Source organism: Pseudoalteromonas sp. A22, from assembly GCF_018141345.1.
GTDB lineage: Bacteria > Pseudomonadota > Gammaproteobacteria > Enterobacterales > Alteromonadaceae > Pseudoalteromonas > Pseudoalteromonas maricaloris.
Map to the genome: position 1 here is coordinate 1,130,001 of NZ_CP047238.1, position 230,686 is coordinate 1,360,686.

At 44.6% G+C, this 230,686-nt stretch carries 191 protein-coding genes, 1 tRNA gene, 3 rRNA genes and 1 pseudogene; 124 read left to right on the top strand and 72 right to left on the bottom strand.

Annotation, left to right across the window (positions count from 1 at the left end; all coding sequences use genetic code 11):
- Positions 1-240: 240 nt before the first annotated feature.
- The 3 genes from GSF04_RS09945 (at position 241) to rrf (GSF04_RS09955) (ending at position 3,510) form a co-directional block, all read left to right on the top strand.
- Positions 241-3,124 (top strand): 23S ribosomal RNA (locus GSF04_RS09945).
- 117 nt (positions 3,125-3,241) lie between these two features.
- Positions 3,242-3,355, top strand: a 5S ribosomal RNA gene (gene rrf, locus GSF04_RS09950).
- A gap of 41 nt (positions 3,356-3,396) precedes the next feature.
- Positions 3,397-3,510: ribosomal RNA gene (gene rrf, locus GSF04_RS09955) — 5S ribosomal RNA — on the top strand.
- Between the two features lie 714 nt (positions 3,511-4,224).
- On the opposite strand, the gene GSF04_RS09960 is transcribed toward rrf (GSF04_RS09955), so the two are convergent.
- From GSF04_RS09960 to ettA, 11 genes are all read right to left on the bottom strand, one after another.
- Positions 4,225-4,758, bottom strand: coding sequence for a hypothetical protein (locus GSF04_RS09960; protein ID WP_211859426.1), 534 nt, complete (start codon positions 4,756-4,758; stop codon positions 4,225-4,227).
- A 190-nt stretch (positions 4,759-4,948) separates the two neighbouring features.
- Complete coding sequence (locus GSF04_RS09965) at positions 4,949-6,412, bottom strand: HAMP domain-containing sensor histidine kinase (RefSeq protein WP_211859427.1); 1,464 nt, start codon at positions 6,410-6,412, stop codon at positions 4,949-4,951.
- Positions 6,409-7,140 (bottom strand): response regulator transcription factor, encoded by a 732-nt coding sequence (locus GSF04_RS09970; RefSeq protein WP_211859428.1) that lies wholly within the window; start codon positions 7,138-7,140, stop codon positions 6,409-6,411. The genes GSF04_RS09965 and GSF04_RS09970 overlap by 4 nt, the downstream gene beginning before the upstream one ends.
- A gap of 52 nt (positions 7,141-7,192) precedes the next feature.
- Positions 7,193-7,900 carry a spondin domain-containing protein gene (locus GSF04_RS09975; protein ID WP_039496099.1) on the bottom strand — a complete coding sequence of 236 codons (708 nt, stop codon included), beginning with the start codon at positions 7,898-7,900 and terminating at the stop codon, positions 7,193-7,195.
- Between the two features lie 9 nt (positions 7,901-7,909).
- Entirely contained in the window at positions 7,910-8,608 is a 699-nt protein-coding gene (locus GSF04_RS09980) for a spondin domain-containing protein (RefSeq protein WP_211859429.1), read from the bottom strand.
- A 244-nt stretch (positions 8,609-8,852) separates the two neighbouring features.
- Positions 8,853-10,820 (bottom strand): FAD-dependent L-amino acid oxidase, encoded by a 1,968-nt coding sequence (locus tag GSF04_RS09985; RefSeq protein WP_211859430.1) that lies wholly within the window; start codon positions 10,818-10,820, stop codon positions 8,853-8,855.
- Between the two features lie 365 nt (positions 10,821-11,185).
- Positions 11,186-12,355 (bottom strand): glutathionylspermidine synthase family protein, encoded by a 1,170-nt coding sequence (locus GSF04_RS09990; protein ID WP_130126683.1) that lies wholly within the window; start codon positions 12,353-12,355, stop codon positions 11,186-11,188.
- 112 nt (positions 12,356-12,467) lie between these two features.
- A complete protein-coding gene (locus GSF04_RS09995) occupies positions 12,468-13,064 on the bottom strand; it encodes a DUF1190 domain-containing protein (protein ID WP_211859431.1) in 597 nt (198 codons plus the stop codon).
- A gap of 9 nt (positions 13,065-13,073) precedes the next feature.
- Complete coding sequence (locus GSF04_RS10000; RefSeq protein WP_211859432.1) at positions 13,074-13,478, bottom strand: DUF350 domain-containing protein; 405 nt, start codon at positions 13,476-13,478, stop codon at positions 13,074-13,076.
- A gap of 44 nt (positions 13,479-13,522) precedes the next feature.
- Entirely contained in the window at positions 13,523-13,888 is a 366-nt protein-coding gene (locus GSF04_RS10005) for a PilZ domain-containing protein (RefSeq protein WP_010378318.1), read from the bottom strand.
- A gap of 216 nt (positions 13,889-14,104) precedes the next feature.
- The gene (gene ettA, locus GSF04_RS10010; RefSeq protein WP_010604458.1) at positions 14,105-15,769 is read right to left on the bottom strand and encodes an energy-dependent translational throttle protein EttA; all 1,665 of its coding nucleotides are present in this window, start codon (positions 15,767-15,769) and stop codon (positions 14,105-14,107) included.
- 424 nt (positions 15,770-16,193) lie between these two features.
- Here ettA and GSF04_RS10015 point away from each other — a divergent pair, with 424 nt between their 5' ends.
- The 51 genes from GSF04_RS10015 to GSF04_RS10260 all read left to right on the top strand — a co-directional run bounded on the left by GSF04_RS10015 (position 16,194) and on the right by GSF04_RS10260 (position 60,223).
- Positions 16,194-16,472, top strand: coding sequence for a helix-turn-helix transcriptional regulator (locus GSF04_RS10015; protein ID WP_010378322.1), 279 nt, complete (start codon positions 16,194-16,196; stop codon positions 16,470-16,472).
- Positions 16,447-16,809, top strand: coding sequence for a hypothetical protein (locus tag GSF04_RS10020; RefSeq protein ID WP_039496108.1), 363 nt, complete (start codon positions 16,447-16,449; stop codon positions 16,807-16,809). Before GSF04_RS10015 ends, GSF04_RS10020 begins: the two co-directional genes overlap by 26 nt.
- A gap of 20 nt (positions 16,810-16,829) precedes the next feature.
- A complete protein-coding gene (locus GSF04_RS10025; protein ID WP_211859433.1) occupies positions 16,830-17,249 on the top strand; it encodes a glycoside hydrolase family protein in 420 nt (139 codons plus the stop codon).
- Positions 17,237-17,644 (top strand): 3TM-type holin, encoded by a 408-nt coding sequence (locus GSF04_RS10030; protein ID WP_211859434.1) that lies wholly within the window; start codon positions 17,237-17,239, stop codon positions 17,642-17,644. Before GSF04_RS10025 ends, GSF04_RS10030 begins: the two co-directional genes overlap by 13 nt.
- Complete coding sequence (locus GSF04_RS10035; protein WP_010378331.1) at positions 17,641-17,889, top strand: hypothetical protein; 249 nt, start codon at positions 17,641-17,643, stop codon at positions 17,887-17,889. The genes GSF04_RS10030 and GSF04_RS10035 overlap by 4 nt, the downstream gene beginning before the upstream one ends.
- A 60-nt stretch (positions 17,890-17,949) precedes the next feature.
- Positions 17,950-18,792: a baseplate J/gp47 family protein gene (locus GSF04_RS10040; protein WP_069020304.1), complete on the top strand. Its 843-nt coding sequence runs from the start codon at positions 17,950-17,952 to the stop codon at positions 18,790-18,792.
- 8 nt (positions 18,793-18,800) lie between these two features.
- Positions 18,801-19,712, top strand: a complete 912-nt coding sequence (locus GSF04_RS10045) for a phage tail protein I (protein ID WP_211859435.1) — start codon at positions 18,801-18,803, stop codon at positions 19,710-19,712.
- A 401-nt stretch (positions 19,713-20,113) separates the two neighbouring features.
- A complete protein-coding gene (locus GSF04_RS10050; protein WP_019647288.1) occupies positions 20,114-20,659 on the top strand; it encodes a phage tail protein in 546 nt (181 codons plus the stop codon).
- A 9-nt stretch (positions 20,660-20,668) separates the two neighbouring features.
- The gene (locus GSF04_RS10055) at positions 20,669-21,445 is read left to right on the top strand and encodes a phage tail protein (RefSeq protein ID WP_211859436.1); all 777 of its coding nucleotides are present in this window, start codon (positions 20,669-20,671) and stop codon (positions 21,443-21,445) included.
- Positions 21,446-21,455: 10 nt separating this feature from the next.
- A complete protein-coding gene (locus GSF04_RS10060) occupies positions 21,456-21,767 on the top strand; it encodes a hypothetical protein (RefSeq protein WP_211859437.1) in 312 nt (103 codons plus the stop codon).
- A gap of 130 nt (positions 21,768-21,897) precedes the next feature.
- The gene (locus GSF04_RS10065; RefSeq protein WP_211859438.1) at positions 21,898-22,668 is read left to right on the top strand and encodes a hypothetical protein; all 771 of its coding nucleotides are present in this window, start codon (positions 21,898-21,900) and stop codon (positions 22,666-22,668) included.
- An 11-nt stretch (positions 22,669-22,679) separates the two neighbouring features.
- A complete protein-coding gene (locus GSF04_RS10070) occupies positions 22,680-23,144 on the top strand; it encodes a hypothetical protein (protein WP_211859439.1) in 465 nt (154 codons plus the stop codon).
- Positions 23,145-23,203: 59 nt separating this feature from the next.
- A complete protein-coding gene (locus GSF04_RS10075; protein ID WP_211859440.1) occupies positions 23,204-24,160 on the top strand; it encodes a baseplate J/gp47 family protein in 957 nt (318 codons plus the stop codon).
- Positions 24,141-24,887, top strand: coding sequence for a phage tail protein I (locus GSF04_RS10080; protein ID WP_211859441.1), 747 nt, complete (start codon positions 24,141-24,143; stop codon positions 24,885-24,887). The genes GSF04_RS10075 and GSF04_RS10080 overlap by 20 nt, the downstream gene beginning before the upstream one ends.
- A 62-nt stretch (positions 24,888-24,949) precedes the next feature.
- A complete protein-coding gene (locus tag GSF04_RS10085) occupies positions 24,950-25,486 on the top strand; it encodes a phage tail protein (protein WP_069020287.1) in 537 nt (178 codons plus the stop codon).
- A 1-nt stretch (position 25,487) separates the two neighbouring features.
- Positions 25,488-26,246, top strand: a complete 759-nt coding sequence (locus GSF04_RS10090) for a hypothetical protein (RefSeq protein WP_211859442.1) — start codon at positions 25,488-25,490, stop codon at positions 26,244-26,246.
- Between the two features lie 2 nt (positions 26,247-26,248).
- The gene (locus GSF04_RS10095) at positions 26,249-26,617 is read left to right on the top strand and encodes a hypothetical protein (RefSeq protein ID WP_211859443.1); all 369 of its coding nucleotides are present in this window, start codon (positions 26,249-26,251) and stop codon (positions 26,615-26,617) included.
- 8 nt (positions 26,618-26,625) lie between these two features.
- Entirely contained in the window at positions 26,626-27,468 is an 843-nt protein-coding gene (locus tag GSF04_RS10100; RefSeq protein ID WP_211859444.1) for a baseplate J/gp47 family protein, read from the top strand.
- Position 27,469: 1 nt separating this feature from the next.
- Positions 27,470-28,396 (top strand): phage tail protein, encoded by a 927-nt coding sequence (locus tag GSF04_RS10105; RefSeq protein WP_211859445.1) that lies wholly within the window; start codon positions 27,470-27,472, stop codon positions 28,394-28,396.
- Between the two features lie 26 nt (positions 28,397-28,422).
- Positions 28,423-28,971, top strand: coding sequence for a hypothetical protein (locus tag GSF04_RS10110; RefSeq protein ID WP_211859446.1), 549 nt, complete (start codon positions 28,423-28,425; stop codon positions 28,969-28,971).
- A gap of 3 nt (positions 28,972-28,974) precedes the next feature.
- Complete coding sequence (locus tag GSF04_RS10115; RefSeq protein WP_211859447.1) at positions 28,975-32,058, top strand: hypothetical protein; 3,084 nt, start codon at positions 28,975-28,977, stop codon at positions 32,056-32,058.
- Between the two features lie 10 nt (positions 32,059-32,068).
- The gene (locus GSF04_RS10120; RefSeq protein ID WP_249122465.1) at positions 32,069-32,773 is read left to right on the top strand and encodes a hypothetical protein; all 705 of its coding nucleotides are present in this window, start codon (positions 32,069-32,071) and stop codon (positions 32,771-32,773) included.
- 61 nt (positions 32,774-32,834) lie between these two features.
- The gene (locus GSF04_RS10125) at positions 32,835-33,317 is read left to right on the top strand and encodes a hypothetical protein (RefSeq protein WP_069020271.1); all 483 of its coding nucleotides are present in this window, start codon (positions 32,835-32,837) and stop codon (positions 33,315-33,317) included.
- A gap of 10 nt (positions 33,318-33,327) precedes the next feature.
- Entirely contained in the window at positions 33,328-35,292 is a 1,965-nt protein-coding gene (locus GSF04_RS10130; RefSeq protein ID WP_211859449.1) for a DUF4815 domain-containing protein, read from the top strand.
- The gene (locus tag GSF04_RS10135) at positions 35,289-36,485 is read left to right on the top strand and encodes a hypothetical protein (RefSeq protein WP_211859450.1); all 1,197 of its coding nucleotides are present in this window, start codon (positions 35,289-35,291) and stop codon (positions 36,483-36,485) included. Before GSF04_RS10130 ends, GSF04_RS10135 begins: the two co-directional genes overlap by 4 nt.
- Before the next feature lie 8 nt (positions 36,486-36,493).
- Positions 36,494-36,715 (top strand): hypothetical protein, encoded by a 222-nt coding sequence (locus GSF04_RS10140; protein ID WP_069020265.1) that lies wholly within the window; start codon positions 36,494-36,496, stop codon positions 36,713-36,715.
- Between the two features lie 20 nt (positions 36,716-36,735).
- On the top strand, positions 36,736-38,217 hold the full coding sequence (locus GSF04_RS10145; protein ID WP_211859451.1) for a hypothetical protein: 1,482 nt from the start codon (positions 36,736-36,738) through the stop codon (positions 38,215-38,217).
- 9 nt (positions 38,218-38,226) lie between these two features.
- Entirely contained in the window at positions 38,227-38,646 is a 420-nt protein-coding gene (locus tag GSF04_RS10150; RefSeq protein WP_211859452.1) for a hypothetical protein, read from the top strand.
- Positions 38,647-38,811: 165 nt separating this feature from the next.
- A complete protein-coding gene (locus GSF04_RS10155) occupies positions 38,812-39,717 on the top strand; it encodes a baseplate J/gp47 family protein (RefSeq protein ID WP_045988663.1) in 906 nt (301 codons plus the stop codon).
- Entirely contained in the window at positions 39,714-40,265 is a 552-nt protein-coding gene (locus GSF04_RS10160; RefSeq protein ID WP_211859453.1) for a phage tail protein I, read from the top strand. The genes GSF04_RS10155 and GSF04_RS10160 overlap by 4 nt, the downstream gene beginning before the upstream one ends.
- Before the next feature lie 7 nt (positions 40,266-40,272).
- A complete protein-coding gene (locus GSF04_RS10165; protein WP_211859454.1) occupies positions 40,273-43,164 on the top strand; it encodes a phage tail protein in 2,892 nt (963 codons plus the stop codon).
- 330 nt (positions 43,165-43,494) lie between these two features.
- On the top strand, positions 43,495-44,034 hold the full coding sequence (locus GSF04_RS10170; protein WP_211859455.1) for a hypothetical protein: 540 nt from the start codon (positions 43,495-43,497) through the stop codon (positions 44,032-44,034).
- Between the two features lie 159 nt (positions 44,035-44,193).
- A complete protein-coding gene (locus GSF04_RS10175) occupies positions 44,194-45,102 on the top strand; it encodes a baseplate J/gp47 family protein (RefSeq protein ID WP_249122466.1) in 909 nt (302 codons plus the stop codon).
- The gene (locus GSF04_RS10180; protein ID WP_211859456.1) at positions 45,095-46,204 is read left to right on the top strand and encodes a phage tail protein I; all 1,110 of its coding nucleotides are present in this window, start codon (positions 45,095-45,097) and stop codon (positions 46,202-46,204) included. Before GSF04_RS10175 ends, GSF04_RS10180 begins: the two co-directional genes overlap by 8 nt.
- Complete coding sequence (locus GSF04_RS10185; RefSeq protein WP_211859457.1) at positions 46,204-46,956, top strand: phage tail protein; 753 nt, start codon at positions 46,204-46,206, stop codon at positions 46,954-46,956. Before GSF04_RS10180 ends, GSF04_RS10185 begins: the two co-directional genes overlap by 1 nt.
- A 9-nt stretch (positions 46,957-46,965) precedes the next feature.
- Positions 46,966-47,643, top strand: coding sequence for a hypothetical protein (locus GSF04_RS10190; RefSeq protein WP_130164592.1), 678 nt, complete (start codon positions 46,966-46,968; stop codon positions 47,641-47,643).
- Between the two features lie 2 nt (positions 47,644-47,645).
- Positions 47,646-47,861, top strand: coding sequence for a tail fiber assembly protein (locus GSF04_RS10195; RefSeq protein WP_099031049.1), 216 nt, complete (start codon positions 47,646-47,648; stop codon positions 47,859-47,861).
- A gap of 78 nt (positions 47,862-47,939) precedes the next feature.
- Positions 47,940-48,518, top strand: coding sequence for a hypothetical protein (locus GSF04_RS10200; protein WP_211859458.1), 579 nt, complete (start codon positions 47,940-47,942; stop codon positions 48,516-48,518).
- The gene (locus GSF04_RS10205) at positions 48,515-49,204 is read left to right on the top strand and encodes a phage baseplate assembly protein V (protein WP_069020243.1); all 690 of its coding nucleotides are present in this window, start codon (positions 48,515-48,517) and stop codon (positions 49,202-49,204) included. The genes GSF04_RS10200 and GSF04_RS10205 overlap by 4 nt, the downstream gene beginning before the upstream one ends.
- Position 49,205: 1 nt before the next feature.
- The gene (locus tag GSF04_RS10210) at positions 49,206-49,403 is read left to right on the top strand and encodes a hypothetical protein (protein WP_017218946.1); all 198 of its coding nucleotides are present in this window, start codon (positions 49,206-49,208) and stop codon (positions 49,401-49,403) included.
- A gap of 9 nt (positions 49,404-49,412) precedes the next feature.
- Positions 49,413-49,748 carry a GPW/gp25 family protein gene (locus GSF04_RS10215; protein ID WP_017218947.1) on the top strand — a complete coding sequence of 112 codons (336 nt, stop codon included), beginning with the start codon at positions 49,413-49,415 and terminating at the stop codon, positions 49,746-49,748.
- 135 nt (positions 49,749-49,883) lie between these two features.
- On the top strand, positions 49,884-51,047 hold the full coding sequence (locus tag GSF04_RS10220; RefSeq protein ID WP_045988655.1) for a phage tail sheath subtilisin-like domain-containing protein: 1,164 nt from the start codon (positions 49,884-49,886) through the stop codon (positions 51,045-51,047).
- Positions 51,047-51,556 carry a phage major tail tube protein gene (locus tag GSF04_RS10225; protein ID WP_010378397.1) on the top strand — a complete coding sequence of 170 codons (510 nt, stop codon included), beginning with the start codon at positions 51,047-51,049 and terminating at the stop codon, positions 51,554-51,556. The genes GSF04_RS10220 and GSF04_RS10225 overlap by 1 nt, the downstream gene beginning before the upstream one ends.
- 3 nt (positions 51,557-51,559) lie before the next feature.
- Positions 51,560-51,817, top strand: a complete 258-nt coding sequence (locus GSF04_RS10230; RefSeq protein ID WP_010378399.1) for a phage tail assembly protein — start codon at positions 51,560-51,562, stop codon at positions 51,815-51,817.
- 5 nt (positions 51,818-51,822) lie between these two features.
- The gene (locus GSF04_RS23455; protein WP_017218950.1) at positions 51,823-51,948 is read left to right on the top strand and encodes a hypothetical protein; all 126 of its coding nucleotides are present in this window, start codon (positions 51,823-51,825) and stop codon (positions 51,946-51,948) included.
- 123 nt (positions 51,949-52,071) lie between these two features.
- On the top strand, positions 52,072-55,230 hold the full coding sequence (locus GSF04_RS10235) for a phage tail protein (RefSeq protein ID WP_211859459.1): 3,159 nt from the start codon (positions 52,072-52,074) through the stop codon (positions 55,228-55,230).
- A 14-nt stretch (positions 55,231-55,244) separates the two neighbouring features.
- Positions 55,245-55,676: a phage tail protein gene (locus tag GSF04_RS10240; RefSeq protein ID WP_010378403.1), complete on the top strand. Its 432-nt coding sequence runs from the start codon at positions 55,245-55,247 to the stop codon at positions 55,674-55,676.
- Between the two features lie 25 nt (positions 55,677-55,701).
- Positions 55,702-55,917 carry a tail protein X gene (locus GSF04_RS10245; RefSeq protein ID WP_010378405.1) on the top strand — a complete coding sequence of 72 codons (216 nt, stop codon included), beginning with the start codon at positions 55,702-55,704 and terminating at the stop codon, positions 55,915-55,917.
- A 1-nt stretch (position 55,918) separates the two neighbouring features.
- A complete protein-coding gene (locus tag GSF04_RS10250; RefSeq protein ID WP_069020239.1) occupies positions 55,919-56,929 on the top strand; it encodes a contractile injection system protein, VgrG/Pvc8 family in 1,011 nt (336 codons plus the stop codon).
- A gap of 274 nt (positions 56,930-57,203) precedes the next feature.
- Entirely contained in the window at positions 57,204-59,132 is a 1,929-nt protein-coding gene (locus GSF04_RS10255) for a LodA/GoxA family CTQ-dependent oxidase (protein ID WP_211859460.1), read from the top strand.
- An 11-nt stretch (positions 59,133-59,143) separates the two neighbouring features.
- Positions 59,144-60,223 (top strand): FAD-dependent monooxygenase, encoded by a 1,080-nt coding sequence (locus GSF04_RS10260; RefSeq protein ID WP_211859461.1) that lies wholly within the window; start codon positions 59,144-59,146, stop codon positions 60,221-60,223.
- A gap of 156 nt (positions 60,224-60,379) precedes the next feature.
- Here GSF04_RS10260 and GSF04_RS10265 read toward each other — a convergent pair whose 3' ends face one another.
- The 5 genes from GSF04_RS10265 to GSF04_RS10285 form a co-directional block, all read right to left on the bottom strand.
- Positions 60,380-61,675: an ATP-binding protein gene (locus tag GSF04_RS10265; protein WP_249122467.1), complete on the bottom strand. Its 1,296-nt coding sequence runs from the start codon at positions 61,673-61,675 to the stop codon at positions 60,380-60,382.
- 8 nt (positions 61,676-61,683) lie between these two features.
- A complete protein-coding gene (locus tag GSF04_RS10270) occupies positions 61,684-63,054 on the bottom strand; it encodes a sigma-54 dependent transcriptional regulator (RefSeq protein WP_211859463.1) in 1,371 nt (456 codons plus the stop codon).
- Between the two features lie 68 nt (positions 63,055-63,122).
- On the bottom strand, positions 63,123-65,510 hold the full coding sequence (locus tag GSF04_RS10275; protein ID WP_211859464.1) for an FtsX-like permease family protein: 2,388 nt from the start codon (positions 65,508-65,510) through the stop codon (positions 63,123-63,125).
- Positions 65,507-66,214: an ABC transporter ATP-binding protein gene (locus GSF04_RS10280; RefSeq protein ID WP_039491072.1), complete on the bottom strand. Its 708-nt coding sequence runs from the start codon at positions 66,212-66,214 to the stop codon at positions 65,507-65,509. Before GSF04_RS10280 ends, GSF04_RS10275 begins: the two co-directional genes overlap by 4 nt.
- Positions 66,215-66,232: 18 nt before the next feature.
- Positions 66,233-67,480: an HlyD family efflux transporter periplasmic adaptor subunit gene (locus tag GSF04_RS10285; RefSeq protein WP_211859465.1), complete on the bottom strand. Its 1,248-nt coding sequence runs from the start codon at positions 67,478-67,480 to the stop codon at positions 66,233-66,235.
- Between the two features lie 265 nt (positions 67,481-67,745).
- Between GSF04_RS10285 and GSF04_RS10290 the strand changes: the two genes are divergently transcribed.
- Positions 67,746-68,750: a hypothetical protein gene (locus GSF04_RS10290; protein WP_045990759.1), complete on the top strand. Its 1,005-nt coding sequence runs from the start codon at positions 67,746-67,748 to the stop codon at positions 68,748-68,750.
- On the opposite strand, the gene GSF04_RS10295 is transcribed toward GSF04_RS10290, so the two are convergent.
- From GSF04_RS10295 to GSF04_RS10325, 7 genes are all read right to left on the bottom strand, one after another.
- A complete protein-coding gene (locus GSF04_RS10295; RefSeq protein ID WP_211859466.1) occupies positions 68,722-69,447 on the bottom strand; it encodes a class I SAM-dependent methyltransferase in 726 nt (241 codons plus the stop codon). The genes GSF04_RS10290 and GSF04_RS10295 overlap by 29 nt on opposite strands.
- An 18-nt stretch (positions 69,448-69,465) precedes the next feature.
- On the bottom strand, positions 69,466-70,419 hold the full coding sequence (locus tag GSF04_RS10300; protein WP_211859467.1) for a tyrosine-type recombinase/integrase: 954 nt from the start codon (positions 70,417-70,419) through the stop codon (positions 69,466-69,468).
- Positions 70,420-70,579: 160 nt separating this feature from the next.
- Positions 70,580-71,098, bottom strand: a complete 519-nt coding sequence (locus GSF04_RS10305) for an ester cyclase (RefSeq protein ID WP_211859468.1) — start codon at positions 71,096-71,098, stop codon at positions 70,580-70,582.
- Between the two features lie 12 nt (positions 71,099-71,110).
- Positions 71,111-72,049 carry a polysaccharide deacetylase family protein gene (locus tag GSF04_RS10310; RefSeq protein ID WP_211859469.1) on the bottom strand — a complete coding sequence of 313 codons (939 nt, stop codon included), beginning with the start codon at positions 72,047-72,049 and terminating at the stop codon, positions 71,111-71,113.
- 2 nt (positions 72,050-72,051) lie between these two features.
- Entirely contained in the window at positions 72,052-72,603 is a 552-nt protein-coding gene (locus GSF04_RS10315) for a YbhB/YbcL family Raf kinase inhibitor-like protein (protein WP_039491078.1), read from the bottom strand.
- Positions 72,600-73,721, bottom strand: a complete 1,122-nt coding sequence (locus GSF04_RS10320) for an alkene reductase (RefSeq protein ID WP_102056384.1) — start codon at positions 73,719-73,721, stop codon at positions 72,600-72,602. The genes GSF04_RS10315 and GSF04_RS10320 overlap by 4 nt, the downstream gene beginning before the upstream one ends.
- Before the next feature lie 13 nt (positions 73,722-73,734).
- Positions 73,735-74,154 (bottom strand): lactoylglutathione lyase, encoded by a 420-nt coding sequence (locus GSF04_RS10325; protein WP_211859470.1) that lies wholly within the window; start codon positions 74,152-74,154, stop codon positions 73,735-73,737.
- Positions 74,155-74,266: 112 nt separating this feature from the next.
- Between GSF04_RS10325 and GSF04_RS10330 the strand changes: the two genes are divergently transcribed.
- Positions 74,267-75,193 (top strand): LysR family transcriptional regulator, encoded by a 927-nt coding sequence (locus tag GSF04_RS10330; RefSeq protein ID WP_130126649.1) that lies wholly within the window; start codon positions 74,267-74,269, stop codon positions 75,191-75,193.
- Positions 75,194-75,289: 96 nt separating this feature from the next.
- Complete coding sequence (locus tag GSF04_RS10335; protein ID WP_211859471.1) at positions 75,290-75,907, top strand: HAD family phosphatase; 618 nt, start codon at positions 75,290-75,292, stop codon at positions 75,905-75,907.
- Between the two features lie 46 nt (positions 75,908-75,953).
- On the opposite strand, the gene GSF04_RS10340 is transcribed toward GSF04_RS10335, so the two are convergent.
- Positions 75,954-76,166, bottom strand: coding sequence for a hypothetical protein (locus GSF04_RS10340; RefSeq protein ID WP_010369567.1), 213 nt, complete (start codon positions 76,164-76,166; stop codon positions 75,954-75,956).
- 32 nt (positions 76,167-76,198) lie between these two features.
- Complete coding sequence (locus GSF04_RS10345) at positions 76,199-76,381, bottom strand: hypothetical protein (RefSeq protein WP_010604114.1); 183 nt, start codon at positions 76,379-76,381, stop codon at positions 76,199-76,201.
- Positions 76,382-76,684: 303 nt separating this feature from the next.
- Between GSF04_RS10345 and ggt the strand changes: the two genes are divergently transcribed.
- Complete coding sequence (gene ggt, locus GSF04_RS10350) at positions 76,685-78,427, top strand: gamma-glutamyltransferase (RefSeq protein ID WP_211859472.1); 1,743 nt, start codon at positions 76,685-76,687, stop codon at positions 78,425-78,427.
- 226 nt (positions 78,428-78,653) lie between these two features.
- Here ggt and GSF04_RS10355 read toward each other — a convergent pair whose 3' ends face one another.
- The gene (locus GSF04_RS10355; protein ID WP_211859473.1) at positions 78,654-79,127 is read right to left on the bottom strand and encodes a hypothetical protein; all 474 of its coding nucleotides are present in this window, start codon (positions 79,125-79,127) and stop codon (positions 78,654-78,656) included.
- A gap of 6 nt (positions 79,128-79,133) precedes the next feature.
- Complete coding sequence (locus GSF04_RS10360) at positions 79,134-80,288, bottom strand: PepSY-associated TM helix domain-containing protein (protein WP_211859474.1); 1,155 nt, start codon at positions 80,286-80,288, stop codon at positions 79,134-79,136.
- A 327-nt stretch (positions 80,289-80,615) separates the two neighbouring features.
- On the opposite strand from GSF04_RS10360, the pseudogene GSF04_RS10365 reads away from it, so the two are divergent.
- The 3 genes and pseudogenes from GSF04_RS10365 (at position 80,616) to GSF04_RS23355 (ending at position 83,741) form a co-directional block, all read left to right on the top strand.
- Positions 80,616-82,739: pseudogene (locus GSF04_RS10365) on the top strand (TonB-dependent siderophore receptor).
- 108 nt (positions 82,740-82,847) lie between these two features.
- Entirely contained in the window at positions 82,848-83,429 is a 582-nt protein-coding gene (locus tag GSF04_RS10370; RefSeq protein ID WP_211859475.1) for a hypothetical protein, read from the top strand.
- A 78-nt stretch (positions 83,430-83,507) separates the two neighbouring features.
- Positions 83,508-83,741, top strand: a complete 234-nt coding sequence (locus GSF04_RS23355) for a hypothetical protein (protein ID WP_249122468.1) — start codon at positions 83,508-83,510, stop codon at positions 83,739-83,741.
- A gap of 270 nt (positions 83,742-84,011) precedes the next feature.
- Here GSF04_RS23355 and GSF04_RS10380 read toward each other — a convergent pair whose 3' ends face one another.
- Together GSF04_RS10380 and GSF04_RS10385 are read right to left on the bottom strand one after the other, a co-directional pair.
- Positions 84,012-84,212: a hypothetical protein gene (locus GSF04_RS10380; RefSeq protein ID WP_211859476.1), complete on the bottom strand. Its 201-nt coding sequence runs from the start codon at positions 84,210-84,212 to the stop codon at positions 84,012-84,014.
- Between the two features lie 145 nt (positions 84,213-84,357).
- Positions 84,358-84,597 (bottom strand): TetR family transcriptional regulator, encoded by a 240-nt coding sequence (locus tag GSF04_RS10385; protein ID WP_211859477.1) that lies wholly within the window; start codon positions 84,595-84,597, stop codon positions 84,358-84,360.
- Positions 84,598-85,161: 564 nt separating this feature from the next.
- Here GSF04_RS10385 and GSF04_RS10390 point away from each other — a divergent pair.
- From GSF04_RS10390 to GSF04_RS10400, 3 genes are read left to right on the top strand one after another with little or no spacing between them, the layout of a single operon-like run.
- Complete coding sequence (locus GSF04_RS10390; protein WP_211859478.1) at positions 85,162-85,509, top strand: hypothetical protein; 348 nt, start codon at positions 85,162-85,164, stop codon at positions 85,507-85,509.
- Between the two features lie 13 nt (positions 85,510-85,522).
- Entirely contained in the window at positions 85,523-85,777 is a 255-nt protein-coding gene (locus tag GSF04_RS10395) for a hypothetical protein (protein ID WP_211859479.1), read from the top strand.
- Positions 85,758-85,898, top strand: a complete 141-nt coding sequence (locus GSF04_RS10400) for a hypothetical protein (protein WP_211859480.1) — start codon at positions 85,758-85,760, stop codon at positions 85,896-85,898. The genes GSF04_RS10395 and GSF04_RS10400 overlap by 20 nt, the downstream gene beginning before the upstream one ends.
- A gap of 16 nt (positions 85,899-85,914) precedes the next feature.
- On the opposite strand, the gene GSF04_RS23360 is transcribed toward GSF04_RS10400, so the two are convergent.
- The 4 genes from GSF04_RS23360 to GSF04_RS10415 all read right to left on the bottom strand — a co-directional run bounded on the left by GSF04_RS23360 (position 85,915) and on the right by GSF04_RS10415 (position 91,091).
- Positions 85,915-86,340, bottom strand: coding sequence for a hypothetical protein (locus tag GSF04_RS23360; RefSeq protein ID WP_249122469.1), 426 nt, complete (start codon positions 86,338-86,340; stop codon positions 85,915-85,917).
- On the bottom strand, positions 86,337-87,359 hold the full coding sequence (locus GSF04_RS10405; protein ID WP_249122470.1) for a metallophosphoesterase: 1,023 nt from the start codon (positions 87,357-87,359) through the stop codon (positions 86,337-86,339). Before GSF04_RS10405 ends, GSF04_RS23360 begins: the two co-directional genes overlap by 4 nt.
- 91 nt (positions 87,360-87,450) lie before the next feature.
- A complete protein-coding gene (locus GSF04_RS10410; protein ID WP_211859481.1) occupies positions 87,451-89,439 on the bottom strand; it encodes a hypothetical protein in 1,989 nt (662 codons plus the stop codon).
- Positions 89,440-89,489: 50 nt separating this feature from the next.
- The gene (locus GSF04_RS10415) at positions 89,490-91,091 is read right to left on the bottom strand and encodes a hypothetical protein (RefSeq protein WP_069022702.1); all 1,602 of its coding nucleotides are present in this window, start codon (positions 91,089-91,091) and stop codon (positions 89,490-89,492) included.
- 368 nt (positions 91,092-91,459) lie between these two features.
- Here GSF04_RS10415 and GSF04_RS10420 point away from each other — a divergent pair, with 368 nt between their 5' ends.
- Positions 91,460-91,930: a hypothetical protein gene (locus GSF04_RS10420; protein ID WP_039491112.1), complete on the top strand. Its 471-nt coding sequence runs from the start codon at positions 91,460-91,462 to the stop codon at positions 91,928-91,930.
- 45 nt (positions 91,931-91,975) lie between these two features.
- Here the strand turns inward: GSF04_RS10420 and GSF04_RS10425 are convergent, their stop codons facing one another.
- Positions 91,976-93,592 carry a tetratricopeptide repeat protein gene (locus tag GSF04_RS10425; protein ID WP_211859482.1) on the bottom strand — a complete coding sequence of 539 codons (1,617 nt, stop codon included), beginning with the start codon at positions 93,590-93,592 and terminating at the stop codon, positions 91,976-91,978.
- A gap of 228 nt (positions 93,593-93,820) precedes the next feature.
- Complete coding sequence (locus tag GSF04_RS10430) at positions 93,821-94,711, bottom strand: DMT family transporter (RefSeq protein ID WP_211859483.1); 891 nt, start codon at positions 94,709-94,711, stop codon at positions 93,821-93,823.
- 177 nt (positions 94,712-94,888) lie between these two features.
- Here GSF04_RS10430 and metA point away from each other — a divergent pair, with 177 nt between their 5' ends.
- The 13 genes from metA to GSF04_RS10495 all read left to right on the top strand — a co-directional run bounded on the left by metA (position 94,889) and on the right by GSF04_RS10495 (position 114,598).
- Positions 94,889-95,836 (top strand): homoserine O-succinyltransferase, encoded by a 948-nt coding sequence (gene metA / locus GSF04_RS10435; RefSeq protein ID WP_211859484.1) that lies wholly within the window; start codon positions 94,889-94,891, stop codon positions 95,834-95,836.
- A complete protein-coding gene (locus GSF04_RS10440; RefSeq protein ID WP_211859485.1) occupies positions 95,826-96,905 on the top strand; it encodes a homocysteine S-methyltransferase family protein in 1,080 nt (359 codons plus the stop codon). The genes metA and GSF04_RS10440 overlap by 11 nt, the downstream gene beginning before the upstream one ends.
- Positions 96,906-96,914: 9 nt before the next feature.
- Complete coding sequence (metH, locus tag GSF04_RS10445) at positions 96,915-99,542, top strand: methionine synthase (RefSeq protein ID WP_211859486.1); 2,628 nt, start codon at positions 96,915-96,917, stop codon at positions 99,540-99,542.
- Positions 99,543-100,017: 475 nt separating this feature from the next.
- Positions 100,018-100,902, top strand: coding sequence for a hypothetical protein (locus tag GSF04_RS10450; protein WP_130164554.1), 885 nt, complete (start codon positions 100,018-100,020; stop codon positions 100,900-100,902).
- Positions 100,902-102,770: a GGDEF domain-containing protein gene (locus GSF04_RS10455; protein ID WP_211859487.1), complete on the top strand. Its 1,869-nt coding sequence runs from the start codon at positions 100,902-100,904 to the stop codon at positions 102,768-102,770. The genes GSF04_RS10450 and GSF04_RS10455 overlap by 1 nt, the downstream gene beginning before the upstream one ends.
- A 76-nt stretch (positions 102,771-102,846) precedes the next feature.
- Positions 102,847-105,357 carry an ATP-dependent helicase HrpB gene (hrpB, locus tag GSF04_RS10460; protein WP_211859488.1) on the top strand — a complete coding sequence of 837 codons (2,511 nt, stop codon included), beginning with the start codon at positions 102,847-102,849 and terminating at the stop codon, positions 105,355-105,357.
- Between the two features lie 76 nt (positions 105,358-105,433).
- Positions 105,434-106,231 carry an MBL fold metallo-hydrolase gene (locus GSF04_RS10465; protein ID WP_211859489.1) on the top strand — a complete coding sequence of 266 codons (798 nt, stop codon included), beginning with the start codon at positions 105,434-105,436 and terminating at the stop codon, positions 106,229-106,231.
- Between the two features lie 27 nt (positions 106,232-106,258).
- On the top strand, positions 106,259-107,368 hold the full coding sequence (locus GSF04_RS10470; RefSeq protein WP_211859490.1) for a hypothetical protein: 1,110 nt from the start codon (positions 106,259-106,261) through the stop codon (positions 107,366-107,368).
- Between the two features lie 174 nt (positions 107,369-107,542).
- Positions 107,543-108,799 carry an HlyD family efflux transporter periplasmic adaptor subunit gene (locus GSF04_RS10475; RefSeq protein ID WP_211859491.1) on the top strand — a complete coding sequence of 419 codons (1,257 nt, stop codon included), beginning with the start codon at positions 107,543-107,545 and terminating at the stop codon, positions 108,797-108,799.
- Positions 108,800-108,810: 11 nt separating this feature from the next.
- Positions 108,811-109,533 (top strand): ABC transporter ATP-binding protein, encoded by a 723-nt coding sequence (locus GSF04_RS10480; RefSeq protein ID WP_045988311.1) that lies wholly within the window; start codon positions 108,811-108,813, stop codon positions 109,531-109,533.
- Positions 109,533-111,959, top strand: a complete 2,427-nt coding sequence (locus GSF04_RS10485; RefSeq protein WP_211859492.1) for an ABC transporter permease — start codon at positions 109,533-109,535, stop codon at positions 111,957-111,959. Before GSF04_RS10480 ends, GSF04_RS10485 begins: the two co-directional genes overlap by 1 nt.
- Positions 111,960-111,999: 40 nt before the next feature.
- The gene (locus tag GSF04_RS10490) at positions 112,000-113,334 is read left to right on the top strand and encodes a sigma-54 dependent transcriptional regulator (protein ID WP_211859493.1); all 1,335 of its coding nucleotides are present in this window, start codon (positions 112,000-112,002) and stop codon (positions 113,332-113,334) included.
- Positions 113,327-114,598 carry a HAMP domain-containing sensor histidine kinase gene (locus GSF04_RS10495; protein ID WP_211859494.1) on the top strand — a complete coding sequence of 424 codons (1,272 nt, stop codon included), beginning with the start codon at positions 113,327-113,329 and terminating at the stop codon, positions 114,596-114,598. The genes GSF04_RS10490 and GSF04_RS10495 overlap by 8 nt, the downstream gene beginning before the upstream one ends.
- A gap of 43 nt (positions 114,599-114,641) precedes the next feature.
- Here the strand turns inward: GSF04_RS10495 and GSF04_RS10500 are convergent, their stop codons facing one another.
- Entirely contained in the window at positions 114,642-116,096 is a 1,455-nt protein-coding gene (locus tag GSF04_RS10500) for a hypothetical protein (protein WP_211859495.1), read from the bottom strand.
- A gap of 237 nt (positions 116,097-116,333) precedes the next feature.
- On the opposite strand from GSF04_RS10500, the gene GSF04_RS10505 reads away from it, so the two are divergent.
- From GSF04_RS10505 to GSF04_RS10515, 3 genes are all read left to right on the top strand, one after another.
- Positions 116,334-117,707: an MATE family efflux transporter gene (locus GSF04_RS10505; protein WP_211859496.1), complete on the top strand. Its 1,374-nt coding sequence runs from the start codon at positions 116,334-116,336 to the stop codon at positions 117,705-117,707.
- Positions 117,691-118,656 carry a helix-turn-helix domain-containing protein gene (locus GSF04_RS10510; RefSeq protein WP_211859497.1) on the top strand — a complete coding sequence of 322 codons (966 nt, stop codon included), beginning with the start codon at positions 117,691-117,693 and terminating at the stop codon, positions 118,654-118,656. The genes GSF04_RS10505 and GSF04_RS10510 overlap by 17 nt, the downstream gene beginning before the upstream one ends.
- A 103-nt stretch (positions 118,657-118,759) precedes the next feature.
- Positions 118,760-119,170 (top strand): GNAT family N-acetyltransferase, encoded by a 411-nt coding sequence (locus GSF04_RS10515; protein ID WP_249122471.1) that lies wholly within the window; start codon positions 118,760-118,762, stop codon positions 119,168-119,170.
- Here GSF04_RS10515 and GSF04_RS10520 read toward each other — a convergent pair.
- The gene (locus GSF04_RS10520) at positions 119,167-119,619 is read right to left on the bottom strand and encodes a pyridoxamine 5'-phosphate oxidase family protein (protein ID WP_039491160.1); all 453 of its coding nucleotides are present in this window, start codon (positions 119,617-119,619) and stop codon (positions 119,167-119,169) included. The genes GSF04_RS10515 and GSF04_RS10520 overlap by 4 nt on opposite strands.
- A 198-nt stretch (positions 119,620-119,817) precedes the next feature.
- Between GSF04_RS10520 and GSF04_RS10525 the strand changes: the two genes are divergently transcribed.
- Entirely contained in the window at positions 119,818-121,842 is a 2,025-nt protein-coding gene (locus GSF04_RS10525) for a methyl-accepting chemotaxis protein (protein WP_211859499.1), read from the top strand.
- Positions 121,843-121,857: 15 nt separating this feature from the next.
- Here GSF04_RS10525 and GSF04_RS10530 read toward each other — a convergent pair whose 3' ends face one another.
- The 8 genes from GSF04_RS10530 to GSF04_RS10565 form a co-directional block, all read right to left on the bottom strand.
- On the bottom strand, positions 121,858-122,247 hold the full coding sequence (locus GSF04_RS10530) for a YbaN family protein (RefSeq protein ID WP_130164541.1): 390 nt from the start codon (positions 122,245-122,247) through the stop codon (positions 121,858-121,860).
- Positions 122,244-122,834: a biliverdin-producing heme oxygenase gene (locus tag GSF04_RS10535; protein ID WP_039491166.1), complete on the bottom strand. Its 591-nt coding sequence runs from the start codon at positions 122,832-122,834 to the stop codon at positions 122,244-122,246. Before GSF04_RS10535 ends, GSF04_RS10530 begins: the two co-directional genes overlap by 4 nt.
- A 67-nt stretch (positions 122,835-122,901) precedes the next feature.
- On the bottom strand, positions 122,902-125,625 hold the full coding sequence (locus GSF04_RS10540; RefSeq protein ID WP_211859500.1) for a TonB-dependent receptor: 2,724 nt from the start codon (positions 125,623-125,625) through the stop codon (positions 122,902-122,904).
- 84 nt (positions 125,626-125,709) lie between these two features.
- The gene (locus tag GSF04_RS10545; RefSeq protein WP_211859501.1) at positions 125,710-126,675 is read right to left on the bottom strand and encodes a FecR domain-containing protein; all 966 of its coding nucleotides are present in this window, start codon (positions 126,673-126,675) and stop codon (positions 125,710-125,712) included.
- A gap of 10 nt (positions 126,676-126,685) precedes the next feature.
- Positions 126,686-127,156, bottom strand: a complete 471-nt coding sequence (locus GSF04_RS10550) for a sigma-70 family RNA polymerase sigma factor (protein WP_211859502.1) — start codon at positions 127,154-127,156, stop codon at positions 126,686-126,688.
- Positions 127,157-127,365: 209 nt separating this feature from the next.
- A complete protein-coding gene (locus GSF04_RS10555; protein ID WP_211859503.1) occupies positions 127,366-128,568 on the bottom strand; it encodes an iron-containing alcohol dehydrogenase in 1,203 nt (400 codons plus the stop codon).
- Positions 128,569-128,635: 67 nt separating this feature from the next.
- A complete protein-coding gene (gene ygjK / locus GSF04_RS10560; RefSeq protein ID WP_249122472.1) occupies positions 128,636-130,963 on the bottom strand; it encodes an alpha-glucosidase in 2,328 nt (775 codons plus the stop codon).
- Positions 130,964-131,068: 105 nt separating this feature from the next.
- Complete coding sequence (locus GSF04_RS10565) at positions 131,069-131,815, bottom strand: transporter substrate-binding domain-containing protein (protein ID WP_211859504.1); 747 nt, start codon at positions 131,813-131,815, stop codon at positions 131,069-131,071.
- A 180-nt stretch (positions 131,816-131,995) separates the two neighbouring features.
- On the opposite strand from GSF04_RS10565, the gene GSF04_RS10570 reads away from it, so the two are divergent.
- Together GSF04_RS10570 and GSF04_RS10575 are read left to right on the top strand one after the other, a co-directional pair.
- Positions 131,996-132,511, top strand: coding sequence for an acyloxyacyl hydrolase (locus GSF04_RS10570; RefSeq protein WP_045961557.1), 516 nt, complete (start codon positions 131,996-131,998; stop codon positions 132,509-132,511).
- Between the two features lie 203 nt (positions 132,512-132,714).
- Entirely contained in the window at positions 132,715-133,950 is a 1,236-nt protein-coding gene (locus GSF04_RS10575; protein WP_069022654.1) for an MFS transporter, read from the top strand.
- 64 nt (positions 133,951-134,014) lie between these two features.
- Here the strand turns inward: GSF04_RS10575 and GSF04_RS10580 are convergent, their stop codons facing one another.
- From GSF04_RS10580 to GSF04_RS10660, 17 genes are all read right to left on the bottom strand, one after another.
- Positions 134,015-135,082 (bottom strand): hypothetical protein, encoded by a 1,068-nt coding sequence (locus GSF04_RS10580; RefSeq protein ID WP_211859505.1) that lies wholly within the window; start codon positions 135,080-135,082, stop codon positions 134,015-134,017.
- 75 nt (positions 135,083-135,157) lie between these two features.
- Complete coding sequence (locus GSF04_RS10585; RefSeq protein ID WP_010604068.1) at positions 135,158-136,210, bottom strand: hypothetical protein; 1,053 nt, start codon at positions 136,208-136,210, stop codon at positions 135,158-135,160.
- Between the two features lie 192 nt (positions 136,211-136,402).
- Entirely contained in the window at positions 136,403-137,641 is a 1,239-nt protein-coding gene (locus tag GSF04_RS10590; protein ID WP_045988380.1) for an NAD(P)/FAD-dependent oxidoreductase, read from the bottom strand.
- 128 nt (positions 137,642-137,769) lie between these two features.
- Positions 137,770-147,582, bottom strand: coding sequence for a non-ribosomal peptide synthetase (locus GSF04_RS10595; protein ID WP_211859506.1), 9,813 nt, complete (start codon positions 147,580-147,582; stop codon positions 137,770-137,772).
- Between the two features lie 2 nt (positions 147,583-147,584).
- Entirely contained in the window at positions 147,585-155,447 is a 7,863-nt protein-coding gene (locus tag GSF04_RS10600; RefSeq protein WP_211859507.1) for a non-ribosomal peptide synthetase, read from the bottom strand.
- 3 nt (positions 155,448-155,450) lie between these two features.
- On the bottom strand, positions 155,451-160,004 hold the full coding sequence (locus GSF04_RS10605; protein ID WP_211859508.1) for a non-ribosomal peptide synthetase: 4,554 nt from the start codon (positions 160,002-160,004) through the stop codon (positions 155,451-155,453).
- 23 nt (positions 160,005-160,027) lie between these two features.
- A complete protein-coding gene (locus GSF04_RS10610) occupies positions 160,028-160,783 on the bottom strand; it encodes an alpha/beta fold hydrolase (protein WP_102056427.1) in 756 nt (251 codons plus the stop codon).
- Positions 160,780-161,487 carry a hypothetical protein gene (locus GSF04_RS10615; protein ID WP_039496059.1) on the bottom strand — a complete coding sequence of 236 codons (708 nt, stop codon included), beginning with the start codon at positions 161,485-161,487 and terminating at the stop codon, positions 160,780-160,782. The genes GSF04_RS10610 and GSF04_RS10615 overlap by 4 nt, the downstream gene beginning before the upstream one ends.
- Positions 161,484-162,215: an SDR family oxidoreductase gene (locus GSF04_RS10620; protein WP_039496061.1), complete on the bottom strand. Its 732-nt coding sequence runs from the start codon at positions 162,213-162,215 to the stop codon at positions 161,484-161,486. The genes GSF04_RS10615 and GSF04_RS10620 overlap by 4 nt, the downstream gene beginning before the upstream one ends.
- Positions 162,216-162,226: 11 nt before the next feature.
- Positions 162,227-162,625 (bottom strand): 3-hydroxyacyl-ACP dehydratase FabZ, encoded by a 399-nt coding sequence (gene fabZ / locus GSF04_RS10625; protein ID WP_010369411.1) that lies wholly within the window; start codon positions 162,623-162,625, stop codon positions 162,227-162,229.
- Positions 162,622-163,737, bottom strand: coding sequence for an ABC transporter permease (locus GSF04_RS10630; protein WP_211859509.1), 1,116 nt, complete (start codon positions 163,735-163,737; stop codon positions 162,622-162,624). The genes fabZ and GSF04_RS10630 overlap by 4 nt, the downstream gene beginning before the upstream one ends.
- Positions 163,730-164,497, bottom strand: a complete 768-nt coding sequence (locus tag GSF04_RS10635) for an ABC transporter ATP-binding protein (protein WP_010369407.1) — start codon at positions 164,495-164,497, stop codon at positions 163,730-163,732. The genes GSF04_RS10630 and GSF04_RS10635 overlap by 8 nt, the downstream gene beginning before the upstream one ends.
- A 1-nt stretch (position 164,498) precedes the next feature.
- Positions 164,499-166,682, bottom strand: coding sequence for a beta-ketoacyl-[acyl-carrier-protein] synthase family protein (locus GSF04_RS10640; RefSeq protein WP_211859510.1), 2,184 nt, complete (start codon positions 166,680-166,682; stop codon positions 164,499-164,501).
- Positions 166,675-168,171, bottom strand: coding sequence for an AMP-binding protein (locus GSF04_RS10645; RefSeq protein ID WP_211859511.1), 1,497 nt, complete (start codon positions 168,169-168,171; stop codon positions 166,675-166,677). Before GSF04_RS10645 ends, GSF04_RS10640 begins: the two co-directional genes overlap by 8 nt.
- Positions 168,172-168,205: 34 nt before the next feature.
- Positions 168,206-168,499, bottom strand: a complete 294-nt coding sequence (locus GSF04_RS10650; RefSeq protein WP_010369398.1) for a phosphopantetheine-binding protein — start codon at positions 168,497-168,499, stop codon at positions 168,206-168,208.
- 137 nt (positions 168,500-168,636) lie between these two features.
- Positions 168,637-170,256, bottom strand: coding sequence for an aromatic amino acid ammonia-lyase (locus GSF04_RS10655; RefSeq protein WP_010606259.1), 1,620 nt, complete (start codon positions 170,254-170,256; stop codon positions 168,637-168,639).
- A 650-nt stretch (positions 170,257-170,906) separates the two neighbouring features.
- Positions 170,907-171,566, bottom strand: a complete 660-nt coding sequence (locus GSF04_RS10660; protein WP_010606260.1) for a hypothetical protein — start codon at positions 171,564-171,566, stop codon at positions 170,907-170,909.
- Positions 171,567-171,846: 280 nt separating this feature from the next.
- On the opposite strand from GSF04_RS10660, the gene GSF04_RS10665 reads away from it, so the two are divergent.
- A complete protein-coding gene (locus GSF04_RS10665; protein ID WP_211859512.1) occupies positions 171,847-172,440 on the top strand; it encodes an ATP-binding cassette domain-containing protein in 594 nt (197 codons plus the stop codon).
- 1 nt (position 172,441) lies between these two features.
- Positions 172,442-173,515, top strand: a complete 1,074-nt coding sequence (locus GSF04_RS10670; protein WP_211859513.1) for a DUF6136 family protein — start codon at positions 172,442-172,444, stop codon at positions 173,513-173,515.
- Between the two features lie 9 nt (positions 173,516-173,524).
- Here GSF04_RS10670 and GSF04_RS10675 read toward each other — a convergent pair whose 3' ends face one another.
- Complete coding sequence (locus GSF04_RS10675) at positions 173,525-175,531, bottom strand: winged helix-turn-helix domain-containing protein (RefSeq protein ID WP_249122473.1); 2,007 nt, start codon at positions 175,529-175,531, stop codon at positions 173,525-173,527.
- A 150-nt stretch (positions 175,532-175,681) separates the two neighbouring features.
- Here GSF04_RS10675 and GSF04_RS10680 point away from each other — a divergent pair, with 150 nt between their 5' ends.
- Complete coding sequence (locus GSF04_RS10680) at positions 175,682-177,940, top strand: DUF5916 domain-containing protein (protein ID WP_211859514.1); 2,259 nt, start codon at positions 175,682-175,684, stop codon at positions 177,938-177,940.
- A gap of 120 nt (positions 177,941-178,060) precedes the next feature.
- Here GSF04_RS10680 and fadE read toward each other — a convergent pair whose 3' ends face one another.
- Positions 178,061-180,514 (bottom strand): acyl-CoA dehydrogenase FadE, encoded by a 2,454-nt coding sequence (gene fadE, locus GSF04_RS10685; RefSeq protein ID WP_211859515.1) that lies wholly within the window; start codon positions 180,512-180,514, stop codon positions 178,061-178,063.
- A 532-nt stretch (positions 180,515-181,046) separates the two neighbouring features.
- Between fadE and GSF04_RS10690 the strand changes: the two genes are divergently transcribed.
- From GSF04_RS10690 to purF, 10 genes are all read left to right on the top strand, one after another.
- The gene (locus tag GSF04_RS10690; RefSeq protein ID WP_010606266.1) at positions 181,047-181,367 is read left to right on the top strand and encodes a DUF6419 family natural product biosynthesis protein; all 321 of its coding nucleotides are present in this window, start codon (positions 181,047-181,049) and stop codon (positions 181,365-181,367) included.
- 83 nt (positions 181,368-181,450) lie between these two features.
- Positions 181,451-182,575, top strand: a complete 1,125-nt coding sequence (locus tag GSF04_RS10695; RefSeq protein ID WP_211859516.1) for a 4-phosphoerythronate dehydrogenase — start codon at positions 181,451-181,453, stop codon at positions 182,573-182,575.
- 37 nt (positions 182,576-182,612) lie between these two features.
- Entirely contained in the window at positions 182,613-183,629 is a 1,017-nt protein-coding gene (locus tag GSF04_RS10700; protein ID WP_039496085.1) for an aspartate-semialdehyde dehydrogenase, read from the top strand.
- 289 nt (positions 183,630-183,918) lie between these two features.
- Entirely contained in the window at positions 183,919-189,285 is a 5,367-nt protein-coding gene (locus tag GSF04_RS10705; protein WP_211859517.1) for a FimV/HubP family polar landmark protein, read from the top strand.
- 142 nt (positions 189,286-189,427) lie between these two features.
- Entirely contained in the window at positions 189,428-190,222 is a 795-nt protein-coding gene (gene truA, locus GSF04_RS10710) for a tRNA pseudouridine(38-40) synthase TruA (protein ID WP_017218112.1), read from the top strand.
- 134 nt (positions 190,223-190,356) lie between these two features.
- The gene (gene accD, locus GSF04_RS10715; RefSeq protein WP_017218111.1) at positions 190,357-191,232 is read left to right on the top strand and encodes an acetyl-CoA carboxylase, carboxyltransferase subunit beta; all 876 of its coding nucleotides are present in this window, start codon (positions 190,357-190,359) and stop codon (positions 191,230-191,232) included.
- 26 nt (positions 191,233-191,258) lie between these two features.
- Positions 191,259-192,515 (top strand): bifunctional tetrahydrofolate synthase/dihydrofolate synthase, encoded by a 1,257-nt coding sequence (gene folC, locus GSF04_RS10720; RefSeq protein ID WP_211859518.1) that lies wholly within the window; start codon positions 191,259-191,261, stop codon positions 192,513-192,515.
- A 36-nt stretch (positions 192,516-192,551) separates the two neighbouring features.
- A complete protein-coding gene (locus GSF04_RS10725) occupies positions 192,552-193,178 on the top strand; it encodes an SPOR domain-containing protein (RefSeq protein WP_039492635.1) in 627 nt (208 codons plus the stop codon).
- Positions 193,179-193,239: 61 nt separating this feature from the next.
- Entirely contained in the window at positions 193,240-193,734 is a 495-nt protein-coding gene (locus GSF04_RS10730) for a CvpA family protein (protein WP_010369359.1), read from the top strand.
- A gap of 18 nt (positions 193,735-193,752) precedes the next feature.
- Positions 193,753-195,285 (top strand): amidophosphoribosyltransferase, encoded by a 1,533-nt coding sequence (gene purF, locus GSF04_RS10735; RefSeq protein ID WP_010369357.1) that lies wholly within the window; start codon positions 193,753-193,755, stop codon positions 195,283-195,285.
- An 86-nt stretch (positions 195,286-195,371) separates the two neighbouring features.
- On the opposite strand, the gene GSF04_RS10740 is transcribed toward purF, so the two are convergent.
- Together GSF04_RS10740 and barA are read right to left on the bottom strand one after the other, a co-directional pair.
- Positions 195,372-196,157, bottom strand: a complete 786-nt coding sequence (locus tag GSF04_RS10740; RefSeq protein ID WP_130126609.1) for a MipA/OmpV family protein — start codon at positions 196,155-196,157, stop codon at positions 195,372-195,374.
- A 211-nt stretch (positions 196,158-196,368) separates the two neighbouring features.
- Positions 196,369-199,134 (bottom strand): two-component sensor histidine kinase BarA, encoded by a 2,766-nt coding sequence (gene barA / locus GSF04_RS10745; RefSeq protein ID WP_130126608.1) that lies wholly within the window; start codon positions 199,132-199,134, stop codon positions 196,369-196,371.
- Positions 199,135-199,212: 78 nt separating this feature from the next.
- Between barA and rlmD the strand changes: the two genes are divergently transcribed.
- The 5 genes from rlmD to eno all read left to right on the top strand — a co-directional run bounded on the left by rlmD (position 199,213) and on the right by eno (position 206,913).
- A complete protein-coding gene (gene rlmD, locus GSF04_RS10750; RefSeq protein ID WP_211859519.1) occupies positions 199,213-200,532 on the top strand; it encodes a 23S rRNA (uracil(1939)-C(5))-methyltransferase RlmD in 1,320 nt (439 codons plus the stop codon).
- Positions 200,533-200,624: 92 nt separating this feature from the next.
- Complete coding sequence (relA, locus tag GSF04_RS10755; protein WP_010369348.1) at positions 200,625-202,778, top strand: GTP diphosphokinase; 2,154 nt, start codon at positions 200,625-200,627, stop codon at positions 202,776-202,778.
- Positions 202,762-203,580, top strand: coding sequence for a nucleoside triphosphate pyrophosphohydrolase (gene mazG / locus GSF04_RS10760; RefSeq protein WP_211859520.1), 819 nt, complete (start codon positions 202,762-202,764; stop codon positions 203,578-203,580). The genes relA and mazG overlap by 17 nt, the downstream gene beginning before the upstream one ends.
- Before the next feature lie 163 nt (positions 203,581-203,743).
- The gene (locus tag GSF04_RS10765; protein WP_010369341.1) at positions 203,744-205,378 is read left to right on the top strand and encodes a CTP synthase; all 1,635 of its coding nucleotides are present in this window, start codon (positions 203,744-203,746) and stop codon (positions 205,376-205,378) included.
- A 242-nt stretch (positions 205,379-205,620) separates the two neighbouring features.
- A complete protein-coding gene (gene eno / locus GSF04_RS10770) occupies positions 205,621-206,913 on the top strand; it encodes a phosphopyruvate hydratase (protein WP_010369337.1) in 1,293 nt (430 codons plus the stop codon).
- A gap of 57 nt (positions 206,914-206,970) precedes the next feature.
- On the opposite strand, the gene GSF04_RS10775 is transcribed toward eno, so the two are convergent.
- Together GSF04_RS10775 and mutH are read right to left on the bottom strand one after the other, a co-directional pair.
- Positions 206,971-207,162 carry a hypothetical protein gene (locus GSF04_RS10775; protein WP_211859521.1) on the bottom strand — a complete coding sequence of 64 codons (192 nt, stop codon included), beginning with the start codon at positions 207,160-207,162 and terminating at the stop codon, positions 206,971-206,973.
- Between the two features lie 101 nt (positions 207,163-207,263).
- Positions 207,264-207,938 (bottom strand): DNA mismatch repair endonuclease MutH, encoded by a 675-nt coding sequence (mutH, locus tag GSF04_RS10780; RefSeq protein ID WP_045989510.1) that lies wholly within the window; start codon positions 207,936-207,938, stop codon positions 207,264-207,266.
- A gap of 439 nt (positions 207,939-208,377) precedes the next feature.
- Here mutH and rppH point away from each other — a divergent pair, with 439 nt between their 5' ends.
- From rppH to GSF04_RS10860, 16 genes are all read left to right on the top strand, one after another.
- Positions 208,378-208,902, top strand: a complete 525-nt coding sequence (gene rppH, locus GSF04_RS10785; RefSeq protein ID WP_010369331.1) for an RNA pyrophosphohydrolase — start codon at positions 208,378-208,380, stop codon at positions 208,900-208,902.
- Between the two features lie 15 nt (positions 208,903-208,917).
- The gene (gene ptsP, locus GSF04_RS10790) at positions 208,918-211,206 is read left to right on the top strand and encodes a phosphoenolpyruvate--protein phosphotransferase (RefSeq protein ID WP_211859522.1); all 2,289 of its coding nucleotides are present in this window, start codon (positions 208,918-208,920) and stop codon (positions 211,204-211,206) included.
- A gap of 47 nt (positions 211,207-211,253) precedes the next feature.
- Entirely contained in the window at positions 211,254-212,063 is an 810-nt protein-coding gene (locus tag GSF04_RS10795; RefSeq protein ID WP_010369329.1) for a sulfite exporter TauE/SafE family protein, read from the top strand.
- Positions 212,064-212,072: 9 nt separating this feature from the next.
- Entirely contained in the window at positions 212,073-212,885 is an 813-nt protein-coding gene (lgt, locus tag GSF04_RS10800; RefSeq protein ID WP_211859523.1) for a prolipoprotein diacylglyceryl transferase, read from the top strand.
- Positions 212,886-212,898: 13 nt separating this feature from the next.
- A complete protein-coding gene (locus GSF04_RS10805; RefSeq protein ID WP_039492613.1) occupies positions 212,899-213,732 on the top strand; it encodes a thymidylate synthase in 834 nt (277 codons plus the stop codon).
- An 8-nt stretch (positions 213,733-213,740) separates the two neighbouring features.
- The gene (galU, locus tag GSF04_RS10810) at positions 213,741-214,625 is read left to right on the top strand and encodes a UTP--glucose-1-phosphate uridylyltransferase GalU (RefSeq protein ID WP_211859524.1); all 885 of its coding nucleotides are present in this window, start codon (positions 213,741-213,743) and stop codon (positions 214,623-214,625) included.
- A gap of 101 nt (positions 214,626-214,726) precedes the next feature.
- The gene (locus tag GSF04_RS10815; RefSeq protein ID WP_211859525.1) at positions 214,727-215,236 is read left to right on the top strand and encodes a hypothetical protein; all 510 of its coding nucleotides are present in this window, start codon (positions 214,727-214,729) and stop codon (positions 215,234-215,236) included.
- Positions 215,237-215,334: 98 nt separating this feature from the next.
- Positions 215,335-215,916: a DUF4402 domain-containing protein gene (locus GSF04_RS10820; RefSeq protein ID WP_211859526.1), complete on the top strand. Its 582-nt coding sequence runs from the start codon at positions 215,335-215,337 to the stop codon at positions 215,914-215,916.
- Between the two features lie 15 nt (positions 215,917-215,931).
- A complete protein-coding gene (locus tag GSF04_RS10825) occupies positions 215,932-216,378 on the top strand; it encodes a DUF4402 domain-containing protein (RefSeq protein WP_130164505.1) in 447 nt (148 codons plus the stop codon).
- A gap of 268 nt (positions 216,379-216,646) precedes the next feature.
- Entirely contained in the window at positions 216,647-217,429 is a 783-nt protein-coding gene (locus tag GSF04_RS10830; RefSeq protein ID WP_211859527.1) for a fimbria/pilus periplasmic chaperone, read from the top strand.
- Between the two features lie 19 nt (positions 217,430-217,448).
- Positions 217,449-220,391 carry a hypothetical protein gene (locus tag GSF04_RS10835; protein ID WP_249122474.1) on the top strand — a complete coding sequence of 981 codons (2,943 nt, stop codon included), beginning with the start codon at positions 217,449-217,451 and terminating at the stop codon, positions 220,389-220,391.
- Positions 220,378-220,983, top strand: coding sequence for an SPOR domain-containing protein (locus GSF04_RS10840; protein ID WP_211859528.1), 606 nt, complete (start codon positions 220,378-220,380; stop codon positions 220,981-220,983). Before GSF04_RS10835 ends, GSF04_RS10840 begins: the two co-directional genes overlap by 14 nt.
- A 54-nt stretch (positions 220,984-221,037) precedes the next feature.
- Positions 221,038-221,619, top strand: a complete 582-nt coding sequence (locus GSF04_RS10845; RefSeq protein WP_211859529.1) for a FlgO family outer membrane protein — start codon at positions 221,038-221,040, stop codon at positions 221,617-221,619.
- Positions 221,620-221,633: 14 nt separating this feature from the next.
- Positions 221,634-222,287: a FlgO family outer membrane protein gene (locus tag GSF04_RS10850; RefSeq protein ID WP_017218092.1), complete on the top strand. Its 654-nt coding sequence runs from the start codon at positions 221,634-221,636 to the stop codon at positions 222,285-222,287.
- A gap of 10 nt (positions 222,288-222,297) precedes the next feature.
- On the top strand, positions 222,298-222,939 hold the full coding sequence (locus GSF04_RS10855; RefSeq protein WP_249122475.1) for a FlgO family outer membrane protein: 642 nt from the start codon (positions 222,298-222,300) through the stop codon (positions 222,937-222,939).
- A 332-nt stretch (positions 222,940-223,271) separates the two neighbouring features.
- Positions 223,272-223,346 (top strand) — tRNA-Arg (locus GSF04_RS10860).
- A gap of 111 nt (positions 223,347-223,457) precedes the next feature.
- On the opposite strand, the gene GSF04_RS10865 is transcribed toward GSF04_RS10860, so the two are convergent.
- The gene (locus GSF04_RS10865; RefSeq protein WP_211859530.1) at positions 223,458-224,654 is read right to left on the bottom strand and encodes a flagellar assembly protein T N-terminal domain-containing protein; all 1,197 of its coding nucleotides are present in this window, start codon (positions 224,652-224,654) and stop codon (positions 223,458-223,460) included.
- A 204-nt stretch (positions 224,655-224,858) separates the two neighbouring features.
- Here GSF04_RS10865 and GSF04_RS10870 point away from each other — a divergent pair, with 204 nt between their 5' ends.
- Positions 224,859-225,335, top strand: coding sequence for an LPP20 family lipoprotein (locus GSF04_RS10870; RefSeq protein WP_039492591.1), 477 nt, complete (start codon positions 224,859-224,861; stop codon positions 225,333-225,335).
- 74 nt (positions 225,336-225,409) lie between these two features.
- Here the strand turns inward: GSF04_RS10870 and GSF04_RS10875 are convergent, their stop codons facing one another.
- From GSF04_RS10875 to flgA, 3 genes are all read right to left on the bottom strand, one after another.
- Positions 225,410-225,838, bottom strand: a complete 429-nt coding sequence (locus GSF04_RS10875) for a flagellar protein FlgN (RefSeq protein WP_211859531.1) — start codon at positions 225,836-225,838, stop codon at positions 225,410-225,412.
- Complete coding sequence (flgM, locus tag GSF04_RS10880; protein ID WP_010369298.1) at positions 225,831-226,154, bottom strand: flagellar biosynthesis anti-sigma factor FlgM; 324 nt, start codon at positions 226,152-226,154, stop codon at positions 225,831-225,833. The genes GSF04_RS10875 and flgM overlap by 8 nt, the downstream gene beginning before the upstream one ends.
- 72 nt (positions 226,155-226,226) lie before the next feature.
- On the bottom strand, positions 226,227-226,934 hold the full coding sequence (gene flgA, locus GSF04_RS10885) for a flagellar basal body P-ring formation chaperone FlgA (protein WP_211859532.1): 708 nt from the start codon (positions 226,932-226,934) through the stop codon (positions 226,227-226,229).
- A 140-nt stretch (positions 226,935-227,074) separates the two neighbouring features.
- Between flgA and GSF04_RS10890 the strand changes: the two genes are divergently transcribed.
- The 5 genes from GSF04_RS10890 to GSF04_RS10910 all read left to right on the top strand — a co-directional run bounded on the left by GSF04_RS10890 (position 227,075) and on the right by GSF04_RS10910 (position 230,682).
- Positions 227,075-228,007, top strand: coding sequence for a chemotaxis protein CheV (locus GSF04_RS10890; protein WP_010606301.1), 933 nt, complete (start codon positions 227,075-227,077; stop codon positions 228,005-228,007).
- 15 nt (positions 228,008-228,022) lie between these two features.
- Positions 228,023-228,856: a protein-glutamate O-methyltransferase CheR gene (locus GSF04_RS10895; RefSeq protein WP_010369291.1), complete on the top strand. Its 834-nt coding sequence runs from the start codon at positions 228,023-228,025 to the stop codon at positions 228,854-228,856.
- Between the two features lie 280 nt (positions 228,857-229,136).
- Positions 229,137-229,547 carry a flagellar basal body rod protein FlgB gene (flgB, locus tag GSF04_RS10900; RefSeq protein ID WP_017218088.1) on the top strand — a complete coding sequence of 137 codons (411 nt, stop codon included), beginning with the start codon at positions 229,137-229,139 and terminating at the stop codon, positions 229,545-229,547.
- A 2-nt stretch (positions 229,548-229,549) separates the two neighbouring features.
- A complete protein-coding gene (flgC, locus tag GSF04_RS10905) occupies positions 229,550-229,981 on the top strand; it encodes a flagellar basal body rod protein FlgC (RefSeq protein ID WP_010369286.1) in 432 nt (143 codons plus the stop codon).
- A gap of 17 nt (positions 229,982-229,998) precedes the next feature.
- Positions 229,999-230,682: a flagellar hook assembly protein FlgD gene (locus GSF04_RS10910; protein ID WP_010606303.1), complete on the top strand. Its 684-nt coding sequence runs from the start codon at positions 229,999-230,001 to the stop codon at positions 230,680-230,682.
- Positions 230,683-230,686: the final 4 nt, after the last annotated feature.

A 230,686-nucleotide genomic window follows, 5' to 3' on the forward strand; every position in this document is an offset into this window, starting at 1 on the left:
CACAGATGATTGTTGCTTGGCCTGATGGCTAAGTGATATTGCTCTTTAAAAATTTGGAAAAGCTGAAAAATTAAATTCTGATAGATAACGAAAGTTATTTATCGAGTTTTCGAAAGAAAATGCCGATTAATCATTTGATGATTAATTAGCGTCTACTTTAGTATTCAATATTAACTTCTGGCGAAGTTAAACTGTCTTTGACACATACACCTCAAAATAATAAACCATTTTGGGTTGTATGGTTAAGTGACTAAGCGTACACGGTGGATGCCTTGGCAGTTGGAGGCGATGAAGGACGTACTAACTTGCGATAAGCCTAGTCAAGCCAGTAAGAGGCGCTTGAGACTAGGATTTCCGAATGGGGAAACCCACCTGCTTGCAGGTATCGTTAACTGAATACATAGGTTAACGAGGCGAACGCGGAGAACTGAAACATCTAAGTACCCGTAGGAAAAGAAATCAACCGAGATTCCGAAAGTAGCGGCGAGCGAAATCGGACCAGCCCTTAAGCTTTAGTGTAGTTAGTGGAACATGCTGGAAAGCATGACGAAACAGGGTGATAGTCCCGTACACAAAAACTTATCTAAAGTGAAATCGAGTAGGTCGGAGCACGTGAAACTTTGACTGAATATGGGGGGACCATCCTCCAAGGCTAAATACTCCCAACTGACCGATAGTGAACCAGTACCGTGAGGGAAAGGCGAAAAGAACCCCTGTGAGGGGAGTGAAATAGAACCTGAAACCGTGTACGTACAAGCAGTAGGAGCCTACTTGTTGGGTGACTGCGTACCTTTTGTATAATGGGTCAGCGACTTATATTCTGTAGCGAGGTTAACCATTTAGGGGAGCCGTAGCGAAAGCGAGTCTTAACTGGGCGCTTAAGTTGCAGGGTATAGACCCGAAACCCGGTGATCTAGCCATGGGCAGGTTGAAGGTTGAGTAACATCAACTGGAGGACCGAACCCACTAACGTTGAAAAGTTAGGGGATGACCTGTGGCTAGGAGTGAAAGGCTAATCAAACCGGGAGATAGCTGGTTCTCCCCGAAATCTATTTAGGTAGAGCCTCGGACGAATACTTACGGGGGTAGAGCACTGTTAAGGCTAGGGGGTCATCCCGACTTACCAACCCTTTGCAAACTCCGAATACCGTAAAGTAATATCCGGGAGACACACGGCGGGTGCTAACGTCCGTCGTGGAGAGGGAAACAACCCAGACCGTCAGCTAAGGTCCCAAAGTGTATGTTAAGTGGGAAACGATGTGGGAAGGCTAAAACAGCTAGGAGGTTGGCTTAGAAGCAGCCACCCTTTAAAGAAAGCGTAATAGCTCACTAGTCGAGTCGGCCTGCGCGGAAGATGTAACGGGGCTAAACATACCACCGAAGCTACGGCTGCAGACTTTGTCTGCGGGGTAGGGGAGCGTTCTGTAAGTGGCTGAAGGTGTGCCGGGAGGCATGCTGGACATATCAGAAGTGCGAATGCTGACATGAGTAACGACAAGAGGAGTGAAAAACTCCTCCGCCGGAAGACCAAGGGTTCCTATCCCATGTTAATCAGGGTAGGGTGAGTCGACCCCTAAGGCGAGGCTGAAGAGCGTAGTCGATGGGAAACGGGTTAATATTCCCGTACTCGGTATGAATGCGATGGGGGGACGGAGCAGGCTAGGCAAGCATGGCGTTGGTTGTCCATGTGAAAGGCTGTAGGCTGGTGACTTAGGAAAATCCGGGTTGCCAAGGCTGAGAGTCGAGACGAGCCACCAAGGTGGTGAAGTTGTTGATGCCCTACTTCCAGGAAAAGCCTCTAAGCTTCAGTTCATACTGAATCGTACCCTAAACCGACACAGGTGGTCAGGTAGAGAATACTAAGGCGCTTGAGAGAACTCGGGTGAAGGAACTAGGCAAAATTGTACCGTAACTTCGGGAGAAGGTACGCTCTTGTTTGTGAAAGACTTGCTCTGTAAGCAAACGAGAGCCGCAGTGACCAGGTGGCTGGGACTGTTTATTAAAAACACAGCACTGTGCAAAATCGTAAGATGACGTATACGGTGTGACACCTGCCCGGTGCCGGAAGGTTAATTGATGGGGTTAGCTTAGGCGAAGCTCTTGATCGAAGCCCCGGTAAACGGCGGCCGTAACTATAACGGTCCTAAGGTAGCGAAATTCCTTGTCGGGTAAGTTCCGACCTGCACGAATGGTGTAACCATGGCCACGCTGTCTCCACCCGAGACTCAGTGAAATTGAAATCGCAGTGAAGATGCTGTGTACCCGCGGCTAGACGGAAAGACCCCGTGAACCTTTACTACAGCTTGGCACTGAACATTGACCCTACATGTGTAGGATAGGTGGGAGGCTTTGAAGCAGAGACGCTAGTTTCTGTGGAGCCGACCTTGAAATACCACCCTTGTAGTGTTGATGTTCTAACTTAGGCCCCTGAATCGGGGTTGAGGACAGTGCCTGGTGGGTAGTTTGACTGGGGCGGTCTCCTCCCAAAGAGTAACGGAGGAGCACGAAGGTTTGCTAAGTACGGTCGGACATCGTACGGTTAGTGTAATGGTAGAAGCAAGCTTAACTGCGAGACAGACACGTCGAGCAGGTACGAAAGTAGGTCATAGTGATCCGGTGGTTCTGAATGGAAGGGCCATCGCTCAACGGATAAAAGGTACTCCGGGGATAACAGGCTGATACCGCCCAAGAGTTCATATCGACGGCGGTGTTTGGCACCTCGATGTCGGCTCATCACATCCTGGGGCTGAAGTCGGTCCCAAGGGTATGGCTGTTCGCCATTTAAAGTGGTACGCGAGCTGGGTTTAGAACGTCGTGAGACAGTTCGGTCCCTATCTGCCGTGGGCGTTTGAGAATTGAGAGGGGCTGCTCCTAGTACGAGAGGACCGGAGTGGACGAACCGCTGGTGTTCGGGTTGTGATGCCAATTGCATTGCCCGGTAGCTACGTTCGGAACTGATAACCGCTGAAAGCATCTAAGCGGGAAGCAGGCCTCGAGATGAGTTCTCACTTTGACTTAGAGTCAACTGAAGGGCCGTTGAAGACTACAACGTTGATAGGCGAGATGTGGAAGTGCTGTGAGGCATTAAGCTAACTCGTACTAATTACCCGTGAGGCTTAACCATACAACGCCAAAGTGGTTTATAAGCGACAGAAGTTAATAGACTAAAGTAGACAAAAGAATTTAATAGCTTTTTCCGGATTTACATTGATGAGGGAGACTTCATTGATGAACAGAATTTCCTGGTGACTATAGCGTTTTGGACCCACCTGACCCCATGCCGAACTCAGAAGTGAAACAAAACAGCGTCGATGATAGTGTGGATTACCCATGTGAAAGTAGAACATCGCCAGGGCCAAATTTAATATAAAAATAAGAACTAAAAAACAGTATTTTCCTGATGACCATAGCGTTTTGGAACCACCTGACCCCATGCCGAACTCAGAAGTGAAACAAAACAGCGTCGATGATAGTGTGGATTACCCATGTGAAAGTAGAACATCGTCAGGGCCTAATTAAAGAAACCCGTTACAGCAATGTAACGGGTTTTTTGTATTTGGGGTTCAGTACATCGCGAGATAAACTCGCTCCCACCAAAGCATAATACCAATCAGCCTTAATATTTGCTCAATTTGAAGGAGCAAATCTGACGCTAACCGCGTTAAAAATTTCTCATTTAGAGCAACTAAATAGCAAAATTTTCGCTTTGCCTACATAGATGTAGGTACCTTGGCGATAGCAGGACGCGGTAGCGGTGTTATCGACCAGGTTCTCTCGCCTCAAAATAGATCACTTAATTAAGCGAATTGGTATTACTTTAATATTGCGTTAGCGCCTTTCCATCTACGTAATGTCTCATCACTATGAGCCGCCGGCGATCACCCTTATCTCACGTTGTCTGTTCATAGAGTTATGCGATGTAGCTCCTCGTGATGGGAGTCTATTTAAAGTAGCCAATGGTGCATTCCCTAGTGCGATTTCTACCTCAAAGTGATATGCATTAGGATTTTCTGGTGCATAGTTTTGTTTAGAGAAGAAAAAGCAAGGATCACCACTCATCTCCCATCGGACACCTTTTTTCAAAATATATGAAGCGCCAGGAATATTCTGCCACTGCCCGGCCGGGTTGTTTGTATTGATAGCGCTGACGGATATCAATGGTTCTTCCCATGGTTAGCGGGCGTCTCACAATATAATCAGGATTGAATGTTGAGTGATCGTCAGTTACGGAGGCGCTTTGAGAACCATTTTGAGGCATAAAAAACTTTGTGGTACTCTGCTTAATAGTTGGTTAAAAGGTGGATCATAAGCCCTAGCGGTAGGGTACCAGACATGCTCTCTAGTTAGGCAGTGTGTAAAGGTGTTAACATCACCATTAGTGCTGTCAAATGTGAATTGATGCTTAAAAATATACCTAGCATTATCAATCCTTATCAAGCCATGGGTGGGATCTCGAAATTGATACCATTGCAACTCAAAACCATGAAAAGCCATGTTGTAATTCGTTGGACGGGCAAAGCTATCGATATTTAATGCGTTGCCTAAATACACTAATGCAGTTTGATATTTTAGAAGTTTATCAACTGGCAGGCCGTGGATCTCACCCTCTATATTTTCGGCTGTCCGATTATTGATATTTCGATTATTGGGGCTGTTTTGCGCATTACCACCTAGCAATAGAATAATATTGTTCAGCGAGGAAGCATTCTGGCGAAAGCCATCATTGGCAGTTCCAATGTGGTTCATAAAGTTACGCATAGAGACGACTGGCATAGCAAACTTTCCGTATTATGTTGCAACTAATTATTGTGTTATTTTACTTTTAATTAAAATGTAGTTTACTTGAGTAGAAAGCCAGAAAATATTTACATTGAAAATATATTGAAAGTGTACCTTAAGTAAAAGCCCAGACTAGTAGATGCCTAATTGGAGCTAGTTACTCCGAGTTTTATTTGTTCAAAGGCAAAATGACGGTGAATTGGCTGCCTTCATTGAGTGCACTTGCTACACTGATCCGTCCTTTAAGTATTTTGATAAGCTCACTGGTAATCGCAAGACCAAGACCCGCATTAAATTTACGATTACTATTACTATTTTTGGCTTGAAAGCTTGCTTCAAAAATATGTTGTAGGTCCAGCTCACTGATCCCAATACCCGTATCATTTACCTTAATATGTGCATAACCCTCATGTTCTTCTAGTACCAAACTAATTACTCCGCTAGCCTCTGTGTGTCTAATTGCATTATCTATTAAGTTTGACAACACTCTATCTAATTTCCCTATGTCACTGTTAATCACCAATGTACTTTGAGGTGGGGATATTGCTATCTGTAACTGGTTGGCTTCAGCTTTCAACTTGAACTTAGCTGCAACGTCATACATAAGTTCAAGTAGATTAAAGGGCTCAATATGAAGTTTGGTATGTCCAGCTTCTAGATGAGCGAGTTCAAAAATTTGTGCAATAAGATGATTGAGCTGATTTATATTTTTGCTGGCAATTTCGATGTGCGAAACGATATTTTTGTCACTCGTTTGTTTTTCTATCAGTTCAATGTAACCTTTAAGCGAGGCAAGTGGTGTGCGGAGATCGTGGCTTAGCTGTGAAAGCAATTCTTTACGTTGTTCATCTTTGAGGCTAAGTGTGGTTAATTGCTGCTGAATTTTATCCAGCATAGCATTGACGCTGCGACCCAGCTGATGGATCTCATCATCTTCTTCGGGCCAATTTATTTGGGCATCAGGACTAATATTAAAATGGTTTTGGCTGACTTGATCTATATATTGAGTCAGTCTGGACACGGGCTTGGTGATTTTATTAAGCAGTAGCAAGACGACAACCAGCAAAAAGAACAAAGTGCCTAATAACCAACTTACCCCAAGCATTACCTTGTCTGAATTTTTTAGTTGCTCAATAATGCTATCGTATTTTGACGAGCCGATGATGATATATAGATAACCTTGCAAAATATCTTGATTAAATACAGGGGCCACAGAGAAAATTTTACTGCCGTTAACACTCCTAGGATCGTCACCAAATACAGGTAGTTGGCTATCGCTCTTTAGGAGTTTTTTTAACGGGGTAACATCAATTTGCTGACGTTTAACCTCTCCAGGGGCTGCAGAGTAAGTTAATAGCTTACCTTCAGGGGAGACAAAGTAAAACTCGAATGAGGGGCCTAGGATCATCAAGGTGTGAAATAGATTACTCAAACCATCATAGTCGTACACTCCCTCTTTTATCAGGGGGTTATCGTCAACAAGGTGGGTCGCAAGTGCGAGGTGTAATTGTTGTTCTGCTTGAGATTTAGAGACTTGAGATAGCGCTTGAGTCCACCACACAAAAATCGCTGCAATGACAACGAAAGTGACAAATAAGGTCAGTGCGAGTTTTTTGTAGAGTGAGAGCTTCATACGCTTTGCCCGTTAAGAGAGGCTGAATTTAATTTGTAACCAACGCCCCACACTGTTTCTATCACCGTATTATTTGAAATAGCTTCAAGCTTTGCCCTCAGACGATTAATATGGGAGTTAACGGTATGCTCGTATCCTGAGTGTTGGTAGCCCCATACTGATTCTAATAACTGGGTTCGAGAAAACACGTGATTTGGGTGTTTAGCAAAAAACTGCAGCAGCTCAAATTCGGTTGCGGTAAGGTCTAATCTAACATTAGCCAACGAAATTTCATGACAACAGGCATCGATAACTAGGCTCCCAACTGCAATTTTATTGTTCGGGAAGTCCGCATTTTCAGTCTGCATTGGTTGCTTAAGTTGCCTGACATGGCGTAGCTGGGCTTTCACTCTTGCTTGCAACTCTCTCGTATTGAAAGGCTTGCATATATAGTCGTCCGCACCAACTTCTAGTCCAATGATCCTATCGATATCGCTACTTTTTGAGGTGACGATGATGACACTACTCATAGGGTAAAGCGCCTTAAGCTCTCGACAAAGGGTTAGTCCATCCATATTAGGTAGCATTAAATCCAGTAAAATCACGGCAAAATCGTTCGCTTTAGCAGTCGACAATACTTGGCTGCCGTCAGCAACATGCGTTACCTCTAAAGCTAACTCCTCTAAATGCACTTGGAGTAATCTCGCTATGTCTAAATCATCTTCAACTAGCAACACGTTTTCTAACATAAATAGCCCTTTATGAAAGCGCAAACGCCTATGGCAGACGTTTGCGCATAGGCTATTTAACTCTCTCGATAGTGACTGCAAGCAGTGGGTTATCAAATTTATGGACACTAGTGAGCGTTGAACTTTGGAGTCCATCATCACTACCAACTACACCACTGTGCATCGTCACCATGTTGTGATTATCGTTGCGCTCTGCGTTAAAGCCCTCACCGCTGTCTGCTGGGCCTGGTATGGTTCCCGCGGCTTCGCTATTCAGCTCAGTGCCAGCATCGTAGGCAAGTGTTCGATACATTTGCATCTCGCCTACTGGCAGCGCAGAGACGTCTATAGCATTTAGACCGGAGAATCCATCATTGGTATTCACCATCATGGTTAATAGCGATAACTTAAGCTCAGAAAGGTCAGTAGTTTTGATGGAAAGGTTGGTTGTCGCACCGGGGCCTAAAGGTCCATCCGTTGAGACGGATGCTTGTGTCATCTCTTCGGCTATGATGTCGCTGTTATTTCCGCCCTCTGCAAGTTGCTCTAATGCTTCACTTGCTGGCATGCCAACAGTAAAGTAATGACCAGACTGGTGAAGCAGCGCTGCAATTGGTGACATAGGCTGTGCATGTGTAAGGTTCGTGATAGTGATGGCAAACTCATACTCAACTGGCTCTGGCTCAACCGGAGGCTCTGGCATCACCATATTATTGTCATTGTCTCCACATGCACTGAGCAGGAGCGCAGACATGGCAATTAATGCTAATTTCGCTTTCATAGCTCCCCCTTATTTTACGGTTACTGTTACTTTAGCGACGGGATTTAACCAACGGTGCACGGTGTTATGCAGATCGCTATTACCTCCGACTTGCTCGTCGTCACCTACGTTGCCTCTGTGAATATGGACCATGGTGTTTTCTTCACTAGCCGTGACGCCAGCACCTTGAGTTCCAGGAGCTGCACCTGGCGATGCCGGGATCCCTAAAATACCGGGTGCACCAGAGCCTTCGACAACCAGTTCATTATTCGCTTCAGTACCCGCATCATAGGCATTAAGGTAAACTTCATAGGTGCCGGCAGCGCTTGGAATAGGCCACGCATTTAATCCTACAAATCCATCATTGGTAGGAAGTAGCATTGCCACAATTGAAAGATGCGTATTTCCCTCACTGGTTGATATCATCGCCATTGTAGAGCCTGCGGGTGCAAGTAGCCCCTCAGCTGGGTTGGCGACCATATTGGCGTTTGAGCTTTCGAGGATTTGTCCTAAAGCTGAAATGTCACCGCCTTCGGCCATGGCTTGCAATGCTTCAGAAGCTTGCTCACCGAGTTTGAAAAGAGCGGTATCTTGATTATGAGCAGTCACCAGTAAAGGCGTATAGTAAATACCGTGAGTGAGGTTAGTGATTTTTACTTCAAGGTCTTGTGCCAGCGCAGCGCTTGATAAACACGTAGCGACTAATGTTGTCAGGATTTTTGCTTTCATGATGTACTCTTCTTATTAGGATTAACAGTCTCCTTATCATGGCTGCAAGATATTGAGATAGGCTCACGGAGTTATCACGTTTTTATCACAAAAGCCTAGAATACTTATCACAGGGCTCAGATCAGCGGAGCTTAGGGTAACTTGAAGTACGCCAGAACGGTTTTAGTTGATCGAAAGCTATCAATTCGTTCTGCAAGGTAGGGATAATGAGGAGTAAAAAACTCCTCGTTACTAGGGAAGCGGGTTAGGGCTTATCGAAATAACTGAGGTTGACGCCAAGCACACTATTGGCATCAGCAAGCGTGACTTTGTCTTTAGTGTTTGGCGAAAAGTTAGGATCGATATATTCCATAATCATTTCATTAGCAATTTTTCGATAGGCGATTTGTATTGCTTCTGACGAGCTACAGCCTTGGTCTGTTTCAAAGACCTCGCTTAGCGGCGCTAAACCAAACCCTTTTTGTAGCGCTAAATCTGTCGAACGTAACGCGCCTTCTACCCAGCCCTGATAATCAGAGTAAGCTTCACCGCAGGTAAACAGATTTGGCAACGGCTCTACTAAATCTTCGATGACGTCTTTATCATTCGCACCAATTGCCCATTGATGTACACCAAAACCAAATTGAAGATTTTCAGGGATATTGAAATTCACATTCCCTTCCCAAATTCGAGCGCTAGTGAGGGTGGGCTGTGGAACATAATGTGTATTAAAAATGTCTTTAAAGAATTGTGTCGCTTGTCGTACAACCGCTTCCGAAGCTGGAAAAATATCACTGGGAATAGATTCAACGAGTTCCGACTCACGAGGGTGATGATAAAGCTCACCTTTGTTTTGCAGTGCACTCCAAAAATTAATATTTAGATAATCACAGTAAATAGTCAATGCGGCTGGACGACTGTATTTAGCGGCTTCTATCCCTTCGAGTTTGTGCTGGGCTTCTGAGTTAGGCTCGGCATGACGCTCGTTATACATAAGCGCGGCTGCGAGTTCATCATCTAAAGCATAAAAGGGATAAACAGAACCTGTTGGTAAATCGGCAAAGTTAGGTCCAAAGCTGACAGCTGGACGGCCTGTCATGCCGGTTCCCCACCATGCAGTGTCGTAGTATAAATTAATCTTCAGGAGCGGTTGGTTGCTTGTGCTTTGCAATGTATCCCATAACGCATCGCGCCGATGCTTTGGTAGTTGTTTGAATACATCTGACGCTATGAACAACTTTTCAAGCGCGAGCCTTGGTAGCCCTAAAATAAGCTTTTCGGCTTTAAATGTTCCTTCGCTTATCTGTCCGTCTTGCTCGGTTTTGGTGTACTTAAGTACATATAGATTGTCTGCTTTATCAAAGGCGATGCTGTCGATGCTCGTTTGCAGGTAAATCTTCTCTTTACCTATTTTATCCACCAGCGCGTTTGGCAGGGTGCTAAAGCCATCTTTAAAGGTTCTAAATTCGACATCTGCAGGAAAGTCTTCCAAAAGCTGGTAGGCGACTCCCGCGTTCATTTTCGATAAGAAGGTGCCATTAAAACCCAAAACACGATACAGCATGGTGATACATTCTTGGCTATAACCCATATCAGTGAGTAAATCCCACAAAGACCAATTATATAGCGGTTCACCTTGCCATTGACATTGCAGACGGAAATCCTGCCAAAACTCTGGACCGCGAACCTCTGGCCTTGAATCGAACTGTGGATTCACTTGCAAGATACGATTAAAAACAACATTAATAATGTCTTTGGGGTTAACACCTTGCTCGTTTGGGTCGAGGTTATAAAGTGCTGACCAAATATGATAGTCGTCTTGTTCGGCATCGTTTACCGAAAAGCTGGTACCGCGAAAGTATAGCCGGTTATTTCCGCCGCTATTCATAGGGAAAGGGACTATCTGATCTTCTAGGCCTAATTTTAGAAAGAGGGCCATTAGGTCATCCATACCCTCAAATAGAAACCGCATACCACCTTGTTCTTCTTTGACTGTAATGGTGCTGTTAGGCTTTGCTCCTGCGCGGTTATCTCTGAAATGGATAAGATCTGAGTCTAACCTTCCACCTGTGCGGTTGCTGCGCTCAAAAATGGCGAAGTCATCAATGTCTGTTTCGCACTGTAATCGCCAAGCGCTATACAAACCAGACATACCAGCCCCTATCACTGCGACCTTCACTGCGTCTGGAATGGGTTTTTGACTAATATCTGTACCTATTTTGTAGTGAGTCATGTGAGTTCCTTAGTCGACTATGTCTCACACTTTGAGGCTGACTGCTTTTATACCTGTTGGTATTACTTCCTAGCTCGCTAAGTGATCTTTAATATATCTATGCACTCCAACCTGTTGAGTGCACTTTCCAAAAATTTGTTGCAACAAGCCAAGTATTGCTTTCTCAGCCTGATGCAAAACCCAGATACTACTTTAGTACACTGGTTAAGTTTGTGTTAATTTTTGCGGCGGGTTTTGCCAAGTGTTTGTCTAAAAAGTACGAATGGCATGAATTTAATATGCTTTTATTCTTGGCTGAACACTAATTTGAGGTATGGAACATATTTGTTCCATACCGACTAACTTGTTTAGGGGACCAGATGAATTTAGCCAACAATGATATGGGGTAAAAAACGGCTAAGATCTTGGGTGATCAGACTTTTATCTTCACGGACACCAATTCCAACTGCCTTATCACCGACAATCCATGAGCCGATGAGCGTATTGAAGCCCGCAAATTTGGGTAAAGGTGAGTAAGCTTGATAAATATAACCTTCTTCGCCATATCCACCAGCAGACTGAGCAAGTAGTTGTTGATCTTTTCGGATCTCAATATTCGCGCCTTCACGAGAAAATAACGGCTTCTTCACATAGCCGGACTCGCTGCTTGCAATTTTATGCTTGTCCTGTTCAAAGTATGCCGGTAACAGATTTGGATGATTGGGAAAGGTTTGCCATAGCAAAGGTAAGATTGCTTTGTTAGATAAAATCGCTTTCCAAGCGGGCTCTAGCCATTGCACTTTTGCTTCCGATAATTGTTCGCTATATTCATCTTGAAACATAAACTCCCACGGGTATAGCTTAAACATCCATTGGATTTTTCGATCATCAAGGTCGACAAAGTGTTGGTTATCAAATCCGATATCTTCGATAAAAACTTGTTTCGTTTTGAGTCCAGCTTCCATCGCGCAGCTGCGCATATATTGAATGGTGCCCAAGTCCTCAATGCTTTCTTTGCAGCAAGAAAAGTGTAGGGGAGCACCACGGTGGAATTTATGCAGTTGATAAAAGCGCTCTATTAGCGCTTCTTGAAGGCCATTAAATTGATCCGCATTACGCGGTAACTTACCGGCTTTTACCTGTTCTTCAAGCCATAGCCACTGCCAGTAACCTGTTTCGAATAAGCTGGTGGGCGTGTCGTAATTGGCCTCCAGCAGCTTGGCTGGTGACTTACCGTCGTAACTAAAATCAAAGCGGCCATAGAGCGCTTGGTCTCGACGACGCCATGAGCGAGTCACTAATTCCCATTGAGACTCAGGAATAGCAAATTGTTGCAGAAGTGACTCATCATTACACACTAAATCGACAAGGTGTAAGAGCATTTGGTGGAGTTCATCACTTGGGTCTTCCAAGTCTTGCTCAATTTGTTTTAACGTAAATTGATAATATGCACTTTCGTCCCAATACTTTTCACCATACATAGTATGAAATTCAAAGCCGTGGGCTTTTGCTTGTTCACGCCAGTGTGGGCGTTCATCAATAGAAATTCTTAACATAAGTGTAAAATCGAACCGTCTAATATCAATGCGTAGATACTTGCTAAACTACAGAGCACTCAATAAAAAGCCGAGTGGACCTCGGCTTATCTTTTATCAAGCGAAGGTTGGCTTAGCTGCCCCAACTGCCACCACTACTACGAGAAGCTGTGCGGCCAAATCCACCGCGACTGCGTGATACTGAGCTGGCACGCGGCTTGTAATTTATAGTTGAGCTTTTAACCGATGTTGTACCTGAAGATTTTGCAGATGCGACAAACCCGTTTTGCGCATTTCGATAGCTAAAGAAGTCATCACGAGAGCGATACAGCGGTTTTGCGCCAGAATAGTAAGTGCCGCCTAAGTAAGCTGCCTTTTTCTTTTTGCGCTTTTTCATCATGTCTAGGCCTTCGTCTACGGCCTCTGCAAGCGCAGCAACCATAAAGCCCGCCATAATTGGACGCCAGATCCCACCACTCGAATGCTCACAGCGATCAAAGCCAAAGTCGCTTTCGCATAGCTGTTCAGAGGCATATTTGGGCGCTTCTTGGCGATGGCTATCGAGTGCTTGTTGGTATTGAAACTGGCATGCTTCTTCTTCAATACCGAATGATGTGCATTCATCAACGTCTTTAAAAAGTAACGCTGATTCGTCGCTATCACCACACGCGGTCAACCCTCCTGTGGCACCCATTAATAAAGTCAATTTGATTGTTCTACTCCTTTTCATCTTGACTCCTTAATAGGTCATGCAAGCGGCATTCAAAATTCCGGTCGCAAGCGAGGCTCCACCTAAGAACAAACCAGCACTGATGTGATTGTTTTCGATTTTCTCAGATAGCTTTGGCATATACAGTCTTACCATGAAGAAGGTAGTTAACTGCATAACTCCCGCAATAACACCCCAAACGGCAAAATCAATAAGAGATACCGCATTGACTGCGGCACTGGCGATAGGCAAAACAAAACCAATTAAGGTACCGCAAAACGCAGTTGCAGCAGCAGGGTTGTTTTCTTTAACTAGTTTCCACTCACAATAAGGGGTAACTTTGGAGTAAATACATAAGAAGACTAAGGTAAGTAAGTAGGCAAGACCGAAGTAGGTAATAAAAGGGAAAAATCCTTGTAAAGAATCCAAAATCATAATTTTCTCTTTGTTATAGCATCGAATTTGAAATTCGATAGATATTAATCATCATCGTAGGTGAGCTGCTCCAGCTCGCGATGCAGTATATCATCATCTCCAAGGTTAAGTTCAATAAGGCGCTTTAAATGCGTCACACTATCGAGGTCGATTTGGCGGCAATGTACACCTAGATGACCTTCTTCAACATGGCGAACTTCTACCTCCATCGTAATTTGGATATCACTCCCTGGTAGGTAAAAGTTTAAACTTGCTGGGTCGTTTTTGAGTGGCACATAGCCATCGGGCAGGGTGAGTAACGCGCCATTGAGCGATAAATCCAAGATTTCGCAGCTAAAATCACCGCTTGAGGCCATAAACTGTGCCTCGTTTGAAAAAATAACTCTGGAAAAACGTCGACGTTCTTTCATTACTGATCCTAATAGTACGTATAGGTAAAGAATAGCTTATATCATTGTGCTCGCTACTAAAAAATGACAATAAATTACGCTGGTTGGATAGGATTGCTGCTGCAGTTTGATTTGCTACGTACCTCCATAGTGCGGCATGAATAAAGAAAAGCAGGTATTAAAAATAATAAAGGCTCCTAACGAGGAGCCTCAGATTATCTATCGTCGATAGGCTTATTAGCCAATCTTCTTGTATTTGATACGTTTAGGCTCTGCGGCCTCAGCACCAAAGGTCTTCTTCAGCCACTCTTCGTATTCAGTGTAGTTGCCATCAAAGAAATTGATTTGGCCTTCATCACGGTAATCTAGAATATGGGTCGCGATGCGGTCTAGGAACCAACGGTCGTGCGAGATACACATAACGCAGCCCGGGAATTCCAAAATCGCATTTTCTAGCGCTCGTAACGTTTCAACGTCGAGATCGTTGGTTGGTTCATCCAGCAACAGTACGTTACCGCCTGCTTTTAGTAGTTTTGCTAAGTGCAGACGATTGCGCTCACCACCAGAAAGCTCTTTTACAAACTTTTGTTGGTCATTGCCCTTAAAGTTAAAGCGGCCAACATAGGCGCGGCTTGGTACTTCAAAGTTACCAATTTTAAGAATGTCTTGGCCGTTAGAGATCTCTTGGAATACGGTGTTATTACCGTCCATGTCATCACGGAACTGTTCAACAGTGGCGATTTCAACCGTTTCACCAATAGTGATGTTACCACTATCTGGCTGCTCTTGACCGCTTAGCATTCTAAACAGCGTTGACTTACCCGCGCCGTTTGCACCGATGATCCCAACAATTGCACCTTTAGGTACGTTGAAGTTCAAATCGTCAATCAACAATCTGTCACCGAAGCTCTTACGTAAGTTGCTCACTTCAATCACTTGGTCGCCTAAGCGAGGACCAGGTGGAATGAATAGCTCGTTGGTTTCGTTACGCTTTTGATAGTCGTTTTGCTGAAGCTCGGTAAACTGCGCCATACGTGCTTTAGACTTAGCTTGGCGACCTTTCGGATTTGAGCGTACCCATTCAAGTTCTTTTTCAATCGACTTCTGGCGTGCTTTCTCTGATTTTTCTTCTTGCTTCAAGCGTGCATCTTTTTGCTCAAGCCATGAAGAATAGTTACCTTCCCACGGAATACCATGGCCACGGTCAAGCTCTAAAATCCAGCCTGCTACATTATCTAGGAAGTAGCGGTCGTGGGTGATCGCGACCACTGTGCCCTCGTAGTCATGAAGGAAGCGCTCCAACCACGCAACCGACTCGGCATCTAAGTGGTTAGTCGGTTCGTCAAGAAGCAGCATATCTGGCTTTTCAAGTAACAGTCGGCAGATAGCAACACGGCGTCTTTCACCACCTGATAGGTGCTCAATTTTCGCATCCCATTCTGGTAAACGAAGCGCATCGGCAGCGCGCTCAAGCGCATTATCTAGGTTGTGACCGTCATGTGCTTGGATGATAGCTTCTAATTCGCCTTGCTCTTTAGCTAGCGCATCAAAGTCAGCGTCTTCCATTGCGTACTCTGCGTACACTTCGTCTAATCGATTCAGGGCGCGCTTAACTTCGCCAACTGCTTCTTCAATCGTTTCACGAACGGTTTTGCTTTCATCTAGTACAGGTTCCTGCGGTAGGTAACCAATCTTAGTACCAGGTTGCGGACGTGCCTCGCCCTCGAATTCGTTATCCACACCCGCCATAATACGAAGTAGGGTCGATTTACCTGCACCATTAAGACCTAAAACACCAATTTTAGCGCCAGGGAAAAAGCATAAAGAAATGTCTTTCAGAATAGTGCGCTTAGGTGGCACAACTTTGCTCACCCGCGACATGGTATAAATATATTGAGCCATGAGTTTCCAATCTCTTTTTTAATTTAGATGTATTTTAGAGAAAGCCTTCCAGTGCTGCAATGTTGATAGTTCAGAACGAGGAAAAAACAATGCCCAAGCTAGTTTAAGTTAACTATTGTAATTTTTTATTTACCTTTTAATAAGTTAAATAATTGGTCTGTTTATTTATCCAGTGTTTAATTGTAAGTTTATCATTCATAGGTCATTTTTGACCTGTTTCCAATCCGAGGAATCGCTATTATATCACTACGCTGAAGAAAGTTATTAGATGAAAATGTTAACGAGTGTGGTGGGTTTTTACCGGAACTAAAAACTCGATGGCAAGGATGAACGGCTACGTTGTTTTCGCTTTTCAGCGATCCCCATTCAGCTAAGCAGAACAAATTTTCACTAGTCGTGTTTATTTTTTGAGGTAAGGAGAACAATGACACTTATAAACACAACCACATCCAGACTGGTGGGTCAAAGCAAACCAGCTCCAACAGGAGCCGAAATTCTTCGTGTTGCGCGAAAGCTCAGAGGTTACACGCAAGCTGAATCAGCCGCTCATTATGGTATTGAGGAGCGTACGTTAAGACGATGGGAAAATAGGGAATATAGCCCACGCTGGAATGATGTTATTGGCCTAGTTGAAGATGTGTACTTACTCGATATTTTAGAAGTGATAGGAAAAATCCATGACCAACAAGCAAGTGACAATTAAACAGGTACGTACTGCCCTTAAGCGCTGGGGTAAGTTTTGGTGTAGTAAAGAGCTAGGTAAGGGCTTTAGCCGTCAAGCTGCAACTGAAGCTATTGGCAGTTCATCAAGCAAATACGTGAGTGCAGAGCAGATGCATGTGCCAGATGAAATTGCTCAACTTACCGCATCAATTGAGTTACTTAGACCAGAATGTAAGCGTGCAATCCGAGCTAAATACATGATGCATAACAAAGTGGTCGATGCAGCAAAAACATTGGGTTTTGACAGCAAGCGTTCAATGGAGTTTTGGTTATTGAAAGCTGAGCAAAGCTTGATGGTTAATATGTCGACACATTAGCAACAATAAAGGGGAATTGTATGTCCGTAATGAATACAGTAGAGCAACTCAAAAAACATGAGGGGTTTCGCCAATTTCCTTACCTTTGTACCGCGGGAAAGCTGACTATTGGCTATGGTCGAAATCTCGATGATAAGGGGATTGATGAAGAAGAAGCAGAATCACTGCTTGCGAGCGATGTAGAAAATGCCAAAGCGGCGGTGGCACGCAGGATTGCAATCCAACACTGCAACGATGCACGGATGGCGGTGCTGGTAAATATGGCATTTAACTTAGGGATCACAGGGTTACTTAACTTTAGTCGAATGTTACAAGCGGTCGAAAAAGGTGATTTTGATACCGCTGCGCTTGAAATGTTAGATAGCCGATGGGCAAGACAAGTGCCTAATCGCGCGCAAGAGCTTGCTCAACAGATGATCTCTGGGGAATGGCAATCATGAGTCTATTAGGTAGCCTATTTTCTGCAAAAACAGTGGCTCCGATAGAAGCAATTGGCAATATTCTTGATGAATTGTTTACCAGTGAAGAAGAAGTACTCAAGCAAGAGCATTTAAAGGTGAGACTAATAGCAAAGCATGCATTAGTACAAGCGCAGATCAATCAAGTTCAAGCAGCGCATCGCAGTGTGTTTGTTGCGGGGGCGAGGCCTTTTTTGATGTGGGTGTGTGGTCTAGGCTTTTTGTTTTCGTTCGTGATTAATCCAATTCTACAGTGGTTAATGCCTGAACATGGTACGCCTGAGTTGCCGCTGGATGTGATGTTAGAGCTTACGCTTGCCATGTTAGGGCTTGCAGGGCTTAGAACCGTTGAGAAAGTAAAAGGGGTCAGCAAGTGAATCATCCTGAACAATGGCAAATGAAAAAGGAGTTTAATTTGGCCCACATTCTCACCACCATTGCGCTGTTGGTGTCTGGTGTTATTTACCTTGGCGACTTAGATAAAAGGATCACCACAAACTCCCAAGAGCTTGACCACCTCAAGCAAATTCGCCAAGAAGACCAAAAGCGCATCGAAAAGCGCTTAGATTCTATAGATAAAAAATTAGATACGTTGCTCGGTGCCCGCAGAGTGGGTCCGTAGCGCCGCTATTATCGGCCGTATTGGCTTTCTTTATCCAACCCCATTTAAAAGGAGAGTAGCATGAATAATGCTATCGATTTGACGCGCCTATCTGCACCTGATGTGTTGGAGACAGTCAGCTATGAAGCTATTTATCAGGAATTAGAAGCGCAATTGCAACAGCAGTTTCCAGATTATCCATTTCTTCCCTCAGATCCAGCAATAAAGCTGATGGAGCTTTTTGCCTATCGTGAGGTATTGCTGAGGCAGCGTGTAAATGACGCCGCACAATCTGTGATGGTGGCATATGCTACGGGCAGTGACTTGGATCATTTGGGTGTTTTGTTCGGTGTGGCGAGAGAAGAAGCGGAATCGGATGAACGCTATCGTTTGCGGATCCCACTTTCTCTTGAAAGTCATTCAATGGGAGGTACATCAGGTGCTTATCAGTACCATGCGTTTACCGCTTCTGCAAAAGTGAAAGACGTATTTGTTGAATCAACATTGCCGGGCATTGTTGAAGTCCATGTGTTACCAGTTGCGGATGTGGTGACTTTGGAAGATAAAGAAGCACTGAGAACAGAGGTGTTACGTTATCTCAACGACGAAGATGTTAGACCGCTTACGGACCTTGTACGCGTGCATTTGGTAGAGCCAACGGCCTACACGATTGAAGCCGATATTTACTTTAATGCAGGGATTAATACGGAGCAGGTTAAAGTGTCCATCCATCGTGCAATTGAAAACTTTATTCAATCGCATTACTTGCTCGGGAAAGAAGTACCCAGTTCGGGACTTATTGATGCCTTGCATCAAGGAGGAGTAAGAAAAGTGAAGCTTCGCTCGATGCATGACGACCTCTCACCAAGTGCTAAAAATGCAGCTTACTGTCGCGATGTGCAATTACATTTTCCAACGGAGTAAGGTGAGCTATGACAAGTTATCATAAATTACTGCCACCTGGCACATCAAAGCTGGTTCGCACTATTGCTGAGCAAGTTGAAGACTTACCGAGTAAGCTTGAGGTAACACCAACTATCCCAGAATATGTGGGCAAGCAATGGCACCCAGAGACCTGCCCTGAGGCTTTATTACCTTGGCTTGCATGGTCTTTATCAGTAGATGAGTGGGATGAAAGCTGGCCGGTAGATACTAAACGGGCATTTATCGCCAATTCGGTCAAAGTACATAAGCACAAAGGTACGGTTGGCTCGGTAAAGCGAGCATTGGCAGCGCTAGGGGTAAGTGTTGAGTTTTTTGAATGGTTTCAAGAAATTGATGATATAGCACTGGCGCCTTATCAATCAAAGCAGCCACATACCTTTATGTTTATCGCGTGGGCGAATGAAATTCCGTATACCAGTGACGCTGTGATCTTAAGCCCAGAGCTTTACCAAGCCGTTAAAGATGTTACCGATAGTACTAAACCAAAACGCGCCCATTTCGACTTTTTAGTCGGTGCCAAAATGAGCCTAACACTGCAAACAGCCTCTATTGCCAGTGGCTTGCAAGTTGCGAGAAAGTCAGCGCAAACTGAGGCCGTAAAAGCACCCGGAGCCACCGTAGCAGCGGCATTTGCATTGGCAAGCAATAAACAAATCGCAGCAACTGGCCGGTATATGAAAAGCCAGCATGTGAATGCGTATTTACAAAGCTCTGCGCGAGTAGGGCTTCACTTAAATAACCGTCGTCATGTGGTTAGCCGAATTTATTTAACCAATGAGCAAAGATTGCCTGCCGCCAAGTTTGACTTTACGACGGAACTTGCGAGCACTTTGCACTTTACTAATCGTCGTTTTCAAGTGGCTAGATTCTACTGCCACACTTATACCAATTTGTCTTAATACGTGCTCAATTTGAAGGAGTAAATCTGACGCTAACGGCGTTAAAAATTTCTCATTTAGAACAACTAAATAGCAAAATTTTCGCCTTGCCTACATGGATGTAGGTACCTTAGCGATAGCAGGACGCGGTAGCGGAGTTATCGACAAGATTTTCTCGCCTCAAAATAGCTCACTTAATTAAGCAAATTGGTATTAATCATCGCAGCAATTTAGCCTACAACCGCTATTGGAATAGCGAATAAACACTTCAATTGATGTCATCAGCGTTTACCCAGCGGTAGTACCTATTGGTATAAAACCCATTGCTGTCATTTCATATCAATGTGCTTAATAAATCAGCTTATTAAATGAGTTGTGTATTGATGCGGGTTGATATTACTCAACAAAAGGAGACAGGTGCTGTGAGCACGATTTTACGGCCGACCATCACCACCGCGGGTTTGGAAGCAGTATTTAACGCCCAAAAAAATGGCTTTCAAGCGAAGATCAGCAAGGTAGGACTTGGCACTGGCAATTATACGCCAGATCAAGGCCGCCGCCAGCTACAACAAGAAGTCCACCGCATTATGGTGGCAAGTGGCGAAGATAAGGGAAATGCCCAAATCCATATGAGTGTGATTGATGATACCGATCACAACTTTTGGGTCAATGAAGTGGGCTTTTATATCGAAAGCGAAGCAAATGGCCAAACACAAGAGGTGCTATTTGCGGTGTATTCTTCACCAGATAGACCTATTGCTTATAAATCGGCGGAAGTCGATTTACTTCTTGCTTTTGATTTGGTGCTAACGGGCGTGCCTGCCGACGCCGTTACCATCGTCGATAACGGCGTTAATCTAAATATTCTTATCGCCCCTGAACTTGCCAAGCTAGGCGCTGCGCAAATTAACAATATGACTCGTCATCTTAAACAGAAGTTTGAGTTGATGGACAAAGGAATTTTATAGGAGCAACTCATGGCATTAGAACAAGATATTGCTAATCTCATTCAGTCTACGGATGCCTTAACGGCGGTGGTAGATAACAAGGCGCAGCAGCTCGATAACCAAATGGCTGTCTTTGACACGCGTATTGCGAAAAAAGAGCAAGATGTCGACAAATTTATTCAAGAGGCGGTGCCAGAAACACGCTATGTTCAGGATATTTTTATCGGCGGTTCAAAGGATTATTTTTATCCGGTGTGGTGGCGTTTTCCTGGTAATTACGCTGGGACAAGTAAACTGACTATCGCTCGAGATTATGCTTGGAACTCAGATACCAAGCCTTTAGATCCGAACCGGCCTCACCAAGCAGGGCTTCTGTTAGAGCTGGAAGGTAATGCCTATGCTTGGGATGGTGATGCTAACTTTATGCAAATTAAGCGTTTTCATGAGCGTTATAACCCAACTGTAAGTCACCTTAGTTTCGCTGCGCACTGTAAATCTGAAAAAGTAGACGCAACACTAGATAGTTATGGTGGAGGAACCGATGGAAGTGTGGGGCCGTGGTGCAGAGCATTTAGTGGTTTGTATCTAAGGGGCGGAGGCTTAAGCTATCGTATAATCAAAAACTGGACTGGTGATGTCAAATACCATGACGGTGCGGATATGAATAGAAGAAATATTTACGAAACAACCAGTGACACATGGTCTGTTCGTTGGTACGCAGAGCCAATTCCATTTGCCGAGCGCTTAGCCCCAACACTAAGCTCTATTCCATACGCAAACCATCCATATACACCACCAACAGCTTAAAGGAGTCACAATGGAAATTAAAACCTTAAAAATCGGTGATGATGAACTTATCAATGTACCGGCAGATGAAAAAACACTGGCAGACTTAGGAGTAGCCAGTGCTGATATTCCGGGCATTTTAGCTGAGGCAAAGCAGGCTCAGCTTGCAGCGCAATGTATGCATGCTAGAAGTTTTGCTTACCAGAGCGAGTCAGATGGTCTTGCCTTCGATTACTTAGCGGCAATGGCCGAGCTTGGTGAAACGAGTGAAGCCGCACAAGCGGCAAAAACTGCGTGGCTGCAAGCGCGAAGCACCATTAAAAACCGCTATCCAAAACCCTGATAACACCAATCTACAACGACTTTAGGCTATTAAGCCCACCATTCGGTGGGCTTTTTTTGTGCCTGATTTACCGCTGAGATAACACTCAGTATTCCTTTTACAAATTGTATTAACCATATGGAGAAAAAATATGGCATTAGAACAAGATATTGCCAAATTGATTGAGGCGTCAAACGACCTCACCGCAACCGTCGATAATAAAATTCAAGATATTACGGCGACTTTAACTAGCAGCGTTGTTGATGCAAAAAATAAAGTCAACTCGGAGTTAGGCAAAATAGATCAAAGGTTTGACTCTGCCCGCAAAAAGCAGTCGCATTTTCGCGTGACTAAAAACCAAGCATTAATTCCCAATGAGGCAGGGACTTTTCCACTCTTCTGGAGTGGTGGTTATGTAAAAGAAGCGAGGCTTTTAGAAACAGTTACAAACGGAGTCGAAACAGACCAAAGAACACCGCTTGCAAGAGAATTTTTACGAGCAATTAATTCCGACACCAAATACTTTGCAGGTAAATTTAATATTTGGGAGCTGGAATATTACCCAAATCGTCGAGGCGAGAGTGCACATCTATTTGCGTATTTAATGTACCAGTACTTTAGAGCGCCTACCGTTGTAACAGCAGCTGCGGTTGTGAAACATATTCGAGGGACAGTACCAAACAATTGGTGGTGTGAAGGCTTAGAAGCAAATCAAGACGCAAAGCTTTGTGGTAAGGTCATGAGTTTTGGCCGAAATAGATATGGTCATTGTCATCCTTACGTTCCTGGTGAAGGTAAACCTGAGGATGAAACTGGCGTGATTCAAATTGCCCTTCCTGCAGTTGTGACAGGAGAAGTACCTTTGGATGACTGGGGACAATTCGCCTATTTAGGTGACGCTACACAAAATGCTTACGACTAAGGAGAATAAAAATGGCAAAACTAATAGTAAATAACCATATTGTTGACAAGTTCTACGACGCCAATACCCCACATTTTGTAACGCAAGAGTTTGTTGAAGACACATTTGGAGTGGGAACAACATTCACACTAGAGTTAAGCGCAGTTGAGACAGCACTACAGAGCAAGCATTCTGCGCGTGAGCAAATTGCTCAACAAGTTGCAGACACAGATACATTGCTCGGTACAACGGCAGATACGGCACAATTACTGCTGAAAGAGCTGAGCAGTTTGGTTACTTCACTTAGCACCGCGCAATCACTGGATGACGTTAGAGCTTCTGTGAGTGGACTTAAAGATAAAATTGGCCATATCCACGCTGATGTGCAATCGGGAAGCTTAACTTTTCCGTATCAAGTGAAAGGCGAAGCTCAAGTGATGCACGAAATCGCCGAGCGTGCAAATGGCGTAAGCCAAGCACTGCAAAGTAACGCTTAAACATACCTACCACAAACACCCAGTCATTTTTGATTGGGTGCCTTATAACAGGCCCCATTATGTCTTTAACTAACTTCAGTGCGGTCAGTCTTAGTCAATTACCCGCATCCGATTTACTTGAACCCGTTGAATTTAAATCGCTTTATAACGAACTAAAGCAAGCCGTAGAACACGCCTGCCCAGAACTTTCTGAGCTGTTACCTAGCGACCCCATCGTCAAGCTGATGGAAGTCTTTGCTTATCGAGAGCTGCTATTACGTAAACAGATTAATGAAGGCGCGCAGCAGGTGTTGCTGGCAAAAGCCACGGGCAGTGAACTCGATTATTTGGGGAATCGTTTTGCGGTGATACGAGAATCTGGGGAGAGTGACGAGCGCTTTCGAGCGCGTATTCAATTGGCACTAGAAGGGTTTAGTACAGCAGGGCCAATTGGTGCGTATTGTTTTCACACGCTTAAAGCCTTACCTCAAGTTAAGGATGTTTTTGTTGAGTCTCCCGAATTTGAGCAGCTTCAGGTCGAGCCGCCATTATCAGACTTAGTACCAGAGCATACGAAATTGCTGCATTGTACCCATGCCGCTAGGCTTCAAGATGCCGCGCCGGGGGATGTTGCGATAACGGTGCTGACAGATAGAGGCAATGGCATACCAAATCAAGACGAAATCACAGCAATTACAGAACATTTGTTTCAAGAAGATATTAGGCCTTTGACGGATAGGCCACGAGTACTCTCAGCTGAAGTAAAAGAATTTACCCTCCGCGCCACGCTTTATTTATATCCAGGCCCCGATGAAGAAAACGTGAGATCTACGGTAGAGCAAAGCGTGCAGCAATGGTTAAAAACACATCATAAACTTAATCATGATATTCGTTTATCTGGGCTTTTTAGTGCGCTACACCAAGCAGGTGTGCAACGTGTTGAGCTGCTCTCACCTACCGCCGACATTATCAATACCCCTTGGCAGGCTGCGTTTTGTACACAAGTGGAGATAAACATTGCAGGAAGAGATATTTAATACACTATTACCGCACGCAAGTACTAAGCTTGAGCATGCGCTGGCAAAGGCGCTACGCAAAGTTTCCGCGACTCCTGTTCCACTTGGTAGCCTTTGGGATCCGTGGCGATGTCCCGAGCATTTTTTACCTTGGCTTGCGGATGCACTCAGTGTGGACTTTTGGGATAGCGCTTGGCCAATTGAAGTGAAGCGCAAGATTATAGCGAATAGCGTGCCCGATCATCGAATAAAAGGGACGGTTAGTGCGATAAAAAGCGCGCTCTCCACTTTAGCTGCAAAAGTTGAGCTTAAAGAGTGGTGGCAACAAGAAAATCCTCACGCGTTTACGCCGCATTCTGCACAGATCATTGCTTTGGCCGCTCAGAACCTAGATCCAGCAGGCAGCACGTTACTGACTCCTAAGTTGCAAGCACAACTTTGGCAAGCTGTGGTGATGACAAAACCATGCCGCAGCCAAATTAGTTTGCGTGTAGGTGTACAGCAAAGTGCAAATTTATCACTCAATACCGTCAGTCAGTCTGCGAGCCTCCAGCGAACATGGATGCCTCAACAAACAGATAATGTTGCAAATTTAAGCCAGTCGTATCTTGCTGGAACTTCTGTTTTGCAAGGGGTGGGCAAAATATCCGGTGAAGTGCGCTCTGATCTTAAAAGTGCTTCCAGCCTGTATGTTCACGCAGCGCCTTTTGCTATTCAAATCCAGCGACAGTCGTTTTATTGCTATTAATACCTAAACAAAGCTGCTGCAAAAACAAACTTGAAGATTAACAGACTCTAAAGGAATGACTCATGGAACAATTTACGCCGCTTATTACGCAGGCGGGATTAAACGCGGCCGTTAATGCCAAAGCCAATGGTTTTACCATTGATATTAGCGCGATTGCGGTAGGCACTTCTGGCTATACGCCGTCTCGTAGCCAAACTAGGCTGCGAGGTGAAAAAAATCGAGTGGCGATTGCCGGCGGGCAAGTTGTTGGTGACGGGCAATTTCATATTACCGGACATTTTATTGACGATGCTGAGTACGCGGTGCGCGAAGTGGGTTTTTATCTTGCCGATGGCACTTTGTTTGCCGTTTGGTCTCACCCGCAAAATGTACTTTTTTATCAAACTCCCATTGCACAAATTGTACAAGGGTTTGATCTGCTGTTAAGTGCTGCACCCGTAGACGCTATCACGATTAATACTACAGGCGATTTAACGCTTTTTTATGCCGGTGAATTTCTCGACATGCTGGTGGCACAAACCCAACAACTGAGTGCACAAATTCAAGCGAATCACCGACAAATTCAATTCAACAACAGACTACTACAGCTAGGAGTGTAATATGGCGGATTATCAGCCAATGACATTAGAGCAGCGCATCGCCGCACTGCAAGCCGAGAACGGCAAATTAATCGATTCAAATAATGCCCTAACCCAAACCGTGATCGGCAAAATGGGGGAGATTAATCATGCACTAAGTGATGCGCAGCAAGATATTAGCGAAGCGATTGGTTTGGCAGGAGCAAAAACAGATCAAGCGATCCTCAACTTTGCAGATAGCCATTCTGACTTGCGAATTAATTATTATGATAGGGCGGATCATTCTAAGAGCTCGTTAAATATAGAAGCTGAACCTGAAGCACCACATATTTCAAAATGGGTGAAAGTACCTATCGCTACGCAGGGTTACTACACCTATCCAGCCCCTCAGGCGCTTACCAAAGTACATCTGACTCGTAGTTATAGTTATGCACCTGGTCACAGTGAAGAAGATCAATATAGTCATGATTGGTCTAGAAGCTTTCCTCAATTTGTATTAGCAAACTATGAAGCAACAAGTGACCAGATTAACGCTGAGGTTGAGCGTTTAGGCCTTCAGCCAAAAAGTACAGGTGGGTGGAATGCATGTGCAACCACTCAGACTATTGACACAATTAAGCTTCATGGTTTGCACCCTTATTCAATGCTATTTGTTCGCTTTGTCAACATGCTCCCATCGCCCGTTGGCAGTGACAAAACACCACAAAATATCGTTGAATTTGGTGGTAACGCCACTTTTGCTGTTGACCGTGTTATTAACTATCCAAGAATCGAGGTGTAATTATGCAAGAACAAATTCCTTCACAACAAGACCATTTAGCGACACTCGCGTACCTAGACAAGCAAGTCAAACGCGGGCAAATAAGCCGAGCAGTGGCGGATGTAGAATCTATTCTTGGGACTACTGCAGATACAAGCCACCTAGTATTAGTTGAGTTTATTAAACTGCTTGATGGCCTCAGCAAAGCAACAACACTTGCCGAGATGCGTGCAGCGGCATCACAGGGGCGTGACAGCCTAGGTACATTAACCACAAAAGTGCTGAATAATGAAATTCAGTTTCCCTATCAAGGTAAAGGCGCTGAAAATGTTTACCAAGAAATTGAATCTCGCGCTACTGGTGTTGCAAGCATTTTAACGTCCTCAGAATAAGGCACTCTATGGCAAATCAATCAATCGATCTTTCCACTTTGCCAGCGCCAAATATCCTTGAACCACTTGATTTCGAAAGCCTGTTCCAAGCACGTAAACAACGTTTTATTGAACTTGCACCTGAATATGCCGAAGCGTTAGCGCTTGAAAGCTCGCCGCTTGCGATTTGTTTGCAAGTTGAAAGCTATCGCGAGCTGTTATTACGACAGCGTGTCAATGAAGCCGCGGCGGCTAATTTGTTAGCCACCAGCCAAGGCGCCGATCTTGAGCATCTTGGCGCTTTTTATGGGGTGGCTCGGTTGCCCGATGAGCATGACGAAACCTTACGAATGCGTATTCGCAACAGCACCATAGCGTCCAGTACGGCAGGTAGTGCGGCGCATTATCGTCATCAAGCCATTGAAGCTGCACCGGGATTAATCAAGGATGTGTCGGTGCAAAGCCCAGGGGATGGGCTGGTGGTGGTAACGGTACTGGCAAAGTTTGACACTAATGCAGAACAGGTTTTAGCACAAGTGAAAGAGAGGCTATTTGACGACTCGGTGAAAATGCTAACAGACACGTTAGAGGTCAAACTTGCACAGCCCGTTTGGGTAGATGTTGAAGCTGAGCTTTATCTCAATACTCATGCTTCTGAACTTATTATCAATAAGCTGGAGCAAACGTTGCAAGACAACTGGCTCAACATCACGACACTTGGCTGGGATTTAACGCCAAGCTGGCTGCATGCACAATTACATAGTACGGGAATTAGGCATATCGAACTGCTTGCTCCAACACAGTTAATTGATGTGGCAGCCCATCAGTACGTTATGCCCAAGTCAATCTCGCTGACATTAAAGCGAGGCTAAGATGACGTTATTACCTTCTAATCACACTTTGCTGCAACGGCGATTGCAGCAAAGTGTTGCCGTGAGTGACGATATTCATACGGGTATCTCAAGGTTATCTGGGTTTAAGGCCGAACCGCACGACAACTTGCTGATGTGGCTCGTTTGGGAGTATGGCTTAGAAGCTATTTTGCCCTACAGCCAAGATCTTCGCGAAACCATCAAGGAAGGTCTGGTTTGGCAGCGACTTCGTGGTACACCAAAAAGTGTAGGCATCGCGCTCAATTGGCTCAACTTTGACGAGGCTGAACTTGCGGTTGATAAACCCGGACGCCACTTTTATCGCTATCAATTGGCATCTGGCAAAATTCCAGGGAACAAGGCGCTGAAAGATATACATCAGCTGCTTGGACTATCTGCCCCGGTAAGAGCTAAGCTCTCACGTATTTATCATGGTTATGATGTGCGTGAACTGAAGTTGTCTCAAAGTGGTTTTGGGGCGCTTCTATCTGATGTTTCTGGCGTGCCATTTCATGATGGCGATAACACGCTATGCAAAGTCAGCTTTGGCCGCAGCCACCAGCAAGGTGTGAGTCATAACGTGACGAATGCCTCTACACACCTCAGTAGAACACATAGTCAGCGCAGTCATTACCTCACCACAAAACGCTTGAGTGAATATAAGCTCAGTGACAAAGAGCCTTCACAACTGCCTGTGAGCTCAGCCCGAATCAGGCTGCTTTCGCAGCATCGCGTGTGGTCAACACGCTCGTGGCAGGGTGAGTGGCAACAAAGCTGGACTAAAGCCGATGCGTTTTTTGGTGATCCGCTTCATGCAACGACTGTACATTGGCAACATCGTCAAATGATGCCGCTCTCAGCTGCGCTCGCCACCACTGGACGGCTTAATGTTCATTGTAGTCGTTTCCAAGTGGTACTCCCAGAATAGCACTCCTCAAATAAATGGAATTCTCAATGCAATCATCACAATTTGCCTCTGTTGTATGGACGACACCGGGGCTTGCCAAATTGACGCAGGCGCTAGAGCAAGGGCAAGCTTTTACGTTGACGCATTTGTCCGCAGGAAGCGCAGGTTATATCGCGTCTCACTTGCAAACTCAGTTACGACAAGAGCGCCAAAAGGTCCCGATTTTACAGGCGGAGCAACTCACTGCAACACAAGTGCGTTTTAGCGCAGTGTTTGAAGGGGAAGCCGATTACCCAGTCAAAGAATTAGGAATTTGGTCTGACAGCACCTTAGTCGCGGTATATAGCGCAGGGGGCGAAGTGCTGAATCATAAAAGCAAAGACGTAGCCTGGTTAGAGGTCATTTCGCTTAACCTCGCAGCGCTGCCTGCACAGCAAGTCAGTTTTGAAACAGGCGTGCTTAACACCAATATTTTTATGGCAAAAGAGCTGGCTACATCTGTTTATGCACATCTTAGACAAGGTAAAAGTCTAATTCAGCAAGCTAACCAAACCATGCAACTGGCGATGCGCCTGCGCAAAGCAAACATAGGATAATACATGACCATAGAATCACAACTTGCCCAGTTGCAACAGGCTGCAACGGAGCAAACCGAAGCAAGTGTTCAACTTGCCAACAATATCACCGAAGGCTTACAGGAAATTGATCAGGTTAAGCAAGATATTGCTCATACCTATCAAACGGTTAATCAGAACAACCAAGCACTGAATGATTGGCAAACTCAGTCTGGCAGCGTCAACCTCAAAGATCTAAATGGCAACAGCCATACACTGCCAACACTTAAATCACTGATTGCAGATGCACAAAGCGTTAACCCGCATCCCCATGTAATGACCAAAGCCCAGTTTGATGCACTGCGCGACATGCGTAAACAGCAATATGCGGGAAGTGGGTTTGTTGAGTGGGGAAAAGAATCCATAGATGAAAACTGTAATATCAATGACGGTATATGGCAGGCCATATCCCCAGAGCGAAATACGTTTTTCCTCGGCCGTAGTGGTAAAGATGTAAACTCCAAAGGCATATCGCTAACAGACTACCCTATAGCAGTAGTTGATGGTGTATCCCATAAATTGGAAAATGTTGCTTGTGCTCGATCTTATATAATTAATAAAGTTAGATTTCCGATGGCCCCAGACGGCACCAAAACCTATGATTCAGCGTCTGGCACCGTCACCCAGCACAACGATGCTGCAACCGCATTTACAGCAGAAACCGCTACCAATAAGGTGATCACCTCTCGTAAAGACTTAGTGTTTCTGGAATCTTGGCACGAGAAAATTGCTGATAAAGACATCGTGTATCCGCTAGGGAATGTGCAATATGGCGCAAATAATTATAAAGGCATTACCCTTCGTAATAATCTCGTTGCTCAGGGGTATTCAGCGTTTGGAGAGTGGGACGCTGATACAAAAGGGCATGGCGTTAAATGGTCATCGCTAACGGAGTCGCAAAAGGCTATTTTCCTTGGAGAGCCTGAGCATAATATTTACTACGACCCAAAGGCAAAAGCGTATATTCAGGTTAGATATCGAGTTAGGGTTGTTGAGGGAGTTGGGGATAATTGGTATCGAGTTCAAGCCGACGGCGTAACAGTCATCAATCAATTTTTGGGCTACAGTTCTGGCAACCAAACAAGTGTGGTTAAGCCTCAAGGAGCAAGTACTGAATTACTTGATTTAGGTGCTCACCCTGCAGGTAATAGGGGGATGTATAAAACACCATTTACAGTACTATCGAATTCTGAAGCAGGCCTAGGCGCATTCGTGGCTTGTCAGTATGATGGTTCACCAGTGTCTGGCGTATCGTCAAACAACAAATGTTATGCTTTACCAATTGCTTTGGTACAGCGCCTCAACCAAGGTGCCTATCATCCGAGTTACAACCCATTGGGAACGGCAGGTTTTTCACGTAGTGATATGCCTGATAGTCAAGGTCATGCTGTGACATGGAATAGTCCTGCTTTAAAACAAAAACCAGTATCCACACAGCACTGTTTTGATTCCAATATAGCGAGAATACCTGCAGGTGGAATCGATTGGGGTAGCATTAGTGTTGCTTATAGCGGACGGCCGGACCAATACAAATATCATGACGCAATCTATGCAGGTCAAGTCGAAGACTTACGTTTGAATGCTAAGAAGCTTCATACAGAAAAAGTGAGAGAAAGTAAGCTGAGTGATGCCATTGCGGCTAAGTTCAGAGGTAAGGAAACGCTTCCATTTACCAAGGTAAAATCGGGCAACTGCTATGACTCAGCTGTCACAATTTATTTGTTTAAAAAAGGCATGAGTTCAGAAAGTAGCCTAATTGGAGATGACAAGCTATACAACGGTAGCAGATTAATCTCAAGCTACCCAAACCAAACTAAATTTAAAGCATCTCCAATTGCAATAAAGTTTACTGACGAGGGGAATACAAACTTAACTACTTTTGCTGGTGGCGTCACTCTCAATCAATGGTTGGTTTTGGATGAATTCTCTATTGAGGGAAATGGCAACTTGATTGCCCTTACTAACCCAAACACGGGAAATTTAAATTGGTTCAATACAGGTAGAGCATCAACAATACAGGCTGAGCTATTATTTCCTACAGATCAAAGTAATGCAGAATTTGATATTTTGCCTTGGACTGACATTGTTGCTACGCCTGATAACTTTAAATCTACATTTCCTGATGGTGTACAAGGTCAATGGATACCAAAGTTACCAGACGGGACAGCTGGCTATCCACTAAATCGGAAACTATCCGGTGATACGTTATCAGCAACCTTTACTATCGACCAGGGACAAACTTGGGTTAAAAATAATGTGCAGTTTGATCCTGTAAAAAATATAAATTCAGTAAGCTGGAATGCCAATGCCGTGGCATTGTTGCAGTATGAGTCAGACTCCGTGTTCACTCATGCAGCAACAAACTCAGCGATCTGTGGGGATATTGGGCGAGTCTATGCGACCCAAGCATATTTGAATCAATATGGAAATCGATTGCAATCCAGCCTTACAGGGTTAGTAGGCAAACGTAATAGCAGTGCATACTTTCAAGAGCATCTTAATGTTTCAAAGCACGCTTATTATAGCCCAAACCAAACCCTTGGATGGACATCTCGTGCAGGTGATGAACCAATCCATGAACCATTAAATCTTGATGTTCCAAATGATAATTCGCCAGCAGTAAAAGCGTTATCGACAATTACTGAAAAGAACGGGCTGCTGTATTTACAGTTTCATGGTACGGAACTCAAATATAAATCAATTCATCTAAGTGATGTTGAAGTCATTGAAGCCGGCGTTGAGGCGAGCGTTGTTAAAGGGAAGGTATACAGGCTGCAAGGGTTTGATAACGGTCACTTAAACAGACCTGTCATTGCGGTACAAGATAGGTTGAACTTCACTTTTTCAGCGTCTGCATTTGATGGCTATCGCGTAGCAAATGACGGCCGCATCATGACAAGTTCAGGCGTAGAATATTCACTCATTAGAGTTCACAACAATGACTGGGGCGACGATCAAACCATCCCAATTATCGATCGCGAAAACACCAAAACCGATCTCAACGGCAATACCGTCAAAGTGTTCTGCCATCACACCCTATTCCCAATAGGGATTGCACACAATGGATAAGGAGATTGTAATGAATACTGAGGCTGAGAACCTCACGGCTGATGCAGTAGAGGCCTTAACGCTGAGCTATACGGACGTGCAAACAAAAATAATGCTGCGTCACCCTCAAGAGCAGATTGACGAGGTGCTACAACTTGCCATTGAGCAAGAAGAAGCCGCATATCGCGAGGCGCATGCCGCGTGGCAGACTGAAACGACAGAAGTGCAAGCACAGATAGCTGAGGCGCAAGCGCACAATGCCGCTAACCCAGATGAACTAATGCCTGTGCCGCCACTACCAGCGGAGCCTATGCTGGACTTGCAAGTGAGAAGAGCTTGCTATCGTGTTGAGCATGTGGAGGTGGATTTAGCATTAACCACTGAAACTGTTGAATCGCGCATAGAGTACGACGACGAAGCGCGAATGGCTTATCACCATCCTGCGACCCTTGCGCATACTGAACAACAAATTGCAGACACCAAACGTGAACGCTTTAAAAGTCAGCGTGCAGCGAATGTGGCGTCAATCGCCGTTGAAGTTGATGGTCTGGTGTTTGATGGTGACGAACAAAGTCAGCAACGTATGGTTCGAGCCATACTACTGATGACAGACAGTGACACACAGCGCTGGGTACTTGCTAATAACAATGTGGCCGAAGTAACCAAAGCACAACTTACGCAAGCTTGTTTACTTGCCGCAGAGCAGCAATCCGACCTCTGGATTGAACCTTACTAAACCTCTACCTTCTCACCGAGCTTAATTTTTAGCTCGGTTTCATTTCTTTAAGGAGCAGTCCTTGGCCACTTTAACACTTCAAGGCCGAAAGGCGCTTGCACGGCTAATGCAGCAGCAGGCTATTTATTTGGCATGGGGTAACGGCGCATCAAGTTGGGATAATACTTTGCCGCCAACCCCTACCAATACCACACAACTCACTAATCTCATTGGTTATCGCAAGGCAAAGCAAATTCGCTTTTGTGAGCCAGATGAACAAGGCGAAATTCAGGTACCAACCGGAAAGTTCCGCTTAAGCGACACCGCCAGCCAACATCTGTATTGCCAATTCACCTACGACTTCGAAGATGGCTTAGGTGAGCATATTCGCGAGCTTGGCTTAATGCTTGGTACGACACCAAAAACGGGCATTCCAGCTGGAAAATATTACCTCTTACCAGACGAGGTTGCAGAGGCAGGTGAGCTTATTTTGCTTGAGCATCGCACGGCGCTATTTCGCGACCAAGGGGTACGCGAAACGTTTGAGTTTGTGATCAGTTTTTAAGAAGAAAGCAATGATAAAAGATTATTACCAGCAGTTTGATCCTGCAAAGCGTTACAGCCAGCTATTGTTTCGAGCGAGTAAAGGGTTGCAAAGTCGTGAACTCAACGATCTACAACTGCAGTCTCAGCACCATGTAAAAGGCATCGCTGATGTATTGATGAAAGATGGGGATGTGGTTAAGGGGGGCGAGGTGGTTATTGACCAAGCTCATGCCGTTGCAACCATTGGCGCATCCTCAGTATATTTACAGGGCGCGGTACATGAGGTCGACACCAAACAGTTAGCGATTGCGCTAAATAAACTCGAAATTGTCGGGGTGTGGTTAGCAAAGGAAGTGGTGACAGAGCTTGAAGATTCAACACTTAGAGATCCAGCCATTGGTGCACACAATTTTGACGAAGCGGGTGCCGCGCGACTGAAAATCTCGGGCCGTTGGGGGCTGAGCGACAGCCTTGACTATCCCAATAGCGACTTTTTTCCCGTTTACCAAATCGATCATGGCACGCTTATCGTTAAGCAGCCGCCACCACAACTAGACTCAATTACCAGCGCACTTGCGCGTTACGACCGCGAGTCAAACGGCGGGAGTTATGTGGTGAGCGGGCTCAATGTCAGCTATCGAGAGAGCACGGCAAGCCACCAGCACTTTAATGTGCAAGAGGGGAAAGCGCATATCAATGGCTATGAAATAGCGTTTAACACCGCACTTCCTGTTACGCTGCCAAACGACCCCGATGTACGTGAGGTGATCAATGAGCCGAGCCGATTTAGCGCCAATACCCAAGGCGCTATGCGAATTGATTTAGACTTTGCACCGGTGCAGCGCATTGATCAGGTGACCGCAGAGGTGAAAAAGCGTACCTCTCTGACTAGAGGCCACGCGCAAACCGGCCAAAATACCGATCCCTTTGATGATGACTCTGTCATTGAAATTTTGCAGATCTCGCAAGGTGGCATTGAATATCAGCAGGGTATCGACTTTATCTTTACCCGTAATCATATTAGCTGGCGTGATGGTGGCAATAAGCCAGCTTCAGGCACGTCGTATGACGTGGTGTATACCTATCGCCGACTTATTGAAGTTGATGCCGACGAAACCGGGTTTTGGCTCGAGCAGCAGTTAAGCGAGGCTGAAGAAATGCTCGAAAATGGCCTTGTGGTCGTCGATTATCACTGGTTTATGCCACGTATCGACCTGCTCCTGCTTACCCCCAATGGTCACGTTGAGCGGATCAAAGGTGCACCCGACAGAATCAACCCGCAAGCACCTTTAGTGCCTCATCAACACCTGGGGCTAGCTCAAGTGCAGCAACACTGGGGGAGTGCGCCGCCGCATATCCAAAATATTGCGATTGAAGCAGTACAAATGACAGATCTTGCGTTGATGCAACAGCAGATCTCAGATTTATACCAATTGTTGGCCATTGAACGCCTACGTAACGATACCAATGCCCAGTCTCCTGCGAGCAAATACGGCGTGTTTGTTGACCCGTTTTTAGATGACGATATGCGCGATATTGGACTTGAGCAAAGCGCTGCTATTGTGGATGGCGAACTTATGCTGCCAATGGCCGCAGAAATAACTCAGTTGTCACAACCACAAGTCCAGACATTACCGTACGAACTCGAAGACGTCTTAATACAAGAAAGCCGTACTGGGGAGATGAAAATTAATCCTTATATGGCATTTGAACCACTGCCTGCGGATGTCACGTTAACCCCAAGTGTTGATCATTGGACGCAAACCCAGACTCAGTGGACAAGCCCTATTACTCGCAGGTTAACTAGCGGTGGAGGGCGTGTTCGTCGCGTTATTACTCAAACGAGTACTGAGCGAGTTGGTGTTCGCCGTCAGCAAGCGGAGTTCTTGCGCACTCGTTGGGTCAACTTTGCTATCTCTGGGTTTGATTCAGGTGAGCAACTGGACTCACTGTTATTCGATGGCATTGAAATTATTTCAGAGGTGCAAGCATGATCCAAGCAAATACACGCGGTGAATTAGCAGGTCGATTTAAAGTGCCAAATAATGTTCCCGCCGGAACTAAATTGGTGCGATTTATTGGTAAGCAAGGTTCGGCAGGAAGCGCTAGTTATACAGGTAGTGGCGTGATTGAAGTGGAAACATTGAGGCGTGTAAATAGCATTATTACTCAGCGTTTTGACCCACTCGCACAAACTTTTATTTTGGAGCAATCGCGATTTATTGCCGGTGTTGAATTATGGTTTACCGCCAAAGGACAGGAGGCGGTTGAAGTACAAATTCGAGAAGTTGTACAAGGTATTCCTACGCAAACTGTGCTGGCAAGTAGCAAAATAAGCAGCGATGAGATAAAGCTAAATGACCAATCGACACTGTTTACCTTTACTCCAACCTTTTTAAATGCCGATCAGGAATATGCGTTGGTTGTGTTAACTGATGGGGCCGAGCACAGTGTTGCTATTGCAGAGCTCGGTAAGCTTGATCAGGCGCACAACTGGGTTACCTCTCAGCCGTATCAAGTAGGGGTGTTGTTATCATCAAGCAACGCTAGCACCTGGACGCCACATCAGGATAAAGATCTGACATTTAAGTTAAAGGCCGCCAAATTCACAGAGCAAAGTAGACGGATTGAACTCGGCGAGGTAGAGGTTGAACAAGTAACAGATTTAATGCTTTTAGCTGTAGTCCAGCGCCCAAGTGCAGATACTCAAGTTACCTTTGAACTCACGTACCCTACTGGCAATAAAGAAAAAGTGCTAAGCGTTCAAGAGTGGCAACCAAGTACGCTTGGAGAAACCATAACAGGCAAGGTGAAGGTCGCTGCTGTATTGACGGGAACACAAAACTTAACGCCAGTACTTTTTGCGGGCAGCCAGTGTGTTCACGGGCAAGTCGCGCAAACTGGAGACTATATCTCTCGTGAGCTGCGCTGCCGTTTAGGCGGTGATTTAACGGTGAGCTTTGAAGCGAATATTCAAAGCCACTCAGAAGTACAAGCCTTGATGCAAAAAGGAGATGTTTGGCTACCGCTTGCACTGGATAGCAGTTCAGTACTGAACGATGGTTGGCAGCAGTTCAACTACACCTTTAACGGTGTTGATACCGCCACAACACGGGTGAAACTGGTACTGAAGGGGACTCCTGCACAGCGCCCTAGAGTACGAAATCTACGCACATTTACTTTGTAGGAGAAGTTGTGGACATCAACCAATTTACTCCATTTCAGCAATATCCACTCCCTCACCCAGATAATCTACTTGAACAAGATGTACAGCGATTGATCAATGCGCTTAAGGCAATTGATGCAGATATCCATCAGCAGCAACTGGCACATCAACAAGCTCAAGTAGATATCGATAAGCGCTTTAGACGGCTTCGGCTCAATCAAGTGTTGGGTGAGACCTTGCTACCAATTTAAAGGATCTATAAGAGGAAATTATGGCAACAATTCAACAAGCCGTTCAGGTAATGGTCGACAAACTGGTCGCTGATATGAACGGCAGCACTCCGCTGAGTGCAGAGGAGCAAACCTTAGTCACGAATGCAATTGCACGGCTCACAGATAACGCTAAGCTTGAACAAGCCGTTGTGGCTGTTGCACAGGAACATTTGGATGACTCAACCCAGCTATTGCAACAGGTTGCAACCACAGCGATCAACAATATTGATTCTGCTAAAGCTGATTTAACCGCGTCGACCGCAGAGCTGGTTACCAGGGCTGCAAAACTAGCGCTACTGGATCAAATAGGTCCATTGACGCAACAAATTAATGAAATGGTCGCGAACAACACTGCTGCAACACCAAAAACCTTATTCGCGATAAAAAATATTGATACGGCGAATAATAATGTCAATTTCCGCCGCTCCACATCGGTTTTGGCTATCTATAATAGTGATGGTACTTCCTATCTCACTCGACCAAGTTATACCGCGAATGCAGCAACGGACACATGCCGGTTAGATCATTTACAACTTAGCCAAGATGGCACGTCATCCACCGTACTAAAATCAAGCTTTGTCCATAATAATGCCTTTGAGCAAAACCCTGCGACTAAGGTGTATCAACACGGCGCAAGTGCCATTGTGCCGTTGGGTTTAAAAGCACAACCTAATGATGTTAGTTTTGAAATCGTATATAGCACCCAAGAGTCTCAGTCAGTGAATGCGACAGAGTATGGTGGTATCTTCGTTTTAGGGCAGGGATTTACCTCGCGAACTTTGCCCAAGCAAAACCTAAATGCTCAAGATAAATTTGGTATTTCAACACGGTCTAGCTACAGCCATAACGAGGTAGCTGTGTTGTATAACAACCAAAAGCACTGCTTAGTGGTTATCGACTCGGGTACTAACTTGGTTGTGGAAAAGTATCGTGATGGCAATCACATTACTAACATCGCCATTGCGAATGAAGCTGAATATCAGAATTATGTGGATAGCGGTGACTTTACAACGATGGTATTTATCGCAAATACCTTAGCGCAGCCGCATGGAATAAATCGCTATAACCACAGCGAAGCGGCGATGTCGAGCTATTCATCTAACTACTACGGTTACTTTGGTTTACTCGGTAGTGAAGTAAAAATGGCAGGTGACAAATTTAATGCGCATTATCTCTTTACCGAAGAGCAGAAGCTTCAGCCCATCAATTATATTTTTACCAGTAATAGTGAGCCATACCGTACACAAAGTTCAAATGGTACAGAGAATAGTGAAGGTGAAGTGAATGTGGTTATGGAAACACTAGATGGCGAGTTACTGAGTTCGTATTGCTATCGTTCTAAGGCCGATAGCGTAGGGTATGATGGAGGCATAATGGCAACAGCCATTCAAGCGATGAATCCATACTCACATATCGGTGTTATTAATGAGCACTACCTATATAACCAGTATGGCCTCGCCAGAACCTGTCGCGCGATTTAAGGAGTGAAAATGAATATTTATTACGACAATAATAAAGGGATGTCTATTGCGGGTAACTTTTGGTTGGTACACCCGCAAACGGGTGAGCAATGGAATAAAGAGTCGGTAGCACAGTTTATTACTGAGACTCAGTTAGAGACCGAAGAAAACTCTGAAGTTGAGTATTTAAAACAGCAAGTTATTACGCGCATCAAGCAACTCGCCTATAGCAAATTGCAATCAGAGCAGTGGCGAGTAGAGCGCGCAAAAGAGCGTGAGTTGAGTGAGCGGTTGAACGGTAATGAAGAAGGTGCAGCAGCAGAGCGTGCAAACCTACTCGCCATTTTGCAGCAAAGAGAAGTGGTGCGTGAAAAAAGCGGTGAGTTAGAAGCTGCGGTGCTTAGCCTTACCTCTCAAGCTGAATTACTAGAGTTTGTGATTGCGTTCTAATAATTTCACAGCAGGTCAGGATTGACCTGTTTTACTCCCTAAAAATCAGTAAGGTAGACCTATGCTTGAGAAAGTTAACAAGCACACAGGTTTCCAATCTCCAAAGCCCACAAGCAAGAGTTTGCTGTGGGTTTTTTTATTTTCTGTTTAGTACCGGAGAGTGCAATGCCATCATCTCAGTTAATCGATTTATCTAAGCTAACACCTCCAGAGCTATTAGAAAATCTGGAATATGAACAAATTCTGGAGCAGTTGAAAAGTAAATTGAGTGAGTTAGTTCCAGATGTTAGTAAGACGCTAGAGCTAGAATCAGAGCCTTTAACACAGTTACTCAATACATTTGCATATCACAGCATGCTGCTTAAAGGACGAATAAATGACACCGTCAAAGGTAACTTGTTGGCGACAGCAACAAATAGTGACCTAGACCATATTGCAACGCGTTATGGTGTAAGCCGTTTGCCAGAAGAGTCAGATGAACGGTTTAGACACCGAATACAACAAGCATTCCATAGTTTAAATACGGCTGGAACTGAAGAAAGCTACCGTTATCATGCGTTGACGGCAGATAGCAGAGTTAAAGATATTCACGTCGCGAGCCCATCTCCTTGCCATGTGATTTTGAGCATATTAAGTAATGAAACCGAAAATGGTGCGCCGTCAACAGAATTAATAAGTACGCTTGCTGCTGCTTTTGGCCTCACACCTGGAGATCAAGACAGCGTATCTGAAGTCTTACTTGCACAAAGGGTTCGACCAATTGGAGATCGAGTTGAAATTGTTCCTGCGGTGATTAAACCTTTCAATATAAAAGCAAAAGTCAAACTTGAACTTGGGCCTGGCCACGAGCAAGTTAGATTAAATGTGATTACTAAGCTGCAACATTTTCTGCAGCAGCAAAGCTCACTGGGTAAGTCAGTTAAGCAGTCCGCTTTATTTGCCGTGCTGCATCAGGTGGGAGTAGAAGAAGTAAATCTTATTTCTCCTACAAGCAATATAGAAGTATTAAAAAATGAAGTTGCATGGTGCGTCAATGGTACGACAGAGATCGATTTTGAGGTGTCGCTTTGAGTGAGAGTGAAGACACCCAACCACCAAATAAGCTGAGTCGCGCAATACTAGAAGCGAATAGCTCAATCTTTTTGTTATTGAACGATGAAATCAGCAAGCTTTCCACTCTATGGAGTCCATTTCATTGTCCCTTGCCCTTACTTCCTTGGTTAGCATGGAGTCAAGGCGTAAAAGAATGGGATGAAAACTGGCACGAATCTGTAAAACGCAAAGTTATTGATGATAGTTTTGAGCAGCATAAGTACTTAGGTACACGATATGCAATTATACAATCTCTATCTCACTTTGATATGGGTGCCGAAATCACCGAGTGGTTTGAGCAAACACCCCGAGCACCCGCTGGCACATTTAAAGTTGATGTATTTATTTCTCACAGAGGGATCGATTTACCTCTGATCCGAGAAACCAGAAAACTAATCGACAGAGCAAAGCGAAAATCTGTGGATTATCAGCTCCAAATGAATTTACAGGGTAACCTTGCACTTGCCACTCGAACTGTTTCTTGTAGCGCAACATCAACCACGGTTTATCCGTTACCTAAACAGTAAGGATCATATGACTAATTCACATTATTGGACCCACTTAACTTCGGCTGGGAGGCAAGCAATTCTAGATGCCATAGCTAATGACCAGACGGTTGAGATCAGCGAGTTTGGGGTTGGGGACGGACATCTCACACCATTACAAGAAACATTGGTTCAAGAAAAATACCGAGGAGCCATAAATTCAGTTAAGCTGTTAGATACGGCCAATCTAGCTGAAATAATTGGAGTCTTGCCAGTAGGGATTGGTGGGTTTTATGTTCGTGAAGCTGCATTTTATATGCCAGACGGACGCCCCTTTGCATTAGTTAAACACCCTGAAACCTATAAGCCTTCAGGTGACGAAAATGCCGCAGCTGAGTTAAAAATAAAAGCGGTGATTGATGTAGAGAACAATCATTCGGTTGCCGAAAAAATAGATCCGTCGTTGACCTATGCGACGAGAGAGTGGGTTGGAGATGCGATAAACCCGCATGGGCTTGGCACTCAAATTAGCCACCAATCAGCGAACTTCTTTGACCGTACGTTTGAGCTTTGGCTTGGCGCTGGTGAGTCAAAGCCATTTCCTGATTTGCCTGATCACGCGTGCGACATTCTGATATTTGGCTTGACGGATGGAACCGTGTTGAGCACAAACTTTGTTGGCCGTTTTACTAAGTATGGTTCGACGTGGAGTGCAAATGCAATTTATGGAAACACTAATGGGCATAATCATCCGTCAATAGAAACTATTGATAATGTGCCTACATTTAGAAACCATCATTCATCTAATCCATACAGATTTTCATTTAAATGTTGGATTGCGTGTCAGGACAGAGGTAATGCTAAGCCATTTGAATTTTTTGCCAACACTTACTCGACACATAACAAACCAACTGCAGAAGAGGTAGGTGCGGTTCCTGCTACTGGTCGCAGAGTCATTTCAGGTTCTTTAAATGAACTATCAGAGAAAAGCGAGGTTGTATTAGCCTCATCTTCAGTGACCGATAGACCATTCAACGATAAAGCTTATATTGTTGAGGTATCTGTTGTTGAATTTTCTGGCGGCAAGCGAGTTATCCAAGTTGCTCATGAATACGCCAATTTAAAACGCTCATATGTTCGATATAGAGGCGCAGATGGGATCTGGTCTGGCTGGGGGGCTTTTTACACCGAGCATAACAAACCAAAACCAGCCGATATCAGCGAAAAGCTTGATAGATTTGAACGGTCTTATATAGATACCAATGGTGGTCAAGACCTAAAAATTAGAGGCAAAAGAGCACTCGTTGGCACGACTAGTAACTTAGAGATTAACTACGGGACTGATTGGTCTAGTGTATATGCATATGGTAACTGGAACTTTGGAGGTGATATCACCATCACCAAAAACAACCCATGGTTAACACTACATAGCAGCAGCTCTGGTAATAATAACATTGAACAAGCCGCTGGAATATCTATTGGTGAATCCGGTCGCACAAACGCCGCGTCGCTACACCTAACCTACACAGGTGACGGCCGTGGTTGGCTAGGTATGGGTGATTTGGGTAGTGACAGCATACCCGACAACTGGGCTATGCAGCTGAATTATCAGCAGACTTGGGTTAGGTTCAGAAGTGAAATTCATGTTGGGGATGACAAAACCAAGCTATCTAAAGGTAATAATCATTCCCTGAAGGTTGTAACACCTTATGGCTTTATGGAGGTTGGGGCACAAACCAGTAACCACTGCCACATGAAAACTAGCTTGCCTAGCTTTTTACTCAACAAATCTTTAAGAGTAGAGGGTGAAATCTACGCTGGCTCAAATTATGACAAACGAGTTTACCACGAAGGTTATAAACCCTCAGCGTCAGATATCGGTGGTGGGACATTCCCTGATATCGTCTTCAGTAAGCAAGGAAGTTCATTTGGCGGCTCGCTTGTTACAAGCCATAATGCAGTTGGTCTCCATGTTTATTCTGATACTAAACAACAAAGAGTTGGCAGTGTTGGTATCTACTCTAGCAACGGAAAAGAAGACCACGCACATGCTTATCTAGGATTAGGTGAGACACCATGGGAAGGCAATAAAGGTATTGTCGTCAGCCCAAGGGAATTTCAGTACTGTGGGCATGACGTATTTCATGCAGGCAATACCAACATTAGAGATTGGAACATTGTTAGAAGCAGCGGCTTTGGGGAGCGGTGGTATAAAGTTGCTTCTTTCTTTGTATCTCCATCGAGCAACAGCTTTAGATGGATGATCTATCTAACGGGGACCAAGGGGCATGCGTCTAATTCAGATTATCTTTCGGGTGGCGCGGTAATTTACTTAACCAAAGGCAATGATACATCAGCCAATAACCTTAATGCTTCAGCCTTTAACACTGCCCCGCGAGAAGCTAATCATCTAATCAGAGATTTAAAGGTCACAATGGATGACCCATCAGGAATTGACACATGGTTCACAGTTTGGATTAAGGTAGATGCATGGTCTGGCGCTTCTGCACTAATGTCAGGAATAGATTGTAGTGATAACTATGTAAAAATTTACTCAAACGAATCGCAAGAGGCGGAGCCAGAAGGCGGTTTTAAAAAGCCAATATTCACCTCGATACATTCAGGTAACGTTGATGAATACCTAGTCGGAGAGAGGAAAAAGCCGCTGGTAAGTGGGGTAATACCTGCGCACAGCAATGTGCACCTAAAAACGAGCGATACATTCATTCTACCACCGGTTGCAGAAACGCCAGAAGATGCTGTGATTGTTGTTTCTAAGCGTTTGGATGCTACGCCTACAATAGTAGTTGATGGTATATCGAGTGAGGTTATTTTGATGGCGAAGCAAGGAAAGGTCGTCACAGATACGCAGATTGTATGCGACCTAAACCTAACTTTAACTTTTATATTAAATGCTGAAAAGAATTGGGAGATGCAGTGATGGCTACACCTGTGAGTAGTTTAGTTGGTGGGGGAGTGAAGCGAGTATTTAGAGGTAAGTATAATGGGAGTGAGAGAAATGGCGGAATAATAACGCTGCCGGAAGTTGATACTAATAAGACGGTCGTCAACATGCTGTCATCTGCTTACTATGGTGCAAAGAGGACGAGCGATTCTAGCAGTGAGTATGGTGGCTGGGCAGGAGCTATATATTGTGAACTCGTGGATAGTACAACACTTAAGATAGTGAATAGAGTTGATATGTACATGGGTGGCTCGTCAATACCGATTTGGGATCGTTATGTGCCAGTGTCATGGGAGGTTATTGAGTATGTATAACTATGCACATGTAGATAGTGACAATGTAGTTATTGGGCTCTATCAGTTCGATGAAGCCGTTGATCTTGAACACTATATACAATGCAGCAATGCCAGTTTAGGGGATATTTATAATCCAGAGACTAAGCAATTCTACCCACAAACATTGATGGAAGAGTCCCCAGTTGAACATGTAGAAATAACCTTATCGGATGTAGCGCTTGCTTCTTCCAGTGCCCGGTTAATAGGTAATATTTGGTGGGTAGCGAAAAATGATAAGTGTCTCGTTACAGCAAGTGTTACAGGGCTACCTGATATTGAAATCATGATTATGATTGAGCGTGTTGTTAATGCCACACAGCCAGTAGAAGATATACGTTTTATAGCAAACGTCGAAAACGGTACTTTTACTCTTGCTCTTGAATTCGATATTAGTGGTAATTATTTATTCTCAGCAGAACGAGTCAACCGAGGCTTAGAGCGGATCGGTGCTCCTTTTCGGCTTACTTTTGAAACGATGGAATTTGATGTGTACCTACCAGCAGTCAGCTAACGCTGGTTTTAAAGAACATTATTTTTATAAAACAGGTCAGGATTGACCTGTTTTACTCCCTAAAAACCAGTAAGATAGACCTATGCTTGAGAAAGTTAACAAGCACACAGGTTTCCAATCTTCAAAGCCCACAAGCAAGTGTTTGCTGTGGGTTTTTTTATGGCGCAAAGCGAGGAGGTGATGATGGCATTTGAGCGGTTGGACTTATCGCAGTTGCCCATTCCTAAAGTGTTAAAACCCTTAAACTTTGAGCAGCGTCTAGAAGCATTAAAGCAAGCATTGCTGCAAAAGGATAGCGCACTCCAAGAGGTAGTAAACTTGGAAAGTGAACCTCTGACTAAACTGTTAGAAGTCATGGCATATCAAGGACTGACTCAGCAAAGCATGCTAAATGACGCAATAGAAGCGAACTTGCTCGCGAGTGCTTCAGGGAGTGATTTAGACGCAATCGCAGCGAGGTTTAATGTTGCAAGGCTTGGGAATGAGGATGATGAGCGTTTAAGAGCGAGAACGCAACTGGCGTTTGATGGACTGAATACCGCAGGGAGCGCGGCCTCTTATCGCTTTCATGCATTGTCGGTGAGTAATGAAATTTGCGACGTGCAAGTTCATAGTCCGAGGCCATGTGAAATAGAACTAACCGCCTTGAGTCGAATAGGGAAAGGTACACTAAGCGCGGAGCTGCTGAATAAATTACATGTCGCCTTTACCCCTGAATCGTCAACTCAGCCTGAAGTCTCTAAAGTGAGGCCGCTTGGCGATAGAGTCACAATCAAGCAGCCACAGATATTGACGTTTAACATTGCAGCGGAACTTGAGACTTTACCTGGCCCGTCGCCTGAGGTGATTGTGGACAGTGCCTCGGCCGCGCTCGACGCTTACTTAACTGAAAGACGTCAGCTTGGTCGGCAGATCACGCGAGCGGGCATTAGCAACGCTTTGTTTTTATCCGGTGTTGAAAACATTAGGTTGGAGTCGCCAAGTGAAGACATTATACCTCTAGATATTGAGGTGGCGTATTGTGATCAAATGGATTTGCGGGTAAAGGTGAGGGGGCAGGATGACTAAGCTTTTACCTCATAATGCGTCAACGTTGGAGCAGTGGTTAGCAGAGCTGCAAGCCAAGCCTCGAACTATCCGAGCAGGCTTATTAGCGGCCTTAAAACTTGAACAGCGCAGCGATGATGAGCTAGTGGAAATTGCGCGTTATCTCTTATTGACGGAGGCCGATTGTCTTGATTTACGCAGCGCACTTAAACGCTTATCAAGTAATAAGCTGCTGCCAATTATTTATTCTCAAGTGTTTTTCCCAAGAGATGCACTTGAGCGGCTAGCGAGAAGTGTCGGACTAAGTGGGCTCTCCCTCAAGGATGATGAAGCACGAACCCAATTGCGTGATGCCTGTGTACTGAACGATACACGGCTGCTCTTAACGAGTCTTTGGCAACCCGAGCTTTGCCCTGAGCCTTTATTACCTTTTTTGGCGTGGAGCTACTCAGTGGATGAGTGGGATGAACATTGGCCTGTGGCGATTAAGCGGCAAGTCATTACTGATGCATTCACGGTTCATCAGTGCAAGGGAACCTCATTTGCGCTGCAAAAAGCACTCGATAGCCTCAATATTGAAACCGAGATCAAGGAATGGTGGCAGCAGACAGATGGTTTGCCTGGCACTGTGCAGATCTGGGCGCTTATTAATCAGAATTTGGACGACCGACAACAAGGATTGTTGACCTCCCAGATGCTCAAACGTATTCGCCGTGTGGTAAACGCAGTGAAACGCGGTGCTATCCATATTGATTTACAATTGGGTATTGCGCTTAAAGAGCAAATTGGTGCGGCAGGTCTTGGCAAAGCGCCTTTGGGTTTGAGCAATACCCAAGTGTTGGGGTTAGGGGTAAAACCTGAGCAAGGCAAAGCCGTATTGGGGGCATGTGGCCATATAAATCACTATGGCTATCAAATGCTAAATACCGAAGGCGCAGGCGTTTTACCTAGTGAAACGCAGGCAAGTTTAGGTGTGTTTGCGGTTGCAAAACAGCTGAATGCACAAATGCATACCAGCCAAGGAATAGGCATTCATCCTGATGAGTTAATGCAAGGAGTGGTACTCGCCAGTGGTATGCACCGACTTCAATATCAACATTATCATTTACAAGGAGCGACTTAATGTCTGCACTAACGCTGCAGTTTACCCATGCGGGACTTGATGCCCTACTCAGCGCTCAAGCGCGAGGCTTTAAGGGACAAATCAGCCATATGGCGTTTGGCGATGCCGCTTATACGCCATCACAAAATCAAACTGAGCTACGCAGCCTTAAAGAGCGTGTAGCTATTGCCGACAGCGACTATCAAGACGGTGAAAGTACGAGCCTTAAAATTGCAGGCAAATTCGACGCACCACTTGAATATGCCATCAGAGAAATTGGCGTTTATTTAGATAGCGGCGAAGTAGACGCAAGTGGTGAGCCGGAGCTGATTTTGCTGGGAGTTTACTCAAAAGCCAACACCACACTTGGCTACCGCACACCTGACGTCAAAGTACTACAGTGGTTAACGTTAAGTTTGGCACAACTGCCTAGTGAGAGTATCGAGGTAAAGCTGGGGGTCGACAATCTTAATCTGATTGTTGACAAAGAGCTGGCCGAAATGACGCTTACGCAGCTAGATACGATGCATCGGCAAATCAAACAGGAATTTCGTTTGCAACAACAGGAAACAGCGCTAAGTGAGCTGCAACAATTGCTCACCAGTGAAGTGACACGATTAGATACAACACATGCCGCTCGGCTAGATAATCGCGTAGCAGCATTCCATGGCTTATTTAACGCAGAACTTGCCAACGTGACGACGGTACAGCTAGACACCATGAACCGCCAAACCAATCAAGAAATTAGATTAACCAATCTTGAGCATCAATAAGGAAACACTATGTCAAATGACAATTTAACCATGACGGAGCGCCTGAGCCAGGTTGCCACACGTGCCAATGCACTGTGCCAAACTGTTGAAGATCAGGTTGGGATTATTCAAAGTACTTTATCGGAAACGGTGACAGATGTTAAAAGCCAAACTTCTCAAGCTATTAACACGGCACAGACGCAGTTTTCAGAATTTAGAGAAAACGCAGATGATAGGTTTAGCAAGCGTCTAGAAGGCGATTCATCGAAAGAAATCATTGATCTCAAACACCTAGATGAAAACACATTTTATGCTCTTAGCTTTCATCACCCAAAAATGCTTGATGTACGCCTAGAAAGGTACGTTCATTTAGATGGGGACAGTAAGGGGTTATTAGAGTTTCAAGTTCAGCTACAGAATTGGTCAAGCGGTGGAGATTTCCACTTTGCGATTCAAAAGGCGCACGCATTCTCAGTTCATCCTTTTGTTGCGAAAGTGCTAGGCGCGTCTACACCTTATACGTCTTCTATTTGGTTGAGAGGAGGTTATTCGTATCTACTCTATACCTCTGGTCGATATTCTAAGCGATCAATAATCGAAGCCGAAACACAAGTTGTCGAAAAAATTGGTGACACAAATTATTACCTACCGCCGATAACTGAAGTGCATAACAGCGTTGTTCCTAATAGATATATTCGAGGTAATTAATTATGGAAAATGAACTATTTACACAAAAGCAATGGAATGAAATCAGAGATATTCGAAACCGACTACTCGTTGAAACAGATTGGACGCAAGTATCAGATTCTCCACTTAGTGAAAGCAAACGTGCAGAGTTCAACGATTATCGAACACAATTAAGAAATTTGCCTAACCAGTCTGAATCTCCGGATCAAGTGGTTTGGCCGGCAAAACCTGAACTCTAAAGTCTCTAACCCTCTTTCGGGCGTTTCGTCCATCTTCGGCTTTTTAATCTAGCCAATTTATAATTTGAGAGCACAACTATGCATCGACAAACCTTGATAGCTAAGGTGTTGGCGTGCCTGAGTGCCGGTCTGTCTGAGCTTGCTCAAGTTGATTTACTAAAAGCAAGCCAGCCACAACCGGATTTAACAGAGCGTGCACAGCTTACCCTAATCCCAATCGCTGAGCGACAAGCCAGTGAACTGCAAGCGAAAGGCGCCGACAAAGGCGTGACTTATGGGCCTGCGTACAATAAAAACCTGAGCCCAAATGCACTCGACAGACGAGTGATAACTTTGCAGCTTGAACTGGCGCTTGAAGAGGCTGATGCCTCTGCGTTGATAGCGCGATTGGATAACTTGGTCAGTGCCGCTGAGGCTTCGATTATAAAGGACGAAACGCCCGTTCCTTGGCAACACTTTATTTGCGAAAAAAGCAGTTTTAGTTATAGCAACCAAGTCAATTCAATGCTCGCTAAGGCGACGCTGACTTGGCAGTTTTATTACCAAGTTGAGTATCCCGAGGAGGCCGGTGTTGAGATAACAGAAGTGTACCTTGGCCCGCATGATGGCGAGCATCACTTAATTTATAAAACTCCAGAAGAAGGACCGATAGCGTGATAGCGAATCAACATTTTTCAGACTTAGCCGTGTCCGACTTACAGCAGCGTCTTACTAAGCTAATTAGCCTAGGAACGGTGCATGAAGTGGACTACGAAACGGCGACCGTCAAGGTCAAAATGGGTGATTGGATCACGGCAAAGTTACCTTGGCTAACGGCGCAAGCTGCTCATGATATGACTTGGCAAGCACCTGAAGTTGGTGAGCAAGTGATGGTGTTATCTCCCTGTGGAGATACTTCCCAGGGAGTGGTACTTGGCAGCTTGTATAGTCAAAAGTTTGCGCCAAAACAATTGGGAGTAACGCCTGAAAATCGCCCTGATGTTCATAAGGTTCAATATCAAGATGGCAGCTCAATCACGTATGACCGGAAGAGTCATCGTTATTTGATTGATATTCAAGGAGCGGATGCCACTGTGGATGTGCTTTCTGCAGGGACGCTGAATATTACAACAGCCAAAGACATCCGAGTAGAGACACAAGCTAATGCGACTGTGTTGAGTGCAAAAGATGCAACTTTGAAGTGTGATGGAAGTGCTTCTGTTCAAGCGGGGGGGGACGTCAGTGTTGAAGGAGCAAGTATTGCCTTAAATGGTGGCTCACCTTGTGTGACTACGGCACATGTATGTCATTTTACTGGCAGTCCACATGGTGACGGCTCGTCTACAGTTACAGCGGGGAAGTGACATGGCATTAGATGCAAATGCATTAGAAAACATGATCAAAGCGGAGCTTGAAGCTGAGGGTTTTGTGTTGGCAGGTGCGCATGCAGGAGCTGGCAAGCTGGCTACTGCGATTGCTAAAGCCGTAGTTGAACATATGACTCAGGCTGCGGAGGTTCCTGTATCAGGAGGCTCCAGCGCGGGAATTTACAAAGTGACTTAAGGAGTCGTCATGATAGGAATGAATGCCAAAACGGGCAAGCCGCTCGGTGGTGTTGAGCATCTAAAACAGAGTATTCGCGATATTGTGACCACACCGCTTGGCAGTCGCGTGATGCGACGCGATTATGGCTGCGGCTTATATGAGCTTGTAGATAGACCTTTTTCTCACTCTCTGGTGGGGGATATCACTATGACCATCGCCAATGCACTGGAGAAGTGGGAACCACGCTTTCAACTTGATGGTGTTGCAGTACACCCAGCAGGAGAGGGCAAGTTGTCTATCGAAATAAAAGGATTGTATTTAATCAACGGGGAGCCTGTCACCATCGAGGGTATCCAAATCTAAGTCATTTTTTATCCACCTTATCCGTAAGGTATAAGGTCAACAAACTCTAATTTATATGAAGTTTTTAGGGCCATACAAGGCAGCTTGTATGGCCTTTTTTATTCTCTAACTGACATGTCTTTAAAGGAGATAACTATGTCAAAATTTCTACACGGTGTAGAAGTCATTGAGGCGCAATCCGGCACGCGTCCAATCAAAACAGTAAAAAGCTCAGTAATTGGTGTGATTGGTACTGCACCTAGTGCAGATCCAGAAAAGTTTCCACTTAACACACCTGTATTGGTTGCTGGTAAACGTGCTGAAGCTGCACCGTTGGGTACAGAAGGAACACTGCCTGCGGCAATGGACGGTATTTTTGACCAAGCTGGTGCGGTAGTCGTTGTGGTTCGTGTCGATGGTGCTGATGAAGCGGCAATCATGTCAAACATGGTTGGCGGTGTGGCAGCAGACGGTTCTTATGAAGGTGTACAAGCTTTCCTTGGTGCTGAGTCTGTACTTGGCGTAACACCACGTATTCTTGTGGCGCCAGGTTATGCACATCAACGCCCTGAAGGTAATCGTAACCCAGTTATTACAGAACTTGTGAACGTGGCTGAGCGTCTTCGTGCGGTTATCATCGCAGATGGTCCAAACACCAACGATGAGGATGCAAAAACATATCGTGCAGACTTTGGTTCGCGTCGTGTGTTCGTTGTTGACCCTCATGTCAAAGTATTCCGCGATGGCAAAACAGAAGTTGAACCTGCAAGTGCACGTGTTGCGGGCATGATTGCTAAGTCGGACAACGACCGAGGCTTTTGGTGGAGCCCAAGTAATACCAATATGAACGGTATTGTGGCAACTGCACGTCCGATCGACTTCCAGCTGGGCGATGCTAACGCACGTGCGAATATGCTGAACGAAAAAGAAGTGTCGACCATTATTCGTCAAAACGGCTTTAAGCTTTGGGGTAACCGTACTTGTTCTGACGACCCTAAATGGGCATTCCTGTCAGTGGTACGTACCGCAGATATGATCAACGACTCACTACTGCGTGCGCACATGTGGGCAGTTGACCGCAATATCACCAAAACTTACATCGAAGATGTTACGCAAAGTGTTCAGTCATACCTAGATAGTTTAAAAGCACAAGGTGCAATTCTTGGCGGTCAAATTTGGGCTGATGAAGAGTTAAACACACCGGCCAATATTCAAGCGGGTAAAGTATATTTTAGCTTTGACTTCACGCCGCCAACACCGGCTGAGCACATCACCTTCAAGAGTATTCTAACTAACAACTACCTAGAGGAAATCGTATAATGGCAATCTCTCCAAAAATTCTTAAAAAATTCAAGCTGTTTGTAGATGGTAAAGGCTATCTAGGTATCGCTGATGAAATCCAGCTACCAAAAGTAACCGTAAAAACTCGCGAAGTGACGTCGGGTTTCCAAGCGCCGGTTGAGCTTGATGTTGGCCAACTTGAAAAGCTAGAAGGCACAATCACGTTACTTGAATACAACGCTGACATGATGAAGCTACTTGGCGATTGGAGCGGTGCAACAACGCCGTTAACGGCTCGTGGTGCTATCCAAGCGCAAGGCGAAGCGCCAGTACCAGTGGTGGTAACGCTTGAAGGCTTCTTCAAAGAAGTGGATATGGGCAGCTGGAAAGATGGCGAGGAAGCTAAGCTTACGCTGCAATATGCAATTCAGAAGTACAAGCTACAGATCGGTCAAGATGTGATTTACGAAATTGACCTATACAACGACGTTCGTACCGTTAATGGTAAGGACCAAATGGCAGCACTTCGCGCAGCAATCGGAGCTTAATCCATGAAAGAAATCATTACCTTAGCATTCCCAATTACGGTCGATGGGCATGAGTATGCAGAACTGACAATGAGACGACCAAAAGTACGCGATCGGTTAATGGTGGATAGAGCGGATATCAGCGAGTCTGAAAGCGAAATTCGTTATTTCTCGCACTTATGCGAAGTTTCTCCAGATATCATCGAAGAGCTTGATTGGAGTGATTTTGTGAAGCTGCGAGAAACGCTACAAGCTTTTCTCGTGTCCCGCCAAAGCGCTTAAAAGCCATGGTTATCGCTCTGGCCAAATATACTGGCTGGGGCTTGGCCGAACTCAACGCGCTGACCGAAGACGAACTCATCGAGTGGTTTGAAGCAGCGCTTGATTACAAACAAGCGACAGAAGCGGGCTAAACCGATGACCGCAACCGCCCCTTAACCCTTTAAGGGGCGCATTCCCATACTTTAGACGCTTTAGCTTAGGCCTCAGCTTAAGCTAAAGCGTTTCACTTTTCTCTATTTTCCTCAGGTAACGCCATGACAAAACAAGGTAAACAGGTTCGTTCACGAGAGGCGAACAAAGTCAAAAATAAGTTGCCACAGGTAACTTCGCTTGCTAACCAAGTTGCACATTTAGGTAGTCTAGTTGCAAAGCTCAATGCCAATTCAGCGACTAGTGCGCAGATCCAGCAATTAATCTCCATCATGACTCAACTTAATGCCAGCGCGGTGTTAAGTCCACAGGCTCCGTTCTCAGTACCTGAGTTTCAGGCACCTGCCACTGGTGAAAATGCTGTGCCTAGTAGCCAGTTGGTGCAGCAGGCTGAACAGGTTATGTTGGCGTTGCCCGATTCTTTACAGCATGCGATAAGTGGCTTGTCTGAACGGGTTGCTGAACTAGATTTCAGCGCTGCAAGCCAAACCGTACAAGTTGAGTTGGCGGCATTAGCCGAACACGTTCCTTCACTTTTTAACGCAATTTCCGTTGCACCAGCCGTGACTGCGGCGACAAATGCATCCAAGCAAGGCCAATCTGTAATCGATGCTCAGCAGCAATTTTGCCTAGATGCAGCGTCACTGGGTCAAGCTTTGCCGGAATTTGCATCGAGTTTAGATTTGGCTGCTTTGCCAAAGCAGCTGCTCGAAACAGGCAATTTGTTGAGCAATATTGAGTTTGCAGAGGTACTCAAAGGAGAGCTTGGTTCACTAACAGAAGCTGCTCCTGCGTTATTAACTCAATTTGGCTTTGACGATGCGGCAAATGTGGTCACGCAGTTTGCGCCAGCTGTGAATCAATTGGATATTCCTGGACTTATTCAAGGCGATTTACAAAGTTTGCAGCAGGCTTTACCAAGCTTGCTAGAAGCCGTTGATCTTAAGGCATTGAACCAAACTCTTGCGCAAGAAATACCGGCGCTTGCACAACTTGATTTAGCCGGGCTTGCTAATGGTGAGCTGGGGTCGTTGGCCGCAACGTTACCAAACCTACTTGAGGCGGCGGGACTTGATGGTGCCGCAAACTCGGTATCTGCGGCTTTGCCAGCGCTACAACAATTGGACTTGGGCGCAATTGCGGATGGTGATATCCAGTCGTTGCTACAAAGTGCTCCGGCATTATTAGATGCATTGGATATGCAAGGTGCATCACAGGCTTTTGGTTCAGTTCTTCCTATCGCTGAAAAACTCGATTTTAAGGGCTTAATGGATGGTGAGCTGAGCAGCTTAGTGGATGCCGCACCTGAAGTGCTTAGAGCATTTGAACTTGGCGATGCTGCGGATAAGCTACAAGCTGCGGTTCCTGGCTTAAAACAACTGAATCTCAAGCAAATTGCCAGTGGTGACGTATCGAGCCTTATGGCGGCAGGTCCTTCATTACTAAAGGCATTTGAATTAGACGGTGCAGCTGGCGTACTCGAAGGCGCATTACCGGCATTAGAAAAACTGGATGTCGACGCGATTTTGGGGGGCGACATCAAGTCCCTTGTAAGCGCAGGACCTGAATTGTTGAATGCATTTGGGCTAAACGATGCGGCAAGTGTACTAGAGCAACACGCTGATCTACTCTCCAATATTGATTTAAAAGGCGTTCTCAAGGGAGATTTATCTTCACTTACCAACAGCTTACCAGATTTATTTGGTGAGTTTGGATTAGACGGTATTAGCGATGATTTATCCGAGTCGTTTGCTGAGTTAGAAAGTGATGTTGAGAAGAAGAAGTCTACGCGTAAAAAAGGACGCAAGAAGCGAGGCAGAAAGCGTAACAAGCGAGCTAGGTCTTCTAATCTAGCGGATAAACAAGAAGCGTCGGCGGATCGCGAGCACAAGCCGCGCAAAAGCAACAAACGAGGCGCTAATAAACCCGCTTTGAAACTGTTAGACGGCGGGAAAGCCCCCAGCGTAAAAGCACAGTTAGATAATCAAGCATCGCAACCAAAGTCCAATGCAAAAGCCAAAAAAGTCAAAATGATGGCTGCCGCAAATGATGCTAGTTATCAAAAGCTTGGCAGTTTCTCTCCAGCTAAAGGTGGCAAACTTGGTCAGTTATTTAAGGGGTCTAAAAAGTTACTTGGGCGTGCGGCTGCACCGCTTAGCGTGGCGTTAGGGGCATTCGATGCGTTCACGGCATTAACCGATGACACGTTAACGACTAAAGAAAAAACCACTCAGGTTGGAGCGGCTGCCGGTGGCGCAGGTGGCGCACTCGCTGGCGCCGCTGCAGGCGCGGCAATTGGCTCGGTTGTTCCTGTGGTTGGCACTGCAATCGGTGGCTTAGTCGGTGGTGCACTCGGCGCTATGGGCGGTGAGTCAATCGGTGGTTGGTTTGGTGACAAACTTGGTGGTTGGTTCTCTGACGATGCTCAGGACTCAGCTTCAGGTACCTCGAGCCCTTCGGTGACAGAGCGCTTGCTCGATAGCGCAACGAGTTTTGCCACCATGGGGCCGCTGGGCTTAATTAGCGACACTCTCGGCGGTTGGTTATCAAAAGGCGAGGAAAACGTTGCGCAAACAGACAGCAAAACGGCAGCGATTAGTACGCCTCAAAACAGTGAAGCAACAAAAAATAACGCACTCGACTTTGTTAAAAATAATGTCATTAATGAGCTGAATTTAGCCACAGGCACGGCCGCTGCCTTTGCTGCTAATCAGGGGATGACAACCAGCAAAATTCACGGCGTCAGCAAGGCGGGTGATTTGGCAGGCAGAGCGCTAAACGCACACACGGTATGGGAAACGCTCAATAATGATGGGCTTTCTGTTAAAGAAAAAGCGGCTGGTATTGGTAGCACGCTAGGCGGCATGTTTTCTGCCGACGCTGTATCTGGTGCACTGTCAAAAAGCAAAAATCCTTATGTAAGAATGGTGGCCCCTATGGCGGGTTACCTTACCAACAACATGGTTGGTGATGCCATTAAAGGTTGGTTTAGCGATGACAAAACATCAGCTACCAATGAGGCTAAAGCACCAGATCTAAATAGTTTAAATCAACTGAATGCGAGTGCGAATAAAGCATCTGAATATTCATCGGCGCCGCAAGCGGGCGCTGCATCGATAACGGTGAACGCTAATATTACAGTCAATGCAAAAGATGGCCAACAGGCTTATGAGGTTGCGCAGCAAGTGAAGCAAATGTTGGATCAGCAGCAGCAACAAGCAGAGCAAGAGCTTAGTGCTCGATATTACAATCAAGTGGCATAACGATAGAGGACTAAATGAGCAAAGTTAATCATGCTAAACATATGATGCAACTGGGAGACTACAAGTTTTCAGTAAGCACCGCAGCGTTTAATAAGCTCCAGTACGATTCTCAATATCGCTGGGAAGCCCACAAATCTCAGACTGATAAGGACTCTCCGCCGATGCAATTTATTGGCGTAGGAGAGCAAACCTTAAACATTGAAGGGGTGATCTTCCCGCAAATTGTGGATAACGGCTTGAAGCAGTTAGACATGATGAGAGATGAAGCCGCCAAAGGGGAGCCGATGACGCTTGGCTATGTTGAAGAAAGTGGGAAATCTAGTCCAAGCGTAGGGCGCGTGATGGGTAAGTGGGTCATCAAACGGATAAGTGAAACGCGGACCTTATTTTTTAATGATGGGATCCCACGAGAAATCCAATTTTCAATGGAGCTCAGCCGCTATTAAGCGCGCTGAGTGCTAAGGAGTCGTTATGAGCAAAGGGGTAACTTATATTACGCGAGATGGCGATTGTCTCGATCTCATCTGTTTTAAGCACTATGGCCGCAGTAGTGGCATGGTAGAAAAGGTGCTAGAAGCCAATCATGGCTTGGCAGAGCTTGGGCCAATTTATTCGGAGCAGATCAGTATTTTTCTTCCCGAAATCGCAAAACCTACTGTGTCTAAAGTGATCAATATTTGGGATTAAGATGGACTTACAACCGCATTATTCTATTAAAGCAAATGGCAATGAGGTATCAAAAACACTGAAGAACCGCTTGGCTGAGCTCAGTGTTACAACACGCACAGGACTGGCGAGTGATACCTGCTATGTACGATTTGACAATTTAGCTGACGCGCCCATTGCCTTACCCGCACCAACGGATCAACTAGAAATTGCGATGGGATATAAAGAAGGCACCAAAGATCAGAGTGCTCCTTCAACCAAATTAGGTATTTTCGAAGTGGGCGCTTATGAGTTGACTGGCCCCAATCGCTCGTTGACATTTTATGGTAATAAAGTGCTGTGGGATCAAGATTTTAAAGCACTAAAAATACGTTCGTGGCCAGAGCTGGGGAAGGATGAGCCGCTGATGCTAGACAAGCTTATCCAAGACATTGCTGGTGAGTATGGACTACAGGCAAAAATAGGTGATGCTTTTCAGGGCCGAGAAATACCGCACATTGAGCAAAGTGAAAGCGATATGCAATTGCTAAGCAAGCTTGCCGTGCAGTTTGATGCAATCATGAAGATTGCGGATGACAAGCTTATCTTTATGGCTAAAGGCACCGGGAAGTCGTTAACTGGCAAAGCTTTACCTAGCGTGACGGTAAGTAAAAAGCAGCTGGTTTCATGGCAGCTTAATGCTAACCACAACAAGTTAGTCAAAGGGGTGCAAGCTTATTTTTACGATAAAGCGCTAGCGCAAAAAACATTGGTAAGTGTCGGTGGCGGTTCACCTAACACGACACTCTCTTACGTTTACCCTAACGAGGCGGAAGCACAAACCGCGGCGACGGCCATGTTACAGCGTTTAAATCGAGCGCATACCAGTGTGCAGCTTTGTGTGGTTGGCGACCCTAATTTATTAGCAGGTGGCGTGATAACTATCGAAGAGGTTGATGATAATCTCAACGGTGACTGGTTTGTCTGTGAGGTCAAACATGTAATTAATCACGCCGGCTTTAAAAGCTATTTAGTATGCGAAGCATTAGGTTAAGTTAAATCCCACACTTTTTATATTAGGCGTCAGCGATTATCGTGTTGAGCGCTTCCTTCCTTAATTTTTTCCTTTCTCCCTGTGTCCCGCACAGGGTGTACTTTTATCTCATCCATTACAGATGAGATATCACCCTTTCTCCATGTGGGCCATCCTCATTTTGAGGCTCTGGCCTCTTTCCTACCTGTAATTCGATGTAATGGTGTAAGTCAGAAATAGCTTCTACACTGCAGTAATGCTTCATGAATTGAACCACTGCAAAAAGGATTACAACATGTCACATCACTGCAATCAAAATCCCATTGTTTCAGCTGCAATATACCCACCCATTGGAGTAATGCGGGTTGGTAATAGCCCTGATGAATTTTTTATTGGCCCTGAGGTCGATACCGCCATTCCAAGAGATATGAATTACTATCGCGATAGCACGGGAGCGTTGAAGCGCCAAGCCGCGCGTTTTCGTATTTATGGATTGGACGCTGAGGGCAACATCGTTAAAGAGCTTACTTGCGACGATGGTGCTTCTATCATTTGGCATGCTCGCTTGGCTAATCAAAAAGCATCTTGGTATGAGTTTCAATTAGCGTTGGATATTCCAGAGGCGGCTGAAGCCGAGCCGAGTTTACTACGCAACCTCAATGTAAACGACCGTAACAGCTTGCTCATTGATGGTGGGGCGCAGCAGATCAGTGGTATTGCTTCTGGGTGCGGTTGTAGTCGCTTTGAAGGACGCTTTGCCGGTAAAAAAGTGTACTTAGGCGAAATGCGTACCGACGATAAGGGCCGCTTACTTATGCTTGGTGGACACGGGGTGTCAGAAAATCCTCAAGGCCACGAGGCGATCACGTTCGGTAATAATGAAGGCTGGTACGACGATACTTCGGACGGCCCTGTAACTGCTGAGGTGAAATATCAAGGCAAAGCACTTGATGTGAAACCTGCATGGGTTATTTGTGCGCCACCAGATTACGCGCCAATGCAAAAATCTCCGCGAACCATGTGGGATTTAATGCGTCAGGTTGCAGTTGACGCCAAGATGCTACCAGCACCTAAGGGTAAGCCTTCCTTTAGTAAAGACATTCTGCCAATTTTCCAAAGGTTAACCGATTTACAATGGGTTAATGCGGGATTTGCCGCAGGGTTTGGCTGGAATAGCCCCTTTGATTTTACTTCAGAGACTTGGATCAGCCGTTTAAATGACAACTCACGCACATGGCAAGAAGCAAGACGTAATCTCTTTAATAACTTTAGACAGATAGAAAAAGTCACCACGGCGGATGAAAAACATAGTTGGAACCCTAAATTTGCCGCTACCGCTCCGCAGTTGTGGCCCTGGTTGTACGGCGATGCGATGAGTGTAGATGCCGATGACTCGCCAAGGCAGTTTGTCACCCTCACAGAAATTCAGTTGAATATGTTACAGCAGTGGTCGAATGGCGAATTTGATTCTGATTACGACCCTTGTTATTGCCCCCCAACCAGCATTGATGAAATTCCGGTTGCTGAGCAACCAGATATGTTAACTAAAGCGGCGATGGAGTTCTGTTTAGCGGATGCTTTCCACCCTGGATGTGAAATGACTTGGCCAATGCGTACAGCGGGCATGTATAGCGAAGCTTTCCGCCTTAAGCATTCAGAGGATACTGCACCGACCCACGGCACCAATTATGGCGTGGAAATGACATCAGAAATTGCGCTGCATTCGAGCGGCCCGTTAAAAACGGGGCAGGTTGCTGGTGGCATTACGCGTTGGATGGCCATTCCTTGGCAAACAGACACCGCGAGTTGTCGCGATGGCTACAATGAAGCGTACGACCCTTATTTACCGACCTTTTGGCCTGCACGAGTGCCAAATAATATGCTTAGCGAGCAAAACTATCACCGAGTAGTCGATGAAACAAAGCCATTTGCAGAGCGACAAGCAGCATTTAATGACCGGGAGCTGTGGCTAAACGATTTGCCGATAGGCCCTTCAACCAACTATATCGAGCAGATCAACAGTATGATCACTGGGTTTGGTCAATTGGCGGTGGTATTACCGAAGACAGAAAAAGGCGTAACTGGTTTTCCAACCACCATGCAAGTAGGGTTAACACCAGTCAAAGCGGAAAAACTGCTGGCTGCGGATAATAACGAAAGCATGCGAGATTGTCGTCCTGATTTGTCACAAACCGACAAAGCACATCGCCGGAATCGCAAATAATAAGGGCTAATATGGCTGAAAGGAAATCGGATATTGTCATTGTAGGTGCAGGCATTGCAGGATGCATTGCTGCACTTGCTTTGCATCCTCACTATCAGGTGATAGTAGTCGATAAGCTCGCTACAGCTAAAGACAAAGTGGGCGAGTGTTTACCGCCAGCGGCCTCTAGAATTCTCAAAAAGCTTAACCTGTTGCACTTACTACAAAGCCCGGAACATCTCACTTGTCACGGTATGATTTCGTTTTGGGGTAGTGAATCGCCTACCATAGTGGATAACGTTAAAAACCCCGATGGTTTGGGGTGGCACATTCATCGGCAGCATTTTGAACAGCAGCTTCGTGATCAATTAGTGCTTCGTGGTATCCCTTTGTTATCTTCTACAAAGCTCACTGATGTGGTGCAAACACAATCAGGGTGGCAGGTTAGGGTTGAAGGCTGCGACACTGACATGTCTATCACGACAACACTGCTTATTGATGCCACCGGTCGCGCCTGTCATCTAGCGAGGCGACTCGGTGCAAAACTACAACAGTTTGATAAGCAAATGGCACTGTGGCTTACCGCAGAGGTTGCCACGACGAAACAGTTTGCGGTGATAAGCGATGAAGAAAATGGCTGGTGGTATAGTGCGCCGAGCGCGGCATGCTCTTCACTCGACCCCAATATGCAGCCTCGGGTGTTTTCTTGGCAGGCTTGCGCTGATGCGATCAAAAAGTGCAACATCACCAACGCTCGAGATTTTTTAGCAAAAGTAAAGCCGGTGAGGGGATTTAACACCTTAGTGGACTTGGTGAATATAGAAACAGCACACCTACATCCTATGGTAAGTGCAAATTCGGCCCGTTTGGATAGTTGCGCAGCAAAAGGTTGGTATGCGGTGGGTGATGCGAGCATGAGCTTTGATCCGCTCTCTTCGCAAGGCATGTTGCATGCCATGACTAGCAGCATGCAACTTGCGGATATGCTGCTGTTGCACGGCATGGATTACAAACATGGCGCAAAACTATATCAGTCGCAAATGGATAGAGTGTGGATGCGCTACCTTGAGCATCGACAGCACTTTTACGAGGGCTCAAAGTTAATCGGTTAACACGTATTATTACTTGTTTGGACTAAAGCAAAGTTTGAATCGAAAGAATGCGACAACATCTATAGTGGTGAAACCAATACCATTGCTGCTGGCCGTCAGTTGATTGCGATGCTTAAAATGTCTGAATAAATGTCGTCTAGAAGTGGCGGTGAACACTCACCTATTCGCTGCCGCCAATGGAAGCTGAATATGAGTAATTGCGCCTTGTGCATCTTTACGATTGGTTAAGCTCAGTTTTCCGTTATGCTGTTCAACGATATTTTTAGCTAAGATGAGCCCAATCCCTTTACCCGTTGTTTTGGTGGTATAAAAAGGTACAAACAGATTGTCAGCGTTCTTGATGCCATGCCCTTCATCGAGTACTTCAATACCTACGAATTTATGATTGTGATACGCTTTGACGTAAACAGCATTGCACTCACTCCCAGCTTCCAAGGCATTTTTGATCAGGTTTACAAGTGCTTGCTCAAGTAAGCTTTGATCAATTTGCAGCGTAAAGTTCTGTTCAATGGTTAATCTCACGCGATTGTCGAAAAGCCCTACGAGCGGTGTTAGTAAGTCATTTATGGATATCGCTTCTATATGAAGTTGATGCTGTTTTGCAACGCTTGCATAGCGATTAACAAATGACATCAGGCCATCGCTGCGCTGCACAATCACGCCAAGCGCTTGTTCAAAATCGGCTTGATTTTCTTGCGTGGTGGGAATTTCTATCAAGGTTTGAGCAAGTGACTTAATCGGCGAGAGAGAATTATGAATCTCGTGGCTGAGCACTCTGATCATTTTTTGCCAAGCGTCGCGCTGAGCTTGACTGACAACCGCTTGCACATCGGTCAGGATCACTAAGTGCGCCTGCATGCTTGCAATGGTAAGCTCGCTATAGCGAAGCTGCCACTCATCACCGAGAGTAGGGTGGTTAAAGTGCCAATGGCCACTATGATACTCAAGGCTGAACTTATGCGCTTTTAATAAACGTAGGCTTTGCCATGGTTTGCCAATCCAATTTGAGAAGGCTTCATTGGCATGCACCAGTGCAGTATCGTTATCGAAAATTGCGATGGGGCTGGGCAGTTGTTCAATGAGTCTAAATAGTAATATGGCCTGGTGGTCTCGCTCTGATTTGAATGATTGCAGCTGCTGACATAATTGCTGTGTTTCTTGCTGCAAACTGTGAAGAATGCCTGAGCTGTCAGAGGTGTAAAAGCGCTGCCCATACTCTTCGTTTTTGATCGCCTCTATGGTGGTTGAGAGGTGATAAAAAGGTTGTATCAGGTGCTGTTTAAAATGATACAACAGCAATGCGAGCGGACAAAGGATAAGGATAAAGTAGGTGATAACACTGAGTGTTGAGACCTCAAGGATGACCATAAAAAAAGCGCTGAGCACGGTGAACAGCAACCAAATAACCAGGCAAAAAATCTCGATAGTCTGTTCAAAGTTAGGCTTTTTCATAGGCAAGCTCATCGCGTTTTAATATCGAACTTATCAAGGCGACGATATAGCGCACTTTTACTGATCCCAAGTAAAACAGCTGCATCTTCCACATTATCATGGCATTGGCACAGCGCCATTTTAATCAACTTTTGCTCGGCTTGATCTAGCGTCATCATTTCGGGCTCACTCTGCTCTGTGGTTACCACAGATTTTAAAGAAAGCGCGCTTTCTTCAATTTCAGTGTCATCACACAGCAAAATCGCACGTTCCATCATATGACTAAGTTCACGGATATTACCCGGGAATGCGTAATTTTGTAGTCTTGTTTGTGCTGCATGAGACAAGGGTTTTACGTCTAATTCATAGGTCGTTGCGTGCTTTTGAATAAAAAAGTCGGCCAACGGAATTATCTCTGTACGACGCAAGCGCAGTGGTGGGATCTCAAACTCCATTGTATTTAGTCTGAAATACAGGTCACTACGAAATTGACTTGCTTGTTGTTGCGACTCTAAATCTGCATTAGTTGCGCTAATAATTCTACAGCTTGCATGCTGCGTTTTGCTTGAGCCAACAGCTTCATATTCCCCTGTTTCTAATACTCGTAGTAGCTTCGCTTGTTGAGGCTCTGTGAGTGTGCCAACCTCATCCAAAAACAAAGTCCCTTGCTCAGCCATTGAGAAACGACCTTGTCTATCCTGTTTAGCGTCAGTAAACGCACCTTTCACATGGCCAAACATTTCACTTTCAAACAGTGACTCTGGAATGGCCGCCATATTGGTGCTCACAAAGTTGCCTGTGATGTTACTTTGCTGGTGGATGTAGCTGGCAATTTGTGATTTTCCCGTACCATTTTCTCCTCTAAGCAATATATTCGCTTTGGTTTTGGCAATGCGATCAAGTTGGCTTTTTAGCGCTTGCATCGTAGGGCTTAACCAGAGTAATGCATCAGCTGGTTCTGCATTTGGCGCTATTTTAGCTGTGGTTTGTTGGGGGGAAGCAGGTTGTTGTTTTGCAGCGATTTGCTTTAGCCCTAAATGCTTTTTCACCATCATTACTACAGCGTGGTTGTCCCAAGGCTTGGCAAAAAAGTCTTTGGCGCCGCGCTGCATGGCTTCGACGGCGAGTTCGACGCTAGACCAAGCAGTCATCGCAATAAAGGTTGTGCTACTTTGGCTTGCATACTGACTCAAAAAAGCGAGACCTTCATCGCCGGATGTTGTATCGAATTCATAGTTCATGTCTAGCAGTACAATATCAATGTCGTGCGCATTGAGCTGCTTAGCGGCACAATCGAGACTACTACTTTGGAAAATGGTAAAACCGTGGTTTTTTAGCAAAAACTGTAAGCTAAGGCGGATATCGGCCTTGTCATCAACGATTAAAATTGAACCTTGCATAGTGTGTTGTAGGCAAAGGGAGTTTACACGCCACGCTTTGCCTACTCATTCCTGTTGTTATTATTAACTTATTCGTTTCTTAGCGCTTTAATGGGATCTTGGCTTATCACCCTTTGCACAGGTAAATAGCTTGCGATGAGCGCAATCAGCAGCATGATAGGGATTGTCACGATAACGGCGAACCAGCTCATGGAAATAGCAGTTGTGCTTATCTTTATGAGTATCCCATATCCGATTGCAACGGTTAATGCACTCACTCCAAGGCCAATCATTACCGGTGTTAGACTCTGCTTGAGCACTTGTGCTATCAGTTTGTGTGTATGTGCGCCCAACGACAAGTGAATGCCAAGCTCATAGCGACGCATTTGTACGCTGTAATTGAGCACGCCATAGATCCCTGCGCCAGCTAGGCTTAAGGTAAGGGCTAATAGGGCGACAGTCAACATTGCTTGCAGCCAAGTTTGTCTTAGCCTTTGGGTTAGCATGTCATCTACAGGCTCAAAAAAAGCAAAGTTTAGACTCGGATGAATGGCCTTGAGAGCATGAGTTAATTGGGCTTTAGACAGCTCCGCATTCCCCTTGATAATAAAAGATGTGCTGCCTTCAGTGACAGGCAAGTAATAGCGCTCTAAGGTATAGCCTCGGTTGCCCGTAGGCACGTAAATATCACTCACAACCCCAACCACTTTTCTTGGCACCTCTCTGTCAGCATAGAGGGTTTGACCGATAGGGTTTTCATCTTTGTACAAACGCTTAGCGAGTGAGGCTGAGAGAATTATTTCATTGTTGTCTGAGCCTGAGGCCATGATTGGTGTAAACCGGCTTCCTTGCTCAAGTGGCAGTGAAAGCGCAGTGAAACCGTCTTCGTCGTAAAAGGACAAACTGACGATACCGATCAGCGCGATATTTTGATCATACAAATAGTTTTGCCATCCCATTTGTAGTGGTGAAGTGTAACTTGCTGATACCGATGCGATGCTCGCTTGATTGGCTAAAAGCTGTTTGATTTGTTTGCCAAGCTCAAAGTTATCGATTTCTGTGGCACTACCATCGATACGAACATAGTACAAATGCTCAGTATCAAACCCTGTGGGATGAGTCATTTGCGCGTATGCGGGAACTAATTTGTTGGCCGCTAGAAAGAGTAAAATACTGGCAAAGCATACTTGTAATGCCACCAACACTTGACGAGTACGCTTGGAAATTTGCGCGCCAGTGCCTTTACCGCTGCTGTGTAGCGCATCTGTCAGGGCATGATAGTTTACTTGTTTGCTGGTAAACCAGGCGATGAGTAGCGCTATTATCAGACTCAGTACACAAGCAACCACTATGGTCGGCCAGTCCAGAGTTAAGCCCTGCATGCGACTAAATAAATAGCTCAAGTCGTTTGCTAACCAAACATTCAACCACTCGGCAAGCAATAACCCGAGTATAGTCGCTGCGCCCACTAACAGGGCGCTTTCGCAAAACATACTGACAAAAATGTGAGTAGGCTTTGCCCCCAGTGCCGCTTGAATTGCCATGGTGCGCTGTTTTTGCGCAGCCCTTGAGAGAAATAAATTAACCACATTGGTCAGGGCAATAAGCACCAACACCGCTGCTGAGAACAACAAGGTAATGGCGAGTTCATCACTTCGCGCAACGATTTTGTCGCGCAGTGGTGTAAACTGAGCGCCAATTCGCGTGTTAGGCGCTACGTTTTCACGGGATTGGTAAAGCGTGTTAATCTGTTCGCCCAGCGCATGATTCATCTGCTCTATGTTTACACCCGCTTTCAGTCGAGCGATACCGTTAAACTGGCTACTGATGTTATTCCAGTGCGAGGTGGTGGTGACAGGCTCCGGAAAGCTACTAAAGCCGCTAACGGGAAAGCCACCAAAGATCTCAGGCACTTCAAACGCTTCTCCCGTTACTCCGATAATTTGATAGCGTTCACGATCTATGGAGGTGTAGCTACCAACGATATCTGGATCTGCATTAAAGTGCGTTATCCAAGACTGGTAACTCAGGACTAAAACTTTTTGTTCATCGCTGACGCCTTCGTCTTGCTTTAGCGCGCGACCAAGATGCAGTGGCGTACCTAACAACTCAAAGAATTCGGGAGTCACTCGAATAATGTCTACCGTGGGCATATCCTTAATGTCCATAAAACGAGATGATACGAAATGCATCATCGTCATTTTGTCGATAAATTGCTTATCTTGATAGAGTTGAAACTGGGTGGAGAGCAGTTGGAATCCATATTGGGTTTCTCCATTAATGGTTTCGCTTTGATCGGTCACCCACAGCTTATCTGCATCAGGGTAGGGAAGCGGTTGTGTGATCAATCTATGGTTGATATTAATCACTACCGTTAGCGCTGCTAAGGTTAATGCTAGGGTGACAAGTACGGTAAGACTAAATCCCGGAAGCTTCCTAAGATTTGACAGTGCGAGCTTACATTCCTCTTTTATCATCCCACCATCTCCAAATTCATTTCATCCACCATCACCCCATCTAACAAGAACAGTTTACGTTTTGCCATGTCTGCATACCTAGGGTCGTGGGTAACCATACACATGGTTGTGCCTTGGGTGTTTAGGTCGCTCAGCATGTTCATTACCGCATCGCCATTTTTTGAGTCCAAGTTTCCTGTAGGTTCGTCAATAAGCAGAATATCTGGCTGATTGGCGAGTGCACGGGCGATGGCGATACGTTGCTGCTGTCCGCCTGACAGTTGATTGGGCTTATGTTCTGCTCTGTGGGTCATTTGTACTAACTCCAAGCAAGTCATTACCCGTTCTTTTAACGCAGTACTTGAAAGAGCGGTGCTACTGTACTTGATAGGTAAGGCGATATTGTCAAAGACGTTCAATTCATCAATGAGATTAAATGACTGAAACACAAAACCGATATGTTTATTTCTTAGTGTGGCTCTTTGGTTAACGTCAAGGTTACTGACATCGTTACCCGCAATTGTGTAGGTGCCGGTGCTTGGGCTGTCTAATAAACCAAGAATACTTAGAAGTGTTGATTTTCCGCAGCCTGATGGGCCTGAAATTGACAGATATTCGCCCTGCGCCACATTGAGGTTTACGCCACGCAGTGCCAGTGTTTCCATTCCGCCGAGGACAAACTTTTTAGTGATGTTTTTAAGTTCAATAACGTGTTTATTATTCATTGTTCTTCCTTTGGTTTGTTATTTGCTCAAAGTCACTACGGGTGCGTCGGCATAAGATGTCATATCTGACAAAATAAACTGCTGATTTGTCGAAGCGCCACTGAGTAGTTGAATGTGCTGTGACGTTTCTGCGCCATAGTGTACTTGAATTGCATGGGCTTGTTGTTTTTCTTTATCAACAAGATATAAGGTTGCTTGGCTATAAGGTTTTGCACCGACGGGTTTGTCGATGAACAGTGCGGAACTCAATTTGTCGATAGAGACTTTTCCCTCAATATTTAGCTCGGGGCGAGCACTCGCGGGCAGACTTTTAGGCAGTGTCACCTCAACTTCAATATTGCCATTTTGTACCATTGGATTAATGCGCGACACTTGGCCTTCAATTAAGTCGTTACGGGTATTGATGCTCACATGCTGAGCCAGCTTTATTTGCTGGGCATAGGCTTGTGGGATCTGCAATTGCGCATATAAATCTGTGGTGCTACCAACTAACACCAATTGAGTGCCAAGAGAGACACTTTGTCCAAGTTCCACATGAAGTTGCTGCAATACTCCTTTGATCCCAGCCCGTACAGTGAGCTTATTCACCCTATCTTGCACCAATAAAAATGCTTCATTACTGGCATCAATATTTGACTGCGCAAGCTGCAGGTTGGCTTTGTGTAAGGTCTGCAATTGTGATATTCGCTGTTGTTCAATATTAATGCGACGTTTCAGCTGGCGATGGGTAAGTACCGCGCGTTGGTAGTCGAGTTTAGAAACAACCCCATCTTCAACCAACTCTCCTTGAGCGGTAACCTCCAGCTCGGCACTTTCTAACTCAGATCTCAGAACTTCCAAATCCGCCTGATGAGACAGCAGTTCTCGTTGTTGATTGATATCGAGCTGTAGATATTGGTCTTGCGATTGCGCCAAACTGCGTTTGGCATCTTTTAAAGATTGGGCCAAATTTGCATCTTGTAACCTCATGATGATGCTGTCGGGGTTAACTTGTGCACCTGGGCGCAGCAAAATTTCTTCAACCGTGGCATCGCTTGCGGCACTTATCAAACGCGGCGTTCTCGATTTAAGCTGACCATATCCAGATACACTGACCTCTAAATCCCCTTGCTGGACCTCCGCAATCCATGTTTTTGCCATAGGCAAAGATGCCTGCGCTGAGGGTTGTAATAGCAGCCATATAATAACTACGGCGAAAATAGTTCCGCCAACAGCCCACAACCAGTTAACCTTGTTGCGTTTTTTATGTTCGACTTGTATATCCATGTTGATATCTCTGGTGGAATGAAGGTTGTTATTACTCAGTAGATAACAAGTCACATGCCAAAATTTAATTCACTGAAATTATTGGGTTTTTTACTTTCTCTGTTTGCAGGGAAGGAGTGCTTTTTGCGGTTTCGAAAATAAAAATTGTGGTTTTGGGATGAGTTAGCACAGTATTTTTGTTGAATTTATGTAATCTTTTGTTGCAGTTTGGTTCGTGGTCTGGTTTTATTTGACATAGAAAAAGATGTAAGGATAACTACTAATTATGAATCTCAATTCACACTATTCATTAGAAAGAGTTGTGAGCTCTAAAGATCAAAAGTATATCGAAGGATTATCGATATACTCTAGGTACACACACCCTGCTCTTAGAACGGAAACTAATACAATTACTTATTGGCTAGATAACTATAACAAAAAGTTTGATGATGAGTTCCATGTCCTTGTTTTTTCAAATAATGAAATAGTTATTGGCTATACTCAACTAACCTATTTTGTTGAAGAAAATATAGTTGTTATTGACTATATATCCATAGATGAAAGATATAGGAAGAACAACACCTTTTTTGAGTTTGCAGATCAGCTTGCCCAGTATATTGAGAGTAAATTTCCCAGCTCAAGCTTTTCCGTTGTAGAGTTAGCTTTGATAGATCAGCCTTATCATCAAAGTGATAATTTTGAGTTGATGAAAAAACTACTAGGCATGATTGGATTTTATGAGTTGGATCTTGATTATTGGCAATTAGAGCTTTCAGCTAGCAATCATGAAAGCAAGGTTCCTGCACATTTGTTTTTAAATCCTAGACCTCTTCATTGTAGTTTAAGGAAAGAAACCGCACTGGATTTACTACACATGCTGTATATTAAACATTACTCAAGGTGGTTTGAAGTATACGAGGAAGATAAAGTTATTTTATACAAGGAAAAAGCTCAAGAGCTTTATAGCACCGCAAAGACGTCTCTCGTTGATGATGTTTATTTTAAAGGTGGAAGTGATAAAGCATATGAAAGTATAGTAAAGACAACAACTGCACAACCTACTCAACATTTAGGTCTGTCGGTGAAATTGACTTTTTTATTTTTGGTATTAGCGTTATCTTTAGTGTTTTTTATTAAAAAAGCAGAAATAGATAAAGATGATTTCTTTTACTTTTATGGTTTTCTTTCCGTTAGTTTCGTCTTTTTTCTTTCTTTGTTCTCGTCGCGTGCACTGGAGGTACTAAAAGTTGTATCTAAAACCTTCAGCGACATTTTAAAAGGAAAGCCATAAAGTTACATCCACCTCTTTTTAGTATGTTAACCCTTTGAAAAAAAGGATCTAACTTGGAGAGTTTGGAAGATAGTTTCGGGTTACTTGTACTTCGTAAGAGCAGTGTGGATATGATATGTATCGAGTTGCTCTTTTTCTCTAACAAGTTAAAACTGTGTAAAATTGAGTTTATGTAATCAATAGAATAAAGCCAAAGATGTTCGCTTTCTCCATTATAAAAGGTGTGGATCGGAGTTACACTTTCCTTGTACTTGTCTGTAAATATAAATTCATAACTATTACTAGTTTCGTATTCTAAAACTAAAGCTCCACCTTTTTTTGTTACTCGATTAAGCTCTTTAATAGCAAGCTGTGCATCAACATAATTTAGTACCGAACCTACACATATTACAATATCAAATGACTCATCAAAAAAAGGAATATTTGTCACAGAGCCTACTATTGATTTGTCCTCAAAATTTAATAAATTCTCTGCTATATCTAGATGATAAATAAAATCACCAGATATTCCGTAAGAGTTACCTCCTGAACCCGCAAGTAATACTCTTTCTGATAATTTCACACCATCTTCTATGCTTAAATAATCGTATAAATACTGCTTAATTTTTCTGTAGGTGTGATAGTGCCATTGATCGGAAATATCCCAGATATTCTGAAGCTTATTATACTTATCTCTTACATCACACTCTTCAATCATAATTAGTAGTTATCCTTACTAACTAGCAATTCGTTTCCTTACATTGGCTTTAGTGATCTTCTTTTGCAGTGCGTTGTCGGTAACATGGGTATAAATTTCCGTGGTTGAGATACTACTGTGTCCGAGCAACCGTTGGACGAAGCGAATGTCGAGGCCTGATTCAAGTAGTTCGCATGCCGCGCTGTGCCTTAGCATGTGTGGAGTGACTTTGAGTTGGGTGTATGCTTGTTGACTAAGTTTTTTGATTAGTTTGCGTAAGAATTGCGTTGAGGCGGGTTCCCCGCGGCTATTGATCAGTAAATGATCGCAATGTGGTGCGCAAATAGCTCGGCTTTCAATATAGTTCTTGAGTAATTTGGCTATTTCTTGGTCGGTGAGATACACAAACCTTTCTCTGGCTCCCTTACCTAAGATTTTAATCTTCTTTTCGTTGATATAGATGTCAGTTAAACAAATTCCAGCAAGCTCAGATACTCGGATCCCTGTGCTAATCATAAGTTCTAACGCGATGAGTGAAGTAAATTCATTTAGCATGCGCTTTTGACTGACGCTATATGTGTTTGATGATTCTATCCATAAGCTTTTACAGTTCTTTCTGGCTTGTTTGAGCAAGCGTTTCAAGTCTGAGTGTGGTACGTTTTTTGGCAATCTTTTGGGTAGCTTAATGTCTAGCTGGAATTTATGAAAAGGATTAAGCTCGATGAATTCCTCTCGCTCAAGCCACTGGAACATAGCCCTTACACACGCCATTTTGCGCTTTATTGATGTGTTTGATAGCTCTGCATCAACCAGAAATTGATGGAACTGTGATAAGTCTACTTTGCTAATATCTTTAATGCTTTTATTTTCATCAAGTGCCTGCATAAACTGCTTTAGGTCAATTTGATATGCTTTCAAGGTGTGATCTGAGAGTTTACGTTTATCTTTACACAGGGAAATGAACTGTTGAGAAAGTTGGTTTATTGATTGCACTGCGATAAATCTACTTTTGCTAATACCGAATTTAGTGACCGTATTAGAACAGATTGTTGATAAAAACTGTATATAATCAATTGATTTAAAGGAATGTAGAATACAAGCGTGTTGTTAAATAGGCTCCAAGTCGGAGCCTCGGTATTATGACAATAATTGTTTATTCGCTAATCTGCATTTGTTCAAAGAGCGTATGGTAGTCTTCTAGATGCCAATTTTTAGTGATTTTCTCACCATCAACGTAGTAAACATCGACAGCTCGGAAATCAATGGCTTGACCTGCTCCTTGGTGCTCACCAAATTGGCCGCTGAAGTGTCCAAAGAAACGTAGTCGTACCGTGACAAATGAACCACTGACTAGTAAGTGTTCGACTTCTGCTTTCAGGTCTGGCACTGCGCGACGAAATCCTGATGAGGCTTCTAGCACGCCTTTCAAGCCTTGCTTTCTACCTCTTGGTAATGTCATATCAGTAAATGCGTTACTTAGTGCCTGTCTCGCAAACTTAGTGTCTCCACTGTGCCAAAAAGCAGCGTATTGCAATGCGGCATTCGCGGCTATTTGACATTGTGCTGAGTCACAAATTTGCGCAACCTTTGCTACGGGTAACTCCTCATTGGGTGCCGCTAATGCTAGTGTCGCACTGGCACTTAGCGCTAAAATTAAAGCATGTTTAATCATTACCTAGCACCTCTAAAACACACGTTCTGGGTTGGTTGGTACGTCTTGTTGCTTTAGAGTCCATTTGGCTATGTCTATCTTGCGCATAAACTTAACCTTTGGGTGCGATTTAGCGTAACGGATAAAGTCGTCAAGTGCTTTTACGCGAGCTGGGCTACCTGCGAGCCTGTCGTGTGCACTGATAGACATCATCCGGCGCTGGGATTTTCCTTCTTCATAAAGCACATCAAACTCGTCCTTTAACTCTTGCAAATAGGCTTTTGCTGTCATTGCGGAACTGCCGCCATAGCGCACGATATCGTTATTTCTAAAGGTATAAGGCACCACCACGAAGGGTTTGCCATTGACCGGGGTAAACGAAGGCTCATCCCGAGATAGGTCATCTATATGATAGATAAATCCAAGGGACTGCAAAATTGTTAGAGTTTGCTCAGAATGGCGCATCCAAAAAGCATTAAAGCCTTTTGGTCTTTGCCCGGTGATTTTTTCAAGCACATCTGCACTGTGAATATAAGATGCACGTTCTTCTTCGGGTGTCATCGAGTACTGTGGTGTCCAGTTTTGTCCATGACCTGAAATTTCATGCCCTTTTTCTGCCACCATTTTGGCAAGTTTAGGATTAAGCTCTGCAGCTTTTCCTACCATGTGGGACGTCACTTTGATGTTGTGCTTATCCCAAAGCTTAAGCAATCGTGGGATCCCTTCATTCATGCCATACTGATACCAAGTAGGAGCGACAGTGTCGGGGTAGCCCGTTTCTTGCTGAGGAAATGGCCCAGGATCGCTTGGGTCTTGCGCGGTTGCTTCAAACTGCATGGAGATAGAGATCACCAATTGAGCATCATCAGGCCAGTAATGGCCAGACTCTATTTCAGCGCCGTGGGCTGTGCCTGTAAGCAGAGCGGTTGCGGTTAGTAGCGCTCGAATACTTGTGGTCAACGTGGTACGCATGGTTATTCTCCTGCGGCTCTTGGGCCGGCATACACAGAAAGTGTTGCCTGCGCTAAGCTATGCTGGTGGATAAAAAATCCAGTAAGTGGTGCCGTTGCACCAGCTGGCACGGGGAGTGTATCTACATCTAGCGCATGCACGGTAAAGGTGTATTTATGTTTGCGACCAATAGGCGGGCACGGGCCAAAGTATCCTGGCTTTCCTAAATCCGTATTACCTTCAATGGCTTGGCTTGGTAAAGTTTCTGCAAGCCTAGTCGTGTCTTTGGGCAAGTTATACACTTGCCAGTGCCAAAATCCGCTGCCGGTTGGCGCGTCTTGATCGTAAAACGTCACCGCAAAGCTCTTGGTTTGTTTAGGTGCATTTGACCAAACTAAGGTTGGCCGTGTGCTGTTTCCCTCGCAGCCAAATTGATCCCAGTATTGAAATGGTCGAATAGATTTTTCGGCAACAAGATCTGGGCTTTCTAGTGTAAACTCAGGTGCTGAAATTGCATTGGTTGCACCGAGTAATGCCATGGAGGCTAGGGATAAGTTCAGTAATAATGGCTTCATATTGCACCTTTTGCTCTTAATTGTTGAAAATCTGCATAGTCGGTGTAGCCCTGCTCGCTACCACCAAACAAAGGCGCATCAGGGTTGATTGGACTCAAAGGTAATTGATGAGTTAGACGATATACGAGGTCTGGGTTGGAGATAAATTTGCGACCAAAAGCCACAAAGTCGACTAGACCTTGTTCAATAAGGGCTTCGGCTTGCTCTGGTTCGTAATTTCCCGCCACAATAATGGCGCCGTGAAATTTTCTTCTTAGTGCTTGCCTAAAACTCTCCGTCACGACCGGCGCATCATCCCAGTCCGCTTCTGCTAAGTGCACATAGGCAATGCCTAAGCGGTTAAAGTGCTCCGCGGCGAGCAAAATAGTATCAATGGCTTCTTCGTCTTGCATGCCACGTTGGGTAATAAAAGGCGCTAACCGGATCCCTACTTTTTCAGGCCCAATTGCTTGGCTAATCGCAGTGATAACTTCAACCGCAAAGCGAATTCGGTTTTCCTTCGAGCCACCATATTGATCATGGCGTTGATTAGAGCTGCGGCGTAAAAACTGGTCGATTAAGTAGCCATTACCAGCGTGGATCTCGACGCCATTAAACCCCGCCATCATGGCATTCTCAGCCGCATGGACATAATCTTCGACTATGCTCTGTATTTCTTGGGTTGCCAGTGCGCGTGGTGTTGGGCAATCGACCATTTCACCCACTCCTTTTTCATTGACCACCCACACTTGTGCGTCGGGCGCCAGTGCTGAGGGGGCGACGGGTTGGCCATCTTCATGAAAAGTGGAGTGAGACATACGACCGACATGCCAAAGCTGACAGAAAATACGGCCACCTTTTTGCTGGACTGCATGGGTGATTTCTTTCCATCCAGCAACCTGCGAAGCAGTATAAATTCCGGGAGTAAATGAATATCCTTTGCCCTGACAAGAGATTTGTGTGGCTTCACTAATGATAAGCCCTGCCGAAGCGCGTTGGGCGTAGTACTTTGCCATCAACTGGTTTGGAATATCTCCCGGTTGTGTTGTTCGAGAGCGGGTCATTGGTGCCATCAAAATGCGATTTGGTAAGATTAAATTACCGAGTTTTTTCTGCGTAAATAACAATGGATCAGACATAGTATTCTCCTAATTATTGGACAAGTGAGTTGATGTGGCGTGGAAACAGCACTTCAATTTTTAGAGATTCAGGTGCAAAGATAAAAACCTGATGCTCATTGCTAATAGGGACATCTCGTTCCACGTAGCGAACGCCAAAATGCTCTAGTCGGGCGATTAACCCAGGGTAATCGTCACCACGAAATGCAATATGATCTATGTTGCTAGTACTCATGTTTGTGTTTTGCGCAGAACCAAGGTATTCAGCCTGTGCTTGGGTATGTGGTGATTGTTCAACCAGATGAATGAAAGGTTGCTGTTGGTCGCCATAGAACCACTTTCCTGGAAATGGAAAAGGTGGACGTAAGCCTTCTTTAAGCCTAAGCACCTGCTCAAAAAAGGTCGCCATTTTTGCCATGTCATGTGCTCTAAACAAAAAGTGATCTAACTGCATGGTGTGTTACCTCCATTGGTGTTAGCGATTTATGCGTTGAGAACAGTCTATTTGTTTATTAATATTTGATAATTGGCTTTTATATAAAATTACTTTTCATAAAAGGTGAATAATGAAAAGCAAAGCAGACGATATGGCGCTTTTTGTTCAAGTGGTGCGCTCTGATGGCTTAGCTGCGGCAGGGCGAGTATTAGGGCTTTCTCCAGCGAGCATGACCGCACGGATCAATGCACTTGAAGCGCACTATAAAACCCGTTTACTTACTCGAAACACCAGAAGTATCAAACTGACAGAAGCGGGAGAGCGGTTTTATCAGGGCTGTGTGCGAGTCATTGAGGAGGTCGCGGCGGCGGAGGCACTACTGCAAGATGCCGATCCCGATTTGAGAGGCACACTCAAAATTGCAGCAAGCTCAGACTTTGGCCGTCAGTACGTGGTTCCCGCCGTTGCGGAGTTTGCCACGCAGCATCCACAGGTGGTGGTTAACTTGAGCTTGGGGGAGGGCTTGGTCAAATTAGTTGAGTCTGGCACTGATATCGCCATTCGTTATGGTAATTTAAATGATAGCAGTTTGATATCTCGGCCTCTGTTAAACAACCGCAGAATGCTGGTGGCTGCCCCAAACTATCTCGAACAGTATGGTACACCAGATTGCTATCAAGCATTACAGCGCCATCGCTGTTTAGTACTGGAAAGAGCAGGACAGGCGCTAAACGATTGGTATTTTATTGACAGAGACACGCAAGCTACCATCATTGAAACCGTGCCTACCTGTTTAGTGAGTTCAGATGGAGAAGTATTGCGAAACTGGGCTATTCAGGGGCTTGGGATCACCATTAAGTCATGGTTGGATGTTCACAAAGATATTAAAGCGGGGCGATTGGTGGAGTTGTTGCCAACTCAAACATTGGGATTTAGTCCAACGGACTCAGATAAAGTCGCGCTGCAAGCGATTTATCCATCTAGGCAGTTCCAACCTCGCCAAGTCAAAGCTTTTCTAACCTTTTTTAGCGAGTATTTACAACAAATGCATGATTGATTTTATTTCAATGAAGTCTAACGAATTAGCCGTGCGTAAGTGATAAAGATATGCATAATAAACGCTCATATTTAAACTAACTAAAGAGGTTCAAGGATGGCAATTGGCAATATTAAACACGTAATTTTTGACGTCGGTAACGTATTTGTGAGGTGGTCACCGGAGGAGATAGTTCGGCTTACCTTTGGCAACCAATGCGACGTTGAGAGTCTAGCTAAGCAGCTGTTCCACAGTGAGATTTGGTTTGCGATTAATCGAGGCGAACTGACTGAAGCAGACACCAAGCACGCTTTTATGCAAACCTGTCACTTAACCTCTGAGCAAGCTGACGAACTGTTCTTTTATATCAAAGAATCACTGATCCCACTTTATGGCACGCTTGCACTGATGCAGCGCCTAAAGGAGGCTGGATATAGTGCTTATGCCCTAACCGATAATGTGCACGAGATTGTGAGCCACCTAAAAGCGCGTCATACTTTCTGGCAACACTTTGACGGAGAAATTATTTCTGCTGAGCTTGGCTGCATGAAGCCCGGCAAAGCTATTTTTACTCATTTACTGGAGCGCTACCAACTGGCGGCAGGTGACTGTGTTTTTCTTGATGATGTCTTAGCGAACGTCGAAGGTGCAAAGCAGGTTGGGTTACATGGCATTCAGTTCTTTAATGCGGCTCAAGCTGAACGCGAGTTACGTGAGCTAGGATTAGTGTTTTAAGTAGGTCGAGACTCCAAAGTAGGCCCAAGTACGGGCCTAAAAAAAATTAATCACACATATACTGTCTATTGGTGAAAGCGCAGTCGTGATCACCGTAACAAGAGATAGCACCTGTACGGCAATCGTGGCGGTTAGTTGGTACACAGTCCAAATCAGTTAAACGGTTTACACCACCACCAATTTGGGGGGTCGCTTGTGGTGTAATAGCTTGAGCATTGTTTAAGTTTTTAAGCGGCTTTTTATTTAGTTTAATTTTCATTTTTCATTTCCTTTGGGTGGTAAGAAAGCGTATTAACAGCGAAGAGAGCCACAGTTATAGCAAGAACCAAATGCTTTCGTGTTGCATAACTCGGTTATTTCTCTGTCACAACCCGCGGTTAAATAACCTCCCGCGATGTTTGGTGTTTGGGCTTTTTCCAAGCCTGCAGTATGGTTCAGTTGTTTTATCTTTCTTTTTGTTAGAGTCAATTTCATCTTATTTTCCTTATTGTGAAAGCTTGAGTTGTCGTACAAAAAATAAACTGCATTATTGACTGTACCCAATATAAATTATTTGTCAAACATGTTCTTTAAAAGTTAAATTTATGTTTTTCTTAATTGCCTTATTTCAACCCTGTGTAACTTCAACGTTCGACAACATGCTGCTTGTTAGCCTTGAGTGCAGTAACTATGGTGTAATGTAAATTTGCACTGTCAGCCGCCCAACGCATCGATATTGTTTGGTCTTTTTAATCATGCAACACTGCAACATGAGAATAATTAAAAAACGGGATGAAGATGCGTAAATTAACAGCCTTGGTGTGGACTTGCTCTGTTTCCTTGTGCGTGGGTGTTGCGTTTGGTAACACGGCGCAAGCTGACGAGTCACCAATATTTAGTTCTAAAGCCACAGCACAGCCAATATGGGCTGAGCATGGCATGGTATCTAGCCAAGAGGCACTTGCCAGTCAGGTTGGGGTGGAGATTTTAAAGCAAGGAGGTAATGCTGTTGATGCGGCTGTCGCAGTAGGTTTTAGTCTTGCAGTGACTTTGCCAAGGGCCGGAAATATCGGCGGTGGTGGCTTTATGCTAGTGCATCTGGCAAAAGAGAATAAAACCATCGCGATTGATTATCGCGAAATGGCACCGAGCCGTGCGCACAAAGATATCTTTATTGATGAAAATGGCGAGGTAAACCCAAAGCTAAGCCTTCAGCACGGCCTTGCCGTGGGTGTTCCCGGAACTGTTATGGGGATGGAGTTAGCACTCGAAAAATACGGCACCATGACACTTAACCAAGTTATTCAGCCTGCAATAAAATTGGCGCGAGATGGCATTAAAGTGACCTCTGATTTAGCTAATTCGCTTTCTCATAGTTACATTAAAGAACGAATGCTGAGTGTGCCGGCGTCTAAGGCTGTGTTTTATAAAAAAGATGGTAGCAGCTACAAGCCAAATGAATGGCTGGTGCAAGCAGATCTTGCCCACTCTTTAGCGCTGATCGCTGAAAAAGGCAGCGCGGGCTTTTATCAGGGCGAGACAGCAAAGAAAATTGTTGCTGCGGTAGAAGCAGCTGGTGGCATTATGTCGCTGGATGATTTAAAAGGCTATAAAGCGGTAGAGCGTGAGCCGGTAAAAGGCACATACCGCGGCTACGACATCGTTTCTATGCCGCCTCCTTCATCTGGTGGTGTGCATATCATAGAGATGCTGAACATGCTGGAGCAATATCCTATTGGTGAGCTTGGGCATAATAGCGCTGCTACCGTCCATTTAATGGCTGAGGTCATGAAGCGTGCGTATGCTGACCGCAGTGAATATTTGGGCGACCCCGATTTCTACGACGTACCCGTTAAAGCATTGGTGGATAAGCAATATGCAAAGCAGCGCAGTAAACAAATAAACGCAGACAAAGCGACGCCAAGCCGTGAGGTTAAGCCCGGTAAATTATTACCTTATGAGAGTAACCAAACCACGCATTATTCTGTGGTAGATAAGTGGGGCAATGCGGTGAGTAACACTTACACGCTCAATTTTAGCTATGGCTCAGGTATTGTCGCGGCTGGCACAGGCATTCTACTTAACAACGAAATGGATGATTTCTCGGCAAAGCCCGGCACACCAAACGGTTTTGGTTTGGTTGGTGGAGAAGCTAACGCTGTTGAAGGCAAGAAGCGCCCGCTGAGCTCGATGACACCGACGATTGTAATGAAAGAGGGTAAACCCTTTTTGGTAACGGGTAGCCCAGGTGGCTCGCGTATTATCACCACCACGCTGCAAATCATTATGAATGTTATTGATCATGGCTTGAATATCGCAGAAGCAACTGTGGCTCCGCGTATTCACCACCAATGGTTACCAGATGAAATTCGTATTGAACGTAGCTTAAATGTGGATACTCGACGTCTACTTGAAAACAAAGGACACACACTTTCAGAGCAGAATGCGATGGGCTCAACCCAGTCAATCTTGCTTACCGAGAAAGGTCTATTTGGCTCCTCAGATCCAAGGCGTGCAGATAGCGCTGCGGTGGGGTACTAATACCAATTGAATTAATTCTCTAATCAATTTGAAGGGTGAAATAGCATATTAGCTACGTTAAAAATTTCTCATTTAGAACAACTAAATAGCAAAATTTTTGCCTTGCTACTAAAGCTATTTCCCCGCTTCAAGATAGATCATTTACTTAATACAACTGGTATAATATCCTGATTTCCATTGAGTCCTAAGTGTAAGTCAAATCGAGTAGGGGCGAGATGCCCCTTTTCTATGCGCTTTCTTTGATTAAATACTCTGGCAGTGGCCAATTCATGACGATGACTTCGCCTTGCCAAGTTTCAATCGTCAGCCAAACCCTGTCGTCTTTTGATAATGTTTTCTTTGCTAAAGCATGTACGTGTTGACCGTGTTTTGTGCCGTGAAGGATCCCGAGCTCATGCTCCATAAGCTGTGCAAGTGGCATCGCGTTGGGGCCGATATTGAGATAGCCTTGACGCATAGAATCAACATCGCCTTTATTAAATAGCAATAAGAAGTCTTTGACGTATAAGTTATCGTGGATGTATGGCGGCTTGTCGTCAAAAGGCATTGGTGTAATACTGTACTTTCCAAGTGTTTGCTCCGCCAATGGAGCGGGAAATTCTGGATGTAATGATTGATAATAAAACCAAGCTGGCAATACCAGCAATAGAGCATTTAACCAATATTTATTGTGTTGTATAAAGCGTTTGACTGCATTCATGGCGATTTACCCTTGTTGTGCTTTTAGTTGTCTTGCATTGCTTCGTTCTTGGCTACGCGCGCGTTTGGTCCGAAGCTGATACATGATAAATCCGGTAACTGACATCCCGGATAAAATACAGCCAAAAATAAACCAGATGACTTTTGTCCAGATCCCTCCAATGGTGCCGTAGTGCAGTGGATCTGTGATGTGCATAACCGTTTGTAAGCCTGTCATTGAATCAGGGTTTGCATGATGAACGACTGTATCATTCCAAGTGTTGTAGGCAATATTAATGCTGTAATCGTCATAGAGTACGTAGTCGTTTGCGCCACTGATTTTAAGCGTATCGCGGTTATGCTCAGGTAGCATGATGTAACTTGGGCGAAAGTCAGTGTACTGTTGTTGGATTTCAGCGAGCGCTAGATCAACACTGGTCTCTACTGCATTCGTGTTTATTGTTGAGTTGGGTATATTCGCTGCATTTAATGTTTCATGATGTTCGAGTTCAACACCAGCATGCCACAGCACCGCTTGCGTTAAATACCACAGTCCGGTGAGGCTCATTACGGCCATAAACCAAAGCGACCATACTCCACTGAGTTTATGGATGTCAGCGGCAAAGGTGCGACCACCTTGTGATTTACGCAGCTTAAACTGAAAAAATGCCAACCAAAACTTTTTGTATACCACCAGGCCTGTGATCAACGCGCCCAATAGGATCAGTGACATAAACGCCACTAAATAGTAACCAACACTATAGCCATTTTGCCATGGAAATAGCAGCCAGCCATGTAGTGAACGCATAAAGTTAATAAACGTATTGCCGTCATTTATTTCCTGAACAGCTCCTGTGTACTGGTTTACGTATGCAAGCGCATAGGGCTTGTCGACGTCGGTAAACATCACCACGTAGGTCAAATAGGGCTCTCTCACATTGAGCCCCATGACATCTGCACTTGGGTGCTCATCCTTAAACGCGCGTAATACTGAGCCCGCTGACATCTCACTTACTTGACTGGGGTTATGTGCCCGAGAATCAGGGTTGGTAAGCCATGTAAGTTCATGGCTGAAAACGGAAATGGTACCTGTGATACAAATAAAGCAAAACAGTAGCCATATTGGCAGTGAAAACCAACCATGCAACTGAAACCAAAACTTGTTGCTTATTTTCTTTGCCATTGTGTGTTCCTAGTTTTTTGAATGACGGCGACAAATTAAAGCTGAGGGAGTATTTGCGCAAAAATGTAAATAAAGTATATCTTTTTAAAAGTGTAAATAGCAATTATATTCATTTGGATGTGCGTTAAATGGCATGTTTTATTCGTTTAGCGGTTTATATTTCTTGTTTCCTTTATAGGAAAGTTGTTTTAAATTAGTTAGTTACTGTTTTTGGGAACGTTCCTTAAATCGGGTTCGAAACTGGTTGTAATTTACCTTAATGTTATTGCTAATGGTTATCATCTGCATTATTATCGTTTCAATTTTTACAATATTAGGATGAACCCAGTGAACACTCTGCCTCTCAAAACGCTCTCATTTGCTGTTATGGCAGCGCTCGGCACGTCAGCATTACAGGTGCAAGCAGCACAGCAAGATAATGAAGAAATTGAAAAAATAGTTGTGACGGGAAAATACACCGTCAATGAAGTGATAGACACCGCAACTGGCTTAGGGTTATCTCTTCTTGAGACGCCGCAATCTGTTAGCGTTATTACCGCTGCACGGATCAAAGAGCAAAAGCTCGATACGTTGACCGACACCGTATTAAATGCGATTGGGGTGTCAGCGAAAGAAATTGATAATGTTCGTAATACGTTGCAGTCTCGTGGCTTTGACATTACCAACTATCAAATTGACGGCGTTCCTTTGTCATGGAGTTTAGCGGGGGATTCAGGCGAAACCATCGCGGATGTTGCTATATACGAGCGCGTGGAGTTTGTGCGTGGTGCAACCGGGTTATTAACCGGCGCGGGCGATCCTTCAGCTTCAATTAACCTAGTACGCAAACATGCAAATAGCACCGACCTCACAGGGTTTGCTAGTGTCTCTTTGGGGAGCTGGAACAATAAAGAAGTGATGGTGGACGTTGCCAATGGATTAACTAACGATGGCAGTGTGCGTGGACGAGTGGTGGCGAAGTATGAAGAAGGTGACTCGTATTTAGATCTCTTCTCTGACGAAAGTACCGTGCTTTATGGGGTACTAGAAGCGGATCTAAGCACGCATTCGACAATCCGCGTTGGTGCTAGCTATCAGCGTAACGACCCTACCAGTCCAACTTGGGGGCATTACCTACTTTCTTTACCGATGGAAGTAAAACAGACTGGGAAGTCGAAAAAACCACGGCTGCAAATTGGACAGAGTGGCAAACTACTGGCACCAATGCTTTTGTGAACTTTAGTCACAACTTTGCAAATGGCTGGGAACTGGTTGCCAATTACAACAAGCTGAAATACGAGCAAGATACAGAGCTGCTGTATTTATTCGGCACGTTGGATAAAACAACGGGTGAGGGCTTAGCTTCTTGGCCTTATAAAAGTACAGGTGAAAGTAACCAAGACAGCTTTGATATCCAGCTTAAAGGTTTTTATCAACTCGCCGGTCGTGAGCATGATTTCGTAACTGGCGCGCTTTACAGTGAGCAGAGTGCCGATACACTCACTTTCGCTGCGCTCGATAATGCCTTTTTGCCAGTTGGCAATTTTTACGAGTGGGACGGCAATTTCCCTGAGCCGACGTGGGCACAGAAACCTCAGTTGCTCAAGATATGGATACCGAGCAAAAGGGGTTTTACGCCGCAACAAGGCTAAATCTTAGCGATGAACTTAAAGTAATAGCGGGTGGTCGTTTGTCGAGCTGGCAGCGCGAAGGCGAAAGCTATGGCGTCATCACTGATTTTGGCGACAATGGCGTATTTATACCTTACGCTGGTGCCTTGTACGACTTGTCGACAACGCAGCGAGTGTATGCAAGTTACACAGAAATATTCCAGCCGCAAAATGCCCAAGACCGTAATGGTGATTTCCTTGATCCAATCAAAGGAAAATCATACGAAGTGGGCTAAAAAGTACCTATCTAGACGACACGCTGCAAACAACATTGGCGATTTTCCAAATCGAACAAGATAACCTAGCTCAAGATGATGTTGGATACATAGTTCCTGGTTCGGTAAATACAGTCGCGCAATATGCTGCTGAAGGCACAACCAGTAAAGGCTTCGAATTTGAAGTGGTGGGTCAGTTAACTGACGGTTTTGATGTGCATTTGGGTTATTCACAATACAAAGCAGAGGATGCCAACGGCGTTGAAGTGAATACGGATAACCCAAGAAAGCAATTTAAGTTGTATACGACTTACCAATTTGTGAATGCTTTACCTGAGTTGACGATTGGTGGTGGCGTGAACTGGCAGGATGACACTTATTCAGTAACGGGCAACGATAGGCTAGAGCAAGATGCCTATGCACTGGTTAGCTTGATGGCAAACTACGTACTGGCAGACAATATGGCGCTACAACTCAACGTAGAAAACCTCTTCGATGAAAAGTACTACAGCCAAATAGGCTTCTTTGATCAGTACCGCTATGGTGCGCCGAGAAATTACAGCTTAAGTTTTAGCTATGATTTTTAGCAGACTGTAAACTAACAAAGCGTGGCTAGTGAGCCACGCTGTTGTTCATTGTTTATTTATTGCAAGAACTGTACGCTTGGAGCAATACAGTCAAAAAGGAATTTTGCAATGAATTTATCCCCTGCTTTTTTGGTCGCTGGCTTTATAGTAAATATGAGTACAGCGTCCGCCACACCGGACTATCAAAATGTGCTTAACCAGCTACCGCTGCCACCTAATGAACTTACCACTTTACTGCATGACCTAGCACTACATGGCCTTGAGCAGCACGCTATGGCTGAATTAATTAAAGGCTATAACCGATTACACAACAAACGGATAGAATGTGCCAACGTTGCGACTGTGTTGAAAAGGTCGCAATTGGACTCACTCAAAATGGATGTAGAGTACTACACCACTGTGCTTTTTTATGTTGATGGTTTGAACAAAAATCAGTGTGAATCTGCGGAGTTTGGCGCTTTTACAAGGACAGTCGCTATAAATTATGTGATGCATAAGAGCCCGAGGGAGCTTAAGCTGGTGAAAGCAATGAACGTGCTATCGTCTGGGCGTTACGCAAATTTTATTGAGTTTGAGGCTGAGTTTAACGCTTTACCTGAGATCGTTAAAACGGCCGCGCTAAAAGCGGATTTTCTTCGAGATAACTTTAATTTGTTTCAAAGCTTGGAGCAAGTTCACGGACACGAGTGATAAAAGGAATATTTGTGAAACCCCTGCTATTAGTTTTGATATTGTTTGCGTTCGCGGCCGCAAACTAACGCTGAAACAATGTCAGTAGATCTTACGCCGACTATTGAATATCCAGTCGAACAACTTGAACCAGTTCAAAAGGCGCTGCTTAGTGAGCTGTTAAATAGCGTAACACAACTGGGTGATAGAAAAGCTACATGCGAAAATGCGCGTGTTATTACACCAAAACAATTACACAGTCTTAATATTACCTCGCAGCAGCGAGGTATCGTTTATTTCTTATTTTTATATTCACCAAAAAAGGGAATGTGAAGCCGAGAATATGGCGAATTCGCCAGACTTGTTGCCGCGAATTTAGCGGTGCAAAAGCAGTCAGAAGTCTTAAGGTTCGTCAATACGCTAAACATGGTAAGCTCCAGCGTTTATTTCGATTATGTTGAAACGGAGCTGGAGTTTAACCAGTACCAGAAAGTGTTCGCAATAAAACCTACCAAGCCGAGTTTTTTACAGCATCCGTTTAGTCTTAATGCATACGCTAGAGCAGTTCGAATGATTCGGCGCGTTGTTACTGATTAAGTAAAACTAAGCTAACATAATACGGTTTAATAATTCGTATTGCGGTACGTTTTGCATCATCTTACGGCTTGATTCGGGTACTTGATGATTTGCAATCCAAAGTGCGAGACTCGTTAATCCACCATTGATAAATTGAGCGCTGGTTTTATGCGCTTGAGAACTCTGCTGCGGTGCGATTGCACTTAGTAACTGTGTGATTGATGCCACACACCCTGAAAGCTGCTTTTCGAGTTGTTCAGGCTTCTAATACCGACTGCGCATCACGTAATATGATACGCTGTATCTCGGGCTCCGTAGCCATATCCAAGTAAGTTTTCTGCACGTTTCAAAAAGCGCTTGCTGAGGTGAGGTTTCACCTACGTTCAATATCACGGAGCCGGAGATCCATTTCACTATCTAATTGCTGTACTACCGCGTAAAACAACCCTTTTTTGTTGCCAAAGTGATGATACAGCGCTCCTCGAGTGAGTCCTACGTCCGCTGTTAGCTCTTCTAATGCCGTCCCTGCAAATCCTTTACTTGCAAAAAGCACTCTGGCTTGGGCCAATAGCTCGCTGCGGGTTTTCTCCATCATGCTGCTTCTTGTTGTCATTTTGCGATCCTTATTAAAAAACTACGCAATTTATAATTGACATACAGTGTGTATGTCAATTATTTTCACATACACACTGTATGTGAAAATAATCTCAAGGAGAGATCAATGAATAATCCTTACTCCGAAATTTTTAAGATAAAAGGAACTAAGCATTTTAGCTGTGCTGGTTTATTGCTCGTATGCCGCTCTCTATGATGGCGATTGGGTTAATCACTATGCTTTCGCAACTCTATGACTCATATTGGATTGCAGGTTCCATTGCTGCGCTATTTACTTTACCATGGCATTTGCTGCGCCGCAGTTGTCGCGACTGATTGATAGGGTAGGGCAACGCAAGGTTGTGATCCCTGCGGTTTTGTTTTGTGCAATATCTGCGCTGGCATTGTTGCTCCTAAGCCACTTGCAAGCGCCACTTTGGAGTCTCTATGTTTTAGCCATGTGTGCGGCATTATGCCAAGTGTTCCGGCTTTAGTCCGGGCCAGATGGAGCGCGCATACAATCAGATCAAGGTTTACTTAATACGGCATATTCTTTTGAGTCGGTACTGGATGAAATTACTTTGTGATAGGGCCTCCTCTTGCGATTGCATTGAGCAGCTTGCTCTTTCCTCAAGCCGGTCCGTTGCTAGCGGTTATTTTGTTTGTGATAGGCAGTATCTGGTTAGTGTCGCAGAAGGACACTGAGCCAAAAATAGAACAAAGTGAAAATCAGACCCGAACTTCCGCACTGGCTAACTCCACGGTTAAGTTGCTTAGTTTGGTGTTATTGGCGCTCGGTGTAATAGTTGGTGCTATCGATGTATTAAGTATCGCTTTTGCTCAGCAGCAAGGGATACCAATTGCGGCCAGCTTAGTATTGTCGATGTACGCGCTTGGTTCTTGTATCGCTGGGTTGGATTTGGGCAGTTAAGTGGCGTGTGTCTATGCCAGTACTGCTTGTACGTTTTGCGATATTCACATTGATCGCGAGCGTACTATTACTCAGTGTTAACCACGTTTATGGTTTGGCAGTAGTGATGTTTATTTCGGGACTTGCGTTTGCTCCAACCATGATCATTGCCATGGGTCTGGTTGAGCAAAGCGTACCAAAACGCTTACTCACTGAAGCCTTAACTTGGCTAATTACCGGGCTCGGTGTGGGATTGCAGGTGGGCTGCGTTGACCGGATGGGTCGTTGAACACTTTACCGTGGATCTTGGATTTGGGGTTGCAGTGGTCGCTGCTGCTACCGTGGTGCTACTCGCCTGGTATCAAAAACACGATGATACAAGGCGAGCAACTCAGGTTGTCAGTGAATAGGATGTAAGAGTCGCGCTTACTTCGCGCGACATACCGCTTGTTTATCTGTAGTTTCGTTGCTGCAGGTTAAAAAAGCGGTACCACTTTCATCCAAAAACTCTCCTTGCCACGCGCCATTCTTGCCAAGCTTAATTGATAAAAAGCCGAACTTACCTTGCTCATTAACGAGTGCGTTTTGGTTATCAAGTACATAATCAAATTCGCTAAAGGCGTTGGTATCACTAAGGCTGACGCCGCTATTGCCGACAACGATTTGCGGAGGACGCGCGGTACTGGCAGCAAAGGTTGAAGACTGATAAATATGCATATGTCCAGCGAGTGATAAAGTCACGTGTTCAGGCAACTTGCCTTGTCTGGTGTTCTTTAGCGCAGTTTGCAACATTACATTTAAGGTGTCTTTGGTTGTTGGGTCTTCAACGCCCCAAATGGGTCTGTGGCTCATAATCCACATGGGTTTGGTTTGAGTAGTTCGCTTCTGACATTAAGTCGTTGATATTGCTGTTGGTAGACTTTTGTCAGGCCATTGTCTGCACTGGCATCACAGGCATTGGCGCTATCCATTACCCACACACTGAGCGGTTTTAAGTTGATGGTATAGGAGTTTTGCACAATGATATGGGCACTTGCAGATTGTGGCGGTTGATTATAATCCCCCTGTGCAGGACATTGCTGTTGGTCAATGGCATCAGGAAGGTTGGCTCCTGGGCCAAAAAAGTAAAACCAGCCTATTCCGGCGCGGCTACAAAGCTCATGATTGCCTCGCGCAAAAATCCATGGTGCGGTTGCTGAAAGATCCGTTGTTGCGGCAAAAAAGTCGGCTTGCCAGTTGCTCCATGTATCTGGTCTTGGGCTATTTAACGCGTTTTGACTGTAGTAGGTATCGTTAAGACCGCAGCTAGTACCGCCATATCCACCATCGCCTGCGTCATAAGCATAGGTATCACCGGAGATCGCACCACCGGTGCCTCGATAGTTGAAATCCCCCATATGGAGCAACAATTGCGGTTGTTGCTTTGCCCCTTGCTCTGCGAGAGTTTTAAACGGCTCGGCAGCAGTGTTGTTTTCGCAAACGGATGACTTACAGCCGGTATCGCCAAAAACCGCAATTTTATTCGGATCGAATGTCACGGGCGCTAACGAGAACTGGCTACCACTGACGGTATAAGCCGTGTTTGGGGAAATTTTTGCTTCACATACTGAAACCGGAAAGTGTGTTTGGTCTGGACGCATCGCTCGCAATTGCATCGGCATGGATTTTTTACCAAAGAGCAAGCTTGGGCATTGATTGGCGTCGTTGAGCACGCCGTCAACAACGACGCGCGCGTAGATATTTGGGGCTTCAGTAGTGGAAGGCGCAAACATTGAGTAAGCGCCTAATACTTTGGTGTTCGCTTGTTGGACTGCAAACGTGCTGCTACAAGCAATTAAATTGAGCGTCGCAATGGCGATGATGATGCGCATGACTTCATTCCTTTTTGAACAGTTGAATGAAGTTTAATGCATTGTTAACAATTTGCGAGTCTCGAATACGAATATCCTTATTCTCAGCTGATTATTGGTGGCTGCAGCGGTAGAAGCCGGTGACTGTGTCTTGGCTAAAGCGTGTGCCGTTAACATAGGTGTCTTGGTTGATTTTACCAAACTGCGCTAGGTTAAATTGCAGCCGTGCAAGCATTTCAGCACTTGAGGCCTGTTCAAAGATTTCTGTTACTGGTGGATCGCCAACAAAGTTGGTATACCAAGGAAACCAAGAATTATCCTGCCCGCTGACTGTTTGATTCGGATAATAATTCCCCCCTTGCCAACGGTCGAAGGTAAAATCTTCGAGGCTAAATAGCCCAAATCCTGGCTGTGTCATACAAGCATCAGCCGCCTGATACTCAGGATAACCTGAGCTGGCAGCAAAATGGTTACAAACATTATGTGGCAAATTACTGCTATTCGCCGCTTGATATTCCACCTTTCTAAACATCACAGGATGTGCGGGGCTTCCCGATGGGTAGACGATATTTGCCGCGACAGGCGAACCCCAGCGATAATGGTACATGGCCACAGCCAATCCTAAATCTTCCTTACTGGTGGCAACATTATCTGGATGAGTCCACACTCCACCCGGATCGGTTGGCGTCGCCCCATTTTTAAAAATAATCCCATATTGATTGTTTTCTAATTGATTCATCAGATTTGGCGTTGTGTTGTCAACTACCGTTGTTGGGATCATTGAGCTTGCGGCATTGGGAGTATAGGTGAGTGTTGGGTTATTTAATGCCTTCCAGCATAGCAAGCCATAACCATAGCCACTGGCTATCATCGGGCAGCCAGACATTGCCGATGCCGATTGGTTGCTTTCATACGCATGTATTGTTGAACGTGCCGAAACTTCGCCGGAGCTAACCAATATTCCCCAAGCATTGCGAGTAATGCGAATATCAGCAAACTCGGTGTCAGGAATAAATACCGTTGTGGCCGAAATAACCTGTAGCCCTAAATCTAGTTCTAGTAGAGAGGTGGCAACGAGGGCATCTTCATGAAGCTTTGGATACTGCGTCATAATCGTTTGCTGCGATGGTTTAATCACAGCGTCTCTTGGTGATAATCCCAATAAATATAAGCGATCGTTATCAAGATAGCTTGCTAGTAAGCGTGATAGCTCAAGTTGTGCGATTGGACGCTTGGCTTGTATATTTGAGCGAGTATCCGTGAGGGTGAGGTCGGTATTTTGAAGCAGCAACCAATGCTTATCACTTAGGCCAACAACCTGAGTTTGATTAAGAATGTGGCGAGATACGCTATCAGCTTGGCGAGTAACAATTAAACTATCGTCATTCAACGAATAACTAGACTGTGTGGTGTCGTTGTAGTGATGACGCAGCGCCGGCGGCTGATATTGTCCGATTAAGGTGGTAAGTTCAATGCGAATGGCGTCGCGAGTACTTTGAATAAGCCAATTTCCGGTTTCATCTCGAACAAAAATAGCCGGACTATATTGGCCAAATTTATCCACGCTAAATGCTTGCCAAGTGGTATTACAGGCTTTGGCGCAGGAGGGGGAACTTCGAGTAAGGGATGACTTGTCTTTTGTCAGAGATTCGTCATAGTTATCATTAAACACAAAGGGTAACTCAGCTTTACCCGACGCGAGTTGTAACGTGAACAGTAAACGCCGTTGATTGCCGCTGGCATAGAGTCTGCTTTCTTTTAGATAACCGAGCTGGAGTTGAGAGTAACTCTCTAACTTTTTCATGTTTCCAGCTTCACCTTGATAGCTGGGCTCATACGTCTCGCTATTGAATGGTGCGGTTTGCTCTAATTGGGGAAATTGCAACGTTTGTTTGCAGGCATCTTCTGCGCATGTTTGTAAGGTGATCCTTTGGTCCTGATATTGAAAAGAATACCAAGGTGAAAGGGCTTGATAACCTTGTTGTCCTGCGTGAAATAATAACGGTAGGGTTGATGTGTCGTAGTGCTCTGACTCTGCTGAGGCGTTAACGCTTAAAGACAAAGCCCAGCAGGTAAGCGTGGTGGCGATGAACTTATTCATAATCTTTCCTTATTGGAGTAGGGCAGCGCATAGCCACCCTTAACAAAAACCTAGTGAATGATGCCTTGGCGTTGGCCTGCATTAACGGGTTTGTTGAGCTGGACAGAGAGCCAGTTTTCAACGTCACTACGTAACGACGCGTCGCTATCAGGACCGGATTGTGACGAATAGAACCATAACCCTGTTGGTGCTGGAGCATTGACATTGCTGCCACAGGTAAAGTGATTTGCCGCATACATCACCGCGCCTGAGCTACCATATTCGTAATGACTGTCCGAATAACCACCGTAGCCTCTGGCTTGCACCCGACCTTTTGAATCAAGGGTAAAGTGATACACCTCATTGGGTTGCAACAGAAAAGGACTGACATCGGACGAATCAAAGCGCGCGCGCATTGTGGTGGTAACACTGGCTTGATTACCCGAACGCGTGATCATGCCTGCCAAGTTGGTGATAAGCGCATCGGCCAATTGACCGTCCAGCAAGCTGCCAGGGTTGCCATTGACGATGGCTGAAGTAATGCCAAGTGCCGCTTTGACGACTCCAATGGTGGAGTTTAAATTCCATGTGGTGTTGTATCCCATGGCTGCGCCACCGGCTTTATTAAACAAGATGACTTCAGGTGCCGCTCCTGGCAAATCGACCGCAAATTTTGCGCCGTCAGTTGCATGTGAGTTGGTACCTTTTGACCAGATTTTTTTAGCTTGCCCGGTTACATGGTAGCGAGCTGAATAAGTGCCTCTGACTTCTAAATTGCCCGAACAGGCATTACTTTGATTACATGCAAATCCCCCAGTGTCTGCACACAACATTTTGACGTGGAACTCTGTCGAGTTATGGGCTGAGGTGTTGTCGAAACTGAGTGCTTTATTTTTTGACCAACGTTTCCCCTTAGCTGAGTGAAAGGCGCCGTAGGCTGAGGTATTGACATAAGCATGGTGCTTAGAAAAACCACTACCATCGCTGGTGGATGTGCTCCAAGGCGTTTGGGTTGATGGGTAGTTAGTTACCACTTGGCCTGTGCTGGTTGAAGGGGTCACCATCTGACATGAGCATTGTGACTTAGGTCCGAAGATGGGTTTTTTAGTCAGCAATTCTTTTAATTCGGCAAGAATATCTGACGGTAGCGTCCTATCGTATTCAAGTACCGAGAGCCCTTTACGTTTAGGAGCTGCGTACTCCTTGTGCCAAGTGCTGTATAGCTGCGGTGCATTTAGCTCTAAATGTTGGCTGAGCGTTGGCACTTTTTGCTGTTGTGTCCATTTTTCGAATACCGTCGGTTTAAATTGAATAAGATATCGAGTAAAGAAAAAGTTATCTTCAGGCGCTTGCTCGGTAAAAGCATTTTCCCATGCTGATAACACGTTTTGATCTATAGCTTTTGCTTGGCTTAGCATCTCGCCATCTCGATAGTCGCGGATCAAGCTATCGACGTAGCGATCTAATTCATATTCTTCGTCGTTGTCGGAGATATATTCAAGCAAGGAAACACGGTCTTGAGACCAGTTTGAAATGGCTTGCCACGCTTCTGGGCTTACTTGAGAGGGAGCCATTTCTCCATATTCTTCTGCGGCTTGTAGCGAAATACTACCCAGTAACAACGTGCTGGTAACTAGGCTGACTAATTTGGGGGTGAAATTTCTCTGTTTCATTTTTCTATTCCTTCATCGTTGTGCTGAGTCAACATGCCTCATGCATTGTTAACTTGCCTTGTGATGTTGGAAACTTTTTCAGCGATTGAATAGGAGGTTGTAGGGCCAGTTAGGGTCAACTTGGGTAAAACCTTTGATATTAAACGGACGCCTTGGGTTAGGTAAGTTTTGATATCGGGCTGTGGTAAATAAAAACTTAAATATCAAAGACCTGCTTATATTTTTACCCGAATTTACCCAATTGCCCCGTAACTTTTGCTGCAATCAATATTCGCTTGAGGCAGGATTTTGCTATCGCCGTTATTGGAGTCTCAGCGTGAGTACATTCGCAATCGAATAACGGTGTCATAACCAATAAGGAGACAGTTATGAGACGAGTAATAGTATTGGGAGCAACTTTGATTGCAAGCTTTGTACAAGCCCATAGCCCAGAAATGATAGCGCAGCTCGAAGTTGCTGATGGGGCGAAATGTCCAAAGCGGCAAACGATTCTGCTAGGTAAAATGACATTAACTGCTGGAACCTTTAAATATTTACACAGTGAAGGAAGTAACGTTTGTACCAGTCCTAAGCAGAGTATTTCTGGTCGCATTACACCACAACTAGATTGTGGCCAGTTTGATGATTGGCGGCTTGCTTATGATATGGGTAATAAAATGTGTCAATCTCTACATCAAAATATGAAAGGCTTTAGTAATAGCTTAAAGCCTGATATGGCAGTGTATCCACGCTTTGAAGGACCTTTTGAATTTAAAGGAGACCGTCATCACCAAGAGTATGAGGCCGGTATGGGCGTGACCTTAGCATGTTATTTATGTGAGACCGCCACGGTTAATTAGGGCCTGTTAATACCAGAAGGGGCGAAAGCCCCTTTGTTGTAGACATCAAATAGCGTTGGAGCACGCTAAGATTTGCTCCAGTTGTGCAACTTTTTCACAAAGAGGTGCAGTATCGAAATTAGCGTCTTGGCATTGAGTGAGTACATATTGTGCCGTGGTAACAATATTTCGAATACGCGGCTTTTTGGGCAGCGTTTTGGTATTTAGATAGCGTTCAAGAGTACGCACTCGTAAGCGACCATCATCGATATTCACTTTCCACACTTTGCTTTCTTCCGCTAATTCGACACGAGTTTTGCCACTACTTTGCTCCCAAAGCGCCAAAGTGAGTGTCATTACCTCAACCATCAATTGTCTAGCGGCCTGTTCATCAATGCTCGTATGTTTACTGTGCACTCCATGAGTACTGGTGCGGGCGGTATAGCGAACAACGCAGTAAGTAACCAGCACACCCGTTAAAAATGCGATAAACCCGACGAGTACATGAGACAAAATACTTGTCTCTGTTTGGTGCTTAGGCGTGGCCAAGACGTTAGCGCTTTGAAGGCGAAATTGATAAAGATTTTCACTCTGCACACGACTACTTTTAAGCATGTCATTATAACGCTGTGCGGTCTCTACCGCTTCTTTATAAGCGTGTGTTTGTAGCTGGGACTGCAATAAGGCAATGTAAAATAATTCGGTAAGCTGACTATTTTGCTGATTATGTGCTTCAAGCCCCTGTTTAAGTAACGTTTGTGCAGTTAGGTTATCGCCCTCAAGCTGCTTGAGTTTGGCTTCAATAAGCAGTGCTCGCTGATCCACTTTGCCGTGTTGAATTAGTTGCCGAGTACGTTTGAATGAAGCAAGTTGCTGTTGTGCCTGAGTGATATGATTTTGAGCAATGGCAATTTCGGTCAATAATAAATAGGCTCGAGACAATTGAGTATAGGCGCCGCTTTGTGTCAAAGGTTGAAGTAAATCTTCAATGATTTCAGTTGCTTTGTTGTAGTCGCGCTTTTTGTAGAAGACTTCCGCGATGCTTAGCAAGGTGTGGTTCGCTTTGACCTGGTCGCCCGCTTGCTGGTGGAGCGCATGGGCTTGACGAAACGATAGAATGGCATCATCCAACTGATTAATATCCCTCGATACATTCCCTAAATTGTTAAGCGTGATCGCTTGCCTCTGCAGGTCATTTGTTGCTTTCGCTATTTGGTAGCTTTCTAAAAATAAAGTAAGGGCAGTGTCTAAATCTCCTAGTGCCTGATAAGCATTAGCTAAATCGTTTGCCGATTTACCCAGGAGTTCGTTTTGTTGCAACTTAGCCGCAAGCGTTTGCGCTTCGTGGAAGCTCTCCAGCGCTTGAATATAATTGCGCTGGCGGTAACGATTAATACCACTTTGTCTTAACGCCTGAAAGCGTTGGAGTGTGGTTAACTTCCATGCTATCAACTCATCCAGAATTTGATTGCTGAGCTTTATGTCACCCGCTCGACGATACAAGCTAGCAAGCTCAAGGTGTGCATCAAAAGCTTGAGCTCCGTTGGGTTCAAGCGTTTCAAGATGTTGCTTACAAGACAAAATTTGGCTTGTGAGGTTAGCATTATTGGCACTTGGGCATTCTGAACCATGCGCCGGTAACACAACGAGCAGTAAAGCTAAAAGCAAAGCAAGCAAAGGCATAAATATTAGTCTGGATACATTGTTTTTACATATTAATATAGTGGTAACAAAAAGTCGTGTCTGCCTTTAATAAATCTCAGGTCGACTACTTTTTTGGATTTCACAACTGGTTAGCACCAAATGTTTAAATTTATCAGTATGACCAGACTACACTTGATACGGTCAGGCGGTTGCAGACAACGCATTAGATGGAGGCCAATATGCACACATATTAAGTGTGTATATTGGCTATCCTTTTAGCAATAAAAATACCCCAGCCAAAGCAATTAGGCCTCCAAACATCATAGACTTAGTAATAGCTTCTCTGCGCAGTAGCCCAATCGTCATGACCATGAGCGGTGCCGTTGCAAAGATGGTTTGTGCGATAGCGGGATCAGTATGATTAACGGAAATCAACTGTAGCCACAGCCCAATAAAGGTACCAAAAAACACTGCAACGAATAACCAGTTTTTACCGTCGATTTGTTTAAGTGTGAGTGCTTTAAACAGGCTTTGTGATCGCAAACAAACAACAATAAAGGCCACAAATAGGGTGCCGGATCCCAAGCGGATAAGTGCCGCCCACAAACTACTAATGCTTTCGTTATTTAGCGCACCTTTGGAAAGTACCATACCCGCCGCTTGGCAAATGGCAGCCGTGAGTGCAAAGCAGACTCCCAAGAGATAATGTTTTTTGTCTAGCACTGGCTGGCTTCTACTTGGCTTAATCGCTAGCATCACGCCAACAGTCGTCACTGCAATGCCGATCCAAGCGGATGCGCTGAGATAAACACCAAGAAGTACAATGTTTAAGATCCCCGCGATGGCAGGTGCAAGACTTTCAATAACCAAAGTGCGAGCAGGACCTATATTTCTAAGTGCGGCAAAGTAGGCGCTGTCACCAATTGCTATGCCCAGTACCCCACTGGCTATCAGCCAGCCCCAGCTCGAGAGTAAGGTCGGGTACATAGCATCACCTGCGATGATCAAACACAAGATCATCAAAGCAGAAGCGATGACGCCTTTGCTAACGTTCAACTCAAATGGACTAAGGTGATGGCTAAATCGTTTATACAGTATGGTTGAGCCAGCCCATACCCCAGCCGCCGCAATCGCTGCCGCTTCGCCAATACCAATCATAAATATCAAGTTTCTTGTGTTTATTTATATGGTGGCAAGTATACATAAATTGAAATAATCAGTGAGAGGTGAGACATCAAATTATTATTACAAATGTTTAGACGTCCATACATCTAGAGGTTGAAATTTTCCAGTTTTTGTCCATAATAATGCCATTCGATTAGTCTGGAGCAGCGCATGCCAATCACCGTCACCGACGAACTCCCAGCCATTGCCCAATTGCGTCATGAAAATGTGTTCGTGATGCCACAAAGTCGTGCATCAACGCAAGAGATCCGCCCAATGCGGCTCGCGATATTAAACTTGATGCCGAATAAGGTGGAGACTGAGGTGCAATTTATCCGATTACTGGCAAATACCCCTTTGCAGGTGAATGTTGATTTGTTGCGACTGGACACCCACCGTAGCTCTGAAAACTCAGAGCAACATCTAGATATGTTTTACCGCTATTTTTCGGATGTGAAAGATCAAAACTATGATGCTTTGATAGTCACCGGTGCGCCGCTGGCGCATCTTGAATATGTCGATGTGGTGTATTGGCGGGAATTACAGGCGTTTTTTGATTGGGCTGAGCACCATGTTACTTCAACCCTGTTTTCTTGTTGGGCCGCACATGCCGGTTTGTATCACCATTATGGGTTAAAGCGAGCACTCAAAAATGACAAACTGTGTGGCGTATTTAAGCACCACTGTTATTTTGACCACGGGGCGCTCACTCGCGGTTTTGATGATGAGTTTTTGGTGCCACACTCACGCTATGGCCACATCGACATCGATAAAATTAACGGGTGTAAAGACCTAGTGGTGTTAGCGGGTTCTGAAAAAGTAGGCGCTTACTTAATTAAAAATCACTCAGGTAGCCAAGTATATATTACCGGTCACCCTGAATACGACGCCGATACGCTACAAAAAGAATATCTTCGCGATTGTGAAAAAATGGCCAACGCACCGCAACCTGAGAACTATTTCCCTGAGAATGACACCAGCAAACGTCCATCTAAGACATGGCAAAGCCATGCATTCTTGTTATTCTCAAATTGGTTAAACTACTATGTTTACCAAACCACACCTTATGATATTAACTTAGTTAGCCAAGATGTAAGGACTAACAATTATGCCGAGTAATGTAGCCGTAAACGGTGAGCAAATAGCAGAGCAGCTTAAGCAAGCGATGCAGCAACGTATTCTGATCTTAGATGGTGCAATGGGAACCATGATCCAAAAGCACAAATTAGAAGAAGAAGACTATCGTGGTGAGCGCTTTAAAGATTGGCATGTCCTTATCAAAGGCAACAACGATCTGTTAAGTTTGACGCAGCCTGAGATAATCAAACAGATCCATCGCGATTATCTAGCTGCTGGCGCGGATATCATTGAAACCAATACTTTTAATGCTACCACCATCTCGATGGAAGATTATGATATGGCAAGCCTAAGCCGTGAGATTAATCTTGAATCGGCGAAGCTTGCACGTGCGGTATGTGATGAATTTACCGCCAAAGATCCTAGCAAACCTCGCTATGTGGCTGGTGTGCTTGGTCCAACGTCAAAAACCTGTTCAATTTCTCCAGATGTAAACGACCCTGGTTTTCGCAATATTACTTTTGACAAATTGGTTGCAGCCTATGTTGAATCAACGCTTGCTCTTATCGAGGGTGGTGCTCATCTTATTTTAATTGAAACTATTTTTGATACGCTCAACGCCAAAGCCGCTTCTTACGGCGTAGAAGAAGCCTTCGAGCAAGCGGGCGTCACTCTGCCTGTTATGATCTCGGGCACGATCACCGACGCTTCCGGTCGCACGCTATCAGGGCAAACCACCGAGGCGTTTTATAACTCCATTCGCCATATTAAGCCAATCTCTATCGGCCTCAACTGCGCGCTAGGCCCAGACTTATTAAGACAATATGTAGAAGAGCTGTCACGGGTTTGTGAGACCTTTACCTCTGTGCATCCAAACGCAGGGCTTCCTAACGAGTTTGGTGAATACGACCTAGAAGCCGACGACATGGCAAAAGAGATTATTGATTGGGGTAACGAAGGGTTTATCAATATTGTTGGCGGTTGCTGTGGCACCACGCCTGAACATATTCGCGCCTTCGCGAGAGGCCTTGAGCAAACCCAGCCGCGTAGCTTGCCTAACATCGAAGTGCGGATGCGTTTGGCAGGTCTTGAAGCCTGTAACTTAAATTAGGAATTCACCATGACACAAACAGCAGTATTTACCAATGTCGGTGAACGTACCAATGTAACGGGATCGGCAAAATTTAAGCGCTTAATTTTAGAAGAAGATTACGAAACCGCGCTGGATGTTGCCAGAGAGCAGGTTGAAAGCGGCGCGCAAGTGATCGATATCAACATGGATGAAGCCATGTTGGACTCAAAAGCTGCGATGGTGAAGTTTCTTAATCTGATAGCGTCAGAGCCGGATATTTCTAAAGTCCCCATCATGGTCGACTCGTCTAAATGGGAAGTCATTGAAGCGGGTCTGAAATGTATTCAAGGTAAAGCCATTGTAAACTCAATCTCCTTAAAAGAGGGTGAGGCACCATTTATCCACCAAGCCAAAATCATCAAGCGCTTTGGTGCTGCTGTGGTGGTGATGGCATTTGATGAAGTTGGTCAAGCGGAAACCGCAGAACGAAAGTTTGAGATCTGTCAGCGCTCTTACAAAATCTTGGTTGACGAGCTTGGGTTTCCACCTGAAGACATTATTTTTGACCCTAATATTTTCGCGGTCGCTACGGGTATCGAAGAACACGATAACTACGCCGTAGAATTTATCGAGGGCACGCGCAGAATTAAACAAAACCTGCCGCACTGTAAAGTGTCAGGGGGCGTATCGAACGTCTCTTTCTCTTTTCGTGGTAACAACCCGGTGCGTGAAGCGATCCACTCTGTGTTTCTTTACCATGCGATTAAAGCGGGCATGGATATGGGGATCGTCAATGCGGGTCAGTTAGCCGTGTATGACGATATTCCAAAAGAGCTCCGTGATGCCGTTGAGGATGTGATCCTCAATACCGACGCCGGTGCTGGCGAGCGATTGGTTGAAATCGCGCCTAAATACTCGGGCATGGCGCAAGCCGAAAAACAGGAAGATTTAGAGTGGCGTTCTTGGCCAGTTGAAAAACGCTTGGAGCACGCCTTAGTTAAAGGGATCACCGAGTTTATCGACGAGGATACCGAGGCCTGTCGCCAACAGTTTGATAAGCCAATTCAAGTGATTGAAGGGCCTCTGATGGATGGCATGAATGTGGTTGGCGACTTGTTTGGTGCGGGCAAAATGTTCCTGCCTCAAGTGGTAAAATCTGCTCGAGTGATGAAGCGCGCGGTTGCCTATCTTGACCCTTACATTGAGGCCGAAAAAGAAGAAGGCTCTAGTAACGGTAAAGTGATCATGGCCACGGTTAAGGGCGATGTACACGACATTGGCAAAAACATTGTGGGCGTGGTACTGCAATGTAATAACTACGAAGTTGTGGACTTGGGTGTGATGGTGCCGGCAGAGAAAATTCTGCAAACGGCCATTGATGAAAATGCTGATGTCATTGGCTTGTCTGGCCTTATTACGCCTTCCCTTGATGAAATGGTGCATGTCGCTAAAGAAATGACACGCCGAGGCTTTGATATTCCATTGCTTATTGGTGGTGCTACCACATCGAAAGCCCATACCGCAGTTAAAATTGAACCTCAGTATGATAAAGGTGTGATTTACGTCAATAACGCCAGTCGTGCGGTTGGTGTGGTATCTAGCCTGTTAAGTAAAACACAAAAGCCTGAATTTTTGGCAAAAACCGCGGATGAATACGTCAAAGTACGAGAGCAGCAAGCGCGTAAAAAGCCACGCTCAAAACCGGTTACCTTGGCGCGAGCTCGCGATAATGCGGTAAAACTTGATTGGCAAAGCTACACGCCACCGGTCCCAAGTAAGTTGGGGATCACTGAATTTAAAGACGTGAGCATTAAAACGCTACGCGATTATATCGACTGGACGCCATTTTTTATGACCTGGTCATTGGCCGGTAAATATCCACGTATTCTACAAGACGAAGTGGTTGGTGAAGAGGCGCAAAAACTGTTTCATGATGCCAATGCCATGTTAGATCAGTTAGAACAAGAGGGTACTTTGCAGCCACTGGGTGTAATTGGGTTGTTCCCTGCTAACCGCGTGGGTGATGATATTGAAATTTATACCGATGAGTCGCGCAGCGAAGTCTTGGTTACGTCATGTCAGTTACGTCAGCAAACCGAAAAAACCGACTTCCCTAACTATTGTTTGTCTGATTATGTTGCACCTAAAGGCACACCTGATTATTTCGGTGCATTTGCCGTTACTGGTGGTCTTGAAGAAGATGACTTAGCAGATGCATTTGATACTAAGCAAGATGACTACAACAAGATCATGATTAAAGCGGTCGCAGATCGCTTAGCTGAGGCATTTGCTGAATACTTGCATGAACAAGTGCGTAAAGTGCACTGGGGATTTGCAGCGGATGAGGCGCTAAGTAACGAAGAGCTTATCCGTGAAAACTATCAAGGGATCCGTCCAGCGCCAGGGTATCCTGCGTGCCCTGAACACACCGAAAAACAAAAAATTTGGCAGCTGTTAGATGTCGAAAACCGTATTGGTATGAAGCTGACTAGCTCATACGCCATGTGGCCGGGAGCGGCAGTGTCGGGTTGGTATTTCTCACATCCAGATTCTAAGTACTTTGCCGTTGCGAGTATTCAAAGAGATCAAGTAGAAGACTATGCTGCGCGTCAAGCGATGTCGCTAGAAGAAGCGGAGCGTTGGCTTGGTCCTAACTTAGGATATGAACCCGCATAATAGCCGAATTGAAGCCTAGCTTAACTTAATTCAAGACTAGGGCCTGTTGACCTTTGCTGTTTGATTTTTGTTCTTCTGAGTATGTTTTGGTCGCGACGCTCGACTTGCCGCCTAGTAATCTAGGCAAAGGTTGAGCAACAATGAACAAAGCGCACTCAGGTGAACCCAAAGGGCAGCGCTTGATTGGCATTTCTACTTTGTTATCGCCTGACTCACATAGAGCAACTATGCTACGCAGGCTCTGCCTTGTATAAATACCAATCAAACTGCTGCAAAAACAAACTTGAAAGATAAACAGGCCCTAAGGTAACCTAGGTTTTTTGTTGCCTTCACTTTGTGAGTTTTAACGGTTATTTGCGGGCTGATAAATTTCAAATCCAAATTCATTAGAATATGTTGTTTAGTGGTTAACAGAGCGCGCTAAATTCAAGTATACTGAATTGAATAACTGTTAATAATAAGGCTTTACTCAACAATGAAGATGAAGTGGCTGTTTTCACTCCTTTTTATTTCCAATCTCTGTTGGGGGAGCAATCAGCTGGTTGTTGATATTATCAGTAGCGAAAATTTCAGTCAGCGTTATGAGCACTTTCTTGCTGGTCGTGACGTCTTAGACGTTGAGTCTTTCTTTCCTACCACCAAAGGTTCTCATATTGAAATCATCGAAATGGTACTATTACAGCAGGCTCTATTTCTTGGTGGTGAAACACGTAAAGTCGTATTTAATCCAAAACCATCGGTTAATATTCTAGAGTTTTCTGATCTGATCGCTGGGGAAAGCTTAATCCTTGCTCGCAGTGTTTGGCATGAAAATATCGTGGACTATCGCGGCTCATTATTTATCTCAGATCCGCTTGTTGAAGTAGGAGATTACGAAGCAGGGCTTTACGTCACCAAGCGTAACGTCGCACTGCAGCAAACGCCGCTTTCACAGCTTCGGCAGCTGAATGTTGTTTCTAACCCGCAATGGGAAGTGGATTGGCGTGCCTTGATGAATACAGACTTACACATGGTGAGTTTTATTGGCCCGTGGGAAACCATGTTGGCAATGGTAGAAAGCGATGTCGTTGACACTATGTTGATTAATTTTAGCGTGAGTGATTCTTTAACTCTAAATTTTGAAGGTAAAGAATATGTCCCAATCGAAAATATTAAGGTTGTCTTGCCAGACTCTCGGCATTTTGTCGTCAGTAAAAACCATCCTGAAGGCGTGCAAATATTTGCGGCACTCAATCGTGGGTTAAAAATACTTAAACGACGAGGCGTGCTAAAACGGGCGTTGACAGAATCTGGCTTTATCAACAAAAAAGTGGCGAATTGGCAGGTGGCTAACGCTGAAATGCTGGTGGGAGGAGACTAATGCAGCCAGCTGTGGTATCGCTTTGCATATTGGTAAGTGCGCTAATTACATTTTGTGGTTTTGCTTACGAATCATCGGAACAAATACAGCGCAATTTAAATGCGCTACAAATGTCGGCTGAACAAGATTATGACTTGTCTTTATTACCGGACATCAGAGCGCTGCGAGAACAAGCGCGTGCACAAGGTAATAAGCCGCTGCAAATCAAAGCATTACTGTTAGAAGGTAGTATAGTTCAACACTTTGGTGAGTTTGAGGATGGTTTGGACTTGCACCAACAAGCATTGCAGTTGGCCGAAGCCGATAACAATACATTTTTAAAGGCAAACACCTATCTCGCCATCGCTCACCTTGATATTGACTTAGAGAGCTATGAGTTAGCACAGCGTTATTTAGATAAAGCCTCATTGCTGGCTGAGCAAATTGATGATAATGCCCAGATAAAAGCCGATATTAGTTTATGGCAGTCGCGCTTGAATATGGATAAGGGCGCTTATCGTTTAGCGCTCAAGTCTTCTTTCGTACCAGAGATTTCAGGTATTCGACAGGAGACACTAGCGCAGTTAAAGCTGACGCGTTCGTGGGCTCATTTACAGCTCGGTGAATATTTGCCAGCTAAACAAATTCTAGATGAGTTAGACAATGCAGGTTATTTGGTTCAAAACCAAAGAATGCGGATTATGGCAGCGGTGCAGCGTGCCAGAGTCGCTTTACAAAGTGGTGATTTTGCAGTTTCAATTGATTTAGCTCAGGCAGGGCTGAGAGATACACTCGGCACACGTTTTTTACTTTTTCAATCTCAGTTGCAATGGATACTGGCTTCAGCCTATGCCCAGCTTGGAGACTATCAGCAAGCGCATCGTTATTTAAAACGCTATGCCGTTACTGAGCAGTCACTGAATTTGCAAAAGCGTAATAACAAACTTCTTAAGCTAGAAGCGCAATATTCTCTTGCGCAACAAAAGCAGGCGCTTAATGAGCTTGAGCGAGACAATGCCCAGCAGGCAAAGCAGATTATGGCGCATCAGCAACAGATAGAAAACGCAAGATTAAGTCAGCAGCGTTGGTTGTTGATAGCCTTGCTTGCATTTACTTTGTTGCTGGTTTTTTATTGGCGCTGGCAGAATCGTCGATACACTAAGCTGTTAGAGAGTCAGGTTGCGCAGCGGACCGAGGAACTGGCTGAGCGAAACAAACGTTTGCAAACTCTCAGTTTCACCGATAGCTTAACTGGGCTGAGCAATCGGCATCACTTTTTTAGCGTCATTGATGGCACCATTGAAGTATACAAACAAAGATGGAAAGCACCTGAATTGCAACAAAATACCGATCTGATTTTTGTGATTATTGATATCGATCACTTTAAAAATATCAATGATAGTTTTGGTCATGCAGCAGGAGATATCGTGCTGCAAGATTTTGCTGAAATCCTTAAGCAATGCACACGTGAGTCAGATATTATAGTGCGCTGGGGTGGAGAAGAGTTTCTGCTGGTGATGCCGGATATGGACAGGGCGGCTGCGCACGAAGTGACAGAGCGGATCCGTCGCCAAGTGGAGAGCTATCCATTTGTGGTGAACGATCAATCTATCAACTGTACTTGCTCAATCGGTTTTGCTCCATTTCCGTTTGATCCAACGCAACCAGATAAGCTTAGCTGGGAGCATGTGTTGGAGTTAGCCGACGGTGGTTTATATCTAGCGAAGGAATCTCATCGTAATGCTTGGGTTGGTGTCCACACTGGAGACGAGGAAGTGCAAAGTCCGGCAGAGCACGTGGTGCAAAACCTACGCTCATATTTACAAGCGGGCAAATTAAAAACGTGGTCAAATCTATCCGATCTTATTTATGCTTGTAATACCCGATAAGCGAATTCGGCTGTTTGGAGACATCCAGTTTAGGTGTATCATATTGAGCAAGATAGAATAATAAAGCGTTATAGTTTTGCTGCCGATTGAAGCCTTCATCCCCGAGATCATTTCCACCTTAACCAATGATAACCGTTTGGTATTACAGGCCGAACCCGGCGCAGGTAAATCGACCTTAGTGCCGCTGCGTTTACTGCAAGCTGATATTTTTTCGGGTAAAAAAATAATTATGCTTGAGCCACGTCGTGTGGCAGCAAAATCTATTGCGACCTATTTAGCCAAACAACTGGGAGAATCGGTCGGCGAGCGAGTCGGCTATCAAATTCGAAACGAGCAACGTGTTTCATCCAACACCCGCTTGGAAATCGTCACCGAAGGCGTATTGACTCGCCGTCTTCAAGCGGATCCTGAACTCAGTGATGTTGCGCTTATTATCTTCGATGAATTTCATGAGCGTTCGATTCATGCGGATTTAGCTTTAATGCTCGCGTTTGAAGTGCAACAAGCATATCGTGACGACCTCAAATTACTAGTGATGTCTGCAACGATAGACACTGAGCTATTATCGAATTATCTGGATGGCGCACCAAGGTTATCTTGCCCTGGTAAAACCTATCCTGTCGAAATTGAGTACGTCGGTAAAGCGAGTCGTTACTTGGCAGATCAGGTGTTAAGTGCGCTGCGCCATGCTTTCACTCTACAAAGCGATGGCGATGTATTGGTATTTCTCCCCGGGCAGGCTGATATTCAGCGCTGTATTGAAGCGTGCCAAGTGCTTGAACAAAGTAATATTGAGCTTCTGCCTTTGTACGGCGGATTACCCCTATCTGAACAAGAAAAGGTGCTGAGTAAAAGCGCTAGTGCATCAAGACGTGTTATTTTTGCGACCAATATTGCTGAAACCAGTTTGACTATAGCCGGGATCACTATGGTTATAGATTCTGGCCTTGAAAAACGCTTAACCTATGACGTTAAAAGCGGTCTCTCTCGGCTCGATACGGTGATGATCTCAAAGGCATCAGCAACACAACGTGCAGGGCGTGCGGGTCGTTTACAAGCGGGCCATTGTTTACGTCTTTGGCGCGAAAGTGAGCATAATAATTTAAGTGACTTTCAGCCAGAAGAAATAACCACCACTGACCTTTCTGACTTGGCGTTAGAGCTAAGCGCGTGGGGAGTGACACAATACAAGGACGCGAATTGGCTAACACCGCCACCGATGCAACATTTTTCGGTGGCCTGTCAATTGAATCAGTCGCTTGGCTTGGTCGATGCGCATAATAAAGTGTTAACTGCTGGGCAACGTGCACTACAACTAGGTGTTTCGCCTCGTCTTGCCAGCATGCTGCTGCGATGTGAGACGCTAATTTCGCAACAACTTGCTTGTTTTTTGGCGGCAATATTGAGCGAGCGCGATATTGTAGTACAAGCCAACACAAGCGATATATGTGAGCGAGTATTGGCGTTGATTGAGTTTGTGCAAGACCGTACCCGTGCCGCTAAAGCATATCGCTTACATAGAGCTGCCGTAGAGCAGGCCGTAAAATTGGCCAAATCATTTGCACACAAACTAGGAATTAGGCTCAAGAGTGAAGCAATCACCCTTGTAGATATTCAAACCTTAGTGCCTACTTTATTGCTCCATGCCTTTCCTGACAGAGCTGCACAAAAACGTCCTTTAGGGGACAACCGCTACTTGCTTGCGAATGGTCGGGGGGTGACATTACGTGACGGCGATCCGCTGCAAGGTCAGGCCTATTTGATTGTTTGTGATGTGGATGGCAAAAATAAGGATGGCTTGGTATTTCTGAGCTGCGCAATCGAAAAGGGCACATTACTTGAGCAACTGGCGCCATATTTGAGTGAGGTGGTGCAGTATCAACTGGATAGTAAAAAAGAGGCGATTCAGGGCCGGCAACAAGTTAAATATCATGCTCTGGTATTAAAAGAGCAAAACCTGAGTCAGATCCCCAAAGAAGCGTTTGCCCAATGTGTGAAGGATATTCTCACATCGGAAGGGCTTGGTTTGCTCAATTGGTCGGTAAAAAGTCACGCTTGGCTCGCTCGAGCTAAATGGTTAAGTGAGCACTTGAATACCTTCCCACAGATATCTGAGTCAAGTTTGATAGCGCAGCTTGATACTTGGTTATTGCCCTATTTGACGGGCGTAAACACTCTCAGACAACTGAAGCAACTGGATATTTTTAACCTGCTTCAAGCGACACTCACTTGGGAGCAGCAACAGCAACTCGAGGCGCAAGCACCTGAGTTTTACACTACGCCAAGCGATAAGCGAGTCGCGATCCGCTACGATGAGCACCAAGGGCCAACCGTTTCTGTGGTGTTACAAGAAATGTTTGGTCAATTGACGTCGCCAACGCTCGCCAATGGTCAAGTCGCAGTGCGATTTGAGCTGTTATCTCCAGCGAAAAGGCCAATCCAAACCACCAGCGATTTAAGCAACTTTTGGCAAACTTCTTATTTTGAGGTGGCCAAAGAAATGCGTGGTCGATATCCAAAACACAGATGGCCAGATAAACCGCTCGAGGAAAAGCCTGGCCGCTCCATAAAACCGAGAGGAAAGTAGGCTGGTGGAGCAATAGGCTTGTAAAGAAGTCATAATGGCTATAACGTGAACAGTCTAATGTAGAAAGGAGTGTGAAATGCGGTCTATTACGGGGTTCATCTTATTGGGCTTAATTGTTGCTCAGCCAACTTATAGCGGTGAGTTTGAAGTGCTTTATCAATCTGACACAGCAAAAGTCGTTAGAGATAAAAGTTATGGCACAAACATTGGGATCTTTGCAACGAACAGGGGAGTGGTGATCATTGACCCCACAGCTGAAGATGCGGATTTGCCAAAGCTCAATGATTTGATAAAGAATAGCTTTCAGACCGAGAAAAAATACCTGCTAAATACGCATAGTCATTTAGATCACACCGGTGGTAATGCTTTTTTCCAACAACAAGGTTTTACACTTGTTGAGAGCCCACAAGGGTTAAAGGAGCTTGGGGTGATAAAGCATACTCAAGCAGTCTCACATACCGCCAATGACAACATCCTCTATCACCCCACGAGCAATATTTTGTTCACCGGGGACATTTACACCACAAACTGGCATCCAACATTTTATGCTGGGGGCTTAACGGGTTTTAATAAAGCAGTCGATTTGATTTTGTCGATTGGCGATCAAAATACGCTGATTGTGCCAGGTCATGGCAAACCCACATCGAAACGTGAACTCGAACAACATAGAATTCAAACATTCGCTTTGGTTGAGCGAGTGAAGATTTTGAATCAGGCGGGTAAGTCGGTTGAGCAAATAAAGAACGATGAAAAGATTAAGCGCTTATTATCACAGTTTAATCTTGAAGGGCGACAACCTTTTCTTCCAGAGCGGGCGCTTACCCGCTTCATTGAGCGCACTATTACCGTGCTAGAGCAAGCAAACAAAGCTTAATAAAACTGCTAAAAGGCTGAGGCTGATATGCAAGCAAAAAGTGGAAAAATAGCATTATATTTTCTGTTGGCCATCCTTGTGGTGATAAGTTGGCTGCCAGAGTTTAATACCGCCATGATGACCTTTATTGATGATGCGCTACTACAGTCTTCGCTTGTCTATGCTTCAGCACGTACGGTAAATGGCGCTATTTCTTTGCTGCAATCTGCCGAGGTTGGGATTGGTGTTGCAAGCATTCAGCCTGCGCAGCTACTCGATCCTATCAATGATTTAGCTGAATACATTTCTGATGTGATGCAACTAGCCATTGGCTCTTTGTTTATCCAACGTATTCTCTACACTATTTCCACCCATATATTATTCAGTGTTGCTTTTACAGTCACCGTAATTGGATATTTCGTGTGCTGCTATCTAGGACTTTGGCAAACGGTAAGGACTAAAATATTAGCCACGATGCTACTGATCCGTTTTGTGGTTCCGTTTGTAATTCTATCGACGGGCCTCACTAGCCAACTGTTACTGGACCAAGAAATAAATAAACAAAGTGAAGTGGTGTCGAGCAGTGTTGACCTCTTTCAATCTCAAGCAACAAAGACCAGCACACAAAGTGCAAAAATAAAGGCTCAAATCGTCAGTCAAAAGCAAAGCCATAGTGAACAAATAGCGTTATTGACTAAACAACAGATCCGTCTTCATGGTGAAGCGACCGAGATTAATGCTGAAATTACCGCTTTGGAAGGTGATATTGAAGCGGTTCAAGCGAACCGAAGTTTATCCGAATGGTTAACATTTACCAAAAGTGAAGAGGCTAAGCCACTGATTGAAAAGCAACAGCGATTGGCCAGCGATAAAACAAAACTCGACACTCAAATAGCGCTTATCAATAGAGAAAAAGATCAACATCAACACGCAATTGAAAAGCTCAATGAGCAGCTTCACGGTAGCAATGAAGGGACGCTAAACCGAGCAGTTAAAGCGGTTTCTAGTGGTATTAGCGATATGCTCGACGCTGCTGAGTCACTCTTTATCGACTTCTTAAACGTGGTATCGCTTTTGGTACTGAAGTTAGTATTGATGCCGCTGTTATTTTTCTATTTGGCGAGTAAAACCTTTAAAGCAATTTGGCGAATTAAATAGGCTATCTGAACCTGTTGTTCTTTGCTGAGCGGCAGGTTTCCCATAACTGATATTACACAGTCCCAAGTTAGGGAAAGTTCATACAGGCGAATCATTTTAACTTTATAAAAATCAATAGGTTAAATTTGGCCTAAATATCGTATTACCGTATAAAAATAATAACATGGTAATTCGATGGATATTCACACTAGCCTTGCCAAAACGGCTAAAAAGCCATTTCGTCGGTGGTGGCTGTTAACAACCCTTATTTTGCTTGCTGCAATGGGCGTATGGATTGTGCCTCACGACCAGCAAATAGATGCAAAAAAGCTTAAATTTGCCACCGTTCAATCCGGACCGATACAGTTTAGTGTTAAAGGTTATGGCCGATTACGCTCAAAGATCAGTAGAGAGATCACGACCTCATTTGCAGCGCAAGTTGAAACCGTACTGCATCTTCCTGGCAGCAGGGTAGAGCCAGACACCGTTATTTTACAGTTAACCAATCCTGAGTTAACTCAGCAACTCCACCGAGAAAGACTAGTACTCGCTAGGCAAAAAGCCAATGTTGAAGCGTTAAGGCTAAGCCAAGAAAGTGAGCGACTTGTATTGAAAGGGCAAAATACTCTACTCAGCAGTGAGCTTGAAAATGCCAAATTGCGAGAGCAGGCTGAGCGCCAACTAGTCACCCAAGGCATAGTTTCAAGCTTAGATCATCAGCGCTCAATCTTAACTGTCGCTCAGTTAAGTGAGCGAGTAAAGCTCGCTCAGCAGCAGCTTAGCCAAACCAGTGCATTACATAAGCAAAGAATTGAGATTGAGCTAGAGCTATTAAAAGAATATGAGCTGAGCTATCAGGTCGCGCTTCAGGCGGTGGAGCAATTACAAGTCACTGCGGGGATCAGCGGCATGTTGCAGCAAGTACATGTCAGTCAAGGTCAAGCAATTACACGCGGGCAGGCGCTAGCCGTGGTGGGTAGTGAGCGAACTTTGGTAGCCGACTTACTGGTGCCAGAGCGAGAAGCAAGCGAGATTATCTTAGGTCAACGAGCAGTAGTAGACACCTTTGTTGGTCAGGTTGAGGGTAAGGTCAGCCGCATTGTACCCATCGTACAAGACGGGCGTATTGCGATAGAGTTGACATTGCTTGGAGAGCTGCCAAGCAATGCTCGCCCACTTTTGACTGTTGAAGGGCAAATTTTTACAGCAAAAAAGACCGCCGCACTTTCACTGATCAAGCCACCGCGTGTAACTCCACAATCTCATAGTCAATTATTCGTTTTAGATAAACAAAACAACATGCTTATCAAAAAAAGTTTTAAGTTTGGTAAACTAGCCGGCAATGCCATAGAAGTACTTGAAGGCGGTGTATCCGGTGAGCAAGTGGTGGTGTCAGAAATGTCTGACTACCAGCACCTAGAAAAAATAACAATTAAATCACTCAATCGGTAAAGGAAGAACAAATGGACAAGACAATTTTGGCATTACATCAAGTGAGCAAAGTGTTCTTTGGCGAGGATGTTGAAACTCACGCCATTAGCAACATTAACCTTGAAATTGAAAGGGGCGATTACGTTGCGATAACTGGTCCTTCAGGATCGGGAAAATCCACTCTATTGAGCATTCTTGGACTATTAGATGACATCACTTCAGGCAGCTATCGCATCCAAGATATAGAAACCAGTACGCTAGATGCAGACACGCAAGCAGAGCTGCGTAATTTGCATATCGGTTTTGTCTTTCAGTCATTTAATCTACTCGATGGGTTAACAGTATTTGATAATGTGGCTTTACCGCTTCAATATCGTGAGCCTGCGCTTGCGACTGACGAAATTGAGCGCCGTGTGATGGGCGCACTTAAGCAAGTTGAAATGTCTCACCGAGCAAAACATAAACCAAACCAACTATCTGGTGGGCAACAACAGCGAGTGGCTATTGCGCGTGCGCTTGCAGGCGAGCCAAGTATCTTATTAGTTGATGAACCAACTGGAAACCTCGATTCTAAAAATGGTGATGCGGTAATGGCCTTGCTGGGGGAGTTGAATAGGCAAGGCACAACCATTTGCATGGTGACGCACGATATTCGCTATGCAGGTTATGCCAAGCGGCAAATTCAGCTTTTAGATGGTGTACAGGTTTCATCAAGCGTTGCAAAACGCGATATTTGTACTGCGGAGGTGGTGTAATGGGGTTTTTGCAACTTCGGCGTCAACTAGGGCTGGCAATCAAAAGTTTGCTTCAAGTACCGAATTTTTGTATCACGTTAGTACTGACGTTGGCACTCGCGTTAAGCTGCTTTTTTGTCGCATTGAGTCTGTTTAGTGGCTTTTTTATTAAGCCGCTTGAGATTGAAAATGAATCACGATTTGTGGTGGTAGAACAAAAAAACGTATATCAAGATAGGGTGTCTGAAGGGCTGCAAAGCTTTCAAAATATGCTGAACTGGTATCAGACCCCCTCCATGTATGAAAAACGAGCTCTGATCAGTAGCTTTTCTGATGTGGTTGAAAATCTAGCTGGCAAGCCAAAGCTTACGCTGACTTTTGCAAGTTCGGATTATTTTAGTATGGTGAAAATGCCGCTAGCACTGGGGCGATACCTAACGCCGACGAAAAGCATTAGCCAGAAAAATCCAGAGGTCATTATTTCCTATCAACTTTGGCAACAATACTTCAATGGTGATGACAATGTGCTTGGGGAGAGTCTGCGGATTGTTGGCAGACTGTACACCATCGTCGGTGTTGCTGCACGTACGCATGGTGATCCTTACTTTTTAAGTGAAGGAAATGGGGCGCTGTGGCTTAGTTTCTCTGAAGATGAGCGATTTTTTGGTGATCAGCGCGGCGAGTATCATCCGTGGAGTAGCAGACTAAACAACTTGAAGTTACTGGCGATATTACCAGTCAATAGTGGTCAGGATATCCTCGCAGAGCAGCTATATCAAAATGCTCAACTGCACCAAAGCGAATGGAAATCGGCTGACGAAGCGTTACTTGATATTGAACCTATAGTACGTTCGTACCGTGACGTAGAACTGGCGGGACATGACAAGCTTGCCATTATCGTGTTGTTGAGTGTGTCATGCTTGGTACTCATCGCAATTTTTAATGTGAGTAATTTGTTTATCTCTCGAGCTCACACCATCCAACAGCAACTGGCCTTACAAGCTATGCTCGGTGCGAAGCGTAAGTTGTTGTTTCGTGGCATTTTGCTAGAAGCGCTGTTATTGGTGTCAGGCGCTGTGCTGGTGGGGTTATTTATCGCCGCGTGGGAGCTGAGGTTAGTTAAATCGCTCACCAGTGGCTATTTGCCGCTGATTGACACTTTAACCTTAGATACCACAGTGCTGCTCAGTGCTATCCTAACCGCACTGTTATTGGCTTTATTGTTTGCGTTTGTCACCTCACGCATGATTGATTTTAGCCAACTAAAACAAAGCATGCAGTCGTCAGGTAAGGGCAGCGTAAAAGCGGTACGCATAGCGACGACAAAAACACTGGTTGCGGTACAGCTGTTTTTTACCACAGTGCTGGTACTTGGGGCGACCTTAGTGCTATGTAAAAGCGCCGATACCTTGCTTAGACCGCTCGGAACAAAGTTGGACAATATGTATAGCGTGATGCTACATATTCCTGCAGATCCCACTCCATTTCCCGCGCGTTACGCCAATATTGAAGGATTCAAACTTGCGTTGGCTAACATTCCAGGCGTGTTAGGCGTCGCCCATGGAGAAAGTCCATTACAAAGCGATGTCCCTGTGGTTGCTATGCAAGATATGGCGGGTGAATGGACACCGAGCATGGTTAGAGGTAACGTTGGGTCGGATTATTTTGCATTAACTGGGCTTGAGCTCGTTGCCGGACGCACTTTTAGCGAAGCTGCAATTCGAGGCGAAAAGGAAGAGGCTATTGTTTCTTGGGCTGCGGCACAGGCGTTAAAACCAGATGGTGATGTGATTGGTGAAACGTATTTTATTTTTAACCCAGATGTACCTGCTGAAATCGTAGGTATTTCAAAAAACTTCAATCACCCTAAACGTCATCATGAACTTCAAGGTAAAACCGTTTGGCTACCCGCGCTGCCTTTGGGATATCCATTTATGATAGAAATGGAACCGGGAGCATCACTTACTCGCGCTCAGATCCAAAATGCCATCAGCACCGTGAATGGTCAGGCGGGAATATGGCGTTTTTCAAACTTAACAAAGACATATCAGAGCATTACCTATTTGGAGCGCCTGACTTTACTGCTAAGCTTTGCGCTTTGTGGTTTTTGTTTGTTGTTATCTGGGGTGGGCATTTACGGTGTGCTTAACTATAGCTTTCAACAAAGACGCTACGAGTTTGGGATGCGAATGGCACTTGGTGCCAAACGACACCGCTTATATCGGTTGTTATTGTCAGATACGATCGCACCTATGCTAGTGGCGATGTTGGCTGCCATTATGGTTGTTGCGGGATTTTATATAAGTGTTTCGTCAGATTGGCTGTTGGCAAAATCCAGCTGGTTGTTTGTAGTGATTGTTACCATGTTGGCTTTTGCGTTAGCCACGGCGATTTACCCAATGAGACAGTTAATAAATTCGACACCAATGCGAGCATTAAAACATTAAAGTTTGGGCGTAAGCCCAAACAGAATATAAGTAGGAAGTGATGACGCCAGTTTTAATCATCGACGACAACCCTGACGTGCGAATGTCAGCCACCATAGTGCTACAAAGTCATGGTTTTATGAGTCTTGAAGCCGCACACCCTGATGAAGCTAAAGCTATTTTATCGGAGCAGCCCGTTGCGCTTATTTTGCTTGATATGAACTTCAATAGAGATACAACCTCAGGAAAAGAAGGGCTGCAATTTCTTAGTTGGTTGAGACAAGCGCAAATAAGTGTGCCTGTGGTTGTTATTACCGCGTGGGCCAAGGTTGAACTTGCGGTCCAAGCAATGCAGTTGGGCGCATGTGACCTCATTGAAAAACCTTGGCAAAACCAGCGACTGCTGAACACCGTTAGACGCTACACCAAAAGTGCTGAAGCACTATCGTCATCACATGAACCACACGCAGACAATAACGCAACCACTCAGTTATTTCAGCAAGCTCAGCGCGTTGCAAAAACCAATGCCAACGTGCTTATTCTGGGAGAAAATGGCTGCGGAAAAAGTCAGTTGGCTAAATATATTCATGAGAAGAGCGGTCGCTCTGAGCACGCTTTTGTGAGCGTGAATATGGCCGCTATTCCAACGGAATTATTTGAAAGTGAGTTATTTGGCCATTGCAAAGGCGCATTCACCGATGCAAAAGCAAGCCGTACTGGACGGTTTGAAATGGCTGAAAATGGCACTTTGTTTTTAGATGAAATCGGCAGCTTGCCGCTGCCACTTCAGGGCAAGCTATTACGCGTGCTCGAAACGGGTGAATATGAAGTTGTGGGAGATTCTGAAACGCGCCGCAGTAATGCGCGGATCGTGTCTGCCACTAATACGGATTTGTCAGAAGCGATTAACGCTGGGCAGTTTCGTCAGGACTTACTTTATCGCTTAAATACGGTGGTGCTAAAGGTACCGCCACTGAGAGCGAGATTAGCAGAGCTCCCAAGCTTAGCAGCCCATTTTTTAGCAAAGCACACTAGGCGCCATGGTAATGATACCGGGCGGGAGCGCACGCTAACTGCAGAGGCGCTAGACAAATTATTGAGTTACAGCTGGCCTGGTAATATTCGTGAGCTATCTCATGTCATTGAACGAGCAGTGATCTTAGGGCTTCAGCCTGAGATAACTGCGGATGATATTGAGCTTGAGGAAGGTGTACCAGAGCAAGAGATCCCACTTTTGAGCCTTGAAGAAGCCGAAAAACGCATGATTGCAAGAGCGATCCGCCATTTTGATGGCAATGTAGTGGCCGCTGGAGAGTTTTTGGGCTTGAGTAAATCTGCAATTTATCGACGCCTAGAAAAGCATGATATTAGCCCAAAGGCAGAGCTTGATGGCTAAGCTGACATCACTTGAGCACAAGTTACTGGTGGGCTTTGCGATACCTATAATTACACTTGCTATGCTCGCGCTTGGGATGATCTACTATTTTAAGCTTACGCTGTTAAGTGCAATCACTTTGTTGCTCGGTGTGATGCTCCCCTCTGTATTCGCACTGAGTTACGGCTATCGGGCAGTAATGCAGGTGCTTGAAAATTTGGCTGTCCAATTGGACGGTGTGACCAATGAAGAGTTTGGTGTATGGCAGTTAGCGCAATACCGCAAGGGTCGGGTTGAATTGCTCAAGGCCGAGCTCAAAGAAGCTGCCAAGCGATTACAGCAAAAGCGTCAAGAATATGGTCAGAATGAAGCTTTTGTATTTAATTTTATTAGCGAACTCACCCTGCCAATAGTGGTAATTGATGCGCATCATCATGTGTATTTTGCCAATCATGCCATGAATACCGTGTATCCAGAGCAGGTGGTACACGGTGCACATGTGAAAGCACTGGGGCTTCAGTATGTGGATGAACAATGGCAGCATACGCAGCACATCTCTCGATTTAGCATTGCGGCTCATAAACTATATCGGGGGCAGCGAGCCTATCAATTATTGGTGTTTTTCTCGGTGGAGCAAGCGCTGCGAGATAATGAAAAGCAGGTATGGCAAAAGCTACTATCGGTACTCAATCATGAGGTGCGAAACACCTTAACTCCGGTCTACTCAATGGCGCAATCTCTACAACAAGATGGCAATATCATTTCACCTGAGATGCAGCAAACTATGCTCGGGGTAATAGAAAACCGTGCCGCACATTTACAGCAATTTGTTGCAAACTACGCACAAGTAGCGCAGCTTCCACCCGTTGATATGCAAAGCATTGAGGTAGAGTTGCTGGTATCGCGCTGGCAAGCTTTATTTCCTGGTGTTGAGATAAAGGCGCTTAATAAAGGCTTGGTTTATTGTGATGAAGCTCAGCTAACGCAGGCTATGATCAACCTTGTCAATAATGCTGAGCAAGCAAATCAATCTGCGGGGAATGATGGTATTACGCTAACCCTAGATAAACCAAAAAATTGGCGCTTTACCCTAGAAGATAACGGCGCTGGTATCGCCAATCCAGATAACCTTTTTGTACCATTTTATTCCACTAAACCAAATGGCTCGGGTATCGGCTTGGTGTTGAGCAGAGAGCTTATTCGTAATCAGCAAGGGGAGTTGCATTTAGCGAATTTACCGGACAATAAAGGGGCTCAAGCTGTGGTTACTTTGCTTTCGCGTTAATAATAAGTGGTGATAACTTGGTCGTTATCACCACTTGGCAGGTCTAATCGTTGAGTGTTTTTTTAATGAACAAACCCGCCATAGAGATATCAGTAGAATGTGTCATGGGCGCATTCTCAAGTCCCACAGCGCTTAACACGCCATTTTGAATGGTTAAATCTTGGAAACTGGCGGAACGTGCTGTGCTAGTGGTTTCAAAAGCAATATCGGCTAGGTTTTCAAGGTTGATTTTCCCAATAAACGCCTTGCTATGTTCAACCCAGCTATTTGTGTCCACTTGTACACCACCAGTGTGGCCGTACACAAATAATGTACCGTTGCTGATCTTTAGTCCACGTAGCACGTCTTCTTTATCTAAGTCATACCAATAACGCTCGGCAGCCTTTTCACTATGGTAAACTTTTACTAAGCCAATATCCCATTCGCTTGAATATCTTGTTTTACCCGTTTTGCTGCGGCGTGCCGATACACCAACAAATACACTGTCTTGATGTACTTGAACATCCTCAACTAACGATGAGTCAGTATCACTGATAAATTGTTCATTGAGTTGTTCGCCGTCTACATTAAAGGTTTTTACAATCATGTGCATCGCACTTTGCTCTGTGTTATCGGGTATCGCATGGTTGGTCGAAAATTTATGATTGTAGGCAGGAATTGCATCAGTACTAATATTTTGCACTGTGTATAAAAATCCATTCTCAGAGAGCGCCATTTCAATTGCTTCAGAAGCGCGCGAACTGTTAGCCCAGTAACGAATATCGATCAGCTTTTGCCACTTAAGTTGGAGGTTTACGTCGTATTTCGCAATCTTTTGACCTCCGTTGTTATAACTGACGTACAAGTTGTTGTCATGGCAGGAGAATTTTACATTGTTAAAGCGCCACCATGTAATGCTAGTTTGCGTGTATGGAATTTCACTCAATGGATTGTCTGTCGGAATGATAGTGAATGGCTTTTTAAGCCAAGCACTCCTATCAGCTGGGATATCATATTTAACATCCATTGATAACGCCTTCATTTCAGCATTTTGTAGCAAAGTACCAGAGCCATCGTAGCGTTCAAGTTGTACACTGAACTGATCAGTATCTTCACGTTTAAATCGGCCTATGACGTATTCTCCTGAGTCAAAAACACAGGCATCAACAAATCCTTCTTGCGTTTGTTCATATTGATAAGTTTGACCATCTAGGTTCGTGATCGCATAAAAACCTTCTTTATTACCTAGCTCTTCAACACTTGATGTTTCTCCGAGCACTAATAGTTTGTTGTCTTTTAAGTTGAAGACGCGCTCCAAAGTTGTGGTGTAACCCAAGTCGCTCGAGTAGACATGATTGTTTTGGTCCAGTGCCGTGATATTGAGTTTGTTTTCTGTGGGAGTGGGTGGTGGCGTGACCGTTTTGGGTGGTGGTGCTTGGTCTTGTGAGTCAGTTGAAGAGCCACCGCAACCAGTTAGTAGGGTAATAGTTGCAACTGCAATAGTTAATCCTAAACGCATAGTAAAATCCTTTCAAAAGTGAATCAAAGAAGTAGAGGTTACAAAATATACTAACTTAGGAACAAAATAGAGTTGTAAAAGAATGTTATCTTAGCGGGATTTTTTGTTATGCCAGTTTTTGTGCGTCAATTTCATCAACTTCGCAATATTTGAATATTTATCTTTGTTTGGAATTTGTAACCTCTCCAGATAAGTAGTTTTACCTTGCCATGTTATGGCAACTGAGGATTAGTTTACATGAAAGATAAAAATCAATTAGGACTCGTGCAGCTCGCTGAGATGCCCATATTAGCGCTGTTTATTCGAACCTGTATTCCCATTTGTATCGGTTTACTCGTTGTGGGTTTATATGCCTTGGTCGACGGCTGGTTTATTAGTCGCTATGTGTCAGAGATGGCATTTGGCGCGGTGGCTATGGTTTACCCGCTGCAGGTGTTAATGATAGCGCTAACCGCTATGATATCTGCAGGCATGGCGGCCACTATGACAAGGTTAATCGGAGCAAAGCAAGTAGATAAAGCCGCGGAGGTTATCGGCCATGGACTGATAATTGGCGGTATAGTTAGCGTGGTATTCTTGGTACTTGGTTGGCTTTATCCACTTGAGCTCTTATCACTTTTGCAAGTGGAAGCGGTTTTTGTAAAGGATGCGCTTAGCTACATACAGCCGTTATATCTTTGTGCCATTACTGGAGTTTTATTACCTATTGTGGCTGATATGTTCCGTGGTCAGGGTAAACCGCAGTTGATGATGCTGTTGTTATTAGTCTCAGCTGTGCTCAATATACTACTTGATTATCTATTTATCGCGCAATTTGGTTTGGGGGTTGCAGGTGCGGCATATGCGACAATCGCAGCGCAATTGGGGGCATTGATTATTGCGCTTCAGCTCAAAAGAAAGCGTAGTGACTTGCTTGCGGTTAAGGTGTGTTGGAAACCTCGTGCTTGGCTACCGATCCTCGCAATCGGTATGCCTATCTTGATCACGCAATTTTGCCTTGGCGTGCAAACTGCGGTGGTTAACTGGCAGCTGTTGACTTTTGCAAACGAAAATTGGGTAGTCGCCCACGGCATGCTGGGACGTATTATTAATTTCGCAATTCTACCTGCGATTGCAATGTTGATCGCATTTCAAACTATCGTCGGCTATAACTTAGCGGCAGGACATAGTGGGCGAGTAAAAGCGTGTACGCGTGTTGCTTTTTTAGGTATGACAGGATTTGCGCTGTTATTGACGCTAGGGTTGATGGGATTGCCGAGGCTATGGCTGAGCCTGTTTACCGAAGCGAGTGAATTTCTCGAAATAGGAGAGCGCGTTTTTCGCTCAGCACTTTGGGGGATGCCGCTGTTTGGTGTGGTAATTTTAGCGTCTGGATTTTATCAAGCGAAAGGTGATGCCAAACGCGCTTGTTTTTACAGTGCCTTGAAGGTGATGTTTATTCTAGTTCCATTAATTGTTATTGCGCCACACTATTTTGGCTTAAATGGTGTATTTATGGCGCTTGTGGGGGCTGACTTTATAGCGGCAGGGTTAACACTGATACTGTGCTGGCGACACTATCAACAAGCTAAGAGCCAACCGGGAGAGATACAGCTTGCATCAATCAACTGAGCAAAAGTTAAGCGCTGAAGAGATATATTTAGGGCGGTTACAACCTGTCATTGAATGGGTGCATAGCAATCCAAGTTCGCCGCTTTCGTTACAGCAAGCGGCGAAACTTAGCCATTTTTCTAAGTTTCATTTCCAGCGCATTTTTGCAGCTGTGATTGGTGAGTCTTTGAGTCATTACACTAATCGCGTGAGGTTAGAACGCGCGGCCAATATGCTGTTGCTAGCCGAAGCGTACAGTGTGACAGATATTGCGCTACAGTTTGGTTTTTCTGGTAGCGCAAACTTTTCGCGAGCGTTTAAAGAGCACTTTGGTGTGACTCCATCAAGTGTGCGAAAAACAGAACAACTAAGGAAGCTGGTGGCAAAAAATAACATTGAGCCGGCCTTTAACACGACACAACTTACCCGGATACACGCATTAAGAGCTGAGCGACACAGTGTTATTCAGCCGGTTAAACTACACTCTATTTCACAGCTACCCTTATGTACATTACGCGCGTCACAAGGCTACCAATTGCAAGGAATTAGCGCCTGTTGGCAGCAGCTTGCAGCGTGGGCTAGTGCACATGGACTGGATTATAGCCAAGTACAAAAGTTTGGTTTTGGTCATGATAATCCCGTTTTTACGCCACTAGATAAAGCGCGTTACGATGGCGCAATTGTGATTAACGATGAATTAAAATCTGCGGTGACTCGGCCATATCAACTCAATGTGCTCAGTGCCGGAATATACGCAATTTTTGACTACCGTGGAGCAATTAAAGACTTGTTGAGTTTCCAATTAGATATTTTTGCAAAGTGGCTGCCACAAAGCGGGTACGAGCCGGAAGATGCGCCCTTAATAGAACATTATCCTGAAGTAATTTCACAAGAAAATGGAGGCTCGCCAAGTGAAAAGGTGATTGCGCTGGAAATTTGGTTAAAGGTCAAGCCGCTAAAATTCAAATAAAATTAAATTGTTAAAATACTTTATTGGTGTTTTTTTTAAACTTCACAATTCGCCCACAAACTTTAAGCATGATCAACCGTACACCAAGCGGGAGATTAGAAAAGTGGTTGAACTAGAGTTAATTCGAGTTGATAAATACAGCGAGCAGACTTTTACACATTTGCTAAAAGCGAGCCATTATCAAAAGCAAGTGGGCTCGTTTGAACTGTGTAGCGCAACCAATATCGCTTATCTTTTTTATGCAGATGGTAAGCTGGTTGGCTTTACCGTAATTGGTATTTCAAACCGCCGAGAGTTTGAAGTCTGCGCGCTTTATATAACCCCTACCGAGCGCAGAAAGCGTTATGCCACTGAGTTTATGGCACACATTTGGTCGGTATACAAAGGTCGTTGGAAAGTACGTATGCAAGATAAGATTGAAAGTTCGTGCGGGTTCTGGCGCAAAACCTTGGCTGACATGACCAATCAATCGCTTGGACGAGAAAGCGAGTTTGAACACGCTTTTGCTGTTTAGTACCATTCCTGTTTTTCTAGCCAAAATGCACGGCCAAAACCGCCTACATATCGAACCCTAGCCACTTCAATTCGCCATAGGTGAAAGTCACCGAGCATGGCATATTGCTGAGCTTTTTCGTGCTTTATTACGAATTGTGCAATCAGGCTTTCGCTATCCGCTCTTGGTAGTTTGTGTGCATGCCCAAGAATAGTAACTCGCGCATTTTCAACATCTTCAACCGCACCATCACCGAGCACCATAAACGAAAGTGCCGGGTGCTTGGCTAAATTCTTGGTGTGCTGGGCGATATCACTAATAAAGAAGTAAAAGTGATTATCTTCAAGAAAAACATATTGAGCGATAGAAGAAAACGGAAAACCCTTTTGATTGTTAGAGAAGGTAGATAAAAATGCGCTCTTATGGCTTTGGCATAAGGCCTTTGCTTCGTTGATTGCGGTTTCTCTCATCTTGTTATGCTCTTAAATAATAAAAGACCTAACCGCAATGATCGCTAAAACTAAAAATAAAATCAAAAACTAAGTAAGCAAAACCGCAAATTTGAAGCTACCTTTTTAAAAGGTATGTTGGTAATTTTTAGAGTATTTACTTGGTTTTTTATCCCATTTGTAACATAGTTTGTTTACTCAAAATAGAGCAATGACATTATGCTAAGTAAACTAACAATAAAACAAAAAATTACTTTAGGCTTTAGTGCATTAGGCGTGCTGCTGTTACTTGCGTGCGTGCTTGCCTATCTAGCATTGGCGCAAATAAAGTCAGCTAATCAAAATATGGGGCAAGTCACTTTACCTATTCAGCGCAGTGCTGACGCCTTGCAACTTGAGCAGCTTAAGCTCAGCAAATTGATTTCCCAAGCTTATACCCTCGAAAGCGAGCAAGATATTAATCGGGCTCGACAGCAATTTACCTCACAGCAGCAACTGTATGTTGAGCGCCAGCAGCACTTAACGTCATTGACGCAAGCCATGCCTGAATTTGTCACACCATTAAAGCAAACTCTGGCGCTGGGTGAGCAGCTCAGTCGTGCCGCAGAACAAATGTTGCAGGCTAAGGCAGACGTTGTACAGGCGCAGCAACGGATCCAATCTCAATATCAAGCACTTAAACAGGATAAAGAACAGGCCAGCAATGCCATGCTGGATCTTGAGTTAATCGAGACAGACAAAACACGGCAGTTGGAAGAAATGGTTGGGACCGGCGTTCGTATTGACGACATGTTGTTTACCTTGGAAAACAACAGTCAGCGGATCAGCGGGTTAACGCTAGAGCAAGTTGATCAGCATCAGCAAGACATGCTGTTTTTGTTAGATAATATTGAAAACAACTTAACGTTTTTGAAGCGCCAAGCCTATGGTATGGATGCAGATGATTTGTTAAATCAGTTTAGTGAGGGTATGACTAAGCTCAGAGAAAAGCTGGGTGAGCCAGGTCATCTTTATGTTGCGGTACAAGAGAAACTGCGTCAGCAGCAGCAAGCTGCAATGTTATATAAGCAGTCAGAGCAACATGCGTTTGCCATTTTAACCGAGCTTGAGAAAATGCAGCAAAGCGCCAATGCGGCGTTTAATCGTTCTCAAAATAATGCTGAAACCCTTATCGAGCGGGCGCAAAATACCGCCATCTTATTGGTGATTGTCTTTATTGCTTTAGGTGCGTTTATCTCGGTTTCAACCAGCCGGGCAATGCTTGGGCCGTTGGCTGCGGTGAATAAAATGCTTAAATATCTTGCTGCTGGAGACTTTTCGAAGCAAATGAGTAAGCGCAGTGATGATGAATTTGGTCAGTTAATTGATAATATCAATCAGGTTAAAGACAATCTCCGTGCTTTGCTAGAGTCAATCAATAGTCAGGTTCATGAGTTAGAAGGGCTATCGGAGTCATCATTAAGCGAAAGTAAACAAATAGCCAATAATGCGACTGAGCAAATGCGCCGCATGGATAATGCCAATCGCTTAGCACAAAGTATTTCAGCCAGTGCTTTGGCGGTTTCCGAACGCTCGTCAGATAGCCTCGCGAGCATCCATACCGCTAACCAGCATAAAACCGAGGTCAGTAAATACACACAAGACAATAAAGAACATATTCTATCGCTCAGCACGCGCATGAGTGAAGCGGTAGAGAGCATGACCAAGTTGACCACACATAGCGAGAATATCGGCAGTATCTTGGATACCATTGTTTCTATCGCTGAGCAAACCAATCTGTTGGCGCTAAACGCAGCAATTGAGGCAGCCCGTGCTGGTGAGCAGGGAAGAGGGTTTGCTGTGGTCGCCGATGAGGTTAGAACGCTTGCGTCAAGGACGCAAGAGTCGACTAATGAAATTAACCAAATGATCGCAGCACTGAGACAGGATACACATACCGCCTCTGAGGCCATTAATTCCGGCCAACGTGATGTTGCCTCATGTGTTAAACAAAGTGAGGCGCTTGCCAGTGCTATGGATGAAATTGCCAACGCTATTTTACAGGTTACGCAGTTGAGTGAAGAAGTCAGCCAAGCCGCTGATCACCAAGCGACGGATTGTCAGCAAATTGAGCAGGTGATGCTAGATGCACAAAGTACCGCAAACGACAACGCTCAGGCGATGCAAAGCTTGGCGAAAGGCAGCGAGTCGCTCAGTAGCTTCTCGCATCGTCTAGCAACACTGGTTGAGCGTTTTAAATTGTAAAAATGTAAATTGGTATTACACACGCTTTGATGGTCTGGAATAAATATAAGACATCACTGCAATCTTTATACTGCCAACTACACAGGCCAACCAAGCCGCTGGTGAGAGCAAAATAAGTAAAGCATAACTTGCAGCCATGCCCACTGTTGCCATAATTTTGGCCTTAAGCGGAATAACCTTATATTGTTTCCATTGCGTTAATGAAGTGCCAAACCTTGGGTGATTTAGCAGCCACAAGGCAAGCTTAGGAGAAGCTTTTGAAAAGCACGCCAAAGCCAGAATAAAAAACACAGTGGTTGGCATGACGGGCAAAACAATACCAATAACACCGAGGGCTACAAATAGGTATCCGCATAGCAGTAGGGCTATTTTTTTATAGTTGGCTAAGGCGGCTTTAAACATCATGAATAAACGTGTGCCTGAAATGCTTGGAAACGGGTGAATGCCTGACGAGCACCTTCAATTAGCGCCTGTTCTTGTTGTTCGCTCAATTCAATAGCGTCTATGATTTGCACAAGCTCTCGCCAAGCGCTGCCGCGACCAGCTCCTGGGCCTGCTAAATATCGAGCGCCGTGCTGCGCATCAAAATTGAGTTTGGCCCCAACTTGTTTACCCAACATGGCCGCACCTACCTTTGAGCCCTCAACCACATACAGCCAGCCGAGCGCTTTGGCGACGTCGGTATGATTGGTTACTTCTGGCATTAAGTAGGGAGTAGGGATGGTGGTTCCAAGGTCGATAAAGTCTTGTTCAAGCAAACCTAAGCGGCGGCGCGCGGCCAAATCAGGAATAAGCGCCGACAACTCTGGGTGTTCATAAAGAGCGCTCACATCTTTTAAAAAATAAAACTGTAGTCTTAAGAAATCGAGATAGCTTTGTGTATTGGCGAATGGGTCTTGCGCCATAATGGATTTGTCTACATTGTCGTGGGTATCTGCAGTTGCATGTTTTAAGTTTTGCGCTCGAGAAAGTGCAGAGGTAACGGTAGTCATTGATGCTCCAAGGTGATGTAAAAATATAGCGCTGTCTTTAAGCAAAAGTACAGCGCCTAAGTGTTGATTAAAGTTTGAGTTCTAAGCCAATCGAAATGGTTTGGCCAGGTTCTGGCATCGCAACGATCGAGCCACTTGAAACTTTATACTGATCGGTCAAGTTGGTGATCGCTAGGTTGCCTTTGATGCTGTTGCTAAAGATATAATCAAGGTAAAAGTCGAGCTGATAGCCTGCTGGAATATACTCAAGCGCAGTTACTCCAGTCCCTGCCAAAAAGCCGCCTGGGTGATGTTTCTCAGAGTGTTTTTTGTAGGTAAAACCCGTATCAATTGTGTCGTTAAAGAGTGTCATACCAAGCGTTGCGATATAGCTTTTTTCAGGAGGCACACGAAGTGGTGTTAAACTCCCCGCAAAGCCGGTCGTATTACAAGTATCAACACCTGCAGCCTCAGCCATTAAGCGTGAGCACATTTTGACGTCGGTGTACTTTGTGTAAGATAACCTGCTGTAAAATAAGTCGCTTTGGTAATGAAGGCCAAACTCCGTGCCAGGCAGTTCAAACTGATCATAGTTGGTAAAAGTGAACTTTTGATCCCATGAAGGTGCATCGGGTTTAGGCAAGAAGCCTGTTGCTAACATACTTTCAATATTGGTGTAGAAGTACTCCGCCGAGATAATTAGCTTATCCCCGTGGCTGAGTAAGTTGCTAAAGTCACTCTCAAAGCCAATATCATACGATTTCGTTTTTTCAGGGGTGATCGGGTAGTCACTTGAGTAAGAAAATACCTCATTAGAAACCGTTGTTTCGTACAGGTTTGGCATTCGATATGCGTTGCTATATTTGGCTTTAATTACTGTATTATCAAGCAGTTGATAATTTGCTTGTACAGTCACATCCGCTTTGGCATCAAATGTAAGCTTTTCGCCTGTTTGATAGTCCTCGTTTACCGAATCATGAAGGTTTACGTTCAGTGCAAGCTCTACCGGGGCAAGATCGATATTGGCATTGGTAAATAACGCTCGCTTTGTTTGCTTACCGTGTCGCGAAGTCGCTTTTAAATTGAAGTCAGCAGGGTACCAGTCTCGATTAAAATTGTCTTTCCAGTTTTTATGAGGGCTTAATTTTTCAACCTGCCAGGATAGGCCATACGTCAAAGTAATTGGTGTACTGGCCAGAGATAATGCAGAGGTATTGAATGCACTTATCCCATGACGCTTATTATTATAACGGTGAAAATATTGCCCCGCATTTGCTCCTAGGTTACTGCCAAGCGCATTATATTGCTGTAACCTCGCACTGGTACGCCAAACGTTAACACTGAGATCGACTAATGAGTTATTACTTGGTAAAAAACGGTATAACGCACTGGCACTGTTTACCAGAGCAGAGCCTGGAGCCCACTGCGGCATGGTTTCTACACCTTCTGGAATTTCTTCGGACATCCATTGTTCTTGGTCATTTTCATCGATCACCTTCCAAAACTTGGTGTCACCGGCTCTTTGTTTGTACCAGTAGGTGGCCAGCATTTCTCCCGCTTCTTGCTTATGGTAGCGTGTATTCACCTCTAACGATTGTTCTTCCGTAAACGCATAAGTTAATTTGGCAAGATATGAGTCGCTTTCAAAGCTTGTATTGACGACTTCGCCATTTTGGTTAACTGGAGGTGGGATAAAGTCGACTACTGTGACTTCATCATACTGCCCCTCGTGTTCAGTTGAAGGCACCCAACGCACGTACTCCTTGGCTTCAACAAAGTCGTTAAAGCCATTTTTACCAGCAAAGTAGTTACCAACCTTTTTTTTGCTGTAAGCGAGTACCGCTTGTAAGTTATCCTGTTGATAAGCGGTTGCTAGCGTAAACCCACCGCCTGCAAAGTCGAGCGTGTCATTGTGGTTGCTGATTTCGTAATAACTTTGCAGGCCAAAGCTTTCAGGTACTTCAGGTGTTCTATTATTGTTGTGCGTATTTACCTTAACTAAAGCGCCAAGATTCTGACCGTCTTTGAGAATATCTTGTGTGCCTAAGGTACGGATATTGACTGTTCCGCCGATTGCACCTGAGCCAAAAGGTGATGCTTTGGCCGATGCGCCTTTTTCGACATTAACCGAGCTTATCAAGTTTGAGTCGATATAGGTTCTATCCGACGAACCCATATAGCCGCGGTTTGTGTGCGTTGATTGCAAACTTCCGTCGATGAAAATCGGCACTCGGCCTTCGCCTTGCACGCCGCGAATACCAATATCAAGTGCGCCTGCTTCGTTTCGAATATTGTTTGCCTCTATACCAGAAAATGTCGAGAAAATATCCGAGTTAGATAAACCCTTGGTTCGAGCAATCTGTTCACGATTAAGATTGAGTTTATCGCCTTTGACCGTGATAACTTCAATATTATCTTGCGGATTTGGTGTTTGCTTGTGCTTAGCCTGAGTGTTGTTGGATTGGTCTTTTGCTGACGTTAACTCGCTAATCGCCGCTTTAATAACGATGTTATTGTCAATAATACTCGCCGTTAGCGGGCTGCCTTTCAATGTACGCTCTAGCGCCTCGGTTAAACTTACCTCTCCTTTAAGTGCTGGGGCTTGCAGGCCATTTAAGAGTTTAGCATCGGCAATTAGATTCATACTCGCAGCCTCAGCTACCTGCGTTAAGGTATGGTTAATAGGTTGCTGCGCGAGATTAAATTGATATATAGCAACTTGACTCTGCGCGGTTGCAGGCAGGCTTAGGCTAAGCCCGAGCGCAAATGCTAAGGGAGTGAGTCTTGTGTTTAAAACAGAGCGAGTTCTCATTGTGATGCGTCCAAATAAATTACCTAAGATGAAAACGAATGAGAATGAGAACTCCTCAATAAAAATTTGAATATTTTTATCTTGTCATCGAGAGTTAACTATAACTATATGATTATTAGATTCTTTAACTTCTACAGGGAGAACATGTGGAAGTAAGTTTAAAAAGCTTTCGAGCTCTGATGCTAAAAAAGTACCCGAAATAACCAATTGCTCAGTTGATTGCGTGCTTAAGGTGTAACTTAACGCATGATGTCGTTTAAATTCCTCAAATACTTCGTTGAGTGGTGCATTGTCGAACACGAGTCGCCCTTGCTTAAACGCATCGACGAGATTGAGGTTTGGGTCAAACTCAGTCTTAACAATACCGTCACTGCCCACAACCGCCATTTGACCTTTTGTTAGCGTTATTTGCTGATGTTGGCTTTGCACGTTTACACGGCCATGAGCCACCACAATGCGAACGCTATCGGCTTTTTTATCGACTGAAAAGCGGGTGCCTAATACGGTAATCTTTGTGCTGCCGGCACTGATAACAAATGGTCGGCTTTTGTCACTGGCAACGTCAAACAATACGCGTCCACTGAGTAGCTTATTACGGCGCCGATTGCCATCAAAATCAATAGCGAGGGACGTTTTGGCATCTAAGGTCAGTAGCGAGTTATCGGGCAGTGAGATAGTGCGTAATTCGCCTCGAGGTGACTGATAGCTGGCGTGAAAGGTGTCTTTGTTTACTTGAAAGAACCACGTTTGATAACCAACGAAACTCAACGCAAAAAGTGCAAAGCATGCAGCAATGGCGAAGTACCGCTGAGTTGTCTTTGGTTTAAATTTAGAGTGTGTAACTGGATTCTCTAATTGTGCAATGTCTTGCTCTGAAAATTGCGATAACAGTCGCTCAACCTGTTTACTTTCTTGATAGGCTGTTTGGTGCGCACGGCTTTCACCAAGCCAACGATTGAGCGCTTGCTGCTGCGCTTTACTGAGCCCTTGCCTTTCGAGTTCCAGCCAGTGGTTTACTTGCTGCTGTATTGATACATTATGACGGTCCATTGCGATTCTCTTATTGTTTTTGTAATGCGTTACAGCAAGCGAGCATGGCAGTTGCCAAGTGTTTTTCGACCATGCTGACAGATATACCCATTTGCTCTGCTATTTGTGGCTGGCTTAAGTTTTTAAATTTATAGAGCACAAATGCTTGCTTAGTTTTTAGGGGTAAGGAGTCGATACTTCGATTAAGTAATGCCAGTTGTTGTTGACTTGCGAGCTTAGCCTCGGGCTCATAATAACTTGGCGCGACTAATTCGAAGTCGTCGGGCTCAGCAACGGTTTGATTTTTGCGATACTGATCAATCACAATGTTTTTCGCGGCTTTAAAAAATAGTGCGCGCTCTTGCGTGTTATCCTGCTTTGGATTGCTGTTTTTATAACTTAGTATTCGGGTATACGCCTCTTGGACTATATTTTGAGCCTTGTCTTTGCACCCCACTGAACGAGCGATATAACTTAATACTTCTGAGTAATAACGTTCCAAAATACACCAGTTTGCTTTTCAAAAGTCGCGCATACTAGCATTAAAAATTGTTATTGAGAATTGTTTTCGTTTGCGTTTGTCGGCTTTTAACTGTTCGTTAATAGGTTTTATGTCTTTAGTGCTTTTACTTAATGTTTTATTGTAAGGTTATGAAAAAACTTAGCTTTATTTTAAATTGCTTTGGTTCCAAACACTAAGCGCAGTGCTTATTAAGGCGTAGGAGCGATACCTTTTATAATGCGTTGGCAGGCGCTGGGATCCATAAAATGGGGCACCGGATAATCCGGATGTGCTTCTTTTAGCGCCAGCTCTGCGAGTAGTGCAGCATCATCAGGAAGTACTTCGGCGAGCGTGGTTTGGATATGTAAATCAAGCAGTAAGCGCTCAATGTGCTCTAAAAGATCATCTGCTTGGCGCTCGATGGGATAGTCTAACGAGGTTAATCCACAGTATCTGGCGATGAGCGCGAGTTGCTGGTTAATGCGCTCGCCATACCAGGTTAGCACGGGCATGAGTAACACTGCGTTGGCAAGCCCGTGTGGCGTACCATATTGAGCGCTCAATTGGTGTGAAATTGCATGCACGTAGCCGACAGAGGTTCTGGCAAAAGCTTGTCCTGCGTAATGGGAAGCGAGTAGTAGCTGTGTTCTTGCTTCTAAGTTTTGTGGGTCTTGTTGCGTTTTGGGTAAATATTCAAAGATAGCTCTACAGGCCTCAAGAGCACGACCGCGGCTAAACTTAAGACAGTTAATGCTCAGTAGTGCCTCAATGGCGTGGGTTAGTGCATCAATTGCTGTAGTCGCGGTGATATGTGCGGGCATACTTGTGGTCAATTCCGGTAATAACACGGCATGGTGTGGCACTAAACAAAAATCAGTCGCGGCATATTTGGCGTGATTGCTAGGATCGTTGACGACGGCGGCAACGGTGGTTTCCGAGCCGGTTCCTGCTGTTGTTGGGATCGCGATATTCGGCGGTAGGCGTTTTAAGACTTTAAATAACCCTTTGAGTTTAGTCACCGGTTTGTTTGGCTTGACAGCCCGAGCGCCGATCAGCTTGCCCGTATCGAGTACCGAGCCACCGCCAAGCGCGATAATTGCTTTACATTGATGCTGTTGGTAGACCTTTAGACCATCTTCGACGTTTGCTATGGTTGGGTTGGGTAAAACATCTGCGTAATAATGCGTGACTAACTCTGACTCACGTAGTGTGTTTTCCACAACCTGATGCAAGTTGAGTTTGAGCAGCACTTGGTCGGTCACGACTAAGACGTTATCTCCACTTTTTAACCCCAGCGCCTCAATGGCGTCTAACAACCCCGTTTTTCCCTGATGTAATTTGGGGTTCGGGATCCCGATAAAAATAACAATGCACTTTAGGGCAAAGTGGTAAATACGGTAAAACCAACTCATTGCGATCCGTCTAATTTTGTTTTTGTATCATTTAAAAAATGTAGACGGATCATCACTGAATTGCTAGCTAATTTGTGGTGGTTTGCTGCGAAACTAGCTTTTCTTCTTTAATTGGTGTTTTGGGCTTGTCCATCTCAAATGCTTCTATCATGAGCAAAATATGGGCCGCGCTCCATGAAAAGTTCGGTGCACCTTGCTGCTCGCCGGTGAGTGGGTTGTAGTTTTCGCGAATAGGCGCGTTTTGCAGTAGACCATCCGCATTTTGCATAAATCGCTGAAGCAAAGTGTTCGCTTCAGTTTCATAACCATAATAGCGTAGTCCCATCAAGCCAAAATACAATTGGTCAAGCCAGACACGACCACGCCAATAGATGTTTGCGCCAAATGCAGGGTTGGTCTGGGATGCAGAGCCCAGAGGAATATAGGTGTTGAATTCACTGGGGCTGAGCATTACTTCAGAGACGCGTTTAGCATGATACGCTGTTGCTACCTGATTAAAGAGCGGAGCCCAACCCTCTGGGCCGCGACCACGTTCAATGATTGGTTGCCCTGCACAGCCATTTTCAAGCGGTGATGCGGCAATGCGAATGTCGTAGTAGTATCCACTGTTATCGTCGAACATGCAGCGGTTTATATAATCGGCGACTTGCTTTGCTTGTGCTGAAAAGGCTTTGGCTTCCCGTGGCTTAGCCAAGATATTGGCGATAATACTCAAGTTTTTGGTGTCAGAATAAAAATAACTGGCCCCATCAACCGATTCTTGCATCAAAGAGTAGCCTAGCAGATGGCCTTGGGCGTCCTTATTGCTAGCAAATTCGACTTGCCAGTCTTTAGCGTTGCCACCTTGTTTCACATAGATCTCAAGCTGCTGTGGTGAGATAAAACCAAAGTTAGCAGCATCGTCTCTTCCAGACTCCCATGACGCTGCGGTCTGTGCGGGAATACTTATCTGTTTACCTTGTGTTTGCGCATCGCGATAGGCTTTTAGCCCAAAGCGGACATGCTTTTGCTTTCCTTCATGTAGATAAAATAACAACTCACCCGCTTGATTATTATGGTGTTTATCTATGGTTGCACCAAATTCAGGAATACCATTTTGGTTGTGATCACGGTTGCGCAGCCACCAATCACGATAGGCGACAAGTTTAGGGTAAATTTGTGCAAGCCAAGCTTTGTCTTTGCTGGCATGGTAGGTATTCAACACCGCCCAAGCGGCCAGCGAGGGTTTTGAATTCCGTTCGCTCCAATTACCGCCATCGCCACCGCGTTCTGGTGGCAGGTTATAACCAATTAAATCGGGTAATAAGCCTTTATCTTGGGGTCTCACAGGATCGTTCGCTGCTATTTGATAGGAAAATACGGCATCAATGTTGGCCTTGGCTAAATCTGGTGCAAATAGTCTCAGTGCTGATGCTTGTTTCCAGCTGTCCCAAGGCCAAGTTAAATTGCCGGAAAACCAGCGAGCAGTGACCGAAGGCGATACGGTATCAAACGCGATTGCCCCTGCAGGAGATCGCCAGTTACCAATGAGGGTTTCAACGGCTTTTATCGCCAATGTTTGTTTATCTCGTGGTAAGGTTTGATAGCGTGCTAAATAGCCCGTCCAGCGAGCTTTAGAGCGTTGCCAATACGTAACTGGGGATGAGAGAATTTTGGCAACGGCCTTTGCTGTTTTTATGCGCTCTTGTTGATTGTGGACATAGCTTATTGCGGTATAAAACTGCAGACCACCAGAAGTTTGCGTCTCGCTATAATAACGGTTGTTTGCCACCACATTTTTGAAAGGGATTGTGCGGGTGATTGAGTACTCGTTGCTACCAGAGGTCAGAAGCGCCCACGGATCGCGAACACGACCAAAAGTGGTACTGATCCCACTTTCGCTGGCAACCATAGTTGGTGCGAGCTTAGGGTATTGTTGGTCCAGTGTTTGTTGATCATTAAGCTGGTGGAGTAATTTGCCGTCCAATTTTAAAGTAAGTCGTTGCTTTGTATGAATAGTGGTTTGAATAAGAGAAACGCGCTCACTAACAAAGCGTAAGCGGATCGTCACCGTCGCGAGCTCATGTCTAAGCGTTTGCACCAGCTCTCCGGGCAGGCTGTACAGTGCTGCATCAAATTGAAATTTGGTCTCACCATAAAAAATTTGTAGGCGCTCAATACGTTCAAATAAATACGTTAAATACTCTTCGGTGATAATCGCGTTACCCGTGAAACCACCATATTCCGCAGCGCTATCAGGAAGTAAGTGACCATGCCATGCGCCGTTATCAAACAGTGGTGAATAGGGACTATGGCCAAACTTGTCTGCGGGCTTCATTACCTGAGGGTGACCAAAGCGTGAAACCGCGTTGATGATTTTTGGGCTCGCGTACGTTTCGCATGCTACAAAGAGCATGAGTAATACCAATCCTGTGAGTACTTTCATTTTTATTTTGAATAAAGTATACAATTTTTGAGATGCTATCACAGCGACGTACAAAGTTCAGTAGCAAACGATGAATTACTCGTCTATGGGGCAGCCGACGTCAACCTTTTTGCGTTGCATCTGTACTCGTTCAGCGGCGGCGCGTAGCCGATTTATATATTCTGGAGGGGCGCTGGGGTTGGCGGTTAAATAGAGGGTTTTACTTAACTCTGGAACTTCTAGCACTTTGTCCCATTGCTCCACTAAACCCATTCTAGCAGCCATTCTATCCACAAAATTTTCGGCACCAAAAATAAAGTCAATTCTACCTCTTTCAAGCAGCTCACCTGCACGACTCAAACTAGTTACTGATAGCATGTTCTTATCGGCGATAAAGCCTTGTGCTTTTAAATAGTTTTCGGAAAGTTGATCGGCCGCAACAGCGACAACATGTTGTTTGATTTTCCATATTTCCCACTCTTGCTGATCGGCGATATCAGCACGCTTATAAAAGGCGACCTTTAGCTCACAAAGTGGCGCAATCCAGACATGGTTTTCTTCACGTTGCTCCGTTCTGGCGATCGAGTAGAGCAATGAATAAGGGGATTTTTTGGAGAAGGCTTTTGCGCGAGTCCAAGGCAACATATAAATTTGATAACTTAGCTCTGCTTCCCACATAATGAGGCGTACGATATCAGTGGCAAGCCCAGTAATGGTGCCGTTCTTTTGCTCTATCTGGTACGGAGGAAAATGCTCGGTATAGATATCTACTTTTGTCGGTGCTGCGGCTAAGGCACTAAATACACTAAATATCCCTATAACGCTCCCAATTATATACTGCATACCACATTCTCAAGATCGTTTTTAACAGTATAACTCATAATTTGTTATTGGTTTTGGTTAAATTAATGTACCCATTAAAATTCCATATTGGTGCTTTATTGGCAATTATTATATGGTTTTTTGGTGTCTTTTAAGAATTAAATAACGGCGTAAAATTGCTCTTGTTGTAGAGGAGTTGTTATGCGCTTAGTTTTATTCTTGCTTATGTTGTTTGTGTCTACTTACTCACATGCTAGTGAAGTTGCAGTTGATTATGTGATGGGAGAGGGGGATGTAAAAGGACTGCGGCTTGGGTATCGTCCCTTGCATTATAGTTTAGCGGATTATGGTTTTGGCGAAGGTGCCTATGTTTATTTTGAGTTGAGCACCAACTATTGGGAATACGGCAAACCAAAACGCTCAGACACGACGTTTGCTATTGCACTGTCACCAGTGCTTAGTGTTCCACTGACCGAGTTTGCTGGAAAGCCGGTAAATTTTGAGTTTGGGATTGGCATGACCTACGTCAGTGATACTCGATTTGCGGGCAAAGACATTGGTGTTCACTATCAGTTTGAAGACCGCATTGGGCTTAGTGTTAATTTGAATCCCAGTACTAAAGTTGGGATCCGATATCTGCATTATTCTAATGCAGGTTTGAGCGACCACAACCCCGGTCTTGATTTTTTAAATGTGTTCTACGTTAAGCGGTTTTAACGCTTAATGTCATTGATTTAGTTTTATCTCCCTTTGTGATTTCAAGGATGAAATTTTTTCTTACTAAATAACGCTAAAATAACGTCATTTTTTCTTTATAGAGTTCCAGTTTCCAAGATAATAGAATGCAGTTAAACGCTTGACCTAAACTAAGGTTTAGGAATTAGGGTTCTGCGTAAATCAATAATAATCAAGGAACATCAATGGAGAATAGCTCTGCAATTGAGCGGTTAAAGCGCTTTACACCTTTAGTTTGGGTAATGCTTGTTGGTAACTTTTTCGTTCGCGCTAGTTACTACATGGTATGGCCTTTTTTGGCTGTTATTCTTTACGAAAATTATGGACTGAGTGCAACAGAGGTCGGTTTATTGCTGACGGTGTCAGCGACTTTTGCCGTATTTTTGGGGTTTTATACGGGGAATCTCGCTGATCGCTTTGGTCGCACCAAAATGCTCTACACGGCAGTGTTTGTTGGTGTGATTTCTTTTTCACTGTTGGCTGTGGCTGAATCGTTGTGGTTGTTTGCAACCTCAGTGTTTTTAGCTTGTCTACCTAGGACGCTTTGGGATGCGCCTAGTAAAGCATTACTTACTGAAGAACTCGCCGACGCAAAAGACAGAGAGCTTGCACTGCATTTACTCTATTTTCTCGTGAATGTGGGGGCGGCTTTAGGACCATTGTACGGGCTATGGGCGGGGCTTAATGGTGAGCAGTTTAGCTTTATCTATACTGGTATTTCGTATATTGGTTTGTTGCTCGCGCTGCTTTACTTTAGACCTAAACTGAGTGAAGCGCAGACTTTCGCTTTGCAGTCGGCCGCTCAGTCGGTACCCAAGTTTGCAAAATGGCTGGGGATCTTACGAAAAGATAAAGTCTTTTTAATTGTGCTAATCGCTACAACTTTAGTGTATTTGGTTTATGCGCAATGTGACTCTAGCTTAGTGCAGTATTTGACGCGTGCAGAGGTCCCCGATCTGGCTTGGCTAATTTCTAGCTTAATCATCGCAAATTCTAGTGTGATCATCGTTTGTCAGTTTCCATTACTACATCTGATGCGTAATTGGCGTATTGAAAATAGACTCTATGCGGGTGGCGTGATATTGATCATTTCACAAGTCATGATGGCCTTGAATGATGTGCAAAATATCTGGGGGTGGATTGCAGCCATGATGGTGTTGAGTCTGAGCGAAGCAATTATGTTTACTAACATCAATGTCTATATTGACAGGTTGGCACCAGATAACCTGAAAGCTAGCTATTTTGGTGCTGCTGGCTTGTGTTCATTAGGATATGCATTAGCACCCATTTTAGGCGGACTTATATTAGATTTTTACTCCGGCATGATGCTGTTTATCATCATGACCTTAGTATCTATCACCGCGCTTGGGTTTTATCGCATTGCTGAGCTGAAGCCTAAGACGACGGCTGAAGCGATATAGCTTAGCTAACTCGGTGACCTAAAAAGGGTCACCGTTTAATTATCCGAAGCAAAGGTTAGTTACTTTACTTACCCGCCATTTTTTGCAAGTAACCCAGACGTTGACGCTCGGCAGCCGAGGGCTGATATGGGCGCTTCTCCAGTGCGTCAAAGTAGAAATCAGTGATGTGGTATTCGGTTATTTTGCTATCACCAAACTGCGCAAGCTCTCCGGGCATTGGCGACATTCTCTCAATCACAAATGTCTTTAACGTGAATTGCGATGGACCGGATTTAGCTGAAAAAGGAGCAAGCACCGACTGATGTGCTTTTAAGTTGAATACCTGTTTCCCTTCGCTTAACTTTTGTTTTTCAACCAAATGACTGATTGGTGTGCCATCGCGAGTAAATAGGTTTGCACGGATACGATAAGTACCACTTTGCTTTACTTCAAGCTGCAACGGAATTATCAAGTCTGCTTGCTCGGGGTAAGGTTTAGCAATAGCGAGCAGTGTGGCGCTGGGTTGGTAATAACGGATACTTGCCGTTAATGCAACAGCCTTAGCCGAGCTTGGCTTAGCACGCACGACGACATTCAGCTCTTGAGGCCATGTTGTCTCGCCATCGACTGCACCAAGCCAAATACCATCAGACTCTTTGAGGCGGGTGGTGGATAAGGTTTGCTGTGATGTAGGGTCGAGTATCGTTGCGGTTGCATTAGAAAATTGACTACCAGATAAACTTATCTCGATAGTAGCGGGGTGCACAAAGCGATATTGATTCAGCGACAAAGACACCTGTTCGTTATTTTCTTCAATTGGCATTTCGACGGCATAAAAATGATTTGGATTGAGCCTATCAAAATCACCTTTGCCAAGGGGCTGTGAATAAGGAGGTAGAGAAATACTATACTCATAATGTGCCGCAGCTGTTTGCGCAGCTTGTGCCAGTGGTAGTGATTCAACCAGTGATTGTTTTTGTGTTATCGCAGTTTTAGGTGTAGTGGGTTGCGTTGTTGGTGGTGTCAAAATAGCTGTGGTGACTTGTGGTGCTGGTAACTCAGGTGAGGGTAGAGCTTCGCGCTGCAAGGCAAAATAGCCTGCAGTGATACAGACCACAATAAGAATGACACTAATCAACAAAAACTTTTTCATAGCAATACTCGGTTAATATAAGGAACTGCATGAAGCAGTCCCTTGGGTATAGAAATTAGCAAAATAACCGTTAAGTTACAGTGAGTTTAGTATTAACTGTGAAAAGCTTTGTGAGTTAGACTCGCTAACATAACGGTAAGTTTTTTTCCAAAACCAGCTACCCGTTGTTTCTTCATAGGTGTTGTAGCTAATTGTTTTATAACCCGCGTTAAACTGAGTACGAGCCGCTGTTACTTTGCCTTGGTATCCAGCATCTGGCAGGTTACCGTGGCTATATTCCGCGCTCATTAGTAATGGGTAGTGGTATGGCATAAAGCTAGTTACTGCATCATCTTGAGAGGCTAGCTGACCGTTGATAGCAACGCTTGTACTACAACTACCAAAGTCACCTTTTGTCGATGCACCACAAGAAGAGTGTGTTGATACAACACCATCATCATTACCTGGTAAGAAACCTGAAGTGAGGCCGTAGTAGTCGCTTGCATCAGCGACGAAACGTAGGCGAGGTGCGTTGTCACTTGGGTACTGAGCAACTTGTCGCGCGTTATTTACTTTTAAATCCCACATGATACCAAACTCTTCAGGCATGCTACCAAGCCAAGCCTCAACAGCTTGGCGAGTTAGTTCACCAACTACACCACCAGAAGTCGCAGCGTTGATAGCAGTGTCTGCGAGTTCGCTTCCGCCACCCGCACCTGCAAGGTCAAAAGTAGCAACGATATTAAGTGGTTGAAGGCCCGCATTTTCAAGCCAAGTTGCTTGATTATCTAAGATATAGCGCGCAACCAAATCACCTGTTGAGTGAGTAACAAAGACGCAGCCAGGATTACAAGTGCCATTTTCTGCAAATGCTTTTAGCTTTGGCCAAATATAATCTGTTGCGATTTTGCCTTGCAAACGTTCATAAGAAGGCCAATCAATACGTTCATCAGCGTGGTTTATCCAAAAAGATGACCAATATTCTTCACCCTCAAGCTCGACATTGGTACTGTTAGGGCGGTTAAGTTGGTCCGCTTGAAAGCCATGAATTAGAATTGTTTTATATTCAGCGGCCTGCGCGGGAGTTGCAAGTGCAGCGCCTGTTAATAACGCAGAAAGTGCAGCAGTGTATACAAAGTTAGTTTTCATTGTCTAAGTCCTTTAAAGCGCCAAGTGCCACATCTATGGTCGGCCTACAATAAAATTCTCCCACTTTGCTTAATCATCAATTCGGGAAACTATAGGCATCACACAACTACTTTCACTACTACTGAAACGCATCTTTGTTAGTATATTATGTGGCGTGAGAAACTATTCCCACGCCGGTCTAAAAAGCTAAAATCACGCCATTTCAGGGTTGTTATGGAGTTCAGATAGCAGGTTCAGGGTTTTCTCGCTGCGGTTTACAAATGGGTTTGTTTCATCCCATACATAGCCCGCAAGCACAGAAGTGATTTGGCTCTTAATTTTTTCAGGCTTGTTGTCTGAGAAAAATAGGCGGCGCAAACGTCCGTCGTACCAGCCTTCAATGTAGGTGCGCATGACAGCAATACCTTTAAGCATATGCGCCTCATAATCTTGCTGCCAATCTGCTTCCTCGCCATTTAACTGAGCGACTATGAGATCAGCGGCGCGCGCGCCTGATTCAATCGCAAACATAACACCGGCTGAAAATACAGGGTCAATAAATTCACTGGCGTTACCGGTTAGCACAAAGTTTTTGCCGAACAGTTGTTTAATACCTTTTGAGTAGCCTTTGATTTCCTTTGGCTCCATACACAGCGCCATTCCTTCCAACATTGCTGATGCATGTTGATCGCGAGCAAGGTAGGTTAAAAAGCGTGTTTTAGCATCGCCCTGGGCACTTTCCAAATACTCAGGGTTACCAACAAAACCGACTGAAACACGACCGTCAGAGAAAGGTATTAGCCAAACCCATACATCCTCTTCGTGAACCAGAATCGTTACTTTATTGTTTTCAGCCCCAGTCTCTATGCCATCAGCAGGTTTAAATTGCGCAAACAAAGTTGCGCGAGTTGGCGCTGATGAAGGTTCATTTAAATCAAGCAGGTTTGCGAGTACTCGGCCATAGCCGCTTGAGTCAACAACGAATTTGGCTTGAATTTCCTGCACATCACCGGCCTCATTGACTACCTTAATGATAGGCTCTTCTAGATCCATGTTGGCATCGACTACTGAAGTGCCAAATTCGATAGGGGCACCCATTTTTTGCACTTCTTCAGCCAGTACATTGTCAAAGTCATCTCTTGGAACTTGCCATGTCCATGTCCAGCCATCGGTGTAATTTTTAGAGAAATCGAAAAACTCTTGGAAGTCATCTTGTTTAAAATTAGCACCGATTTTCTTTTGGTAATTGCGCGCAACTAACGCATCCATAAATCCAGCATCTTCCAAATGCTGCATACTTTGTGGTAGAAGACTTTCACCGATGACATAGCGCGGAAAGTGGCTACGTTCAACGATCTTCACGGTTAATCCTGCTTGAATTAGCTTTGCAGCGGTCATTGTCCCAGCAGGTCCAGCGCCGATAATAAGTACATCTACATTTTCCTTAGCCATTTTGTAATTCCTTAATCATATATTGTGAGAAAATGTGGCAATTAATTAATCCTAGAGTGAAGAGGGGAGCTCCCTTTAATGCCTCACTCTAGAAAATCTAATTTAACATTATATTAACGAATAAAATGTTAAAGAGTGTTCATAATTTCTGACATTTTTATTAAGTCTTCCGGTGTTTTTACCCAACTGTTGTGCGACCCTTTCATGGTGAACACTTGAACCTGACTGGGTTGCATTGCTTCTTCGATAAGATTTTGATTCTTATCAAGGTATCGGTTGATTATATGACTGGAAAGTTGCAACTCTAGGCTATCCGACTGAGCCACTTCAACCGCACAACCAGCACTAAATAGCGTCACCTTTGCGGTGCTAGAAAATGCCGGATCATTTTGGTAGTGATAATTAATTCTATCGGGCTCAAGATGACTGAACTCTGGGTGTAGAGCAAAAACTTCATCATGCATCGCGGCATAGTCAAAACAAGGGTCGACGAACACCAAGTGTTCGACTGTGTCCCCCTCATTTTGCAGCAGTTTGGCAACCTCAAGTGCCAGCGTTGCGCCAAAACTCCAACCAAAAATCCGATAAGGACCACTAGGCTTTAGCTTTTTAAGATGAATAGCATACTGCAACGCCAATGTTTGGAACTGATAATAGTCATAGGCGAGCGAGCCCTTTGGTTTTTCCTGTGCGGCATAGATGTTATTGAAGCAATAACAAGGCGCGGAAATCTTGGGAGCAATGGATTGCAAGTAACTCTCAGCACCACCGCCACCCGGAGGGAAGAAAAACCATTCAATAGGAGCATCGGCTTCATTCACCAATACGCCGATCTCAATATCGCTTAGGGTTTTTATGCCTTGGGGACTTGCGGCTGTAATCGAATGTGAAACGACGGCTCGAAGGGCAGCATCGAACTGCTCTATGAATGCGGTGGTTTGCGTCTCATCTAACTGACTTGCAATGCTCACTTGCAGTTTCATTTGACGCACTTCGGCATTAACGATGAGTGCCATTTCATCCTGATTATCCTTGCTGCTGGCATCGCCTGAGTGTGCATTTAGCATTCGTATGCCCTGATCTTGTGCATCATTGTTGCTATCAAGTTGTCCCAAGTAATTAAAGCTAACTTTAGGTAACTGATTGAAGGAAAATTCCCCACGTCTGACCAATTCGCTGAAGCCTAGCCCTTTATCTGGAATGGCACGAAGCGTTTCTTTGCTTTGAATAATCAGCGTCGATAAATCCGTGTCATTTTTCAGAGCAACCGGAAACATACTAGTAAACCAGCCTAGTGTTCTTGAGGTATCAATATGGTCACTCAGATGTTCTCGGCCGTGACCTTCTAACGTGAGGTGGCAATAGTTTGTAGCAAAGGTATTGCACCAAGCCCGAGTAAACGCACTCATTAAGAGATCATTGATTTCTGTGTTAAACCCAGCAGGAGCAAGGCGTAGCAATTGCTCAGTAAGCTGAGTATCAAATTGATGCGTAAGACGCTGTTGTGATTTACCGTAAGGTACGTTTTGTTGTGTGCTTAGCACATTTTGCCAATACGGTATTTGTTGTTCAAAAGGATGCAGGGCCACAACGTCTGACCATTGGCGATAACTGCTGGTTTTGTCGCTTAAGGTGTCGCCTTGCAGCAAGCGACTTAAGTCTTCGACCAAAATACGCCACGAAACACCATCAATAACAAGGTGATGAACGATAAGTACAAGCCTAGTTAGCGGTGTATCATCGCTGAGTAAAACCGGTTGCCACAAAGCACCTGAACCGAGTTCAAAACGGGCGTGTATTTTAGTCAACGCCAGAGCGGTTTGCTGCTCATCAAGCCCCGAAGTGTCCAAATGGATAAGCTTTGGTGTTGGACAAGCAGCAACGCTTTGATATTGGGATTGCCAAGTCTCGGTTTTGCTAAACTGAGCGCGCAACATGTCATGTTGTTGATGCAGCTGCGCAAGTGCACGCTCCAAAGTATCCAGCGCGGTATTGTGCGGAAGTGCGAGCATGACCGACTGATTAAAATGCGCTTTATGACGGTAATGGGAGTTGAGGAACCATTGCTGGATAGGTAATAACTTGATTTCTCCGCTGAGCTCACCTTGTTCAGCCTCGATTTCTACCTGTTCATTATTTGCCAAAAATGCACAAAGCGTTTCTAGGGTTGGATAAGTAAATATGTCTTTGGTCGACAGCGAGTAGCCAGCACGTTTGAGAGCCGACATGAGCTGAATGCTCATGATTGAGTCACCACCAATATGGAAGAAGTTATCTTCCAAGCCAATCTGCTTAATCCCCAATACAGCACACCAGATTTTAGCGATATGTTTTTGCTGTTCTGTGTTTGGAGCATGGTGAGTCTCAGTTTGGCTAAAATCGGGCTGCGGCAGTGCTCGGGCATCAATCTTGCCATTCACCGTCACCGGTAGGGCGTCTAATGTGACGTAGGCACTTGGCAGCATATAACTCGGTAGCATGTGAGAGAGTGTTTGCTTGAGCTTTGCCTCATCTAGTGACTCAGTATTTGCCATGACCAAGTAGGCCACGATACGTTTAACCCCATCTTGTTCACTCACGTTTACAAACGCAGTATGAATTTGCGGTTGTTGCTTAATCGCAGTTTCAATCTCACCAAGTTCGATGCGGTAACCACGAATTTTCACCTGAAAATCATTACGACCAACATACTCTAATAAGCCATCTTCACGCCATTTAACCAAATCTCCCGTTTTATACATTTTGTTCCAACCGCTTGCGAGGTATCTATCCGATGCGAACGGATTAACTAAGAATGCTTGTTCGGTTAAATCTGAACGGTGTAAATAGCGTCTTGCCATACCCGCGCCGCCAATATAAAGCTCTCCTGCCACGCCCGGTGGAAGTATTTTTCCAGCAGGTGACAACACGTAAGCAGATTTATTGGCAATAGCGCGGCCAATAGGTGCTCCGTGATTTACAGAGTTGAGTAAGCAGCAAGTCGCATAAACGGTGGTCTCTGTTGGGCCATAGGCGTGGTAAAGCATCAGCTCTGGCGCTTGATGCTTTACTCGCTCAACCATAGCTAAGTCGACCGCCTCTCCACCAAAATTAATCTGTTTAAGTCCGGCGTGTAAGAAGAAGTCTTCGCTAGCTAAACGATTAAATAGCGCAGTGGTTACAAAACACGTATCAATCTGCTGTGCTTGGCAGTATTCAATCAGTCGTTCTGGATCAAGTTGAGTCTGTTTATCTATCAGGTGTAGTGCTGCGCCATTACTGAGTGTGACAAAGCAGTCAAAAATAAACGCGTCGAAGCTAATACTCGATAAGCTAAGGACCTTGCTCAGTTGTGTGGGATCGATAAAGTGGTCGTCCGTGGCATAGTTTAATAGTGCCGCATGGTTGATTTCTACGCCTTTAGGGTTACCTGTGGTACCAGAGGTATAGATAATATAAGCCAAATCAGACGTGCTCACCGATACCGCTTGGTCTAAGCTTGTTTCCTCCATTGGTGCATCGCTGAGTACATGTGTCAGTGAGGCAAGTGTTGTACTCGCAACTCTATCCATTAATCCCGATTGGGTGACCACAATTTTCGCACCACAGTCCTTGGCAATATATTCAATCCTTGAGTCAGGAAATTCCGGTGATACAGGAACATAACCACCGCCTGCTTTAAGAATAGCGAGGATCGCAACGATAGAATCCAACTGTTTTTCATGCAGCAATAAGACTGGGAAATCACCTTGATACTCGTTGCCGTAAACTTCAGCCTTAATCACCAATAATTGCTGGGCAAGCTGGCGAGCCTGGCGGTTGAGTGCTTGATAGCTTAGTGCTTCATCTTGCCAGACCACAGCCGTTGCATCCGGGAATACGGCGACTCTTTCACTAAATAAGTCGTTGAAGTTCTCGAAGCCACATGACTTGCGCTCGGTTTTATTCCACTCGTTGAGAATACGGGCCTTTTCCACTGTATTAGCAATTTCAATGTGCTGATGAGGTAAGTGAGTATTGTCAGCGACTTGCTTAAGGATAAGTAGCAGTTGAGATTGCAGTTGTGCGGCACGTGCAGGCGAAAGCAAGCTGGCGTCGTACATTAGCTCAAATTGTAGCTCTCCTTGCTCCTTTGCTATCAATGCAAGTGGGTATTCAACTTGCTCTGGTGCTGCGTCAAACTGCCAGCGAGCTTGTTGTGCCTCTGCTTGTTCATTTTCAAGGCTTGGGTAGTTTTCGAAAACTACTAGGCTTTGGAATAGCCGATTACCACCTTGTTGCAGTGACGCAAGTGACACATTCGCATGGCTATTTAAGTCCAAAATGGCAGTTTGGATCTTCTCGAGTTGTTGCGCGATGGTAGCATCTGTAGGCCAATCAAGATAAAGCGGTAGCGTATTGATGTAAGCTCCAACACTTTGCTCTATGCCGTCAATTGGTAAGTCACGACCTGCGATAGTTGTACCTACTAAAGTAAATTCGTCGCGAGTATAGATTTGGATAAGCTTATGCCAGGCAAATTGTACCGCAGCATTGAGCGTGACAGAATGTTGCTGACACGCTTGCTGCAACTTACTTAACGCCTCGTTTGGTAGAGCAAAATGCAGCGTCTGCGGCTCATGATTATGACGGAGCGTTTCTAAATCTGTTGAGTGACTAAACAGGGTGTTAAGATCGTTTGCCTGTGATAAATCAGCGACATGATATTGCCAAAATGCTTTGGTGGCGGCCTGATTATCTCTTAGGTAAGCATGGGCATCTAAATAGGCGTTATCCACCGGTAAAACAGGTTCTCGACCTTGTAGTAATTGCGTATAGTTCTGGTGAACGGTCTGCATAACTAACGGGCCACTCCAGCCATCACAAATGCTGTGATGCTCTGTTTTTATTAGGTGATAATGCGCTTCACCGCGTTTTACCAAATGCAGTGTAAATAACCCCGGTCTTGCAAAATTAAATGGCTGATTTAGCACTTGGTTTGCAAGCTTTTCTATGTGTGCTTGTTGTTCTGCTTTTGAGTAGTGGCTGATGTCAATCACGCTAAAGTTATCTTCATCAACACAGGTGTGATCTACGATAAGTTGCAGCATGGTTTCTTCAACATCAAAAGCACAGCGCAGCGCTGGGTATTGCAGTGAGGTTAGTTGCCACGCACGACAGTAAAGCGCAGTGTCAACTTTATCGAAATACTGCATCTGTGACTGCACCCGATAGGCGGTATCTTCTGGACTATTAAGCTGGTGGAAGATAAAACCTTGCTGCAAGTTTGTTGCGGGATAAACCGCGGCTAGGTCGTAGCGTGTGCGCAGTGCATCTAAGTGGGCGAAGCTGACGCCTGTCAGGTTATAGTCGCTCGGCGTTTGTTTGGCGCCAAGCGCTTTGGTATGTAATGCCGTGTCCAGCACCGCTTGTAGACTGGCAGTGAACTGACTTTGGAATAGGGCAAATTCGGTTTCAGACAATGCCGTGGTGCAATTTAAGACAAGCTGACCATGAATAATAGCCGCGTTGATATCAAGAACGTAATGACCATTATTTTCGCTTGCGACTGGTTGACCTGTAATGGCTTCAGTTAAGTAGAAGTCACCACTGGGTTGCTGCGTTTTTGTGCCACCGATTTGGCCTAAATAGTTGAATGCAACGGTTGGTAAAGTCCCCGTCACTTGTTTGGAAAAGTAGAACTGACCAAAACCAACGCCATTGTCTGGCAATTTACGCAGCTGCTCTTTGGCATTGACAATAGCGCTTTCGAGACTAGAACCCGCATGGAGTGCTAGTGGATATAATGACGTAAACCAGCCAACGGTGCGTGAATGATCTATATCTTCGGAGATGTGTTCACGACCATGTCCTTCAAGCGCAATAACCTGATCATTACTACCAGTGATATGAGCGAGAGTTAGGGACAGTGCGGCGACGACAAGGTCTCGAGGCTCTGTGTGGTAGCCTTGATTAGCGTCAAACAGCAGCGTTTGTGTAAATGCAGAGTCAAGTTTAATCACTTGGTTTGTCGGTGTGTTCTTCGCTGTTAAGTGTGTTTGACAAGTATCAAGTACTTCTTGCCAGTAATCGATTTGTTCGGCTTGAACATGTGCATATTGGGCTAAGGTCTCAACCCATTGACGATAGCTTGAGGTTTTTTGCGCCAATTTTTTGCCTTGATAAAGGCTATTTAAGTCCTCAATTAGGATCCGCCAAGAGACAAAGTCAATGATCAGGTGGTGGAAGGCCAGTACCAATACATCTTGGCTTTGGCGTTTGACACGAATTGGCTGCCATAAAGGGCCTGAATTTAACTCAAACTGTGACTGCAAGCGGGTTAATTGCTTGGCAAGCTCGTCGTCACTAAGTGTGTCTGCATCAAGTTTAACTAGAGGTGCCATGGTATTATTTTGTTGGTACTGCTGGGTAATGTGCGCCGTCTTTTGATTGAAAACAAGGCGTAGCACATCATGTTGCTCAGCAAGCTCGGACAATAGCTCAACTAATCTCTCATCACTGATTGCGCTTGGCATTACAGTGGCAAAAGTTTGGGCAAAGTGTGCGGGGTTAGCAAACTGATTTGCGAAGAACCACTGCTGGATAGGCAGCAGATCGAACTCGCCTTCAAGCTGGCCTTGTTCGGTTTTTATCGTAACCTTCTTGTCGCCATTCGCACTGATAAGCTTTGCCAGCCGCGCGGGAGTTGGGGCGGCAAATATCTCTTTAACTTGTACCGTTAACCCAGCTTCTCTTAAGCGTGAAACCAGCTGAATACTGACAATTGAGTCGCCGCCGATTTGGAAGAAGTTATCCTCAATCCCCACTTGTTCTAGGCCAAGTACCTGTTGCCAAATCTCACAAAGTTGGGTCTCTAAGGCATTGCGTGGTGCCACATAAAGGTTGTCGGCTTGAAGCTCTGGCGCAGGGAGTGCCTTGCGGTCAAGCTTACCGTTACCCGTAAGTGGAATATGCTCGATTAAGGTTAAGTGACTGGGCACCATGTATTCAGGTAAAGCAGCACTTAGGGCGAGCTTTAACTCGGTAATTTCAAGGTCAGGCTCTGCAACAAGGTAAGCGGCCAGCGCTTTGCCTTGCGGTGCAGGCACATCAATCACCACTGCGTTTTGTACGCCTTGCTGGTCGACAATAGCTGCAGCAATCTCTCCTAATTCGACACGATAACCACGAATTTTCACCTGCTCATCGTTACGACCGAGATACACCAAGTCGCCGTTGTCTAGGAAGCGGGCAAGGTCACCGGTTTTGTACAGTTTGCTATGGGCGGGGTCGTGACTAAATGGATTATCAATAAAGCGCTCAGCATTGAGTTCAGGGCGGTTTAAGTAACCACGGGCAACCCCAAGGCCTGAAATATATAACTCACCCGGCGCACCAATGGGCATGGGCTGCAGCGACTCAGATAACACATGAAGATTAACGTTAGGGTAGGCTTTACCTATGCCTTGATGAAGACGTGGATAGGCCTGTGCTAGCATCGCACCGACTGTGGCTTCCGTTGGACCATATTCATCGAAAATAGCGTTTACATGGTCGCTTAATGCGGCAATGGCCTGCTCAGTCAGTGCCTCACCACCGAGCATTAGGGCATCGACTTGTGCGTCGCTGCCAGGCAATAGCGCCATGGCAAGACTGGGTGTGGTTTTCACAAAGCCAACGTTCGCGGCATTTAGATGAGCTCTAAAGGCGGCGGCATCAAGAATATCGCCTTCATAAACACACACCGTTTGTCCAGCAAGGAGCGGGCATAAGGTGGTGGTCACCGACAGGTCAAAACAGTAGTTAGAAGAAAAGTCGATATTACGATACTTGTCACCTAACTGGCTGGTTAAGGCGTGAAGATAGTAAAGCACATTGTGCTGCGTGAGCATTACGCCTTTTGGTTGTCCGGTTGTCCCTGAGGTGTAGATGATATAAGCCAAGTTAGCCAACGCGGTTGGACGCACTAAGTTCTCGTGCTCCACCGCCAGCGCATGGGTGTTTACGCCGAGCACCTTCACGCCGAGCGCCGCCATTTTTCCAAGCACAGGCTCAAGAGATGGCAAGTGGCTTTCCTGCGTTAGCACTAAGTCGGTGTTGGTGTCAGTTAAAATAAACTCAACCCGAGCTTCTGGGTAATCCGGTGAAACAGGCACATAGGCACCACCGGCTTTGAGCACGGCCAAAATAGCAATAAGCATCTCGCTACTGCGAGAAAAGTAGAGGGCGATAGGGGTATCGGCAGGCAATAGGCCTGCTTGGGCTTTGGGGTGCTGAGCAATGATTTGCTTCGCAAGGGCATTGGCTTTACCGTTCACTTCGGCATAAGACAGTGCTTCACCACTGCTGGTTAACATGGCCGTCAGCTCAGGGGTATTAGCTGCGTGTTGCTCTACCAAGCTGGCCAAATCTTTATCGATGGCAAACGATGCTGCGTTGTCATGCCAAGCACGTATTGTGTCAGTCTCAGTTCTATTTTGTAGGGCTACTTTTGCAAGTGGCTGTGCGGTTCTGGCGATCACCTGATCGATAATATTGATAAAGCGCTCAGCAAGGGTTGCGATCCAGTCGCTTGGAAATAGCGCAGTGGCGTAGTTAATATCACCAAATACTTCTTCGTCCCCATTTTGTAGCAGCAAACTAATGTCGAACTTTGCCACTTTATGGAGCGCTTTTACTTGTGACTCATCCACTGGCGTAAACAGCTGTTGGCTGCTGTCATCACTATTATTTTTAAATTGTTCAAGTGAAAACATCATTTGAAATAGCGGATGGCGAGACGGATCCCGTTGTAATTTTAGGGCGTCGACCAATTTATCAAATGGCAGATCTTGGTGCGCCTTTGCCGCTTTTAGGGTTTGGTGCACTTGTTGAATTAAGGCATTAAAGTCGAGTGCGTTATCAATATGAACTGGCAGGGCTAAGCTATTGACCAAAAAGCCAATAAGATTTTGTGTCTGGCTTAGATGACGGTTGTCAGATGGTGTACCTATGATTAAATCTGACTGACCGCTGGTTGCTTGTAATGTCAATGCCCAGCTGCTGAGCAGTACTACATAAAGACTGGTTTGTTGCGTTTTGGCTATGGCCTTTAGGGCTTCGCTTCGTTCCTGACCCAAACGAATACGGTGGTCTGCACCGTGATATTGATATTCATTTGGCCTTGGTAGTGGCGAATGTAATTCAAGCTGCTCAGCGCCTGCAAGTGCATCAGTCCAGTGGTCTAAAAGCTTAGTTAAGGTATCGCCGCTAAGGTACTCGCGCTGCCATTTTGCGTAATCTTGGTACTGTAACTCAAGCGCTGGTAGCTCAGGCGTTTTGCCTGAAGCTAGCATAAAATAGGCTTGGTGTAGCTCACGCATAAAGATTTCGGTGGACCAGCCGTCAAACGCTATGTGGTGCCACATAAATAGCACGTAACGTTCAGCGCCTACTGTCCAACAGCAAACCTTGAACATAGGCTCATTGGCTAAGTCAAATGGTGTACTGATCGCTTGTTTAACGGCCGTATTAAGCGCAGCTAAGTCAGCCACAGGGCTAGGCGTAATTTCAATACAAGCGCTCAACACTTCTTGATAGTCGTGGCCTTGCTCGTCTTGACGATAGACACTGCGAAGTACTTCATGCCTATCTAACACGATATTTAGTGCTTGCGTTAATCGCGCAAGCTCTGTGTGCTCAGAGAGTTTAACCAAAAACGGAATGTGATAAGCGTTAGTGCCATTTTCTAACCGTTCGATAAATAATAAACGCTCTTGCGCAAATGAAAGCGGATGGCGGTTTAATTCTGGCAGTGTATTAAATGCATCCTTTGAAAAAATTGCTTTTGCTTCAAGGTAATCCATTAGCTGCGTTTTGTTTGACTTTAACTTTGCAACAAGCGCAGCATCTGGCGCTTGCGCGCCAAATGACAGCTCTAGTCCGCCGTCTTGCAACCAGATTGAGAGATTGTGATCTTTCAGTTCAGCGAGCAATGACAACATGGTTAAATCCTCATGCTATTAGTTTGTTCTTGTTGTGATCCGGAGTCTGCTTTAATTTCGATATCCACGCTCAGCGTCTCTAAGTTGTCGACGATTGCGGCAATATGGGTATGTTCAAACAAGGCTGAAATTGGGATGTTTAAATCCAGTGCTTTATTGCATGCATTCATCAACCGGATAGCCGAGATAGAGTCCCCCCCGATACTGAAGAAATTATCTTCAATGCCCACTTGTTCAAGGCCAAGTACCTGCTGCCAAATCTCACAAAGTTGGGTCTCTAAGGCATTGCGTGGTGCCACATAAAGGTTGTCGGCTTGAAGCTCTGGCGCAGGGAGTGCCTTGCGGTCAAGCTTACCGTTACCCGTAAGTGGAATATGCTCGATTAAGGTAAAGTGACTTGGCACCATGTATTCAGGTAAAGCAGCACTTAGGGCGAGCTTTAATTCGGTAATTTCAAGGTCAGGCTCTGCAACAAGGTAAGCGGCCAGCGCTTTGCCTTGCGGTGCAGGCACATCAATCACCACTGCGTTTTGTACGCCTTGCTGGTCGACAATAGCAGCGGCAATCTCGCCTAGTTCGACACGATAACCACGAATTTTCACCTGCTCATCGTTGCGACCAAGGTACACCAAGTCGCCGTTGTCTAGGAAACGGGCAAGGTCACCGGTTTTGTAAAGCTTGCTATGGGCGGGGTCATGACTAAACGGGTTATCAATAAAACGCTCGGCATTGAGCTCAGGGCGGTTTAAGTAACCACGGGCAACCCCAAGGCCTGAAATGTACAACTCACCAGGTGCACCAATGGGCATGGGCTGCAGCGACTCAGATAACACATGAAGATTAACGTTAGGGTAGGCTTTACCTATGCCTTGATGAAGACGTGGATAGGCCTGCGCGAGCATCGCACCGACTGTGGCTTCCGTGGGGCCATATTCATCGAAAATAGCGTTCACATGGTCGCTTAATGCGGCAATGGCCTGCTCAGTCAGCGCCTCACCACCGAGCATTAGGGCATCAACTTGTGCATCGCTGCCAGGCAATAGCGCCATGGCAAGACTGGGTGTGGTTTTCACAAAGCCAACGTTCGCGGCATTTAGGTGAGCTCTAAAAGCGGCGGCATCAAGAATATCGCCTTCATAGACACACACCGTTTGTCCAGCAAGGAGCGGGCATAAGGTGGTGGTCACCGACAGGTCAAAACAGTAGTTAGAAGAAAAGTCGATATTACGATACTTGTCACCTAACTGGCTGGTTAAGGCGTGAAGATAGTAAAGCACATTGTGCTGCGTGAGCATTACGCCTTTTGGTTGTCCGGTTGTCCCTGAGGTGTAGATGATATAAGCCAAGTTAGCCAACGCGGTTGGACGCACTAAGTTCTCGTGCTCCACCGCCAGCGCATGGGTGTTTACGCCGAGCGCCTTCACGCCGAGCGCTGTGGCTTTTCCAAGTACAGGCTCAAGAGATGGCAAGTGGCTTTCCTGCGTTAGCACTAAGTCGGTGTTGGTGTCGGTTAAAATAAACTCAACCCGAGCTTCTGGGTAATCCGGTGAAACAGGCACATAGGCACCACCGGCTTTGAGCACGGCCAAAATAGCAATAAGCATCTCGCTACTGCGAGAAAAGTAGAGAGCGATAGGGGTATCGGCAGGCAATAGGCCAGCTTGGGCTTTGGGGTGCTGAGCAAGGATTTGCTGTGCAAGGGCATTGGCTTTACCGTTCACTTCGGCATAAGACAGCGTTTCACCGCTGCTGGTTAACATGGCCGCTTGCTCTGGGGTGTTAGCGGCGTGCTGCTCTACTAAGCTGGCCAGATCTTTATCGGTGGCAAACGACTCGGCGTTGTTGTGCCATTGGCTTAGCGTTGTCTGCATTTGGTTATTGACCAAGCTAATGCTTTGATGGCTTTGTGTCAGTCGCTCCCCAAGCTGAACCAAAATAGCTTGTACTTGGTCAAGGATCCACTCTGCCCGTGCGGTGCTCAGCCATTCCCCGTTGTAATGCATCACAAAGTCTAAGCGGTCTTGCTCGCTTTGAGCCACCACAGAAAGCGGATAGTCGCCTTTTTCTATTGATTCTCTAAACTTCCAGCTGCCGGTATTTTCTGGAGTCGGGTAGTTTTCAAATACAAAGAGGGTATGGAACAAGCGTTGACCATCACGTTGCAGTTTCGACAAGCTCATGTCGCTGTGGCTATTGAGTGCAGCTACGCCTTTTTGAATGGCTTTGAGAATGTCATTACAACTTGCTTCTGCTTGCCAATTCACCACTAAAGGTAAGGTGTTGATGAACAAACCGACCGCTTGTTCAATCCCATTGACTGGAATTTCACGACCGGAAACTGTGCTACCAACAATCGTTTGGCTATCACCAGAATAGGTTTGCAGTAACTTATGCCAAGCAAATTGCAATGCAACGTTGAGGGTTACGCCAGCTTGTTGACAAGTATGTTGTAGCGACCTAAACGCCTCGCCTTGAAGGCTAAACTGTACCGATTGCACTTGTTCAACAATTCGACTTTGCGACAAGTCATATTGGCCACCAAGCAACAAGTTAATATCGTTTGCGGTGTCAAATTCGGCTTGTTGTTGCTGCCAGTATGTTTGAGTTTGCTTGGTATTTTTAAGGTAATAAGCTTGCGCCTCTAAATAGGTTTGCTGCGCTTGCACCTCTGGTGTTTTCCCTGCACAAAGCTGGCGATAATACCCCGCGACAGCTTGCAGCATTAACGGTCCACTCCAGCCATCATTAATGGCATGGTGCTCGGTTTTGATAAGTGTGTAGAGGTTTTCACTGCGCTTAAACAAGGTGAAGCGAATAAGCCCCGGTTGACTTAGGTCAAACGGAACTTGTCGGTCTGCGGCTTGAGCTTTGCTGATGGCTTGCTGTTGGCCGTGCTCGTCAAGGGATGATAGATCTACTATGGTGAAGTGACTGTCATCAATACTGGCGTCGCGACACACCACTTGGAGTAGACATTCTTGCCAATCAAAAGCGGTGCGTAGAATAGGGAAGCGAAGCGACGCTAAACGCCAGGCATGAATAAAGTGTTCAACCTCTAGCGCTTGTTCAATATCCATGACCAATTGCACTCGGTAGGCATCATCCGTTGGGAAGTTAACAGCATGATAGATAAAGCCTTGTTGCAAGCTATTTGCTGGGTAAAGTGCTTCGATATTATAGTGCTTGCTCAGCGCTTGATAATGCCCATAAGACAAGTCGCTTAACCCCAAATCGCTAGGAGTTTGCTGCGGTGTTTGTACGGCTAGTTCGCAGCTTGCATTAATGACCTGGTGAAGCGCCATTTCAAAGTGCTCAACAAATGCCAGCGACTGTGATTGGTTCAACCTCGAAACCACATCAAAGTGAAGCTTGTCACCGCGAACTGCGCCATTGATGTTGAGTAGCAGTGCATTGTCAGCCTGAGCGTTTGCCGCAGTCATCACATAGCCTGCTTGAGTATCATCCAGCTGCCAGTCTCGGCTTTGCTGTTGTTGCTGATTCAATTGACCTAGGTAGTTAAAGCTCACCTGAGGGCGAATTGCGCTGACTTTGCCTGCTTGCACAAAAGCGCCATAACCCACGCCTTTATCCGGGATTTGGCGCAGCATTTCTTTGGTGTTTGCGATGGTTGCAATCACGTCGTCGTGATGTTCAAGGCGCACAGGATACATACTGGTAAACCAGCCTAAGGTTTGCGACACATCCAAGCGCGGATCTATATTTTCACGACCATGACCTTCAAGTTGAATATGATTAACGGTACTGTCAAAAGTGCTGTGTAGGGCAATATTGAGTGCCGCCAAAAGCAAGTCGTTAATGTCAGTATTCAAACCAAGGTTGGCATCTCGTAGCAGCTTTTCGGTCGTCTCTTGTTCAAAGCTTATGCTGTATTGTGACTGCGCTGAGTAAGTAGGTTGGCTGGTAAAGCTTTTTTGTACTTGCTGCCAATACTGTGCCTGTTCTGGGTGAGTCGCAGGGTAGGTGGCAATGGCATCTACCCATTGACGATAGCTGGTGAGTTTGTCTGTCAGCGTTTCGCCATTTAATAGGGTTTGTAAGTCTTGGCTTAACACCCGCCACGATACCACATCAATAATGGCATGATGGAAGGCAAAGAATACCTGACTGCCCTCGGCCGTTTTCACCAACGCTGCCTGCCACAGGGGGCCATTGAATAAATCAAATTGGCTTTGTAGTTTGGTCAATTCGTTAAATAACGCGTCTTTACTCAGAGCCGTTGCATCAAGTAATGGGACTTCAAGCTCTATTGCCGCTTGGTACGCTTGTTTTACCCCGTTGCTGGTCTGAACAAAGTGACAACGTAGCATGTCATGATGCTCGCTCAGCGCTTGAATAGCTTGAGTCAGCCCCGGGTGTTCAATGTGTTCAGGTAAGTTAAGGGTAAATGCTTGGTTCCAATGGTGTGGATTTGGTAGCCCTAAATCGAAAAACCACTGTTGGATAGGCAGTAGTGCAAACTCACCACTTAACCTACCTTGCTCCGTGATAAGTTCAATGGTTTCAGTGCTAACGTGTTGAATTAAATAGGCCTGCGCTGCCACGCTTGGGGCGTCAATGATGTCTTTAACCTGAAGGTTAAAGCCAGCTTTACGCAGCGCAGACACAAGTTGAATACTGACAATAGAATCGCCACCGACTTTGAAAAAGTCATCATTAACGCCCACTTGCTCTAGGCCCAATACTGACTGCCAAATACCACACAATTGTTTTTCTAATTCGCTGCTCGGTGCTTGATAGTTGTCTTCATCCACCACGGTTGGAGTAGGCAATTGCTTGTGATCCAGCTTACCATTGTTGTTAAACGGTAACGCCGACATCACTTCAAAGTAGCTTGGGATCATATAGCTAGGTAAAACCTGAGCCAGTTCCTGTTTTACTGCATTTAGGTCTAACTCGCCGTGCTCTGGTACCACATATGCGGCAAGTTGCTTGTTGCCCGCTTGTTCGAATACCACCACAGCGGCGACTTTCACTTGCGCCAATTCGTTGAGTTGTGCTTCTATTTCAGCAAGCTCAATCCTAAACCCGCGGACCTTCACTTGGTGATCGTTACGGCCTAAAAACTCTAGTACGCCAGACTCGGACCAACGTCCTAAGTCTCCCGTTTTATACAGTTTATCTAGCCCGAGTTGTTTGGCCTTTGCGCTTGCAAAGGGGTTATCGATAAAGCGCGCAGCACTCATTTCGGGTTTATTAAGGTAGCCACATGCAAGTCCGGCTCCTGCTATAAATATCTCGCCTGTCGCGCCGTATGGCACTGGATTAAGATATTTATCAAGCAATAATACTTGGCGATGATTAATGGCTTGGCCGATGGGCACCGGGCCATCAATATTGGCGCATGGATAGAAAGTGGTAAATGTCGTGCTTTCAGTTGGGCCATACGCGTTGATCACCAACTCTGGTCGCGTATCTCTGGCGAGAATGCGTTTGACTATGCTTGGAGTGATTGCCTCACCGCCTGTTAGTACGCAGCGGACATTGTCATAAATATCAGGTTGTTGTAAATATAGCGAATCAAACAGTGTGCGCGTTAGCCAAAGTACACTAACACCGTGTTGTTTAATTAACCTTGATAGGCTGTCAGGATCCGCGCCTTGTTGCGCACTTGCTACAACCAATTTGCAGCCGTTTATCAGTGGTGTCCAAATTTCAAACGTTGCGGCGTCAAAATTTGGATTAGATAGGTGAATAAACACGTCGTTTTCTGACGTGTTTATTAAATCAGTATCTTGTACCAAAGAAACAACGCCACGGTGTGGAACGACCACGCCCTTTGGTTCACCTGTCGTACCCGATGTATAGATCACATAGGCTTCGGTTTGCGCATGTGCACCTGACAGTACGGGCGCTGCATCAGACAAAGACAAGCTATCTAAGCAAGTAATTTGCGGCTCTGCATCACAATTTGCAACGAGTGTTTCGATACGCGGGCGCAGCTCGCTTTGTGTTAAAATCAAACCAAGTTGCGTGTCGTTGAGCATATACTCAATGCGCTGATCTGGATAATCAGGGTTAAGCGGTACATAAGCACAACCCGCTTTTAGGATAGCCAGTTTTGCGATTACCATTGCAATAGAGCGTTCACAGAAAAGCCCAACAAAGCGATGGCTAGCGCTAACGTCCACATGATCTTTAATGTAGGCGGCAAGCTTATTCGCGCTTTGTTCTAATTCTTGATAGGTCAGCTGCATTTCGTCTTCAACTAGCGCTATTCGAGTTGGCGTTTTTTGTGCTTGCTGAGCAACCAATTCATGAATAGTAGAGTGCAAATAATCCGCATGCTCGTCTATCTCAACCATTGGTGCTCGCTCATCATTACTTAACAAAGAAATTTGGCTATGCGGCTGGTTTTCATCAGCAATAATGGCATCTAACACCAATGTCATTTGGGTGAGCAATCGCTGTGCTTTGCTTGGTGCCAGCATGGTTTCGCAGAAGCTCAACTTAAGTAGCAAGATATCTTGTTGTTCAACAATGCTGATGGTGAGCGGATAGTCTACTTTTTCAATCATCTTATCGAACGACCATTCGAGTACGTCTTGTCCCGCTGGCGTCGGATAGTTTTCAAATACAAATAGACTGTTGAACAGGCGAGTATTCGGCTCTTGTAGTTGCGACAGTGAAACACTGCTGTTGCCGTTAAGTTCTGCAATTTTTTCTTTCAGCGCTGTAAGCTGGGTGCGAATACTGGCCGTTTCTTGCCAATCAAGGGAAAGAGGTAGGGTATTGATATATAAACCAACACTGGCATGGATCCCGTCAATGGGTAGTTCACGACCCGAGACCGTTGTGCCTACTATGGTTTGCTCAGCGTCGCAGTAATATTGCAGTACTTTATGCCAAGCAAATTGCATTAAGACGTTCAGCGTGAGTCCGTGTTGTTTAGCAAATGCTTTGAGCTGTTGATGGCGCTCTGAAGAGAGCTTTAATTCGCTCGCCGCTGCTTTTTGGATCTGTGACGAGCCAGATTGGTCAATATTTTTACTCAATAAGCGGTTGATATCATTGGGCTCACCAAATTGTGCCTTTTGGTTTTGCCAATATCTATCGCTAGATTTTTGATTTTGCTGATAGCGCGCTTGTGTTTGTAGGTAAGCCGTTTCTTCTTCAACAATGACCGGCTCGCCTTTGGTTAGTTTGGCGTAGTTTTGATGCACGGTTTGCAGCATCACCGGAAAGCTCCAGCCATCGCTGATGCTATGGTGTTCTGCTTTAATTAGGGTGTAATGTGCATCAGCGCGTTTAACGATAGCAAAACGCATTAATCCCGGTTGAGTCAAATCGAAAGGCGTATTACGGTCGTCGTGAATAAGCTTATCGATACGTGTCTGTTGTTCAATGTGGTCTAACGTACTGAAGTCGAGAAAACTGAAGTGATTTGGGGTAAATCCGGCCCCTCCTTTGATCACTTGGATGATTTCATTTTCCCAGTTGAACGCAGTACGTAGCGCAGGGTAACGCATTGATGCCAAGATCCAAGCCTGTTGGTAAGCATCGACATCGAGTGCTTGATGGTAATCGATGACTAACTGAACTCGGTAAGCATCGTCATTTGGTTGGGCAAGGTGATGGTAAACAAAACCTTTTTGCATACTGTTAGCATCAAAGATGGCACGGATCTCAGATGCCTTTTTATATTCAGTCGCTAGCAACTGTTCAAAATCTTGTTCGGAAAAAACTTGCTGCGATACAAGGTAATCTAATAATGCGGCTTTATTTGCTTTGAGGTAGTCAACCCATTGTTGGCTGAGTCCTTGCTCACCATGGACAATCTTAAGTTTGTCTCCATTGGCCCAAAGCGCAATGTTATCCTTTGCAAGTGATTGGCATAAATTCAACATGGTTTAAATCTCTAATTCTTGTGTTTTTTCAGACTGAGTCGTGGTTTGTTCTAGTTGTGTTTCACTTAACTGAGATTGCAGTGCAGCTAGTTGATCCTGAGAAAGTGAGCCCGCGCCAAAGTCGCTAGGGGTGCTTACACCGCCGCGCTTTTTCGCCTCGAGCGCCGTATCCAATACATCATGCAGCGCTTGTGTTAAGTGAGTAGCGAAGGCATCGGTAAGATTGCCATCTAGTAATGAATCCACTTTGATCCTGAGTTGTTCGCCCTGAACTAGCGCATTGATATCGAGGATCAGATCCGATCCGTTTTGTGCAGAACTTGTCTCGGTTTGCAGTTGGTTGTCTATCTGCCAAAGCGCATCGCTTTGCCCACCCATTTGGCCCAGGTAGTTAAAGCTGATACTTGGCAACGTTAAGCTGGTGTCTTGCAGTTGTGCACTACCAAAACCAAGACCTTTATTTGGGATCTGGCGTAGCGCTTCTTTGGCATCAATAATGGTGTCGCTTAGTGTCGCTTGTTGAGTCAGGCGTAGCGGGTACAAGCAAGTGAACCAGCCAATTGTTTGGTTGATATCAGCATCATCACGCCACATTTCACGACCATGACTTTCCAACGTGATAGCATGCTGAGTTTGCTTAAAGGTTTTACTCAATGCTTGGCACAAAGCTGCCAGTAGTAACTCTTCACCTTGCGTATTGAAGCCAGCATTCGCGTCACGTATTAAGCGGGCCGTGGTTTGCGCGTCTAACTCTAACCAAGCGGTTGACGGTGTTGCAGCCATGCTTGGCGGATAGCTTGGTAAGTTGGTTGCTAAACGCTGCCAAAATGCCATTTCTTGCGGGTGTGCTGCCGGGTACGCTTGCATCATTTCTACCCACTGTCGATAGCTGGTGCGTTTACTCAGCAACTCTCCTTGTGCTAAAAGGGTTTGCAGATCTTGCGCGATGATCCGCCAAGAAACCGCATCGATGATTAAGTGGTGAAGTGCAAAGTGAAGCAGGTCGTAGTCTTCACAAAATGCTTCGATATGTGTAACTTGCCAAAGTGGGCCATTACAAATATCGAACTGGCTTTGTCGCGCGTTGAGCTCTGCTTGTACATCGTGCGACTTGCCGTTAAGGACCTTGAGTGGTGCCATCGTACTCACATCGTTATATTCTTGCGTAATATGGCCTTCAAATTCCATAAAGGTTGTGCGCAACATATCATGTTGATCACTTAAACTGTGTAGCGCCTCTTGTAATTGAGTTTGGCTAAAGCCGCTTGGGATCCTGATTGCAAATGCCTGATTCCAATGATTCTCCTCCGGTAGTGCTTTATTGAAAAACCATTGTTGAATTGGCAGTAGATCAAAGCGTCCGCTCAGCAGGCCTTGCTCTTGTGTTATCTCTCGTTGAGTCGCTTGTACGCTAACAATACGCTGACTTAACGCCGCTGCAGTTGGACAATCAAAGATATCTTTTACTTGTAGTTCAATGCCTTGTTTTCTGAGCAAAGCAACGAGTTGAATCGTGAGAATAGAATCACCACCGATAGCAAAGAAATCATCTTTGGTGCTCACTTGCTCAACACCAAGCAAAGTTTTAAATGCTTCACACAGTTGCGCTTCCGTTTCGTCTTGCGGCGCCACATATTCGCTTTGGCTTACCAGTTCAGGCTCTGGCAACGCTTTACGGTCTAATTTACCGTTGCCAGTCAAAGGTATTTCCGCAAGCTCAGTCCACGTTTTTGGCTGCATATAACTGGGTAGCGCTTGACTCACATGGGCTTTCACTTGGGCAGTTTGGCCGTAATGTTGTGGCTTAAACTTGATATAAGCGGCTAGGTAGGGAACACTTTGTAGGGTACGGTCGATAACCACCGCTTGGGCAACTTCTGGCAGTTGGTTTATCACGCTTTCGATTTCACCCAGTTCAATACGGTAGCCACGGATCTTCACCTGATTATCGTTACGACCGATATACTCCAACTCACCATCCGGTAGGCGTCTTGCCAAGTCACCGGTTTTATACAGTCTGGCTCGTCCTTGTTGAATATCTTGTTCGCTTGCATATGGGCTGCTAATAAAGCGTTCTTGACTGAGCGCTTCGCGGTTTAAATAACCACGAGCAAGACCTGCACCGCCAATATATAACTCACCGCAGGCGCCGGGTTCGACCAACTGCAATTTGGAATTTAGCACGTACGCTTTCATATCTAATATGGGTCTACCGATATGAGAGGCTTTAGAACTTGATTGTTGCGTGAGTGCTTTATAGGTGACATGCACCGTGGTTTCAGTGATCCCATACATGTTGACCAATAGCGGCTGTTCATCGCCGTAGCAGTTCCACCAAGGGTTGAGCATTTCGGGGTTGAGTTTGTCACCGCCGAAAATCACATACCTCAATTTGTCAAAATTCAATTTTGCGCTTAGTGCCGCTGCACTAAATTCATAGAATGCGGCAGGAGTCTGATTAAGCACAGTCACTTGATTGTCTGAGCAGTAGTCTGCAAAGGCCTCAAAATCGCGGATCAGGCTGTTGTCAGGAATACAGAGTTTACCGCCATAAAGTAGGGCGCCCCACATTTCCCATACGCTAAAGTCAAAAGTATAGGCATGGTAAAGCACCCAAGTATCGTGATGGTCAAAGCCATAATCTTGCTCCGTTGCCGTGAATAATCGAGCGACGTTTTCATGAGTTTGCATCACGCCTTTTGGTTGGCCTGTCGTACCTGAGGTATAAATGATGTATACCAAATCCTGCGGTGATTGGCTGATGACAGGGGCTGTGTCGCTTTGTTGCTGGGCATTGAGTGGTGTAACTAGTGGGCAAGCCACCTCCGCCAAACGGCATTTGTCTTGTGCAGTGGCATACTCTTGCTCGTCGACAATCAATAGGCTTGGGTTGGTATCACTTAGAATAAAGGTTGTTCGCTCGCTGGCATGGTCGGGAGACAGCGGCACATAAGCCGCCCCCGCTTTAGTGACAGCAAGAATTGCAATCAGCATCTCGATAGAAGGCTGCATGTACAGCGCAATTAACGTATCGGCAGTGAGGGGTTGTTGATACCGAGACTGATATTGCTCCCGTAAATGCAAGGCCAGGGCGTTGGCTCTGGCATTAAGGGTTTTATAATCGATAGATTGTGTTTGGGTTTGTAGCGCGATTTGATCTGGGTGCTTACTTACCGCTTGTTCAAACCAGTGATTTAACGTGGTGTCGGAAAAGAACGTTTCATTATCTTGATTGCTGCGCGCCAAGATAAGCTTTTGCTCTTCTTCATCCAGTACAGGCAGTTCGGCGATATTAAGGTCGCTAGAGTGGGTAAGTAATTCAATAAAGCGCGCCTGAATATCGGTGATCCGTGTCATTGCCACGCGAGAAAAGACAGACTTAGCGGCGACTACTTTACGACAAAGGCCACCTTCGGTTTCAAAATGCGTAAATTCGATATCAAATTGTGAAACACCAGGCTCAATGGATACCCCTTTGATAATGGTATCTCCCGCTGTGCCCAAAGCAAGTTCGTACCCTTGGCGACCAATCATCAACGGGGTGATCCCTGGACGAATACCATTGCTTTTTAGCTTGGCTAAGTAGTTACAGGTGACATTAATATGCTTTGCAGCGTCTTTATTATTATTTCCTGACAGCAGTAATTGGGTAAGCTGGTTACTGACTTCACTGATAAGCGATGCGCCTGTGTACTGCTCAATATCGCAAATAGAAACCGTTTCAACGTCTGAATAATGACCTAAGATCGCGCGGGTTTTACGGGTGCGGCGAGCCATCGGGATCCCTATGGTCAAATCGGTTTGCCCAGTGGTATGAAATAAAGTCAAAAAGACGCTGGCAAGCACGACGCTAAAACTCGTGACGCCAGCTTGAGAGGCCACCTGTTTTACTTGTTTGAGTGCCTCTGGGTTTTCTTCACGAAACGCGATGCCCTCATAATGGTGCGCGAGTGCCTCAGTATTACTCTGGTAAAAATCGATAGGATAGAGTTCGCTCTGTTGTGAAGTTGCTGCACGCTCAGGCTTTTCTTCAAACATCACTTGATAATCAAGGGGGGCGAGATCAAGTTCAGAATTATCAAGCACCGCTTCTACACATGCGAGTAAATCGCTCATTAGTACTTGCAATGCCCACTGGTCACAGTTGATGTGATGCCCTTTGATGGTCAATAGCAACCGAGTTTCTGAGCTACAAGCGTAGAATTGAAAGGTCTCTTTAGTGATATCGATAGCTTGCTCAATTAAGGTTTTGGCGGTGACGGAGTCACTAAAAGCGGCAATTTCATCAGGCACGGCTAATAACTTAGGGGCACTGGCTAATAATTCGAGTTGTGGTTCGCCTTGAGCCTCATCAATACGACTCGATAAAACTGGGTGCCTTGCAAATAGCAACACCAAGGCTTGCTCTAGTGCCTCGGCTGTGAGCCCGCCGGTAAACTGTACCGCGCAAGCGATGTTATATACTGGATTTGCCAAATCAAGCTGTTGGGCTTGCCATACGTGAAGTTGCCTCGTTGTCAGAGACTTGAAATTGGCGGAATTGGACTGTGAGTTCATTGCGTGATCCTTGTTTTTTCGCCTTAACACAACGGCTTTTGCCAGTTTGCTTTTTGGTATTTTGTTTGCTGCAAGCGTGCTAGGTGTCGCGCTACAGCGGCGACAATCACCTCACACGCCAGCGTTGGGCGTTGTTGTAAATACATATGACCGCCATCGACATGATGGTATTGAAAATAGTTCTCGCAGTACTCAGACCAAGCTTGGTGTGACTCAGGCTTAACCAAGTGATCTTGTGTGGCGAGGATCAGTTCGACCGGCATCGTTAACGTGATGTCTGTACTGACGGGTTGCTCGGCTAACATAAAGTCGTCTTTAAACATAGCGGCCACAACCGCTTCTACGTCCTTCGTTAAACGATGTTTAGGCAGCATGTCGAGATGATATAAAGTCGTGAGCAAGTCCGAGTCAGTCAATTTTGAGTACTGGGTAGCCGAGGGAATGCTTGGCGCGCGGCACCCAGATAGACAGAGTAAATCCGGTGTTGTCAGTGCGTGTTTAGCAAGATGATCGGCAAGCTTATAAGCCACCATCCCGCCAAGGCTGTGACCAAAAAACACGCACAGCCGCTCACTACGCGGCTGAAGTTGCGTGCTACTACTTAGATGACTAAGTGCCTCATCCCAGTCCCGTAAAGATTGCATACCTGCTTTAGTACCACGGCCCGGTAAGTCGATGCCGTGGAGTTGCCAATGCGCAGGTAAATGTTTGGCCCATTCCCTAAAAAACAAAGAAGAGCCACCTGCGTGATGGAAACAGTATAAGTCAACCGGCATCATAGTTTGAGCTCCAGCGTTGGTGTGAATGCGATGGATTGACCGGTGAGCATGGTGTTGGTTTTCATAAAGTTGACTAGGTATTCCACCAAGTCTTGATAGCTGTATACCGCAGGTCGTGCACCCAGTACGCCTCCTTTTAGATTGCGCTTTTGGATTCTTGCGGCTTTGCTATCGGTAGCCAGTAGCGGTAACACAAAACTGTTAACTGCCAGCTTGCTACCTTGATACTCGCGTGCGAGCGTCATCATCAATGCATTATGAGCGTGGTTACAGACACTGGCGGTGGCTTCTAACTCGTAATTTAAGGTGTCTGATTGCGTTAAAAAGACGAGGTTTCCACCACTCACTCTGAGGTTGTCGGCGATAACTCTGAGTGCCGCAAATGCGCTTTCTAGACGTGCAATCACTTGCTCGCCAACGGCAATGTCTTCGAGTAGATTGCTTTCATCAAGGCGATTGGCACAATGCAGTACCATCACTTCTTGCTGATTATTATTGAGTTCAAACCAATCTAGTAATGTAGTGGTATTTAACTCCGAGAGGGGAGCGTTAAGGTGGATATGGCTTGCTTCTGGATTATGCGCGAGCACCTCAGCACTTGCATTGATAAGGAGTAACGGATGTTTTTGCGACAGCAAATGGGTAACGAAGTGGCTATCAAACTCACTTGTTGGATAAAGTAAAATAAACGCTTGAGCATTCATACCGCAAGCCCTCCATCCAAACGAAGCACATTTCCCGTTTGGTAGTTAGAGGCGCTAGAAGCGAGATATAGCGTGGCATCAGCAATTTCTTTGACGCTCCCAACACGACCTAGTGCGGTATGCTTAAGCACTGGGTTGATAATGCTTGCGGGGATATCATCAATCATATCAGTTGCAATAAACGTCGGAGCGAGTGCATTACAGTAAATACCACAGTGACCATATTGCCGTGCAATAGTCCGAGTGAGGCCAATAATTGCGCCTTTTGAGGTCGCGTAGTTGGCTTGGCCTTCACGTCCGCTTATTCCGCTTTGCGACACCATGTTGATAATCTTGCCTGCACCTTGCTTAGTCATGACTGGTAATACCGCTTGGCAACACAGCAATGTACCCTTGAAGTTGATATCTAACACGTTATGAAAAGCGTCGTACGACATCTGAGAGAACAAGCTATCATTCGTGATCCCAGCGTTATTCACTAACACATCAACCCGACCTGTGTCGCTTATCGCTTGGCGAATAGCGGAGTTGACGAACTCGCTGTCGGTAATATTGCCGCTTTGTTGAGTGAAGCGAGCTTGATACTCAGGTTTGTGTAACTCCGCGATGGGGGTTTGTGTGCGACAAATACCGTATACTCGAGCACCACCTTGCAAAAAGGCGAGTGCGATGCCTTTGCCTATCCCTTTGGATACGCCAGTCACTACTACTGTCTTTCCAGTAAACACAACCAAGTTCCTTAATCCGTGTAAACAATCGTGAGTTCGGCTTTGGCAACCAACTCATCTTCAACGTGTGCTTGTGCTTTAAAGCGCGCCATCGCACCAAATTCAGTTTCTAGTTTTGCCGTTACTTTAATGATTTCGCCAGGGCGAACAGGACGACTAAATTTGGCTTTTTCTATGGAAGACAGCATGCCCCCTTTGTGCGTGTTGTTGCAGCACAAGCCGCTGATCTGCGCCATGGTCTCAATGATTAACACACCAGGGAAAATAGGCTCATCCGGAAAATGTCCTTGCAGGCCTGGCTCGTTATGCGAGACGAACTTCAATCCAACAATCATCTCTCCTGGAGAGTGTTCGATTATCTTGTCGGCAAACTTAAATGGTGCCTTATGCGGCAAGTTATCGGTGATCATGATTTTTCATCTCCCCAGTCAAAGCAGAAGTAAACGATGAGGAAGAACACCACGCTAGTGACGCCTAAAATAATCAGTTGACGACTTACCGCAGCCAGTTCAACGCCTTGGTTTGCGACTAAGCGCAGTGCATCCAAAAACGCAGTGGTTGGCAGTAACGAAACTATTTCTCGCAGTAGAGTGGGAAAGTTAGCAGTGTCGAAATAAATGCCCGATAAGAACATCAATGGAAAGTAAAGTAAGTTAGCTATCCCTGATGAGACTTCAACCCGTTGGCTACGGGCGCCGACTAACACGCCGAGCATACAGATACAAAATGAACCGAGTGCCATTACCGCAACGATATCCAGCACGTTTCCTTGCAGCGTGTAACCAAATAAAAAGTGAAATGCGACGAACAGAATCAGCATTTGGAACACCAGTAAGAACAAGCGTGCAAGCACGATCCCAATGATATAATCACGGCGTTTGAAAGGAGAAAGGCGTAGACGTTTAAAAAAGCCGTTTTGTCTGTCGGACACTAAGCTGTTGGCAATCGACACCAGTGCTAAACCAAGAACTTGTAACACGATGATCCCAGGGATCAACCAGTCAGTGTAACGATAACCTTTGACGCTAATGACATTGCTCCGCATCTCTTCGCCGTTAGCTTGCGCTTTAAGACGCAATAGATAGTTACGTGCCATTAACGATTCATCGGAGTTATGAGTAGAAAACATAGCGTTGGGGGCAAGGTAAACTTCAGGGCTCACCTCATTTTGCAGCTTACGTAGCACTGAGTCTGGTGAGCTGATCACCTCCGCCAGCTGAGCAGAAGCAAAGCTGTCTTCCAGCACAATTGAATCGGTTTGTGAGAGGCGGGTAACGGTAACGAGTGGATCTTCCTCCATCGCTTTAAGCCATTTCTGTTCAATTTGCTCGCCATGCATCACCACCACATTCATAGGAGACATTTTTGGTCCACCGGAGAAGGCTTGGATCAACAATAGGGCGATGAAAATAGGTAAACCGAATGTCCATAGCAATACCGCTTTATCACGGAAAAAAGGTCGAATATTGACCATCATTAATTGCCAAAATGGATATAACTTAGTTTGACTTAACTCAGGCATAACTTTCCCTCTCCATCGTGGAACCTGTGAGTTTCAAAAATACGTCGTTGAGTGTGGCTTTTCTGGGTTCTTTAATCACCGGAGTCTCAAAGGTGCGATTAATAATGTCGCTTGGCGCGCCTGACTCTATGATTTGACCTGAATTAATGATGGCTAAGTTGTCGCATAAGAACTCTGCCTCATCCATGTAGTGCGTCGTTAACATCACACAGGTACCGGCTTCTTTGAGGTCTTTAATGATGTGCCAAAACTCTTGGCGACTCGTGGGGTCAAGTCCCGTAGTTGGCTCATCTAAAAACACCAACTTGGGCTGGCCAACCACTGCCATCGCCAAAAATACGCGTTGCTTTTGTCCACCACTGAGTTCGCTTAGCCAAGCGTCCTTTTTCTCGCTTAAATTGAAGCGCTCAAGCAGCGTATCAATTGGCGTGTAGCTTGGGTAAAAGCTGGCAAATAGCTCGACGCACTCTTTTACTTTGAGTTTTTCGTAGAGGTTATTGTGTTGCATCACGCCACCCATAAGGCTGCGAAGTTTGGTTTCGTGTTGCTTCCAATTAAGACCAAATAACGTCACTTCACCTGACGTTGCACTACGCAAGCCCTGAAGTATTTCCAACGTCGTAGTTTTTCCGGCGCCATTGGGCCCAAGGAGTCCAAAACATTCGCCTTCGCTAACGCTAAAAGAGACGTCATCGACGGCAACTTTTCGTGTTCTTTTGTAGACCTTCCTTAAGTTCTTCACTTCGATCACGGTCGTCATCTTATTTCCTTACTGTTCGTAAAATACATCCCGTCATACTTCCCGCGAGATTAACGCTTAGGAGTAGGGTTTGATCTAACTCGGTATCACCAACTGGGGTGTTGAGTGCATGCATTAGCGCACGCACTGCTAATTCTGTACTGTGTAGAGGCGTGGTTTGTGGTTGATATTTTATAAGTTGAGCCTGTGGTAAATGGCTGTCCAAGCTTGCTGCAATGGTGGCAAACGCTTCGTCGTGATGAGTACTTAACACGACATTGCCCACTTGGCTTAGCTTCCTAGCATTGCTTGCCAATAATCTGTCTAGTGCTTGATGTTCCTGCGCATCATTGATTTGAATAAAATCAATGAGCTCTGCGAGAGGTTGGTAGCCTGCCGGTAACACCTCGCTGGTTGCCAAGAGCGCCGCACTGGAAAAATGACCGATATCTGCTTGGAATTGATGTGCAGCCCAGACCTGCTGCGAGAGTGCTGTGTCGTCTTGCGAGCTACATACCATCGCATATCGACTTCGACCTTCACGCATATCAAGAGTTGCGCTCCAAAGCGCATGTAGAAAGTCATTGCCTAAATCACTCACACAAGTGGCCGAGTTTTTAAAGCCGAAGCCGAGTGCCAGTTGCCCTAATGTGGCATTGACGACGGTATTGGGGAAATGCGTACTTTTTAGCTCTGCAATGCCATCTTGAAATGATGCGAGGTTTTTATCTAAGGTTTCCAGCGAGCCAATGGGATTAGCATAGTAGGCTGCGAATTCTGGCAGTGGTAATTGTGCTAAATTGAGATCGCTGTCTTGTAAGGTAAATTGGCAGGCACCTAAGGCAAATTGTGCAACACACGGTGTACGGCGCTGGAAAAGTGCGGGAAACTGCTGTTTTAAGTTAAATTCAGCAAAGTGGTCGGTGCTATTTTGTCGAGCATTGTATACTTCAGTATCAGACAGGCTGGTGGCAGCAAGTAGATACACCGGTTTTGACGCCGTGTTAATCGACGTTTTCTGATGTTTACTGAGTAGCATGCTGGTGTTGTGGCCACCAAATGCTGAGTTAGTCACCGCAAAAACATCAACAACCTGAGGTCTGGCCTGATTGGTCACTAATTGATACGCATGGCAACACGACCTTATTGAGTCGACCCCCAGTGTTGCTGGTAGAAGTCCTTCATCCTGGCTGACCAAAGTTGAAATAAGTTCTACGGCACCAGCGGCACCAAGGGTATGACCAAAGTAAGATTTACTACTTGAAACCGAGACGTCGCGCATGGCCTGTTCACCAATGGCTGATTGGATCCCTTTTAGCTCTGCGCCATCATTTGCTGGCGTACCAGTCCCGTGGCTGTTGATATATTCAATATCACTTGCTACAACGGGCGCATAGGACAATGTCTGCGTAAAAGCACGGCGTACACCATCGCCCTCGGGGTTAGGCGCTGTAGCGTGGTGAGCATCTAAGCTCGACCCTGTCGCGAGCAATTGATATCGCAGCGTTGCGTTACGCTGATTGGCATGTGTTTGCGATTCAAAGACTAAAAAACCTGCGCCTTCACCTAAACTTAATCCCATTTTTTCGCTGTACGGAGCACAAGGCTCAGGACTCAAGGACTGTACCGACTGAAAGCCGCCGTAAACCAGCTCGCTCAGGGCATCCGCACCGCCAGCAATGACGACATCTGCTTGGTCGTTTTCGATGAGTTGTTTAGCAAAAGCAATGGCACTGCTACTTGCGGTACAGGCCGAGGTGAAAGTCATTACAGGGCCCTGAATACCGAAGTGGCGGCTGACATCGGTTGCAATTTGATGTGGTGGATAAAACTTAAACCCCAGTTGATGCTGACCTTTAAGGCTCTCCATCAATGAAAACATACCGCAGTTTGCATTACCGAGAATAAATGCCACACGGGTACTGTCCATCTGATTTAAGGCTAAATTTGCATGTTCAAGTGCTTCTGTAACGGCATGGATAGCGTATTGGCTCGCCAGATCCATATCAAAATGTTCTGCGCTGTGATTCTCGTAGTTGATAGCGAGCGCCCCAACATTGTGTGTTAGTCCCTGTGTGTCGAAACGATTAATGCGGTCAATACCAGTGCGGTTTTCCTTGATGCTAGTTAGCAGCATTTGGCGATTTTCGCCTGCTGCACAGAGCACACCATAACCAGTAATGAAAGTTTGTTGTTTATTATTCATGTACGCATTCCTGTAGTGCCGAGAGGGTGATTTTGCCGAGCTCGTTTTCTGGAAATTGCGCCAAAAAATGAACCTGCGGCGTGGGTAAATCTTTAAACCAACTTCTGATGTCCTGAAGTGTAGGGATGCAAGATAGTCCTTCGACAAAGGCGACCAGCTCGCCCCCTTTATTATTGTTATTGTCCTCGATAAAAAACACGCGATGGCGAAGTCCCACAAAGCGTTCTTGGAGGATTTTTTCTATACTTTGTAGCGAGTAGCGTTTACCTGCATATTTAAATATTTGGTCTGCGCGCCCACCGTGTGTGAATTGGTTTTCATTGCTGAAAATCAGCTTATCTTTGAGCTCAAACTCATCACAATTAGCCACTAAAAACGGTGATCTCAACATGGTTTTGTGTTCGCCATTTTGATAAATATCGACCGCAGTGAACTTAGTAAAGTGCGTTTCGTTGTTGCCTAATGGACGATAGCCGATACCGCCGGTCTCAGTGCTTCCTAGTACCTCAAAAGCTTGTATTGAAAGTGATAGGTAAGAAATAAGGTCGGCAAGTTTTTGCTCTTTCTCACCCTTGAATGGTGCACCTGAGCTTATTAAGTAACAGTGGTTTTGATTTAACTGATCGGCCACAAAGTCAAACATAGTTGGCGTTAAGATCACACCTACCTGTTTGTCTTTTACAGGTTGTAAATCCGGTGTTGAACCGAGTTCATAACACACCGGTTTGCCAAGCTGCAGAGGGAGCATAAATGCCCAAATAAAGCCGAACATGTGGCGGATATCAACGCAAGCACAAAAATAATCTACTGCGTCAAACGAGAAAGTGTCAGCAAAGGTGACGGCTTCTGCATGGAGTGAGGCGATGGACTTATGCCAAGTTTGTGGCTTGCCTGTGCTGCCTGACGTTTCAAAGCCAATTGTCTTATCGCTATGCTGTTGTAAAAATGCCGTCATGGAATGAAACGGAACTTCTACCTCTTGATTGGCAAGCGTGAGCTCTCGCCAGCTAAACGCATTGGCGTTCGCGGCCGCATTAGCACTTAATACCGGAGTGATATTGTGTGCTAATAACACCATAGTGCTCACAATGATATCGCAGGGCGTGCTGTCTTTGATAAGGCGAGCCTGACCGTTGATCTCACACTCTAGACTACGCTGTATCAGTGCTAGTAAATCGGTCTCGTTGAGAGAGGTGACTTGATCTGCCCAAGTCTCCAAGGGTGTTGCTTGTTTTTGTTGCGTTAAGTTTAACGCTATTTGGCGTGTTAGTGTCGCCAAAGTTACAGTGCTCAATTCGCCCAAGTCTTTTAATTGGAACGCTTTTTTACATGCAGCAGATAACTGCATAAGGTCGACCGAGTCGAGAAACAGTGGCGCCTCAATTAAATTGGCGTCGTCACTTAGTACGTCTAGTTGTTCTTTATCTACTTCTAACTCAGCTTCAATCAGTTGCATGAGTGTTGAACGAATGGCACTGTATGTTTGCATGGTGTCCTTCCAAGCGAAAATGGTTACGGTCAGATCAACAAGCTTCAGCTGTTGTTTGTGCTTCAACTTGTTCGTGAACAAAGCTAGCTAAGGTACTGACGTTTTTCATTTTTTCTTGAATGGTTTGTTCTGGGTAATCTTTGAACTTAAGGTTGTATTTTTTCTCGATAGATACCACAAGATCGAGCACCTCGATGCTGTCTAGATCTAGACCGTCACCGATAAGTTGAGCATCATCTTCGATTTCATCAATGCTATCTACCACTTCTAAATTGTCGACAATGATGTCTTGTTTAATAAATTGTGTTATTGATTCTAAGCTACTCATTTTTATATCCTTTTTAGTTTCTCTGGTGTGTAGTTTACGTCTCATTAGCGGTTTTTGAGCAACAACAAGCCCTAGCTGGCGGCAGTGAAGCTGCCAGCTATAGCGTTATCGTCATCTCAAAAATGACTTAGAGAGGGTTACTGCTCATTAAACAGGGCGTTAACCATATTGTTGATTTCGACATCCATCGGCCTATCTTCAATGACTGGTTGGAAGTTGCTGCTAATTTCGTCGAAAAACTCGCGAGAAAGTGCGTTGAGTTTCTCTGCTTTCGCATCTTTCCCGTCAACATAAAATGCCTGGCGGATCGCCATTGCCTGAATAGCAATAACTGGCTTAATGAGATCTGTAATACGACGAAGGTCACGTGCGGCGATAGTGCCCATGCTGACGATGTCTTGGTTAAGTGCTTCTGTTGTGCGTGAAAATACTGACATAGGGCCTGCATTTTTAAGTGCTTCTGCAACAAGAGAAGAAGAGGTAATTTGCATTGCTTTGAAACCGTGGTGTACCCAAGCTTTGTCGCCAAGATCTTCACGCGCAACCAAGTTGTTAGAAATTCCACCGTTAAGGCGATCATCAACCAAAATGCCTAATTCACGCTCTAGTAACGCGCCCATGTTTGCAACGAGTGGCTTGAGGGTGTCGCACACCGCTGCAACGTGACCACCGTAGAAGTGACCCGCGTTGAGGATAAGGTCGTTCTCATCATCAAATAGTGGGTTATCGTTCACTGAGTTAATTTCAGTCGTTAGGATCTGTGATGCCCACATCTCAGCATCAATTAATGGACCTAACACTTGCGGAGAGCAGCGAATTGAATAGCTATCTTGTAACCTGAACGTTTCTTGCTTGCCAAACTCAATGTTGTCATCGGTTCGGTTTCTGCGACCTAAACGCTGATCGACGTTAGTTAAGCGCTCTAGAATTTTCTCTGCGCAGATCTGCTGTCCGCGGTGTGGTTTAAGTTCGTGTACGCGTTTATGGAATGGCGATGCACGACCTTCGATAAGTTCGACATAAAGCGCGATCAGTTTGCAGCTTAAATCAATGCCGCGGCGGATGTCTTTTAGCGCATTCGTGGCGATGGCAGACATAACCGAAGTACCATTCATGATAGCTAAACCTTCTTTCGGCTTTAGCTTGTATGGCGCAATGTTTAGCTCTTCTAATACTTCAGCGGTTTCACGCAGTTGTCCTTGATAGTACACCTTACGCTTACCACCAAGTGCGGCACCGACATAAGAAAGTGGTGTTAAGTCGCCGCTCGCACCTACTGAACCCATAGAAGGGATAGCCGGGATGATGCGGTTGTTTAGGAAGGTTTCCATCTGCGCCAGCAATTCCCAACTAACGCCTGAAAAGCCTTTGGCATTACAGTTCATACGGATCAATAAAGTCGCGGCACAATCAGACTCTGAAAGGTAGTCACCAACGCCACAGCCATGATAAGCAATGAGGTTTTGTTGTAATTCTTCAGAGAGAGAAGTCGAAATACGGTTACTTGCTGAGTTACCAAAACCAGTCGTCACGCCGTATATATCTTCTTGATTTGCTAATTTATTGTCCAGGTATTGACGGTTTTGCTCGATTCTAGCTTTTAGTGCCAACTCGTCCAATTTTACTTTGGATAAGGGCTGAGCTGCGTAATCTTGCACTGACTCCAGAGAAAGTGATTGATCTTGCGAGATGAAAACAATACTACCGAGCTTTTTCTCGACCTGAATTGCTTCCTTTTCTGTGTTGTACTGGTTCATGACTTTCCTACTCTGACTAAAATAATGAATCCGATTGTGATTTTCACAATGCTTATATTTTTGTATGACGGGAAACTGTTTAGAAAACCCAATCATACTTGTTAGAGGCGAGTACTACTTAACCAACGTCCCGTGTGTGCCAATCCGTTAACTTGGTCGGCTTTGTCGCGATACTATTGTCGCTATCTTTGTTACAAGATTATTTTATTTGTAAATAAAAAATATTAAATGTGATTTTTTGATTGTTGTGTTTTAAGAACGGCGGCTAGGTTAAGCCCGAGTTTTCAGGGTGTCAACACGAAAAATTTGACATTTTAATGTTAATTAAATCTAACGTTAACATAATTGAAATGTTATAAAATGATTGCAATATGGAGTTGTTAATAGCTATTTTTTATCTCTATGAGATATAAAGAATTAATTGATTTTTAAAGCTAAAACTCTATTTTTATTGCGCGTGGAAAGTTTAATAAAACTGACTTATGACAAATGTCACTATTTTGTATGGTCGGATCTGAAAATGAATAGAATTGACTTATTTCGGCAGAAAGTTGAATTTTTTGTGAATAAAAAATGCGTTATAAATATAAATCTAGACGGCTAACCGTTGAGGTTGCCGGAATATCGGCAGCCTCAAAAGCGATGATTAATTAGTATTCTAAAACGGTGCTCATTAATCCAGTTTCACCGACGACGAGTAAGTAAGAGCGGTCTAGTGATGCATTGCAAAGACTTATAACCTCATCACCCATCATAATATCTTGATTACAGTCATCCACTTGATACCAGCTACTGACTTCTCCTTTATCAAATTCAACGTCTGAACCGTTAATATTTAATGTCATTGTTTTGGAAGCTAATACTCGTACGGTAAATTTATTATCGTGATCATCTTTAGACTTTCTAACCACCTTTATATCTAAGGTATCGTTGCTATCCTGCATTACAACAAAGTGATAATCTCGGTCATTACTTACCTTAATTTTTTCTTGTTCTACCATGCCAAGCTTGTTGACTGACTCAGCATAAAAACTGATTTCACGGTTGGTGTTATGTTCGTGTGTTATGCGTACGGGTTCTGAACCGGAAGCTAGTACTTTGACGCGATATTTATCGTCAGCGACATTTCGTTCATCACCGTCTAGCTCAGTGTTAGCAAGGTGAAATGCAATTTCATAATCGGTGGCATTAACCAAGTTATATTGGTTTTTATAGATGTCAGAACCGAAGTTAGCGGTCTCGACATCTTCAGACGAACATGCAACCGCTAATAGGGATAGGGTGGCTGCAGTTAGGATACGAAAGTTCATAGTTGATCTCCTTTATCAATATTTTGAACATAGGTCGTTATTCAAGCGATTTCGGAGCAAGAGTATAGGATGGAAAAATGAAAGGTTACTTAATGATGTTTATAAGATGTTAAAAAATGTAGTGTGTAAGGCTTTGTTACAAAATAAGGTACGTAAAATACGCCATTTTACTTTCTAACTAGGTGATAAATATTAGCTTTTGTAATAAGTTAAGTTTTATGACAACTACATTTTTAAACATAAATATAAATCTCTATTTGGATTTATAGTGTAGAGCAAAATGATAACGATAAAATCTCTAAGTAAAAGCTTCTCCAAAGAGGTACTGTTTGACAATTATTCACAACAGTTTGACCATAATAGGATTTGTTTAGCGGCACCGAATGGCGTAGGGAAAACCACCTTACTGAGTATGATTGCTGGACTTGATGATGCGTTCAATGGCGACATTCTTTTACAAGACAAGAAAATCGATAAACGCCAAACACTTGTTGCACTTGCGTCAGACAACATTCCATTTCCTGCTTTTTTGCGTGCAAAAGAGTTATTAACTCTCACATCAACCGCATGGCAATGTGATTTTCCTTCTCAGCTGGTAAACGACTTTCAGTTTGAAACCTTTTTAATGACGCGCTATGCGGATCTCTCCTCTGGTAACAAAAAGAAGCTTCAGCTTATTAATGCCTTGATGCGTAATACCCCTTATTTATTGCTCGATGAGCCTACTGCGGCTTTGGACGCGGCAGGCTGCGAGTATATCGTTGAGCTCGCGCAAAACTACGCTGGCATGGTGCTGATGACAAGTCATGAGCCTGAACCTTTTTTACAAGTTGGATTTCATTCTGTTCCCTTAACATCAAAGCAGGGTAGTTAATATGCTTTATTACTATCGTTACAGAAAGGCATCACTTTCCCTATCGCTGCAAGCGATAGGCCAGCAACTTCAGCAATTTGGCTTGATGATAGCTGCATTGTTTCAAGTTTATCTGTTAGGTTTTATCGCAATACTATTTATGGGTATAGGTAAAATTGTAGAAAGTGATAATCCCATTGCACAGGTACAAATTGCATGGGGATTACTTGCGGCGCAAAGCTTTATTCTATTTGTGTTTCGAGATGCGGTTTTGGACAAAGCGCACAGAAGTTACCATCACACGATCCTCCATCGTGCCATCCATCAAAAAGTGGCGGATGGGTTGTCCGTACTGGTTGTTCATCCCTTATTATTGATGACGCTAATTCTCTGCTACTCGATTGGAATTGAGAAAATCACGCAAGCGTGGCACTTACTGTTTTTTGCGGTGACGCAATTCTTCATTGCCCTTTGTTTTATTTATCGACCCTTGGGGACCAGTATTGGGTTATTGATAACAGCTATTATCAGTTTTGCTGTTGTCGAAATTACTTGGTATTTGATTGCTGTAAACCTAATAGTGTTTGGCTGTGCTGCTTTGCTACCGCGTAAAGTGACGTTATCGGTAATGGTTAAAGGGTTGACGACATTTTGGCTGAGCTTTGCTTACAACCACTATTTTGTGTTGCTTTGGCGCATTGTGATGAGTGTGTTGGTGCTATGGTTTGGCGCGATCTTAAGTGCAGAGCGCCCCGATCTGATGGCAAATTACGTTCCAGGTCTGGTGACTTTAAATCTATTATGGTGGTCGAGTCTTGCCATTGATCTCAAACCTGAAGTCTACGACCGCACTGCATATTGGTTGAGTATAGATAAGCTGCAATCGGCAAAGCAGAGTATCTGGATTATTGTGCTGACGGCTGCCGTCTGTTTTTCAGTGCCTGTCTATATGTTATTAGGACTGAGTGCGGTGAGCCTATTACCTTATGTCTTTCTACCACTTTTAGTGTTAAGTGCATTAAAAAGTCCACAGCATTTAGCTATGACTTGGCTCAGCACCTTAGTGCTGAGCTATACCACGTATGTACTTTTGTAACGATAATCGTTAGTTAGCCGCTTCAGGTAGGCGAGTCAGTTTCTTGATATCGCCTTCTACACTTTCCATTTTTGCTATGAGTAAATCCCCAAGCGCGTCGATATCGTAGTGCCAAATCAAGTGGCCGACTTTTTTAAGCGTAGGGTTTTGCTCTGGCATCAAGGTGAGTTGCCAAATGTAGTCCTCTTTTGACCAAGCGGATTGCCAGTAGATGTCGTTGCCGCGAATTCTTAAGTTACTAAATTGATTGGTTTGCTTTTGACTTAGCGCATATTTATTTAACGCTTCAGAGTCGCTTTCGAAGAGCGTCTCGTACTCCAGCAGTAGGTTTTGTTGTAGCACAAACCAAGTTTGTCTCTCGGGGTGATAAAAGACAAAGTCAGCTGTACTGTCATGGCTGCTGATAAGTGCCCCAGACAAGCTGTATTGGTTTAATGTTTCGCCGTCATAAGCCCATAGTGTTTGCTCATCTATCCAGCCCATGCTTTTGACGGGCTGACTCAGCTGTGAATTGAACTGGGTGAGTGGGCGTTTTCGGTCGTATATCACTAAATCGTTATCACGGTTTGAGGCCAAATAGCTCAGCTCTGGACTCCATACTAAAAAACCAACGTACTCATGCCCCTGATGAAAGGAAAGCTGACTGATTTTATCATCGCGATATAGATACACCTCGCATACGCCGCTGCGTCTCGACATAAATGCCGTTTCTCCCAAGCTGTTGGTCAGTGGTAAATAATCGATGCTTGAGCTTGAAAATAAGGGGAGATCGTCTCGGTCTTTGATATTAACTTGAAAGCTCTCCAATGCCGCGAATATATCGCCGCGATTATCGCTTGAGAAGCTCGTGTATAAGCCAATTTCCGTTTCTTTGATGGCTTGACTGTCACCGTCTCTAAAGTGTCGCGATAGGCTGCCATATTGACTCGCAATCACGGCTTGATGATAAACATCAAACGCAACGGAAGTGACTGGAGCTGACCACTTCAGATGTACCGTGCCATCAAGCGTTTGTAGCCTTGCTAACCCTTGTTTATCTTGAACCAAATAAAAGGTTTTGTCTTGCCACGCTCGAAGGGCCATTTTTAACTGTTCATTGGCTGCCAAAGCAAGTGGCAGCTTAACCATTTGATGGGACTCAAGTCGGTAAAGGTGTGCTGCTTTGGCATTATATTGGCCGAACGTTAAGATAAGCTCTTTGTCACTTTTCCAAACTGGTTTAGTACCAACTTGGCACGGAAGAGTTTGCGAGCTATGGAAAAATTGCCCTGCGGCAGTCATAACATGAAGTTGGCAGCCACTACCTTGATATTGCCAAAAAGCCAGTTTGTCTGAGTCGGGGCTCCAACTTGGAAAACTGATCCGCGAATCAAAGCGGTGTTCATTTAATTGAAAGCCTTGTTTGTTGGCAATAATAAGGTGGGTAAAGTCTTTTACATAGGCGATGAGATCTTTGCTTTGGTGGGCATCAACGTCAAATTCAAGGCCAAGCTCATGACTGAGGCTCGAGGTTTCGTAGCGTGATGGTGTTTTTTCAGTCGGTGCTTGATTAAAAAAGGCGATTGCGCCAAAGCATAACACTGCCATTGCGACGGCACTGAGTGAAAAAATACGGGACTTGGCGATTGCTTTGACTGGTTTTGTCGTATGACGAGGCGCTATTTCATGCCTTTCTAGTGGCGCGATGAAGCGATAGCCCCGCTTTGGAATGGTTTTGATGTAAATTGGGTTTTTAGGGTCGTCCCCGAGCACTTTTCGCAGTTTAGTCAGAAGCTGATAAAGGCTATTGGGTTCGACAACCGCGTGTTGCCACAGCTGCTCGGTAAGCCAATATTTCTCTAGCACTTCGTTATGATGCTCAATAAAAAGCGCGAGTAATCTTGCCATTTGTGGCTCAAGTTTTACGGTTTCTTGGCTTTGCCTATGTGTTAGGCAATCTTGCTGGAGATCAAACTGCCAATGTCCAAAACAAACCATCTCTACTTCCTGTGCCTGCACGCCGAGTACCAATTTCAATAATCAAAACCAATTGTTCCCATAACGTTAGCGTTTCTTAAGATTAAGTCAATGTTTATAAAGGTTAAGTCAGCTTTCTTCAGAAAAAGTTAAGAACTTTTTACGGCAAAGTTTGTTGCAATAGCAGGCATAACTCTGAGGAAAGTATGTATGAATAAAAGCAATAAATTTTGGCTCGGTTTAAGTTATCCCATGATGGCAGGCGCTGCACTTGCGGAACCTATCGTGGTTGATGGTAAGTTGAATGAAGCGCAGTGGGGTTCTGCCACGCACTTTGAACAATTTGTTCAGGTTGTGCCTGTAACTTTGGCATCTGCTAATGACAAAATTACCGCAAAAGCCTTTGCAACCGCCGACGGCGTTTATATTGGTATTAAAAACTTTCAGAATAAAGCCGAGCGCAAGCGACAATTCAATATCCATGACCGTTTTATGCAAGCTGACTTCAATCGGGTAGTTGTGGACTTTTCAGGCGACGGTAGTAGTGCATATCAATTTTCGGTGACATTAGGTGGCGGCTCGCAAGATGGTGTTGTAACCCCAAGCTTAAACGTGGATTACGATTGGGATGGGGATTGGCACTATGCCAATCATATTGACGATACGTATTGGACCACGGAATTATTGATCCCTTGGCATACCGTGTCGTTTCAGCCAGGAGATGAGCAGGGGCTTACAAAGATTGGCGTTTCGGTACAGTTGTATGAACTTAAAAGTAATTTTATCTATGCAAACCATGAGGATACAACAGCAAATAGCGATTTCTTCCTGACTATGCCAAAGATCGCAGCACAGATCCCCGCACATTCTCAATTGGCATTTGTGCCTTACTTTGCGCATCAGGCTCAATTTGCACCTCTAAGCACTTCGCCTTCCGAGCGCCAGCATCAGTCCGATGTTGGCTTTGATTTGTTTTACAAGCCTTCTCATCATCAGAAGGTGAGTCTTGCCGTGAATCCTGACTTTGGTCAGGTGGATATCGATGATGTTGACGTGAATTATTCAGCCGTAGAAACGCTTCGCACCGATAAACGTCCATTTTTCACCCAAGATATCAGCCTTTTTGAAGTTGCTGCACTTGAGAGCACTAAGCTTATTCATACTCGTCGTATAGGGGCATCAAGTGATGATGGTGCACGTGCAATCACTCCCATAGATGCGGCGCTACGATTTGTACATAAAGGAAAGTCGGTGCAATTTGGTACTTTTGCTGTGTCCGAGTCGGACTTTTCGGACGATATTGGTAAACAGTTTTTTGCAGCAAGAGCTAATTATCGCACGCAAGATTGGCAGGCCGGTGTACTTGCGACCAAAACAGACCGACCGTTTCTTGAGCGCGATGCCATGAGTTATGCCCTTGATGGACAGTATCGTAGTGATACTTGGTCTTTCAAAGGCGCGCTATTACAAACTGAGGTAGAAACACAAAAGCAAAGTGTTACAGGTCAAGGTGTATCGCTAGACGCGGAGTATCAACTTTCTTTACAGACGAAGTTCGCTGCGCGCTATTTTGCTGTGGATGACGAATTTGATAACCGTGATCTCGGCTATATGAAACGCAATGACTGGCAGGTGAGCGAGCTTTATGGTGAATACTCGATGCACCCAAAAGACAGCTGGTTTACCAGATTAAAGCAGTCACTCACACTGAGGCATGAGCAAAATAATGCTGGAACAGGTTTAGCGGCCAGACAAGCATATTTAGCGCAGTTTTTGTTGGCAAATGGTGGTCAGCTCAACCTCGGGCTAGATTATTACACTAGCGGTAAACAAGACAACTTAGGGCGAGGCACTGAGGTGTTTGAGGTGCCCAGCCGTGTGGAGTCTCGAGTATTTTATCAAAGCCCTTATGTGGGAGATTTTTCTTGGGCAGCAAGTATAGAGCTTGACCAAGAAGGAATATCAGGCTCAGCACAGCAATACGCTGTGGATTTGACGTGGATGCCACATTACAACTGGAACCTTAAGTTGAGTAATTTCTTTAGAAGTGGTGATGGCTGGCTGATGGCGAACGGGCAAAACCGCTTGAGTGAATACGACAGAGATGAGTTTTCCAATAAGTTGGAATTTAATGGCCGGATCACCGACAACCTTGAACTCAGTGGTTCGTTACAGTGGACGATACTTGAAGCGCAAAGTAAGACGATTTATCAAATTACCAATGGCGAGCTTCGCGAAATTCATGGTGACACCAGTTTTGACGACAGGCGCTTAGCAAGCCAGCTAAAACTGCGTTATCGCATGGGTGCATATTCAGATATTTTTTTAGTGTATCAACGAGGAGGTGCAAACTTTTCGACACTTGAAAAGTCGCAGGTCGGGCGAAGAGACTGGTTTGGGAGTGTCGCCGATTTATGGCAACAACCAGTGCAAGACTTAGTGACGTTTAAGGTGCGATATTTATTTTAAATCACTAGAGCTGTGTTCCCCCGGCTCTAATCTGCCAAGAAAAAAGGTCAGAAAATTCTGACCTTTATATCCACGCTAATTGCTATGGTAGTATGGATAACACTACCTAAACAAAAATAGTTATGCTGCGTCTGCTTTACTTGATTCCTTAGTTCTTGCTTTACCAGCAAGTAACTCTTCAGGGTCAAAGTCATCAACGTTGATAACGGCAAGACGTTTTGCTTCAACGGCAGTCAATTTAGCTGCTTCGTCTTCGCTCAGTACACCTGCTTCAAGCCCCATTGCTGCTACTTTATCAAGTTGCATAAACGGTAACTTTTTACCAGTACCACGGCATACCTTTTCAAATAACGGCTCTACGGCAAGAATGTCTTTTAGCGTTTGCTCTTGCTTACCAAGCAAGCACAGTGGCTCATCCTTTAAGTAGATGTGTGTTGCAAGGCGATCACGCGTTTCGCTAGGTACTTGAAGTAGCTGAGCAAGCTTGTGCTCCATTTTGTCGGTTGGTTTACGAACCGGACGACCAAATGGGAACAGTACCACTTTCAACAAACCACGTAATGCAGCAGAAGGCATGTTGTTGATTAAGTCAGCAAGGGCACGTTGACAAAGGTACAGGTGTTCCTGACAAGACCATTGCACAAACGGTAAGTCTTCTTTACGACGACCTTCATCGTTATAGCGCTTAAGCGTTGCAGAAACCAGATAAAGGTAGCTTAATAAGTCGCCTAAACGTGCAGAAATACGCTCTTTACGCTTCAGTGAACCACCAAATACAGCCATACAAATATCAGACATTAATGCCAATGATGCACTGTAACGAGCAGCATTACGATAATAAACCGCAGTTTCATCGTTAAATGGTACTTTGGTGAAACGTGCACCGGTTAGGGCTAACCACTTAGTTCTTACCAAGTTCGACATAGTGAAACCGATGTGACCCATCAAGGATTTATCGAAACTATCAAGCGCTTCTTGCTTATCTTTGATAGAACAAGCCTCAAGTTCAGCCAGTACAAAAGGATGGCAACGAATAGCGCCTTGACCATAGATGATCATGTTACGGGTTAGGATGTTTGCACCTTCTACCGTAATTGCAATTGGTGCACCTTGGTAACCACGGCCAACGTAGTTGTTTGGACCTAGGCAAATCCCTTTACCACCATGAATATCCATGGCATGGATGGTTGAAGCACGCATTTGTTCGGTTAAGTGGTACTTCAAAATGGCAGAAACAACCGAAGGTTTTTCACCTAAATCTACCGCGCCAGTTGACATAGTCACCGCAGCATCAGAGCTATACGCATAGCCACCAAGTTTCGCTAGTGCCTCTTCAATCCCTTCCATCTTACCGATAGGAAGTTTGAATTGGCGACGAATGCGGCTGTATGCACCACTTGCAACTGCAAGGGATTTAATACCACCGGCAGAGTTTGAAGGTAGCGTAATAACACGACCAACCGACAAACACTCAACCAGCATGCGCCAGCCTTGTCCTGCCATTTTTGCGCCACCGATAATGAAGTCGAGTGGTACAAACACGTTTTCGCCTTGGGTAGGACCATTTTGGAATGGCACATTCAGTGGGAAGTGACGGCGGCCAATTTTTACGCCAGGCATGTTTGTAGGAATAAGCGCACAAGTAATACCTAGCTCTTCTTTATCACCTAATAGACCGTCCGGATCGCGCATCTTAAACGCTAGGCCAAGTACAGTCGCAACAGGTGCTAAAGTAATATAACGTTTGTTCCACGTTAGGCTAATACCTAATACTTCTTCACCTTCCCATTCGCCTTTACATACCACACCAAAGTCAGGGATAGATGAAGCATCAGAGCCCGCTTCTGGTGACGTTAATGCAAAACAAGGGATTTCATCACCCGCTGCTAGACGAGGTAAGTAGTGTTCTTTTTGCTCGTCAGTACCGTAGTGCTGAAGTAGTTCACCTGGGCCTAACGAGTTAGGTACGCCCACGATAGACGAAAGTAAAGTTGATTTACTGGTAAGCTTTTGTAGTACACAAGATTGCGCGTAAGCTGAAAACTCAAGACCACCGTATTGCTTTTTGATGATCATCGCAAAGAACTTGTTGTCTTTTAAGTATTGCCACACGTCTTGCGGTAAGTCAGTCAGCTCGTGTGTTGCTTCCCAGTCGTTAAGCATGGCACATACTTCTTCCACCGGACCATCCAAAAACGCTTGCTCTTCAACGCTCAAGCGTGGCTTTGGAAACTGATGAAGTTTATCCCAGTTTGGGTTACCACAAAATAGATCGGCTTCCCACCAAGTAGTACCAGCATCAATCGCTGACTTCTCGGTTTCTGACATTGTCGGCGTAACTTTTTTGAACGCTTTAAATGCTGGAGCCACGATGTACTGCTGACGCAGGTTCGTTACTGAAAGCGGAATAACAATCGCTAAGAAAATTAACCAAGAGATAATGCCAAACGCACCAGCAAAGGTGCCAACTAGCATTGTAACTGCTGCAATACCTAGAGCGGTATTCCAGCTTGCGCGATGATAGCTTGCTGCACTGAGCAAGGCTAACAACGCGAGAACAAATATAAGTGTCATGTTGTTCTTCCTTATAAGAGGTCTGACCACCCAGTTAGACTAGCTGGTTAACGCTGATATTTCAAGCGTCTTCATACCCTCTATGCGAATTAGTTGATGCCTTGTTGTGACATATTATTTACGTTTGTACTTAATCTGAGTGTTAAATGACTCATGCCTCTCTTGTTGTTAATTTGAAGGTTACTTTGACTAAACCCCATCTACAACCTGAGAGGATTTTCAACGTTATTAATTACTGAACGATATTTAAGTGTAATGAACATAGTGCAATGTGGCGAAACTGCACATGAATTTTCTTTCAGCGAAGTGCCTAATATGTGCATTATAATTGCCAAAACTTCATGTCTGATTTGCATTGAAATACACGTTAATGTTTCTACAATTGGGTTAAGCATAGCGACAAAATGGTGCTTTAAGAATTGCTAAGGAGTAGCAAATGCAGTCCATTTTCTTAGTCGCTATGTGAGTTAGGATTTACCGCCACGACCTAGTGTCGCGGTTGATATTGCTGTCCATGTTAAGGAGAAACAAGATGCAGCAGAGTATTTTTTATCTAGTCACTATTTTGGCCTTTGCGGCTATGTTGTCGGCCTTTCACCTCTTTCCTGAAGCGGTAATTTTTAATGTTTTTAGCAGTTTGTTTGCTGCATTACTTGGCTACCGAGCTTATACCCGTTGGGCTTTATTATTGTGTTGTATTAACGTGTTGGCCATGACGTTTTGTCCTTTGCTTGATTCAGGTGGCTGGTTAAGTCTCAAGGGAGCGGTCGTTTTTGTATGCTGTGTGATGTTTTTTGCAATAGCGTTTGGTTGCAATAAAGCGGTGACACAAAATAAAAGGTTTTATTATTAGTCGTCTACCTTGCCATGTTAAACTCGACTCAGGCGATGTGTTATCGCCTGAGTACTCGAGACAATAGGTGACAGGAAACCCGCATGCGAATATTAGCCGATCAAAATATGCCCTTAGTTGAGTCATTCTTCTGCGAAATTGGTGAGGTAACTCGGTTTGATGGCCGTAACCTTCAACCTGACGAGCTGAAAAACGTCGATATTCTGTTGACTCGCTCAGTCACTAAGGTCAACAAGATCCTGTTAGCACAAGCCGATAAACTGAAGTTTGTGGGGACTGCGACAATAGGGATTGATCATATTGATACCTCATTGTTGGCCAGCGCCAATATCTCGTTCAGCAGCGCACCAGGCTGTAATGCGATAGCTGTTGCCGAGTACGTGATAAGCGCTCTACTTGCATACGCACAAGAAACCTCCACACCACTTCAAGATAAAACGATTGCCATCATTGGTGTTGGTAATATTGGCGCGTGTTTAGCATCAAAGCTTAAAGGGCTTGGTCTTACGATATTATTGTGTGATCCCGTAAGGCAGCAAGCGGGGACATTGGATTCACATGTAGCGTTAGATGAAGCTTTGGCTCGCGCGGATATTGTGACATTTCACGTTCCATTAGTTAAGCAGGGCCCGCATAAAACGGTTCATCTACTTGATGCATCGCGGATAGCGGCATTAAAGCCGGGTACGGTGATAATCAATGCAAGCCGTGGAGATGTTATCGATAATCAAGCGCTTTTGCACGCGATAGAAGGTGGGCAAACGCTTGAGCTGATCTTAGACGTTTGGGAAAATGAGCCGAATATTTTGCAGCCATTATTGCAATATACTCGCTTTGCCTCTGTGCATATTGCCGGCCATACGCTAGAGGGGAAGGCGCGAGGCACGCAAATGTTATACGAAGCTGTATGCCGAGAATTCGATTTACCAGCCAGCAAAACGATTAGTGATTTTCTCCCTAAACCAAGTGTCACTGGCTGCCAGTTGCAAAGCACTGCCAATGAGCAAGATATTGTCAATTTAGCGCATCTTGTTTATGACATTCGTCGTGATGATGGCATCATGAGAAAACAGCTAAACACATTGGGCTTTGATACCTTGCGTAAAGCATATCCCGTGCGTCGAGAATTTAGTACAATTGCAGTCAATAATGACTCACCAATCAGTGAAAAGCTTTACCAACTTGGCTTTTCTGAGCACAAGAGTTAAGTGCTGTGGTTGGTATATTACAGAATGAGGAAAAATAATGTCGCAAAAATATAATGTTGCGGTACTTGGCGCAACAGGTCTTGTTGGCAAGCAAATTATCGAATTACTAGCGGAACGAAAATTTCCTGTAGACACATTGTACCCACTCGCGAGTAGCCGAAGCGCGGGTGAAGAAATTGACTTTATGGGTGAAAAAATCGAAGTTCTGGATGTTGAAGAGTTTGATTTTTCTAATGCCCATATCGGTTTGTTTTCAGCGGGTGGTTCCGTGTCGGAGAAATATGCACCAATCGCCGCTGAAGCTGGCTGCATTGTGATAGATAACACCTCACATTTTAGATACGACTTTGATATTCCATTAGTCGTTCCTGAGGTGAATAAAGACAGCCTTGCAGATTTTAGAAATCGTAACATCATTGCTAACCCAAACTGCTCTACAATCCAAATGCTAGTGGCGCTTAAACCAATTTATGATGCCTATGGCATTGACAGAATTAATGTTTCAACATACCAAGCGGTATCTGGCGCAGGTAAAGAAGCGGTAGATGAGTTGGCTAAGCAAACTGCAAACTTAATGAATGCAAGACCAATGGAAAACGAAGTATTTAGCAAACAAATCGCTTTTAACGTCATTCCTCAAATTGATGCATTCCAAGAAAATGGTTACACCAAAGAAGAAATGAAGATGGTGTGGGAAACGCAAAAAATCTTGGGCGATTCGAGTGTTTTGGTTAACCCTACTGCGGTTCGAGTTCCCGTGTTTTTCGGTCATGCTGAAGCCATTCATCTTGAAACGCGCATGCCTTATGATCTTGAACATGTTAAGCAGTTACTTGCTGATGCGCCGGGTGTTGAGCTAATTGAAGACGAAAACGATTACCCAACACCGGTAAGTGATGCAAGTGGTAACGATACCGTCTATGTAGGCCGTGTAAGGCAAGATATTTCACATCCATTGGGCTTAAACTTATGGGTGGTATCAGACAACACCAGAAAAGGTGCCGCAACAAATAGCATTCAAATTGCAGAAGCCCTGATAGAAAGCTATCTATAAGCACCCTTTGATATCGCAAAGTAAGCAAAATTTTGCTTACTATTCTGCGTTATAACGGCAAACTTCTGCCAAGAAGTTTGCCGTTAGGTCAAATACTTGACTATTCTTCACCTATATCAACTATTCCAGAATCAGTAAAAAGCATTATAACCATGTTAACTTTCAATACGTTGCAATGGATATTCCAACATATCTGGTTTATAGTTTGCATTTGGAATAGAGCTTGCTTCAAAGCCATAATAATAAAATGTCGTTTAACGGGTGTTAAACATTTGAGTAAAGGATCGGCATGCGCGGTTTAGCCTTATTTAGTATCTTTGTATTCGCACTGATTGCCACACCAGTATATACCCAAGAGGGGGTAGTGCTAAAAGGCCCTAAAGGGGTTGATTATGGGGCTCAAGGTCGGTCAATAGGGCCTATCAGACCCACGGATACATTGTGGCGTATAGCACAAAAAGTGCGACCAGATGACTCGGTCACCATTTATCAGGTGATGAAGGCGCTTTACGATAAAAATCCTAATTCATTTCTAGATAAAAACCTCAACCATATGCAGGATGGGGCGTATTTACGTATTCCTACCATCAATGAAATTCGCAGTGTAAACCCTGAGTTGGCAAAGCAGAAGTCAGATCAAGATGACAAACTTTGGGAAATGAAGCGTAAGGGATTATTGAATCCAAATGCAATAAACGAAGCTGAAAAAAAGGTTACACAAGCTCGTAAAGTCGATGTAGAAGAAGCTAAAGAAGACCTAACTAATCAACTGCGTTCTTTAAAGATGGAACAGGACATGCGCCTGATGGACTTACAAAAAGAGTTCAAATCCTCGGTGCGTAATGTTGAAGAAATCCTATCCGAAAACAATAAATTAAAACAGCAGCTCGGTGCTATTTCTACTGAACTTCAAACGGTTCGTACCCAACTTGGTAAAGACAGCGAAATCCAGCAACAGCTCAAGGCTGTTATTGACTTGCAAAATGAAATGATTGACCAGCAGGCGGCTCAGGCAAAAGCGCAAGAAAGTAGTGAGTTAAGCACATTCTTTAGCTCACCAGCTGGCATTGCATTACTTGCCACATTACCAGCGCTACTGGCAATTGCTGGATTAGTAATGTACCTACGCCGAAGAAACCAATCTCAAACGTCGACAGATGACGACGATTTTCTTCCGCAAACACCATCGGTGGCTGCAGGCACTGCGGCGGCGGGAGCTGCAACCGCTGCGACTGCATTTGACCCTGAGCCAGACCCACTTGATATCGGAATGGGCGACGATGAAGACGCACTGGGCGCAAGCGTACAGTTAGATGACGATATCTTACCTGAAGACGATGAGATTACCTTTGACTCACTTGATGACGACTTCGATGAAGGAAGTGATACGTTAGACCAAGATGAATTGGATAGCTTACTAAACGAAGATATTTCGTTTGATGATGATCATGACGAAGACTTTATGCAACAGAGCTTTGACGAGGCTGGTGATGAAGTTTCGCTTGATGTTGATGATGGCCAAGATATTTTAAGTGACAGCGATCTTGATGATTTGTTCAATGAGTCTCAAGATGAAGAAATTGATGTTAGCGATGATGCCCTTGCCGCTCTGAGCGAGGAACTCGCAGATGAGCAAGCGGATGCTGGTGCAAACGATGATGATATCGATTCAATTCTTGATGGTGCGCTAGATGAAGAGCCCGAATTTAGCGGTAATTTTGATAGTGAGAGCTTAGTCGATGCTGATGATATCGATGCGCTACTTGATGCCTCTCAAGATGCTGACGATGATGCATTGCCTGATTTTGAGGAACCAAGCACTGAGCTTGCGGGTGATGATATTGATGCCCTGTTAAATGAAGTGCAAGACGATACGTTAGCTGAAATTGACGAAGAGTCAGATACGCTCGACGGTGATGATATCGATGCTTTATTGGATGAAGCGCAGGAAGATACGTTGCCGGAATTAGAAGAAGAGCCTAGTGATCTCGCTGGTGACGATATTGATGCTTTATTGGATGAAGCACAGGAAGATACGTTGCCGGAATTAGAAGAAGAGCCTAGTGATCTTGCTGGTGACGATATCGATGCTTTATTAGATGAAGCGCAAGAAGATACGTTGCCGGAATTAGAAGCAGAGCCTAGTGATCTTGCTGGTGACGACATCGATGCTTTATTGGATGAAGCGCAAGAAGATACGTTGCCGGAATTAGAAGAAGGGTCAGATGCTCTCGCTGGTGATGATATCGATGCTTTATTAGATGAAGCGCAAGAAGATACGTTGCCGGAATTAGAAGCAGAGCCTAGTGATCTTGCTGGTGACGACATCGATGCTTTATTGGATGAAGCGCAAGAAGATACGTTGCCGGAATTAGAAGAAGGGTCAGATGCTCTCGCTGGTGATGATATCGATGCTTTATTAGATGAAGCGCAAGAAGATACGTTGCCGGAATTAGAAGAAGAGTCCGATGATTTAGCTGGTGACGATATTGATGCTTTATTAGATGAAGCACAGGAAGATACAGTACCTGAGCTGGAAGAAGAATCTGATGAACTGACCAATGACGAACTCGATGCATTAGTTGACGAAACGCCAGAAGATATTTTGCCAGAGCTGGAAGAAGAATCTGATGAACTGGCAAATGACGAACTCGATACATTAGTTGACGAAACACCAGAAGATGTTTTGCCAGAGCTGGAAGAAGAATCTGATGAACTGGCCGAGGACGAACTCGATGCATTAGTTGACGAAACGCCAGAAGATATTTTGCCAGAGCTGGAAGAAGAATCTGATGAACTGGCAAATGACGAACTCGATACATTAGTTGACGAAACATCAGAAGATGTTTTGCCAGAGCTGGAAGAAGAATCTGATGAACTGGCAAATGACGAACTCGATACATTAGTTGACGAAACATCAGAAGATGTTTTGCCAGAGCTGGAAGAAGAATCTGATGAACTGGCAAATGACGAACTCGATACATTAGTTGACGAAACACCAGAAGATGTTTTGCCAGAGCTGGAAGAAGAACCTGATGCGCTGACCGATGACGATCTCGATGCATTAGTTGATGAAACACCAGAAGATGTTTTGCCAGAGCTGGAAGAAGAATCTGATGAACTGGCAAATGACGAACTCGATACATTAGTTGACGAAACACCAGAAGATGTTTTGCCAGAGCTGGAAGAAGAATCTGATGCGCTGACCGATGACGATCTCGATGCATTAGTTGATGAAACACCAGAAGATGTTTTGCCAGAGCTAGAAGAAGAATCTGATGAACTGGCAAATAACGAACTAGATACATTAGTTGACGAAACATCAGAAGATGTTTTGCCAGAGCTGGAAGAAGAATCTGATGAACTGGCCGATGACGATCTCGATGCATTACTAGACGAAGCGCCAGAAGATGCTTTGTCGGAGCTGGAAGAAGAATCTGACAAGTCTGAACTGGAGTCTAAACAGCCTTTAGCTGAGCCTGAGCAAACGGAGTCAGGACACTTGTCTGGTATGTTGGATGAAGAGGATGCTATTCCGGAATCATCTGAAGAACCGGTGGAAGATACATTACAGTCCGATCTAGCCAATGAAGCAGATTTTAGTGATGAAAATGTTCAAGCTGACGAAGACAGCGAATTTGAAGATCCTGATTTAAAAAGTGTTGATGAGCTATTACAGGAGCTTCAAGCCGAAGAACAGTTTGAGTTGGATGCTGAACTTGAAGACGACTTTTCGGATGAAGAAGTTGAAATTGAGCTGGGAGATGATCCACTTAATGACGAAGTGGATTTACTGGCAGAAGAAGAGTTTCTTGACGAAGAAGATCTGCAACCAAGCGCAGAGCTAGAGAGTTACCCTGAGCTGGAGCTCGGCGAAGAACTTGAAACTACTGACTCGCAAAGTGAAACCGAAAAAGCATTATCAGAAGCATTATCCAATGACGCTCAATTTGATATAGAGGACGGGCTTGATGGCGATCTTCTCGACGATGAAATCTCTGGCTTTGATGAAGATGATTTGCCTGAATTTAGTGCAGATTTCGACGAAGAGACTTTGCTTGAAGACGAACCAGAAGCACCACTCGACGAAGCTGAAAGTGACACGCTTGAGTCTGAACCCGAACTGGGCATTGAAGACGAGCTGCCAGAGTTAACTGCAGATTTCGATGAAGAAACTTTGCTTGAAGACGAACCTGAAGCACCGCTCGACGAAGCTGAAAGTGATGCGCTTGAGTCTGAACCTGAACTGGAAATCGAAGACGAACTGCCAGAGTTAACTGCAGATTTCGATGAAGAAACTTTGCTTGAAGACGAACCAGAAGCACCAGTCGAAACAGCCGAAAGTGACGTGCTTGCCTCTGAACCTGAACTGGGCATAGAAGATGAGCTGCCAGAGTTAAACGCAGATTTCGATGAAGAAACTTTGCTCGAAGATGAGTCTGAAGCGCTAGTCGAAGCAGCTGCAAGTGACACGCTTGAACCTGAGCTTGAAATCGAAGACGAGCTGCCAGAATTAAACGCAGATTTTGACGAAGAAACCTTGCTCGAAGATGAGCTTGAAGCGCCAGTCGACGAAGCTGAAAGTGATGCGCTTGAGTCTGAACCTGAACTGGAGATCGAAGACGAGCTGCCAGAATTAAACGCAGATTTTGACGAAGAAACCTTGCTCGAAGATGAGCTTGAAGCGCCAGTCGACGAAGCTGAAAGTGATGCGCTTGAGTCTGAACCTGAACTGGAGATCGAAGACGAGCTGCCAGAATTAAACGCAGATTTTGACGAAGAAACCTTGCTCGAAGATGAGCTTGAAGTGCCAGTCGACGAAGCTGAAAGTGATGCGCTTGAGTCTGAACCTGAATTTGAAATCGAAGACGAGCTGCCTGGATTAAACGCAGATTTCGATGAAGAGACTTTGCTTGCTGATGAGCCTGAAGCACCAGTCGAAGCCGCAGAAAGCGACACGCTTGAGTCTGAACCTGAGCTTGAAATCGAAGACGAGCTGCCAGAATTAACTGCAGATTTCGATGAAGAAACTTTGCTTGAAGACGAGCCTGAGCTTGAAATTGAAGAGGCTCTGCCTGAGTTAAACGATGAAGATGACTTGGAAACTCTACTTTCTGAGCCACAAACTGAATCTGAATTACCAGAGGTCAATGAAGCCGAGATTGAAAAAGAATTTATGGCTGACTTTACCCAAGCAGACTTCGATGCTCTACTTAGCGAACTGGACGATCCCAGTGACTTTGACGCCGGAAATGCAGAAGATTTTGAAGTCGATTTCGATAGCTTGCTACAAGACGAATTGGTCGCAGGGGAAGCCCAAGCGCTACCTACGGACACCGAAGGTTCAGAAGACTACTTAGAAATTGAAGACCTACTTGAACAAAGCGACGATCTTGATAGCGATGTTGAACCTTACGTTGGCGCAAATATGGACGTTGGGCTTGGCGATTTTGAAGAGCTATTAGCGGGTGAAAATACCACGGATGTTGATTTAGAGGATGAAGGATTCGCCGCTAAATTAGATCTAGCAAAAGCTTACATCGAAATTCAAGATTATGACTCGGCTATATCAACGCTCAACGATGTTATTGAGAACGGCCCAGATTCGGTGCAAGCTGAGGCTAAGTCGCTTAAATCAAGTCTTACAGAGTCTTAATACTCACATCAACGATACCGGCCAAACAAAGTAATTGCCTTGTTTGGCCGGTATCATCATCTACTTCTTAGCTTAAGCGCTTTAATTCACATCGCCAATCGCATAAAATGTCGTTTTTGTTATGGGTTGCGATAGAAAAAGTATGCGAGTAGCGTTAGGCATTGAATATAATGGTGCAAATTATAGTGGTTGGCAGAGGCAAAATCATGTCAGCAGTGTCCAAGAAGAAATAGAAAAAGCGCTATCGAATATCTGTAATCATCCCGTTGAGATAACTTGCGCAGGGCGCACTGATGCGGGGGTTCATGCTACGGGTCAACTCGTGCATTTTGACACGGATTCTGCTCGCGATATGAGCGCTTTTACATTAGGAATGAACTCTCAGCTTCCCGACGACATTGCGGTACGATTTGCTAAAGAAGTCGACCCTGAGTTTCATGCTCGTTTTTCTGCGACAGCTCGTCGATACCGCTACGTTATTTATAATCACACCTACAGACCGGGCATTTTACGCAGTGGCGTAACGCATTTTCACCACGAGCTTGATGTTGAAAGAATGAAAGCTGCATGCCCTGTGATGATAGGGGAGCAAGATTTCACTTCTTTCAGGGCGGTGCATTGTCAGTCTAATACACCGTTTCGTAATATCCATCACTTAGAGGTGAAACGCATTGGCAAATATATTGTCATTGATATTAAAGCAAACGCGTTTTTGCATCATATGGTGCGCAATATTACAGGTTGTTTACTTGATATTGGTGTTGGCAAGCAAGAGCCTGAGTGGATGGCGGAACTGCTTGTTGCCAAAGACCGCACCTTAGCAAGTGCTACGGCAAAACCTAACGGATTGTATTTAGTTGATGTGGACTACCCTGAACAATGGCAAATAGAAAAGATGCCGCTTGGGCCTTTATTCTTGCCTGAGGAATTAGTGTAACGGTCATATTTATGTAGTACCTTATACTCTTAAGACCAGTTTTTTATATCACCTATAGCTAAATCATGATTTAATTGGGAAAAGATGTCTGTCTTTGCTGACGGAACAGAATAAAGCACGATAGAGAGTTGCAAATGAGTTGGTTAGAAAAGATCTTACCTAAAACCACTAAATCTTCTGGTAAAAAAGAGATCCCAGAAGGGGTTTGGGCAAAGTGTACAGATTGTGATTCAATCCTATACAAAGCGGAATTAGAAAAGTCCTTAAACGTATGTCCTAAGTGTGATCATCACATGCGTATTACGGCACGTAAACGTCTTGAAAGTTTCTTAGATGATGCAGATCGTCAAGAGCTTGGCACAGAGCATGAGCCACAAGACGTATTAAAGTTTAAAGACTCTAAAAAGTACTCGGATCGTATCGTTCAAGCGCAAAAAGCAAGCGGTGAGAAAGACGCTTTAGTTGCAATGAAAGGTCGCGTAAAGGGTATTCCTGTTGCTGCTGTTGCTTTTGAATTCTCCTTTATGGGTGGTTCAATGGCGTCAGTTGTTGGTGCGAGATTTGTTGATGCAGTTAACGTTTGTTTAGAACATAACATGCCATTAATCTGTTTCTCTGCATCTGGTGGTGCACGTATGCAAGAAGCACTTATGTCATTGATGCAAATGGCGAAAACAAGTGCTGCATTGGCAAAAATGAGTGACAAAGGCTTGCCATTTATCTCTGTATTGACCGATCCAACAATGGGTGGTGTTTCTGCATCATTGGCGATGCTTGGTGATATCAATGTGGCAGAGCCAAAAGCACTTATCGGTTTTGCGGGTCCACGTGTTATCGAACAAACTGTACGTGAAACTCTACCTGATGGTTTCCAGCGCAGTGAGTTCTTATTAGAGCACGGTGCGATTGACATGATCGTCGACCGTCGTGAAATGCGCGATACGTTAGCGCGTATTTTGGCGAAGTTTATGGACTTGCCTTCCACTGAACAAGAGCATAGAGTAGCGTAAATTTTTCAAATTGAGCTACTCAACTTATGACGGTTAAACAGCCTAGCCAATCATCAAGCCTTGATGATTGGCTTTGTTATTTAGAAGCAATTCATCCAGCCACCATTGAAATGGGACTTGAGCGTGTAGCGCAAGTTGCCGAGCAAGCCGGATTACTTGAGCCTTTCAGTAAAATAATTCTAATTGGTGGAACCAATGGTAAAGGCACAACAGCCAGGTGCTTGGAATCGTTGTTGCTCGCACAAGGGTTTTCGGTTGGTACCTACGCTTCACCACACTTAGTACGCTACAATGAGCGTGTCCGAGTGAATGGGGCAGAGCTTGAAGATCAGTATCATATCGATGCATTTAAATTCCTCGACGACACCCGCAAAGACACTCAGCTAACTTACTTCGAGTTTGGTACGCTTGGTGCGCTCAGTATTTTCAAGCGCTGTAAGGTTGATTATATTTTGCTTGAAGTTGGTTTAGGCGGGCGATTTGATGCGACGAATATAGTCTCGCCATTTGCCTCTGTTATCACGACTGTCGACTTAGATCATAAAGAGTATCTGGGTGATACTAGAGAACTGGTAGGCTATGACAAAGCTGGCATTTTCCGAAGTGGTAAGCCTGCAATCGTTGGTGATTTAAATATTCCACATACGGTTACGGACTATGGCGACGAAATTGCCGCAGATATGGTGTTATCAAAGCGCGATTTTTATTTTACCCCGCTAGATTCTCAGTTTAGATGGCAATATCTTGATTTTGATTGGCACTTCGACAAACCAGCCATTCCAGCACAAAATGCTGCGACAGCGTTAACGGTATTAGCTAAACTTGAGTTGCTACCTAGCTATGATGCCGTGAAGACTTGTTTGGCAAATTTGCAAGTAGAGGGTCGCTTTCAGCAACTCAATGCCACGCCGTTAGTGTATACAGATGTTGCTCATAATCCAGAGTCTGCAAGATATTTGGCAACTAAGTTACAAGAACTCAAGCAAAAAGGGTTTAAAATTCATGCCTTAGTCGCTATGCTTGCGGATAAAGACAAAGCCAGTGTGCTGAAAGAAGTCACCCAATATGTAGATAGCTGGAGCTTCGCTTCGCTTTCTGGACCTCGTGGAGAGCGTGCGGAAAACCTTAAGCCATTGCTTGACTCAAGTTGCAATGTCACCTTATTCGATAGCGTTACAGCAGCACTTGATACTCAGCTCGATACACTTGCGAGCGAGCAGGTACTAGTGATATTTGGTTCGTTCTTTACCGTTGCTGAGGCAATGGAGTACTGGCGAAAATAGTTATAGATGATTTAATGTAAAGTAGAGAGTAAAGTTGTGAACTCAGTATTTATAAATCGCCTTGTTGGAACAAGTATCGTCGTCGTAGCTGCGGTGATCTTTATTCCAAATATCCTTGATGGTGAAAAGGTCCACTACAAGGAAGGATTTCAAGCGATCCCTGAAAGACCTGAGTTCAAAACAATTGATCTGCAAGAAAAAGTGGATGCGCAAGCCAAGCTTGCGCCTGAGTTGCCCTCTGAGCCGCTGGAAGATATTGACGCCGATGATGCTAAGCTAGAAGGCACAGAAGAGACAACGCTAGCCAATACGCAGCAATCAGATACGTCACCTACACACGTTGAGGCGAAACCCGTCGCAACGACCGACAAAGTTGAGGTGGCGAAATTAACGCGTCCTGAGACTGCTAACTTTTCAAAAATGGCCTATGTCATTCAGCTTGGTAGCTTTTCACATAAGTCGAACGTCGATGCATTGACGAAGAAGCTTGCAGATAATGGCTTTAAAACCTTTACTAAACCCGTTAAAACGCCCAATGGTACACTGACAAAAGTGTTTGTCGGACCAGCTTTAAATAAAGCTGAACTTGAAGCTAAGTTACCAGAATTAAAGAAATTAACTAAGTTAAATGGTCGTTTGACACAATTTGAAGTGACAAAATGATCTGGCATTTAGATGCCAAACCTTTTAGAATGCGCCCCACATTAACGACTTATTGGTTACTATGATCTGGGTTGATTACGCCATTCTTGGTATTGTTGGTTTATCGACTATCTTTGGCTTGCTTCGAGGCTTTGTCAAAGAAGCGATGTCACTTGTCGTATGGATCGGCGCTTTTTTCATCTCTAGTATTTTTTACCAATATCTCGCAACCTTCCTAACATTCATTTCAGAACCCCTTTTAAGAAATGCAGCCGCAATAGCCATACTCTTTTTTGCGACCTTGATGTTAGGCGGGCTTGTTAATTATGTCTTGAGTGAACTGGTTCAAAGAACTGGGCTCTCAGGCACCGATAGGATCTTTGGGATTGTATTCGGTGGACTTCGAGGTGTGTTGGTCGTTAGCGCCTTACTCTTTTTCCTTGATGCGTTTACCAGTGCACCAGACACGCAGTGGTGGAAAACATCAAACTTAATTCCTGAATTTGGCTTTGTGATAGAGTGGTTTTTCTCCTATCTTGAACATAACTCGAGCTTTTTAGATTCAGTAAACCGTTAATCGGCGAGGAAATTTTTAATGTGTGGTATCGTTGGGATAGTCGGAACATCTCCTGTTAATCAGGCGATTTATGACGGCTTAACTGTTTTGCAACACCGCGGCCAAGATGCGGCTGGCATTATTACCATTGACAACAATACGTTTAGCTTACGAAAAGCAAACGGTCTAGTGAAAGACGTATTTCATACAAGACACATGAAACGCCTACAGGGCAACATTGGTCTTGGTCATGTACGTTATCCTACTGCTGGTTCTTCAAGTTCAGCAGAAGCTCAACCTTTCTACGTAAACTCTCCATTTGGTATTGCCCTTGCGCACAATGGCAACTTAACCAATGCAGAAAAATTAAAGGAGCGTTTGTTTACTCAAGCGCGTCGCCACGTTAATACTACGTCTGATTCAGAGATCCTGCTGAATATCCTAGCTCACGAGCTTGGCAAAACAGACAAGATGAAATTAGACGCGGAAGATATGTTTACGGCAGTAACTGAGGTTGTGTCTATTGTTTCTGGTGGTTACGCGAGTATCGCGATGATCATCGGCCATGGTATTTTGGCATTTAGAGACCCTCACGGTATTCGTCCGCTTGTTTTCGGTAAGAAAGAAACTGAGCGTGGCATGGAATACATGTTCGCTTCAGAGAGTGTTGCATTGGCAACGGATGGCTTTGAGTTTGTGCGAGATGTTGCACCAGGTGAAGCTATTTACGTAACCGAAAAAGGTGAGTTTTTCTCTCAGATCTGCGCTGCTAAAACGACGCTTGCACCTTGTATCTTCGAGTTTGTATATTTTGCTCGTCCAGATTCAAACATTGATAAAATGTCTGTTTATGCGACTCGCGTGAATATGGGTACCAAGCTCGGTGAGAAAATCGCAACTGAGTGGGGCGATAAAGATATCGACGTGGTTATCCCAATCCCTGAAACATCATGTGATATCGCACTTGAAATTGCTTCCGTGCTAGGACTTCCTTATCGCCAAGGGTTTGTTAAGAACCGCTACATTGGCCGTACTTTCATTATGCCTGGCCAAGAGCTGCGTAAGAAGTCTGTACGTCGTAAACTTAATGCAATTGACAGAGAGTTTGCTGGTAAGAACGTGCTACTTGTCGATGATTCGATTGTGCGAGGCACTACATCAGCGCAAATCGTTGAGATGGCGCGTGAAGCGGGTGCGAAGAACGTGTACTTTGCATCAGCAGCACCAGAGGTAAGATTCCCGAACGTATATGGCATCGATATGCCTTCTGCATCAGAGCTAATCGCTCATGGTCGTGAAGTGGAAGATATCAATGCGAGTATTGGCTCGGACGGTTTGATCTACCAATCCCTAAGCGATTTGATTGCAGCCGTTGGTCAAGAAAACCCGGAGATCGCTCGCTTTGAGACTTCGGTATTTGATGGTCAATACATCACAGGTGATGTTGATCAAAACTACCTCAATCACATTGATGAACTGCGCAATGATTCGGCAAAGTCTAATCGTGAAGCTGCGATGTCTGCAAGCCTTGAGCTACATAATCAAGAAGCGGAAAGCGCCGAAAGCGATTAAACTATTTGATGATGTGCATAAGCATTAAGATAAAAAAACCCAAGTTTAACTTGGGTTTTTTATTTAATTTTAACCCGGGCAACAGCCTAAAATTGATAGACTAGGCCAACATAAGCGAGGTCACTGGTGTCTCTGTCTAGCAAAGGACTATTGGCAATAACATCATCGAGCTTAGTTCGTGTTATTCCACCAACTAAACTGAGTTGTGTTTTTAACTGATAATGTGCGGTAAACCCTGCCGAATAGTTCACGGCGTCATCAGCAGTTAAATAGCCCACTCGACCACGGCTTATATCGATGTTTTTCCCGCTCACCCCGTAAATATAATTGACGTAATCAGATTGCTGCCATTCTACGTTACCTACTGCTGAGATTTTAAATCCTCGACCATCGTTGTACAGTGGGATTGATACCGAAAAAGTAGCCGTGGTTGAATCTGAATTATCGGAAATATCACTGTGACCAGCGAGCGTAAACCACAGATAGGTGACGCCATAGTTAACGGTAACATCGCCATCCGGTGCGTCATACCCTTCAAAAACCTCGTCCTCGGATTTAGCATCTCGGAACACACCGTCATAGCCGTCTTGACGATAGCCCAATCCGGAGTAGACAGATAAATCTTCGGTAATAGGAAAGCGATAGCCAATTAAGCTGTCTTTGTTGATAAACCAGTTTCCTTTTTGGATATCGATAATGGGAATTGAGATCAGCTCACTTTCAATGCCTTTCCATGGCAAATCTGCAGCGGCTGCTCCTCCTCCAAGACGAACTTGCCATTCGTCAGATGACGTTTCAATGGCGTGGCTACAAGAAGCAAAAGCGAGAGTGAAGATGGCAGCAGACGTAAGAGCTGACTTGATGAGATACATACAGAATTCCTTTCGTAAGTTAAAGATTGCGAGAATTTAGAATGTAAGAAGTTTGTTACAAGACTTGGGGAAGTGCTGTTAGAAAGTGTAATAAATTGTCGGGAAGCGTTGCCTGGTGTGTTAGGAGGTATGTGCCACATTTCCTATCTATTCGCTATTTCCATGGTTGTTAGCATAGAAAGTAGCGAATAGAAGAGTGTGAACATAAAGATCAGCTGGATTGTGCGGGCTCGGAATCAGAAAGCAATAAAGTGAGTCCATCGACCAGCTCAAATAGCTCAGGCTCGATATCACTGAGTGGTTTTTCTTGTTTTAACCCGGTTTCAATGGTTTCAGCCAATTTCTTCAGGGTTGGTACGCCTGTGTAACAACATGCCCCGTGAAACTTATGCACTACTTTGAGCAGCGTAGGGAGATCCTCTGCGTCTTGTGCAGACTCCAACTGCTGCAACGTTTCGGGCACGCTAGAAAGCAGCATGTTGAGCATCTCCAATGCTAAATCAGGTTTATTACCCGCTCGCTGTAATGCTAATCCCCAATCTAACATTTGGCTATTAAATGGCGGCACGCTGTGCTGATGACTCTCGATATTTTTTTGTCTCGCGACTGGTGAAGATGCGCTATGGTCGCAAATAATTTGCTTGAGCATATCTTCATCTATGGGTTTAGTCATATAGTTACTAAAGCCATCTTTAAGCAGTTGCTCTTTTTCGCCAGCAAGTGCATGTGCGGTGACGGCGATGATAGGAGTATCCTCATTTAAGGACGAATCTCTTATGCTTCTACAGGCGCTTATACCATCCATTATGGGCATTTGAATATCCATAAATATCAGGTCGTATTTCCTTGATTTACATAAACTGACTGCTTGAGCGCCATTATGTGCGGTATCTATTGCCTCTACCTGCTCATCTAACAAAGTACAGATCAACTTCAAGTTAGCATCGTTATCGTCTGCAACGAGCACTTTAAGTGGTAAACTGGTAGCTTCGATTTCATTGGCACTCATGTCTGGGTGGTCTAAACGATAAGGTGCTGCAAGCATTTCGCAGAGTTTTCTGTGATTAAGCGGTTTGCTTAAACAAGCGTCAGCACCACTGCCAATAAGCGCCTCACGCATATTATGAGACACGGTATTAACCATCAAATATAAGTAGTCTGCGGAGCCGCGAGCTTGCTTGATGTAACTCTTAACCGTCTGCATTTGATCGACGCTTGCCATAGAGCCGATTAGACAGATATCGTAATTAAAATCCTGCGCCAAGGCTGTATCAAACTCTTCTTCGGTGAGGCAGCGTGTTACTTGCATGTCCCATGCTTGTAGCTGAGCCATAACAGCATGATGAGTATGCTCTTGCGGTTCAAAGTAAAGCACGCGCTTATTTTCCAGCGGCTTACTTGGTAAGTCGTCGTTGTAGAGACGGTTTGGCAGGGCAAAGACGGCATTAAATGAGAAACAGGTACCATTTCCAGGTGCCGAGTTCAGAGTGATACGGCCATTCATCGCCTCAACAATGTGCTTTGTGATGATAAGACCTAGGCCGGTGCCGCCAAATTTACGGGTGATACTGGTATCGGCTTGAGCAAACGGTGTAAATAGCGCGTCTTGCTTATCCTGCGCAATACCGACCCCAGTATCGCTGACAGACACTAACAACGAGGATTGAGATTCATCCATCAAGCGATGGTTAATATCCACTTTGACTGAGCCTTTCTCCGTGAACTTGATGGCATTACTAATTAGATTGGTCAATACCTGTTTAAATCGCGTTGGGTCGCCAATTAAGTTATCCGGCACCTGGCGATTAACAGAAATCGAAAACTCTAGCTGTTTGTCGTGGGCACTTGGCGCTAATAAGGTCATGACCTCATTAACGGCGTCGCGTAATTCAAACTGGATATTCTCCAGCTCCATAGCACCGGCTTCTAGTTTTGAGAAATCTAAGATGTCACTAATGATGGTAAGCAGGCTATTTGCGGATAGCTCTATGGTATCTAAATAATCTTTTTGGTGTTTATTTAATGGTGTTTTATAAAGTTGACGAGTAAAGCCAATGACCCCGTTGAGCGGCGTTCTGAGTTCGTGACTCATCTTAGCCAAGAAATCCGATTTTACGCGGTTAGCGTCTTGTGCTTCTTTTTTGGCAATATTGAGCTGAATATTCTGCGTTTCATACTGCTCTAGGGTTTCGCGATAATCACTAGTTGCCTGATCAATGTGCTTTTGCATTTCGTCTTTTTGATTGGCCATCTTTCTGCCAATCACTATCAAGCCTTGGCGCAACAGCTCAAACTCACCCCGCATCGGCTCATTGATAGCGATGTCTTGTTTACCTTCGTTGAGTTTGTCTGTGGCTAAAATCAAACTGGCAATCGGCTTGGTCAGCATACGTGATAATCGCATGGCCAACATAACACTAAGTAAAAAGGAGAAAATAATAACAATAGCACTCAAGATTAGCGCGCGCTGCTGTGATATCAACGCTTGGTCTTTACTGATCTCTACAACTAAAACCGCGAGCGTAGCTGGTTCAGCACTATGCCAATCGGTTTTTTTGGCTAAATGGTTTTTAACTGGTGAATAAAACACAAAGGTATTTTTTAGTGTAGTAACTTCGGTGGTTTGTAGCTTTTGCACTTCACCAAAATAATGTAATTTGTCGAATTCACTATGATAATTACTGGTAAGAATAAGCTGATTTTGGTTATCAAACAGCGCGATACTTTTTACCAGTGGTGCGTGTTTATTGTGTGCTTGGCTTAAAATGCGGTGTAAATGCGCTTTATCTTGTTTTTCTATTGGGTATTCTACTGACATGGCCAGAGAATCTGCAATGCGATTTCCCTGACTTATCAGAATTTCCTCAAGCTCTACGTAGCGATTTATAGTAAAATAACCACCAAGTAGCAAGCCAACCAAAAGGGTTGGCAAAAGAGTGAGTAGTAAAATACTGTCACGCAGGTTTAATTTTGTCATAGGGTCAAAAAAGTGCAGAGAAATCTGTAACTAAGATTATCTTTTACCGACGTGATAAGCAAACAAATGAGGAACCCAATGGCACAGATTTTTCGTGCTAAGAAAGCTGCTAAGCCGTCAAAGCAAATAGAATTAACCATAGAGTCAATGGATCACCAGGGGCGAGGTGTTGCTCGCCATGAAGGTAAAGTCTGTTTTGTGGCTGGTGCCTTGACTGGTGAGCGAGTGAGAGCACAGGTTGTACAGGCCAAGTCTAAACTCTTGGAAGCGAAGATGACCAAAGTACTTAATGCCTCTAAAGAGCGTGTTAAGCCGTTTTGCCCGCATTACCAGCAGTGTGGTGGCTGTAGCTTGCAGCATCAAAGTGTTGATGGTCAGCTCAATGAAAAGCAACATGCAGTTGAAAAACTTTTTGCGCGTTTTGCCAACATTAAACACTTACCTTGGCAAGCACCGATCACCTCTATGCAGCTTCATTATCGTCGTGCAGCTCGTTTGGCATGTATTTATGATAAACAAAGCAAAAGCATGAAGTTAGGCTTTAGAGCAAGTCAGTCGAAGCAGATTATCGAAATAGCGCAGTGTGATATATTGGTGTCGCCTTTTGATCGTATTGTTAACACGTTAAGTGCGCTTGCACAGTCGCTAAGTGAGTTTAGGCTGATCAGTCATATTCAGCTTTGTCAGGCCGACAATCATAATTATGTGTTGTGTCGTCATACAAAGCCACTGTCCGCTTTGACTCGCGAAACGTTACAAAACGAGCTGAAAAATTGTCAGGTCCTGTTTGACGATGGCGAGACGCCAGTTGTGTACTCTCAGTTGCCATTCTATCACCTTAATGAATTTGGCTTAACACTTGAGTTTAAATTGAACAACTTTATTCAAGTAAATCAATCTGTAAACGAAGCAATGCTGCGCCAAGCCACAGACTGGCTACAGCTGAGTAACGATGAAAGTGTGCTCGACCTTTTCTGTGGGGTGGGAAATTTCTCTTTGGTGCTCGCAAAACAAGCAAAAAATGTGATTGGCGTAGAAGGTGAAGCGCAATCGGTTGCAATGGCTCAGCAAAATGCGCAAACTAATCAAATCAGTAATGTTCAGTTTCACTGTTTTGATCTAACTCAGTCGATTACAGAAGCTGCTTGGTTCGACGCAAATCTGGATGTGTTGGTACTTGACCCGTCAAGGCCTGGTGCACTTGAGGTTCTACAGCAATTACCGTTGACGCAGTTTACCCGTATTTTATACGTGTCATGTGATCCTGTGACACTGGCGCGCGATGCTTTGGTAATAGCACAGGCAGGCTTTGAATTAGAGAAGCTTGGCTTAATGAATATGTTTGTCCACACGGGACATATCGAAACCATGGCGCTGTTTAAAAAACAGTGTAAATAACCTGAGCTTTGAGGCCGTTATTGCCCGAGCATTAGGCTAGATAATTTACCCGAAAATGAGGCGGGTAAGTAATTTTAAGGAGGTATCAAAACATGGTTGCTACTCGGCAGTCGCATCAAACCACTTTGCCACTAGAGTTTGATGCGCGACTCACTATCTTAAACTTGTCAGAGGATCAAAGGGACTGGCTGCAAAAGGCCTATGAACTTTGTCCCGCGGATGAGTCAACGGAACATCTCAATAATGCCATCGAAATGGTCGAGATCCTTGCAGACTTAAATTTTGATAGCGAATCTTTAGCAACTGCGTTTTTAACTCCTTATTTTGTTGCTGGAAAGTTGTCCCTTGAGCAAGTAGAGGAAGCGCTTGGCAAAAATATCTCTCTGCTTTTAAGAGGGGTGGAGAATATGGACACCATCAGCACTTTAGCACACCAAAGCTCGGGTAAGGTACAAGTCGACAACATCCGCCGTATGTTACTCGCTATGGTGGAAGATGTGCGTGCCGTGGTGATTAAGCTTGCTGAGCAAATCTGCCATTTACGTGCGGTTAAGAAAGCATCGGAAGAAGAAAGAGTTGTTGCTGCAAAAGCCGCAGCCAATATTTTTGCGCCACTTGCGAACCGTTTGGGGATTGGCCAATTAAAATGGGAACTTGAAGATCTCTCTTTTCGTTATTTGCATCCGGATACGTATAAGTCTATTGCCAAGAAGCTTTCTGATAAACGCCTAGACCGCGAAGCTTATATGGAAAATATGGTTAATTCGGTGGCACAAAAACTTGCGGATGCAGGCATTAAAGCGCAGGTCTACGGTCGCCCTAAGCATATTTACAGCATTTATAAAAAAATGGCGCAGAAAAGCTATGAATTCGAACAGTTGTTCGACATTCGCGCGATGCGTGTGGTGGTAGATGAAATTCAAGATTGCTACGCCGCTTTGGGTATTGTGCACACCAGCTGGCGGCATTTAAACAAAGAGTTTGACGACTATATTGCTACGCCTAAGCAAAACGGCTATCAGTCTATCCACACCGTGGTATTTGGTCCTGAGGGCAAAACGGTAGAAATCCAAATTCGCACTGAGGCCATGCATCGAGATGCAGAGCTTGGGGTGGCGGCACATTGGATGTACAAAGAAGGTGCATTGCCGGGCAGAAACTCAGGATATGAGCAAAAAATTAGCTGGCTACGCAAACTGTTGCAGTGGCAAGAAGAAGTGGTAGATGGCAGTGAAATAGCAGATGAGCTGAAGAATCAGGTTGTCGAAGACCGTGTTTATGTATTCACGCCCAAGGGCGATATCTTTGATTTGCCGCTAGGCTCGACGCCACTCGACTTCGCATACTACATTCATTCCAATGTTGGACATCGCTGCATTGGTGCAAAAGTGTTTGGTAAAATAGTGCCTTTCACTTACACATTGCGCACAGGCGATCAGGTAGAAATTCTTACCCAGAAAAATGCTTCACCAAGTCGAGATTGGTTAAACCCGTCGCTGGGATATATTCATTCTTCAAGAGCGCGCAGTAAGATCCATCACTGGTTTAAGCAGCAAGATAGAGACAAAAATCTTCAAGCGGGTAAGGAAATTTTAGATAGTCATCTGCAAAAACTAGATATTACCTATAAAGATTTAGAACCCGCGATTGACCGCTTTAACTTTAAAGAGCTCGACGATTTAATGGTGGCGATTGGTGCCGGTGATATTCGTATCAACCAATTCCTGAACTACGTTCAAGATAAACCTGAGGATACACCTAAGTTAAAAATCTCCTCGCCAAAACACACGAAAGGCGACAAAAACGCAGTGGTCGTTGATGGGGTTGGCAGCTTGATGAGTCATATGGCGAAATGCTGTGAGCCGGTACCGGGCGATGAAATTGTGGGTTACATCACGCAAGGGCGAGGTATTGCTGTGCATCGCTCTGATTGTGAGTCGTTTGCTCATATTACGGATGTACATCCAGAGCGTGAGATTGCGGTCAGTTGGTCAGATGATGTTAAAGCGTCGTATGCCATTACATTAAAAATTGAAGCACACGACCGCCAAGGGCTGATCCGAGACATTAGCTCTGTGCTTGCCAATGAAAAAGTCAATGTGCTCAATATGAACGTACAAACACAAGACGATAAAAACGTAGCAGTATTTATGATGAAGGTAGAGGTGGATGACCTTTCTGCTATGCATCGCTTGCTGACTAAATTGATGCAAATCGAAGGTGTTTTTGATGCCAAACGACTCTAAGCCTTCTACAGCAACGGGGATAGAGCAGCTGCTAGAGATTATGTCGCAGCTGCGCGACCCAAGCACTGGATGCGACTGGGATAAGAAGCAAACCTTTAAAACCATTGTCCCTCATACGTTAGAAGAAGCACACGAAGTTGCCGATGCTATCGAGCAAAGCGACTTTGCTCACTTAAAAGAAGAGTTGGGGGACTTGCTGTTCCAAGTGATTTTTTATGCTCAGCTTGGAAAAGAGCAGGGGCTGTTTGATTTTGCTGACATAGTGCAAACCCTCAATGACAAATTAGTGAGACGTCACCCTCATGTATTTCAAAATCAGGAAAGCTTAAGCGAAGCAGAGCTTGAACAGCAATGGCACGCCATTAAACAGCAAGAAAAACAGGCACAAAAACAAGGGGCGTTCGCGGCAGATATTCCAAGCAGCTTGCCTGCATTATCAAAAGCCTACAAAATTCAAAAGCAAGCAGCCAAACTTGGATTTGACTGGCCAAGTTACCACGGCGCGTGGGATAAAGTACAAGAGGAAGTCGCAGAGGTGAGCGAGGCGCTGCAAGTTGATCCACTCTCTGAACATACGGCGGAAGAGGTGGGCGACTTGTTGTTTGCAACTGTAAATGTGAGCCGACATATAAAACGAGATCCGGAGCAGCTGCTACGTCAAGCCAACGAGAAATTTAGAAATCGCTTTGTGCAAGTCGAAGCCGTTTTGAATGAGTCCTCACTATCACTTAAAGATGCGAGCTTGGAGGAGATGGATGATGCTTGGGAGACAGTGAAATGTCGTCAGCGCAGTAAAAACTGAGACTGATTTTACGGTTTGTTCGTTACTTAAAACGACCTCCTGATAAAATATATTACCGCGCTAAGTCATTTTTAGCTGGAATGACTTAGGTGCTTTTGCTATACTATCGCCCCGTCTTGATTCTTATTTAAATTCCAATTTTCCTGAAATTTCTAGGGTTCGCATGAGTACAAAATTTATCTTCGTAACGGGCGGAGTAGTATCCTCCTTGGGTAAAGGTATTGCAGCTGCTTCTTTAGCCGCTATTTTAGAAGCACGTGGCTTGAAAGTAACGATTCTAAAGCTGGATCCTTACATCAATGTTGACCCTGGGACCATGAGCCCTATCCAACACGGTGAAGTATTCGTAACCGAAGACGGCGCGGAAACCGACCTTGATCTTGGTCACTACGAGCGTTTTATTCGCACTAAAATGACCAAGCGTAACAACTTTACACAGGGCCGTGTATTTGAAGACGTGTTGCGCAAAGAGCGTAGAGGTGAGTACTTAGGTGCCACTATTCAGGTTATTCCTCACATCACAAACGACATCAAGCGTCGCGTGCTTGAAGGCGCGGAAGGCCATGATGTTGCTATCGTAGAGATCGGTGGTACGGTTGGTGATATCGAGTCACAACCTTTCCTAGAAGCAATTCGTCAGCTAGGCACAGAGCTTGGTCGTGAGAGCGCTTTGTTTATGCATTTGACGCTAGTGCCTTTCTTAGGCCCTGCGGGTGAAGTGAAAACTAAGCCAACTCAGCACTCTGTGAAAGAGCTTCGTTCAATCGGTATTCAACCTGATATTTTGATATGTCGTTCAGATCGTAAACTACCAGCGAACGAGCGCGCGAAGATTGCACTATTCACTAACGTTGAAGAAAAAGCAGTTATCTCGCTACAAGACGTAGACAGTATTTATAAGATCCCTGCGTTATTGAAGTCGCAAGAGCTTGATAACATCATTTGTCGTCGTTTCTACCTTGAACGTCCAGAAGCGGACTTATCTGAGTGGGAACAGGTACTTTATCAAGAGTCAAATCCTACTGGTGAAGTGACAATTGGTATGGTTGGTAAATACATCGAATTACCGGACGCATATAAATCAGTTAACGAAGCATTGAAGCATGCTGGCTTGAAAAACCGTTTAACGGTGAATATTGAATATGTTGACTCTCAAGATATCGAGAGCAAAGGCACTGAGTTACTTGAACACCTTGATGCTATCTTAGTACCAGGTGGCTTTGGTAACCGTGGCGTTGAAGGTAAGATTTTAGCTGCAAAATATGCACGTGAAAACAAAGTACCATACCTAGGCATTTGTTTAGGGATGCAAGTTGCGTTAATCGAGTATGCGCGTAACGTTGCAGGTCTGACTGGTGCTAACTCAACTGAATTTGATCTTGAAAGCCCACACCCAGTAGTTGGTCTGATCACTGAGTGGTTAGATGCAGACGGTAAGATTGAAGTACGTGACCACGACTCTGATCTTGGTGGCACTATGCGTCTTGGCGCGCAGCTTTGCCACTTAAAAGAGGGCTCTAAGGTGCGTGAAGTATACGGTAATGCCGAAATCGTTGAGCGTCACCGTCACCGCTACGAAGTAAACAACAACTATGTTGCTGAGCTTGAAAAAGCGGGTCTGCAATTTACTGGTCTGTCAGAAGACAAGAAACTAGTTGAGATTATCGAGAATAAAGATCACCCTTGGTTTATCGCGGCTCAGTTCCACCCTGAGTTCACGTCAACGCCTCGTGATGGTCACCCGTTATTTGAAGGCTTTGTTGCGGCGGCATACAGCCACCAAAAAGCATCTTCGTAATAAGAAAAAGCCGTGCTCTTGCACGGCTTTTTTGTTGCAGAAGGTTTTGCAATAGGCGCTAAGAGTAGTGTTTATCGCCAAACTTTTTCTTATCTGCCGGCGCGTCAATGTGATACGTGTAAATTCTTCACTTTGCGAAGCAACAGAGATAAGGCAAACTTTAAAGCGGGTTTATTGACCCTGAATTCGCCTGCGACAGAAGCAGTGCAACACACACCACTTTGGGAATAAGAGGAATCAAGATGTCAAAAATCGTTAGAGTGATTGGCCGTGAAGTTATGGACTCACGCGGTAACCCAACAGTAGAAGCGGACGTACACCTAGAGTCAGGTGCATGGGGCCGTGCATGTGCGCCATCAGGTGCATCTACGGGTACCCGTGAAGCACTAGAGCTACGTGATGGTGATAAGTCTCGTTACTTAGGTAAAGGTGTATTAACAGCGGTAAACTACGTAAATAACGAAATCGCGGCAGCACTTGAAGGTCAAAACGCGCTAGAACAACGTGCAATCGACCAAATTATGTTGGACTTAGACGGCACTGAAAACAAAGAAAAACTAGGTGCGAACGCTATCCTTGCGGTATCTCTAGCAACAGCAAAAGCAGCTGCACAAGACAAAGGCGTGGCGCTATACGAGCATATCGCAGACATCAACGGTACAGCAGGTCAGTACTCAATGCCAGTTCCGATGATGAACATTATCAATGGTGGTGAGCACGCGGATAATAACGTTGATATTCAAGAGTTTATGGTTCAGCCTGTTGGCGCAAAGAGCTTCCGTGAAGCACTACGTATGGGTGCTGAGATCTTCCATAGCTTGAAAAACGTACTTAAGTCTCGTGGCCTGAACACTGCAGTTGGTGATGAAGGTGGTTTTGCTCCAGACCTTAAATCAAATGAAGAAGCGCTAGAAGTGATTGTTGAAGCGGTTGCAGCAGCTGGCTACGAAATGAACAAAGACGTAACACTAGCACTTGACTGTGCAGCGTCTGAGTTTTATGTCGATGGCAAGTATGACCTAAAGGGCGAAGGTAAAACATTCGACTCGGAAGGTTTTGCAGGCTTCTTGGCCGATCTTGCAGCACGTTACCCAATTGTATCAATCGAAGATGGCCTAGACGAAAGCGACTGGGCTGGCTGGAAAATCCTAACAGATAAAATTGGCGATAAAGTTCAGCTAGTGGGTGATGATCTTTTTGTTACTAACACTAAGATCTTAAAGCGTGGTATTGAAGAAAGCATTGGTAACTCAATCTTGATTAAATTCAACCAGATTGGTTCACTGTCTGAAACGCTTGATGCCATCAAAATGGCGCAAGATGCTGGCTTTACTGCCGTTATTTCACACCGCTCTGGTGAGACCGAAGACGCTACCATTGCTGATTTAGCAGTGGCGACAGCTGCAGGTCAAATTAAGACAGGTTCACTTTGCCGTTCGGATCGTGTAGCTAAGTACAACCAATTGCTACGTATTGAAGAAGCGCTAGGTGAAAAAGCAGTATACAAAGGCCGTAGTGAAATCAAAGGTCAGTAATTAGCATTACTTGATGTATTGTAAAAACGCCGGTTTAGCTACTGGCGTTTTTTATTGCTAGCGGTCATCACCCCAAATCTCACAATTTGCTTGGCCATTTCTAAATGTCCAACAGACTCGAAGTGAATTACAAGCATCATCCATCGTTGCAGGACCATTACCTCCAGCAACAGCCGGCGTCATCTTAGTAGCAAGTGTTTTGTTCACACTAAGTTCTTTAATCGATTTTTTGTTGAACTTTAATTTCATTGTCGTCTCCTTCTATAAAAAATATAAATGTTAACCAAATCTATACAAGATGTTGGTTGTTTTACATTTGTACTTTTTGTACAAAAAGTCAACAGGTGTTTTTAAGCACCAAACTCCTGCGCTAATATCGATTGAGTGAAATTGATTTTCAAATAAAAACCTCTTGGCAAAGTTTGCACTATTTTACCGTTCGGCCCTATGGCGTCGGTGAGCGCTTTGGCATTTGCCGCCTTTGGCCTTATCTGCATGACTTCTCCAAGATGCCCTGAGATTTGGTCTACGTGACCCGTAGCGATTAACTCGATTTGCTCTTCCCAGTCTCTTCGTAACAACTGTTCTTGATGCGCGTCTGGCCGCCATAAGAAGCCGTGTCCAATAACCCTATCTATTAAAGGAATTTCTCGTTCGGCTAATATGGGTAGCCAAAGAACGTGAGCTAATTTCTTTTTAACACTCGACGCTTCCCACGTTAACCCTGTTAACTGAGTCAGCGGCACGACAGAAACATAGGTGGTTTCTAGCGGTTTGCCTTGATAGCTTATTGGTAAAGTCTTGAGTTCAACGCCAATATGCTCAAAATCAGGCACAGGCTTTGAGCCCGCGGTAGCACCTAAGGCTGCTTCTATGAGTTGTCCTACCCAGCCTTTTTCTTTGAGCAAGTCTTGTGGTGTTTTAAACGAGAGCTGCTGAGCGAGTTCACCCAATGTTAAGCCGGCTATGTTTTCAACACGTTGCATAAGTTCGCCCACAGAGCGTGGTGGTGTAACTGGTGGCAAGCGATACTCCTGAGTCTATCCCCTAAAAACACGATTATAAAAGAAATCATGTGGTGAAGTAAGTTGGTTATTTTACGCTCAACTTAAGTGCGGCTTGTTATTTCAACATATGGTTAAAGTAATAACTTTATTATCTATATGATAAATATGAAGTTATTTTTATTTTGCTACAGTCAGAGTGGCTTGAAAATCTTATGGCTTTGGATAAATACAAGACTATAAACATAATTATCCACAGAATATGTGGAAAACCTAGGGTTTGAAGTGTGTAATTGTGGATTTGTTCGTAATTTGAACTGAAAAATACTTAGTTATGCACAAGTTGTGGGTAAGTTGAGAGTATGCTGAGATAATTTAGGTATAGAATGGAATTAAATTTGCCGTGACGCGGGAGTTGTGGAACAATCATTAAAAATCGACTTATAAATGAGGCACTAAGGTGATTGATGCCGAAGGGTTTCGTGCCAATGTCGGAATAGTGATTTGTAATAATCAGGGGCAGGTTTTTTGGGCCCGTCGTTACGGACAACACTCTTGGCAATTTCCTCAAGGCGGAATAGATCAAGGGGAAACACCTGAGCAAACGATGTATCGTGAACTTCATGAAGAAGTTGGACTTAGGCCAGAAGATGTTGAAATAGTAGCAAGTTCTAAACATTGGTTACGTTACAAACTACCAAAAAGGTTAATTAGACGAGATTCAAGCCCAGTTTGTATCGGGCAAAAGCAGAAATGGTTTTTATTGAAACTTAGGTGTAAAGATGAAGACGTAGACTTATTACGTACGCATCACCCTGAGTTTGATGATTGGCGCTGGGTCAGCTATTGGTATCCAGTACGTCAAGTTGTATCGTTTAAGCGTGATGTCTATCGTCGAGTGATGAAGGAATTCGCTCCGTTTGCGATGCCATTTGGTAAACGTGAACAGCAAGGGCAGAAGGATTTCTGGCGCACAAAACGATAAAAATAGGAGCAGCAGGTGTTAGCAACGTTAAGATCGATTGCTGAGTCAGTGGCACAGCAAAGTGACCTACAAAGCGCGTTAAATTGCTTTGTTACTATGGTCAAAGATGCCATGCACACTGAATGCTGCTCAGTTTATTTTGCCGATTACAGTCAAGATAACTTTATCCTGATGGCAACGGATGGCTTAAACCCTGAAGCAATCGGAAAATTCCGAATGGGATTTACCGAAGGCCTAGTCGGTCTTGTTGCCCAGCGTGAAGAGCCAATTAACGTTGCCCACGCCCAATCACACCCAAGATTCAAATTGTCACCTGAGGTCAATGAAGAAGGCTACAATGCTTTCTTATCAGTGCCCGTTGTACATCAGCGTAAAGTACTTGGGGTTATTGTGGTGCAGCAAAAGATTGCTCGTGTATTTAGCCATGATGAAGAGTCCTTTCTTATTACGCTTTCAGCGCAATTGGCTTCACAGCTTGCCAACACCGAAATTCAAACTTTACTTCAACAAGATGCAAGCAGTCACAGAACTTCAGTGTTAAAAGGGGTATCGAGTGCACCAGGTATTGCCTTAGGTGATGGTTATGTGGTGTTACCCCATATTGATTTTGCGAGTATTGAACCGCAGCATAGTGACAATATTCAGCATCAAATTCAGCTGTTTCATCAAGCGGTGGCCGCGACTCGGCAAGAGTTTCATATTTTAGCCAAAACTCTGAGTGATGATATTCCAAAAGAAGCGGTAGCTGTGTTTGAGGTTTACCAACAGCTTTTGGATGCAAAGAGTTTAGGTAAACAAGTTGAGTCTGAGATACAACAAGGCTGGAACGCAAAAACCGCGCTAAAGCTTGTTATCGAAAAGCTTGTGGCTCAGTTTGATATGATGAGTGACCCTTATATCAAAGAGCGTGCGATTGATGTTAATGATATTGGCCTGCGTGTGCTCCAGCATTTAGTCTCAACTGAGCAAGCTGTTAAACACTATCCAGATAATACGATTCTAATCGCCCATACCTTGACCCCGACTATGTTAGCGCAAGTACCAAAAGAAAAGCTTAAAGGGGTAGTCAGTGTGCATGGCTCGGCCAACTCTCATGCCTCCATTCTCACTCGCGCGATGGGCGTTCCCGCTATTTGGGGCATAGAAGACATTCCATTATTACAGTTTGATGGTAAGTCTATGATCATGGATGCGTATTCTGGACGGCTTTATATTTCGCCTTCGCAAATGTTGGTCAATGAGTACGTTGAAATCAAACGTAAAGACAACATTCTGCATGATAAGTTTGAAGCGGAACATGATTTGCCGCCTATTACACTCGATGGTGAGCGTATAAATTTACTCTTAAATGCTGGGCTTGATCTATCGACCGAGACATTAAGCGCCAGTTATTGCGATGGCGTTGGTCTTTATCGTACTGAGTCTTGGTTTATGCAAAAAGGCCAATTCCCAACACAATCGGAGCAAGAAGTCTGGTATCGCGAGGTGCTATCACGTTATCACCCTGAGCCCGTAGTGATGCGGACTTTAGATATCGGTGGCGACAAAATTCTAGATTACTTTGATATCAAAGAAGAAAACCCTTTTTTAGGGTGGCGGGGCATTCGTGTATCGTTGGATCATCCCGAGCTTTTTTTGGATCAAATCAAAGCCATGATCAAAGCAAACGCGGGTCTTGGCAACTTACAGATCATGTTGCCTATGGTGGGCCATAGTGAGGAAATAGATGAAGCGATGGCACTCATTGAGCAGGCTTGTTTTGAGCTGCAAGACGAATGGGCTGATCCTTTTTATACCATCGACCAGCCAGAAATCGGCGTAATGCTTGAAGTACCGTCTAGCGTGTATTTGTTACCTGAGTGGTCGAAAAAAATCGATTTTTGCTCTGTGGGTAGTAATGATTTGACGCAGTATTTATTAGCCGTTGATAGAACCAACGCACAAGTGGCGGATCTTTTTGACCCTTATCATCCCAGTGTATTGCGAGTGTTAAACCAGATTGCACAGCAGTGTGAACTACACGAGCTGCCTTTTAGCCTATGTGGAGAGTTAGGTGGTGAGCCTGAGGGAGCGATCTTGCTTATTGCAATGGGGTATCGCCGTTTGAGTATGAATATTTCATCACTGAACAAAGTGAAATGGGTGCTACGCAGACTGAGAGTAACGGATATGGAAGCTTTACTTGAAAATTGTTTAGCACAACCCTCATCTAAGCAAGTGCGCCGAATTATTAAAGAATTTATGATTGAGCATCATTTTGCAGAATTACTCTATACCAGCCACCAAGCAAAGGGTGCTTCTTAAAGCTATTTACGCTACCATTACGGCGCTATAAGAATAAGAGCTTGTTGATGGAAACTATTATACTCATCGTTGTACTTTGCGCTTTGCTCGGCTGTGCAGTTGGCTTTTTGGCAGGTCTGCTTGGTATCGGCGGCGGGCTGCTGATAGTCCCTATTTTATCTGTCATCTTGACCAAATTTAATGTTATACCCACAGATCAAGTGGTGTTAGTTGCAATCGCGACGTCTCTCGCCTCCATTATTTTCACTTCGACATCTTCAGCCAAAGCGCATCATAAAAATGACAATGTTCCATGGCACATTGCTCCATGGGTGATGTTAGGTGTGGCAGTCGGCGCGTTGGGTAGTGGTTTTGCCGCAGTGATGTTGCCTGAAAAACTGGTCAGAATTATTTTTGTGGTTAGTGTTGTGGGCATTGCATTGAAAATGGCGTGGAGTTCCAGAAGACCGCCACAATCAACCAGAGTTATACCGCAAGGACCGATACTTGCGATGCTAACCTCGGTAACGGGGGCGCTGTCAGCAATGATTGGTATCGGCGGGGGAGCATTAATCGTCCCACTACTGACATTTTTCTCTGTTGATATGAAAAAAGCGATAGGATGTGCGTCTGCCAGTGGTATTGTTATCGCTATCTTTGGCTCCTTTGGCTATATCGCCTCTGGCAGCCAACATGTGGATATTGAACATGGATTTTTAGGTTTTGTCTATTTACCGGCTTTGTTTGGTATAGTGGCAACTTCATGGTTTATGGCGCCTATTGGTGCTAAAGCTACGCACCACTTACCAGTCACAACGATTAAGAAAGTGTTTGCGGCGTTACTCATTGTTATCGCTGGCAATATGTTAATGAATTAAGGAAAGGCTATGGCTTTGCAGTTTCCACAGATAGACCCTGTGATTTTTTCCATCGGACCGTTAAGTGTTCGTTGGTATGGATTAATGTATTTGATCGGCTTTATGTTCGCCATGTGGTGGGCAGGGAAAGAAGCAAAAAAACCAAACTCTGGTTGGAATAAAGACCAAGTTGGCGACCTAGTTTTTTACTGTATGCTCGGTGTGATCTTGGGCGGACGAATTGGTTACGTGCTGTTTTATCAATTCACTCATTTTATTGAAAACCCGCTTTATTTGTTTAGGGTGGACCAAGGCGGTATGTCTTTCCATGGTGGTGCATTGGGCGTTATCACGGCGATTATCGTGTATGCGCTTAAAAACAAACGTTCGATTTTATCGGTAGGCGACTTTGTCGTTCCTATGGTGCCTGTTGGGCTTTTTGCTGGTCGTATCGGTAACTTCATTAATGGCGAATTATGGGGTCGCGTAACGGATGTTCCTTGGGCATTTATTTTCCCAACGGGCGGACCACAGCCGCGCCATCCATCACAACTTTATGAAGCGTTTTTTGAAGGGCTGGTATTGTTTGTGATGCTGGTATGGTTTAGGAAGAAACCACGCCCAGCTGGCAGTGTAGCAGGTCTATTTTTAGCCGGTTACGGTGTCTTCCGCTTCTCAATCGAGTATTTCCGTGAACCAGATGCACATATTGGCTTATATGGTGGCTTTATTTCTCAAGGTCAGATCTTATCTCTCCCTATGGTGATTGCAGGCGCTATCCTTATGGTGTGGGCATATAAGCGAGAAGGTAGCAACCCATCTACCGGGCAAGTTAAAAGTTAAAGAGTAGCGAACAATGAAGCAATATTTAGAACTGATGCGCCACGTGCGTGATAATGGCACAAAAAAAGAAGACCGTACGGGCACTGGCACAGTGAGTGTTTTTGGATACCAGATGCGCTTCAACTTGCAAGAAGGCTTCCCACTTGTAACGACGAAAAAGTGTCATCTACGCTCGATTATCCACGAGCTACTTTGGTTCTTGCAAGGCGATACTAACATCAAATACCTAAAGGAAAATGGCGTTAGCATTTGGGATGGCTGGGCAACGGATGAAGGGGACTTAGGGCCAGTTTATGGCAGCCAGTGGCGCTCTTGGACGGGGCCAAATGGTGAAGTGATAGATCAAATCAAAGATGTTGTAGAGCAAATCAAAACCAACCCAGACTCTCGTCGCCTGATTGTGAGTGCTTGGAACCCTGCGCTTTTACCTGATACTAACTATTCACCGAAAGAAAATGCAGCGATGGGCAAACAGGCGTTGCCACCTTGCCACACGTTATTCCAATTTTATGTACTAGATGGCAAGCTTTCTTGCCAGCTTTATCAGCGCAGTGCGGATATTTTCTTAGGTGTGCCCTTTAATATCGCAAGCTATGCGCTGTTAACGATGATGATTGCACAAGTTTGTGACTTAGAAGTGGGTGATTTTGTACATACTTTCGGCGATGCCCATTTATATCTAAACCACATGGAACAAGTTGAAACGCAGCTAAGCCGAGCGCCGTTTGCAAAGCCACAAATGCAGATCAACCCTCAAGTAAAAGACATATTTGGTTTTAAGTTTGAAGACTTTGAGTTGGTGAACTACGAATGTCATCCGCATATAAAGGCACCGGTCGCGATTTAGGAGTATTTATGAAAGCCGTTATTCCAGTGGCGGGTCTTGGCACTCGCATGTTACCCGCGACGAAGGCCATTCCAAAAGAAATGCTGCCAATTGTCGATAAGCCTTTGATCCAGTATGTAGTAGATGAAGCTGCGGCGGCTGGCGTCAAAGAAATTGTACTGGTAACCCATTCAAGTAAAAACTCAATTGAAAACCACTTCGATAAGAGCTTTGAGCTGGAAGCGACACTGGAAAAACGGGTGAAGCGTCAATTGTTAGAGGAAGTACAATCTATATGCCCCAAAGGCGTTACGCTGATCCATGTGCGTCAAGGTGAGGCTCGTGGCCTTGGTCATGCCATCAATTGCGCTGCCCCTGTGATTGGCGATGAGCCCTTTGTGGTTATGCTGCCTGACGTATTAGTCGATGACGCTGCATGCGATCTAACAAAAGATAATCTTGCTGATATGATCGCGCGTTTTAAAGCGTCAGGTAATAGCCAAGTGATGGTAGAAGCGGTAGCGCCTGAGCTCGTTTCTCAGTTTGGTATTGTGGACTTGGGAGGAGCGGCACTCGCGCAAGGAGAGTCAGGCGCGATGCAGTCTATTGTCGAAAAGCCTGAACTGCAAAGTGCACCTTCAAACTTAGCCGTTGTTGGTCGTTACGTGTTAAATAAATCTATTTGGCCACTTTTGGCAAAAACACCGCTAGGTGCTGGTGGTGAAATTCAATTGACCGATGCGATTGCCATGTTGATGGAGCAAGAGCAAGTCGATGCATATTCGTTACGTGGAAAAAGCCATGATTGTGGAAGTAAAATCGGCTATTTAAAAGCCATCGTTGAGCATGCGATGAGAAGAGACGAGTATTCAACTGAGCTTGCTTCTCTTATCGATTTAATTGCTAAAAGGTAATTACATAAAGTTAAATGTACCGATATTTGCGGTAAAAGCATTTGGTTATTTACCGCGATTTATGTACCATAGCTGAAAATGGATTTTTGTTATAACTTATTGTGGATATTCGGTTTTTTAAATTCTTACTCCTCGGCTCTTTAATCACCTTAGGTGGCTGTAGTCATTCATCTAAAGAGCCTTCGCTGTTAAGTGCGCAGCAGCTCAAAAGTATTGAGCGATTGAGCTCGTTAGAGCAGGATCTCACAAACTTGCTGACTTTGTTAGAGTCTCAAGCTAGCGTCGATAATATCCAAGCAACATCGAATATTGACGTAGAGGTTAAGCGTTATTCCGCGAGTAAACAAAAGGCGAATCAAACGACTGGAATTCAACTCAAGTTGTTTCCCCTATCTATCAATTCCATGCCTCAAGTTGAGCAGCATCAAGCGCTATTAGCGGCAGTAAAGCGAAAGTTTCCTAGTATATTTTCTGAGGCAGAATTGCAAATTCAAGCGTTTGAAATGCGAAATTGGGCAACAGTTTCTGGATTAAGATCAACTCAAGAAGCAAAAATCTACTGTAGACTATTTTCTATCCAAAGCTTTGATTGTAGAAGATTAATGCTTTAATTTTTACTAAAGTTTTCCCATTTGGGAACGATAAACAATAAGTCACCAAAAAACGGCATTGCGGTGATGATAAAAATGACCTCTAAAGGAATTTAAAGATGAAAACACTGATTAAATCTGCGCTTATTGCAAGCTCTATTTCCGCTGCTTTACTTACTTCTTCAGCAATTGCTAAGGATACTGCTCGTCTTGAAGTAAAAGTAGAAGTTAAAAACTTATTTTCAGCTGAAGCCGGTGATCCGCTTGATTTCGGTATCATTCGAGTGCAGGGTGATGCAGCTGATGTCGCCACGATGAAGATTGAGGCGGATCCAACACTGACCGATCCTGAAATTAAGAATACTGGTGACGCAGTAATAAACCTTATTAGTACAGGTGGAGCTGGCTCTATCAATATCACCGATGCTGCGCCAAACACTGAGTTAACGATTACGGTTCCGGCCGCAACTACGGTTGATAGCGTAGGTAATGCCTCTTTTGATTTAAAGGATTTTGAGTTTTATGTAGTAAGCGGTGCGCAGCCTAACAGTGAAGTGACAAACAACAAGTTTAGGGTTGATGCAAATGGTGCCGCAACGCTTTCAGTTGGTGCGACGTTAAGTACGAAAGTACTTTCTGGAACAGATACGTATGGCGGTGGTGTATACACCAGTAAAGTTGATATCGAAATCGCTTACTAAAACATGTGGCGTTACATGGTACTGGCATTGCTTTTTGCCAGTCACTTGGCCAAAGCTCAAGATATATCGGTCGTTAAGAAATTGAGCTTTGGCACGATTGCGATTATTGACCAAAATAGCGCAGGCACAGTGACGATAGAACCTAATGTTAGGCCACAAACCTCAAGCAATATTCTATTCGTAGAGTTTGGTCATGCGGCAGAAATCCTCTTGACCGATTTTCCTCATAATCGCCAAATTAGCGTCCAATCTACCGTTTACAACGACTGGTTTGGCTATTGGAATCTTGGTGCATCCGATGCCTTCCAATTGACTGAGCTGTATCACGAGAAGGCTATTTACACCGATAGTGTTGGGTCTGGTGAGTTTAAGGTCGGTGGTCAATTGCGCTTTGCTGGCAACGGTAAATCGCTATCGGATGGGGTGCAAACCTTGAACGTTGAAATAACTTTGTCTTACTAGGGTCTGTTGACCTTTGCTGTTTGATTTTTGTTCCCGTGAGTGGGTTTTGGTCGCGGCGCTCGACTTGCCGCCTAGTAATCTAAGCAAAAGTTGAGCAACAATGAACAAAGCGCACTCAGGGGAACCCAAAGGGCAGCGCTTGATTGGCATTTCTACTGTGTTATCGCCTGACTCACATAGAATAACTATGCTACGCAGGCTCTGCCTTGTATAAATGGCAATCAAACTGCTGCAAAAACAAACTTGAAAGATAAACAGGCCCTAAATTATGAATAAATTAATATTAACGCTGCTTTTGTTTTGTTGCTGTAAAGTAAGCGCCAATCTGATGATCACCCCAACACGGGTTGCTTTCGAAGAGCGTCAGAGAATTGAGAGGGTTACAATCATTAATAATGGTGAGGTGACCAAATCTTATCGACTTGAATTTCAAGAGAAGCTAGCACTTAAAGAAGGTGGTTATGCCAACTTTGCCGAGCAAAAAATAAACCCTATGGCTGCAAGCCATTTCATCCGTATTTCACCTAGGCAAGTAACACTGGGGCCTGGTGAGCGTCAGGTAATAAAGCTGGCTGTACGCAGAAGGGCGAATATGGAACAAGGAGAGTATCGCTCACATTTGCTCTTTAGGGAGCTGCCGAATAATAAAGGCAAGCTGCAAGAAGGTATCAATATTGACGTGCTGATGAGTTATAGCATTCCGGTGATGCTACGAGTTGGTGATGCGAACCCGCAAGTACAGCTTGAGGATGTCATTGTAAGCAACGCAAAAAATGGTCGTCAGGCAATTACGGTACTACTTAATCGAACTGGGAAATATAGTAGCTTTGGCGAATTATCCGCTTATTGGCAGGGGAAAAATGACGTTAAACCAGTGCGGATCGGAGTATTAAATAAGTTTGCCGTATATCCAGAGCTTAATCAAAGGAGTGTAGAATTCTTGATAGACCCTGCAATTAAGCTCGGGCCATCAGGCAAGGTCTTAATCAAGTATGTGGGTGATGATGAGTACACTGACCGCACCTTTGTAGATGATTCGGTATCTTTGTAGTTTAGGGTAAGCGAACGTAATGAGAGCCCACGTTATTTGGCGCGCGTTACTAATAGGCATGCTATGCTATCAACCTGCTATGGCATCGCAGGTTGATACTTTGCAACAGCTATTAGAACGGGTTGAACGAGTGAAAGCAAAACTTGCGATACAGCAAAGTGAGCGGGTGGTCTCTCGGGTTGATGTTGGTACGGAACTGTTTTTATCCGCCTATAAAGGAAATTTATATTTAGGTGAAGTGATCGCGGTGACGTCGGAACAAGGCGTCAATGTGGAACTCTTGAGCTTGTTTTCAGCTTTGGGGTTTGTGGTATCAGAAGATGTATCAGGAACTTTTGATGGCTGGTTCTTCACTCCTGAAAACACCTTTAGTCTTCATGCCAAAGCGCATTTAGTTGAGAGCAAAGGCCAGCGAACGCAATTGAGTGATAAGGACGTTCAAGTTATCAATGGTGAGGTATTTCTCGCCGATTATATCGTTGCGACCTTATTCGATGTGAGCCTGTTTACCGATATACAGGATTTATCTCTTACGGTTAAAAGTAGGCAAATTCTGCCAATAGAAGCACAGCAACAGCGATTAGAAAGAGAGGTTGTCAGTTTTGACCGCAATGCTAGCGCAACATTACCATGGCGACCAAGTCCTTATCAAAGCATCGGTAAACCAGTGCTGGATGCTCAGATAAATACGCAGCTGACTGAAGACATTAGTCAGACGTCTTATTCCCTTATTGGTTCGCAAGACATCGCCTATTGGCAAGCTCAGTATTTTATTGCTGGTAGAGAGGGGGATGTGATTAATCGCTCACGATTATCTCTCAACCGTGCTTCTAAAAAGGCCGATGTTTTACCGTTTGGGAATTTTACCAAGGTATCGCTCGGTGATGTCCAGAGTGTTCAAGTTGGAGTCGATGCGCTAAATGAAGAAGGGCGAGGAGTGAGCTTCAGTAACGCGCCGCTAGATAGGCGTACGAACCGTCAGCGCATTGTCATCTCAGGTCCTGTTCAGGTAGGGTGGGACGTAGAGCTTTATCGAAATGGATTGCTAATAGGGCAAGGAAATAATGTCCAATCTGGGCGCTATGAGTTTGAAAATATTGATTTACTATTTGGCGAAAATACCTTTGAACTGGTGATGTATGGAGGCCAAGGTCAAGTATCAAAAGAAGTGCAGACCTATTATGTTGAACAGAGCACTGTAAACGAAGGTGAAGGCTTTTTTGCCGTATCAATTACTGAGACGGGCAAAAGTATACTGGGCGACAAGACTGCGGTATCAGAAGCATCAAGCTGGCAAGTAAATGGTCGATTTGACTACGGTCTTACTAAAAACTTTGCGGTGTATGCAGGTTTGCAGCATCGTCAAGGTGTAAAAAATAGCGCCTCAGAACAATACTTTTCTACAGGGTTTAACACTAATATTAATAAACGACTATTACTGGATGTTGACTATAGTAAGAGCGAAACGAACCAACGTCTCTCTGCAAATACTCGAACCCGTCTATTTGGCCAGCAGGTAGGTGCTAAATTTGAGCTAAAGGAAGATATAGAACGGGATGAAAATGCGACCGAGATAAAATTAACGGCGGCGGGAGATTGGTCTCTTTTTGATGCCGCTAAAATTTACTATCGTGCTGAATACTTTCAGCTTAATAGAGCTAATATAGACACCACCGAGCAAGCGTCGCTACTGTTTAGTACGGGTAATTATTGGGGCACTTTCAGTAACCAATTTGTGTGGCAAGAGCAGACAAATCAAGCCAGCGATATGAGTGGCTACTTGCGCTGGCAGCGAAGGATTTTTGGGATATATAGTCGCTTTACTACTTGGTATGACATAAAACCTTCTAATGAAATTACAGCCGCTGAGCTAGAGTTGAGCAAAGAGCTAAGTCCTGAGCTTGATTTTGGCATTACCTTATACAAAGACTTGGCTGCAGATTACTATAAAACCGAACTTGGATTGAGCTGGAACCATGATAAGTTTAGATTGTTAACAGACTTGCAATACGATAACGATGATAACTGGCAACTAGGCCTTTCTGGACAAGTAAGTATTGGAGCAGGCGAAACCGTAGATCAGGTTTTTTTAACTGGCAAACGCTTGTCGCAGTTTGGCTCTTTGATGGTTCGTGCTTTTATCGACCAAAATAATAACGGCTATCTTGACGACGGGGAGTTACCGCTGAAGGGGGTAACTATAAAAGCATTACAAAACTTTGCACAAGGTAAAACTGACGACGACGGTGTCGCTCTATTACCCGCAATGGTTAATTACAAACGAACAGATATTATTGTTGACAAAGAAACGATCCCAGAACCCTTTTTAATTCCCGCTAACGATGGCTTTTCATTCACTCCAAGACCCGGTCATATTGAATATGTTGAAATACCATTTGTAAACTCGTCGGAAGTTGAAGGTATTGTTGAAATCAATGAGGGTACTGAGCGCCGACCTGCAGGATTCACTACCGTGAGTTTACTTGATGAAACGGGTAACGAAGTCGCGCGCACTCAGACGGCATATGACGGCTACTATGTATTTACTGGTTTGAAGCCTGGGACTTACCGTACAGCGATAAGTGATGCGAAAAGGCTCGCGGTAGCCAGTACTCAACAGATAGAAGTGGAGTTAAGTGCAGAGGGAGACTTACTGCTTGATGTAAATCACGAACTACAACGACAGCGCGCAACCACGCAAGAGTTTGCTGTAGCTGGACGCTTCAAGACATTAACGATATTAAAAGTGTATGCGGCGATTTTGGCTAAGCGTTATCCCGCGTTATTAAGTGGTGGTTTTGGGTATGCGCAAAAAGAAGGCGACGCCACTTATTTACTCATATTAAGAGATGACGCCACACAAAATGCGGCAAATATTTGCCAAAATCTACTTCCCTTCAAAGTTTCTTGCACAGTGGAAGTCTTAACTATTTATGAAAGAGAAAACAATGCAATCAATTAAGCGGCATCTCATTATGCTCAGTTTCGTTGCGTTAAGTGGTTGCCAAGCAACTGCGAGCAAGAGTCAACTTGACTCATTACAAATGAAGAAGCAAATATCTTTATTGGAACAGCAGGTAAGCACCTTACAACAAGAAGTAGAGCAGCTCAGAGCGCTAAAACAGCAGGTTGCTAGGTTTGAAGAAGTGCAGGAAGATTTAGATGTTATTGCGATGCAGCTATCAAATTCGCTTGCAAAGCAAAAGGATGCTGAGCTTTTAGCAGAGCAACCCGAGCAAGTGATAGAGCAAAAAACAAAGCCCACCGAGAAACCAGAACAGCCTGTAGAGATAGCTGAATTTGCAATTCAATTGGCCTCTACAACGGAATATACCAAGCTTAGGCAAACCTACGAGCAACTCAAGGATAAGTTACCGCAAGACTTTGCAACAAGCGAAGTGAATATCGAGCAAATAGATATTCAAAATACGAAATATTATCGGCTCAAATTAGGTGCATTTGCAGATAAGGCCTCTGCATACAAAGGTTGCCAGCAGCTTAAGCGTGCAGGTTTAAGCTGCTTGGTTAGCCATTACACCAGTCATCGACTTTAAAACTTGGTGCGTATTTTGCATTTTATCCAATAAGTTTATCGTGGGCTTGGTGAAATGAAATATCTAGCACTCATAGTGATTATGTTGTTGGCGGGGTGTACAAACAGCCAACAGGTTGGCAAAAGAGAAGTGACCCAGCAGCAAGAAATCTTACCTGACTTAGATGGGTTTGGCGCTCAGTTAGCCGCGGAACTTGGGCAGTATGTACGGCCGTTCAAGCCGAATTCAACGCTTGCTGTGACGAGCTTTTTTAAAGCAAATCAGCTGGATGATACCGTTGCTGGGCAAGGTTCTGGCTTGAGCGTGGCCTTGCAAGAATCCCTCATGACCCATTTAAGTCAAATGGGGGCAGATGTCGTGGAATATCGACTCAGAAACGCTTTATCTTTACAAAGTTCTGCCGATAGTATGTTAAGTCGAGAATTGAATGTGCTGAATCAGCGCCAGAAAATTGACCTCGTGGTGGTCGGGACAATCGTAGAAAGTCGAGATACCTATTTGGTCAATGCGCGGCTGGTTGATACGTTACATAATCGAGCCGTTTCAGCCGCATCAATCAGCATTCCTAAAGCTGTGATGTGGGGTACGGAGCGTGTCTCAAATCGTGACGGTCAGATTATACGAAGCCAATATTAGTGGAGATGAAAGTAATGAAAAAAGTATTAAGTTTGGTTTTGCCGCTTTCATTGATGGTTGGCTGTGCTCAGAGTAACTTTTTTGCGGTGGATAATGCTCAGGCTGAGCCCGTGCGTAATGGCTTTGAAAAATCTTCGATGTATCAAAGTAATCCAAACGGTATGAAGCAATTTTCTGTTTCTCAGCAAATGGCTGGTAAAAATGTCACTCACTATGTCCAGTCTATTATGCAAGACATGGTTGCAAACTTGAAACACGTGAATGAGAAAACGCCGGTAGCAGTGACAAGCTTTGTATTTTTAGATAAAGAATTTGATAAAGGTTCCTTGCTGGGTAATCAGTTGGCTGAAAGCTTTATCCATGAGCTTCATGCATTTGGGATCCCTGTTGTGGACTTTAAAACAACAGACTATATCCGGGTGACACCTGAAGGCGATTTTATTTTCAGCCGTGACTTTTTAGAGCTATCTGACGACCATCCTTTTTTGTACGTGCTAGGTGGTACTTTGGTGAATCATCAGGGTGGAGTTATGGTTAATGCCAGAGTGGTTGGGCTTAGAAGTAAAAGTGTCGTGGGTTCTGCTCAAGGCTTTTTACCGCAAAACGTAGTTAACGCCCTACAAGATGGTGCGGCATACGATGGCATTCGTATAGAGCGTGCGAACTAATTCGGAGGCGATGATGAAAAATGTAGTGCTATTCGCGACGACACTCGCATTACTCGGTGGCTGCGAAATGACAAAACAGACGGCTTCCGAACCTACAGAAACGCAGCAATCCGATATGGAAATATTATATGCCATGATGGAAGAGCAAGAGCGTAATGAAGATTCACAAGCTGTTGTATCGCAAGATATTGGCTTCATTAGCTATCGTCATCGGAAAGAAATTGCTAACTACGCCAATCAAATTGCGTTGGAACTGTCAGATACTGTGTTAGGGCAAAAGCCTGAGTCGATAGCGGTAGCCAGTTTTGTCAACTTTAATGAATCATTAAGGGATACAAACCAGCTAGGAAACCAATTGGCTGAGTCTTTAATGCATCAAATGCAAAAGCTGGGTTATCAAGCATTAGACTTTAAAGCATTGGGGAAAATTGAAGTGACATCCAGTGGTGATTTGACTTTTTCGCGTAACACAAGCCGCTTGAAAAACACGCAATCGCCCAGTCATTTGCTCACAGGCACTATGGTTTATCGTCCACGAGGCGTGGAGGTAAATGCAAGATTGTTAGAGTTTAACACTAACTTAGTGATCGCAAGCACGGTGGTGACCATCCCGTATTTTATCCTTGATGATCAGGCGACCGCTTCAAGGTAGTACTTCAAATAGCGTTTTTTAAAAGAAATACCATTTAGGTTTTATTAAACGAAGAACTATCCTACTTCTTATTCACACCTCAAGCGAAGTAACTGATAGCGCAGTAGTGGGTCTTAACTGCTGCGTATTCACCTACTGAACCAGCTCATTTATTACCGCGAATAAATTGACTATTAATCTTTAAAAGTTCATTAAGATCAGTATACTAAAGCGAAGTCACTGAGATGCAGTACAACAGAGAATCAACAATTCTCGACTTTCATTGGTATTAAGTTCCGCAGATCCCGCTAGTGAAGGTCAAAAAAGGCGATTGTTATCTGACTTTAGAGATTGTCCCCATAGTTTAATGGATAAAACAAGGCCCTCCTAAGGCTTAGATGTAGGTTCGATTCCTACTGGGGACGCCATTGGTATTCACTTCTGCGTGGAATGACCAAAGTAAATGGGTGATGGAAGCATGATGCAGAGGGTGTAAAGTCATCGAAAATCTTGCCTTTTGCTACAGGAAGGCTCAGCACTTACAATTCAAACTCATTTTCATTTTCTATTTGAATTTCAACCAAATCGTTAATTTGCACATTGTGAAGTGGGCGGTTGCTGATATTTACCGCAATGGCGTTTTGCGCATTCACTTGGATCACTTGCAGTTTATTGATGGTTTTAATTTGATGCATAAACACTTTACCATCGACATTAGTCAGCGGATTGCTATGCGCTACGTTAAGGATCTGGCCATTCTCTAAGCCATGCATACGGCCCAAATTAATAACGACTTGTTCATCATCGATATGTAGGATTTTGCCATTGGTTGGTAAGCAGGCGACCGCTGCGTTTAAATCAGTTGCGATTTGTGTCAGCGTGGCTTGGATCTCATCAGCATAATCTGTCTGCCAAAAGCGCTCACTGTACACATCAATTAATTTGGTTTTCTTAAACGGCCACACGCCTTGAGTGGCATATTGTTTTTGCCATACCCTTTCATGAGAAAGTGCATCAAACAGCGCAAAGTCTACCTTGAAGCTTCTTAAGTATTTATCGCTTTGCCAAAATGCGAGGTCACTATTAAGCTTATCGACACTAGCAACATCAGTAATTTGACTCAGTAGTACAAATTGGCTGTTGGTATTTGCTGTAATGGTCTCGATTAGCTGTTCATTATAATCAAAACGCTGACTGAAAAAACGGCTAACATCTATGGTCTGTGCAAAATAGGGAACGGGTTCTAAGCTCGACTTTTGTTCGGTCATTGTTTGATATAGGCGCTCGCTCACGGCTTTATTTATGTCAAAAATTTGACCTAAAGTTGCTTGATGTTTATTTTTTAGCTGGCTTTGTGTGACTGCAACCTGTTTATTGTAAGCACTCGTTGGGCACTGAGCACTCTGTGGGGTAATATCGATATGCAATGTTACTTGCCATGAGTCACCGACTTTTGCTTCAGCAATCACGTTGGCGCTCTGGATTTCAGCATTTGAGCGGATCTTAAGTTGATCTTGGGTGAGCACACCATCGGTGACGGTTTGTACACTACTCACCGAAGCGCCAGAAAACAGCAATGCTTGTGTAATGGCGTCATTTACGGCCTTTCTTTTTGCTTTTTGATGATCGCCATTTTTAACGTCAGCCATGCCGGTAACTTCAAACCATTCAGCATAAGCGGGATTAGTTAAGGTGATACACAACAATGATAGACTGGTCGCGAATTGCTTTTTCATGTTTAAATGCCCAGATCAAAAACTACCCTTTAACTCAGCAATACCTGTGCCAAATTTTGGCAAGGTTCGTGCATAATCATATTTTATGAAAGTTAATTTTATTTATTGCCAATACTAGATGAAACCACAACAACCCTTGCGAGACCAAGATGCTGGGGAAGCGTTAAATTTTGATTGGTATTTATTGTAGCGGAGTGTAGTGAAATGCGTATCACTAATTCTATCAGTGCAGTTGTTATGGTTTGCTCGCTAGCGGGACTCAGTGGCTGTTCAAGCCTCGTTGACAAGCACATTGAATATGAGACGGTGCAACCGGAAACCTTTCCTGTTTTACGGGCTGTGGGGTACGCGCCTTTGAGTGCTCAGCCGGGTAAAACTGCGGGTGAGAAGCAGCTGATGGCTATCAAAGTCTCAAAATTAGAAGCGTATCGTGAATTGGCTGAGCAACTGTATGGCCAGAATTTGACATCCACTATTACGGTAAAAGGTGCTATTGCGCAAAACGATGGTCTTAAGAGCCAAGTGAATGGACTCGTTCGAGGGGCTAAGGTGCTGAAAAGTTACGCTGTTGGTGATACTTACGCGACGGAATTGGAGCTTGATATGAAGCGCGTTTATGATTTGTATATTACTCAAGTCAAGCCGCAGAAAATTAAGAAGATATCTTACAGCTTTAAGTAAGCACCCATCGCATGTTGCTTACTTAATGCGCTTCATTTCGGTTTTTCTTCAAAACTAAAATATGGCTGGCGTGGCTACGCCTTTAGGTTACGTACTAACTCACTGTCGCTACTTTTCACACTACCATCCTGACCATATGTAATAGAAGTTGGTGCGCCAATTAAGATCCCTTTTAGTTCACGTGTGCTTACATTAGCCTGGTGAGCCGTTTTAGCATTGATTTCATTTTTGGTTTGGCACTCACTGAGTAATGCTCGCACTTTAGCGACTAGCGGGGCTACTTCATTGTGTTCAAAGACGTGAGACTCAGTTTTTGACAATTCATTGTCGAGCTTTTGCAGTTTTGAAATGAGAGTTAGCTTTTCACGAGCGATTTCTTTTAAATTGTCGCCACGGCGAGATGCAAGCTCGTCAAGCTCACGCGCTAGAAGCAGGGTCATCGCCTCTAGCGTCGAGATTTGTTCTGAAAGTTTGTGGTGGCAAAGCCGAACCAAATCATCCATAAATTTCGAACTCAAATGCAGCTATGTTTTTGGCGAGTTTTTCCGCGTCAACTTGGTACTTGCCTTCTGCAATCGCTTTTTTCAATTCTTCGACTTTCTTGTCGTCAAAGCCTGATGATTGCTGCGCTTTTTCGTTGACTGTTTTCAGCTGTTGCGCTTGCGGGGTCAGACTGACTGAATCCGCAGCTGCTTTCGGTGTAGCTGGTGATTTAACTGATGCGCTGTTGGCATCATTTCTTTGCAATTCAGCTTTCTGTTGCTTAACATTATTAGCAACGGATGTAGACTGATTCTGACCGTTAACTTGATTAACCATGATTGTAGACCCAATAAAATTATACTCTCAGCCTTGTTATCGGCGTTTAGTAGTATTACTTTAGCAAATTTTTTATAAATTCACCTCTACTGTTTCCACTTCTATTACTCTAGCACGTAAGGTTTTGCCAGAGCGAGTGTTTTTAATATTAATAAGTTCACCACGGTTGCCATCTTGCTGTGCTTCTCCTTGAGTTTTGATCACGAGTCCACCTGATTTAGCAATAATTGTCACAGTATCACCTTTGCAGACCATGCAAATATGGGCTTGGGTAAAGGCTTGGCCCTCTCTTATATTACGTTTGCTGCGACTGCCTATTAGTATCGACTTATCTTCTATATAGGAAACTCTGCGAAAACGTTTTGGCTGATACTCTATTTTTACATCTTCATCTTGAATAACACGGCCTTTTTCTAACATGGTTGCACTAACTAATATGGGGAAGAGGTGATCGATACGTACGTGGACGTATTGAGTCCAGCTGAGGGTATCGTTGCATCTAATTTGAACTGTCACTTGAGTATCAAAAGGTGGAGCCATCGCTGTACTATATTGCAATGGCGATTGACAATCCCGTGCTGGAATTCTTGAATCAAGTGGTATAGCAGTCAGTGACAGCTGGCTATCGGGATCTTGCTCTACATTCGGTTCAACAAATTCTATTGCGTTTTGTTCTAAAGTTTTGTTGTCATATTGCTGACAATAACCATAGTCAACGCCTATAAAATAAGCGAACAAACAAAAAAACTGAATGTAATGGGTTTTTTTTAACAAACTCATGATGTTTCGACTATGCTTATGGGGTGAAACAAGGTATAAAGATTCTGCTTTAATAACTGCACCTAATCAAGGGTGGTAAACCATATCAGAGTCGAAGCAAAGATCGTTCCGATTAGCGGTTTATACAGTAGGAGATTGAAATGGCAGGTATTTTAGACTCGGTTAACCAACGTACACAGCTGGTTGGACAAAACCGTCTCGAGCTATTACTTTTTCGACTTCAAGGTCGACAGCGCTTCGGCATTAATGTTTTCAAAGTCCGAGAAGTGCTTCAATGTCCAGCATTGACAAGCATGCCCAAGTCAAACCCGCTTATCCGAGGGGTTGCTCATATCCGAGGCCAAACTATATCCGTAATTGATATGTCACTTGCGGTAGGTGGACCTCCTATTCAAGATATTCGTAACTGTTTTATTGTGATTGCAGAATATAACCGCTCAGTTCAAGGCTTTTTAGTCAGTGCAGTGGAACGCATAGTGAATATGAACTGGGAAAAAATAATGCCGCCGCCATCAGGGGCGGGTCGTTATTCCTATTTGACAGCGGTTACAGAAATTGAAAACGAGCTTGTTGAAATATTAGACGTAGAAAAGATCCTCAATGAAATTTGCCCAATCAACACAGAAGTCAGTGCTGACATTGTCTCTGATGGTGAAATGCAAAAAGATTTAGGCGAACGTATTGTCTTTATCGCTGATGACTCCGCGGTTGCTCGTAATCAGGTCAAACGTGCATTAGAGCCATTAGGTGTTCAGACTGAGCTTGCGAAGAACGGCAAAGAAGCACTTATCAGGCTTCGTGAAATTGCGGAAATGGACTGTCAAAATAATGTCACTGAGCGAGTAGGGCTATTAATTTCTGACGTTGAAATGCCAGAAATGGATGGTTATACGCTAACGGCTGAAATAAAAGCTGATCCAAAATTAGCGCCATTGCATGTGATACTCCATACTTCACTGAGTGGTGTATTTAATCAGGCCATGATTGAGAAAGTTGGCGCTGATGATTTTATTGCTAAGTTTAACCCAGATGAATTAGCTTCAGCGGTTAAAAAATGGGTTCATTGTGATTAAAGCTGGTGGTAGCACTTGGAAAATAAGCATTTAGAGCAAAAAGAGTACGACCAATTTAGAACCTTTTTGGAGCAACAGTGCGGTATTGTACTGGGTGATAATAAATTGTACTTGGTCAAAAGCCGACTCGCTCCTCTGATGGCTCGCTTTGGTGTGGAAACACTTTCGTCCTTAGTAGCTAAAACACTCAGTCCCCATGAGCGGCAATTGCGTGCCGCTGTGGTGGACGCGATGACAACGAATGAAACACTTTGGTTTAGGGATACTTATCCGTTCGAGCTAATTAAATCGAAAATCTTACCAGAGTTTAAAGACTTGAGACGTCCAGTTAAGATTTGGTCGGCGGCAAGTTCATCAGGACAAGAGCCATATTCAATCGCGATGTCTGCGAGTGAGTATGTGAGTAAAAGCCCTGGCGCGCTAAAAATGGGTGTACAGATCGTCGGTACAGACATTTCTAACACCATGCTGGATATGTGTAAGAATGCTGAATATGACGCGCTAGCGTTGGCGCGAGGGTTGTCGCCTGAGCGTAGAAAGAAGTTCTTTATGGATAGTGGCAATGGAATGGCTAAGGTTGTTGAACCGATCCGTAAAATGGTCAGTTTTAGACATTTAAACCTGCTAGATTCTTATGCATTGATGGGTAAGTTTGATGTAATTTTCTGCCGTAACGTCCTGATATACTTTTCACCGGAAGTGAAAGCCAAAATCATTTCGCAATTTGCTCAGTCGTTAAATCCTAATGGTTATTTGTTTTTAGGTGCGTCAGAATCGATGGCGGGTTTAAGTGACGACTTTAATATGATCCGTTGTAATCCTGGTATTATCTATCAGAAAAAGACTTAATATTCACATATAGCGGCAGGGACGTTCGCTATAATTAGGTATTGAATATTTGTACTCAGTCGCAGTTCCAGTGTCTACACTAATTAACCTTGGATTTTCTAAGTTCAACCGCTGACTCTTCAGACGCTTCCTCTTATTTATTTCACTCATCAATATTGGCTCAAGTTTAATTATTCCAAAAATACAATGTAAAACATTGAAATTTAATGAATAAATCTTGTTTTAAAACTGGCCTAAAGATTGCTTTGTCATACCTGAGTCAATTTTTTGGAGTCAGATAATGGCAATTAGTTTCGATAAAGCGTTGGGTATACATCAGCATACGATGCTGCTGCGCTCACAGCGCGCTGAAATTCTAGCAAGCAATATCGCAAACGCAGACACTCCAGGATACAAAGCTAAAGATATTGACTTTGCTAGTGCTTTAAAAGCGGCAAAGACAATGCAAAGAAGCGGCAATGATATGGTTAGAACAGATGCAAAACATCTCACTGGTGGTACCAAAATGAGTAATTCATCTGAGCTATATCGTTCGCCAAATCAAGCAGATACAGGTGATGGTAACTCAGTTGATATACAAGTGGAACGAAACTTGTATGTACAGAATGCATTAGAGTACCAAGCCAGTTTGCAATTTCTTGGTGGTAAGTTCAGTAGCCTTAAAAAGGCACTCGGCGGGCAAGGGGCATAACAATGAGTCTATATAACGTTTTCGATATTGCGGGTTCAGGAATGAGCGCACAGAATGTGCGACTTAATACCACCGCAAGTAATATCTCAAACGCAAACTCAGTGAGCTCTAGTCAGGATACTGTGTATCGCGCTAGACACCCTGTATTTGCCGCTGAACTTTCCAAAGCTGCAGCTTCCCAGAACAATGTTGCGGGATCTTCAGTTGGAGTAAAAGTCTTAGGTGTGGTTGAAAGCGACAAGCCGCTTCAAGTTGAGTACAACCCAAACCACCCAAGTGCTGACGCAAATGGCTACATTTATAAACCGAATGTGAATGTGGTAGAGGAGATGGCAAACATGATTTCTGCTTCTCGCTCTTACCAAACCAATGTTCAAGTTGCAGACGCTGCAAAGCAAATGCTTAGTAAAACATTGCAACTAGGCCAGCGCTAAATTGGGAGTAACAGCTGATGAGTAATAATGTAAATGCCACTTCTTCAACGGGTGTAGATTCACTCTACTGGGATAGGCAAAAACAGGCCGAGGAGAAAAAGCCCAGAGATGAGCTATCGCAAGAAGATTTCTTCTCGCTGCTTACTCAACAGCTCTCTTTCCAAGATCCAAGTAAGCCTGCGGACAACGATCAAATGATCGCGCAGATGACAAGCTTTACTATGGCTGAGGGGATCTCAAAGCTAAATGAGAATTTTGACTCGTTAGCTGCATCAATGACTTCTAACTCAGCGCTTCAAGCATCAACGCTGATTGGTAAAAAAGCATTACTCGAATCAACGACGTTAGAACATGGTGATGATGCACTTACAAAGGGCTCGGTGATTGTCCAAGAGCCTGTGCAGAATTTATCTGTGGGTATTTATGACGAATCTGGAGCGATTGTTAAGACGCTTGAGTTTGGTGAGCAAAGTGTAGGCGCTGTGCGTTTTGAGTGGGATGGTAAGAATAAAGATGGCGAGATGATGCCCCCTGGGGAATACACCATAAAAGCCGAAGGCATGATTGAAGGTGAATATCAGACTTTACCTTCGGCCACATTTAGAAATATTGACAGTGTTAATGTTAATGGTGCTAACGGCATCGTCATTAATACCAAAGAAGGCGCGGTGCGCTTAACTGATATTGCTGAAATAGCATAGTAGT

Coding starts and splice junctions, on each gene's coding strand:
- barA (WP_130126608.1), bottom strand. CDS start 199,134: ATGACAAAATTAAACCTGCGTGACAGTATTTTACTACTCACTCTTTTG.
- GSF04_RS10315 (WP_039491078.1), bottom strand. CDS start 72,603: ATGAAGCCATTATTACTGAACTTATCCCTAGCCTCCATGGCATTACTC.
- GSF04_RS10670 (WP_211859513.1), top strand. CDS start 172,442: ATGCTTTATTACTATCGTTACAGAAAGGCATCACTTTCCCTATCGCTG.
- GSF04_RS10470 (WP_211859490.1), top strand. CDS start 106,259: ATGCAAGCAAAAAGTGGAAAAATAGCATTATATTTTCTGTTGGCCATC.
- GSF04_RS10130 (WP_211859449.1), top strand. CDS start 33,328: ATGATAAAAGATTATTACCAGCAGTTTGATCCTGCAAAGCGTTACAGC.
- GSF04_RS10490 (WP_211859493.1), top strand. CDS start 112,000: ATGACGCCAGTTTTAATCATCGACGACAACCCTGACGTGCGAATGTCA.
- GSF04_RS09995 (WP_211859431.1), bottom strand. CDS start 13,064: ATGAAAAGGAGTAGAACAATCAAATTGACTTTATTAATGGGTGCCACA.
- GSF04_RS10265 (WP_249122467.1), bottom strand. CDS start 61,675: ATGAAAAAGCCTAACTTTGAACAGACTATCGAGATTTTTTGCCTGGTT.
- eno (WP_010369337.1), top strand. CDS start 205,621: ATGTCAAAAATCGTTAGAGTGATTGGCCGTGAAGTTATGGACTCACGC.
- GSF04_RS10545 (WP_211859501.1), bottom strand. CDS start 126,675: ATGGACCGTCATAATGTATCAATACAGCAGCAAGTAAACCACTGGCTG.
- GSF04_RS10070 (WP_211859439.1), top strand. CDS start 22,680: ATGGCAAAACTAATAGTAAATAACCATATTGTTGACAAGTTCTACGAC.
- GSF04_RS23360 (WP_249122469.1), bottom strand. CDS start 86,340: ATGAGCCACAGACCCATTTGGGGCGTTGAAGACCCAACAACCAAAGAC.
- GSF04_RS10110 (WP_211859446.1), top strand. CDS start 28,423: ATGCAATCATCACAATTTGCCTCTGTTGTATGGACGACACCGGGGCTT.
- GSF04_RS10180 (WP_211859456.1), top strand. CDS start 45,095: ATGACTAAGCTTTTACCTCATAATGCGTCAACGTTGGAGCAGTGGTTA.
- GSF04_RS10590 (WP_045988380.1), bottom strand. CDS start 137,641: ATGGCTAAGGAAAATGTAGATGTACTTATTATCGGCGCTGGACCTGCT.
- GSF04_RS10845 (WP_211859529.1), top strand. CDS start 221,038: ATGAAATATCTAGCACTCATAGTGATTATGTTGTTGGCGGGGTGTACA.
- GSF04_RS10135 (WP_211859450.1), top strand. CDS start 35,289: ATGATCCAAGCAAATACACGCGGTGAATTAGCAGGTCGATTTAAAGTG.
- GSF04_RS10665 (WP_211859512.1), top strand. CDS start 171,847: ATGATAACGATAAAATCTCTAAGTAAAAGCTTCTCCAAAGAGGTACTG.
- relA (WP_010369348.1), top strand. CDS start 200,625: ATGGTTGCTACTCGGCAGTCGCATCAAACCACTTTGCCACTAGAGTTT.
- GSF04_RS10105 (WP_211859445.1), top strand. CDS start 27,470: ATGACGTTATTACCTTCTAATCACACTTTGCTGCAACGGCGATTGCAG.
- ygjK (WP_249122472.1), bottom strand. CDS start 130,963: ATGCTCTTTGTAGCATGCGAAACGTACGCGAGCCCAAAAATCATCAAC.
- GSF04_RS10585 (WP_010604068.1), bottom strand. CDS start 136,210: ATGAAAACTAACTTTGTATACACTGCTGCACTTTCTGCGTTATTAACA.
- purF (WP_010369357.1), top strand. CDS start 193,753: ATGTGTGGTATCGTTGGGATAGTCGGAACATCTCCTGTTAATCAGGCG.
- GSF04_RS10655 (WP_010606259.1), bottom strand. CDS start 170,256: ATGAACCAGTACAACACAGAAAAGGAAGCAATTCAGGTCGAGAAAAAG.
- GSF04_RS10025 (WP_211859433.1), top strand. CDS start 16,830: ATGTCCGTAATGAATACAGTAGAGCAACTCAAAAAACATGAGGGGTTT.
- GSF04_RS10250 (WP_069020239.1), top strand. CDS start 55,919: ATGGACTTACAACCGCATTATTCTATTAAAGCAAATGGCAATGAGGTA.
- GSF04_RS10765 (WP_010369341.1), top strand. CDS start 203,744: ATGAGTACAAAATTTATCTTCGTAACGGGCGGAGTAGTATCCTCCTTG.
- GSF04_RS10340 (WP_010369567.1), bottom strand. CDS start 76,166: ATGAAAATTAAACTAAATAAAAAGCCGCTTAAAAACTTAAACAATGCT.
- GSF04_RS10290 (WP_045990759.1), top strand. CDS start 67,746: ATGAATCTCAATTCACACTATTCATTAGAAAGAGTTGTGAGCTCTAAA.
- GSF04_RS10240 (WP_010378403.1), top strand. CDS start 55,245: ATGAGCAAAGTTAATCATGCTAAACATATGATGCAACTGGGAGACTAC.
- GSF04_RS10370 (WP_211859475.1), top strand. CDS start 82,848: ATGAATTTATCCCCTGCTTTTTTGGTCGCTGGCTTTATAGTAAATATG.
- GSF04_RS10795 (WP_010369329.1), top strand. CDS start 211,254: ATGGAAACTATTATACTCATCGTTGTACTTTGCGCTTTGCTCGGCTGT.
- lgt (WP_211859523.1), top strand. CDS start 212,073: ATGGCTTTGCAGTTTCCACAGATAGACCCTGTGATTTTTTCCATCGGA.
- GSF04_RS10825 (WP_130164505.1), top strand. CDS start 215,932: ATGGTACTGGCATTGCTTTTTGCCAGTCACTTGGCCAAAGCTCAAGAT.
- GSF04_RS10425 (WP_211859482.1), bottom strand. CDS start 93,592: ATGCCTTTGCTTGCTTTGCTTTTAGCTTTACTGCTCGTTGTGTTACCG.
- GSF04_RS10580 (WP_211859505.1), bottom strand. CDS start 135,082: ATGAAAAAGTTTTTGTTGATTAGTGTCATTCTTATTGTGGTCTGTATC.
- GSF04_RS10355 (WP_211859473.1), bottom strand. CDS start 79,127: ATGAATGCAGTCAAACGCTTTATACAACACAATAAATATTGGTTAAAT.
- GSF04_RS10910 (WP_010606303.1), top strand. CDS start 229,999: ATGAGTAATAATGTAAATGCCACTTCTTCAACGGGTGTAGATTCACTC.
- rlmD (WP_211859519.1), top strand. CDS start 199,213: ATGGCACAGATTTTTCGTGCTAAGAAAGCTGCTAAGCCGTCAAAGCAA.
- GSF04_RS10870 (WP_039492591.1), top strand. CDS start 224,859: ATGCGTATCACTAATTCTATCAGTGCAGTTGTTATGGTTTGCTCGCTA.
- GSF04_RS10085 (WP_069020287.1), top strand. CDS start 24,950: ATGGAACAATTTACGCCGCTTATTACGCAGGCGGGATTAAACGCGGCC.
- metA (WP_211859484.1), top strand. CDS start 94,889: ATGCCAATCACCGTCACCGACGAACTCCCAGCCATTGCCCAATTGCGT.
- GSF04_RS23455 (WP_017218950.1), top strand. CDS start 51,823: ATGGTTATCGCTCTGGCCAAATATACTGGCTGGGGCTTGGCCGAACTC.
- GSF04_RS10505 (WP_211859496.1), top strand. CDS start 116,334: ATGAAAGATAAAAATCAATTAGGACTCGTGCAGCTCGCTGAGATGCCC.
- GSF04_RS10000 (WP_211859432.1), bottom strand. CDS start 13,478: ATGATTTTGGATTCTTTACAAGGATTTTTCCCTTTTATTACCTACTTC.
- GSF04_RS10410 (WP_211859481.1), bottom strand. CDS start 89,439: ATGAATAAGTTCATCGCCACCACGCTTACCTGCTGGGCTTTGTCTTTA.
- GSF04_RS10415 (WP_069022702.1), bottom strand. CDS start 91,091: ATGAAACAGAGAAATTTCACCCCCAAATTAGTCAGCCTAGTTACCAGC.
- fabZ (WP_010369411.1), bottom strand. CDS start 162,625: ATGATCACCGATAACTTGCCGCATAAGGCACCATTTAAGTTTGCCGAC.
- ggt (WP_211859472.1), top strand. CDS start 76,685: ATGCGTAAATTAACAGCCTTGGTGTGGACTTGCTCTGTTTCCTTGTGC.
- GSF04_RS10455 (WP_211859487.1), top strand. CDS start 100,902: ATGCAGCCAGCTGTGGTATCGCTTTGCATATTGGTAAGTGCGCTAATT.
- GSF04_RS10155 (WP_045988663.1), top strand. CDS start 38,812: ATGCCATCATCTCAGTTAATCGATTTATCTAAGCTAACACCTCCAGAG.
- GSF04_RS10330 (WP_130126649.1), top strand. CDS start 74,267: ATGAAAAGCAAAGCAGACGATATGGCGCTTTTTGTTCAAGTGGTGCGC.
- GSF04_RS10835 (WP_249122474.1), top strand. CDS start 217,449: ATGAGAGCCCACGTTATTTGGCGCGCGTTACTAATAGGCATGCTATGC.
- GSF04_RS10120 (WP_249122465.1), top strand. CDS start 32,069: ATGAATACTGAGGCTGAGAACCTCACGGCTGATGCAGTAGAGGCCTTA.
- GSF04_RS10640 (WP_211859510.1), bottom strand. CDS start 166,682: ATGAATAATAAACAACAAACTTTCATTACTGGTTATGGTGTGCTCTGT.
- GSF04_RS10275 (WP_211859464.1), bottom strand. CDS start 65,510: ATGATAAAAGAGGAATGTAAGCTCGCACTGTCAAATCTTAGGAAGCTT.
- GSF04_RS10820 (WP_211859526.1), top strand. CDS start 215,335: ATGAAAACACTGATTAAATCTGCGCTTATTGCAAGCTCTATTTCCGCT.
- GSF04_RS10500 (WP_211859495.1), bottom strand. CDS start 116,096: ATGCGTTTAGGATTAACTATTGCAGTTGCAACTATTACCCTACTAACT.
- GSF04_RS10090 (WP_211859442.1), top strand. CDS start 25,488: ATGGCGGATTATCAGCCAATGACATTAGAGCAGCGCATCGCCGCACTG.
- GSF04_RS10480 (WP_045988311.1), top strand. CDS start 108,811: ATGGACAAGACAATTTTGGCATTACATCAAGTGAGCAAAGTGTTCTTT.
- GSF04_RS10690 (WP_010606266.1), top strand. CDS start 181,047: ATGCAGCAGAGTATTTTTTATCTAGTCACTATTTTGGCCTTTGCGGCT.
- GSF04_RS09970 (WP_211859428.1), bottom strand. CDS start 7,140: ATGTTAGAAAACGTGTTGCTAGTTGAAGATGATTTAGACATAGCGAGA.
- GSF04_RS10005 (WP_010378318.1), bottom strand. CDS start 13,888: ATGAAAGAACGTCGACGTTTTTCCAGAGTTATTTTTTCAAACGAGGCA.
- GSF04_RS10850 (WP_017218092.1), top strand. CDS start 221,634: ATGAAAAAAGTATTAAGTTTGGTTTTGCCGCTTTCATTGATGGTTGGC.
- GSF04_RS10295 (WP_211859466.1), bottom strand. CDS start 69,447: ATGATTGAAGAGTGTGATGTAAGAGATAAGTATAATAAGCTTCAGAAT.
- GSF04_RS10395 (WP_211859479.1), top strand. CDS start 85,523: ATGCCAGTACTGCTTGTACGTTTTGCGATATTCACATTGATCGCGAGC.
- GSF04_RS10855 (WP_249122475.1), top strand. CDS start 222,298: ATGATGAAAAATGTAGTGCTATTCGCGACGACACTCGCATTACTCGGT.
- GSF04_RS10170 (WP_211859455.1), top strand. CDS start 43,495: ATGTATAACTATGCACATGTAGATAGTGACAATGTAGTTATTGGGCTC.
- GSF04_RS10175 (WP_249122466.1), top strand. CDS start 44,194: ATGGCGCAAAGCGAGGAGGTGATGATGGCATTTGAGCGGTTGGACTTA.
- GSF04_RS09985 (WP_211859430.1), bottom strand. CDS start 10,820: ATGACTCACTACAAAATAGGTACAGATATTAGTCAAAAACCCATTCCA.
- GSF04_RS10635 (WP_010369407.1), bottom strand. CDS start 164,497: ATGACGACCGTGATCGAAGTGAAGAACTTAAGGAAGGTCTACAAAAGA.
- GSF04_RS10840 (WP_211859528.1), top strand. CDS start 220,378: ATGCAATCAATTAAGCGGCATCTCATTATGCTCAGTTTCGTTGCGTTA.
- truA (WP_017218112.1), top strand. CDS start 189,428: ATGCGAGTAGCGTTAGGCATTGAATATAATGGTGCAAATTATAGTGGT.
- ettA (WP_010604458.1), bottom strand. CDS start 15,769: ATGGCTCAATATATTTATACCATGTCGCGGGTGAGCAAAGTTGTGCCA.
- GSF04_RS10345 (WP_010604114.1), bottom strand. CDS start 76,381: ATGAAATTGACTCTAACAAAAAGAAAGATAAAACAACTGAACCATACT.
- GSF04_RS10305 (WP_211859468.1), bottom strand. CDS start 71,098: ATGATTAAACATGCTTTAATTTTAGCGCTAAGTGCCAGTGCGACACTA.
- accD (WP_017218111.1), top strand. CDS start 190,357: ATGAGTTGGTTAGAAAAGATCTTACCTAAAACCACTAAATCTTCTGGT.
- GSF04_RS10650 (WP_010369398.1), bottom strand. CDS start 168,499: ATGAGTAGCTTAGAATCAATAACACAATTTATTAAACAAGACATCATT.
- GSF04_RS10630 (WP_211859509.1), bottom strand. CDS start 163,737: ATGCCTGAGTTAAGTCAAACTAAGTTATATCCATTTTGGCAATTAATG.
- GSF04_RS10495 (WP_211859494.1), top strand. CDS start 113,327: ATGGCTAAGCTGACATCACTTGAGCACAAGTTACTGGTGGGCTTTGCG.
- GSF04_RS10215 (WP_017218947.1), top strand. CDS start 49,413: ATGATAGGAATGAATGCCAAAACGGGCAAGCCGCTCGGTGGTGTTGAG.
- GSF04_RS10015 (WP_010378322.1), top strand. CDS start 16,194: ATGACACTTATAAACACAACCACATCCAGACTGGTGGGTCAAAGCAAA.
- GSF04_RS10645 (WP_211859511.1), bottom strand. CDS start 168,171: ATGCAAACATACAGTGCCATTCGTTCAACACTCATGCAACTGATTGAA.
- GSF04_RS09990 (WP_130126683.1), bottom strand. CDS start 12,355: ATGTTAAGAATTTCTATTGATGAACGCCCACACTGGCGTGAACAAGCA.
- GSF04_RS10430 (WP_211859483.1), bottom strand. CDS start 94,711: ATGATTGGTATTGGCGAAGCGGCAGCGATTGCGGCGGCTGGGGTATGG.
- GSF04_RS10775 (WP_211859521.1), bottom strand. CDS start 207,162: ATGAAATTAAAGTTCAACAAAAAATCGATTAAAGAACTTAGTGTGAAC.
- GSF04_RS10220 (WP_045988655.1), top strand. CDS start 49,884: ATGTCAAAATTTCTACACGGTGTAGAAGTCATTGAGGCGCAATCCGGC.
- GSF04_RS10255 (WP_211859460.1), top strand. CDS start 57,204: ATGTCACATCACTGCAATCAAAATCCCATTGTTTCAGCTGCAATATAC.
- GSF04_RS10190 (WP_130164592.1), top strand. CDS start 46,966: ATGTCAAATGACAATTTAACCATGACGGAGCGCCTGAGCCAGGTTGCC.
- GSF04_RS10890 (WP_010606301.1), top strand. CDS start 227,075: ATGGCAGGTATTTTAGACTCGGTTAACCAACGTACACAGCTGGTTGGA.
- GSF04_RS10060 (WP_211859437.1), top strand. CDS start 21,456: ATGGAAATTAAAACCTTAAAAATCGGTGATGATGAACTTATCAATGTA.
- GSF04_RS10610 (WP_102056427.1), bottom strand. CDS start 160,783: ATGATGCCGGTTGACTTATACTGTTTCCATCACGCAGGTGGCTCTTCT.
- GSF04_RS10660 (WP_010606260.1), bottom strand. CDS start 171,566: ATGAACTTTCGTATCCTAACTGCAGCCACCCTATCCCTATTAGCGGTT.
- GSF04_RS10145 (WP_211859451.1), top strand. CDS start 36,736: ATGGCAACAATTCAACAAGCCGTTCAGGTAATGGTCGACAAACTGGTC.
- GSF04_RS10730 (WP_010369359.1), top strand. CDS start 193,240: ATGATCTGGGTTGATTACGCCATTCTTGGTATTGTTGGTTTATCGACT.
- GSF04_RS10065 (WP_211859438.1), top strand. CDS start 21,898: ATGGCATTAGAACAAGATATTGCCAAATTGATTGAGGCGTCAAACGAC.
- GSF04_RS10195 (WP_099031049.1), top strand. CDS start 47,646: ATGGAAAATGAACTATTTACACAAAAGCAATGGAATGAAATCAGAGAT.
- GSF04_RS10270 (WP_211859463.1), bottom strand. CDS start 63,054: ATGCAAGGTTCAATTTTAATCGTTGATGACAAGGCCGATATCCGCCTT.
- GSF04_RS10695 (WP_211859516.1), top strand. CDS start 181,451: ATGCGAATATTAGCCGATCAAAATATGCCCTTAGTTGAGTCATTCTTC.
- GSF04_RS10040 (WP_069020304.1), top strand. CDS start 17,950: ATGAATAATGCTATCGATTTGACGCGCCTATCTGCACCTGATGTGTTG.
- GSF04_RS23355 (WP_249122468.1), top strand. CDS start 83,508: ATGTCAGTAGATCTTACGCCGACTATTGAATATCCAGTCGAACAACTT.
- GSF04_RS10210 (WP_017218946.1), top strand. CDS start 49,206: ATGGCATTAGATGCAAATGCATTAGAAAACATGATCAAAGCGGAGCTT.
- GSF04_RS10440 (WP_211859485.1), top strand. CDS start 95,826: ATGCCGAGTAATGTAGCCGTAAACGGTGAGCAAATAGCAGAGCAGCTT.
- GSF04_RS10385 (WP_211859477.1), bottom strand. CDS start 84,597: ATGACAACAAGAAGCAGCATGATGGAGAAAACCCGCAGCGAGCTATTG.
- GSF04_RS10570 (WP_045961557.1), top strand. CDS start 131,996: ATGCGCTTAGTTTTATTCTTGCTTATGTTGTTTGTGTCTACTTACTCA.
- GSF04_RS10565 (WP_211859504.1), bottom strand. CDS start 131,815: ATGCAGTATATAATTGGGAGCGTTATAGGGATATTTAGTGTATTTAGT.
- GSF04_RS10830 (WP_211859527.1), top strand. CDS start 216,647: ATGAATAAATTAATATTAACGCTGCTTTTGTTTTGTTGCTGTAAAGTA.
- GSF04_RS10115 (WP_211859447.1), top strand. CDS start 28,975: ATGACCATAGAATCACAACTTGCCCAGTTGCAACAGGCTGCAACGGAG.
- GSF04_RS10020 (WP_039496108.1), top strand. CDS start 16,447: ATGACCAACAAGCAAGTGACAATTAAACAGGTACGTACTGCCCTTAAG.
- GSF04_RS10230 (WP_010378399.1), top strand. CDS start 51,560: ATGAAAGAAATCATTACCTTAGCATTCCCAATTACGGTCGATGGGCAT.
- GSF04_RS10615 (WP_039496059.1), bottom strand. CDS start 161,487: ATGAATGCTCAAGCGTTTATTTTACTTTATCCAACAAGTGAGTTTGAT.
- flgM (WP_010369298.1), bottom strand. CDS start 226,154: ATGGTTAATCAAGTTAACGGTCAGAATCAGTCTACATCCGTTGCTAAT.
- GSF04_RS10280 (WP_039491072.1), bottom strand. CDS start 66,214: ATGAATAATAAACACGTTATTGAACTTAAAAACATCACTAAAAAGTTT.
- GSF04_RS10605 (WP_211859508.1), bottom strand. CDS start 160,004: ATGAACTCACAGTCCAATTCCGCCAATTTCAAGTCTCTGACAACGAGG.
- GSF04_RS10225 (WP_010378397.1), top strand. CDS start 51,047: ATGGCAATCTCTCCAAAAATTCTTAAAAAATTCAAGCTGTTTGTAGAT.
- fadE (WP_211859515.1), bottom strand. CDS start 180,514: ATGACACTTATATTTGTTCTCGCGTTGTTAGCCTTGCTCAGTGCAGCA.
- GSF04_RS10235 (WP_211859459.1), top strand. CDS start 52,072: ATGACAAAACAAGGTAAACAGGTTCGTTCACGAGAGGCGAACAAAGTC.
- GSF04_RS10325 (WP_211859470.1), bottom strand. CDS start 74,154: ATGCAGTTAGATCACTTTTTGTTTAGAGCACATGACATGGCAAAAATG.
- GSF04_RS10185 (WP_211859457.1), top strand. CDS start 46,204: ATGTCTGCACTAACGCTGCAGTTTACCCATGCGGGACTTGATGCCCTA.
- GSF04_RS10405 (WP_249122470.1), bottom strand. CDS start 87,359: ATGCGCATCATCATCGCCATTGCGACGCTCAATTTAATTGCTTGTAGC.
- GSF04_RS10045 (WP_211859435.1), top strand. CDS start 18,801: ATGACAAGTTATCATAAATTACTGCCACCTGGCACATCAAAGCTGGTT.
- GSF04_RS09980 (WP_211859429.1), bottom strand. CDS start 8,608: ATGAAAGCAAAAATCCTGACAACATTAGTCGCTACGTGTTTATCAAGC.
- GSF04_RS10535 (WP_039491166.1), bottom strand. CDS start 122,834: ATGACTACCGTTACCTCTGCACTTTCTCGAGCGCAAAACTTAAAACAT.
- GSF04_RS10450 (WP_130164554.1), top strand. CDS start 100,018: ATGAAGATGAAGTGGCTGTTTTCACTCCTTTTTATTTCCAATCTCTGT.
- GSF04_RS10075 (WP_211859440.1), top strand. CDS start 23,204: ATGTCTTTAACTAACTTCAGTGCGGTCAGTCTTAGTCAATTACCCGCA.
- GSF04_RS10865 (WP_211859530.1), bottom strand. CDS start 224,654: ATGAAAAAGCAATTCGCGACCAGTCTATCATTGTTGTGTATCACCTTA.
- GSF04_RS10100 (WP_211859444.1), top strand. CDS start 26,626: ATGGCAAATCAATCAATCGATCTTTCCACTTTGCCAGCGCCAAATATC.
- GSF04_RS10030 (WP_211859434.1), top strand. CDS start 17,237: ATGGCAATCATGAGTCTATTAGGTAGCCTATTTTCTGCAAAAACAGTG.
- GSF04_RS10150 (WP_211859452.1), top strand. CDS start 38,227: ATGAATATTTATTACGACAATAATAAAGGGATGTCTATTGCGGGTAAC.
- GSF04_RS10595 (WP_211859506.1), bottom strand. CDS start 147,582: ATGTTGTCATTGCTCGCTGAACTGAAAGATCACAATCTCTCAATCTGG.
- GSF04_RS10260 (WP_211859461.1), top strand. CDS start 59,144: ATGGCTGAAAGGAAATCGGATATTGTCATTGTAGGTGCAGGCATTGCA.
- flgA (WP_211859532.1), bottom strand. CDS start 226,934: ATGAGTTTGTTAAAAAAAACCCATTACATTCAGTTTTTTTGTTTGTTC.
- GSF04_RS10805 (WP_039492613.1), top strand. CDS start 212,899: ATGAAGCAATATTTAGAACTGATGCGCCACGTGCGTGATAATGGCACA.
- mazG (WP_211859520.1), top strand. CDS start 202,762: ATGCCAAACGACTCTAAGCCTTCTACAGCAACGGGGATAGAGCAGCTG.
- GSF04_RS10310 (WP_211859469.1), bottom strand. CDS start 72,049: ATGCGTACCACGTTGACCACAAGTATTCGAGCGCTACTAACCGCAACC.
- GSF04_RS10530 (WP_130164541.1), bottom strand. CDS start 122,247: ATGATGTTTAAAGCCGCCTTAGCCAACTATAAAAAAATAGCCCTACTG.
- galU (WP_211859524.1), top strand. CDS start 213,741: ATGAAAGCCGTTATTCCAGTGGCGGGTCTTGGCACTCGCATGTTACCC.
- GSF04_RS09975 (WP_039496099.1), bottom strand. CDS start 7,900: ATGAAAGCGAAATTAGCATTAATTGCCATGTCTGCGCTCCTGCTCAGT.
- GSF04_RS10740 (WP_130126609.1), bottom strand. CDS start 196,157: ATGTATCTCATCAAGTCAGCTCTTACGTCTGCTGCCATCTTCACTCTC.
- GSF04_RS10465 (WP_211859489.1), top strand. CDS start 105,434: ATGCGGTCTATTACGGGGTTCATCTTATTGGGCTTAATTGTTGCTCAG.
- folC (WP_211859518.1), top strand. CDS start 191,259: ATGACGGTTAAACAGCCTAGCCAATCATCAAGCCTTGATGATTGGCTT.
- GSF04_RS10540 (WP_211859500.1), bottom strand. CDS start 125,625: ATGAGAACTCGCTCTGTTTTAAACACAAGACTCACTCCCTTAGCATTT.
- GSF04_RS10360 (WP_211859474.1), bottom strand. CDS start 80,288: ATGGCAAAGAAAATAAGCAACAAGTTTTGGTTTCAGTTGCATGGTTGG.
- GSF04_RS10520 (WP_039491160.1), bottom strand. CDS start 119,619: ATGAGAGAAACCGCAATCAACGAAGCAAAGGCCTTATGCCAAAGCCAT.
- GSF04_RS09965 (WP_211859427.1), bottom strand. CDS start 6,412: ATGAAGCTCTCACTCTACAAAAAACTCGCACTGACCTTATTTGTCACT.
- flgB (WP_017218088.1), top strand. CDS start 229,137: ATGGCAATTAGTTTCGATAAAGCGTTGGGTATACATCAGCATACGATG.
- GSF04_RS10705 (WP_211859517.1), top strand. CDS start 183,919: ATGCGCGGTTTAGCCTTATTTAGTATCTTTGTATTCGCACTGATTGCC.
- GSF04_RS10475 (WP_211859491.1), top strand. CDS start 107,543: ATGGATATTCACACTAGCCTTGCCAAAACGGCTAAAAAGCCATTTCGT.
- GSF04_RS10285 (WP_211859465.1), bottom strand. CDS start 67,480: ATGGATATACAAGTCGAACATAAAAAACGCAACAAGGTTAACTGGTTG.
- GSF04_RS10245 (WP_010378405.1), top strand. CDS start 55,702: ATGAGCAAAGGGGTAACTTATATTACGCGAGATGGCGATTGTCTCGAT.
- GSF04_RS10095 (WP_211859443.1), top strand. CDS start 26,249: ATGCAAGAACAAATTCCTTCACAACAAGACCATTTAGCGACACTCGCG.
- GSF04_RS10420 (WP_039491112.1), top strand. CDS start 91,460: ATGAGACGAGTAATAGTATTGGGAGCAACTTTGATTGCAAGCTTTGTA.
- GSF04_RS10700 (WP_039496085.1), top strand. CDS start 182,613: ATGTCGCAAAAATATAATGTTGCGGTACTTGGCGCAACAGGTCTTGTT.
- GSF04_RS10875 (WP_211859531.1), bottom strand. CDS start 225,838: ATGGATGATTTGGTTCGGCTTTGCCACCACAAACTTTCAGAACAAATC.
- metH (WP_211859486.1), top strand. CDS start 96,915: ATGACACAAACAGCAGTATTTACCAATGTCGGTGAACGTACCAATGTA.
- flgC (WP_010369286.1), top strand. CDS start 229,550: ATGAGTCTATATAACGTTTTCGATATTGCGGGTTCAGGAATGAGCGCA.
- GSF04_RS10575 (WP_069022654.1), top strand. CDS start 132,715: ATGGAGAATAGCTCTGCAATTGAGCGGTTAAAGCGCTTTACACCTTTA.
- GSF04_RS10335 (WP_211859471.1), top strand. CDS start 75,290: ATGGCAATTGGCAATATTAAACACGTAATTTTTGACGTCGGTAACGTA.
- GSF04_RS10680 (WP_211859514.1), top strand. CDS start 175,682: ATGAATAAAAGCAATAAATTTTGGCTCGGTTTAAGTTATCCCATGATG.
- GSF04_RS10600 (WP_211859507.1), bottom strand. CDS start 155,447: ATGTTGAATTTATGCCAATCACTTGCAAAGGATAACATTGCGCTTTGG.
- GSF04_RS10165 (WP_211859454.1), top strand. CDS start 40,273: ATGACTAATTCACATTATTGGACCCACTTAACTTCGGCTGGGAGGCAA.
- GSF04_RS10200 (WP_211859458.1), top strand. CDS start 47,940: ATGCATCGACAAACCTTGATAGCTAAGGTGTTGGCGTGCCTGAGTGCC.
- GSF04_RS10320 (WP_102056384.1), bottom strand. CDS start 73,721: ATGTCTGATCCATTGTTATTTACGCAGAAAAAACTCGGTAATTTAATC.
- GSF04_RS09960 (WP_211859426.1), bottom strand. CDS start 4,758: ATGCGTAACTTTATGAACCACATTGGAACTGCCAATGATGGCTTTCGC.
- GSF04_RS10525 (WP_211859499.1), top strand. CDS start 119,818: ATGCTAAGTAAACTAACAATAAAACAAAAAATTACTTTAGGCTTTAGT.
- GSF04_RS10055 (WP_211859436.1), top strand. CDS start 20,669: ATGGCATTAGAACAAGATATTGCTAATCTCATTCAGTCTACGGATGCC.
- GSF04_RS10555 (WP_211859503.1), bottom strand. CDS start 128,568: ATGAGTTGGTTTTACCGTATTTACCACTTTGCCCTAAAGTGCATTGTT.
- GSF04_RS10485 (WP_211859492.1), top strand. CDS start 109,533: ATGGGGTTTTTGCAACTTCGGCGTCAACTAGGGCTGGCAATCAAAAGT.